This window comes from Mesorhizobium sp. M0626 (assembly GCF_040320665.1).
In the GTDB taxonomy this organism is placed as follows: domain Bacteria; phylum Pseudomonadota; class Alphaproteobacteria; order Rhizobiales; family Rhizobiaceae; genus Mesorhizobium.
In genome coordinates, this window is the sequence record NZ_JAMYQD010000014.1 from 1 (window position 1) to 230686 (window position 230686).

The following is a 230686-nucleotide window of genomic DNA, read 5'->3' on the forward strand; positions in this document are numbered from 1 at the left end:
GGCGCCGCTCGTGGTGGTGTCGAGTGCGGCTTCGTTGACCGTCACGTCGTTGTCGGCCGGTGCAACAAGCCCGGCATCGGCCAGGTTGATGGTCAACGTCGTCGTCGACAGGTCGCCGTCACCGTCCTTGAGCGTGTAGACGAACACGTCCGTGGTGTCGGCGGCGATGTTGTTGGCCGTCGACTGGTAGGTGTAGGAGCCGTCGGCGTTGAGATGCAAAGTGCCGTGCAGGCCGGCAATGTCGGTGCCGACACCGCCCGATACGGCCGTCGTGGTGTTGCCGCCGGCGGCGCGCACGCCATCGATGGTGGCGCCGTCGGCGCCGGCCACGTCGTTGCCCAGCACGCCGGTCGCGGCGACCGTCAGCAGGGCGCCTTCATTGACATTGCCGCTGTCGGCGGTGGCCGTCGGCACGTCGTCGACGATATCGATCACGATCGCCGCCGGGGCTGACGAGGAGGTGCCGTCCGACACGGTGAGCGAGAAGGTCTCGGTCTCGGTGACGGCGGGAACGTCCGTGGTCGGGCTGGTCAGCGTGTACTGGTAGGTCGCTACGCCGGTTACCGCGTTGTAGCCGGTGATCAGCAGCGTGCCGTGGTCGCCCGGGAAGGTCGAACCGTTGAGGCTGCCGATGGCAACCGTGGTGCCGCCGATGGTGACGCTCTGGACGTCGTCGAGGCCGTCGGGGTCCGACACGGTGAAGGTGCCGGTCGCCACCGTGCTGCCGTTGCCGGCCGCTGAACCCGCCGGAAGGCCCGCTTCATAGACCAGGTCGTGGGCGCCGGCCGGATTACCCTGGTTGACGACGATCTGCGGCGCGTCGTTGGTGCCGTTGATGGTGATGGTCAGGGACGCCAGAGCGGTATCGCCGTCGCCATCCGCCACAGCATAGTCGAAGCTCTCGGCCACGGTCTGGCCGACATCCAGCGCCTGTACCGCGGCATACCCGGCCGGGTTCTGGGCTTGGGTGTAGAGCACATATGTGTAGCTGCCGTCGGCGCCCACCGTAAGCTGGCCGTAGGTTCCAGCAACGTGGTTGGCAACGGCGCCGTCCCAGGTGATCGAGCCCAGGCCGTCGGTGCCGAGGTGATCCGCCTGGCCGTCGGTTGCGTTTGCGTCGGCGCCACCCACGCCCGTGATCACATTGCCGTCCGCCGTGAGCGGCCCATCTTCGGTGACCGAGTCCTGATCGTTGACCGCAACCGGGCCATCATCCTGGAATTCGATGCTCAACGCGACATGGGATACGGCGGTGCTCGTGTCGCCGTCGAAATCGGTGATGGTGGCCTTGACGTGCAGGTCGGCGGCGACGGTCGCTATGTCGTCAAAGGCTGCGGTGCTTGAACCGTCGACATTGTGAGCGATCGGCTGATATTGCCCGATCCAGACCGCTCCGGTCGGATCGACATAAACCTTGAAGACGTCGACGCCGTTGGCAGAGCCGACGAGAACGCCGTCCGCATTTGTCGAGAGCATGATTGCCAGGCCGTCGAGTGTCTTCAGGCCCGAATCGATGTTTGCCAGCGGGTTGCCGTTCGCATCCGTCACCGCAAAGGAGAACGTCGCGTCGTCGTCCGCGCCAACCGACGCATTGAACAGGCCGAGTGCACTGGCTGAAGATTTTGCGTAACCTAGTGCGTCTGGTTCGATGACCAGGGCAGGCGGGGGCAGCGCGGTGTCGTTGGCCGGATTGGGATCCGCGGCATTGTTGACGCCGGCGGATTCGTCGTGGCTGACCCTGAAGACCTCCGTCTGCGTGGTGACGGTGGTGATCTTGGCTTCGATGCCGAAGATCTTGAACGGGTTGCCACCGGTCAAGGTCGCATCGGTCCCGCCAGCGTTGGAATCGAAGGTAAAATCGTTGTAGTTGCCCACCTTGAGCTGGTCGAACGGTGTGCTGCCCACAACTTCGACCGTCGCACCATCCGGCACGCCGGCGAAGGCATAGCCCACCTGCACGCCGCCTTCGAAAACAGCCGTACCGGCCGTCAGCACACCGTTGATGTTCACGGTGAACGGCTCGAACGTGCCACCGTCCTTGGCGCCGATGAAAAGAATGGCATTGTGAATCTGGTGAGCCTGGGAGACGTCGATCGTGAAGCTGACCGACGACACGTCATAGGAACCACCGTCGGTGTTGGTGGGGATATTGAGGTTGTTGACGAAGTCCATCGTCACGATTTCGGGGCCAGCAAGCGGATGGGTTTCGTATCCGTCGATGATCTGGCCGTCGCCGACGCCGATCTTGGTGCCGGTGGTGTTGACGGAATTGTCGCCTTCGTTGATGTCGATGCCGCTGAGCTTGATGTCGTGATTGCCGGCGCCATCCATGCCGCGAATATCGGTGTTGCCGGCCTGAAGCGTGTAGACGATCGTTTCGGTCGTGGTTGTGGTCGTCGTGCCGGCATCCCGCGCGACGATCTGCGGAACGTCGTCGAGCACCTGGACCTTGAATGTACCAGCCGCCAGTCCGATGGTGTCGCCGTCACCGTCCATGGCAACGACAAAGGCCGAAAGATCGATACCGCCATTGGCAAGCGTGTTTTCGGTGTTGTCGCCCGGGAGCGTATCCAGAGTCGGATGGTCGATCTGATCGATCAAGGTGAAGACATAGGAGCCGTCCGCACCGACGGTCAGGGTGAAAACAGGACGATCCGTGCCCGCCTGATAGCCGGCGCCGGCGCCTACATCGACATAGCCGGTCAGGGTCGTGCCGTCGGAAACGATGAGGACATTGCCGCCTTTCGAATCAAATCCCGAATCCGATGGGGTGGTTTGGGTGACAAGGCCGAAGGCCGAGCTCGCATTCGGGCCGTCAGAGCCGAAGTCGACGATTGCATTCAATGCGCCGGCAGCACCGATGGCAACCGCGGAGTTTGTTCCGGTCACTTCGCCAGGCTGAAGATTGTCGGCATTTCCGGTGGACTGGCTGTTGTGCAGACCGTCTTCGTCGACATTCGCGGTGACCTGGGCGATGCCAGTAACCTTCGGCCCGTCATCGTCGAAGGAGAATGCGGAGCCTTGGCCGTTGATCAGGTCGACGGTCGCCTTCTCTGTGATGGTGTCGCCGTCGCCATCCTGGCGCGTTACCTCATATTGCAGCTGAACCTGGCCGCCATTGGTCAGCGACAGATTGAGTTCGGAATCGAACTTGTTGCCGTCGGCGCCATGGTTGAGCGCTTCGTAGAGCGTGGTCTGCAGCTGCTCGGCGCCAGGCGCCCCGGTGATCGCGATGGTCAGAACCTGATCGCCATGCGTGTCGCGGCCGACGATCACTCCTCCTTCGAGGAAGAGCGTGACGGCGCCGCCGTCGGTGGCGGTGAGATTCGTGGCAAGGCCACCGGCCGGAATGCCGGTAAAGCTCAGATTCCCGGTAACGGTACCAGGACCGTCCGAACCATAGCTGCCGCCGACAGTGAACAGATTGGTCAGTCCGCCTGCTACCGCGGTGTTGACCTGCGCCAGGCCCGGACCGGCATCATCCGTGTTGGCGTTGCCGCCGGCATCTTCGGTCTCGCCGATAGCGCCATTGTAGCGATCCGCGCCAACCGTCTCGTCAAGCTCGACGGAAAGCAGGCCAGCCGCTCCATCGTGGGCGCCGACCGTTAGGCTTGGCCCATCGTCGTCGAAGGAGAATGCGGAGCCTTGGCCGTTGATCAGGTCGACGGTCGCCTTCTCGGTAATGGTGTCGCCGTCGCCGTCCTGGCGCGTTACCTCATATTGCAGCTGAACCTGGCCGCCATTGGTCAGCGACAGATTGAGTTCGGAATCGAACTTGTTGCCGTCGGCGCCATGGTTGAGCGCTTCGTAGAGCGTGGTCTGCAACTGCTCTGCGCCGGGCGCGCCGGTGATCGCAATGGTCAGGACCTGATCACCCTGCGTGTCGCGGCCGACAATCACTCCTCCTTCGAGGAAGAGCGTAATGGCCCCGCCGTCCGTGGCAATGAGATTCGTGGCAAGGCCACCGGCCGGAATGCCGGTGAATGCCAACTGCCCGGTCGTGCTGCCCGGTCCGTCTGCACCGTAGACGCCGCCAACGGCGAATAGCGAAGAAAGGCCACCCGCCAGGCCGGTCGTCACCTGGGCCAGGCCAACGCTGTCATCCGTGTTGGCGTTACCGCCGGCATCTTCAGTCTCGCCGCTATTGTAGCGGTCGCCGCCGACCGTCTCGTCGAGTTCGACCGAAAGCAACTGTGCCGCTTGCGCGGTTGCCTGGACCGAAAGCGTTGGGCCGTCGTCCAGCACACCAATATTGAGGGTCGCGGTGGCCGGATCATTGTCTGTGTCTGTAACCACGACGGCAAAGCTGTCGGAAACCCCCTCGGTCGTTCCGGTCGATGGGTTGTCGTGATGATCAAGAGTGTTGTCGGCAAGGGTATAAATCCAGCTATAGCCGTTCGTAGGATTGCCGGTGACCACGAGCGTGCCGTATTGCCCGGCAACGCTGCCGCCGTTGGTCACGTCCACACCGTCAATGACAAGCGTCCCGATGCCATCACCCGAGACGATGTTGAAGGTCCCTGAAACCTGCTCGGCGGTGCTGGCCGGGTCCGTCCCGTCGGAAAGCGCGGCCTCGTTGACGACAAATCCGGAGCCAATGTCGATTGTCGGCGTCGTATCTTCTTCCCTGACCCCGATCGTCAGCTCACGCGGCTCCAGCCGTCCAAATTGCAGGTCCGTCGGCGGCAACAATGCGGAAAGATCGAAGCCGTCGCCGATACCACCTGGGGGAATGGTGAAGTCGCCGCCGGCACTGCCTGGGGCGCCGCCCGGGCCGGCCGAGATCGAACCATCGGCACCGAAGGCGACATCGACGTGGCTCGCTTCAAGAGCGGCCAGCAAGGCCACGCGCGGAACTTCGACATCACCGATGATGAAGGTCGGCACGTTGAGCGCGCCATCCTTGATGAGGATGACTGAACCGTCGGCCTGTTCCAGCAACAGATTGTGGCCGTCGACCTTGATGTTGTCGATGGAGACGTCCGCCGGAAGCTTCACGATGTTGCTGGCGTCGGCCACGTATTCATGCGGCGCGGCTGCCGCCGGCGCTTTCGCCTCCGCGGGTGCTGCCGGCTGAACGGGTGCGCCACTGCCGACATCGACCGGCACCGGCTCGGCAGGCGCCGCCTGAGCGGCCTGCGCTACCTGGATGCCTGCCTGCGATGGCGAGCCGCCATGTTCATGTGAAGAGTGCTCGTCCCAAGAATTCGAGACGGTATCCAAATCGTTACTGGTCGTCATCGCCAAACCCCTCCGGCATTTCCCGGATAGAGACAGTGACGACTTCTGCTTTGCAACTGTCCCGCAATCAATTTCATATATCCCGGTATGCAAGTCTCGGCATTTTTTACGTGTGGTAAACCCGGAAGATATAATCTGATATACATTGACCGCGCCGCGCTTCGTTTATATCCGCCGGCTGAGCTGGATTGGTAAACAGAAGTATAAGTTTGAATAAAGTTTTACACAATATAGGTATTCCCGATTGAAGGAAACTTATCCACCTTCCTTTCCAGTAATTTGAGACAAGATTGGTACCGTCCACAGTCAAGAGGTGGGCGTTATGAAAAAAGAAAAATCTGCCCTGGGAATAACCGGGCTCAGGCTCATCCTGCTGGCAATGGCGATCACAAGCCTGCCGCAGCCATCATCCGCGAAAGCAATTGCCGTGAATGCCGGCGCTGCCGCTGGAGTTCTGGCGGCGGTCGAAACCCCTTCCAGTCTCGGCGGCGTTTCGCTGGCTCGGCCGCAGCCATGGCAGCCGGTTTCAGCCTACCGGATCGGCATGATTTTCAGCAGCTCTGTTGCCGTTGATGAAAAGCGTGGTTCTTCGATCGCGCCGCCCGCCGCCGGGATCGACCTGATCCAGACGGCGGCGATCATTCCCGGCGTGTTCGGTTCTGTTGCCCTGTCGATGCGCAATTTCCCGGTTTCGGCGCGCTGGGCGCCGGTCTACAAGGCAATTGTCGACTGTACCGCGAGCAGCGCGTGCGAACGCAAGAACAGCGCCTTTGCCGAGATAGTCAAGGCAGCCGGGAACAAGCGCTTCATCGACAAGTTGTCCTTCGTCAACTCAAGTATAAATCGCGCCATCGCCTACAAGAAGGACAGCGTGGTTTACGGCAAGCTCGACTACTGGGCCAAGCCCCGGGAAATCCTTGAGCGGCGGGCAGGGGACTGCGAGGATTTCGCCATCCTCAAGATGGCCGCGCTGCTGCATGCAGGCATCCCGGCGCAGAGCATGTCGCTGGTCGTCTTGCAGGATCGCAAGCGCGGTTTCTTTCATGCCGTGCTGTCGGTCAGCACCGGCAGCGGCGTCTTCATTCTCGACAGTTTGAGCAATGTAGTTTCCCGCGACACAGACCTGCCGACCTACGTGCCGCTGTATTCGTTCAGCACCGATCGCGCGTGGATCCATGGCGCGAAGACCGGTTCTGCTCAAATAGCCGATATCAAGGGCGGCCTTTCGACGGTCGCGCCTGGTGAAGGTGTGCAGCCGTAAGCTCCCATCAGAGAGTCTTGAGCGCTCTATCTCTTGTTTGACGCAATTTTCCACGGAAACCGCTCACACTTTTCCCGGAATTGCTCTAGCCGCCGAAGACGAACGCCATCAGCAGTTCCGGCTCGACCACCGGCGCCCGCACCGCGCTCAGTTGACCGCGGTAGCGGCGGTCGCCGGCGCCTATGACGAAACCGGTCGCGACCGGCGTCTCGCCATTGGCGTCGAGCCTAGCGAATATGTCGGCGACATTGAGGTCCAGCGCCAGCTTGAGATCCTGGCGCGCGTCCTCGTTCGGCGCCACCGGCAATTGCCGCCGCACCAGTTGCTGGAACGGCGCATTGAAGGTCAGGATCTTCTTCGACGATGCCAGGGCAAAGGCCGGCGAGGGACAGGCGACGAGAATGGCGCTGATGGTCTTGATCGACGCGAGCCTCTGCAAGGTGAGGTTTTGGTCGGCCAATCCACGCATGCAGGCTACGCGAATTGCCGATGTCAGGTTTCCGGCGTTGGCGTGGCTCTCTGCAATTTCCTCGATCAGTGTGCCGATCGTGCATTTGCGGCTTTCCGCCATCTGCTTCAGCGATGTCCAGAACGCCCGTTCCAGACGAATGCCGCGGCGCATGCCGCCACGCGCCACAACCCGGAACTCGAGACCGAAATCCTCACTCGCCAGCGGTGGCAGCAGCCGGTCGCGATCGACCGGGCGGGCGATCGCACTATCGCTCACTCATTGCCTCCTCCCGCGCCTTGTTGATTGGTTTCAGAAGGTAGGTGAGAATCGTTTTGCGTCCGGTCTTGATGTCGACCGAACAGATCATGCCGGGGATGATCGAATAGGTCTTGCCGTCGCGTGTCAGGGTCGATTTGTCGGTGGCGACACGCACCTGATAGTACGGTTCGCCGGTCTTCTGGTCGACAAGGCTGTCGGCAGTGATGTTCGACACCTTGCCTTCGATGCCGCCGAAGATCGAGAAGTCATAGGCGGTCACCTTGATCAGGGCATCCTGGCCCGGCCGGATGAAGGCGACGTCCCGCGGTGAGACCCGGGCTTCGACCAGCAGGGTCTCGGACGTCGGCACGATACCCGCGACGACCGCGCCGGGCTGGACGAAGGCGCCGACCGTGTTGATGTCAAGCGTGTTGACGATACCATCGACAGGCGAACGGATATCGGTACGCGCCACCTTGTCGGTGGCACCGCGTATCGTCTCGTCCACCACCGAGAGATCGGCCAGCGCCTGCGTCAGATCGCTGAGCGCTTCCTGTTGCAGCTGGAGGCCAAGTTCGTCGACCTGAAGCTTGGCTTCCGTGATGGCAGACCTGGCTTTCTTGATGGTCTCTCCGGCAAGCGTCAGCTGACCATTGAGTTCGGTCTGCTCGCGCTCGACGCGGAGCTGCTCGGTTCGCGCCATCAGGCCCTTCTTGACCATCGCTTCGACCAGCTTCGCCTCCTGGTCGCTGACGGCCAGGTTCTTGGTGAGGCGATCGGCATTGGCGTTGGCTTCGTCGAGTTCCTTCTCACGCTGATCGAGGCGCGACTTGAGAACCGACAGTTTGACTTCGAAGTTGTCGCGCCGCGCGATTAGCAGCTTCTGCTCGTTGTCGCAGATTTCCGGCGCCACCTTCTGGATCTCGGGCGGGCAGGGAAACGCGCCCTCTAGACTTCCGGTCTGTTCGAATTTGAGCCGTGCAATGCGCGTCTGCAATGCCCGCGCCTTGGCCTGCTGCTCGCCAAGGCTGGAAGTGTTGAAGGTGTTGTCGAGACGAATGATGAGGTCATTCTTCTTGACGACCTGACCGATCGTCACGGCGATTTCCTGAACCACGCCCGGCTCGCTGGCCTGGATGATCTGGGTCTTCGACGCCGGTATGATCTTGCCGTCGCCGCGTGCGATTTCATCGACCTCGGCGAAGGATGCCCAGGCTACCGAACTCGCAAAAAGCGCTCCGATAATGAATATCGAAGCCGACGCAAAAAGCGGCGGACGGTCTTCCCTGGCTAGCATTTCCAACGCCCCAATGTGTTGAATTAACCCAGTAATTCTGTTCGATCAGGCGCTTGTTTTCTGCAGCGCCTGTATCACCTGGTCTTTCGGTCCATCGGCAACGATCTTGCCCTGCTCGATGACAATGAGGCGGTCGGCCAGCTCGAGCATGCTGAAGCGGTGCGTCGAAACGATCAGCGTCGTGTTGCGATCGAAAGCCACTTTGAGCTGCTTGATCAGCTGGCGCTCGGAAGCCAGATCCATCGAGCCGGACGGCTCGTCCAGGAACACGATTTTCGGTTTGGTCAGCAACAGGCGGGCAATTGCCATTGTCTGCCTCTGACCGCCGGAGAGATTGGTGCCGCGCTCGCCGACATTCATGTCGTAACCTCGCGGATGGCGGGAGACGAAGTCGTCGACGCCGGCAGCCTTGGCCGCGTCGACGATCTGCTCATCGGTCGCCTCCGGGCACGCCATCAGGAGATTTTCCTTGATGGTGCCGGAAAATAGATCGTTGGCTTGCGCGACGATCCCGACCGCGGCGCGAACCTCAGATGGGTGGTATTGGCGGATGTCGATCCCGTCCAGCAGCAGCTCGCCGGAGGTCGGCAGGAAAAGCCTGCCGATCAGCCTCCCCATGGTCGTCTTTCCCGAGCCTATGCGGCCGATGATGCCGATCCGCTCACCGGGCTTCACCGAGAAATTCAGGCCGGTCAGCACTTCGTTTTCGGAACCCGGGTAGACAAAGCCGACATTCCTGAATGCCATTGCACCGTTGCGAATGGGGCGGTTGACGAAACCAACCGTGTCCGGCCGATCCTCAGGCTGCGCCATGATCGAATTCACCATTCGCAGGGACAGCATCGCCTGGCGAAGTCTGGACAAGGTGATCGCAATCTGCCCAAGCGGGGCCACCGCCCGGCCTGCCAGCATGACGGTGCCGATGATGGCGCCGGTCGAGACATGCCCTTCCGAAAAGGCATAGGCGCCGGCCACGATCAAAGCGACGGTGACCATCTGCTGGATGGCTTGGGTTATGTTGCCGGCGACAGCCGAAAGCTGTTTGATCTTCTCGGACGTGTTGGATGCGTTCTTGGAATGCTCCGCCCATTTTCGCAGAAGGTACGCCTCTGCGCGTAGCGATTTGATCGTTTCCAGCGTGGAGATGGATTCCACCAGCAGGGCCTGGCGCTGCGAAGCCTCGTTCATGGAAGCGGCAACGCGTTTGCCGATGCGCCGTTGCGTGATCAGCCCGACGATCACCGAGGCGACAAAAGCAATGGCCGGTATGACGACCAGCCAACCGCCTATCGCATAGATGACAAGAAGAAAGACGAAGACGAATGCTGTGTCGATGAAGACGCTGATGGTGTTCGACGTGAAAAACTCGCGCACGAACTCGTACTGGGTCACCCGATTTGCATATTCGCCGGTTGAGCCGGGCCTTGCCGACAAGGACGAGTTCAGCACCTTCTCGAATAGCATATAGGAGATGCGAAGATCGGCCTTGCGCCCGGCATAGTCGATCAGTGACGCTCTGGCGGTCTTCAAGAGCAGGTCGAACAGAATGACCGCGCCGATCCCGATCGACAGCACCCAGAGCGTCGATATCGCCTTGTTCGGCAAGATCCTGTCGTAGACGTTCATGGTGAAGATCGGTGAGGCAAGAGCCAGCAGATTGATGAATACCGCCGACAGGATGACCTTCGAATAGGTGCGCCAGAACGGCCCCATCGTGCCGGTCAGCCAATGTCGCCGCTCGATCTTGGCCGCCGAACCGACGCTCATCGCCTCTACTGCGTTGGCATAGGTTATCGAGAACGAAACGCCGCCACTAATATAACTTCCGGAAAACTCGGATTTGCTGATTGTCGTGCGGCCGTCTTCCTGGGGAGCGGTCGAAAATCCACCGTCCTCGGTCTGGGCAAGCAGCGCTACAGGCAACTGGCTGACGCGAAACAGAATGGCGGGAAGGTCGATGCGTCCGCGAAGAAAGTCGCGATGGCTGAATTCCGTGATTTCAAGACCGATGCGTTCGGCAAGATGCCGGATGGCGTCGATATCGATGCGGGTGTCTGACAGCGGCACGCCGGCAAACAGCACGGTCTCGGAACTCGGCCTGCCGAGGTACCCGGCAACAGCGGAGAAGCAGGCCTTGAACGCCTCTTTTGGGGAGAGGATTTTGGGTTGTGGGTTCACGATCGGCCCGCAGGACTATCGTTCGTCCTTGACCTTCCTACTTCTTTCTTACCGGTGCGAGGATGTCGAAAGGCAGATCGTTCGTCTGCTCCGACGGCGTGCGCGCATAGGTTTCGGTGTCGGCCGTTTCAGGCGCATTGAACTCGGCCTTGGCATAGGCGGTGGCCTGTTTTGCCGGCTGAAGATTCATGGTCTTCAGCAACTGCCCGGTTGCCGCCAGCAGCCGGTACTGCGCGAAAAGCGACGCGTAGGATGCGGTGTCGGCAAGCGTAGCTGTGTTGAACCGCGTGTTCTGCGCGTCGAGCACGTCGAGCAGCGAGCGCTGTCCGACCTTGAACTGCTCGCGATAGGACGCCACCAGCCTTTCGTTGGCGGCAGCCTGAAGCTTCAATGTCTTTGCCAGATCGGCCTGCCGGAAGCGGCGATCCCATGACGTACGGACGGCTTCCTCGATCTCGCGCAGAACCTGGTGCAGCACAAGGCGCTGCTCGCTGGTGCGGCGGACCTGCTCTTGCTCGTTGGCTTTGTCGATGCCGCCGCGATAGAGGTTCCAGCGCAGCACCAGCCGCGCCTGCAGGTCGCTAGCGTCGCCATCGTCGCCGTCGATGTCATAGCCGCCGCGGGCGCGGCCTTCGGCGATGACGGAGGGCCCGAATTTCGCCCGCGCCGCATCCACCAGGGAGGCGGCGGCGTCGATATCGCTGTTGGCCATGTGGACGCGCGGATTGTTCTGTCGCGCCAGCCCTAGCGCGTCGTCGAGCGACCTTGGCAGCGCGCTCGAGACATCGCCTGGCCTTGACGCGTTGGTCAGCGGCTTACCGACCGTCTTGAAGAACCGTATCTTGGAAGCCTCCAGTTCTTCGGTCGCCTCCTGCATACGTGCCTTGGCAGCGAACAGCCGCTCCTCGGCCTGCTGGCGATCAGCCTCGTTCAACGCGCCGCCTGCAATACCTTGCCGGATGTCGCCGAGGATTGCCTGGTGAAAGCCCAGATTCTTCTTCGCTTCCGAAACGATCGAAGCCTGCAGCATGTATTCGAGATAGTCCTGGACGACAGACAGTCCAATGAATTCAGACCGTTCCAGCACCCGGAACGATGCGCCGTCGACCCGCGACGCCTGACGGTTCAGTTCCGCCCGCCTTGCGCCGCTGTCATAAAGCGTCTGCGTGACAACGACATCGGCTTCCGACGGATAGAGCGCGTCATCCTCTATGGACAGCGAACGCCGGGAGGAATTGTCGAGACGACGAACCCCCGCCGACGCCTCGACATCGACGCTGGGAAGATAAAGTCCCTTCGCTTGGCGTAGCTCGAATTCGATTGCTTCGCGGTTTTCGATCGCTTGGCCAATTTCGGGGTTGGACTCCACCGCAACCGCCATCGCCTCCTGGAGAGTGAGCGCGTGAGCATTCCCACAACTCAATATGGCGACCGTCGTCAGCAGGCCGAGGCGCTTGCCTATCGCCGACATAGATGTCGTATTCATTTCACCCCACCCCAACGTTCCCCTGCGCCATTATTGCCAGGCGTTACAACTCAACCGTGATTGTTCACAAATTTGCAAAATATGGGAGCACTTATTGATTTAGTGACCGCTAAAACGCTAAATTCAAGCAAAATTCTATAGAATGTCGCAAAAATGGCACATAAAATACCCACTGCGGTTTTTGAGTAACAGCCGTCCGAGTTTGAACAGGCAAGCGAAACCGCTCCGGGAAGGAGGACCGCAAGGCAACCTTACGACCTATTTGCTCCTGATAGCTTGACTATTTCTGGGTGTATTTTTTCAGCGAGGTGACCGACAACATCTTGGTTGGCGGCTACAATCGGCAGGATAATCTTAGCCCGCTTGCCAGAGCCTGGAACCGACACCCCGGTCTTTCTTCGACCTGAAGCGTGGGCATAAATCCCTGAGCCGGCGAATAAAGGCCGACAACTGCTTCACTGGCCAGCGTGCCAGCATAGGGCTCATATGACGGCCGATCAACGACTCGGTCAACCGAAGAGGTGACGGTACTTTTTGAGGCGGTTCTGTAGGCCATCGAATGCCGCAAGGTCCAAAAATCGCTCCATTGAACCCGATAGCTGGTGAAACCTCAAAATAGTTCTTGCGGCGATTTTCCGTTAAAATCAAAAGCGCAATTTTTTTGACGGTTAGTGTCCGCCTTTTCGCAGCTCAGAAAAAAATCTGACTGGAATTGAGTCATACGCTGTTTAAACAAATGCGGAACGAAGTGGTCGGTTGCGCCACCACTTTGCGGGACGACATACGAGAGTTGCAGGACGAGCGCGGTCAAACATCGAGGGCCGCCGGCTCGTTAGATACCACTACTCGTTCCTCCGCGCCATTCCAACAGGCTGAACTTCGAGGCAAGTGAGCCGGTCCTGGTCCGGCGCCTCGACTCGTAAATCCATTCCACCGATCACAACTGCCTGCAAGCTGCCGCTTGTTTGTTACTTCCCAAGTCTCATCGGCCATATCGAGGCGCTAGACCGTCAGCTGGTCGCGCGCTGTTGCCACAGCTGCCGATCTGCAACCGCCCCCATTTCCGCGGTTCTGGACCCTATCTCCCAACGTTTGCAAAACGAGGTCAGCTATGGTCGGCAGTTTGGGGTCGCGGGAGCATACGGAATGACACGGGAACCTTTCAGATTTTGGCCCACCAAAATTCAGCAAAATCAACAATTTCCGTTCGCCCTCCGGGCCCACCAATAACTCACGGCTTACGCCGAACTCTTTGTTTTGTGATCGCATCCGCGAAAAAGCGCTCTGCCGTCAAAGCCTTTCCCCACCTCTCGATGAGTTCCGCAAGCTGCTGCTGGCTATCGGCGGATCGTTGATGCGCAACTGTGACGGCGGTCGTTACCGTGGCTCGAGTGTCAGCAGATGTGGTAAGGTTGATTGTCGGCGAGTAGCAGAGGGGTCCAGCAACAATGACTTTGAGACGAACCAGAGCTTACGGCGGATCCGGCTTGGTTCTGGCGGTTTGCACTGTATTGGCTTGGCAAAACGCCACCGCCGCTCAAGATTGCTACGCAGCCGCGACGCCTGGCGTCAATTGGCAGGCGTGTGACAAAAAGCTTCTCATCCTAGAAGGACAGGACCTGAGCGGGGCAAACCTGTTCGGTGTTGATTTCACTTCGACCGACCTCAGGAACAGCAATCTCCTTGCGGCAAATTTTGAGAAGGCAACGCTTGTGCGCGCTTCCCTGGCCGGCTCGACCGCCAAAGGCGCCCGGTTCGACAAAATCGAGGCGTACAGGACCGACTTCAGCCAGATGGACGCGCAGGGCGCCGTGTTTACGGGCGCGGAAGTGCAGCGCTCGAATTTCCAGGACGCCAATCTGGTCGATGTTGACTTCACAAAGGCGGAATTGGGGCGTGCGCAGTTCCATGACGCCGATATCAGCGGCAGCCACTTTTCGTTTGCCAATCTCGCGCGGGCGGACTTCCGAGGAGCGAAGTTCACCGCACCGATAGACTTTGAGGGCGCTTTTTTCTTTCTGACCCGTATCGAGGGCCTCGATCTATCCAATTCGGCGGGTCTGTCCCAGTGGCAGCTCAACATGGCTTGCGGGGACGCCCGGACCGAGTTGCCTTCTGGCATGACGAGGCCAGAAAATTGGCCCTGTCAATTCCAGCAGGAATAGCTCGCCCGTCCGCTTCCCGCCCAAAGGCTGCCGGGCGGCAAAGCGCCTCGATTCAGTCCTCGGCCGCGGGTCAAAGCACGACACTGCGGGACATTTCCGGCAATCTCATTTACCGGCGAACGACAACGACCAAATGGAGGACGGATGCCCAAGGTCAAAGGTGATACCGCTCTGGACAAGGAGCGCGCCAAAACAGAGAAGCTCCTCAAAAAGGTTGGATACACCGCCTTGAAGGAGGCCGGTGTGGTATCCAGGCGACCCGACCTCCCAAATCTAAAGGTTGAAAAGCGAGGGAAATAGCGCGGACACTCGCATGCTGACCTGACGAGGGCACGCCCAAAATGTAGACGTCTGCTTTGCCTTCTCAAGCTAGGAGCGTGCAGGCGGCGCTTGCGAGAACCACAAGGCGGACTGCTGGGCCGGAAGAACTGTCGTATTTCCGCCCCGGTGCGATCCGATACTTCACAACTTTTTCACTTTCAATTGGGGGGCCATATCATATGAACGAAGAGACCGGCGTTCAGAAGTTGGTGCGCACGCTGCGTGCTCGAGCACCTGATGACGCAGCTGAATTGCTCGCTAGAGAGTCTCCCGAGTTCATCCGCGACACACTAAAGCTGTTGCCTGACGGGCACGCCCGTAAGGTGGCCGAGCATTTGCCACAGCATATGCGGCCCATCAGCTCTCATGATGGTGACATGGGTTTCGCGATCCCCGAGTCGCTCATCGAGGTGATGGATCCGATCCCCGCCAGCGTTCCTGTCGGGACGACGGTTGCTGCCGCGGTGGAAGCTGTCAGAGGCGCCCAAGTGCCGACCGAGCTCACTTATCTCTACGTCACGGACGGGGGTAATAAACTGGTTGGCCTGGCGGTCCTGCGCGATCTGATGCTGAGCGAACCGGACGCGATTGTCGATCACATCATGCTGCCCAGGCCGTTCGCTCTTGATGTCGGTCTCTCTTTGAGTAACGCATGCAAGGCGGCGGTACGGCGTCACTACCCTGTCTATCCGGTGGTGGATGCGGAGAACCGGCTGCTCGGGCAGGTTCGCGGCTGGCGCTTGTTCGAGCAGCAAATCATCGAGATTTCCGCCCAGTCTGGCCAGATGGTAGGCGTCCAGAAGGAGGAGCGCTCTTTTACGCCGCTGTTTTCAGCCTTCTTGAAGCGTCATCCGTGGCTGCAGTTGAATCTCCTGACGGCCTTCATGGCCGCATTTGTGGTCAGTTCGTTCACGGGCACGATCGAGAAGATCGTCGCCCTGGCGGCGTTCCTCCCGGTCTTGGCCGGGCAGAGCGGAAACACCGGCTGCCAGGCATTGGCTATGACGCTGCGTGGCCTTGCCCTGGGGGATGTGGACAAACGACCGAAGCTGCACTTGGTGATGAGAGAGGGCGCGCTCGCGATCGCCAACGGCGCGCTCGTCGGCGTTGTTGCGGCTGCGGCGATGTGGTTCTATGCCTCGAGGCAACCGGCGTCGGCGGCGCAGGCGCCGATGCTGGCACTTGTAATCCTGCTTGCCATGTCCGGATCGTGCCTCATGTCCGGCATCTCCGGCGTGCTGATCCCGTTGGGCCTGCGCCGGGTAGGCGCCGATCCGGCGGTCGCCTCGGCGATCTTCCTCACCACCGTGACCGATATTGTAGGCATGGGCCTGATGCTGGGGCTGGCAACCATGCTCGTGCTCTAGCAAGCTGCGTGCGGTGACGCGTCCCTGGGAGTTGGGGCATGAGCTGACCTCGCGTTCAAAGAAATTGCAAGACCCGGGCCGAATCGCACACGCGTCGTGAGTCTCCGGCCCCTTGCGAAACGCGACGGAAGGCCTTTGGAGAAGCCGTGGTCACCTTGAAGCCTGGTGACCAGATACGCAGAATCGCCCACCCAATATTAATCTTGTCGGCTGTGCGATCCACTACTGATGAGATTTGAGTTTGTTAAGCCTTGGGCCAAATACTTCAATCGCGTGCAGCAATGTTGAGAAGAGTCTTTGAAAATCAGCGCAGCCGGAATAGGAATAAACCCGATATCTTGTTGCGCAGCTGCAACAGCTGCTGAGGACTCGCATAAGTCCGGCGACCGTTCAGTCGCCTTTTTCTTGCAGTCGTGCTAAATCCCTCGCACTAGTCGGGTTTGGGGGTGGGTTCTCGGCATGCAATCTTCGTTTCGAACGATCTTCGGCGTCGCCGCAGCGCTGCTTTGTGCCGGCGTGTTGCCGGCCGGCGCACAAGGTCTTTTTGGGGCCTATGACGATGCGTTTGCGGCCCGCATCGCCAGTCCGGCCGACAATGGAACGCTCGCCCAATTCGTCACGGTTGCGGTCAATGCTGGGCAATACGATCAGGCGATCTCCTCGATCGAGCAGTATCTGATCCAATACCCGCGCGATGCGCGCGCCCGGCTTGCGGCCAGCCGGTTGTATTATCATGTAGGGTCCTATGAATTGGCCCGGCGGCAGGTGCAGTACGGCATCGAAGTCGGAGGTCTGACCGCAAGTGAGCAACAGGAAGCTGTTCGCCTGCTCGCCCGCATCGAGCGCGCGTTGCGTGGCGTCACCTGGGAACTCGCCCTGACCGGCGGCGTATTCAGCGCATTCACCGATTTTGAGCCAGGCGGGGCGCAGGACGACGACAGCTTCGTCTCGCCTTACGGGCAGGCGGAAGGTTTTGTGCGGTGGGACCTCGGCACGCCAAGTGCCGACGCGCTCGTTCTTTCGGGGTCGTTGACCGCGACAGAGCGTCTCTTCACGGAAGACCTGTCGGTTCCGGGTGGCGAGAAGACTTTTATTCACGGCAACGCAGCGATTACCTGGGACAAGGGACTTCCCAACAGCGGGATCGATTCGCTGCGCCTGCTGCTTTCCGCGTTCACCGTTACGGATCGTTTCGACAGCGATATTTACGAAACCGGTATCGGCCTCAGTGGACGTTTCGTCGTTCGCCCGACGGTCGAGACGACGCTCTTCGCCGGTGGCGGCTACATCGATCTAAGCGCCTCGCAAGGCGTTTTCGCGGATAGCAGGGTCTTCTATGAGGCAGGCGGCAGCTACCGCTTCCGCAATGGCCAGGCGCTCGGCTTGCGCTTTGTCGGCTCGAATGACTTCGCTTCCGGATCGGGCGAAATCAGCCGCAGCTATACGGGCGAGGTCCGCTATGGCGGCCTGTTGATGAACGTACCGGATTTTTTCGCATGGTCGCACCAGATCGCCTTATCGGCCGGCCACAGCGACACTCCCGATCTGTCCGTCGGCATCGGCACAAATATCAAGAGCGACTTCTGGCGCATTGCCTCGGAAAGCGATTTTCAGCTGACGGAAGCGCAGAAGATCAGCGTCGATCTCGCCTACCGCAAAACCAACTTCGCCCTCGCCAACCGCGACCGAAAATCGTTCGAAATGCTCATGAGCTATACGTTGACGCTCAATTGAAAGAGGCCGCGATGAGGTATCATCAGATCGTCGTTTTTATCGCCTGCCTCGCCTTCGCGGCACCATCCGCTGCTGAGACGGTCGGGTCGATGACGGCCTATCAGACCATCATCGTCCGCAATAACGGCGGGACGATGAACGTTGGCGCCGGCGTCGAACTCGGCGACCAGTTGCGCAGCAATCCCACCGGTCTCGGAATGCTGGTGTTCCGGGATGAATCGAGCGCCAAGATTGGTCCAAACACCAGCCTGACGATCGATGAGTTCGTCTACAATCCGGGCTCCGGGTCGGGAAAGATCGACATCGGGATGAACAGCGGCCTGGCCCGTTTTTATGGCGGCCAGGTTTCGAAAGGGGGCGTCATGCAGGTTGCGACGCCGCACATGGTGCTCGGAGCGAGAGGCGGCATCATCGAAGTGCTGGTGGCAGCCGGCCAGACCGTCGGCATATTGCGCGCCGGCCGTATGACCTGCACGATCAATGGCAAACGGCTGGTCATCACGAACCCGGGCTACGCCTGCACGTCGGACGATGGCAAGCTTCTGGCCGGCTACGGCGGCATCGACGCCTTCCCGATCTTGGACAGTATCGACCGGATAGCGGGAACCGGCCTGCCGGGCGCACCGGGTCCTGGGTTGGACGTAAGCGCAATTTGTGCGTCCGCTCTAGGCTCCTCGCTCAAAGTCTGCGGGTCCAGGGACGGCGCACTGCCAGGAGTGGTCATGGAATTCCCTGACAGCCCAACGCCACCTGCGGGCAGCGGGGGGCGGCGGGGCGAGTGTGAGGGTGAGGGTTGCTGCTACTACTACAACTGCGATTAGGCCTGGCTGCACGAGATGAGCCACTCGGTCGGTAGGCGCTGGGCTGATTGGCGGCAAGCCGGCAGGCGCAAAATATCCGGCCTTGTGGTCGTGCTCCTGCTGCTCGCTTGCCATTTGGCTTTTGACGGGCCGTTGTCGCGCCTGCGTGAGCGGACGTACGACTTCTATCAGTTTCTCGCCCCACGTCAGGCGACGAGCAATCCTGTCGTGATCGTCTCGATAGACGACGCCAGCCTCAAGGCACATGGGCGATGGCCCTGGAACCGTGGCCTCTTGGCCGATCTGGTCGATGGCATCACGCAATCCGGTGCGGCGGTGGTCGGGCTTGCGCTGGTACTCCCCGAGGCTGACACCTCGCCTGAGGGCATCGCCGGAGACAAGCGCCTGGCAGCGGCGCTGTCCAAAAGTCGAACGGCGCTTGCCGTCAGCCTGGGCAATGAAGCGACGGTATCAGAAGCAGAACCCAAAGCCGGCTGGTCGATCGTCGGGCAAGTGCCCGATACACTTCCCGGCTTCACCGGTCTTACCGGCTCGCTTGCCGAATTCTCGAACGCCGCCGCAGGCCTCGGCGTGATTCGCACCTTGCCCGATCCCGACGGCGTACTGCGCCATGTGCCGCTGCTCTGGCTTCGCAATACCCCTCAACGCGCGCAGCTGTGGCCGTCTTTCGCACTCGAGCTCCTGCGCCTTTACGCTGGACAGGACGGTTACACAGCCCGGATGAATGCAGCCGGGTTCGACGCACTCAGGATGGCAGGCGCCATAGTGCCGCTCGAGCCGGAGGGGAGCATCCGCCTCTGGGAAACCGCCACGGACACGCCTCGCCTGTCTGCCAGCACTATCCTTTCGGGCCATGGCGATCCGCGGCTGCGGGACGCCATCGCCATTGTCGACCTGTCGGCTGTGGGCCTGACGCAGTACCTGCCCACGCCGACGAGTCCAGCGCGACCAGGAGCGGAGATCCACGCCGATGCGATCGGCCAGATGCTTGCCGGGCGCTTCCTGGCAGAGCCAGCGCACGCGCGTATGCTCGAGCGGCTCTGGTTTCTCCTCAGTGCCGTCGTTTTCATCGGGCTTTCTGGAGTGCTCGCCGGGCGTGTCGTGCTTGGCGCCATCTCCCTGGCGCTGCTGGCCGTCACGCCGTTCGTGTTCGGCGCTCTCGAGTACAGCCTGCAGGGTGCACTCTATGACCCGCTGCAGCCGGCGCTTGCAACCATCATGGTTGCGGGCTTCGAAGGCTATGTCCTCTACAGGCGCAGCGAGCAGCGCCGGTCCACCCTGACGCGACAGTTCTCCCAATATCTGTCGCCCTCCGTGGTGCAGCGCCTCGCAAGCTCGGACACCGAGGCAATCCTGTCCGGCGAGAAGCGCGAGATCACAATTTTGATCAGCGACATACGTGGCTTCACGACCATGAGCGAACAGCTCGACACCCAAGAGATCGCCAAGGTGGTCAACCATTTCCTCGGCATTGCGACCGATGAGATCCTCAAGCGCGACGGCACCATCGACAAGTTCATGGGCGATGCGGTGCTGGCCTTCTGGAACGCACCGCTAGATCAACCCGATCATCGTGAGCGTGCGCTCGACGCGGGCCTGGCCCTTATCGAGCGGGTGAGGCGCGAAGACGCCGCCTTCACCGCGGATGGCCATCGCTCCATCGAAATCGGCGTCGCCATCGAGACCGGCATCTGCTCGGTAGGCAATTTCGGCTCCGAACGGCGCTTCGATTACACCGCGATCGGCTCCCCCGTGAACCGCGCGGCACGGCTCGAATCGACGACCAAGAAGCTGGGCATCCCCCTGGTGCTTGGACCCGGCTTTGCGGCAGGAGCATCGATGCCGGTCGTCCAGGCGGGCGCCTTTGAGCTCCAGGGTTTCAAGGGCGAGGTCCCGGTTTTCACCGTTCCGGAGATGCAAGCTGCTCAACAAGGTATGAGCCGCGAACTAGAGAGCCAACGTGGTGAGCAATCTGGCGCCCCCGCCATGGTGGTTGGTTCGCCGCCATCCGTGCAAATGGCGCCGCTTGATGTTGCACCCCGAACCCGAAGCACGCGCTGATCGGCCAACGGGTCGCAGGATGCGATTGTCACGGGCACCGACGGACATCTTGTTTCGGCGACATCGAGGGATGCGACGGCTTGCGTCACTCGTCCTTGAAAGTCACCTTCATATGTTTGTGCACCATTGAGGCGAGGTCCTCGGCATCCCAGTTCGTTAGCCTGATGCAGCCGTGAGAGAAGGTCTTCCCGATCTTGCCGGGTTCGGGCGTGCCGTGAATGCCGTAGCTTTCGATGGAGAGGTCGATCCAGATTGATCCCACGGGATTGTTAGGGCCGGCAGCAATGGTGAAGGGCCGCTTGGTTTTGACTCCCTTGAATGCAAAATCGGGATCGTAGTGATAGGTCGGGTTGTGCACCACCCTTTGGATCTCTGCCTGCCCACTTGGTGCCGGCTTCTCGTCGCTCCCGATCGAGGCAGGGTAGACGGCAAGCGCTTTATTGGAGGGGTCGAGCACGCGCACCTGATGAGCGCCTTTGTCGACTTCGACGCCGGCAATGGTGGCGGGAGGTTCACCCCGGCCAACATCTGGTACCAGCAGCGTGGTTCCAGCTTTCCTGAATCCGGTGCCTGGGTTTAGCCTCCTGAGCAATGGTTCGCTCACATGGAAGCGCTCCGCCAGCTTCTCGATCGAGTCGTGATAGCCAAGCCTTCTCAGGCGAGCCATCCTCTCCATGCGCCCCGGAATGCGTTTGGTGAAGGGGCCGCGTACATCTTTAAGGGTCAGTTCATAGGTGATCAGAGCTGGGCTGGTGGAGGTTGCCATCAGCTTGTCCCAAGTCGCCTGGGTGAGCTTGCCATCTGGCGCCAGTCCGTTCGACGCCTGGAAGGCCTTGACCGCCTTGGCGAAGTTCTCTCCAAGGCGGCCGTCGATGAGCCCCGGTGAGAAGCGCGCACGATCCAAAAAAATTTGCGCCTTCAGCACGGCAGGATCGAGCCCTTTCGGATCGCCGGCGGAGAATTGCGCCTGATTTACCGCGGCTAGGTCCAGCTTGGCCGCCTCCGTCCCGCCGCATGCGAAGGCGAGTGCAATGGCGAGGAGGAGAAGGAGCCTGATCATCGATTTCACTCCTTACGTTAAATCGCACCTGATCTGCTTCTATGACGCGCTGTGGCAGATCTGGTTCCATTCGCCGGTAGGGGATCATAGGCAACCAGCCTTACGCTGCCGACCGGTCCGAGACGTTTGATGCCCATGCCTTGCCCCTCACGAGAGGCGTTGCTGGCCGCGCAGATCGGCAGTGTAAAAATGGTCTGGCCATGTTGACGTGAGCTTCTACCTTCAAACTGCCCACTACCTGGACCGGCAGTCAAATGGTCTCAGGGCAGCAAGTGAGGAGATGCGCTGGGAACCGGCTTATCGGGCGGGTATTCTATTGATCTTCGGTATCGATAGATCCATGTTCCGTCGTCACTGTGATCGCGTTGTTGCCCGCGATTGCTCTAGCGTATTCGAAGCGCTCCAACTTCTGTTCTGCCGATAGGCCTTTGAACATCGCGGTGGCCGAGTTCGTGATTTTGAAGTCGCCGCAACTCGGACAGCGAAACTCCCGGATGTCACCAACTGTCTCCGAATCAACGAGCGCCTGCTCATCTGTAATCGGGCAAATTGCGGCCATCCAAGCCATCGTGGTCCTCCGTCCTAAGGCCGTCCCCGATTACCCAAAAGGCATCGTCGAGTGCAAAATCCATTTCTGCCGACGCTCACCCCACCTGGAGTACTCCACCGAGTAGATTGCGCTCTCCACTCTCCAACCCAGAATGTGGATTAAAGCCAGTTCCTCGGCGAGCGATTTGCTGGTGAGCGGTAGGCGCTCTCGCTCTGGAGCCTCTCCCAAACGATCGGAGATGTTCATGTAGCGTCGGGCAGGACCGAAGGGCCGGAACGTGGCGTTTTCATCTCTTCGGCAATCACCAGTAGCGCCTCCAGAGCGACGGCGATCCCCGACATCACCGTACTTATGTCTACGCTGCCGCCGAGCGTCGAAAGTTCGGCCGCTCGCGTTTGCATGCTTTGGCTCAGCTCTTGTAACTTCAGGCGCAGCTCGTCATCCATGGTATGTTCTCCAAGCTTGACGCTGGAGGAACGCGCCTGCTTACAACCCGTTCCGCCGGTGGCCGCAGAGAACCAGAGACACCGCAGATGCTACAACTTGCGCTGTGGCGGCGCTTAGGATGGGCGGTGGATTGAGCCTCAGCGAATGACCGTCGGCAAATAGCGGATGCTTCAGTCTCGAAAAGGTGCTGGACGGCTCGATATGCACCGCCCCTTGGCCCTGGGTGCTGGTCCCATGCACAGTAAGGCCGTGCAAGTGCGCGCGGCCTCTGGGCTCAACATTCCAGTCGTCATGGTCCAAAGTTGTCCCAAGGTGGGTTCTCACCAAAGTGGGCGGCGAGAAGCGTCACGAAGCTTTGAACTTTGGCGGAAAGATGCCTTCTTGACGGGTACATAGCGTAGATCGACCGGCTTACCGGCTTGAACTGGGGCATCACTGTCTCCAGTTGGCCCGAACGAATGGCTTCTCCAACAAGGAAAGTGGGGCAAAGTACTATGCCTGCTCCACCCAGCGCCGCATCGCGCAGGAGCTGCCCGTTCGTTGCCGTCATCCGTGCAGTGATTTTTACCGCCACTTCCCCCTTTGGTCCGTCGAACCGCCATTTTCCGCGGCTGGCGCGCAACGCGTAGTCCAGACAATCATGGTCGTGGAGATCCGACGGCTTTGTGGGACGCCCGCGTCTGTCCAGATAATATCGCGAAGCGCAGACCACCTCGCGTGAAGGCGCGATTCGGCGAGCAACCAGATTGGAAACCGTGAGTGGAGCGATGCGTACCGCGACATCCAGGCCCTCTTCCACGATGTCAACCACACGGTCGTCCAACACCAACTCAACCGACACCTCCGGGTAGACCGCGAGATATTCTGCAACGACTCTCCCAAGGTGCATCGCGCCGAAGGAGATCGGCGCGCTGACACGCAGTGAGCCGGTGGGACGTGTCTTGCTCTCGGCCGCGCTCGTACGAACTTCCTCGACATCCTCGATTATGCGCAGACTGCGCTCGTAGACGGAGGCGCCGAGCTCTGTCAGGCTGATGCGCCGGGTCGTCCGGTTGAGAAGGCGTGCGCCAAGCCACTCTTCCAGCATTTGGACATGCTTGCTCACGGCCGCTGGCGATAGTCGCATCCGCTTGGCCGCTCCAGCGAAGCTGCCTTCACCGACGACGTTGGCAAACACGGTCATGCTGGTCAGCCGGTCCAACTGCAATCACCTCTTTCATTCACGTTTCGTGAATTCACCATCCATATCTCCCTCGATTATCAATCCGCAGTGGACAGATTATCTGAAACCAGGCCGGGATCAATTGCCCGATCCGTCTCTCTAACGTTTGCCCGAAACGTTGGCGTCGAGTGCCTTCTCGCGGGCTGGAGGTGATCATGTCTCTGACCAAAGCAGCCCTTCGGGAGAAACAGGGAGCCACTTTTCGCATGTGGCTCTCCGTGCTCACTGTATCGCTGGGTATTTTTTCGATGATCACTGCGGAGCAACTCCCTGTGGGGCTGATTCCGGCAATTTCTTCCGAGTTGAATGTCTCTATTGGGAGTGGCGGTCTCACGGTGACGATACCCGGCGTAATTGCGGCGTTCGCTTCTATCGGTTTGCCGTTGGCAGTGGGGAGGCTCGACCGGCGTATTCTGATGGCGGGCCTGCTCGCGGTAATGGCTGCGGCGAGCGTGATTTCAGCGCTCGCAACGAACTTTCCCGTTCTGCTCGCGTCCAGGCTGCTCGTCGGGATCACCATCGGTGGCTTTTGGGCGATAGCCGGGAGCATCGCAGTACGCCTTGTTCCTGGACCGTCCGTGCCGCGCGCCATGACTATTGTCTTCGGCGGTGTAAGTGCCGCTGCGGTGCTGGGCGTGCCGGCCGGCACGATCATCGGTGATCTAGTCGGCTGGCGCGGCGCGTTCTGGTCTCTCGTCGGTCTGAGCTTTGCCACACTGCTCGCCGCCCTGCTTGTGCTTCCGAAGCTGGAGGCGGCGCAGCCTGTGGAGGTGAAAGCCCTGCGTGCGCAATTGCGCAATCCCGCCCTTCTGGCGGGCGTGGTTGCGACCGCACTGCTGGTGGCTGCCCACTACGGTGCCTACACCTTCGTGAGCCCGGTGTTGCTGGAGGTCTCGGGCGTCACTGCAGGGAGCATAGGCTGGCTACTGTTGGGGTATGGCATTCTCGGAATGATTGGCAACGCCGTCGCAGGCGTCTGGGCCGCAAAATCCGTCGGTCGCACATTGGCCTGCGTCGTCATTGGGCTCGGGGCCACGCTGGCTCTTTTCCCGTTGCTCGGGGTCACGCCGCTCACAGGAACCATCCTGCTGCTAGTGTGGGGCTTCGCGTATGGCGCGGCGCCCATTACGCTGCAGACGTGGGTGCTGAGTGCAGCATCAGAAAGCGCGGAGACCGCGACGGCCATCTACTGCTTCACTTTCAATCTTGCCATCTCCGTGGGTACCCTAGCGACCAGTCAGATCGTCGACACGATGGGCGTGAACAGGGTCCTCTGGGTCGACTCCGCCATCATCCTGCTGGTGCTGCTGCCGGTGTGCCGCGCACCCATGCTTAACCGGAACATCGGAAACTCGTAGACAGCAAGCCATCCTGTGCCGCCCATCTGGCAATGATGTGATAGGTTGAAGTAGATCTTCGTTTCCTCTGTCTTGAAAGTCACGCGCGTCACATCAAACGCGGGTTCCGCCGCACCGTGCGGGTGCCGATGCTTTGCGCCCCCGGAGGACAACTGGCTACTTGAAAAAGGACTTGATCCCCTCGTCGATATGTGTGCTGATATGAGATCGATCTCATGCCGCGCTCTCAATTGCTATTTCTCTACGGGAGCGCGCTCTGGGAAGCATATGTCTGAATGACCATGAAGAGGGAGGTTCAAGTGAGGAAATTGATCGCGTGGCTGGCCTTGGCCACTACCACGCTCGCGTTCGCGTCTGCGGCGTCGGCGGGTGAAACCATCGACCGGGTTACCTCGAAGAAGGCAATGGTGGTCGCCACAAACAGCGGTTGGCCGCCGCAGAGTTTCCTCGACGACAGTAATCAGTTGGTCGGCTTCGATATCGACGTCTCGAAGGAGATCGCAAGGCGCCTCGGTGTGGAGGTCAGTTTCGACACGCCGGACTGGGCGACGATGACGGGCGGCCATTGGCAGGGACGCTACGATCTGGGTGTCGGCTCGGTGACGCCGACCAAAGCGCGGGCCAAGGTGATCGATTTCGAAGGCATCTATTATTATAGCCCCTACGTTTACGTGGTTCACAAGGACAGCCCGGCCAAATCGGTCGCCGACCTGAACGGTAAGATCATCGGCGTCGAGACCGCCACCACGTCGGAGGATTTCATCCGCAGACAACTCGAGATCGATGCTCCCGGCCTGCCGCCCATCGAATACAAGCTGGAGCCAGGTGAGATCAGGACTTTCGCCGACTCAATGCTGCCGTTCGACGATTTGAGGCTTGGCGACGGCGTGCGCCTCAACGCGGTCATCGCACCAGAACAGACGGCTCAGAACGCGATAAAGAACGGCTACCCGTTGCGTGTCCTGGAAGGCGGCTATGCCTTCCGTGAGCCGCTGGTGGTGATCGCGGAAAAAGGTGATGCCGAGTGGAATGCCAAGATCGGCGGCATTCTCGACGAGATGAAGAAGGACGGTACCCTCGCGAAACTGACCACCAAGTGGTACGGCAAGGATTACAGCGCCGACTGAGGAGCGTCGTGGATAAATCTTGAGCGGGATGCATTCAATTGAACATCCCGCTCCATCTGTTTTGTTTCAGCCGCATTTCCACGACACCGGGCGGCTCCGCCTGCCTGCAAAATGCTCTAGTGCCGCCACCTCATCATATTGATCATGACATGTCCTGACACCTATTACCGACGCACGCTTGCCGACAACACCATCAGACCGCCGCTGAGCGGCGTTTCCGAGTGCGAGACAGTCGTTGTCGGCGGCGGACTGGCCGGCCTGACGACGGCGTTGCAGCTGGCTCGCGCCGGCCAGCAGGTCGTCGTGCTTGAGGCGCAGCGGATAGGATTCGGCGCTTCCGGTCGCAATGGCGGCTTCGTCAATCCCGGTTTCGCCACCGGCACCGACAACATCGCCGCGATGGCCGGCGTCGACGCGGCACAAAAACTGCACCGCCTGTCCATCGAAGGCGTCGACTTCGTGCGGCAGACGATCCGCGATCTCGACATCAAGGCGGCAGAGCCGCGCTCCGGTATATTGAGCGTGCTTCGCCACGATGGTGGCGCCGCGCTCAAGGCATATGCCGAGCAACTGGCGCGGGATTTCGACTATCGGCTCGACTATCTCGATCGCGACCAGGTGCGAGCGGTGCTGCATTCGGATCGCTACCACCAAGGCCTGCGCGATCCCAGCGCCTTCCACATGCATCCGCTTAACTATCTGCGCGCCGTTGCTGGCGAGATCGAGCGGCTGGGCGGCAGGATATACGAGAGAACGGCTGCCGTTGAAGCCAACCTTGACGGCGCCGAAAAGATCTTGCGTACCGACAGCGGCGAAGTGCGCGCCCGCCAGGCCGTAGTTGCCACCGGCGGATATACGGGGCCACTGGTCGGTCGGCTGCAGCGGGCATTCCTGCCGATCGCCACTTACGTTATGGTGAGCGAGGAGGCGCCTGACCTCATCGCCAAGTCGATTACGACGACCGACGCCGTCGGCGATAACCGTCGCGCAGGTGATTATTACCGTGTTGTCGAAGACGGCAGGCGGCTGCTCTGGGGAGGGCGCATCACCACCCGGGCAGCCTCATCGGGCGTGTTGGCGAGGCAATTGCGCCGTGAGATGGTCACCACTTATCCGCAGCTCGAACACCTCAAGACCGAACTCGCCTGGTCCGGGCTCATGTCTTATGCCCGGCACATGATGCCCCAAATAGGCCCGTTGCAGCCGGGCGTCTGGTACCTCACGGCTTTTGGTGGCCATGGCATCAACACCACGGCGATCGCCGGCAAGTTGATCGCCGAAGCCATACTGGGACAATCGGACCGCTACCGGCTGTTCACACCCTTCGGCCTTGCCTGGGCGGGCGGCCCGGCTGGACTTGCGGTTGCGCAACTCACCTACTGGAAGCTGCAGGCGCAGGATTGGTGGCGCGAGCGGGCCCGCTGACCGCAGGGAGATCGAAGACGTGATCGGCCGACTATTGCTCAACCACCCGGACGCGGCGCGCCGCGTTGGCGTGTTCTTCGTGCTCGCCGCCATCGCCGCCGGCCTGTATGGGCTCGGCATCAAAGCCAGTTGGCTCGGCAAGCTCGTTCCGTGGTCGGTCGAGTGGCTCGCCGCCAACCCGGACGTCGGGCGGGCGGTCTCGGCGGTGCTGATCGCATTGATCTTGGTGGCGAACTGGAACGCGCTGCGGTATCTCAGCCGCAAACAGCAGATTGTGGCAGTTTGGATAGAGCTGTTCGTGTTGCTAATGTTGTTTTTCTATTCCTTCGACCTGTCCTTCGCGTTCATCGCCAAGAAGATCGGCTTCCTCGTCTCGAAGGGTGTGGTGACGACCCTCTACATTTCGGCCATTTCGATCGCCATCGCCACCCTCATCGCCTTCGTTGGCGCCATCGCCAAACTTTCCCGCAACGGCGTGGTCTATGGCTTGGCGACCTTCTATACCTCTCTGTTTCGTGGCTTGCCGTTGTTGATGCAGATCTACATCATCTATCTCGGCCTGCCGCAGATTGGCTACGTGATCGGCGCCGTGCCGGCCGGCATCATGGCGCTGTCGCTCTGCTACGGCGCGTACATGACCGAGATCTTCCGCGCCGGCATCGAAAGCATCTCGCGCGGCCAGACCGAGGGTGCTACGGCACTCGGCCTTAGCGCTAACCAGACGATGTTCCTGGTGATCCTGCCGCAGGCGATGCGGGTCATCGTGCCGCCAACCGGCAACCAGTTCATTGCGATGCTGAAGGATTCTTCGCTGGTCTCGGTGGTCGGGGTCTGGGAGATCATGTATCTCGCACGCACGCAGGGCCAGACCGAGTTCCGCCACATCGAGATGCTCATCACCGCCTCGATGATCTATTGGCTGCTCTCGATGGGGCTCGAGTTCCTGCAGTCGCGGATCGAGGACCGGTTCGGGCGCTCACTCAAGCGCTGATCGTCATCCGTGATTTTCGCCAACGCGAGTTGCACAGCACCGCAACAGCCAGCTTCGGAGAGCAGCTGCAGATTGTACGCCACAGCACGCCGTTCGGCGACGCCGTCAAGGGTGAATCAACCCGGTATTTCATCGGCTTAGCCTGATCGGAGGGCAGAATAGAGCAAGTGCTGGACGAGCATGTTCGTTGGCCGACTGCCCGGCAACTTCGACCGATTGCTGGATTTCACCCGCGCCAACAAATCGATAAAATCAACGACTTTAACATGTCCTCCGGGCCAACCATTATCGCTATGTATCGATGGTAGCCGAGTTCGCCACGTGGTTCGCCAATAGGTTTGTCAGGCAGTGGTTTGCGCGTTACCAGCCGCACGACTCGGTCCATGCCCTGCACAGCCAAACGCACCGGCGAGGTTCCCGGGAATGAAGCTCGGCATGGTGTTTCGTTCCTTTGAAGTGGGCGTGTTTGGGGGAAGACCGTAGTCGGCGTGTTCGCGCCCGGTGGAATTTTCGAAGAGTTGTTTCCAACGGCGGGAACGAACCAAACTTCCATGCATTTAGCTCTGGCTTCGTTCATTCACTCTTTCTTCTGGGAGCTGGACCATTGTCATCCGGAGGCTATCTCTTGGCCGACCAACAAACCAATGACGTTTCCATCGTTGATCTGATACCTGCCCTGCGGGCTTTCGCGCGCACCTTCTGCCGCGTTCCAGACGATGCCGACGATCTGGTGCAGGAAACGTTGACCAAAGGGCTCGCCAACATCGACAAGTTCGAACCTGGTACACGCATGAAGTCGTGGCTCTTCACCATCATGCGCAACACCTACTACACGCGGATCAAGATCGCTGCACGGGAAGCGCCAGGCCTTCTCGACTGCGCGTCTTCGAGACCGATTTCGGAAGCTACCCAGGAATGGACCGTTCAGAGCAAGGAAGTTCACGGCGCCATCCAAAAGCTGCCCGAACATCAGCGCGAGGTGCTGATGCTGATCGGCGTTTTAGGAGTGGGCTACGAGGAAACCGCCGAAATCTGCGGCTGCGCGGTAGGGACGGTCAAGAGCCGGCTGAATCGTGCCCGCGCCAACATCCTTGAGCTACTCGGGGAGAGCTCTCTGCAGACATTGATAGAGAGACGAAATCAGCTGTCGGATGGTCAGCTCGATATAGAGGTCGACAACCGCAGATAGTCAGCTCTTCACGTCTCGCCGACGCTTCTCGACGAGAGCGTTTTGCAATTTGATCGCCAGCTTGGACAGGCGGTCTGGTATCTTTTCCTGCTCTATGGCGGCCAGCAGGGAAGCAATCTCCCGATCCACTGCCATCTCGACAAGCAGATCCGTGGTATCGTCGCTCGAATGAGACATCACGTTCTCTTGATAGCATCCCTAGATCCAAGTCTGATGATGAGCGCTCGGCACTACAAGGCGTTGTCGACCGCCGAGAGGCTCACCGGCGGCCCTTGCACAGTTTTTCCTCCGTGCCGCGGCAAGACGCGGCGCGGTGGCGTCAGTCCTTCAGCAACCGGTTTGCGGCGTGATCCTGAAATTGATCGGACTTGATTCGATTACCGTCCAGCCCGCGCTCTCGGCCATGTTGCTTCCTGTCGCGGTTGGACAAAACCGCGTTTTCCTCGATCTTGTCCTTGTCCAAGGTGGTCATTGCGCCGGCGCCGGCACCTTTGCCTTGGCTGCCTTGTCCGAAATGCTTTTTGCTGCCGGATGCCACGATCTCCTCCTTCGAATCCAGGACACCGATCGGTGCCGACGCCCGAACCGGCATCGCGCTGTAATGTTCCGTCTCACCCAGCAAGCAGGAAGGCGTCGCCATCCCATGACCCAAACGGCTTCTCGCCGTCGATGACGACCCGCAATTGGTGAGCTTGCGCAAGACGGCCGATGTCGGCCCGGTCCAAAGAAAGCGATCCGCGATAAGAATAGTTCAGCAATGCGAGCCGGCCCGGCCGTTTGAGAACGCGCGCAATTTCATCGAAAAGCCGCTCAGCCATGCCGGCCAGGACCAGGTAGGGAAAGCTGTCGACCGCCAACACGCAATCGAAACTGTCGTCGTCGAAGTCGGCCAGATCGAGACCGGAGGTTTGGCGCAGTTCGACATTGCCGAGCGCTGCGCATTGCTCGGAGGCGATAGAGATCATCCGCGATGATATGTCGATGCCGACCATCCGCTTGAAGGAATTGGACAGCGCGCGCTCGAAACGTCCGATGCCGCAACCGATGTCGAGAATGTCTCGTTCAATTCCGGTGAATTCTCGCGCCTCGAGCCATTCAACGATTTCGTCGGTCATGGCTGTCAGCCGCTCGTCATCGCCAAGGGATCCTAACTGGACACTTGCGGCTGTCGAAATTGCTGCCGCGGCATCAAAACTCGAGGCCAGCCGCGTGACGACGGCAATATCCGTCTCGCCGTTACCGCGTTCATGCCGAACGGCGCCGCCTGTCGCTCGCAAAGTGGCAAGGACGCCCGGTCTGTGGCGCAGCAGTCCAGCGACCTTTCGCAGTCTTTCAGCATCGCCGGTATCCGCCGGACGGACTTTCAGCACGACCTTCGCCAATTCCGCCGCTTCAATTGTGGGTGGCAGGTGAAGCGCCAGCCTGACGAGAACAGCTTCGGCGCAGGCACCATCGGCCATACAATCTTCGACCGCCCGTCTGACCGATGTCCGGCGCTGCGCGTGCACACTCATGACATCAACTCCGCGTCCAGATCCTCCGCATCGTCCACCTGTCGACGGCGCCCCAGCCGTATTTGTAGGCCTCCTGGCCGCGCAGGAAGTCGAACTCGCGCGCATCTTCGCGGATCGACTCCGCGATCGCGTGGCCGATCAGGATCGCACCTGGGCTCTCCTCGGCATAAGCAGGATCGAGGCCGCCGAGATAGGCATAGGCGCGGCCGCGGTGGTGAAATCCGTAATAGGCGGCGACAGTCGTGCCATCGATCGCGAGCAACCAGCATCGGACCAGGCCGTGAGCATCGAGCAAGGGAAGTGAAAGCCCATGGAAGTGCTGCACGGCGGGGTCGGCCAATACACCACCTCCATGTCCAACCCAGCGTGCATGGTGCAGGCGGATCAATTGGTTCAGGAAGTTCTGATCGCCCCGGGCTGACGCCAACGCGAGCCGGCCGCGTCTGGACGCCGCTTGGCGCGCCCGGCGCAACTGGCGCCTGCGCCGAGCGGGAACGCAGCCGGCCAACGTGTCGTCGCCGGCAACAGCAAGCACGGGACAGGCTGCATGAATTACCGGCCTCTCGACCGTTAAACCGGGATGCGCGATCGTAAGACCGGCACTGTTTTGCGGCAGATCAGACAATATCCATTGTGACCACCCGACCGAGCAGATCGTTTCGGCAATGGTGGCGACAACCGCCGCCTCGATATCCTGGACAGCCAGGATGTCCAGATAATCACTGAGCGAAATGCCGACCGGAAGCAGCTTCGAACCGGCCGTTCCATGCTCGAGATAGAGTGGCGCCAGCCCGACCAGATCGCCGCCACGCCAGACCGCGACTGTCGCCAGTTCACCGGGTGCGAATGCGCGCCACCATGGCGCCAGCCAGGCGGGGGATTGGAACGGCGTCGCAGAGGAACTCTGCTCCCACAGTTTCCACCAGTGCGGCGTCAAGGCATCGAATTTTACGGGGTCATCGATGATTTCGCTGCGCAACACTGCTTTTCTCACGGTGCCGCAGCGAAGCGCTGGCAATCTGTGCCAAGTTGTGCCAGCGCCTGATAGGCAGCCATATACGACGAGATCATCCGTTCCAGCGAAAACCGCCGTCGCGCCTCCACCCGGCACGCCTCGGCGTCCAGGCTGGGCGCCGCAAGAATGGCTTGGGCCATCTCGTCGACTGTGTTGACGAGAAAGCCCGTCCTGCCGTGCTCGATGACGTCCGCAAGCGCACCATTCGGGAATGCGACCACCGGGGTACCGCAGGCGAGGGCCTCCATGGCAACAAGCGAGCTTGTCTCGGCGGCGAGGCTTGGAATGACCAGACAGCGGGCTGCGTTGAGAAAGCGCCTCTTGGCGTTAAAACCGAGCGGGCCCAGGAAGCGGCGGCGAGCATCAAGACGGGATTGGACCTCGTCGCGAAAGTAGCGCGTATGTGTTTCGTAGGGATAGACCTTGCCGCCGATGACCAGGGGCACGCCCGCCTGTTTGGCCGCGTCCAGGGCCAGGTGAATGCCCTTTTCCGGGCAGACCCGGCTGAGAACCAGGGCAAAGTCTCGCTTCGGCTGCACCAGGTTCAATGATTCGATGTCAACGCCGTTGGGAATCGGCGCCACCAGTCTGGCCCCTGGTGGCGCCGTTTGCTGCTGGGTGGACGAGACCGCATGGAGCCACAGGTCGTCGCGCGTCGGTCGCAGAGCCTCGGCCGGATACCAGTCCAAGGGCAGGTGGAGGCTCACAAGGGTCGGGCCATCGTCGGGCAGATAGGCATCGAAATCGATGCCGTGCAGATGGACCACATCGACCGGCCATCGGGCGCGGGCAGCGGCGATCGCTTTGCGATGAGCCTGCTGCGCGCGGCTCTTCGCCGCCTCGTCGAGCACGCCGTCTTCAGCCGGTATTTCCACAAGGGTACCGCTCGCGCTGGAGCCGCGGCAGCCAATGACGATAGAGCGGTGGCCGCCGCGAACCAGCGCCCGATCGAGCATCGACAGAACCTGTTCGGCACCGCCGACAGCATCGGGTCCGACGGGTGCGAGAGGGTAGGCGACATTGAGGACAGTGAGCGCCGCGGCTGGTTGGGCCTCGGTCCCGTACGCCGCACCACCTGTCCATGGTGCCGCTAATTCGTCCAATGTGTCGGGCGTCTGATGCATCGGCAGCATGACATTTCACGCGGCCGAGGCCCGCCGCGTCGGGAGCGAAGCGGACGTCATGCCGGGCGCATAGCGGCGGATCATGGTTGCGCAGAATTCCGCGAACTCCTCCGGCACCAGAGGTGGGCTGGTGTGGTGGGGCATCATTCCGCGATGCTCCGGTGTAAAGCAAAAGGTGACCGTCACGTCGAAATCGGCGAGTGCCTCCATCTGCCGGTCGAACCAGTCCAGCGCGTTCGGCCGGAAGCTGTCTGCCCAGGAAAGCCCCGTGCGCATATTGGTGACGCCCAGCCGCTTCATCCAGGCGACGGCATCGTCTAGCCGGGGGTCCTCGAAATGAAACCACTGCACCAGCCCCATTGCGGGCGAGTAGCGCAGGAACTCCTCCAGCGCTGGTTTTGGCGTGCCGTCCTGGCGCAGCAGCCCCATGTGGAAATGTCGATAGTAAGAAGAGCCCTCCGCCTCGCGATGCCGCGTCGTTGCTTCCCATTCGCGCGGAAGATCGTAGAGGCTGTACCACTGGATGCGTGGTGCGTTGCCAATCAGCAACTCGGCGGTGCGCTTGAGCCCCCAGACCTGGATTTCTTCCGCGCCGAAGGTCGATACGCCGACTTCGCTGACCCAGATGGGAAGGTTGGTGACGGTCGCGATCTCGCCGATCTTCTGTGGCCATTCGTGGATCTGCCACAGGTTCCAGTCGAGCGGAAAGCCGTGCACGGCGACGGCATCGACATGGTCCAGCACGCCGAATTCCTTCATGCGGGTGATAAAGCCCGGATCTATCGGCGAGATGCCACCGAGTACTTTCGTCAAAGACGGGTTCTCCGACGCGATTGCGTCAGCCGACAAGATCGCCATCCTGGCAAAGCGGCTCCAATCGGGATCGAGCTCTGGGTCCCAATGCGATTTGTTGTTGGGCTCGTTCCAGATCATGGCGGCTTCAATCATGGAGCTGTCCTTTCGAGGGGTAGATGGCGCCGCCGCCGGCCGGGTCCCCGGCTGCGCGGCAGAAATAGACCTCCTGCTCGGGGTGCAGAACGATCTCGAAACCGGCGCTGCGCAGCATCGCTTCGGTGCAGGCGCGGTTTGGAATCCACCAGTTGGTGGGATCGTCGGCATAGCGGTGCTCGATAAAATGCAGCTTGGGAAACTGCGGCTGGTCGAACAGGTCATGCGTCCAGAAATGATAGTTTTCTTCCAACTCGGGCAGATCCGCGCTGCCGCGCTGCATGGACTGGAAGATCATCAGGTCACGGGCGACATGTTCGCGGATCAGGTCGAGCGCGAGCAAGGGGTGGCGCAAATGGTAAAGCACCCCCATGAACAGCACGACATCGAACGTCTCGCGCAGCGAGCCGACGTCGTAGACCGAAAGCTTCTGGAATTCGATCTCGCAATCGGCAACCTCGGCGGCAAAGCGAGCCTGCGCCAGGTAGGCGTCATCGAAATCGATGCCGAGGACACGGTCAGCACCTCGCCGTTTCATCTCGATGGAGTAAAATCCTGCATTGCAGCCGATATCGAGTACGGCCTTGCCCCTCAGATCAGCGGGAATGGCATTGGCAAATTTGCGCCATTTGATCAGCGGGTAGTTGCCCAGAAAATGGTTGGGAGCGGTTTGGACGCCGGCAAGTTCCATGTTGTGGAACCATGGGCCGAGCGCATCGATGCGGCGGCGGATTTCGGCATGGGAATGCAGCATGGCTCAGGCTCCTTCGCCAGGAACGACGGGTACATGCGACTGCGCGCCGGGCATGATCATGGTGGGCCGGCGCTGCGCGGATGAGGCGTCGTTTTCAAGCAACCGCAGAGCTGTTCGATAGCCGTTGAAAGTGCCGACATCGACATAGTCCGACCCAGCCCTGACACCAAAAGCTGTACCGCCGGCCGCAATATAGGCGTTGACCAAAGTGCCGATATATTCGTCACTGCGCTCGCGCTCACGCCAGAGTGCCGCAAGCTGATGCAGGATATGGCCCGGCATCTTGAACGCACCCCAGACCCAGTTCGTGGCGGCATCCTGTCGTTTGACCTGGATTTCGATCACGCGCTCGTGGACGTCGGTGACGACGGCGTCGAAGAATTCCGGCTGATCCACCGGGAAAAGCAGAAATGAGAGCTGATCGTCGGGCAAATGGCGGAAACCGTCCTCGGGAAACCAGATCGTATCGGGAAGGCCGACCAGGACGACCTCGTCGGGCGCGACGAGGGGCGCCGCCCGGAAGATCGCATCGCACAGACCGACGGGGTTCGGCTGCACCACGAAGAGAGCCGCCGCGTCACCGTAGCCGGCGGCGTAGTATTCAAGGATGTCGGATTTGCCCGATCCGATGATGAAGCAAATCTTGTCGACGCCGGCCTGCACCATGCGCCGTACCAGATACTCGCTCACGGCGCATGGACGCTCGGTCTGTCCATCGATCCGGCTACCGACCGGCAGCAGCTCTTTCGAGAAGCCGAGCGGCTGAATGCGGCTGCCGCGCCCGGCAGCGGGTACGATGCCCAACATCAGACCGCTTCCCTCATCGGTTCGCCGGGAGATCTTTGAAAGGCCTCGTTCAGGATGCGATCCAGTTCCGCCGCGCGCCGTGCCGAAGTGTGTTCGCCCAAGACCCGGTCGCGGGCACGCCTTCGAATGCCGTCGAGCTCGCACTCCGGCAATTGCAATGCGGCGACCACATCATCGGTGTCATGCGCCAACAATATTTCGCGGCCGGGTTCGAAAAATTCGGCTAGGCCCGGCCATGCATCGGTGACGATGGCAGCCCCACACGCGGCCGCTTCGAAGAGCCGTCCCGACGGGCACCAGCCCTTTTGCGCCATCGCCTCCCGGGTGACGTTCAGTGTCAGGCGAGATGATGAGAAGAAAGCCGGATGGTCGGCTGGCGGAAGATGCCTGACAAAGAAGATGTTGTCGCTCCATGGGAATTCCTGCGGATATTGCGCGCCGCCAATGATGAAGCGGTGGTCAGGCAGGCGCGCGGCCGGGCGGACCAGCAGCTTTTCGACGCCGGCCTGGCGATCCGCCGCGTAAGTTCCGAGATAGGACAGATCACCGGCGAATTCGGCCCGCTTCTCTGCCGGCCGGTGTTGGTCGGGATCGACATGCCCATAGAGAGGTACCACGTGACGCGCGCCTAAAACCGACTTAAGCGCCTCGATCGCCGAGCCGCCGGTGTAACTCAAAACGAGGTCGAAATCGGCAAGACCCTCAGGTCCGAAATAGGGCGGACGCTCGCCTTGCTCGATGCGGGCAAGCGTGACCGGAGTGTCGAGATCGTAGAAGACACGCAATCCGCGACCTGTCTGCTGCGCCAACCGCGAGGCCTCCACGGCGTCGGCACAGTAGGAAGTGACGACGACGACATCCGCTTGCTTCATTGCCCGCTCCGCAACGCGACGGATGTCTTCCCAGTCCGGATAAATGACGACGTTGCCGCCATCGAGCCGATCGAGATCACGCGTCCCGGCATAGTAGGGGGTATCGCGTTCGAAGAAGGTGATGGACCATCCCAGCCGACCCAGGGCGCGGATCAGTCCCCGCCAGAGCGTGGCATGGCCGTTGCCCCATGATGATGTAACGGTGAGACCGAAAATGACCATCTGCATCCGGAAAGTCCTCGTCAGGCAGCTTCGTTCATTCGCAGGAGCTTGGAGCCCCAGTCACCCGACACGATCGTCGTGATCGAGGCTGGATCGATGTCGAAGCGGAAGCAGTCGCCGACCGGCAAGCCAAGCACCTTGCAGACGGCGGCTTTGATCACGTCGGCGTGGCTGACCAGGGCGACACACTGATTCGGATGCCGCTCGCGCACTGCGTTCATCAGTGCGACGATCCGCTCCTGGACATCCAGCATGGTCTCGCCGCTCGGTGTCCTGGCCTCCTGCCGCTGGTCGTTCCACGCCCGCCAACCGGCATCGCCATTCAACTCGTCGAAGGTCTTTCCCGACCAATCGCCGAAATCGATCTCGTCGAGTTCGGCGCAGATCGCGATTTCACCGACGCCGCAGGCAAGCGCGATCGGCACGGCCGTCTCTTGCGTACGCTCACGCGGGCTGCACAAGATGGCTTCAATCGGCTCCCGGGCCATGCGGCCACCAAGATGCGCGGCCTGCGCCTTCCCAGCCTCGCCAAGGCAAACGCCATCCATCCGTCCTGCAAGATAGGAGCCGACATTGTCGTGCGCTGCATGACGGATCAAAAAGAACGTTGTCGTCATTCCGCGGCATCCAGCAAAGGCTCGTCCTTGCCGGCGATGAAGGCGAGCGTGCGCTGCCGCGCTTCGGCGTCGGTGAACTGTTCGGGAGGCGACTTCATGAAATAGCTGCAGGGACCGGTCAGTGCTCCCGCTATGCCGCGATCGAGCGCAAGCTTGGCGCAGCGTATCGCATCGATCACCACGCCGGCTGAATTTGGAGAATCCCAGACTTCCAGCTTGAGCTCGGCGTTGAGCGGCACGCCGCCGAAGGTCGTCCCTTCCACTCGGATATAGGCCCATTTGCGATCAGTCAGCCACGGTACGTGGTCGCTGGGTCCGACATGAATATTGCCCGGCTCCAGGGGAACATCGAACTGGCTGGCCACGGACTGGGTCTTGGAAATTTTCTTTGATTCCAGCCGCTCGCGTTCCAGCATGTTGAGGAAGTCGGTGTTGCCGCCGAAATTCAGCTGATAAGTGCGATCGATGCGCACGCCGCGCTCGCGGAAGAGATTGGCCAGCAGGCGGTGAACGATGGTCGCCCCGACCTGGCTCTTGATATCATCGCCGACCAGCGGCAGCCCTCGCTGCTCGAAGCGCCGGCGCCATTCCGGACGTGAGGCGATGAAAACGGGTATGCAGTTGACGAAGGCGCAGCCGGCCTCAAGCGCGCATTCGGCGTAGAAGCGCGTCGCCTCCTCGGAGCCCACCGGCAGGTAAGAGACCAGCACGTCGGCGCCGCTGTTGCGCAGGATTTCGCTGACGTCGGCAACCGGCTCCGGCGCCTCCTCGATTTCGTCGCGCAAGTATTTTCCGATGCCGTCAAGTGTCGGTCCGCGCTCGACGCGAACGCCGTTTGCCGCCGCATCGGCAAAGCGGAACGTGTTGTTCGGGGCGGCGTAGATTGCTTCAGCGACGTCGAGGCCAACCTTGCTCCTGGCGACGTCGAATGCGCAGACAATCTCGATGTCGTCGACATGGTAACCGCCGAGGTCGGCATGCATCAGCCCTGGGATTGGTTCGTTGCTTTTTGCGTGACGATAATAGGAGAGGCCCTGCACCAGGGAGGATGCGCAATTGCCGACCCCGACGATACCGACACGAACCTTTTTCGATCCCACGAAACTGCCGCCCTATGCTGTTCAAAGGTAAGTTCCTGCAGCCGAACCACCAGCGTGCCGGAATGTTCCTTGGCCTGCCGAAAAATTGCGCAAGACAGCATGGATCGAAGCAGCGCTCGCTGCGTTGCCGCAAGGCGAAGCATTGGAAAACCGATCGATGATTGTTTACGGCGACCAGAAGCGGAGGCAGAGCGCAGAACGGCTTCGCGATGCTGCGAGCGAAATTGCTCAAAGTCTGGACCGCATGGCTCATGGCGTCCGACGCCATGCCGCGTTGGTCGGCCTATTCATCAGCGTATCGGAACTGGTTCGCGCGCTTGGCGATGTCGATTTCGAGAACAGGGGCATCGACATCTTTTCGCCGCGGCAACAGCAAGGCGCCAGATTGCTGGTTGGTCTTGCGGCAGAGGTGGCGAAGTCGTGGCGAAGCGGTTTCGCCGTGGGCGGTGGCATCGAGCCGGGACTTCTCCAACTGCTGGACGGGTTGGATTGCGAGGCTGAGGTTCTGACCGGTTCTGCCGAGGGTTACGCGCATTACGCGCTTTATCCCGAAAGCTATTTGGGAGCGGCGCAGGAGTCAGGTCTCGATGCGAACACATGCGTGATCGGCATCCGCAGCATCGGCCTGGGGCTTGCCGCCATAGTGGCTGCCGCGATTGGCGCGCCGGCGCCGTTCAGCGTTCGTCCGGTCGGCCATCCTTTCCGCAGGCACATCAATGCCGATCCGCGCTCGATCGCTTCCTGGAAGAACAATCCATCGGCACGCTTCGCCGTTGTAGACGAAGGTCCCGGTCTGTCCGGCAGTTCGATGCACGCCGTCGTCGCGTGGCTGCGGGAACTGGGTATTGGTATGGACCGCATTCACCTGTTTCCCAGCCATCCTGGCGACCCGGGCATCGAAGCGTCACGGGAGGCCAGGGAGACATGGTCGCGCTGTCCGAAACATGTGGCGACGGCGCTCGAATGCACCTTCCCCGAAAGCTCGAACATTCCCACGCTTAGCGAATGGGTGGCCGAGGCGGTCGGCAGCCCCGAATTACGCCTGACCGAACTGTCTGGTGGCGAATGGAGGAGCGTCCACTACGTCGACGAAAAGCATTGGCCGCCGAGCCCGCGCGGCATCGAGCGGCGTAAATTCCTGGCGTCCGCGGGGTGTGGTCGCTGGCTCGTCAAATTCGCCGGCCTCGGCGAAACCGGACGGCGTAAGAGACGAGCCGCGGAAATGTTGGGGAAAGCCGGGTTCGGATCGCAAGTGGTCGGGCTTTGCCACGGCTTTCTGGTCGAACGGTGGATTGACGGCACCACGATGGACCAGGCGCCGCTGCCAAGAGGAAGGCTGGTCGCGGAGTTGGCGCGCTATCTAACCTGGCGGGCGCTCAATCTCCGAACCTGCGAACCGGGTGCATCATTGCTCGCACTCACGGAAATGGCTGTTTTCAATACATCTGAAGCTCTGGGCGAGAACCGAGCGGCGACGTTGCGCGGCTGGCTCTCGAAAAAAACCCCTGCGCATGTTCTGCAGCCGGTGGAAATCGACGGAAAGCTTCACGCGTGGGAGTTTCTCGTTTGTGCCGACGGCTCGGTGGTCAAGACAGATGCCGTCGACCATTGCCGGGCACACGATTTGATTGGCTGCCAGCCGATAGAGTGGGACATTGCCGGCGCCCGTGTCGAATATGGACTGTCCGACAGCGATGTGACGACATTGGTCGAGGGGATGGGGCTCGATATTGACAATGGCCACATCGATTTTTTCGAACCCTGCTATTTGGCGTTCCAAATCGGGCTCTGGAGCACGGCAGCGCAATCCGAAAATGGCCAGGAAAAAGCAAGGCTGGCCGCGACCGGAGACCGATACAGGGCGGGGCTGATACGATTCCTGGACGAATCTCAGGTGTAGCGTTTCGATCAATCCAGCCTTCGTAGCATGTCTGCTTCCTGCTCGAGAATAGCGGCCACTTCCTCGCGCTGCAGATGCGTCATCATCAGGCTGACGCAGCACTCGAGATAGGTGATCGAGGAGCGCCGCAGATAGGCAGCCGCCTCGCGTTCGGCAATCTTGTCGACATCCTTCGCGGGTCGCTTGGGTTGCATGAGGATGATCCTCCGTATCGGGTCCCTCCCGCCAAACTACAAGGTTGGATGGATGTTCCGAACGATCTCCGGGCAGGTCCGTCCGCGGCCCGCGTCATGCAGGAAGGTTCTGCAGCCCGCCTGCGGGTCTCCTTTTGGCAAGGCCTGTCATCTGATCGCCGATGCCGGTGCCTTCGAGCGCCGCGAAATAATCGATCGTCAGCTTGAGCCCTTCGTTGAGCGGCACTCTCGGCGACCAGCCGAGCAGCGTTTTCGCACGCGAAATATCAGGCTGCCTGCGCCGAGGATCGTCTTGCGGCAGGGGCAGAAATTTCAGATCCGACTTGGTGCCGGTCATCGCCTTCACCAATGCCGCCAGTCGCACGATGGTGAATTCTCCGGGATTGCCCAGATTGACCGGCTTGCCCGGATTGGGGTCGATGTTCATCAGGCGCATCAATCCATCAATCAAGTCGGAGACATAGCAGAAGGATCGCGTCTGCTGGCCGTCGCCGAATATCGTCAGCGGACGCTTCTCGAGCGCCTGCATGATCAAATTCGAGACGATGCGACCGTCGGCCGGATCCATTCTCGGACCGTAGGTGTTGAAGATGCGCGCGACGCGGACGTCGGCCTTGCCGGCCCTTAGATAGTCGAAGCAAAGCGTTTCGGCGGTGCGCTTGCCCTCGTCGTAGCAGGCGCGTGGGCCGGTGCAGTTCACATGGCCGACATAATCCTCCCTTTGCGGGTGTTGTTCCGGATCGCCATACACTTCGCTCGTCGAGGCCTGCAGCAGTCGCGCGTCATTGCGGACAGCGAGTTCGAGCAGGTTGAGGGTTCCGATCACGCAGGTACGCGTGGTGTGTATCGGGTCGGCCTGATAACGCGGCGGTGAGGCGGCGCAGGCCAGGTTGAAGATGTGATCCACGGGCTCGCCGAGATCCAATGGCCGGCAGATGTCCTGCTCGATCAACCGGAAACCCGGCCGGTCCATGATCGAGATGATGTTTTCCATGCGCCCGGTCAGAAAATTGTCGACGCAGATCACGCGCCAGCCGTTGCGGAGCAATACTTCGCAAAGATGCGAACCGAGGAAACCCGCGCCGCCGGCAACAAGCACCGTCTTTGCCCTGTGCGCCTTTCTTGTCTGTCGCATCGCTGTTTTCTCCTGTCTGCCGTTCATGCTGCACTTCCAATGTCGAGATCGAGGGCCGTCGCCGTTGGTTGGGTCAGCGCCGCCACGAATTCGCGAGCCCTGGCCCCACCGGTGTGGGAAGCGAGGACGAGTTTGCGAGCCCGGCCGGCCATGGCCAGGCGTGCGCGCTCGGACTCGCCAACGAGGATATCGATGACTTCGTCCGTCTCCGCGGCGGTGTGGATCGCCGATGCGGGAAAGAAGCTGTCGAGCCCTGGCCAGTGGTCGCTGACGATGGGCGTGCCGCAAGCCGCCGCTTCGAACAGGCGCACGCTGGGCGACCATCCTGCGGTGATCATGGAACTGCGTGTGACATTCAGCGTGTAGCGCTGACGGCTATAGAACGCGGCGTGATCGGCTGGCGGCAAATGTTCGATGCGTTCGACATTGTCCGGCCAGATGATGTCGGATGGATATTGGGAGCCGGCCACGACGAAACGGAGGTTCGGCATATGCCGTGCGGGCTCGAGCAGCAGAGCGTTCAGCGTTGTCTGCCGGTCCATGCTGTAGGTGCCGAGATAGCCGAGATCCCAGCGGATCGGATCTCCTGTCGGGTGATGCCGTTCTGGATCGACCGAACAATAGAGAGGTTCGGCATGACGCGCGCCGAAGTCTTGCGCCAGATGGTTGAGCGTTGGTCCGCCAGTGAAGGAGAAATAGACATCGAAATACGGAATTTGCCGCGAACTCAGATAATCGCAATCGTCGGCTGAAAGCTTGGCCAGGGTCACCGGGGTGTCGATGTCGTAAAAGCAGAGCTGCCCCTTGCAAAGCGAGGCGACGATGTCGATGACCTGGCGTCCTTCTGGAACAAAGGATCCGATGACGATGATGTCGGCCTGCTCCAGGCACTGTGCGTAGTCGCGTTGCAGCTCCGCAGTGGTTTCGTAGTAGCGCAAGGCGCAGAACTCCGGATCGCGCAGATCGCGGTGATTGGCGTACCAGGGCACGTTGCGCTCCAGAAAAGTCACCCGGTGACCGAGTCCGTGCAAGCCTTTCAAAAGACCCCGGAAAGTCGTGGCGTGGCCGTTTCCCCAGGATGAGGACAGCGACAGGCCGAGAAAGACGATGTCCAGTTTCTTGGTCATTCCGCTGCCTCCACGGCCCCGTGCTCGAAATGACGTTTGAAGACGGCATCCGCCACATCCGCCCGAAGCGCGTAGGTATGGTCCGCCAGCACGCGGTGAAGTGCGGCTTGGCCGATTGCCTTGGCCCGCCCGGGGGTCAGCGAGCGCATTATTTCGGCGACATCGCCGCCGTCACGCGCGACCAGGATCTCCTCGCCTGGTTTCAGGAACAGTTCCACGCCCAGCCATGCATCCGTGATGAGACAGGCGCCCGCGCCGGCCGCCTCGAACACTCGCGTGGCCGGTGAAAAACCGTTGGCGGCCATGCTGTCGCGGCTGATGTTCAACACGGCTTTTGGGGTGACATTGAAGGCGTTGTGATCGCGGGTGCCGACATGGCCGAGCCAGCCTACATTGGTGGGGAGCGGCTTGTCGCCCCAACCCGAGCCTCCGAGCAGGAAACGCTGTTTCGGCAGCTGGCTGGCGGGATCGAGGAAAAACGATTCGACACGCGCTTCACGGTCCGGCAGCCGGTTTCCGAGGAACGCCAGGTCGCAGGCAAAACGCGCTTTGCTGGCGACCGGATGGTGCGTTTCGGGATCGAGCGCATTGTAGATGGGCACGCACTCCTTGGCGCCCATGGCACGATAGGCCCAGACAACGGGATCGCCGCCACCATAGGTCAGCACGAGGTCGATCTCCTGCAGTGCACGATGGAGCGGGTGGTCCGGCTCGTCGCGCAACTGGGCAAGCGTGGCTGGCGCATCCACGTCCCAGAATACGACAAGCGCGTCGCTGCGGGCGTGGTCGAGAACGGCGCGAAGCAGCGCCTCGTCTTCGAAACCGACGCCACTCGCCTTGACGACGATGTCGGCGCCGGCGGCACGTGCCGCGACCTGCATCAGCGCATGCTGGGTCGCCTCATAAACGACGACAGTGCACCAGTCGGGAGCTTCGATGTCGCGGTTCTTCTGCCGGTCGTAGACATCGGGTTCGTAGAACGTGATCTCGTAACCCAATTGCGAAAGTGCCTTGAGCAAACCGCGATAGTACGTCGCGGCACCGTTCCAGTAGGACGACAAAAGGCTCGATCCATAGAATGCGATCTTCATGCGACGGCTTCCTTTGCGGCTGTCGGGACGGCGGTGTGTCGGTTCGCGCATTGCGTGAGCACGCCGAGCAACTCGTCGACGCGGTGGCGGCAGGTGTGCCGCGAGCGGATGGTCTCGAGACCCGAGGTCACCAGGGAGGCCGCAAAGTCCTCGTCGGACAACACCGTCCGAAGCTGTTGCCGCATTTGCGAGCCATTCTCGGCAAACAGGAAGTCGACACCGGGCCTGAAAAGCTGCTCGACATCGGACCATGGCGCTGAAATCAGCGGAATGCCGCAGGCGAGTGCCTCGAACATGCGGATCGTCGGGATTCCGGGCAACCTCTCGCGATAGGGGCGCCGTGGAACGTGAACGGTGACACGATGCGCGGCGAAGGCCTTCGGCACGTCGGCATTGGCGATCCACCCCTCATAGCGCAGTCCTGCGGTGGCCAGATCCGCAAGTGCGGTCTTGGGGTAGCGTACGCCGTGAACAGCGGCATCAAGGCCGAGATCGTGCACCGGCTCGATCAGAAACTCCTTGAGTTCGGCGGTCCGCTCATCATCGCCCCAGTTGCCGATCCAGACCAGATCGGAGGTGGGGTGGATCTCCGGGTGCGGCTTGAACAGGCGATCGTCCGCCGCTTCATGCCAAGTGAAGACGCGCTTGCCCCAGCCGGCGCGCAGATAGCTCTCGCGCAAGGTTTCGCCAAAGGCGAGAACGCCGTCATAGTGCTCCAGCCGGAGCGCCGAGAGTGCCTCGGTCGCAGACACGGCCCGGTGGTGGGTGTCGTGAAAAAGAAGGATGAAGTTGCCGCCGGCGGCCCGGGCACGGCCAATACGTGCGACAAGCTCCGGATCCGTCCACTCATGAACGATCACAACGTCGGCCTCGGCAATCCAGGCTTCGTGATCAAATCCGGCGTCGTAGGTCACCGGCATCAGTTCGGGAAAATCCTTGCGGAAGCGTTCGATGGCGAACGACCCCTTCTCAGCCAGCAGATTCGACCGGCTCCAGCCATTCGCCGGCTCCAGCGCAATAGTCTGATGCCGGCGCTGGACCAGCTCTCGCATGACGCCGCGCAGGAAATGGGCATTGCCATGGTTCCAGTCGGAAACGACCGAGTGGGTGTAAAACACAAAGCGCATGATCAGCGCTCCGCCATCGCTAAGGCCGCTTTGTCGTAGACGCCGCGCATAGCCGCTGTCTGCTTTGTCAGCCTAAACCTGCGGCTGCGTCGGATGGCTGCCTGGCCAAGCTCTCGCCGGAGCTCGGCATCGCTGGAGAGACGGTTGAGGCAGGCAGCGAGATCGTGCGGATCGCGCGCGTCAAAGAATATCGCGGCCCCGTCCCATAGTTCGCGATAGGTGGCGATATCGGAAAGCACCAGGGGCGTAGCCGACATGGCGGCTTCCAGCGCGGCCAGGCCGAATGGCTCGTAGAGCGATGGCGATACGAAAATACCCGCGCGAGCCATCAACGAACGCACCTCATCGGACGGCACTGCTCCCAGAGGAACAGCATGGCTGAAGCTGACATGCTCGCCGTTTGGGCCGTTCGTCGAACCGGCGGCAAACAGAGGCCATCGCGTCAGGGACGCCGCCTGATCGACCACCGCCGCATTTTTGCCCTCGTCCCACCAGCGGGCAGCGGCGAAGACGAGCGGTTGATGCTTTTCGGCCTTCGGCAGAGGACGGGCACCATTTGTGACCACACTCAAGCGCGCGATCGGGCCGTAGCAGGTCTCTAGCATGTCGGCATGGCTGCGGCTCGGCGCGATGACCGCGTCGGCCCGATCCATGCCGCGTCTGTTGCGCTCCTTCTGCCAGGCCCATGCCCCATCCGCCGCCTGTCCTCTGACCGCATGGAACCAGGTCGTCACGCAGGAATGGGAGACCACCACGACCGGGCATGGCGCGTCGAATCCCGCCGCCTGCGAAGGCGCGTTGAAATGGACAAGGTCGATGGCGTGGTCGCGCATGGGCGCATGCAACTCCCGCGGCAGCGCGTCGAGATCACCGCCGTTGCGGGTCATCCAATCCGGCGGCGTGTTCAGCCAGATCAGCTTCGCGAAAGCCTCCGCCTCGTCGGCCTGCTGCCTGGACGGTGGCGGACCGAGGCCGGCAAGCACCACGCTATCGCCGCCGTTGACAAGTTCCCTGGCCAGGTCGAGCGCATAGCGCCACACGCCGCCCACGGCGTCGACCGTCATCAGGATGCGCCGCGAGCGCGGCGTCAGTGTCCGCAACATGTCGCCTCCAGTTCCGCCAGCGGACGCGGGCGCCTTTCCTGGATGTCGCTGAACTTCTGGAATGATGCGAGATAGTGATCATGGGCGCGCTCCCAGGCGAGGTCGTCGGGTTCGCCCCAAAGCTCGCGATAGCTTGGCGAACTCGGATATGGATAAAGCGGTACGGGTTCATTGGCCCACACGCCGTTGTCGATCAGGTGCGTTCGCCAGTAGTCCACAAGGGCAGGGTCATCCTCGACGACGCCGATCAGATTGGCCTGTACGAACGGAACGTGACGCCTGGCATTGACGAGCAGCGCGGCAAGTTCCTCGGTACCCAGCCGGCAGCGTTTCGCCAGCATCGCACGACCTTCCACGGTCAGGCTTTCGAGGCCGGCCTCGATGGAGACACAGCCAGCCGCACCGAGCAGTTCCAGCAGCTCGGGCTTCCAAAGGTCGATGCGGGTCTGCACACCGAACTTCACGTCGCGATGGATCAACGCTTCCAGCAGCGCTTTTTGCGGCAGGAAGATTTCATCGATGAAATAAATGTAGCCGACCCCCTGGGCAATCAGCCCATCGATTTCCGCTATGACAGCCTCGTGGTTTCGGCGGCGATAGGCATCGCGGAAATCGATCTTGGCGCAGAAGCTGCAATTGTAGGGGCAGCCGCGCGATGCTTCGACCTCCGCGCCGAACCCAACCTGCTTGTCATCGAACCTGTGATGGTGATGCGAATGGGCTGCGATCCAGTCTGATGGCCATTGGAGTGGCGGATGATCGACAAACGAGCTGGCGTGGACGCCGCCGTTCAAAACCACCTTGGCGTCGCGCAGGTAAGCGGTCGAGGGGACCGCGCTCCAGTCGTCGCGCCGGGCAAGTTCCGCGACGATTTCCTCGCATTCGCCGCGCACAACAATGTCGACGCCAAGCTTGCGCAAGGTTGGCGCGGGCGTAGCCGAGCCATGCGGCCCGACCGCGACTGTGCGTCCACCGCGCCCGGCGAGACGGTTGAGGAAATCGGCCGGCACGCGCAACTCGGGTGGTGCGCAGCGCCAGAACAGATAAGTCGGGGCGGTACTGACGACCGTCATTGCAGGCGCGAAATCAGCCACACGCTCGGAGAGGTCCGAGTTGTCGAGCTTCTGCAATTGCCCATCCAGCATCAACACCTCATGGCCGGCTGTTTCGAGGAGGGATTTCGAATAGCCGAGTTCCAGCGGGAGATGTGGTTGGCGGCAGCCGAAATAGATGCTGTCGTCATAGGTCCAGAACGGGTTTACCAGGGCGATTTTCATGCGACGTACCTCACGACTTCGGGGCGAGGCTGGAGCCGGTGTTGTTGCAGCCAGTCTGCGAGATCGCGAATGCCTTCGCGCCATGAAACACGAGCTTTCCAGCCAAGCATCGCTTTGATCTTGCGGGTGTCGGCGACGAAGAAGGGCTGATCGCCGGTGCGTTCGTCATCATGGCGGATCGAAAGCTCATGGCCGGTCAAGCTACGGATCTCGCTCAACAGCATGCGCAGGCTGATCGCATTATCGGGGCCGCCGCCAAGATTGAATGCCTGGCCTTTGGTCGTCTCGATACGATCGAGCGTGGCCCTGTAGGCGGCGACCGCATCGGAGACATGCAGTATATCGCGCACTTGTCTGCCGTCGCCGTAAATGGTGATTGGACGTCCCGTCAGCGCACTCAGCAGGAAGTGCGCGACCCAGCCTTGATCCTCGGTTCCGAACTGGCGCGGCCCGTAGATGCAGCTCATCCGCAGCACCGCCGTGGGCATGCCGTAGGATTTGGCATAGTCGAGCACATATTGGTCCGCCGCGCCTTTGGAGCAGCCATAGGGCGTGCAGAAATCCAGGCCGTGGGTCTCGTCGATGCCATTCGCTTGGATGATGCCGTCGCAAGGCAGGTAACGATCGCCGTCCTCGCGCACCGCGACGTCGGGCAGGCTGCCATAGACCTTGTTGGTGCTGGCGAAGACCACCGGAACAAACTCACTGCTCAGCCGCGCCGCCTCGAGGACATTGAACGTTCCTCGAAGGTTGATGTCGAAATCCTCGTCCGGTTGGACCAGGCTCGTTGTGACGGCGGTTTGCGCGGCCAGGTGGAAGATCGCCTTGGAACTCTTCAGAACGGGCGCAAGCGCGTTGGCGTCGCGCACGTCAATCGTTTCGACCATGAGGCGGCTTCCGTGTTTCTGCGCCAGCCATTCAAGGTTCTGTTCGACGCCGGGGCGGCTGAGATTGTCGATCACCAGCACCGGCTCGCCATCCGACAACAGGCTGTCGGCCAGGTTCGATCCTATGAAGCCGCTGCCGCCGACAATGGCGACGGGCGCGTCGCGTCGATTGCGCGTATTCATGACACCAGCCCACGTTCTTCAAGCTCGCGTTTCATGTCGGCGCCGCGGTCGATGGCGGACGAGTTGCGCACCCAGGAAACGAAATCGGCGAGCGAATTCTCCAGTTGTTGCCTCGGCTCGAAACCGAGCAGCTCACGGGCCTTGGAAATATCGGCGAAGCAGTTGCGGATATCCCCGGAGCGCGCCTTGCCGAGCAACTCTGGCGAGCGGTCCGGCGTTCCCATGGCCTCGGCAAGTACCCGCGCGACGTCGCTGATAGCATAGGCTCGGCCGCTGCCGATGTTGATGACGTGACCCCTTGCCTGGCGTTGCTGCAGCGCAAGACGAAAGGCGCGGGCGACGTCATCCACATGGACGAAATCGCGTTTCTGTTCGCCATCCTCGAAGATCATTGGACGTTGGCCGTTGGCGAGACGCGAAGCAAAATTGGCCAACACGCCGGTATAGGGGTTCGATAACGCCTGGCCGGCGCCGAAGACGTTGAACAGGCGCAGCGCGACCGCATCGATGCCATAGGCTTCGCCGAAGATCAGCACGGCGCGTTCCTGGGCGTATTTCGTCAGTGCATAGATAGAGGCGAGATCGACCGGCTTTTCCTCGTCCGTCGGCAGGGGGGAGAGGGGTTCGCCTTCCGGCGACAGCGGATTCCACTGTCCGTTTTTGATGTCGCTCGCCTTGCGCCGGGCATTGTCGATGCGCCGGCCGTCCGATGTAGCATAGAGGCCCTCGCCATAGACACTCATCGATGAGGCGACGACAATGCGCTCGACCGGGTGTTTGATCAGCGCCTCAAGCAGCGTCGCGGTGCCGAGATCGTTGGTGCCGACATAGCGCGCGATCTCGTACATCGACTGTCCGACGCCGACTTCCGCGGCTAGATGAATGACCGCGTCAACGCCTTCCAGCGCCTTGGCGACCGCCTCCCGGTCCCGAATGTCGCCCTTGATCAGCTCGGCCCCGGCGGGAAGGGCGACTGTTTCGCCTGCGTGCACCTGCTCCAGCAGCACATCCAAAATGCGAACCGAATAATCCTGCTCGATGAGTTCCTGGGCGACATGCCGGCCGATGAAGCCGCAGCCCCCTGTAACCAATATCCGTTTCACGACCACTCCTCAGACAGGTAATCTTGGCGACCCGAACTTTTCGGCAAAAGGTTTGTTCCCTTGGCTTCAACAAAGTTCCTTTGGCCGGCTTCGTTCGGAAGCAGCCACATCGCGCTCGCCGCGCCGTGCCGGAACATTGCCGCCCTTGTGCTGTTAGGACGCCGGCAGCCCCGACGATGCCCGATGTTGGCAACGCCGATGATCAAAGGAGATTTCAATGTCCCAGTCGCAAACGACCACCAATCACGACGAAATCCGCAAATGGGCGGAGGAGCGGGATGGACGGCCGGCAGTGGTTCGCACCAAAGGCGCGGGCGGCATCCTGCGGATCGACTTCGGCAAACCCGAGGAAGCATTCGAGCCGGTCGAATGGGATGAGTTCTTCCGCATATTCGACGAGAACGATCTGGCCTTTCTTTACCAGTCCAAGACTGGTGACGGACAAACCAGCCGTTTCAACAAGTTCGTCGAGCGCAACCAGAAGGGCGAATGACGCACTTCGAGCCGGCCGATTTGCCTGACCTGGTTCTCGGGCAAATTTTTCTGGATGCGGTGGAACAATAGGGGCTCCGATCCTTCCGTCGCTGAACCACAGCCGCAGCAAGGATCGAAGGCCTTGGCCCTGAGCGCAGGAGGCGGCGGGGCTGGATAGGCGTCAAAAGCCGGAAACCCGCTACTCGTCCTGCCGTGAAACCAAAACGCCGCTCATCAGTCGTCCTGCTGCCTGCGGTGGCGGTGTTTTTCGATTTCCTCGGGCTCTTCATCGTCGATCCGCGTGATGTTCGAGGCATTGTGGTCTGATCGCAGGATCTCATCCAGTTTGGCGTGAATGGCCTGAGTGTCGCGGTGCTCGGCACGCTGGATGAACAGCGTCATGGCCCACGTAAACAAGGTAGCCGCTCCATGCCAGTCCAGGGTCTGTCGCTCGAAGATCATCCAAAGGATTGCGTAGACCAACAGGATCAGGAATGCCGCGGGGCGGGAGGTTAATGTGCCGATTGAGGTAAGCACGCCGGTGACGGGATGATTGGCCATGCGAAAGAACTCGCGGCAGTGACCGTGGTTCCCGACCGCAGTGCATCGCGCCGGCACGAGCCAGCTAGGCGCGACGGATGAATTCACGGCGCAGTGCTTGCCGATCGCAGCTACAACGATGACCACTCGATTGCCGGGCGCGCAATCATCAGCCAGAAAATGGCGAGCACGGCGCCGAAAGCTGGGAAGCCGAAGACAAACCAGCGTCTGAACAGCTGATGGTAGCGCTCGGGAGGAGGTTGGTTGGAGAGTGCGGCCTGTGTGGCTAGATTTCGCATCTCGATCTGCATCCACACGACAGGCAGCCAGAACAGGCCCGTTAAGATGTAGAGCAGGATCGAGAGAACGATCCATCCTTCGGACAGCGAATACCCCGCAACCCTAGCGAGGCCCAGTCCGGTCAGAGGTTGTGCGACAACGGCCGTAGCCGTGAACAGGAAATCAGCCAGCACGACAATTCGGGCGATGGCTGCGATCGTCGCGGCATTCCCGGTCCGGTGTGCCAAAAGCATGAAAAAAGCAATGCCGGCACCAGTTCCGAGCAGCACAGCAGCGCCGATCACGTGCAGGTATTTAAGCACGAAGTACATCATCAGCGTTCCTCCAGAATGGCCAGCGCTGCAAAATGCAGAACGAGGATCGGGAGGATTTTGATCAGCGGCCCGAGTGGCTCAAGCCAAAGATCCGGCCGCAGAATGCTCCCAGCGGTCGCATAGAAAAGCGATACCGCGATTGCGCCGAAAAGACCAAGCCGGCTGGTTGGGCGCCAGGCGACAAGCGCCCCGACGGCGATGTCAGCCAGCGCGCCGGCGACTACCGCCGGTTCGGCCAAGGGGCCGGCAGCAGTGCCAATCAGCAAGTCAACTCCGCTGCGCCAGCCGGCGGTGAGGGAAATCATGCCGGTCATGATCCAGAAGAGCGGCAAGACGACAAAGAGCGCCGGCTTGACGAAGTAAAGACCGGCGAACCATCGCTCCTGCACGGTCGCAGGATTTAGACGCAGTGCAGATGTAAGACCTGATGGTTGAATGCCGGTCGCCGTCATCCACGGCTGGGGATCGCCGACAGCGCCACGGGCAATCTCTTTTGCTGCATTGCTGCGCATGGGCGGGCGCCAGCCCAGCTGAGCCGCGGCATCCCCGAACCTGTACAAGATAGCTGCGGCCCAATTCGGCAAGATGAACTCCCGAGCACTGCTCCATCCGAACCAGCGGCGATAGCGACCCACGACCTCGCTCATCGAAAGTGCCTCGGGCCCAGCCAGGTCCAGCGTGAGGTGCGATGGGCTGCCGGGTTTGAGGAAGAACAGGACGGTGGAGATGACGTCATCGAGTTGGACGACTTGGAGATGGCCCGTGCCGGGCATCAACGGCAAGAGCGGCAAAGCCGCGAGGCCGCGAAACAGTGCACTTGCGCCGAAGGCCGGCCTTCCCAGCACTACGGAGGGGCGCAGGATGACCCAGTCAAGGCTACGTGCCATCAGTGCTTCATCGCCAGCAAGCTTGCTGGCGGAAAAGGCGGACGGCTGCTGGCGATCGACCCCGATGGCAGAAAAGTGAATCACCTTGTTCACACCTGCTTGCTCACACGCGGTGAAGAGAGCCGAGGCGCCGGTAGAATGGACATGCCGGGTGTTTTCCCGGGCACTATCCTGCAGGACGCCGGCACAGTTTACGACGGCGTCCACACCGGCGAGATAGGGGATCCAGTCCTGAGGTCGCAAGGCCCGCGCGATATCCAGGGAAACGGTTTGGATCTCCGGGTGGACGCCAGTGTCTGGGTGGTGAAGCACGCGAACCACTTCATGACTCTCGCCGGCCAGGCGCGCGCAAAGCGCGGCTCCAATCAGACCTGACGCGCCGGTGACGAGAATTTTCATTCCTTCCTCCAGCCGTTCGCCAGCGCGTGCCCGTCCATCAACCCAGCGGCTGCGCCTGGGACAACTCTAGCAAAGCCGAAGCCGGTAGTCTCACGCCGGGTGGAACAGGTTCCGGGCATCAACGCAGCCAAAGGTGAGCCGGTAAAGTGCGTTCGCATCTGCAGGTCAACTTCGCCGGAAGTTCGTCGCCGGCTCGGCGCAATCGCGGAGGTCGTTATGAATGTGAGTTGCAGCCTTGGCGGCGTCTCCGAACGCAACAGCAATTTGATTGAGCCCCTCGGCCACGTCGCCAATGGCATAGAGTCCTGGCGTTGAAGTCTCAAGGTGTCGGTTGACCAGGACATAGCCTTCTGCGTCACAGTTAGCCCCCAGAGCAACCGCTAGTCCGGAGCGTACGTCGCTGCCCATCGAAGGGTACACCACATCGATGTTGCGCATCGGGGCGCCCTCGGCCATGACGACATCGAACCCGGTTCGTCGAGGGATCAGGTCATCGACAGCGTCCCAGATTTCAACTCCGCCTGCCAAGGCGGCGCCGCGGGCAGCTTCGGAAACATCATCCTGGTTATTGGCGAGCAAGGCGACCTGACTGCCATATCCCTTCAGGAACAGAGCCTCCCTGACGGCGAGATGCTCCGGACCAACAACGCCGATGCGGCTACCCCGGGCCTCATATGCATCGCAAACCGGGCACAGTCTGACAATGCCGGTTGCGATCGCCTCCTCCAGTCTTTCAATGGGAGGTGCCTTGTCCACAATGCCCGTTGCCAGAATCACGCGCCTTGCTTGGACAATCCCGCAGGTGGTCGTCAGAACAAAAAACCCCTCGCGTTTTTCGGCGTGGCCTACGCAACCATGGACAAGGCTCGCGCCGTATAGCTGTGCCTGGGCTCGTAGGCGGCCGAGCAGTTCTTCCCCGCTGATGCCGTCGGGGAAGCCGGGACAGTTACGGGATTTTGGGATGAGCTTGGCACGCGCATGCCCCGCGTCGAGCGAGATCACCGAACGCAGAAACCTGGCTAAATACATGGCTGCAGCGAGCCCCGCGGGGCCGCCGCCGACGATGGCAACGTCAAAAACTTGTGCGCCCGAAAAGCTTGGTTCGCCCGAAAAGCTTGGCATCGGGCCTAACTTCAACTCAACGAGCTTGTTCCACAGGGTCGAAATGGACGCAATCAGGATGCACACTGCACAATAAGAGTGAACTCCAATCGAGTCGTGAAGAGAAAGGCCACTGCCTCATCAAGCCTGCAAAAACCTCGTGGCTCCCAACGCTGTGAGTACAGCACCACTGGGAAAGTGAACGCATCATGGAACTTCGGCTCATCGTCGCGCTTAGTTTGGCGAAAGGGTGGTCTGAGATGAGCGCGACCAGAGAGTTTTTTCAAAACTGGCTACAGGAGAATGTCGGCACACTTCCTGGTCGAGAGGAAGTCAGCGTCGCGGTGCTCGCTCAGCAATTCGAGCAAGATGCCGAGGTGGCTGGTTATGGGCGTGAAGTAAGGGAGGACGAACTCGGAAACATCGAAGATGCTATCGTGCAAGCGATCGAGAACGCCGGGTCCGGGGTGCAGAGCCCGAGCTCCGAAAAGAGCGATCCGGCACCTGTAATGGACGCGTTGGAGGTCGATGATGCCAAGAGCGGACCGTAGCCCCTGACACCTTCTTCTGTTCGCCTGAACAAGCCCCCCGGGCTGCTATACGAGCTGAAAAACGGACCTTAGGTGCTTTCCCGTTAGTCCCATGCACCATTGAGGAACATTCCTGCCGCCACGGCGTTAGGAAAGTTCCTTCACACCCGGTGCGCCCGTGCTGACTGCTACCCTTCCAGGCGAATGGCTGACCCGGCATGATCAGGGTCACATCTCGCGGCGGGCCGCTCTTGCGGGTATTTGTTGCTGGCTATTGGGTGCTTCCGCAGAAGCCGCGCCACAGCCATCGCCGCTCGTGCGATTTGGCGTGCTGGGATTTGGCACCGCCGCCTGGGAAGTTGACGTCATGCGGCGACATGCGTTGGACACTGTGCACGGCGTATCAATCGAGGCTCAGCGGCTTGCCGGTACCGAAGCCGGTAAGACCGCATTGCTGGCGGGCAGCGTCGACGTCATCGTTTCGGACTGGGTGTGGGTCATGCGCCAGCGCAGCGAAGGCGCTGATCTGGTCTTCTATCCCTATTCTCGTGCCGTCGGCGCGCTGGAACTGCCGCAAGGCTCGCCCATTCGAACTCTTGCGGACCTTAAGGGCAAAAGGCTGGGGATCGCAGGTGGTCCGCTGGACAAAAGCTGGATCCTATTGCGCGCGCTCGGCCTCCGTCAGGTGAAGCGCGATCTTGCTGAAGAGGTGGAGCCAGTGTTCGGCGCGCCGCCTTTGTTGGAGCAGGAATTTCTGGCGGGGCGACTGGATGCACTGCTGACGTTCTGGAATTTCGCCGCCCGTCTCGAGTCAGAGGGGGCAAGGCCTCTGCTCAGTGTCGCGCAAATCCTGCAGGGGCTTGGCGTATCCGTGGACTTGCCGATGCTCGGCTACGTCTTCCATGAAAGCTGGGCGCGGGCCAACCCGGTAGCCCTCGCGCGATTCACGAGCGCGACCGCGGCAGCGAAGTCGCTGCTCGAGTCTTCGGACGACGAATGGCGGGTGCTCGCGCCCCAATTGGGCACGGACGATCCTCACCTACAGGCGGCGTTACGCGCCGCCTATCGAGCCGGAATCCCTCGTCGGTTCGGCAAAGACGAACGTGATGGCGCGGCCCGGTTGTTTGCAATCCTGGCCGAATTGGGCGGCGAGGATCTGGTCGGCAAGGCGACGAGCCTCGATCCTGGTGTCTTCCGGGCCATACCGGCTTGAGCTCGCGCCAATGACCGATGTCCCAGCGTTCCCCATCATAATGCAGCGTTCGCAATCCACTGCGGCATTGCTGACCATGGTGCTCGTCTGGCAGATTGCATCATCGATCGCCGCCGATCGCCTGTTTCCTGGTCCGGTCCAGGTTGTTTCGGTTCTCCTGCACGAAGTGGTTCGGGGCGAGCTGCCATACCATTTGGGCATCTCGCTTGCGCGCGTCGTGGCAAGCCTCGGGTCGGCAATCGTCATCGGCGCGGCCCTTGGCTACGCGGCAGGCCGCTCGCACAGAGCCGACATATGGATGAGGCCTTGGATCGTGTTACTCCTCAACATGCCGGCGCTGATCACGGTCATTCTAATTTATATCTGGCTTGGTCTTGCCGAGACCGCGCTTGTCCTTGCGGTCGCGCTCAACAAGATCCCCAATGTCGTGGTGACTATTCGTGAAGGCGCCAGCCGGCTGGACAAGGACTTTGCCGAAATGGCTGAGCTCTATCGCTTCGGGCGTGCTGCAAAGCTGCGGCATGTCGTGCTGCCGCAATTGGCGCCGTTCTTTCTCGTCACCCTGCGCAGCGGGCTGGCATTGACGTGGAAGATCGTGTTGCTCGCCGAACTGCTCGGCCGCTCCAACGGCGTCGGGTTCCAGCTACAGGTCTATTTTCAGAACTTCGACGTCACCCACATCCTTGCCTATGCGATCAGCTTCGGCGTTGTGATGCTTGCCATAGAGTATGGACTGCTTGTGCCGTTGGAACGTCGTCTGTTCGCCTGGCGACGCTGATGCTGAGGATCAGGATCGAGGACAAGACTTTCCCCGGTGACGACGGCCAGCGCCGGACGATCTTTCGCGCGCTGTCGCTTGATATAGCCGACGGACAGGTCTGCGTCCTGACCGGCCCTTCCGGTGTCGGCAAGTCGACGCTGCTGTCGATCGTTTCGGGCGTCGACCGCGAATTTCGCGGCAGCGTGAGCGGACGACCGCTTCCGATAGGCATGCTGTTCCAGACACCGAGGCTGCTGCCCTGGCTCACCGCCTTGCGCAATGTAGAGCTGGCCATCCCGGATCGCGCGCCCGATGCGGCCCGGTGGCTTGCCGCTGTCGGTCTGAAAGGCAATGAGAAGAGCTATCCGCAGCGACTCTCGGGCGGTATGGCGCGGCGCGTAGCGCTTGCCCGGGCGCTCGCCATGGAGCCTGCGCTCCTGCTCCTCGACGAGCCATTCGCTTCACTCGACGAGGCGACCGCGCAAGCCATGCGCTGCCTGCTGCAGGATTGTTTCGCCAGTCGGCGGACTACCACGCTGCTGGTTACGCATGATCTCGCATATGCCTCGTCGCTGGGTGATCGGGTTATTGTTCTGGAGGGATCGCCGGCGCGCATCGTGCGCGATGTCGCAATCTCTCGTGGCGATGAAGCGGGATCGTCGCGCTTTGGGCTGGGGGCGACACAATGAGACTGTTGCTGGGCCTTCTCTTTCTTTTGCTGATCACCGGCCCTGGCGTCACCGAGCAACAGACGATGGTGATCGGGTATATCGGCCAGGAGCGCAAACCGGCTCTGCCCCTTGGACCCCTTGATGAAACCGTCACCGATGACGGCCTGCAAGGCGCACGGCTCGGCATTGCCGACGACGAAAGCACCGGCCGGTTTCTTGGGCAGAAATTTCGGCTGGAGGAAAGGATATTGAAACCAACCGAAACGCCGGACGACGCGGTAAGACAATTCGCCGATGCCGGCATCGCCTTTGTCATCGCCGATCTCGACGCCCGTCAGCTTCTACAGGCCAGTGCCGCGCCCGGTGCCGAGCAGATGACGTTGTTCAACAGCCGGGCGCCGGACGACGAGCTTCGCCAGCAGGACTGCCGTCGGAACGTGCTGCACACGATCCCGAGCCGCGCCATGCTCGCCGACGGGCTGGCGCAATATCTCGCCTGGAAGCGCTGGCAGCGTTGGTTCCTGCTTGTGGGGCCGCATTCGCAGGATCAGGCGATGGCTGCGGCCTTTCGACGGGCGGCGGCTCGCTTCGGAGCCGAGATCACGATCGACCAGCCGTGGACATTCAGGCCCGCCAACGGACGTGCCGATACAGGGCATGTCACGCTGCAGACCGAAATACCGGCGGTCACGCAGGTCAGCGACTATGATGTGCTCGTGGTCGCCGACGAGGCGGATGAATTCGGCGCCTATCTGGAGGGCCGCACTGCGCTGCCGAGAATCGTCGCCGGCACGCAAGGGCTTGTCGCCATAGGCTGGAGCGCTGTCAGCGAGGAATGGGGCGCCACGCAACTGCAGGACCGTTTCCACAGGCAGGCAGGGCGCTGGATGTTGCCCAGCGACTACGCGGCCTGGCTCGCTGTGCGCAGTATCGGCGAAGCGGCGACGCGCCTGCACAGTCTCGATCCCGCGGCAATCGGCAGATATATACGCGGCGACGCGTTTCTTCTCGCTGGCTTCAAGGGGCAGGGGCTTAGTTTCCGTCCTTGGGACGGACAGATGCGCCAGCCCATTTTGATCGCCGGGCCTCGCCTCTTGATTTCCAGCTCACCGCAACCGGGTTTCCTGCATCAGCGCACGCCGCTCGACACGCTGGGCATCGACCTGGAGGAGAGCACATGCAAGTTCTGATGACGCTGTTGTTGGCGGCGTTCGCTCTTGCTGCTCCCGCCGCCGCCGAGACCATCTACGTTTCCAATGAGCAGGATAATACCGTCGCGGTCGTCGACGGCGTGACAATGACTTTGCTGGCGACGATCGATGTCGGCCGCCGTCCGCGCGGGCTGGCGCTGTCGATCGACAACAAGATGCTTTTCGTCGCGGAAGGCGACGACAACCGCATCGACGTGGTCGACGTCGCGAAGCGGCGGGTCGTCGGGGAACTGCCTTCGGGAGCCGATCCGGAATTCTTCGCAGTCCATCCCGATGGCAAGCGGCTGTTCGTCGCCAACGAGAATGACAATCTGGTGTCGGTGGTGGACATCGCCGCGGCCAAGGTCATCGGCACCGTGGATGTCGGCGTCGAACCGGAAGGAATGGCGGCCAGCGCCGACGGCCGCTATGTCGCCTGCACTTCGGAGACCACCAGCATGGTGCATCTGATCGACGCAGGCACGCTTGAACTCGTCGACAATCTGCTGGTCGATACCCGGCCGCGCGCGGCTTTATTCTCGCCGGACGGTAAGCAATTCTGGGTGTCCTCGGAGATCCGGGGCACCGTCACCGTCTTCGACACGGCAACGCGCGCGCAGACCGGCAAAGTCGAGTTCGAGGTGCCGGGTATACGACGCGAGGGTGTGCAGGCGGTCGGCATGGCGACGTCCCGCGATGGCACGACCGTCTATGTGGCGCTCGGCCCCGCCAACAGGATTGCGGAAGTCGATGTGAAAACGTTGACGGTCCGTCGGCTCTACCTTGTTGGTCAACGACCCTGGCACGTGGCGCTCTCCGGCGACCAGAAGCGCCTGGTCAGCGCAAACGGGAATTCCGGCGACATCTCCTTCATCGATCTGGAAAACCAAGAGGTGGTGAAATCGCTGCCGGTGGGGCGGGGGCCGTGGGGCGTCGTGATCGGGCCATGAACGCCTTGTCGGTCGAGAATCTGGGCCATAGTTTCGGAAACCGGCGGGTTCTCGACGGCGTCTCTTTCTCTGTGACCCAAGGCAGGATGTGCATCTTGCTAGGCCGCAACGGCGCCGGCAAAACGACGCTGTTCTCGCTGATCACCGGTCTTTATCACGCCCGCTCCGGCTCGGTGCATGTCTTCGACCAGGCGATGGATGTCAACCCGTCCGCCGCGTTGGCGCAGATGGGCGTCGTCTTCCAGTTGCCGACCCTCGATCTCGATCTGACAGCCGGCGAGAACCTGCGTTACCACGCGGCCTTGCATGGGCTTAGCCAGGCCTTGAGCAAGGAGCGCTCCATCCACGAACTCGGCCGGCTGGACGTGCTGGACAGGATCGACGATCCTGCCCGAGCGCTTTCCGGGGGGCAGCGTCGCCGTGTCGAGATAGCACGCGCTCTGATGCATAGCCCACGCCTTTTGCTGCTGGATGAGCCGACCACCGGGCTCGACGTGCCGGGCCGCCGCGCGCTCGAGCGGCACGTGCGGGAGCTTTGCCGCGAGCGCGGCATTGCCGTCCTGTGGGCAACACATTTTCTGGAAGAACTAACGGCGGATGACGATGTGGTGGTGCTGCATCGAGGCACAATGCGGTGGGCCGGCCGCGCCGATCGTCTGGCTGCCGATCTCGGTGTAGCGAGCACGGGCGAGGCCTTCGCGTCGCTGACGGAGTCCGAATGAAAACGTCTCACGCGGTGCGCGCGCTCAACGGCATCCTGCGCAGGGAGATGCTGCGCACGTTGCGGCAACGCGGTCGGCTGCTCTCGGCGATGGTGCGGCCGCTGGTCTGGCTGGCAATCTTTGCCGCTGGCTTCCGCTCCGTTCTCGGTCTGTCGATCACGCCACCCTACCAGACCTATGTTCTCTATGACGTGTATGTGGTGCCCGGGCTAGCGGCCATGATGCTGCTCTTCCATGCCATGGCGAGTTCGCTGGCCATGGTCTACGATCGCGAGATGGGCAGCATGCGCTTGTTGCTGACCGCACCATTGCCGCGCTGGTACCTGCTTGCGGCGCGCCTGCTGGCCAGCGTGATCGTTGGCGTGCCGCTGGTCTACTTGTTTCTGTTGATCGCGCGTTTCTGGGATGTGCGGCCGCCCGTTCTCGGCTACGTCGCGGTATTTCCGGCGCTCGTGCTGGCGGGCCTCATGCTTGGCGCGTTCGGACTGCTTGTCTCCTCGGTTTCGACACAGATGGAGAACTTTGCCGGTGTCATGAATTTCGTCATCTTTCCGGTGTTCTTTGCCTCGACGGCGCTCTATCCGCTGTGGCGGCTTGCCGAGGCGGGACCGGTGCTGGCAACAATCGCCGCCTGGAACCCGTTCAGCTCGGCGGTCGAGCTGATACGCTTCGCGCTCTATCTGCGGTTCGATCCTGTCGCGGCGATTGTGGTCCTTGGCTGCCTCATCGCCTTCTTCCTCGCGGCGGTCATCGGCTATGACCCCGGCCGGGGCTTGTGGTCCCGGCGCGGCGGCGAGGGCTGATTTACCTCAAAGCATAGAGATAAGCGGCGATGTCCCGCGCCTGTTGCTCGGTGATCCTCGTCGACGGCATGGCCGTGTGCGGATTGACTTCCCTCGCCGAGCGTATCCAGCGGATCATGTTCTCCGGATTGTTTGCCAGCAGGCCACCGATAAAGACCCTGTCGGCAAGGCCACCGTCCAGGCGGGGTCCGACCTGGCCTTGCGCACCCGGCACGCCGGGTATCGTATGGCAGCCGGAGCAGCCATTCGCCGTCATGATCGGAATGGCGCGAGCGCCTACGCCCCCGGTCGCCGCATCCGAATCGTGCCGGACACGGTCGCGCCGGTCGGACCACAAGGTCGCCGCTGCTACAGCCGCGGTCAGCAGCAGGATTGCGGCAAGGGCGCCCCCGATCAGCCTACCCAGGTCGGAGCGCATGTGTTGCCTCCCTGGTTGCGCTGCTGCTTATCCACAGGCCGGCGAGCAGCAGGGCGGCGCCGCCATAGATCAAGCCTGCCGGAACCCACATTACCAATCCGGCGAGCTGCTGGTCCTCGATCGCGGTCATTCCCCACAATGCCGCGCCGGCGCCATTCTCCGGATACCAGAGTTTGGGCGAGATCAGGAGCAGGACACCGAGCAGGCCGGTATGGAGCGAGGTGAAGAAAAGATGCATGACGGAGTTGCCATAGGTCTGCTGTCGACCGGGGCGCGGTAGGAGCGCCCACCAGAACAGCAAGGCTGTGCCGAGGAAGCTCGCATGCTGGGCATAATGAAGAAAGCCCTGCTGGAGCGCTGACTGGAACAACGCCGGAATGTGCCAGATCCAGATGGCGACGCCGTGAATGATCGTCGCGTTGAGGGGACGGATCACCAGGGCCCAAACGGATTGCAGCGTCTTTGCGCGCGTGAGCTTGCCCGTCCCGCGGCGAAGTGCGGCCGGCAAGGACCAGAGCAGGACTGCGCCTGGGCAAGCGGCGACAAGGAGGGGCGCCGCCACCGCCATCAGCAGTTCATGCTCGATCATATGGGCGGCAAACACCCGCTCGCCGAGCGCATGGATGGGGCTGACCAGTGCTGCCGTCAGCACGCCCCAACCGGCGGCGAAAAACAACGCCTGCCGCATCCGCTCGGGACGGCCTCGGCTGCTGCGGCGCCACAACCGAGTCGCTCCGATGGTATAAAGGAAGGCAATCGCGGCCAGCGGAAACGTGATGGGAAATGCGAGCGTCCATCCGGCCTCGGGCGCGCCGGCGCCGTAGCAGATCGAGGTCGAGAAGAACGCGTCGAAGCTCATCGCAGGCACTCGTCGAGAATGAGAGCCGCGCTGCCTTGCACGATGATGACGAGGGCAAACAGCAATGCCGCAAGCATGCCGAGATCGGCGACGAACTGCTCGGTGCTGCGCGTGCGCTCAGGCTTGAAGGCGGCGCCGCCCTGCCGCTTCGCCCGCCATGACAAGGCACCGCCGAGCAGCGAAAGCACGGCGAGCACCAGTGCCACGGGAAGCACCACCGGCACCTGGCGGTTGCACTGCCATGGTACGAGTGCGTAGTTCAGCTGCGTCGAGATTGCCCAAGCCATCGGCCCCGACAGAAGACCAGCCCAGGACGTTCCCATTTTCAACGCACGCATCAGCCTAGCCTCGGCATCCAGTAGATGAGCAGATAGATCGGGATCCAGGTCAGCACCACGAAATCCCAATAGAAGACATTGTCGCCGACATCGCCGAAGCGCCGGCCGCTATAGCCATGGCGTGTGAACATCAGCACCGTCAAAACGATGGTGTCGCCGACATCGGTGATCAGGTGTGTGGTGTGCAGCCCGAGCAGCACCCAGAGCATCGAGCCATAGGCGTTCGTGTCCCAGTAGATGTTCAGCGCCGGGAATTCGAACCAGCGCACGACAAGCGGGGCCAGACCGAGCAGCGACATCACCACCAGCCCGATCCGCACCGGCACGATCGCGCATTGCTTGGCGTAGCCGTGGAGGATGTGGTTCGGCACCACGCTGATGATAAACAGGATGGTGACGATCGTCCCGGGCCAATGGTTGGGTTCCGGGGCGCTTAGACGCCAATTGGGCCACAAGGTCGCGAGATAGAGATAAGCGCCGGCGGCCAACGCAAAGCCCATGCCTTCCAGCGCCATGAAGCCGAGCGTTCCCCACCAGGTCGGGCTGCGCGGACCATGTCCAAAGGTTGGGAGGTCCGAAAGATCCAAGCTGGGACGCTCACTCATCCCTCATCCTCCGGGTCGTCCTTGGGCCAGAACCAGCCGATCAAGGTGATGGCGATCGGCGCGGCGCCCCAGACGATCGCCCAGGGCGTGAAGATCGAATAGACAAACGTACCGCCGACAGCGATTGCCGCCAGCAGCGGCCAGATCGACGGTGTCGCCGATTTCTCGCGAATGTCGGGGTGGGCTTCCGCCACGGTTGAGATCAACAGCTCACGGACATCGACGCGGAGTCCGGTCGCCACAGGCGGCGCCTCCCGTTCGGCCCAGAGCGGCTCGACGTGTGTGACAATCGGTATCCGCGCGAAATTATAGCTTGGCGGCGGCGAAGACGTCGCCCATTCGAGCGTACCGGCATCCCAGGGATTGTTTCCGGCCAGTGCGCCCTTCAACGCGCCGTGTACAAGATTGAACGTGAACAGTACGAAGCTGAGGAAAAAGAGCACCGCGCCGGCGCTGATGAACAGGTTGATGTTGCCCCAGCCAAGCTCGGCCGGATAGGTGTAGACCCTTCGTGGCATGCCCCAGAGCCCGACGAGATGCATTGGGAAAAAAGCCGCGTTGAAGCCGATGAAAGCCAGCCAGAAATGCCAGCGCCCGAGACGCTCGCTCATCATGCGGCCGCTGATCTTGGGGAACCAGAAATAGGCGGCGCCCAGCAGCGGGAAGACCGAACCGCCGATCAGCACGTAATGGAAATGGGCGACGACGAAATAGGTGTCGTGCACCTGGAGGTCCAGCGGCACCGAAGCGAGCATGACGCCGGTGAGGCCGCCGATGACGAAGATGAAAAAGAAGCCGAACACGAACAGCAGCGGCGTGCGGATCACCGGCCTGCCGTCCCACAAGGTTGCCAGCCAGCAGAAGATCTGAACGCCATTGGGGATGGCGATCAGCATGCTCGACGCGGTGAAGAAGCTGGCGCCGAGCTTGGGTAGCCCCGTCGCGAACATGTGATGGACCCAGAGGCCGAACGAAAGGAAACCGACGGCAATCAGCGACAAGACCAGCCCGAGATGCCCGAACACGGGACGCCGGGCGAAGACCGGGATGATCGCGGAGACCATGCCCGTCGCCGGCAGGAAGATGATGTAGACCTCGGGATGGCCAAAGAACCAGAACAGATGCTGGAAGAGCAGTGCGTCGCCGCCCTCGGCGGGGTTGAAGATATGTGTGCCGACCAGCCGGTCGAGGATCAGGAAGGTCGAGGTGATCATCACCGCGGGCATGGCGAAGACGACGACGAAGGAGGTAACCAGCATTGCCCAGACGTAGAGCGGAATCCTGTCCAGCGACATGCCGGGGGCTCGCTGCTTGAACACGGTGACGATGGTGGCCACCGCGACGGCCAGTGAGGAAACTTCTGTATAAGTGATCATCTGGGCCCAGACGTCGGCCCGCTTGCCCGGCGCGAATTCGGGGCCTGACAGCGGCACATAAGCAAACCAGCCGACGTCGGGCGCCATGTTGAGCGCGAAAGACACCCAGGCGAATATGCCGCCCGAAACATAGATCCAGTAGCTGAACGCGTTCAGGCGGGGAAAGGCGATGTTGCGGCTGCCGACCATCAGCGGGACGAGATAGATGCCTGTCGCCTGCACGATGGGCACGGCGAAGAGGAACATCATGGTCACACCATGCATCGTGAACAGCTGGTTGTAGAGGTCCGGGCCGATCAGACCGCGCTGCGGCCCTGAGAGCTGGATGCGCATGGCGACAGCGTTGAGCCCGCCCAGGCACAGAAACACGAAGGCGGTGATCAGATAGCGCCGTGCGACGACCTTGTGGTCGACGCTCGACAGCGCGCCGATGATGCCGGGGGGCGTGCGCCATGTCCGCGTCAGCCAGCGATCCAGGCTGGCATCGTCCATGCCGGTGTCGCGCGGTCCGTCATGCTCGGGTGCGACGTCGCCCGCGGTAGAGGTTTCACGCACCGGCGGCAGGTCGCGTTCGCTTGTGAGGTCCGCGCTGCTCATTTAAGCGCCTCGAGGTAGGCGACCATGGCGTTGAGTTCGTCGCCGCTGAGCTCCACCACCGGCATGTGGGATCCGGGCTTGATGCCCTGTGGGTCGGCTATCCAAGCGGCGAGATTGCCGCGGCTCATTGTCAATGTCCCGGCGGCAAGCGTCTGCCGGCTGGCTATATGGGTGAGGTCAGGGGCGACCGTTCCTCCGGCAGGCGTGCCGCCTATTCTGTGACACATCACGCAAGGGCGTTTCAGAAACAGATCCTGGCCGGCCTTGGCCTCGTCCCCCGTCGGAGTAGCGGCCGGCTGCAACTGGTCGTTCCACCAGGCGTCGAACTTCGCACGCGGCTCGGCGATGATGAAGGTACCCATGTTTGCGTGCTGCGCCCCGCAGAACTCGGCGCATTGACCTCGGTAAACACCAGGCTTGTCGGCCTTGAGGTCGAGCACGTTCATGTGGCCGGGAATGAGGTCGAGCTTGCCCGAAAGGCTCGGAATCCAGAAGGAATGGATGACGTCGGTCGAGGTCAGAAGAAGCCGCACCGGCTCCCCGGCTGGGATATGGATCTCGTTCGCCGTGGTCAGGATGCGGCTTGGCGTGGCATCCTCATAGCGCACCTCCCACCACCATTGATGGCCGGTGACCCGAATGGTCAGTGCGGCATCCGAGCCGATCGCGGCGAGCGTCCTGTTGGCGAAGAAGCTCAGCAAGGTCAGTCCGATCAGGACAATGGCGGTCAACCCGACGGCGGTCATCACCGCGCGCAGCTTCCGGTCGTCGGCGCCGGCCTCGATCGCGAGCGGCTCCGCCTGCGCGCGCGACCGCATCATCAAGGGCACGACGAGGGCGATCATCACCAGCACCCACACCACGGCGCAGAGCGCGGTGAAGAACCAGATCAGCCACGCCAGTTCGCTCGCCGCGGGACCTTTCGGGTCGAGGGCGGATTGCCAGCCCGCGCATCCCTGGAGCAACAGAGCCCCGGCGGTGGCGAACGCCATCGAGACGAGACGTTTCACGGCGACTTCCCCAGCGTGGCCGCGTCGGGCATGCGGTTTTCCGAAGGATGCGCCATCATGTCGTCATTGCGTTGCGGCGCGGCGGAAGACGGCGCGTTGCCGCTCAGCGAGCGCACGAAAGCCGCAAGCTCCCAGATCTGGTCGTCGGGAATTTTGTCGCGGAAGCTCGGCATGCCGTTTGGCCGACCGTCGCGGATCGTGGCATGGATGCTTTCGATCGAGCTGCCATAGAGCCACTTCTGGTCCATCAGGGCCGGCCCCATGCCGCCGCCGCCATTGGCGTGGCATCCCGAACAGTTGAACCAGCCGAAAAGCCGTTTCCCTTCGCTCATATGGAAGGCGTTGGCCTCGAAGCTCGCCGCCTTGTTATCGCTGGCGGGGGGGCGCTGTCCGCCGGGCTCCAGCGTGGTCACAGGCGTCGGCTGCTCGCCCGATCCGAGCGCCGATTGCGGGCGCGTGTCACGTTCCTCGCGCTGGCAGGCAGCGAGCGCCAGGACTGGAAACAGGAGCATGGCCACAACGGCTCTCATCGCACCGGGCTCCCCGAGGGATCGAGGCGGGGCACGCCATACTGTGACAGCAAGGCATCTATCTCGCCCTTGTGCCTGGACAGGGCGCCATTGACATCGCCGCGCAGCGCATCGTCTTCGCGGCGGACGCCCATCGAGATGTCATAGATCATCGGCAGTTGCGGTCCATCGATGCGGGGCGCAACCGGCGTGATGCGGAGCGGCACCTTCTGCCTTGCGGCGAAGTAGCCGGCGAGGGGGCCCCAGACCACGGCAAGGTCGATCTCGCCACTCGCCACCGCTTCGACGATGCGCGCCGGCGGGTTGGGGGCGGAATAATCGCCATAGACCGGATAGCCGACGAGGTGCCCGACGATACCGCGGCGGCCAAGCGCCTGGACCGGAGGCGAATTGGCGCCATCGTCGCCGATGAGCTGAACACCGATCCGCATGTCGCGCAGCCGCGGATCATTGAACGATGCTACGTCGGGGCCGTCCCTGCGGGTGACGAAGACATAGGACGATCGGTAGTAGGGCGTGGTGGTGCGCAGCATTTCGAGGTTGCTCGGCGTGCCCGGCACGAGATCGCACAGGCCCGCCTTCAGCGTGTTGCGGATGAAGCCGCGACGCTGCGCCCACCAGGTATAGGTCAGCTTGGCGCCGAGATCGGACGCAACGATTTCGGCGATCCTGTTCTCGAAGCCCTGACCTGCCGCGTTGGAGAACGGCATGTTGTTCGGATCGGCGCAGACCCTCAACTCACGTGCGTCGGCTGTGGCCGTCAAGAACACGAAAGTGATGGCGGCCATGCCGATCGCCAGCCGTTGACACGCCTTTCGCGCCGGACCTACGGTCAAGTACAATCCATCAAGGCAGCCGGAACACATAAAGCGTGCCTCCCGAGGTTGTCGCGTTCTTCAGATCCTTCATGGCATTGACGAAACCGAGCGCGGCGGTGGCGTCACGCGGGTCAAGATCGCCCGATACAATTGCGCCGGCCCAGCCGCCGACGCCTGAGAGGATGGCGACATATTGGTGCCCGTCGGGACCGCGATAGGTGATAGGCTGGCCGATGATCCCGGACGAGGTCTTGAACTGCCAAAGCAGGTCTCCGGTCTTGGCGCTGACCGCCTTGAACCAGCCTTCCATCGTGCCATAGAAGACAACGTCGCCGGCGGTCACCACCGCGCCGCTCCACACCGGGAAATTCTCCTTGAGGCTCCAGGCGGGTTTCTCCGCGGCGATGTCCCAGGCGGTGAAGGCGCCGCGATTACCGCCGGGCCCTGGTATCATGCGGACGTTCATGCCCACATAGGGCGTGCCGGCGATGTAGTTCACCTCGACGCCTTCTTCATCCATGCACAGATTGTTGTGCGGGATGTAGAGCAGGCCGGTCTTCGGCGAGAACGCGGAAGGCTGCCAGTCCTTGAGGCCAGACGCCGTCGGACAGATATCGCGAACGACCTTGCCGGTGCCGGTCTTCTTGTCCGGATTTACGATCAGCCGACCGGTTTTCAGGTCCACACCTTTGCTGGAGTTTACGGGACCAAAGGGTTTTGCCGACAGCACCTCGCCGGTGGTCCGGTCGAGGATGTAGAGATAGCCGTTGCGCTCCGGCCGGATCAGCACCTTGCGCGGCTTGCCCTGCCAGGTCATGTCGAGCAGGATCTGCTCGTTGATGCCGTCATAATCGTGGAGGTCATGCGGGCTCCATTGATAAAACCATTTCGCCGCGCCGGTGTCGGGATCGCGCGCGAAAATGCCAGACGTCCACTTGTTGTCGCCCGGCCGCAAATCCGGATTCCATGGTCCGGGATTGCCGGTGCCGTGGAAGATCAGGTTCAGATCGGGATCATAGGAAATCCAGCCCCACATGTTGCCGCCGCCGATCTTCCAGGCTTCCGGCGGCCATGTCGTGACGCCAAGATCCTTGCCTTTGTCCATGTCGTAGTGCGGCTTGAAGTCCGGTCCGATCAGCACGTCCTTGTCCGGCCCGGTGCTATAGGCGATCCAGACGACATGACCGTCGCCGGCGTCGAGCGCCTTTACCCAGCCGCGAACGCCCATCTCGCCGCCGGAATTGCCGACCAGCACTTTGCCCTTCACCACAAGCGGCGCCATGGTGATGGTCTCGCCGATGTTGATGTTGCCGACATGAGTGTTCCAGATCGGCTTGCCCGTGTTCGCATCAAGGGCAATCGTGTGGCCGTCCAGCGTATTGAAAAAAATGCGCCCGTCGGCGAATGCCACCCCTCGGTTGACGACGTCGCAGCAGGCCACCCCCTGTGCTGCCGGCTCCGGATTGGGTTCGTACTTCCACTTCATCGGGGCGCCGGGCTTGGAGAGATCGAGCGCATAGACCAAGTTGGGAAAGGGCGTCACGATATACATGGTGTTGCCGACGACCAGCGGCGCTGCTTCCTGGCCCTTGTTCACGCCTGTCGAGAACGTGAACGCGACCTGCAGGTTCTTGACGTTGCCTTCATTGATCTCGGAGAGTTCGCTGAAGCGCGTCGACGCGTAGTTCTTGGCCGGCATCGTCCATTGGCCGTCATCGGGTGGCGAAGCTGCGGCTGGCGGTACGATCGCTGGTGTTTTAGGAGGCTCGGACGCAGCGCCCAGAAGCAGCAGGCAGGCGAGCAGCGTCACCAGAAGGATAGCGCCAAAGGAATTCCCGGCTGCCAATTTGCGGGTACGTCGTTCTACTTCAACGCGCGTTAATGCCAACTGCGGCATAGCTTTCATTTATTGATCGAGCCTCCCACGCCGGCGCCGAGTTCGGCGGCGATGTCGGCCTCCGTTCCGGCACAAAGCGGATGGCCCCAGCCCGAAGCGCTTTTGCCGCCGGGGTCCAGATCGTAGACAATGGCATCCTTGCGATTTGGATTGACGCCTGCCGGGACCTTGTCGAAGCCGAGCGCCGCGCGGATACGCCAGGCGACATTGTGATCGGCGCATGAGGAATCGCCTGAAACGCCGAGGCCGCCGACAATGCTCTTGCCGTCGTAGAGGGCAAGCCCGCCGCCAAACACCACGACGCCTCCGATCGGCTTGCCGACGAGCGGGTCGCCGGCGCTTCCGAACGTTTTGGGATCGCCCGTATAGGCCGCGGCCTGGTTGACGGGATTGGTCTCCTGCAGGCCAAATAGCGGCCCGCCCGGCTGCACCCCCGCATAGAGATTGGCCGTAGAGAGGGCCATCTGAGCCAGGCTGAGACCGTTGGCCGTGTTGGCTTTCTCCGCTGCTATGAGCCGACTTCCCGGCCATTGCGAGTCGGGGGTGGGGCCGCTGAACGCAATCGCGCAGACAGTGCCGTCACGGGCAACGATGGCTGCCCATTCGTTGGTTTCAAAGCCGCCATTGGCTGGTCCGCCGCTTGCCTTCACGTTGGCTTTGAGGGCTGCAAGCAGCTTATCGTGATCGGCCGGACAGGGCTCCTGCGCCATGGCATCGTGCCCGTGGAACAGGCCACCCATCAGCAACAGCAGGCCAAAAAGAGGTACGAAAAGCTGCGAGCGATACATTGTCCTGGCATTCGTTTACATAACAAGGACCACCCCGGCAGACCGCAGAATGCGAGGATACGTCCAGTGCGTCAGTGCCTAACTCGCGTAATGCTTCTATGTTCCTGCTTTGCATAAAATTCATGCAGTTGGATTTGGGTGCAGGTGTTCAATCAAAGCATGGGACCTGGACACCCGTGGCCACATGCCAAGCAATGAGGCAACGCGGCTGATCCGGGAAAATGCGATCGGGACAGCGCAGACGCACCCGCCCTGACAAACCCTGTTGCCTTGTCACGGCGTTCGACGATGGATGATCTCTTCAATAAGTTTCGCGTCGGCTTCGTATTCCGCGGCCCGCGCAGCCATTTGACTGGCCAGGCTGTGTCTTTCCCGCGCGGCTTCGCGTTTTGCCGTACGTTTCGCCAACTCAGCCCGCTGCTGGTGCGCTCTTAAAAGGCTCCAAAGAGCCTGCTCCGCATCGTCAGCCTGGGCCTGCATCAAAACGTCTGCTCCGAACGCATGTCCGGTGTGGCAGCGGTAACGGGTAATCGGCCCGTCTTCTATCTCCCATAGGGGGCCATGACATTCGGGGCAGACAAATGTCGAGGGGGTGCCAAGCTGGCCTTCGGTCAATTCCATTGTGCTGTGCTCCTGAGCTGCAATCGCTGCCTCAAGGCGGATGCCGGACGGGATTTCTGGTGTCGGTCCTGCGATTTCGGAAGCAAGCCTGTGCAACAGGCCAGCCATTTCGGACAGAGGGACGCAATGGTCGATTTCCACATTCTGCAAGGCGCTCAGCGGCATATCGGGTACTGCGGCGTCGCCGGGGTCCTGGACTACGCTGACGCCTCCGCACATCTTGATTGCGTGCAGGCCGGCGGTGCCGTCGGAGAGGCTGCCTGTGAGCACGACGCCGATCACGCTGCCGCCAAAGCTGCAGGCCGCCGATCGAAACAGGGGGTCGATGGCGGGGCGCGCCAGGTTCTCGCGCGGCCCGCGCCGCAGCAGCATATGATCGTCATGTAACAGAAGGTGAGCTCCGGGCGGTGCAACGAAGATGTGCCCGTTTTTAACCTTCATGCCGTTGGAGGCATTTGCAACGGGCATGTTGGCAGCGCGACCGAGAATGTCGCCGAGGTAACTCGTGGGACCAACGTGCTGTACGACGAGGAGAGCCGCCGGGATGTCCGGCGAAAGATCGCGGACAAGTCTCTTCAGCGCGTCGACGCCGCCGGCCGATGCTCCGATTGTCACGATGCACCGGTTCTCGCAACCGTCGGGACGGACCTTGTCCGGCTGGCCCGCACGCTCCGAATCTGATCGTGGTGCGGCGGTGGCCATGGTTGCTTCACCCACATTCAGCACAGATGTCGATGCGAGCGCTCCGGCCAGTCCGTTGCTGGTCGGCGCCCTGCCTTCGTCGGTGTTAGCTTCCGGCCGCATCGCGGAACATAGATGCCCGCAATGATGTCGGCTCTGTACTAACGCCTACGTGCGCGTTTGACAGCAGCCTCTGCCACGGCCGGGGCCTCCTGAATGCTTGCCGCGCCGCCGAAATCGGCGTTCTTGGTACGGCCAGCTCCCGGGCCTGCTCCTAGATCAGCGCCTGTTGTCGGATCGGAAGCCGGATCGGAAAGCGTACGGTCGGCCATCCTGGCCACCACCTTCAGGTCTTTGGCCCCCAGCTTGACAGTTGCCAGGCCGTCTCCGCCGTCGACGGGCATCACCTCTTCAAGGTCATCGATCCGATCCCACTCTTCGCCGGAATTCCATGGGCCAGCGACATCGCCGTCGCCTTGAGAGGTGTTGACATACATGCTGGCGTACTTCTCTACGCCTGGGAGCTTGCCGGAAGGGAAATTGTTTTCGATCGCGTAGAGTGCTTTCTCAAACGACTTCTGGTGCGCGATCTCGCGGGTCATCAGGAAGCCGAGCGCGTCCTTGATTCCCGGGTCGTCGGTGATGTTGATGAGGCGTTCGTAAACGATCTTGGCGCGGGCTTCGGCGGCGATATTCGACCGCAAATCCACCGTAGGTTCACCGCGCGAGTCGACATAGGCCGCGGTCCAGGGAACGCCGGCTGAGTCGCACAGCGCGGGAGCGCCGCCGAACAGAATTGATTCCTTGGCTGTTGTGCCGCTGGCGCCGATCATCAGGTAAAGGTCGGCTTCCTTCATTTGGCCCTCGGCCAGCTGTGCCTTGAGCCCCTTGTTGAGCATGGTGACGATTGATCCCACCACTTCGAGATGGCTGAGTTCTTCGGTCGCAATATCGAGCAACATGTCGCGACGGCCAAGATCGTCCTCGCCAAGCCCTTGCGTGAAATAGCGCATGGCCGCTGCAAGCTCGCCATCGGCGCCGCCGAACTGTTCCATGATCATGCAGGCCAGGCGAGGATTCGGCTCCGAGACGCGAACGGTGTATTGCAGGCGCTTGTTGTGCATGAACATGGACATCTCTCCGGTTAGATCATCCGAACATCCCGGCAAGTTGATTGTTCCATCCGGCCATCGGCCAGCGAGCATTTTTACGGCAGCTTCAGTGTTGAGCATCGCAGGGAGCCAGAGGCGGCATTTATTTGTCGCCGGGATTTTCCGACTGGCGACCGGCGGCAACGAGATTTCGATCGTGCTGCGCCATCACGGCAATGAGCAAGGCGGCGGATGGGCAAGAGGTCGACAAAATCTGGAGGGATACTGGCTCGGAAAAGTGAAGCCGGGCCATGTCAATATGATGTCGGTGTCCGGCCCTTTTCGCTGCACACCCACGCGGCAAACGGCGTGTTCGGTCACGGGGCGAGCGTCGCGGGCTGTTGCCCGTTCACTTTCGATCCAGCACCTTCCGGACTTTCTCTGCCAATTCGTCGATCGTGTAGGGCTTGGTCAAAAGTTCGGTTCCGAAATCGAGCGTGCCGTTGTGGACAATCGCATTTCGTGTGTAGCCGGTGGTGTAGAGCACTTTTAGCGACGGGTGCATTGTCTTGACCTGATCCACCAGCTCCCGGCCCGACATCTCCGGCATCACCACGTCGGTGAACAGAAGCGACGGCACTTGCCCGCTTTCGACGGCCACCAGCGCTTCGCGTGGACCTTGCATTTCCAGCACGGAGTAGCCCAGTTCCCGCAGCGCTTCCGCGGCCATCAGCCGGACGCGATCTTCATCCTCGACAACCATGATGATCTCGTCTGCACAGCCGGGGTGCTCGCCTGCCACGACGTCGATTTGGCTGTCGAGCACGCCATGGTGCGAGCGCGGCAAATATATTTTCAAGGTGGTTCCGATGCCCTGCTCGGAATAGATCTTCACACTGCCGCCGGACTGGCGAACAAACCCATAGACTTGGCTGAGTCCCAGCCCGGTGCCTTTGCCGACCCCCTTGGTGGTGAAGAACGGATCGAAGGCTCTTGCGACAACATCAGCAGTCATGCCCGTTCCTGTATCGGTGACCGCTATCATCACATACTGGCCGGAGGGGATCGCGTTCTCCCTGGCATAGCGATCGTCGACGTGGGCGTTTGATGTCTCGATCGTCAGCTTGCCGCCAGCAGGCATGGCATCCCTTGCGTTGACGCAAAGGTTGAGCAGCGCGCTTTCCAATTGCCCTGCGTCGGCCTCGACATGCCATAGGCCCGCAGCGAGCACGGTCTCGATCTGGATGGTCTCGCCAAGCGTCCGGTTCAGCAATTCGCTCATACCGGAGACGAGGCGATTTGGATTCAGCCGCTTCGGCGCCAGTGGTTGCTGGCGGGAAAAGGCGAGCAGTCGCCTGGTAAGTTCTGCGGCACGTTGTGCTCCATCGATCGCGCCGGTTACGAATTGGTGGACGTTGGTATCGCCGTTTCTGAGCTTGCGCTGCACAAGGTTCAGGCCGCCGATGATGACGGCCAGCATATTGTTGAAGTCGTGCGCGATGCCACCGGTGAGCTGTCCGACAGCTTCCATCTTCTGGGCTTGGCGCAGGTGCTCTTCTGCTCTGGCGCGTTCCGCAACTTCATCTTTGACACGTTGTTCGAGCGTGCCGTTGAGTGTCTGCAGCGCCTTGAACAGCCGGGAGTTGTCGATGGCCGTCGCGGCATGGCCGGCAAGCCCCAGCAAGGCCGCTTCTTGCTGTTCGGCGAACACGCCGGTCTCTGAATGACCAAGGAAGAGGCCGCCCAGGACCTCGCCCGAACGCGAGACGACCGGCACGGCGAGATAGGAACGCACCGGCAGATGGCCCTCCGGCATTCCCTTGCGGGGCCAGTTCTTTCCGTAACGGGGATCCGTGAGGATATCATCGGAACGCACCACGCTTGTTCCGCGGAAAGTGGGCTCGAACACCGCGGTGTTGCGCGGCATCGGAAAGTTTTCGAAAGCAGAACGAGGTGCCCCCGACAGGGCGTAGAGCACATAGCTGTCGCCCTTGTCGTCGATCACATTGTAGAAGAAAGCTCCGAATTGTGCGCCCGACAGCACCACGCCGGCATCGGTTACCGTCTGGACAATTCGCTCCACGTCAAGCTCGGCCGCCACGGCTGCCGCAGTGGCGTTCATCAACTGAAGCTGATGCTCCACCCGCTTTCGCGCGGTGACGTCGACCACGGTGCCGATGAAGCGGATCGCACGGCCGGACTGGAAAAGCGCTTCCCCCGTTGCGGCAATCCAGCGCTCCTTGCCATCCCGAAGGCCGATCGTCCGGTATTCGATGTCGTAGCGGGAGGGGGTGCCCGGCGCGAGCGACTGGCGTACGGCCTCGTCGGCCCGTGCGCGATCTTCCGGGTGGAGGCCCGCCAGGAAGGCGCTTTCATATGTCACCTCCGCGTCCGGCGGCAAACCAAAAAGGGCTTTGCACCGGTCGTCCCAACGCAGCACTCCGCTGATGGGATCGTAATCCCAGGTGCCAATAGCGGCCGCGTCGGTGGCAAGCCTCAGCCTCTCCTCGCTGGCCCGTGCCGCCTGTTCCGAGCGAACGCGCTCGATGTGAGCCCAGGACCGCTCCGTCACCTCGGTCAGCAAGGACAGTTCGCGTTGCGACCAGACGCGGCGCTGCTTGTCGTGGATGGCCATCAGGGCAGTCAGTCGGCCTTGTTTGACCAAAGGCATACAGATGGTTGCCGTTATCCCGATATCCTGAAAGGTCTTCGCTTCCTCGGGAGCAATTTCCTCAAGGTTGTTGTTGATGATAAGCGGCTTGTTGGCGCTGAGGTTGGTGACAGCTAGGCGACCGAAATCGGCAAGACTGTAATATCCCCTGATGCTGGGCGAGCCAGGTGCGCTCCAATCGCCGCGGATGGTGAAATGGTCTTGGTCCTGCTCCATGTCGGCATAGGCGCAAATCGAGACGCCAAGATGTTCGCCGAGGAGCCGAGTGGTGATCTGCATGACAGCATCGGCGTCGGCCGCGAGGGCTATCTCCCTGCCGAGGCGGTCGAGAAAAGCAAGGCGTTCGGCGTTCTCACGCAGGGCCAGTTCGGCGCGAAGGCGTTCTATCGCCGTACGCGTCCGGTCCGCGACTGCCGAAATGAGGGCTACTTCCTCCGTCGCCCAGCGTCTGGGCGCGGAGTGGTTCAGGTATAACAGCGCCACCAGCCCGCCATGCTCGGTAACGGGCATGTTGATGACGGATTGGGCGCTGATGGCTTTGAGTGCCTCCGCATGGCTGCTGGTTCGCGGATCTGTCTCGGCGTTTTCAAAGACAACGGTTTCGCCTCGCTTCAAATCCTCGATATACGAGCCGTAGTTCCTGAAATTCAGCGTCCCAGCCAGGCTTTTGATGCCTGGCGCGTTCCAGTCCCTGTCAATGGTGATCGTTTCTTTCTCTAGATCGATCGTGCCGTATCCGGCTCGGCTGATGCCAAAATGGTTCCCCAGCAGTTCCGCGGCTGCGTAGGCCAGTTCTGCGGGATCCGTAATCTCGCGAATACGGTCGCCCAGCGCTGCCAAAAGCTCGAAGCGCTGCAGTTCAGATCGCGGATTGCTTGAAGTGGCCCCCATTTCGCCCCCGTTTTGCCCGGACTTAAATGCAGTCTGCGGCCAAGAGTTCCCCGCAGGACGGCAGTTTCTTTGGCGGGCCGGTCAGCCGAACACGCCGCACCGCGGTCATAGGTTAATGACAGCTTGGCGCGCTGTGGCGGATAAGGGGAAACCAGCGGGCACTTGACGAGCTCCCGCTGGCTGGGTGCCCGAACCGCACTTCACTCGTTTGGAGACGTTTGATGCTTGACCGACCCATTCTTACGAATACGGACGCTCTCTATCCAGACGACCTGAAAACGCTTCGGTCGGTTTTCGACGCGCTGTGTCAGGAATTTGAGATTTCGTCGGACACTACCGCGGCAGAATCCATCGCGCGAGAGCTGGTCAGACTTTTCCAGACCGGGATGACGGAAGCGGCCATGCTGATGATTGCCGTGCGCGCACGTTGGCAGGGTGATTGGAAAACGGGACGCAGCAGCGCTGCCCAGGCTTAACGGTCCCAACTCCATGGAGAAGGCCTACTTTAGCCGCTTGAGCCGGTTGTACAGCGTTGTCTTGTCTGGCGGAACAAGCTTTCGCCCCGAGAGTTGGGGTCGGCAGATGGTTTCCAACAGGCACGGGCATGGCGTTCGACAGAGATGGACCGAAACTCGCGACCGGGTTGCTCGCGGCCTCGTTGGCGGCGCTGGCGGCATACAACGCCATCCGCGCCAAACGTGCGATTGCCGGCCGGGCGTGCGGACGTGTGATGGAGATCGATGGTGTGCGGCTGCATTTTATCGAAGCCGGAACCGGCATGCCGCTCCTTCTCTTGCATGGCAACGGATCCATGGCGGAGGATTTCAAGTCGAGCGGCATCTTCGATGAGGCGGCAAAGACCTACCGGGTGATTGCATTTGATCGTCCCGGTTTTGGGCGAAGCTCACGGCCGCGCGGCCGGCGTTGGTCCGCTCGCGACCAAGCCGACCTTATACATGCCGCCGCCTGCGGGCTGGGTATAGAGAAATACCTCGTGCTTGGACATTCCTGGGGAGCTTGGATCGCCCTCGAATTGGCGCGCAGGCATTCTCAATCGGTCGTCGGCATCGTGCTGGTCTCGGGCTATTACTATCCGCCACCGCGGCTGGATCTTGCACTGGCCGCACTCCCTGCACTGCCTGTGATCGGCACCGCGTTTCGTCACACCTTGCTGCCCCCGCTTGTAAGGCTTGCTTGGCATCGGGCAATGGAGAAGATCTTTAAACCCGCCGTCGTCGCCGGCGACTTCGCCGCACTGGCCAAAGATGTCGCCAGCCGCCCTTCCCAACTGCGGGCGGTTTCTCTGGAGACAGCATCGATGCTGGCCGCGTCCCTCTTGGGAAAAGCCAACTATAGGGACATTGCCGTGCCCACCGGCATCATGGCGGGATCCGGGGACCGGTTGTTCGACGCGCAACGCGATGCACGACGCTTGCACGCGGAAGTCGGTGGGTCTCTCCTTGAGGTGGTTCCGGGCGCCGGCCATATGGTTCATCAGAGCGCCCCGCAGGCAGTGGTCGGCATGGTGCACACTATTGCAGGACGGCACGCCTTGTTCCAAGCGGGCCGTCGGCAGCGACCCAAGTCGTGTGCCGACGAGTTCAAGGCAGATCCGGCCTCGCGGGAGCCACCGGCGATAAGCGACGCCGCTTGCACGGAATGATCTCCAAACGGGGCTTTCAAATGAGCGACCAACGTCCAGCCGACATGCAGTCGGTGCTCCACCAGAACATACAGGCCCTGGTCGAGCACAGGCGGCAGCAAGAGGAGCACCAAGGCGTTCAAGCGTGGGTCGCCGGCGCTGTTTCGCGCTTCGCGGGAAGCATGACTTTCGTCTATCTGCACCTTGCAATTCTTGTCGTCTGGGTCCTCGCGAACCTTGGCGCGATACCAGCCGTCCCAGCCTGGGACCCGACTTTCGTGATCCTGGCCATGGTCGCCTCGGTTGAGTCAATCTTCCTGTCTACTTTCGTGCTGATCAATCAGAACAGAATGGCCGCCCACAGCGAGCGCCGAGCCGAACTGGATTTGCAGATCAGCCTTCTAAACGAACATGAAACCACGCGGCTGATCGAGATGGTGGCTGCCTTGACGGCGCGTCTGAATATCTCGACCCCGGCCGACAAAGAGCTGCCGGAACTCGCCGAGAATGTGGATCCCCAAAAGGTGATGACGCAGATCCAGCAAGCTTCTGGAGATCAGGAGAACGCTTGATCAAAGCGACCTCGTCGGCAACGGTTAAGCGTCGGCTACAACCTGTAATTCAGCCTCATTGTCCAAGGCTGTCGAAGCAGCTAAGCCGGTGTCGGCCTTTTCCAGGGTGGCTCCCCGACGTCACAAGTCCGCCGCGCAATCGAGGCAGCGTAGAGCTTCGATAACCAACAGGCTGCTGCGCGTCAGATGGAACCAAGTTGACGCCGAACTCGTATTAGCGGTGGCGGCTTGGGGAGATTCCGGATGAGCGAAGGTGCTGTTCTGATCGTCGAAGATGAGACAATGATCCTGCTCGACCTCGAGTCAGCTTTGGAGGAGGCCGGCTTCCAGGTCGTCGGCACTCGGAGTGCCGCCGAGGCGCTGGCGGCTTTCGACCCCGATCCGACCAAGTTCAAGGCCGTGCTCACGGACATCCGTCTGGGAGCAGGACAGTCGGGGTGGGAGGTCGCTCGGCACTTGCGAAGGTCCAACTCGACCATCCCGGTTGTCTATATCAGTGGCGACAGCGCGGTACACTGGGGAGCGGAAGGCGTGCCCAACAGCATAATGATCACCAAGCCCTTTTTTCTGCCGCAGATCATAACTGCCGTTTCTCAACTTTTAAACGCGCAGCAAGGTGCAGAAACTCACCTTTAGGAATCGGACCGCGGCTCCGCGAACACCACCGAACATTCTTCTTCGGCCAATCGGCGCCGTCCGGCGTAAAGCGTTCGCGTCTGCTTGGGTCAAATGTCGGCGGCCTCAACCAGATGTCGACCTCAGCTCCTTTCCCCTCGCCACCGGCTCGCATCCACTCGGGAGCCCTCCCGAAAGCAGGGGCGCTCATTGGTTGAGCTTTCGGTCGAGTTCGTCAAGCAATGACCGATGCTCGCTGGGCATGTCCGCGTCTGTCGGCAGATCCAGCAACTGGCGAAGCTGGCGACGATTGGCGTCCGATGAAATCCACTCCCGTATGAGGCGGGCTATGGCCTTTTGTTGTGCCTTGCCGATTTCTTCCATGTTAGATTCCGGGCTTGTCCGTTGGACGAACTCGGCGGCTCTTTGATGGTTCCCTGTCCTGTACACAAATCGAGGCACAATCTATGGGTTAATGCATGTCGCTCAAAAGTGGCCCTGGTTTTGAGACACGGCATGCCAGTGGATGTTTGCAGTCCCAGTCCGCTCGCCTAACGCTGCGCGTAGAGTGCAAATTTATACGTTCGATTTTACCCGAAGCGAGAGGCTCAGCCGCAAAATCTTGGCGCCATTTTCATCGCGCACTTCGATAAACAATTGCTGCCCGTCGACGCTCTTCAGTGACTCTCTCGTGAGGTCGACAAGGCCCTCGAATCCCGCGCGGCGGACCTCCTCGAGGCCAGCGCATTCGACACCTATTTCGTCCTCGAAGATGAGATCGCCATCGCCGCTGTCGAAGAAAAATCGTGCCATCGGAGAGCTTCCGTCACTGCTAATCTGCGGGGTTCCTTTGGTGCAGGTAGGTCGTGTCGAAATCTCCTGCGTGAGTGAGGCCAGCCCAGTCCAGTGCGTGAACTTTTGATCCCGAGGTGGCAATGAGGCCTCTGCGTCGTAGTTCCTGGAGCATCCGGTTGACGTGGACCGTGGACAAACCCAGCGCATCGCCAAGGGCCGCCTGTGTAATGGGGATATCCGCCACGTGATCCTCAATGCGCCCCATGGAGCGCAAGCGAAAAATCAGTTCGCACAGGATGTGAGCCATGCGGGTGTATGCCTCGCGTCTTCCCACATTGATGACCCACTCCCTATAAATCGCGGCATCTATCAACGTCGACCGCCAAAAAGCGGTGGCGATGCGAGGGTGCTGGTCGCAAACGGCACGCAGGGTGTCATGCCGCATGAAACCTATTCGCGCCGGCGTAAGGGTCGAGAAGTTACAATCCATGACCGACAGATGCAGCCCATGCAGATCAGGAATGTCGCCGGCGACGAAGAATGATGTGATTTGTCGCTTTCCTTCGCCCGTATGTTTGGTGGAACCGACCAAGCCATCAAGAACGACAAACGAGTAAACAGGACGGTCGCCCTCACGCACCAGATCGTGGTTGGCCAAATATTCCTTCTCCTGGATCGGAATGCCTTTCAGAACGCCGATGTCGGCCTCTCGAAGATCCGAGATGGTCTGAAGCTTGCGAATGAGTACATCCGAGGATGAGGTGGGGAACAAATTGACTACCTGGCTGATGTTGGTGATCGAACTATTATCCGCGCCAAAAGTTCCGACTGGCATGGGGACATATGCGCGGCGGCAGAAGGTGCTGTCGCGCGGCATGGTCCCATGCCTAGAGCGTTTTTGCAGCGTCGAGCATGGTTGAGGAACCCGGAATGATCGAAGCCACCAGCTTTTTAGGACAGCCATAGGTGGGCCAGGCAGGAATGCATTAACCTATGACATAGGCTCGGTTAGAAATTGTCCCGCTGGGCAGCCAGCCCCAGGAGTTCGCCGATCACGGCGCAGCTTTGACGCTGTCGCTCCGCCCTTTCAAGGGCTGCACCCGCAGCCCGTCCTGGAACTCTTTGATGCGCCGCCAGGAACGGGGTGGCTCCGCTGACGTTGTCTCAATGGCAAGGTGAGATTTCAGTGAACAGGCATATTTCGCGGACGGATGTCGAGCAAATCGATCACACGGATGACAGCGGGTTTGCGATAGGGCACGGCGGACCGCCATCCTCAGCAATCGCGGTAGCGCTGGCCCGTGGCCTGGAGACCAGTCGGGACAAACACATCATCCATATAGCTCCCTCGGAACGCAGTGCCGAGGAGATCGCCGGCGCCTTGCGTCAGTTCCTGCCTGACGCGGATATCATCTTGCTGCCGTCTTGGGATTGTCTGCCCTACGACAGGGTATGGCCCACACGCGCCAATATGGGGCGAAGGCTTCGTGCGTTGCGTGAGATCGCAACGAAGCCGGATCGCCCGCGCATCGCTGTAATGTCGCTCGAAGCCATTCTGCAGCGGGTGCCGCCTGCTCCGGTCATCGCTGGCGGTTTCACAATTCTGGAGGTGGGACAAAAGCTCGACCGTGACGATTTTAGAACCTGGTCCGAAGCCATTGGCTATGTCGTCGACGAGAGGGTCGACGAACCGGGTGAGATAGCCTTTCGGGGCGATCTCATCGATATTTTCCCTGCTGGCGCGGATGGCCCCGTTCGCGTCATCGTTGATCCCGATGCCTGCATCCGGCAGCTCAAGACCTACGACCCGCTCAGTCAGCTCAGCGATCAGGTTCGAGACTCGATTACGGTCGGACCGGCATCCGAGCTGATCTTTAAAGCTGGTGAGCATCCTGAGTTGACAGCGATGCGCACGACGTCGATGGAGGAGCGCCTGGTCGCATCGTATGGCGCTATGCCATCCGTCTTCGATGCGGCATCCAGCGCTTCGATCTCCTTCCTTGAAGGGACCGACGGGCAGCCGCTCGGCAGAATTCTGGATCTGGTCGAGGATGCACGTCGTGCCAGGCAGGAGGCAGCCGGAACGAAAAAACCTTTGCCGGGACGATTTTACCTATCCCGTGAAGAGTGGGACGCTGCTCTGCTTAACCGCTGCTGCGTGAGACTAGCCGTTTCTGCCGTGGGAGTTCCCAAATTCTTCCGCCAGGCCCGACCCGGGCATGATTTCGCGGAATTCATCAGAGGGCAGACGAGTGCCGGAGTCAGAGTAGTGTTCACCGGCGATGCCTCTGAACTGCAGCGAGCAGATCGCCTGCTCGATAGGAGACTAGGCCGGCGGGCAGAGGAAGCGGCCGACTTGCCGCAAATCCTTTCGGCCGCGAGGGGCTCTGTTCTCAAGGCTGAATTCGTCCTCGACGAAGGGTTTGTCGACGCGCAATCCAATATCGCCGTGGTGGCCGCATCCGACCTGTTTGGGCCCGCGTTAAAGGCGAGCGGGAGCGCGACCACGGGCATACTCGAACCCGAGTTGCGCATTGGCGATGTCGTCGTCCATGAAGACCATGGCCTGGGCGTGCTCGCCGCGGTCGAACAGGTCGAGTTGGCTGGCCAGCAACAGGATGTCGTCAGACTGGAATATCATGGCGGGGCTTCCTTGCTGGTTCCGGTCGACGACTTTGGACGAATATGGCGCTACGGCTCGGAACCGGAGGCAGTGTCGCTTGATCGCCTCAAAGGCGAGGGCTGGCCGAAGCGACGCGAAGCTGCGTTGCGCGAGATCGACAGGCTGGCCAAACGCCTCTTGAGTCTTGCCAAAATCAGGTCCAGCCAGCCTGCCGAGATCATAAAGCCCTCCCGCACGGACTTGGCCCGTTTTGCGGCGAGATTTCCCTATACGGAGACGCCCGACCAAGCGGCCGCCATCCGCGCTGTGCTCGATGATCTTTCGTCGGGAAGAACAATGAACCGGCTCGTCTGCGGCGATGTCGGCTTCGGCAAGACAGAGGTCGCCCTGCGTGCTTGCGCCGCCGCGGCTTTCTGCGGGAAACAGGTTGCTATCATAGCGCCGACAACGGTGTTGGCACGACAGCACTATGAGACGTTCAGCCGCCGCTTCGCAGGAACCGGCCTGCAGGTCGCCCACCTTTCTAGGATGGTCGGGGCAGCGGAGGCGAGAGCGGCAAAAGAGGGTCTGCGGAGCGGCCAGGTTGCGGTCGTTGTGGGTACTCAGGCCCTGGCGTCCAGGAGCGTCACCTTCGCCAATCTTGGACTGCTGGTGATCGACGAGGAGCACCGGTTCGGGGTCAAGTTGAAGCGGGCCCTGCGGACCATGACGCCTCGCCTCCATACGCTGAGCATGAGCGCCACACCGATACCCCGGACGCTGCAATCGGCGTTGTCGGGCATCCAGGACGTCAGCGTTCTAAACTCTCCGCCCGCCAAACGACGTCCCGTTCGCACGATCTTGGCAGCTTTCGATCCAGCATCGGTGCGCGCGGCCCTCCTGCGTGAATTTCACCGGGGTGGACAGAGCTTCTTCGTGGTCCCGCGGATCGAGGATATTGCCCCGGCCTGTGACCAGCTGAACAGACTGGTGCCGGAACTCGGGGTCAAGACGGCGCATGGTGAAATGAAGGGGAGACAGCTGGACGAAGTCATGGTCGGATTCGCCGACGGTGATGGCGACATTTTGTTGAGCACCGACATCATCGAGAGCGGCCTCGATGTGCCGCGGGCCAACACCATCATCGTTTGGCGCCCCGACCGGTTCGGTCTGGCGCAGTTGCACCAGTTGCGGGGCCGGGTCGGAAGGGGGGCGGTGCAGGCCGTTGCGTTTCTTCTGACCCAGCCTGGCGTTGAACTGGCCGACGGCACCAGGGCGCGGCTTTCGACGATGCTTGCGCTCGATCGGCTCGGCTCCGGCCTGGCAATCAGTCAAAGAGACCTCGACCTGCGTGGCGCCGGAGATCTTTTCGGCGAAGACCAGGCCGGGCATATGAAGCTGATCGGAGTGGGCTTGTACGAGCACTTGCTGGAGCGGGCGGTCTCGGCGGCTGGCGGAGGGGCCAACTTCAGCAAGCAACTTGCCGAGATCAATGGCTCGGGAAAGGGGGCTTTTCCCGAGAGCTATGTCGACGAGCCTACGGTGCGCGTTGGCCTCTATGCGCGGCTCTCCCGCATCCGTTCGGAGCCGGACCTCGATACATTCAGCGAAGAGCTCGAGGACCGCTTTGGAGACATGCCTGGCGAAGTAGCCCTTTTGCTGGAATTTACCAGGTTGCGAATAGCAGCGTCGGAATTGGGCGTCGGCAAAGTCGATGTCGGTCCCGAGGCCATCGCGATCACCCCTCGGAACAAGCCGTCGGCGTCCCAATGGCGGAACAGCAAGGCGTTGGGCCTGGACTACCGGAACGGCCGCCTGATTTTCAGGCCTATCCAGCCCAGCGTCTCAGGCATCGATGCGGTTCGCTTAGCGCTTGATGCCCTACGCGCAGCCCAGCCAAAGCACGAGATCTGACGAGCCTTTTGTCTCCTGGGGCCATCCGTGCGAATGGCGCTGCGGGCGGCCGTGCGTTCGCGGGGAGCGTTCAAGGCATGGTTCCGGCTTGATGGGGTGTCATGGCAGCCATGTTTTCATTCAGATGGGCCATGATCCAGATAGAGCCCAGAACCACCAGCGCGACGATCAGCACGCCGAAGGCCAGGGCCAGGATGTTGTTGGTGTTATCCGGCCCGGTGGTCAGGTGCAGAAAGAAGACAAGATGAACGCCCATCTGCGCAACAGCGAGCACCACCAGGGCCGAGATGACCGCGGGCTGGTAAATCAGATCGGTTCGCGCCGCCAGGAATGACGCGATCGTGAGCAGAATGGCCAGGCCGAAGCCGAGCACATAGCCCGAGAGGCCCCCAGCGGTTTCGTGCTCGCTTATGTGTTCCTCGCCCGGCGCTGAATCGCGGCGGTCCTGCAACTCGCCGGTCTTGCTCTCGATCTCGGTCATGACGATGCTCCCAGCAGATAGACCAGGGTGAAGATGGCAACCCAGATGATGTCGAGGGCGTGCCAGAAGAGCCCGAAGCAGTGGAGCCGCCGCAAAATGTCGGGCCGAAAGCCCTTGACCCACAGCTGCGCCATCATCGTTCCCAGCCAGAGCAGGCCGAGACCGACATGGGCACCGTGGCAGCCAACGAGCGCAAAGAAGGCAGAAAGAAATGCGCTGCGCGAGGGGCCTGCCTGCTCGCCGATCATTGCCGCGAACTCCTGTAGTTCCAGGAACAGGAACGCTGCCCCGAGCAACCCCGTGACGAGAAGCCAGAACTGCGTGGCAGCCATTGATCTGCGACGGGTGGCGAGTGTTGCCACGCCGCCGGTGAAGCTCGAAGTGAGCAGAAGGCCCGTCTGGACCGCAACCCGTGTCGGTTCGAACAGATCCTTGCCTGTCGGTCCGCCGGCGGTTGCCTTGGCCAGCACGGCGTAGGCGGCGAAAAATGCCGAGAACATGATGATGTCGGACAGGAGAAAGATCCAGAAGCCGTAGGTCACCGTGACGAACTTTGAGGCCGGGCCGCCTTCTCCGTGGCCCGTCGCAGAGCGCACCGCATGCCGACCGGTGTGATTAAGCCGATACGGGTCCCGTGCCTGGGTGCCGGCGCTGATGTCGCCGGAGAATGCGTGATCGCTCATGCCGGGCGCTCCCACCCGCGCAACCGGGCAAACTGGGCTGCCTTGTGGTCATGGTCGATGCGGGCGACCTCGTCGACAGGGATCTCGTAGTCTCCATGATCGCGCCAGGCGAATACGACGAAGGTTGCGTAGGCGCCGATGAAGCCGACGATCGCCAGCCACCATATATGCCAGATCAGCGCGAAGCCGATCAGTGTGCTGAAGAAGGCGGTGACGAAGCCAGTCGGGCTGTTGCGAGGCATCTCGATCGGCTCATATGCCTTTTCCTCGTCCGAGCTCTGTTCGATCCCTCGTTGCTTGATGCTCCAGTAGGGCTCTTCGTCTTCCACGTGAGGCAGCCGTGCATAATTGAAGACAGGAGGAGGGGAAGATGTCGACCACTCCAGCGAACGCCCGTCCCACGGGTCGCCGGTTTCGTCGCGAAACTTGTCGCGATGCCGGATCGAAACGAAAAGCTGTGTGATCTGCAGCGCCGCGCCGGCGATCATCACCACCACTCCGAAAGCGGCCACCACCAGCCACGGTGCCCAAAGGTCCATATCGATATGTTGCAGGCGCCGCGTCATGCCGAGCAGACCGACGATATAGAGCGGTACGAAGACCAGCATGTAGCCGGCCAAGGTGACCCAAAATGCCGCTTTTCCCCAGCCTTCGTGCAAACGGAAACCGAACGCCTTGGGGAACCAGTAGGTGAAGCCGGCGAATGCTCCAAACAACACGCCCGAGATGATGACGTTATGGAAATGCGCGACGAGGAAAAGGGAATTGTGTAGCACGAAGTCGGCCGGCGGGACGGCAAGCAGGACGCCAGTCATGCCGCCGACGGTGAAGGTGGTCACGAAAGCCAGTGCCCAAAGCATCGGCGTGTCGAAACGAACGCGCCCGCCATACATGGTGAAGAGCCAGTTGTAGATTTTCACACCGGTTCCCACGGCAATGACCGACGTGGCGATGCCGAAGGCGGCATTAACGTCCGCTCCGGCACCCATGGTGAAGAAGTGATGCAGCCAGACCATGAACGAGACGATGCAGATGAACATCGTAGCCGCGACCATCGAACGGTATCCGAACAGCGGCTTCGATGAAAAAGTCGAGAAAATCTCGGAAAAGATTCCGAAGGCGGGAAGCACCAGGATGTATACTTCGGGATGGCCCCACGCCCAGATCAGGTTGACGAACATCATCTGATTTCCACCAGCTTCGTTGGTGAAGAAGTGGAAGCCGAGATACCGGTCCAGCGTCAGCATTGCGAGCGTGGCGGTAAGGATCGGGAAGGCTGCGACAATGAGCAGGTTGGACGCGAGCGAGGTCCAGCAGAACATCGGCATTCGCAGATAGCCCATTCCCGGCGCTCGCATCTTGAGGATGGTCGTCACCAGGTTGACACCGGTGAGCAGCGTGCCGACGCCGGAGATCTGGATCGCCCACAGATAATAATCGACACCGACGCCCGGCGAGTAGGCGGTTTCCGACAAAGGGGCATAGGGCAGCCAGCCGGTGCGCGCGAACTCGCCGACCACAAGCGAGATGTTGACCAGCAGGGCTCCGGAAGCCGTCAGCCAGAAGCTGACGGAATTGAGCGTCGGAAAAGCGACATCGCGTACGCCAAGCTGCAGCGGCACGACGAAATTCATCAGGCCGATCATGAACGGCATCGCGGCGAAGAAGATCATGATCGTGCCGTGCGCGGAAAAGATCTGGTCGTAATGCTCCGGCGGGAGGTAGCCCGGCCCGTGAATCGCCAGCACCTGTTGTGTGCGCATCATGATAGCATCGATAAAACCACGAAGAAGCATGAGCATCGCCAGCACAATGTACATCACGCCGATGCGCTTGTGGTCGACCGAGCTTATCCACTCGCTCCACAGATATGGCCAGTAGCCCTTCACCGTTATCCAGCCAAGCACGGCGGCTGCTGCCAGAAAGACGCCAAGGGCTGCGCCGAGGGGGATGGGTTGATCGAAAGGAACGGCCGACCAGTCGAGCTTGCCCAGCATCGTCATTCTGCGCCTTGTGGATGATGGGTCATCGTTGCCGCCGCCGCGGGTAATGCCCTTGGGCTCACCTGTGGCTCGCCGCTGGCTGCGCTCTCAGCAGGCCCCGGACCCGGTGCGAGCGTCTGCTGAACGACCGCTTCGAACAGCCCAGGCTGGACATGACCGAAGGAAGCCGGCGCCACATTTGTGCTTTGCCGGGCGAGTTCGCGATAGGCGTTGGCATTCAGCACGCCGCCCCCGCCACGCAGCGATGACGCCCAGCGGGTGAAGGCATCGGCTGAAACCGCGCTCACACTGAAATTCATATCCGAGAAGCCGTCGCCGCTGAAGTGCGCCGACTGGCCGAAAAAGCTGCCCTCGCGGTCGGCCTGCAGATGCAATTCGGTCTGCATGCCGTTCATGACGTAGACCATGCTGCCAAGCTGGGGCACGAAGAACGTGTTCATCACGCTGGCCGAGGTCAACTTGAAACGCACTGGAACACCGGCGGGGATAACCAGTTGATTGACAGCGCCCACGCCCTGCTCGGGATAGAGGAACAGCCATTTCCAGTCGAGCGCCACCACCTGAATGTCGAGCGGCGGCTGGCTAGAAGGGATCGGTTTGCGTGGATCGAGCTGATACGATCCGTAGTAGATCAGCCCGCCAATGAACAGGATGGTGAGCGTCGGGATCGACCAGACGATCAACTCCACGCGTCCCGAATAGGTGAACTCCGGGTTATAGCGGGCGTTGCTGTTCGAGGCGCGGAACTTCCAGGCGAATGCCAGAAGTGCAACAAGCGTGGGAACAACGATCACCAGCATCACCGCCAGCGAGTTCAAAAGGATCGTGCGATTGCCGACGCCAATTGGTCCTTGGGGATCGAGCACTCCCCCCGCGCAACCGGGCAAGAATGCGCCTCCGAGGATCCAGAGCAGTTGGCGTGTCAACTTAGGGCTGGATGGCAACAACACCGGTTCTGCAATCTCTCTTTGCGGGAACGCGCGTTAGAAGCATGCGTTCATCGGGTTTCCATCTGAGCCTCCCCATGGCGCGGAACCTCGCGGCACTTCGCAGGGTGTCGCCCCCTGAGCGAGTGCCCCAACTGTCGCCGGCCGGGTTTGTTCCGCTGGACCGAGTTACTCTGTCCGATGGTCCCGCGTTGGCCAATCCGACCATAATTTCAGAACGATGGCGGCTCGATTGGCCTAGCTATCGGCGACGCTGGCTCGCGCACGAATTTCAATTTCGGCGGGACGGCGAATACCCTGAACCGCTCAGCCAGGTTGTCGAGAGCCTGACGCATGCCCACTCCCGCAGCAGCCGCGCCGTGCCCACTGATGACCATCTGGGGGCCCAAGGCAGCCAGATGCTTCACGGACCTTTCCGCTGCATCCCAGTCTGGCGTGAAATAGCGCGGCGGACCGTGCATCTCGAGATCCTGAATGGCGACTTCATAGACCGACTCCTGACCGGTGGTGATGAAAGCGTCTCCTACGATGAGCGAGCGGTCTTGCTCGCGCCAGAGCGAGATATGCCCAGGGGCATGTCCGGGTGTGTGCAGCCATTGCCATCCGGGCATTCCGGGGATCGATCCATCGGCGGGCAAGGGTTGCAAACGGCTGCCAAGATCGATTGGCCCGCGTGGAAAAAGCGGTGAAAGCAGCGCCATCAGTCCACCCCCAACCCAGGGATCCGGTGGCGGATAGGATGTGGTGCCGTCCAAATAGGGGTGCTCGAGTGGATGGGCGAAGACAGGCACGTCCCAGCCATTTGCGAGTTCTAGAACCGTTCCCACATGGTCGAAATGGCCATGGGTCAGGATGATTGCAGCCGGCCGTGCGTTGACGCCGAACCGCTTTTCCGCGGCCGCTAGAATGCTGCTGCGAGACGTCGGCAACCCGGTATCGATCAGCACCCAGTTCCGATCTCCGCTGCCCGGTGCGCCGAAGAACACGACATTGACGATTGCTAGCCGCAAGTAACCCAGGTCCGGTGCGATGCTCCAAGCGCCGTCGCCACGATCCTCGCGCCTGGCGTGGTCGATCTCGGAAAGTCGAATCTGAACGGTCATGTGATCCCATGCCTCTGTTGTTGCCGAGCAGCCGCTCGAGTGGATGACGGCGGCTGTACATCGCCCCGAACTTGGGACGGGCCTCCTTGTTCCTCATTTGCACGCGGCGCCCGGACAGTTCACCACCGGAACAAAGGCTCTACCAATGGGTTCGGCACTACCCGGCCACGCAAGGACGAGCTGGACTGAGCAACGAACATGGGGCGCGCCCGACTGAATTCGGTATTTCGCCAACGCGGTTCCCGGTCCGGACAAGGCGGCCGAGTTCGAAGCCGATTGCCCAAAGGAGACTTCGAAAAATGAGCGAAGTGGGACGCCAGACGGAGGCCTCGGTTCCGGAAGCTTCGCGCTTCGCCAGTTTTTTCATGGCAGGCTTTGAATGCTCCTCGCACCGGCGCAAGGACGGCGTTCGCCTCGATCTTATTCGTGCGACCTCGCATAATTTGCATGCCCTGGGCGACTACCGCGGCTGCGCCGAACTCGGCCTTCGCACCATCCGCGACGGCCTGCGTTGGCATTTGATCGAAACCGCTCCCGGAGCCTATGACTGGTCAAGTTGGGCGCCAATGGTCGAGGCAGCCCGATCGGCAGGTGTTCAGGTAATCTGGGACATCTTCCACTACGGATCTCCGGACCATGTCGATCAGGGGTCGCTGCATTTCATCGACGCCTATGCCTCGTTCGCGGCAGAAGCCGTCAAGGTACACCGTTCGATCACCGGAACATCGCCTCTGTTGTGTCCCATCAACGAAATCTCCTTTTTCGCATGGGCTGTCGAGGTCGGCTATTTCCCGCGCGTGGGGCCGAACAAACGTGGATGGTTCAAGCGGCACCTCGTGAAGGCCGCCATCGCGGGTGTTCGTGCAATGCGGGAGATCGACCCCGCCTGCAGATTTGTCTGGGCCGAGCCGCTTATCCATATCGCCCCTCGCGACCGAACCCGCAGCGAACGGCGCCGGGCCGAAAACGCCCGACAGGGGCAGTTCGAAGCTTACGACATGTTGCTGGGCCGCGTCGAACCTGAGTTGGGCGGGAGCGAAGATGTTGTCGATGTCGTGGGCTTGAATTTTTACCCGCACAATCAATGGTACGTAAACGGGCCGACGATTCCGATGGGACACCACGAGTACCGCGCCCTGTCGGAAATGTTGCTAGAAGTTGCTCATCGATACGGCAAGCCGATGTTCATTGCGGAGACCGGCTCCGAGGGATCCGGCGGGCCGGCTTGGCTCCATTATGTCTGCGACGAGGTGCGTTCCGCAATCAGTCTCGGAGCGCCGATCGAGGGTATTTGCCTGTACCCGATAACGGCCTACCCGGGCTGGGACAATTCGCGACATGCCGAGGTCGGTTTGTTTTCCGTCATCCAGGCTGACGGCAGGCGACACCTGCGCAAACCCACAGCAGATGAACTGGCCCGTCAGCAAGCTCTTCTCGTGGCGGACACGACGCCTTGAAGAGGCCTCAAACGAGGGAGGGGCGGGCGAGCGTCTGTTTCGAAACGCCGCCCGCGCCGGTGCGGTGCATCAGCTTTTTGCAGTCGCCCCGGCCTCGCGCAGCCTGGCATACCGCATGGTAACGTCGCTCAGATTTTCCTTGAGCCAGTTGGCCATGGCTTCCTCTTCGTTCAGGTTCTGCTTGAGGGCCCTTTCAGCATCCTGGAAGCCCCCAGCGTCGGCCAGTACCAGCAGCGAATTGTAGGCAGCAATCTCGTAGTTCTCGAATGCGAAATTCGCCAGGCTGTTCTTGATGATCTCGTCGCCGGCCATCGAATGTCCAATGGCGGCCACGCTGCCAACCATCGACAAGGCGGTGTCCTTGAGGGTGGAGTGCTCCTCGCCAAGGCCCTCCAGGACGGACTCGAGTCTCGTGATCTGGCCTTCGGTTTCCTGAATGTGCCGGCGCAAGCGATCGGCCACCTCCGGATAGTTCTCTATACGCTCGACCTGAGGCTTCATGATCGACAGCGCTTGATTTTCCATGGCGTGCGCGTTGCGCAAGCCGACGATAAATATCTCACGGCTTTCCGAGTTGAAGTTTGTATCCATCGAGTTTCTCCTTCTGATACCCGCCCGATCTTCCGTCTTGAAAGAAACTATCTTCTCGGCTCGGCCAACAACGGCTCGTCCGTGCGCGCCCAGGCCGGGAGGCTTTTTTGGATGCGCGAGAAAGTGGCCAGAGCCTGTCCGACTACCTGGTCCATGTTGTAATAGCGGTAAGTTGCAAGCCGACCGACAAACCAGACGTCTGGGCAGCTTGCCGCGAGCGCTTCATAGCGCTTGTAGAGCACTTCGTTTTCGGGCCGGGGCACGGGATAGTACGGGTCCCCGATGTCCGTGGGGTATTCGTAGGTCAGGCTGGTCCGCGAACTCTGCTGGCCGGTCAGATGTTTGTACTCGGTAATGCGCGTGTAATCTTCCGTCTGGGGATAATTGACCACGGCAACCGGCTGAAATTGCTCGCAATCCAGTGTAACGTGCTCGAAACGAAGCGAACGATACGGAAGGTGCCCGAGCTGCCAGCCGAAATATTCATCGATCGGGCCGGTATAAACCATGCGCCTGAACGGTATCTTCTCACGAATTTCACGGAAGTCGGTCTGCAGCATGATCTTGATGTTCGGATGATCGAGCATGCGTTCGAACATCCGCGTGTACCCGCCGGCCGGCATTTTCTGGAAGCTGTCGCTGAAATAGCGGTCGTCACGGTTGGTCCTGGTCGGCACTCGTGCCGTCACGGATTTGCTCAGCTGACTGGGATCGACGCCCCATTGCTTTCTTGTGTAGCCGCGGAAGAATTTTTCATAGAGCTCGCGCCCCACGGTGCTGACGACGACGTCCTCAGCCGTTCGGACATCCTCCACCGTTTCGCGTCGCGACGCGAAGAAATCCTCCAGCTGTGCCGAGGTCAGGTCTAGCCCGTAAAGCCGGTTGATGGTGTCGAGATTGATTGGGATGGGAACCAGTTGCCCGTCCACGGCCGCCAACACCCTGTGCTCGTACGGCCGCCATTGCGTGAACTGCGAAAGGTGGTCCACGATCGTTTGGCTGTTGGTGTGGAAGATGTGCGGGCCGTAGCGATGGATGAGGATGCCGGCTTCATTGTAGCAGTCATAGGCGTTGCCTCCCACATGGCTGCGGCGATCGATCAGCAAAACGCTTTCCTGACGCTGCGACGCTATCCGTTCGGCAAGCACACTGCCGGCGAAACCCGCGCCGACGATCAGCCAATCGAACATGGCTATGCACTCCTGCGAAGGGGCACGACCTTCTTGCGTTGGTAGGCGCGCTCAATGTGAGCTGCCATGGCATTCCATGTCCGTTCCCAGGACATGTCCGCAAGATAGGCATCGACTTGCTGCAGGAGCATCTGACGCGGTCGCGAAAGGACGGAGCGCAGCTTGATTTCCAGATCGTCACAGTCGGCGATTTCCACCAGCCCGGCAGCACCGTAACTGCGCACCACGTCGACGATTGCCGTCGAGATCACCGGCAGACCCGCCGCGAGAAATTCCGGCGTCTTGGTCGGGCTGATGAAACGCGTCGCCTCGTTGAGGGCAAACGGCATCCATCCGGCGTCCCAATGGCGCAGATAGTCGGGCAGATCGCAGTAGGCTTTCGGGCCAAGCCAATGAAGGTTTTCGGCTTGCGGCAGGCTTGCAGGGTCGATCTTGACAACCGGACCGAGCATGACGAAATGCACGTCCGGCATTGTCTTTGCCGCTAGCGCCACGAGATCGACGTCCAGCCGCTCGTCGATGACGCCGAAATATCCAACCCTCGGGGAAGGAATGCCCGCCTGGTCGGCTGGGTCCCTTCCTGGCCGTCTTGCGGTGTGAAAGTGCCTCACATCGATGCTGCTCGGAAATGGAACGATGGCGGGATGGAGGTGACGCTTGGTCTCGAACAAGCTTAGACCACCGGTGAAAACCAGATCCGCGCGACGCAGAAGCTCCTTTTCCATCTGGCCCAGCTCGGGGGGCGCATTCCTGAACGCAGAGAGTTCGTCCATGCAGTCATAGACGCATATGTCTGGGTCGAGGAATTCCGTAAAGCGAAGAGCCATTGGGGTGTAGTACCAGGCGATCAGCCGGCTATGCGGCATAGAAGCGATGGTCTGCTGCACAAATCTCCGCTGGACGGCATCTGCTTTCGCGGCCGACGTGCCAAGCGGCAGCACTGGTGTGACAATCAGAATGTTTTCCGATCCCACGCTCGTCCGCATCAGCGGCTGCGGCAATTCTTCGAAAACGGGTTCTTCAAAGTAGACCACTCTCTGCTGAGCGGATGCGAGAGTGAGGAGATGCTGCGGACGCTGGTGAACAAAATTCCATCGTAAGTGGGAGAAGCAAACCAGTATATTTTCGCGACGAACATATTGACTGCCGGTTACCCCGCCAAAGGCCGCTTCCATTGACATACTCCCTCTGTGACACTATTTATGTTACGATTAACATTTGTTAATCGCGAATGGAGAGAACTACTTAGTTCCAGCTCCTAACTTTCGATCAGGTGAGTTGTTCCAACTGAAATGAAGAAGGCCCGGTCGCCCGCTTGGTCCACGCACGAAGCGGGATCTGGGTGCGGAGGCGAGGGCGGCTGTCGGAACCCGGCCGCCACTGAAAGCGTGGTTGAACGACGAATGCTGGTGGACAGCGGCATTGCCGTATTTGCGTTGAACTCGTTGGCTATAGAATGTGCCTAACATCAATGATTCGCCTGTATCTCTGCGCGTCTCCGACTGCCGAGGCGAATTCCGGGGCTGACATGAACATCAACTTTGAAACCAACGTTTTTCCACTGTTTCATCCGCAAAGCGTGGATGATCTCAAGGACCCGTGTCCTGTCTTCGATGGCCGTGTCTGGCACGTCTTCGGGTCAAGCGGCACGGTCACCACCGAGACGTGGAGAATCTTGCATGCCACGGCGCCCGATCTTTATGGGCCGTGGGCCGAGCATGAGCCGATCGAACTTCCAATCAACGGTACTGGTGTTGCGGCTCCCGGTGTGACCCACGAGTGCGGCGTCTTCCACATGTTCATCCAGACAGAATTCATGAAGTCGGGTGGCCGTTGCGAGCATGCGGTTTCCAACGACGGGTTCCATTGGGTAGTCCTCAGTCCGGCCATTCTGGCCATCCCGGACACGGAAGAGGACGGCATTTACGATCCGCATCCAGCAGTCATTGGCGGTGGGCGCTACCTGGTTTATTCGGCTATGCCAAAATTCACCAGGGTGCCTCAGCCCGACATCTATCTGGCACGTAGCCAGTCCGACTCGTGGTTCGGTCCGTGGAAGCGGATCGGCAAAATCCTCGACCACAACGATGTTCCCCACCATAACACCAGAGATGATCCCGACTACGAATGGGGCATTGAGGGCGCGCAACTGATCGAGCTGCCGGACGGCCGGGTGCTTCTCAACGCCACTTGCTTTCTTCCGAATGGCCTTCGGGGAAACCGGCAACGGGTGTTTTTTGCCATCGCCGACGAGGTCAGCGGCCCTTACGTTTCGATCGGCCCGGTGTTGGAGCCAGGTCAACCGGGCGAGAACGGCCACTCGACAGTGATGATCGATGGCAGTCAGCTTTCACTGTTCTACCAGAGCCGGGTTGCCACAACCGATCACCGATGGCGCTATGGTTTGGCCAGATGCGACGTCGCTCTCTTTTCAAAGGTCGCGTGATTCCAGGCTGCCATTAGCGCCTTGAGGCGGATGCGCGTCATGCGGCCATGGAACTCCGGAGGGTTGAAGGTGATCCGCGTCGGTGACGGTAGCAAAGTGTCATCGCGAAATGATGTCAGCCCGTTCGTCAATTGTCTCCGCGCATCGATGACACCGCCAGATGCCCGACTAATGGGCTCATAGCTATTTCTTCGGTCCCTTGACAGGGAATGTCGCGTCGCCGTCTTTTTTGCCGGAGATCACCCGCGGATCGGCGCTGGCGACGCCATCGTTTCCGCCGCCCTTGTGGTCCTTTTCCGACTGACCCTTAGCGTCCTGCTCGGGTGTCCGTCTTGATGTTCGAAGCGTCTTGTCCGCCATCATGGCCTCGCGTTTGCCATCCAAACTTCCGGCAATTTCGAAAGTTCCACCGCTTTAGCAAGCCGAAGGACCCAGTGAGTTGGAACGTCGTGGCGGGACGTGAGTTGTAAGCGAGGATATTCACCCGCAGGAGGACGCTTATGGCTAACCGCCGAGAGCAGCAGACGGACCTCACGCCCGCCGAGGCAACAGACCGCATCTGGGAACTCGCCGAGGACATCGACGTCTGCATGTTTGTGACCTGGGACGGCGAGTACAATCGAGCCCGTCCGCTATCTGCGCGTGTGGTCCGTGAAGAAAACGCCATATACTTCCTCGTCAATGACGACAGCGCCAAGAGCGAGCAACTGTCGACCTATCCAAAGGTCACATTGGCCTGGAGTGACAACAGCCACTACAAATACGTCACGATGTCAGGCCCGGCCACAGTGACAAATGACAGGGAAAAGATCGCCGAGCTCTGGGAGAAAACTGACTCAGCCTGGTGGGATAATGCCGATGATCCCGAGATTCGTCTGATAACGGTCAAACCCGACGAAGGCGAATTGTGGGACAGCCCGGGGCTAATGATGGCTACCGCAACGATGGTGTTTGCGGCCGTTACCGGCGCCAAGCCGAATGTGGGCGACAACGCAAAGGTCGAGCTCTGAGCGAGCGGCTAAACTAACCTCTGCTTTAGAGGCAGCGTCGATGAGCATTTTGGAAACCAGCAAGAAAGTGATCGAGAACGTCACCGGTTTCGCAAGACCGCGCAAGCAAGCTGTCGCCGGATTTGTGAGGCAGCGAAAGTCGAATGAGTTCTGGTTCAAGGATGATGGACTTGTACCCAATCATCCAGCATGGGCGCTCGTCGTTTATCGAGGCGCCGTCGAATTGCCCGAAGGACTTGATCCAGCAGCCGTCATGGAGGTGCTTTTCGATGCAAACGGATGGGGCGATAGCTGGCGAAACGGCATCCATGATTACGTTCACTATCATTCGCAAATACACGAGGTTCTGGGCATTGCCCGCGGAAATGCTGAAGTCCGGTTTGGGGGCAAGAAAGGACGAACGCTGTCGCTGAAGGCTGGCGACGTCGCGGTCCTCCCGGCAGGCACCGGGCACCAATGTCTCTCGGCATCCGATGACTTTTTGGTTGTCGGCGCGTATCCTCCATTTGGGACTTATGACGAATGTAGGAGCAAGGATCAGCATAGCGATGCGCTCGCAACCATCCCCAAGGTGGGGCGTCCGCGCAAGGATCCTGCATATGGTAGCCAAGGTCCGCTTCTGAAAAGTTGGAAGCGTTAATTTAGTCGTCGGGGTCGAAAGCCTTGGCAACCGCCTCTTTCTCAGCCTGCGGCAGGACTGTCATTGTGAGAATGAACGCTGACAGCAGGAGACAAACGCCATTCGTGATTATGATCGGCCACTCTGCCTTCATGATGCCGAAGGCCAGCCACAAGGCGAACCCCAACACAGTGATGGCATACGTCGGTGCGGAGATGCCGCTTGTCTCTCGTGTCCTGATGATTTTCCAGGCTTGCGGCGTGAAACTGCTCATCGAGCAGACGGTCGCGAGATAGCCGATGAGCGTGACTGTCTGCATGGAAGCGGCCTGCCCTACGTCGCAGATACGCGCTTGAGATCAGATACGCGGACCACGCCGTGCTGGCTGACAAAGGTCAGGGTGGAGGCCGTGCTCTGGCTCTGCGAAACACCGGATATGCGATGGTCGCCTGTGTCATAAATCTCCGTCTTTCCATGATCGTCGATGACCAGGCGGCTTCGCTCAGGAAACGCTGCGTAGCGCATATTGTTTTGAGAACCAGCGGCAGACGGGCTCCCAAGCTCCTCAGGCCACCATGAGCCGGCGTGGGCCATACCTGCAGAACGATAGCTCACATTCGTGTCGTCGCGTTGTGGCTTGGCGGGATGTTCGCGCAGGTAGGCCGAGAGCTCCGCCGCGATAGTGTTGAGCTTCGCCTTGAGGCTGTCATCGAACATGTCGCCGACCATCGTCATGCCGGAGGACCATCGTGACATTCCTCCGAAGTCGACGTGGCTGAACTGGGCCATGGTTCCACCACCACGCCGCAACGCCTCAAGGACAGCCATGACAGCGCCATCAGTGACGCCATGCTGGCGTGCAAGGCGCGCAATCAGTTCAGCTTCCTTTTGAGTGTTTGTCATCATTGCGTCCTTTGAATCGCTTGGCGCCGGCAGTCCTCATTGTTGACGATAGACATGCGCGGCGAAATGTAATCACGAAGGAGCGCCACTAGGTCTTCAGGCTCCTTGCCGAGGAAGCTCAATCAAGTTCTATCCAGGCTGGCGCATGATCGCTCGGCTTGTCCCATGCACGCGTTTCGGCATCTACTCCGGCATTCTTCAGGCGATCCAATAGGGATGAACTCAGCAAGAGATGGTCCATCCGGAGCCCGGAACTCCGATCGTACCCGCCGCGGTAGGAGAAGTTCCAATAGGTGTAAATTCCTTTTTCTGGATGAATGCGACGAACCGCATCGAACCAGCCCTGAGCAAGCATTTCGGCGTACGCGCTCCGGCTCTCGGGGAAGTAAACGGCATCGCCAACCCAGCGCCCCGGCACCGCCGCGTCGATCGGGCCTGGAACGACGTTATAGTCGCCGCACAGGATGGTCGGTGAGCTATCGCCGAGCAGCACCTGGCCATAGGTGATCAAACGTCGGAACCAGCGAAGTTTGTAGTCGAACTTCGGCCCCGGCGCTGGATTGCCATTGGGCAAATACAGGCAGCCGACAACAAGCCCATTCACATCTGCCTCGATGTAGCGGCTGTGCGAATCGTCGGGATCGCCCGGCAGACCTCGACGACGTTCCAGCGGCTCAATCCCGCGAGCGAGGATTGCCACGCCATTGTAGGACTTCTGTCCGTGCCAGATTGCGCCATAGCCGGCGTTTCTAATCGCATCGACGGGAAATTTTTCGTCAGAGGTCTTCAGTTCTTGAAGGCAGACGATGTCATAGCCGGTTTCGCCAAGCCACTTGAGAAGCACTGGCAGTCGGCCGTTGACGCCATTGACGTTGAAGGTTGCGATGCGGGTCATCTCGACGATTTAACGTCTTTGCGCCGCTTCGATGCGACATAGGGTCGGTAGCCAAATCTTGCCTTTTGTCATCGTCCATCTGCATTTTTGCTCGAAGCATTGGTGCTTTGACCGGAAGCAGCGGATGTCTTTGCATCTTTGGAATGCGCGGCAATCGCCGGACCCGCGCCGGTAGCTTTACGCATATCGCCGCTCCCCTTGCCGTCAGTCGATTTCTTGCTCAACAGTCCTGAGAAATATTTTCCAAAGAAGCCCATCCGACTCTCCATCTTGGCGCTCATTCGGCGACTTTGCGGGCCCTGAACTCATCTCTGCGCTGTTCTCGCAGCTGCCGAGGATCGCTGCGTGAACCGCCAAGGGCGCGGCGCCTGACCAGCGCGGCCGAACACTCAAGCAGGAAACTTTCCAGTCCTTTGTAGATATGCGTGATCATGTCCTTCATCTCCGGGACCGCCTCGGCACATTGGTCGCCGAGGCGGTTCGGTAGGCGATCAATCAAGCCGCTTTCCGTTCTGCCGCTCGTTCGTTGACGCCGGCTTCACCGAGGGCAGTCAACGCCTCGTCGGTGGCCTTCTCCTCCTCAAGTGTCGCATTGAGGAGCGCAACCACGTCATCCTTGCCGAGGGTCGTAGCCCAGGCGATCAGGGTTCCATACCTGGCGATCTCGTAGTGCTCCACGGCTTGCGCGGCACCGACGAGCCCTGCATCGAGCGAAGTCGAACCCTTGTACTCCTGAAGGATTTCAGATCCTTCCTCCAGGATGCCGTCGATCGCCGGGCAGGTTTTGCCGCGCGCGGCAGCGCCGAGAATCTCGAAGACCTCCTCCAGACGTTCGACCTGCCCCTCGGTTTCAGCGAGGTGCTTCTCGAATGCTGCCGAAACTTGCTCTTCGGATGCGCCTTTGGCCATCTTCGGCAAGGCTTTCAGAATTTTCTTCTCGGCATAGTAGATGTCTTTGAGGCCATCGAGGAAAAGGTCCTCCAGGTCCTTGTTGTTGCCATTGGCTTTCTTGGCAGTGGGCATTGTGCCGTCTCCTCTGTTGAAAATTGCCCGTCGCGAGCATTTTCTTAACTCGGAAACCCGAACCCGGTTCCGGCATAATGGAGATATCTAAATTTAAAGGGTCGTGCGCTTCAGTGAGAACAACGACCACGTCATTCTCGTCGAAGAGCCGCGGCGGGGCGCACGCCATCGGGCTCTCGCTGACAGTTCACGGTGTGAGGGGCTGGGACTACAGGAGAAGCAAGTTCCGCGGCGGCAGCAGAGCAGTCGGGGCAACGCCTCTCAAGCCTCCTTACCGCTCTGCAGCCGCTTGATTGCTGGGCCCCGCTTGCATCCAGGAATTGGGTGATTGGACGGCTGCGTATGCAACCAGAATACCTCAGAATGGTTCTAGCTATGATTTGAGCGGGATGGCGCGAGCGCCGTCCAAAGGTGGCAATTTTCATGGACGTATCACTTTCGCGAACCGCAGACGACAACATCAAAACCGGCAAGAGCGGCTTGCTGCTTGTCTCGGACAATTATGACGCTTTCGCTCTGCGCGTGCTGGCCGCAAGGAGCGCTGAGCGCAGCCTCGACCTGATGTACTACCTTTGGCATGATGATCACACCGGCCGCTTGCTGCTTCGCGAGGTTTTTCGAGCTGCTGAGCGCGGTGTTCGGGTGCGCATGCTCCTTGACGACGTCAATCCGCGTAAAAATGATGCGGCATATCTGGCGCTGAACAACCATCCAAACATCGAATTGAAGTTGTTCAATCCGAGCGGTATCAGGCGCGGCCGGATCATGCGTGGTGTGGAAGTGCTGTTGCGGCTCTTTGCATTGACACGACGGATGCACAACAAGGCTTGGATCGTTGACGACAAATTTGCCATTGTCGGCGGTCGGAATGTTGGCGATGCCTATTTCGATGCGGCAGAAACCAATTTCCGGGACCTCGATCTGCTGCTCCTGGGGCCTGCGGTACGGCAAACCGCGGCGATATTCGATGCCTTCTGGGCTTGCAATGAAGCCAAGCCAATCAAAACCTTGGGATCAGTGGCTGAGCATGAGCATGCCAAATGGCTTGAAGGAAGCGATACCGGCCCCGATCCCAAATTCTTGAACGGCATCGGCAACCGGGGCTCGATCACGGAGTTTATTGCGGCCAGCAACGACGTTCATTGGGTGGATGGCGTGCGGGTCATTTCCGATCCGCCGGAGAAGGTTCGTGGTTGGAGACGTCGCAGCTGGCTTATGAAAGAGCTGCGTCCGATCATCCAATCCACGCGCGGGTGTCTGGAAATTGTGTCGCCCTATTTCATCCCCGGCAAAAGGGGCACAGCGATCTTGCTGGACCTTGTCGGCGCCGGTGTTGACGTTTCGGTTCTGACCAATTCCCTGGCCGCCACGGACGTCGCCGCAGTCCATGGCGCTTACGCAAATTATCGCAAGCGGCTGCTGAGGAATGGCGTCAATATTTTCGAGCTTCAGCCGTTCAACCGGCGCTCGGCAATCTCGGTGTTTGGCTCGAAGGGCGCCAGTCTGCATACGAAAGCTTTCACCGTCGACGACAATATCGGCTTCGTCGGTTCCTTCAATTTCGATCCACGGTCAGTGTCCTTGAACTCGGAAATGGGCGTGCTGTTTGAGGATCCGAAATTGGTCGCCGAGTTGCGGCATCGATTCCAATCGGAAATATCTCCGGAAACAAGCTATCGGCTCGAACTGAAACACAATGTCCTGCATTGGCATGGATGCGGCGAAGGCAAGATTCAGGACTATACGCATGAACCAGAAGCCGGATTTTTTCGCCGTATCCTGGCGGTCTTCGTCCGTCACCTCCCGATCGAATCTCAGCTCTAGCATCCGACGATGGCCGAGGACCTCGCGATCTCAGCAAATTGCCCTGCCGGGGATCGCGTGAGCGAAACGTGAAACCCTGATCTACCACGGGTCAGCCAGACCGCATCACACCCGGTTCTTCGACAACCGCGTCGCCAGTCCCATGCTGTCCGGCGTCCGGATCACTCGGCAACACGTCGGAAAAATTGACTGTGGCGACCAGATATCCGGCTTCATCGTAGACCTTGATAGTCGATCCCGATTGCTTGGTTCCTGACCCAGGTTCCGCCGCCACCGCTACGCGCGCCATCTCTATTGCTCTTGGACTGGCCATCTCCGCACTCGCTAGCTCTTCCTGGAAAGCAGTAGTCTGGCCGGATACTGTCGTCTCAAAGCGAAATTTTGGCATGGGCAACCTCCTGTTCCTATGCAATTCCGGTGTCCGGGTTGCGTTCCAAAGAAACAGAATTGGTGGGAAGCAGCTAAGATCGCCGCGATGGCCAGACCCGTGTCGCCACGAAGGTCAGCAAACCCGTGATCACAATCCAGGCTTGCACCTCGCGTTGGATAGTTGGCCCAGGGTTCGATGTCTGTCGCGACGGGCTCTCTGCCTCCACTATCGGTTGAAGGTCGGACCGACTGCCGAGACGGACGGAATAGGCCCGCGTGAACTCGGCGCCGAGCAGGAAGATCTCAGACGAATAGTAAACCCAAAGCAGCACGACCAGCAGTGCACCCGCCGCGCCATAGGAGGATGCGATCGCGCTGGTTCCGATATACCAGCCAATCAGCGACTTGCCGATGGTGAAGAGCAAAGCGGTCACTGCCGCGCCAATTGCGACATCGCGCCAAGCGAGCGACCGGTCCGGCAGGATCTTGAAGATCGCGGCAAACAGAGCGGAAATCAGCACGAAGGATACAATGCCGTTTATCGACGCGAGAATGATCGTGCCGAACGGCAGATGGGCGTTGATGACAGCGCCAAGCGCGGAAATGGCGGCACTCGCCGCCAACGACACAAGCAGTAGAAATCCCAACGCTGCAACCAGACCCAGGCTGGCCGCCCGCGCCCGCACCAATCGCGACACAGACATGGGTGGTGGGTCAATCTTCCAGATTGTGTTGAGCGAAAGCTGCATTTCGCCAAACACCCCGGAGGCTGTCACGAAGAGGGTGACGATGCCCACCAAGGTGGCAACAGTGCCGGCGGTTCTGTGAGAAGCGCTTTCGATGGTGCTGCGCAGAAGGTCGCCGGTTTGCGATCCCATCACGCCTGCGATTTCGGCCGACAGAGCGAGTTGAGCTGCTTCATGCCCAAAGACAAGTCCAGCAATCGCAACAACGATCAACAAGATCGGGGCCAGGGACGTAACGGCATAGAACGCCATCGCCGCACCGTGGCTGAGGGCATTGTCGTTGATGAATCCGAGGATGCTCTCCTTGCCAAGAACCCAGGCCTCGCGTGCCACCCGCATGGGGAATTCCTTTTGCCTCACGAGCAACCTAGTGCTGTCGGCAACGAAAGCGAGACCTGCCGCCAGTGCGCGAGGCGCGATTGCAGAGACACGCCCGCTTGTCTCTGCACGAACGGCCAGAAATGTTCCATGCGGCGCCGGAACTCGCCGGGCTCGTAATGGTTATCGGTCATCCGATTGGAGTGATCAAAAATGCCTGATAATGAAAACCGTCGCGAGACCGGCGCAACGAAGTACCCGGCTAGAACAGGTCCTGATCCTTCGGATGCGTTCTCTCAGGATGCGGCCGGCAACAAGAAACCCAAGAGTGGGGTCGGTCTGACGCGGCCAGTCAATGAGGTGGATGACAAGACGCACCAATCCGATGGCCAGAACGCCCCGGCGAGGCCGGGCAGCGGAAACACGGTTAAGCCATGAACGTTGCCAATCTTCAGCTTGAAGGGTTGATGATGGCGGTCGCGTCAATCAACAACCTGCTCGTTCACAAAGGTCTGCTGTCAATTGACGAGATCGATACCGCCCTGCGAAAGGCAGAGGCGTCCATGACAGGTGACGAGCGGACCTACGAAGACATGTCACCGGCCAACCGTGACGCGATCTGCTTCCCGATCAGGCTTCTGCAGATCGCAAACAACGCGCAAGGCGAACTGGACATCCCACCATTTTCAGAGCTTGCAAAAATGGTTGGGCAAACCAAGGAACCTTAACGTCAGCGGTGACGACATGACGTGTAATCTCCGTGAAGGCCTACATTTGACGGCGATGCCACTCTGAAGCGGAAAAGCAGCATCGGCGCCGTCTCGGCCATGAACCGAACCAAATCTCACCCACTGCGTTGAGTCCGGCGTTGCGTCATTAGTCGGGGCACTTCCATGAAAACGGGCGAGCTTTCAACCTACCGGGCCAAAAGGGACTTCGCGAAGACGAAAGAGCCCAGCGGCGAAAGCTCGATTGCGGGTTCGAATCGACTTCGGTTTGTCATCCAAAAACACGCGGCCACGCGGCTGCACTATGATCTTCGCCTCGAGCTTGGCGGGGTCTTCAAATCATGGGCTGTGACCAAAGGTCCATCACTGGATCCTCACGACAAACGACTTGCCGTGGAGGTTGAGGACCACCCGCTGGAGTACGGCGACTTCGAAGGCACAATTCCCAAAGGACAATATGGTGGCGGCACGGTGCAGTTGTGGGATCGCGGATATTGGGAACCGGAAGGCGCCATGTCTCCCGAAAAGGCGTTGGAAAAAGGCGACCTGAAATTCACGCTGCAGGGCAAGCGCCTGCATGGAAGCTTCGTCCTCGTGCGCATGAAGCATGACCGCAATGGCGGGAAGCGGACCAACTGGCTGCTGATCAAACACCGCGACAAATACGCGACAGAGGGCAATGGCGATGCGGTGCTGGCTCAGGATCGATCCGTCGCCTCGGGTCGGAGCATGGAGAGGATTGCAGCGGGGAAGGGGGCAGGTCCGAAGCCGTTCATGATGAAAGGTTCATCGTTGGCCGATGCGGATGCCGTTTGGGACAGCAAGCGCGGCCATGCCGACAAGCGCGCCGCCAGGTCGGCAAAGCCTGCTCCGCGGCCGAAGCGAGCCGCTGGTGCCTCAGCGGCGAAGATGCCCGACTTCATCCCACCACAGCTTTGCGCGACGCTCTCCCGGCCGCCGGCCGGGACGAACTGGGTTCACGAAATCAAGTTTGACGGTTATCGCGTCCAGTTGCGCGTGGAAGACAAGGACATCGCGCTTAGGACCCGCAAGGGTCTTGACTGGACGGAGAAATTTGGCGCCATCGCAAAGGAGGCCGCCAGTCTTCCCAACGTCATCATCGACGGCGAGATCGTAGCGCTTGGCGAGAACGGCGCGCCCGATTTTGCCGCACTGCAGGCAGCGCTGTCGGAGCGCCGGACGAAGGACCTGATCTACTTTGCCTTTGACCTGCTCTTCGCAAATGGCGTCGATCTGCGAAAGATGCCTCTCTCACAACGGAAGGAACGTCTGAGCGAGATGCTCGGCGAAGTCGATCGCGGCGCGCAAAATCTCATCCGCTATGTCGAGCACTTCAGCAATGGCGGCGACGCGGTGCTGCGTTCTGCCTGTCGCCTTTCGCTTGAGGGGATTGTCTCCAAGAGGGCCGATGCAACCTATGTTTCGGGGAGGACCGACACCTGGGCCAAATCGAAATGCCGCGCCGGGCATGAGGTGGTCATCGGCGGCTGGTCGACGACCAACGGCAAATTCCGGTCATTGCTCGTCGGCGTCAATCGCGGTGAACATTTCGCCTATATCGGCCGTGTGGGGACCGGATTCAGCGAGGCAAAGGTCAAGCAGCTGATGCCCAGGCTGCAGGAGATGAAAGCCGCGACGTCGCCGTTTACCGGCGATGGCGCACCGAAAAGGAATTCAACCGTCTTCTGGACGAAGCCGGAATTGGTCGCGGAAATCGAGTTCGCCGGCTGGACCGGGGGTGGCAATATCCGGCAGGCCGCCTTCAAAGGCCTGCGTGAAGACAAGCCCGCAAAAGACGTCGAGGCCGAGCGTCCAGCTGATCCTCAAGAGACGCCGATTGCCGACCCTGCCAAGGTGACTGGCAAGACAGGAAAAAGCCCGGTTGTCATGGGCGTCATCATTTCCAAGCCGGACAAGCCGCTTTGGCCGAATGCCGGCGACGGTCAGCCCGTCGACAAGCTCGATCTTGCAGAATATTTCGAGACCGTTGGCCCCTGGATGATCAGACATATCAAAGGTCGTCCCTGTTCACTCGTGCGCGCGCCGGATGGCTACGCCGGCGAGCAGTTTTTCCAGCGCCACGCAATGCCAGGCACATCCAATCTGCTGGAACTGGTAAAAGTCTTCGGCGATCACAAACCGTATCTGCACATCGACCGCGTCGAGGGTCTGGCCGCGATCGCCCAGATAGGCGGCCTTGAGCTTCACCCCTGGAATTGCCAGCCGGGTCATCCCGAAATACCTGGCCGACTTGTCTTCGACCTTGACCCCGGTCCGGAAGTCCCTTTTGCGAAGGTGGTCGCGGCAGCCAAGGAAATGCGCGATCGTCTCGAAGATCTGGGCTTGGTGAGCTTCTGCAAAACCACGGGGGGCAAAGGCTTGCATGTCGTGACGCCATTGGCGGCCGAACGCAGCAAGACGACATGGGCCGAGGCCAAGGCCTTCGCAAAGGCCGTCTGCATCCAGATGGCGGCAGATAGCCCGGATCTCTACCTCGTCAACATGGCCAAGAAGCTGCGGACATCCCGGATTTTTCTCGACTATCTCAGGAATGATCGCATGGCGACAGCCGTCGCCCCTCTCTCCCCTCGCGCCAGGGAAGGCGCGACTGTATCCATGCCGCTGACCTGGAGTCAGGTGAAGGCGGATCTCGATCCGAAAAAATACACCGTTCGCACGGTTCCGGGCCACCTGAAAAAGACCGTCGCCTGGGCCGACTACGACGATGGCGAACGGTCGATCAGCATCGCCATCAAACGGATCGGTTCAGCAAAGCTCGCCGCATGACGACGTCGGTTCGCGCTGGCTTGCAGGTACGAGGCCCAAAGTCCAACCTCCTGCCTCACCGGTCTCTGGGATTGCCCAGGGCGGGGTCGCGCGCCCGGGTGTAGCCCTCGACGCGAGGCAAACCGTCATCCATCCTGATAAACGGCAGTCGCATTTCCCAATAGGCTTGAGCTTGGGGATGGAACTTCTCGGGCGCGTCCATGAATCCGATCGAGATGTAGAACTCGTTTGGCAAGCCTTCATCGGTGTACCCAATCGAGGTGCCACATTCCGAACAGAAGGAGCGCACGACGCCCCTGGTTTTCGAGAATGTTTTTGGTTTTGGGCCGAGCCAATCGACCTGATCTGGACGATAGCCAATCCAGATCGTCAGTGGGCTGCCGATCGCTCGTCGGCAGTCATCGTCGTGGTCGAAACAAATCCAAAAGGGATCGCCACTGAATTCAGCTGTGATGGCTCCGCAAAAGCAACGCCCTCGATCAATCCGGGCCGGTTTTCTGATCGTCGTTCGGGGTTTGTCGTCCATGGTAATCTTCCGGCCAGCGTGGTGGCGTAACGCCGCGGACGGCAAGCAGTTCCTTTGGACGTCAGAGAGCCGCAGACGCGCAACCGGCGGGCTGCTCGTCAATATCATTTGAGGCAGGTCAGGCCTTAATTTGTTGGGAACATTTTTTCAGGTCCGCACTTTGTTCGCCGTCTGACCAAAGGAGGCGACCTTGAAAACACGACGCATCGACAGGGAAAAGATCGAGAGGGCGGATCGAGAAGCCAAGTTGCTGTTGCAAGCGGAGCGGCATGCCAGGGAAGCCAAGACGGCGCGGCTTAGAGAACAGCGACAGTTATTGGAGGCATCGATAGCGCAGACCCCGCCCGCGCCCGCAGCGGTAAAGCCGCCGCCCCGTCAACGAAAGCCGACGCGCAAGGTAATCGAGGTGGACTGACGGTTTGGTCAGTTGACGCTTTTGCCAAGGTGGGGAGTTGATATGACAGGGCAGGAGATCCGGCAGCATGAATACCAAAGCGGTAAGTCCGGCCGTCGCCAAAGCCACGGCTGCTCGGCATGCTGGATCAAGGCCTCATCACCGGTGCGTCCGACGACGATCCTGCGAGAGCCGCTGAAAAAGGCGCCCGAGCGGGCCGAGAACCAGCGAATCCGGCTGGACACTTACGTCGGGAACAATCGCACGCGCGGACCGTTCCCCAAGCGAATCTTCACGCTCAGGATTTGCTCTTGTTGCAGCGACCGGACGAAATTCTCAACGAGGCCTCGCAAACGGTTGGTGATCCCCTTGAGCGCGACGCCGTAGGTGGGGAGGCTGAGCTAACGGGCGATCGCGCCATCCCGCGTCGTCTGGTTGTCGTCTCGAACAGGCTGGGGAACATTCGCGATCTGCAAGCCGGCGGACTTGCTGTAGGCATCGGGGATGCGTTGGCCGAGCGTGGAGGCCTATGGCTAGGAGCAAGCGCCGAGTATCAGGACTACGCCGCGAGCGACGAACCGCTGATCCGCTTGGAACGCGTGGGAAAGATCGAGACAGCTGCGCTTACCCTGCCGTATGAGGAGTATTCGCTCTATTACAATGGCTATGCCAACAGCACGCTGTGGCCGCTTTTTCATTACCGACTGGACCTCGTGAACCACCGGGCAGAGTTTCTACAGGCTTACCGGCAGATCAATGCGCGGTTCGCGAAGGCGCTCGCAGGACTGCTGTCGGGCGACGACGACCTGGTGTGGGTTCACGACTACCACCTTATCCCCTTGGCCGCCCAGTTGCGGCGGCTGGGAGTCCGGAATCGGATCGGGTTTTTTCTTCACATACCGTTCCCGCCGCCTGACCTGTTTGTAGCCACGCCCGATCATAAAGAACTCATCGATGACCTGCTTCAATATGACGTCGTGGGGTTCCAGACCGAAACGGACGTGGGGAATTTCCGGCGCTCAGTGCAGGCGGCCAACTCCATTACTTTTGATATCAATGGTTCGGCTGAGATGAACGGCCGCACGGTGTTGTCGAGATGTTTTCCGATCGGCATCGACGTCGATTCAATCGCACGCATGGCCAATGAGGCGGCGGAGGATGTGCAGATCGATTCCATGCGCCGCCAGATTCTGGGCCTCAAGCAAATCATCGGCGTCGATCGGCTGGACTACTCCAAGGGTCTCCCCGGCCGCATGCAGGCTTTCGCTCGTCTTTTGGAAAGGCATCCGGAACACGAGCGAGCGGCAACCTATTTGCAGATTGCGTCGCCGACGCGCGAGGAGGTCAGCGCCTATGCCGACATCCGGGCCCAGCTTGAGGCAACCGCCGGCGCGATCAACGGAAGATACGCGGATTTGGCTTGGACCCCGATCCGCTACATCCACCGTGCCGTATCACGCTCTCGGCTTGCTGGCCTGTTGCGCGCTAGCCAGGTCGGATTGGTCACGCCCCTGCGTGACGGAATGAACCTCGTCGCCAAGGAATACATAGCCGCGCAGGACGAAGCCGATCCCGGAGTGCTGGTATTGTCGCGTTTTGCAGGTGCGGCCGAAGAACTTGCCGAATCCTTGATCGTGAACCCGTATGCGGTCGACGAGGTTGCCGACGCGATCGCAAAAGCGCTCGCGATGCCGCTTGGGCAAAGAATTGCAAGGCATAGTGCACTGCTCAAGCGCATCACGCGCAATGACGCAGCAGAATGGCGGCGGTCATTTCTCGCCACGCTCGCGGGCGAGAACTAGCGCCTGGCATCGATGCCTGAATCAGTCCGTGTGTCACGGGTTCCCACGCGGCCATAGCCCGGCCATAACCCGGCTTGCCTAGCAGTTCGAAAGGCCTTGAAGCTGATCATGTACCTTGTCAGCCCGCATCAGAAACTTTTCGCTCGTTGCCGGAAGCGCGATAGCCCGCCTCAATCGGTGGCTATCGAAGGTTCCACGGAACACACCGCCGGTCCGGTCGTTTGGGCTCTGATAGGAGATCTGCGATGACAAGGAACCCCACGCGAAAGGACAGTGATCTCTCTGAAAAAGAGGCAATCAAGTTGGCCGAAGTCACCGACGTGTCACCCGGGCAGGCCAAAGAGCTTGCAGCCGAGCACGGCAAAGACGGCGCCAAGAAGGAAGCAAGAAATTACAAGGCGGAGGGCTGACTATGGCGGCCAGTGGATCCGCAAACGACAGAGACGCACGAGCCACCCTCTACGCACAAGGAGCAATGGAAGCCGAGCGTAAAGCGCGGGAAGAGAAAACGGCGCGATTGCGCAAAGCCCGTTTGGCGCATGAGGCGGTCAATTCGCCTGCACCCGAGCAGAAACCGGCAGTGCCGGAAACGCCAAAGCGGGTCGCCAAACCAGGCAGCCGAAAAGCTGGAGAAGATTAGCTTCAGCTTTCTTCAGCTGTGCCGGTGGCCGGCGCCGGGGAAGAGCAGACCGTGCGGTCGATCTGCACGATAAATTTGTACTTCATCGAATGACACAAAGGAGTCCAGTGATGACGGAGCATGTGTCCCGGAAGGAAGAACAGCGTGGCACCCGAAATGTACTCGGGTGGGGCGTCGTCATTGCGGCTGTGATCTTCGTCGCACTGCTAGCCTTCTTTGTGTTCATACCCCTTTCAGGCGGATCGTGGCAGACATCGCCAGTAAAGCGCACCCCGGAACAGAACCAAGGCGGCAATGCCCCCGCCGAGACATCACCCGCGCCCGGCGTTAAAAAGAACCCGCAAGAAAATACCGAGATGCCAGGGCAGCAGTGATCGACCTTGGGCTGCGACCCAAGTTGGCCTGATCTTCCTGGTCGTCTCATCGGCGTCATGATGGGATCAGGGCCTTCTGGGCGCAGGAACCGCTGAGCTATTGAGACTGGGGTTTCGCCCACATCGAGCGCAGAAAGATTACCGCAGCAGCATCGGTCTGGCGAACGAGGCGATGACGCCATCGTGGAACTCGAGGCAAATCAAGATGCCTAGCTGCAGGCCGTTCAGTTGGGATTTTTCAGCTGCTTTGACAACAGCAGTTGCTGCTGCAGCTCAAGGGCGAGCTTCAACAGCCGTTCAGGTGTTTCCTCTTCCGCGATTTCGTCGAGCAGCGCTGCGAGTGCGTCGCCCTCAACAGGATCGCGGAATGAGTCAGGTTTGGTTTGCGGAGGTTTGGCCACGAGGATTTCTAGCAGGAATGCGGCCGTATTTGCAAGACGAAGCGAAACGCTCTTGGGGGAGGGTACCGTGGCGGGGGGCGGTCGACAGGGCGGCCTGCGGCAAACCATCGGACAATCTTAATTCATAATGCCAGACCTGTCGTTGCTGAGCACCTCCTCCATGAGTGTGTTGAGCCATTCGCTCAAGGGAAGGTCATGTCGCGACAACCGCTCCTCCAGCGCCGCCTTCAATGTCCGTTCGACGAGGCGATCGGCCGCCTGTGGGTCGCCCAGCAGCAGCCGCGCGGACAGCCTCAGTTTTGGAAGAGCGCGGAAAACGTTGTCTTCACCAAGCGCTGTTGACTGCGCGGCGAGGATCCCGGCAACCGTCCTGAACCCGGCCGGCTTGGAGAGGTTTTGGGTGTATCGGAACCGCTCCGGCAGGGTGATCTGATCGTTTCCGGAGAAGAATACGAACGGGATGCCTCTGTCCGTCAGCTCGTCGGCGAGGGGAAAAACAGTCTCACCGTTGAGGTCGATGTCCAGCACCGCCCCATCCGCTGAATCGATATATCGTCGAGCCCGGCTGACTGACGACACCGGCCCCAAAACGGTCGCCCCACAATCGCTGAAATAAGAGGCAAGTTCGCTTGCCAGCAAGAATTCGTCCTCGACGAGCAGAATTCGCATGCCTAATAACATAGCAGCCCTCCGGGCTTTAAACGGCGGTCGCGTCCATCGGTTCCGTGGCTATCGGCGGTGCGGGATGGGAATTTGAGTAGGAACGGTTTACACATTGGATCGAAATCAGCGCTGCCGCGTTGCATTTCACTGAAGCAGGACAATTGATGCAAAAGCTGCCGAGGTTCCCCATAGTCGGTATTGGCGCCTCTGCGGGCGGCATTGCCGCCATGGAGGGATTTTTTCGCGGGATGCCGTCTTCGAGCGGGATGGCGTTCGTGATCGTCACGCATCTCAGCCCGGAACGGGAAAGTCTGCTGCACGAAGTGATTGCGCTTTACACCGGAATTCCGGTTCGTGTCGCTGAAGATGGAATGGATATCCATCCTGACACCGTCTACGTGATGCCGCACAATGCGATCCTCACCATCGAAAATTCCAGCCTAAAGCTGCGCCAACCGAATTCCGTGTCCAGGGAGCGCAAGCCCATCGATATCTTTTTCAGCGCGCTGGCCGAGGATCAGGGCGAATACGCCGTCGGCGTCGTCCTGTCGGGCGGCGATTCCGACGGTACGTTGGGCATCAAGGCAATCAAGGAGCATGGCGGCCTGACGCTGGCGCAACTCTCCGACGAGTCGGGTCCGAGCAATCCCGACATGCCGCGCAGCGCGATCAGTTCCGGTCTGATCGATATCGCCATCCCGGCCGATGAGATGGGTGCGAAACTCATGGAATTTGCCCATAGCTTTGAACTGCTCGACGAGCTTGAAGCTGACGATGGCAAGGCCAGTGCTTTGAAACTCCGCAAGGGCCAGGAGGAAATCTACGCGATCCTGCGCAGCCATTCGGGACATGATTTCTCGGGCTACAAGGCCAAGACGTTCTTGCGTCGCGTCAGGCGACGCATGCAAATAACGCAGAACACCGCGATCGATGCCTATATAGAGTTGCTTCGTTCAAATGCGGAGGAAGTGCGGTCGCTGTTTCGCGATCTGCTGATCAACGTGACAAATTTCTTCCGCGATACGGACGCTTTCAAGACCCTGGAAGAGACCGTCATCCCCAAACTTTTCGAAGGCAAGGACGCCAACGATACGATCCGCGTCTGGGTGCCCGGCTGCGCAACCGGCGAGGAAGTCTTCTCGATCGGAATGCTGATGCGCGAGCATATGGATACACTTTCGGCTGTGCCGCGCATCCAGATTTTCGCCACGGACATCGATGACGCGGCGTTGGGCATCGCACGTTCGGCGCGCTATCCGGAGTCATTGCTTGCGGGCGTTTCGCCTGAACGTCGCGAACGCTTCTTCAGCAATGACGGCACAAGTTTCATCTTGAGCAAGAGCGTACGTGATCTCTGCATCTTCTCGGCGCACAGCGTCATCCGTGATCCACCCTTCTCGCGCATGGACATGGTGTCGTGCCGGAACCTGCTGATCTATTTCGGCCCCGATGTGCAAAAGCAGGTTATTCCGACCTTCCACTATTCGCTGAAGCCCGGCGGCTATCTGTTCCTTGGCACCTCCGAGAGCATAAGCCAGCATGCCGATCTGTTTGCACCGGTCGACAAGAAACAACGGATATTCAAGGCACGAGAACATACGGCGCCGCCGCGGCTGCCGATCTTGTTGAATGCTGCGCCTGCAAGCAACTTTTCCAGCGCCAATGACACTCATGCCCGCCGCGGGTTGTCTTATTCCCTAAGGCAAACCGTTGAAGCCCATGTTCTCGAACGCTACGCTCCGGCCCATGTCGTCATCAATGGTGATGGAGATGTCGTCTATTACTCGGTCAGAACCGGCAAATATCTCGAGCCGCCGCAAGGGGTGCCGAGCAGACAATTGCTCACAATGGCACGCAGCGGCCTGCGTCTGGAACTGCGCGGCGCTTTGCGGGAAGCGGCCGAAGGCCGGCGCACGGTTGTGCGCGAAGCGATAGCCATTGAAGAAGATGAAGATCGTGTCCAATTCGTCACATTGACGATCGAGCCCTTGGTTGATCGCGGCAGCGGCGAGCCGCTGTTTCTCGTCCTGTTCGAACCGGTGGGCCAGCCGCAGCCGCGGCTGGAGGCTCTAAAGGTTCGACAGCCATCCGGGATTGCTGATTTCGAGCGCGAGCTCCGCGATACGCGCGAGCGCCTGCAATCGACGATCGAAGAATATGAGACCGCATTGGAGGAGTTGAAATCTTCCAATGAGGAACTCGTCTCGGTCAACGAAGAAGCCCAGTCATCCAATGAGGAGCTTGAGGCTTCCAAGGAAGAAATGCAGTCCCTCAATGAGGAATTGAACACCATCAATGCCGAACTGGTTTCCAAGATCGAGGATCTCGATCGGGCCAACAGCGATCTGAAGAACCTGTTCGAGAGCACACAGATCGCGACTGTTTTTCTCGATACCAAGCTGGTTATCCGCAGCTTCACGCCGGCGGCGTCTTCGTTCTTCAATTTGCTGCCGACCGACATCGGAAGACCGCTTACCGATCTTGCCAGCCGGCTCGATTATCCGCACCTGCGCGACCATATCGCGCAGGTTTTCAAAGCCGGCGAGATGATCGAGCACCAGCTGCCGCGCGATAGCGACGGCGTCCACTATCTCGTGCGGCTGATCCCCTACCGCGACAGCGTGCGGAAAATCCAGGGTGTGGTGGTGACCTTTGTCGATGTGACGACCATGGCTGAAGCCGAAGCCCACCAGCGGGTATTGATCTCGGAACTCAATCATCGGGTCAAGAACATGCTGGCTGTTACGGTCAGCATTGCCAGTCAGACCCTGAAAAATGCTCCCTCTTCGGAGGCTTTCGCCGAAGCGCTCATCGGTCGCCTGCGCGCCATGGCGCGGGCCTACGGAGTGCTCTCGCGCGAAAGCTGGAAAGAGGTCTCGGTAGAGGAAATCGTGCGGCAGGAAGTCGAGCCGTTCGGGCTGGAACGCATCAACACCACAGGCGAGGACATTCGGCTCAAGCCTCAGCAGGGTCTGTCGCTTGGCATGGTGGTCCATGAACTTGCCACGAATGCTGGAAAATATGGCGCCTTGTCCGTGCCAAACGGCGTGGTGTCCGTGACTTGGTCGGCGTCGGATCACGGTTTTCAGCTCGAATGGTTAGAAAGCGGCGGTCCCGCTGTCAGTCCGCCTGAGAAGACGGGATTTGGTCTTTCGCTGGTGAAAGGCGAAATTGAGTATCGGCTTGGCGGAAATTTTGAAACATCTTTCGGTTCCGATGGTTTGAGCTTGCGGATTGAGTTTCCGTTTGATCATCGGGAGAGCGAAACGTGACTGCATCTCGTATCCTTGTCGTCGAAGATGAATGGCTGGTCGCGGAGGAGCACCGCGCAATCCTGGAAGAGGCCGGCTTCGCCATCGCCGGGCCAGTGCCGTCCGTTGCTCGCGCGAAAAAGCTGATCGAGAGTGAAGTCATATCTGCCGCGGTCCTGGACATTGGTCTCGGCGGCGAGACCAGCGCTGCCCTTGTCCCTCTTCTAGCGCAACGCGGAATTCCGTTTGTTTTCGTCAGTGGGTACACGGCATCCGACATCCCGCAGGATTTGCGTCATCACAAGATGCTGTCAAAACCCGTGTGGGCTGCCGCGCTGGTCGAGGCCGTGCGAAATATGCTCGGTGTTCAACCGACAGCTTTGGCAAGACACCAGGACAGCGGAACGGTGCCAACCCAACGAGAAGCCCGATAACTGCACAAAGACACTGGTTTTTCACCAGATATGAGACGACATTCGGGTCCAGGCCCGAGCCGGCGTCGCCGGCAAGTGCCTGCGATCCGGCCGGCACGATTGGCATGCTCGCGGTCTGGCGTACTCCAGCGCTGGGCGAAAGTTCGCCACCGCGCGACGATTGGTCAGCCGTGTGAGCCTATCAAACAACGGGCAGTTCGCCCTCGGTTTTCCTCGCGTCGAATAGGACGCCAAGGCCGTAAGTGACGGCGCCAGCGGCAATCATCTCTGCCAACGCTGCGCTCGACACCGGGCAATGCGGCATGACAGCCTTGATCGCGAGTTCGGCATTCGCGATCGACACGAAATCGTGCCGTCGCTTACGGGTCTCCAGATATTGTTCGATCAACATCTGCAGTCGCCTTCTTTCTATTTCATCGCCGGCCATTGGTTCCTCCTGTAGACGGTCTGAAAGCCCACCACGCCTAAGGAGCGGTGGCCTTGGCGCCCCTTTTTGAGGACCGTGGACTCTAGTGAGGCGGGCAGCGTTGCTGACCAGGATGTCGAGACCGCCGAGGGGCGTTGCTGCTTCATCGACCAGCTTTCTGCAAAAGGCCTCATTGCGGATATCGCCGGCAAGCCTTTTGACCTGCCGCTTTTATTAGGTCCACCAGTTCGTCGGCGTCTTCCTGTTCTTCGGGGAGGTAGCCGAAAGCAACGTCCGCACGCTCGCGCGCGAATGCAATCGCCGCCGCACGACCGGTTCCGGAATCGCCGCCGGTTATCAGCGCTTTGCGACCGGCAAGCCTGCCTGATCCCTTGTAGGTCGTTTCGCCGTGATCCGGGCGCGGCACCATCTTGCTGGCCAAACCCGGCCACTTCTGTTCCTGTGGCTTGAACGGCGGCTGGGGATATTGCGTCACCGGATTCTGTTTGAGCATCGGGCTCGCAGGGCCTGCTTTAGCAGGCACTGTTCCCGTATCGGCTGACGCCGTGGAAGCATAAGCGGCGAGAATTCCTCCCGCCATGCTTCCAGCGACAGGTCTACGCGCTGCGTCTGGTACATTGTCATGCTGGTCGTGGTTCATCATGGGCTCGCTTTGACGGCAGGTGACCGTTACGGAAGTGGCACCTAACCGGCCGTCGACGCGAATGTTCCCTTGTGATTGCAGTGAGTGTCGGTCGCCTTGCCCGTCTTAGCTGTGAGGCCGCATCACCACTTTGACAGAACCTCCTGATTGTAGCGGAACGTCTTGTACAGACCGGCCCTGCTTCCAGATCGGCCGGTGGGTAATCAGAAAGGAGGGATCGATTTCGCCGTTCTGGACCATCGCCAATAAAGGTTCCAGGTAGCGTTGCGTATGCGTCTGGCCCATCCGGAAAGCCGGTCCCTTATTCATCGCCGCCAAACGGGATGTGATCGACCAGACCAACATAGAGGCCGGCAACCGAGATGGTGCCGCCCCTGCGGCAGCGATAGATTGCCTCGCGCAGCACATGCGGCCTTGGGAATGCCAGCCCTTTTGATGACGCGAATATTGGCTCAGTCGCTGGACGCCGACCCCGGCTCGGCCATCCTACGGTGCTGTTCGGCCAAGGTGCCTGCCGGCGTGACATGCGCGGCGGCGACCTGCAGCTTGTTTTTCCAACCGCTGACGACCTGTTCATCACCGGCCATCATCGCCTCGTAACCCGTCTTGGCGACATCGGCCGGATTGTCCTTTTCATCGGAGCCGACCTTGGTATCCATCATTTCAGCGCGCTCGAAGAATCGCGTCTGCGTGGGGCCAGGCATCAGCACGGTGACCGTCACGCCGCTATCTTTCAGCTCATGGCGGAGCGCGATCGAGAAGGAATCGATGAATGCCTTCGTGCCGTTGTAGACGGCCTGGAATGTTCCGGGCATGAAGCCGGCGATCGACCCGGTGAACAGGATGCGTCCGCGACCTCGCCGGGCCATCTTGGCGCCGAGTTCATGCGCCAGATAGACCGTTCCGGTGACATTGGTGTCGATGATCCGGCGGACTTTTCGCCAGTCCTGGTCGACGAAGCCGTTGCCGAGCCCGCGTCCCGCATTGAGAAACAACAGGTCGATATCGCGATCGCCGATCTGGGAGATCAACCGATCGGCGCCCTCGACGGTCGCCAGATCGGCCTCAATGGCTTCGACCGTTACATTGTGGGTCTCAAGTGCCTCTGCCGCCTGCCGGATAGCCGGCTCGTCGGCGGCGATGATCAGGTCGTAACCGTCTTTAGCGCACAGCTTTGCGAGTTCCCTTCCGATGCCACTCGAGGCGCCGGTCACCACAGCGAGTTTGGCGTCCGTCATCATATCCTCCATCTTCGTGCCATCGGAACCACGAGCGGGCACAATTGTTCCGCGGCGTTTGGGCTGGATTGATCGTGCGCTGTCATGACGGTCAGGCGACGGTCGTCGTCGCGGTCGTCGCGCGCATTCATAGAGAGCCGTTGCGACAAAAACCGTTCTACGCCATGAGAACTCGCGATGGCCTACCTTCAAAAAAAGGCCCCCCGAACGCATGGATTGAGTACTCAGAACGGATCAGTTGAAGTTGGAACAAGTGGCCCAGTTGGAAGTTCGAACCGTGCAGCGTTGTTGCCCTCCCATGTTGATGCTGCGCGATCGGGTCATCCCCTCAGCCCGATCTGCCCGCGCTTCTCCGCGCCAAAGAGAAGCGCGGGCCCCCGCACTTTCACGGCTGTCCGGGATGGAGCGTTTTGTTACGTGGGACTAGCCGACCTCACAGGCTCGTCGTCGGTTTCGTTTGACGAGCTCTCCGAGCGCTCTAGATCATTGATGCCGGACGCAGTTGGTTCGGGCCGGGGAGGAAATCCGCGTGGCGCATCCAACGCGCGCTGTACCCCATAACGACCGTCATTTTCCGGTTGGCTGCCTGTGCTTGCTTCTGATTCTAGCCGGGTTGGCCGGATGCTCGTCTTCCAATCAGGTGGCGCAGCAATCACGAACAGCGGCCTCCGCGGCACAGACCGTATCGATGGTGCTGGATGCCTGGGTGGAGGGAGCGGCACCGTCCGCCTATGCCACGGCCGCACTGCACTCGGTCGGAAAAACGCTGGCCGATGTCGAGGCGCAAATTCGATCGGCCAAGACCGCTGAACCAGCCGGGCGAGCAGGACTGACGGCAGCAGTCAACAGTTTGTCGGTGGCGGTGGCGCATGCCGAGGCGGGATTGCGGGTGAACAATCGCACTGAGGTGGAAAGCGCACAACAGGATCTTCGGGCGGCCATGCGCTCGCTCGCCGCCGCTTACACCAGCGCTTTCGGACCAAAGCCGTGAAGAAGCTTCTGGAAATATCGCTTGGCGTCGTCACCAGTGTCGGAGGTTTCCTCGAAGTCGGGTCGATGGCTACGGCGGCGCAGGCGGGTGCCGCCTTCGGATTCCAGCTAATCTGGGCCATAGTTCTCGGCACCATATGCATCATCTTTTTGGTTGAAATGGCCGGTCGGTTCGCCGCGATGAGCCATCACACGATCTCAGAGGGCATTCGTGAAAGATTTGGGTTCAACGTCTTCCTATGGCCGTTGCTCGTCGTCCTTCTCGTCAATTTCATGGTGCTGTCCGCTGAGATCGGCGGTGTGGCCATCGCACTCGAACTTGCCACCGGCATAGGCTTCCAGTGGTGGGCACTGCCGGTGGCGTTGCTGGCATGGCTGCTGCTATGGAAAGGCACGTTTGGCTTTATCGAGAAAGGCGTTTCGGTCCTCGGCCTCGTGACGCTGTGCTTCGTGGTTGGTGCGGTGTTGTTAAAGCCCGACTGGACAGCGGTCGCTGGCAGCGCCGTGCCGTCGCTGCCGGCTCACGATGCCATCAATTACTGGTTCATGGCGGCCAGCATTCTCGGCGCGTCGATATCGCCTTATCTTTTCATGTTCTATTCCTCGGGAGCTATCGAGGACAAATGGGATGAAAGCCACCTGGGAGCCAATCGTGCCATCGCTGGGCTGGGCATGACCTTCGGTGGGACCATTTCGATCGGCGTGTTGATCGTCGCTGCTCTCGTTCTCGCGACGCGCGGCATCGACCAGGTGGACGACTATCACCAACTGCCGTTGATGCTGATCCCTATATTCGGCTTCTGGGGGTTCGTTCTATTCGTTGCCTCGCTCGCCATTGCCTGTTTCGGCGCCGCACTCGAAGTCGGGTTGCAACAGGCATATCTGGTGGCACAGGGCTTTGGCTGGACCTGGGGCGAGGATCGCAAGCCGCGCGATGATCCGGGCTTCAGTGCCGTCTATACGGCATCATTGTTTTTGGCCGCCATTCCGATCATGCTTGGCCTCGACCCACTGAGGCTGACCATCTTTTCCATGGCGGTAACGGCGGCGAGCCTTCCGCTGACGGTAGTTCCATTTCTCTTCCTGCTGAATGACGAACGCTATGTCGGCGAACATCGCAACGGCATCATTTCGAATGCCGCCGTTGTCTTCATTATCGCGCTTGCCTTCGTGCTCGCCGTGGTGACGATTCCGCTGCAGATATTCGGAGGCACATGATGGAATTGATGCGTGATCTCCTGGACAAGCAGGTGTTCGACCGCCGGCGGGTCAAGATCGGCAAGGTCGACGGAGTGGTGGCCGAGTTGCGGCGGGGCAAACCACCAAGGATTGTCGCGATAGAACTCGGCTCCATCACTTTGGCGCGCCGCCTTGGCGCGCGGCCCGGGGAATGGATGGCGCAACTGGCGACGAGGGTGGGTGGCAAACGCCACGCCGTGCCACACAGGATTGCGTGGAAAAAGGTGCAGGACAACGGGCTCGACATCGAATGTGACATCGAGGTGGGCGAGACGTCGATTTTCGCCTGGCAGGACTGGTTGCGCGATCATGTCATCGGGCGCATCCCAGGAGCGTGATGATGAGGACAGTCAACCTCGAACATCTTGCCGGGCGACGCGTGCTCTCGCAGCGCGGAAAGAGCATCGGTCACATCGAAGAGATTCTCGCCGAACAGCGTGGCGACGAGCTCGTCGTTACTGAATTCCACGTTGGCATCTACGCCGCGTTCGAGCGTCTGTCGGCCTCGACCATCGGCATCGCGATGCTCGACCTGCTTCGGCTGCGCCGCCGCGACGGCCTGTACCGCATTCCCTGGGATAAACTCGATATCTCCGATCCGGCGCGACCGCGGCTGCTATGCCCGATGACCGAGCTTCCTGGATGGAAAGGGCAAAAGGACCTTCGGGAGTAGATGGCTACGGCTGGGAGGGCTAAGGCGCCGGCGTTTTGCCGGCGAACAGCCGTTCGTGCAGATGGCGCCTCCGCAAAGATTACTGCAGGTTCTTGCGAAGGAAGATGCGGGCGTGTCCTGGAATAACGAATTCGACCTTGCCGAATTCCTCAAACCCATGATGCCGGTAAAATTGAGGCGCCTGGAAACTGCTCGTCTCGACGACGGCTCTCTTGCATCCACGCCTAACGGCTTCCTCCTCGATCGCCATAAGAAGCTGTGATCCATAGGATCGGCCACGCAATTTATCAGGCAAGAAGAACATGTCGAGAAACAGGAGCCCCAGTTCCGTTCTGCCCCAAATTCCACCCCAGATCTTTCCCGAGGGGTCGGTAAGCTCCGCGCCGATCACTGCCCGGTCATCGATTCCGGTTTGTTCGATGTTGTGTCGATAGAGCGCAGCGGCCGCCTGCGTTCGTGCATCCCCGTTGTGAGCCAGAGCGATTGTAAATCCTTCGGATCGAGCCGGCATGCGTTCTGCTCCTGCGTCGGAATGGTCTTGAGATTCAACCGTCAGATTAACATCAAGGCGGCCGGTTCGCTCGCAGCTCTGATCGCCGCTTCTGTTGTAACCCGTCTTGCCCACATTCCGCATCGCGATCCGCGTCGGATGCATGCAGCCGCGCCCAACATATCGCTTTGGTGTTGAACAAAGCCCATCCTGCCCTTGTCAGGTCTCATCACAATTCGTGCGCCGTCAAGAGTGTCCACCTCGACGAAGGCTGCTGCGGATCACAATCCATTACGCCGGGAACAATGAGAAAAACCTGTCGTTGGGAAAGCGATCGCAATTCGGCGATTCAAACACGGAGACTCCAATGTTGAAGAAAATTCTAGCCGCGTCGGTGCTAACTATTGCCTTGGCCGGTTCCGCCTTGGCGCAGACAAATGGAACGGGTGCTGGCGGCACGGCTGGCACGGGTAATGGAACTGGTACTGGAACTGTTGGCAGCGGCGGCGCCGCTGGCAATGGCACTGGCAGCGGGAATGCGGCCGTGCCAACCGATCCGAATTCCACAAACTCGACTACAAAATCGAACGGCATGACCGACCGTTGCAAGGACGCCGCAGGCAATGACATCGATAACAACACTGCAAGTGGCACAACGACCTCGACCGTGCAAAATTGCAACAAGTAGCCGATGGACCTAGCGGCTTCGGCCGCCCGAAGGCCCGCCATCAAGACAATGGCGGGCCTCCGAGTACGTGCCTCGCATGGCTGGATACGTAGGAGCACATGTGTCCAAAGAGACCCGGCGGGCCAAACTCGATCGCTTAGCAGCCTCGATTCCGAAGCACGAATTCGAATTCCTAATGAAGATTGCAAAGCTAAGCCGTCATGACCTACTTGGCCTGATCGCTAAACACGATGGCGGCAGGGACAAGGTCTATAGGGACCTTGCGGCCCACTTGGCAGCAACTGAGGCCGCCCCGGAGCCCGTACATGAGGCGGCAGCTGACGACGGCCAAACAGCTGGAGCATCTCCAGCCACGAACTCGCCCGCCGGCAAGTAGCGGCGAAGATCATTTCGGTGCCAGCCCTGACGCTCCACGGAAGCGACGACCGTGTCGTCCTTCCAAAATCTTCGAATGGGTTGGACGTGCATTTTACCGCGCCTTACTGACGAGTACTGCTGGATACGGCAGGCGGTAGGCGCTTTAAGGCCGGCTGCCATTCAGCTTCATCGGACATGCCGGAACCTGAAGCGCCGCCGCGCATTTCGTCTCCAGGCATGACCGATCTTGCGGTAATCGCCAGGGAGAAATTCAGATGCAAACTTCAGGCGCAACTTCACAGCAAAACCTTGGCCGATTGGCCATAGAACCGTTTTCCGGCACGGTGACGGTGCGGTTTTCCGACGCCATCGTCGCAGCTACGGAGCGGGCGAAGGTCCTGCGTGAAGACGGGCACGAGCCCGTTTTCTATATCCCGTTCGAGGACATCTATTTCGATCTTTTCGAAAAGACCGACACCACCACCCGGTGCCCGCTCAAAGGCACCGCAAGCTACTGGCGTGTCCACGCCGTCGGCAGTTCTTCCGATGATTTCATGTGGGCCTACGAAACGCCCGATGCGGCTGCTCTGGCTATTGCAGGTCACGGCGCTTTCGATCCGGAAAAGGCCCGTATCGATGTCGATCCTGCCGAGGACAAGCGACACACGCCACATATCGTCGAATAGGTTTCATCAGGCAGAGACAACAGGCGCGATGAGCATTTTCTACCAGGCGGCAAAGATTGCGGAGGAGGTTCACGCGTCTCAGCGTGATAAGACCGGGCGGCCCTACATCGAGCATTGCCGCCGTATCGTCGACGCCGTCGAGACAATCGATCAGAAGACTGTTGCCTACCTTCATGACGTTCTGGAGAAAGGCGAAGGCTGGACCCGCGCCAAGCTCGAAGAAGCAGGCTTCGGACCGACAATTGCCGCGGCGGTCGATGCCATGTCGCGCAGGCCGGATGAGGAGTATTTCGCCTTTGTCCGGCGGGCTGCGTCGAACCCAGTGGCGCTCCCCGTAAAACGCGCCGATCTGGAGGACAACATCTGGCAGTCGAGGCAGGTCGGAGCGTCGGCGGCCAAATATGAAGAGGGCCTTCGCATGCTTGACCAAGAGTTCTCCCGACAATAGTGCGCGCCCGACGCTGGCATTGCATCTGCCGAGGCAGCCATCGCCTGCGAGAGCTTGCGGCGCACAGCACGTTTCGGCTCTCCTGGCCGTCAGTTTTTCCGCGCCGGCGTGCGCCTGAGGGTCCTCGCTGGACCATGGAACGTGTGATCGGGTCAAAGCTCCTCCGGAGATGGACCGCAGCGTCTCCAAAAGGAGTAACGGCCGGCTCGGAATCAGGAACTCCTCCAGCACCGGTGCGTTGACCAGCAAGCCGGGACGAGTTCCCGGCCTCCGCGGGTGGCGGGCAAGCCGCCGCCGAACCCGAACTTCTGCACAATGAAAGGTAAGGCCATGGGCTTCTTTTCGAAGGACATCAAGACACTCGACGATCTCTTCGTGCACACGCTGCGCGACATCTATTACGCCGAAAAGCAGATCGAGAAAGCGCTGCCGAAGATGATCGGCAAGGCAACCGATCCGCAATTGAAGGCCGGATTCGAAAAACACCTCGAGCAGACCAAAGGCCATATCGAGCGCGTCGAACAGGTGTTCGAATTGCATGGCGTCAAGGCCAAGGAGGTCAACTGCCCGGCGATAGACGGCATTCTGGAGGAAGCCGACGATGTGAGCGGCGACGTCGACGACAAGGAGGTTCTAGACGCGGCGCTGATAGCGTCGGCGCAGGCGGTCGAACACTATGAGATGACCAGATATGGCACGCTCATCGCCTGGGCCAAGCAGCTTGGCCGCAGTGACTGCGCCAACGTATTGGCCAAGAACCTGAAAGAAGAGCAGGCGACCGATCGCAAGCTCACCGAAATGGCGGAAAGCAAGATCAACATGCAGGCTGCCGAGTAGACCGTCCCAGGTCATGATGAGATTGGTTGAAATCTCATCATGACCTAACCCTGTTGGAGCATGATTTTTTCCAAAGCCGGCACCAGTGCTGCGTTGAGTCGATCTCCATCGTTGTCCACGGAACTTTCATGACGGGCGAATCTGCCATCTCTCGCGATCTGCCGACGAGTGTAAAATCGTCTTTCGGCGTGGCGTTGAGCACGGCGCCGATGGAAGCAAAGGCTGCCGACACGTTGCCGGCCGATGCTGGCCGATGGCAATACGAACCCAAATGGGACGGGTTCCGCTGCCTGGCCTTTAAATCCGGCGCGGCCGTGGAGTTGCGTGCAAAATCCGGCAAGCCGTTAGGGCGGTATTTCCCGGAAGTCGTCGCGATGTTGCATGAACTGAAAACAAAAGAGTTCGTGGTCGATGGTGAGATCGTCATCGAAATTGCAGGCTCTCTTTCTTTCGACGCCTTGCAGATGCGGCTGCATCCGGCGGAAAGCAGGATCCGGAAACTGTCGGTCGCGACGCCGGCAAAGCTGATCCTCTTTGACATGTTGGCGACCTCCGAGGGCGCCTTGATGCAGCAGCCGCTCTCGGTTCGGCGCGCTGCACTCGAACTGTTCGTAAAGTCGGCCGCGCGAAAGGATCTCGAACTGTCTCGGGCGACGCGTGATTTGGCGGCGGCAGGCAGATGGCTTGGCCAATCCGGACAAGGTTCGACCGACGGGGTCGTTGCCAAGCTTCTCGATGACGAATATCGACCCGGCGAGCGCGCCATGGTCAAAGTCAAGCGCCTGCGCACGGCCGATTGTGTCGTCGGAGGGTTCCGCTACCTGGCGAATTCGCGTGAAGTCGGCTCCCTGTTGCTTGGCCTGTACAATGACCAGGGGCAACTCGACCATGTCGGGTTCACTTCGACGATCGCCCGGGAGGACAGGGCCAAGCTTACGCGACAACTTGAAGCTTTGCGATCGGCTCCTGGCTTCACGGGAAAAGCGCCGGGCGGTCCCAGTCGGTGGAGCACGGAAAGAAGCGGACAATGGGAGCCATTGCGGCCCGAACTGGTGGCGGAGGTGCGGTTCGATCATGTCACCGGCGATGGTTTCCGTCATGGCACCAAATTTCTGCGATGGCGTCCTGACAAAAGCCCGAAGCAATGCACGTTCGAACAGATACTTGGAAAATGAGGCTTGGCGAGGCGTCGACAGGTCCACACCATCGAGACCAAATCCGTCAAGCATTCGGCGCAGCCAAATCCAGTCGCATTTCACTGGCGATCTTGAACCCGGCGGCGAGATAAACGCCTTTGCAGGAGGATGCCGGACCAAACTCGTTGTTCAGTCTGTCACCACGCCTCGCTTTGGCGGATCACGGTTCTCGTCCGGATTAGGAACTGGCACTTCGTCGGGAAGAAGATCCGGCTCAGGCTCGCGTATGTCCGGCGTCCACGTCGGCGCATCCACTGGCGGCTCTTCGGTTGGCTCTGGTTTGGGGGGCACATCTATTCTCCGGGTTTCGCTTGGGCGTGGGGTTCGGCCCGCCACAGGTCGCGCGTCGCCGCGTCTGGAGGCGAAAGGGTCTTTTCACACCCCATGTATTTTTACCGATGGCCAGCGGTCCTGGGGCTTGTCGGCGCCCGATCAGAGTCCTGCGTTCCGGCTCCTTTGAGCGCAATGTTGGCATCCGCTGCCTCTGGCTCTTTGAGGACTGCCCTGTCGACGTTCTTGATCTCGGCCATAAGGCATCGTCCTTGGTGGCCAACGGGCAACCGCGAGAATTGTTCCGAGCTATTAAGGGCGGCTGGAGCTGCTGTGCGGACCTTCTGGCTGGGCAGTTATCAACTATGCTGTCTTGCGTTTCGGTGAGGCTCTCTTTGTGGATCTCGCCAGCCCTTCCTGTTTGAGGCTCTTCTTCAGCACCTCAGCGAGGTTGATGACATTCTCCTGTGGCCTTGGTGCGGGCTTCGGCAGCTTCTTGCCTTTGCGCTTTGCATCGATCATGGCGATCAGCGCGTCTTCATAGGTGTCTTCAAATTTCGAGGGATCGAAGGTCGTCACTTTTTTGTCAATAAGCATGCCGGCGATTTCGAGCAGATCGGGGTCGTATTTCTGCTTGGCCAATCCATCGAACACAGTGCTTTCCGAAACCATTTCGTTGTGGTTGCGAAGCTCGGTCATCACCATCCCCTTGCCATAGGGCTGAATCAGCACTTCGCGGCCGCGCTGGTAGAGCACCACGCAGGATCGAGCGGCCACGCCCTTGTTCTTCATGGCATCGCGGATCACTCCGTATGCTTCGATTGCGGCGCCGTCGGCCGGGATCAGATAGTAGGGCTTCTCGAGATAGCGCGTATCGATATCGTCAATCGATACGAATTCGCCGACTTCGAGCGTGTGCTTCGACGTCAGCTTCAACGCCTTTATGTCGTCAGGTTCGATCTGGAGAAATTCGTCCTTTTCGATCTCGAAACCCTTCACCTGATCCGCTGCATCCACCAGCTTTCCGGTCTCCTCGTCGGCGTAGACGCTCCTGACCGGCAGACCGTCCTTGCGGTTCAAAATCTTGAAATGGATCTTGGATGCTTCGCTGGTTGCGCCGACAATCTTCACGCCGCAAGTAACCGAACCAACCTTCAAGTAGCCCTTCCAAGCAGCACGTGGCGCGGCCATTTTGCGCTTATCCCGTTTCCAGCTAGGGCAACGCGTTTCCGTTCGAATTGTTCCTGCGGCGGGGGCTCGGTGCACCGTGAATGTCCGGTGGGGAAGTCCTGTCAGTCTCGACAGCCGGGCCGGCGCCTGCATCCGCAGGAACCGAAAGCGCACCATGAACATTGTCAGACACAGGCAGGAGAGTGTCATGCAAGTCGTTCGGACCGAAGTGGTGAATGCCAGGGCGCCAGACGGGCAGTCGGTTCGCCGGGTGATATTTTGCGGCGAGGGCGGCGACTGCGTTACGGTGGACATGGCAAACGTCGGGACACAAGCTGAAGATGACGTGCTTGCCCGCGCAAAGGCAATCCTGGTCCAGACAGCGACCTTTGATCTCGCAGCCAATGAATATGACGCGAGCAGCAACGGCAATTTCGGCCAGGTCGAGATAACCTCTGCAAGCGACGGCGCCGGCGACGTATATGTCTTTGAGTATCGCGATGGCGAAACCAGCCGACGCATACCGCCGTCGAGGATGGCGAGCCTTGAGGCGGCCCGGTCCGAAGCTATCCGCTGCGCAATCGATCTTCTCGCCGACCTGCAGCCTGGCACGGACGCTCTGTCCGGCTGGCTTGTGAGGGTATCCAACGAAAACGGTGAATTGCTTTACACTGTTGATGTGGCTGAGGCCGATGCAGCGCGGCAGGCAGGCCAGTAACCCAAACCCGACGGAATCCACCAGTGGCCGCCCAAGGATTGATTCACGGACCAATAGGCGACGATGGCCTGCATCTGTGCGTCGACATGCAGCGCCTGTTTGCGCCGGGTGGACCTTGGCCCGTGCCGTGGGCTGAAAAGGTGGTCCCGGCGATCGAAGAACTGGTCGCCAGACATGCCAGCCGTACCCTGTTCACGCGCTTCATTCCTGCCGCCCGCCCGGGCGAGGCGCCGGGAATGTGGGCAAACTACTATCGTCGGTGGGCGGAGGTAACCCTTTCCAACATCGATCCGCGCCTGATCGAGCTGATGCCTCAACTTGCACGATTTGTACCGCCGGCGACGGTGGTCGACAAACATGTCTATTCGCCCTGGACCGAGGGGCGGCTCGACGCGCTGCTGAGTGGCTCCGGCGTGCGTGCGCTCGTGATCACCGGTGGCGAAACCGACGTTTGCGTTCTCGCGACCGTGCTTGGCGCCATCGATCGTGGCTTTCGCGTCATTCTCGTCACCGATGCCATCTGCAGCTCTGCCGACCAGACCCATGACGCACTGATGGAAGTCTACCATTCCCGCTTCAGTGAGCAGATTGAGGCGGCCAGCATGGCGGAGGTGTTGGAGTGTTGGCCACAACTCACTCGCTGATCTGGGGGGCTTCAAGTGAAAGGGCCGACAATCGTCATTCTGGTCGGGCGGACTGTTTCAGTTGGCGGACGGCACTACAGTGAACCGGAAAACGTATATGAACGGCACGATTGCCTGATCTGCTCGCTCGCGTGAATCAGTGTCTGGAAGCGTACAAAGCCTTGCAGAGCTATCGACAGCGCGGCCAACCGTCATAGAATGGACAGGATACAGCGCCGAAGACTCGATGCCGGCATCTAGCAATCTTTGCGAGACATCCGGCGCCTCTGCCGTCGGCCTTCCGCTGGGAGGGTGATTTGCTGAAAAGCGAAGTCATTGACCTTGAAACCTAGTCGCTGGCAATCGCGCTGACGACATTGTGTCGACGGCGTTTGCGGTCGATGGAATCCGCGCAAGTTTCCTGAGTGTCGCTGCGACGACGAGGAATTGTCGGGCTTATGGTCCATGCCATGTCCGGCAAGAAAATTGCCGTGAGCTTCGACCACCGGGTGGCTGCCTCGCCTTCCGAGTTGCGCAACGCAATTCATGCCTCTCTGGCAATGGCAAACGGCTATGACGTGTCGTGGTCGGCTGAAGCACGATAAATCCACAACCGCATCATGAAAATCCGGCGTTCAAACCAAGGCGCAACCGTCGGCCTGGAATTCACGGCACGATGGAACAAAATTGAAGATGCCGCGTTTGGGGTCTTGCGGCGCGATCCACCATTGGCCGCGGGGGCAACTTTATCCGTATAAATCCATAGGGCTGGGAGTGGCGCTGTGACCGTGCAGGCATCCAAGAAGCAATTGGACCGTCGAAGCATCCTGAATTCTCTGAAAGCCTTCCGGCGCGGCGATTTCTCCGTCCGCATCGACAATGTTTATGAAGGCCTCGATTCTGAGATAGCTGAGACTTTCAATGAGATCGCTGACCTCAACGACCAAGTGACGCGCGAGTTCGAGCGCTTGAGCCGGGTCGTCGGCAAGGAGGGGCGGATAGGCGAGCGCGGCCGGGTTCGCAATGCCACCGGCAGTTGGGAATCCAGTGTCCGTTCAGTCAATGATCTCATCGAAGACATGGTTCAGCCAACGGCTGAGGTTGCGCGCGTTATCGGCGCCGTCGCCAAGGGCGACCTTTCGCAGACCATGATGGTCGAAATTGATGGCCGACCGCTGCGCGGCGAATTCCTGCGCATCGGCAAGATCGTCAACACCATGGTCGGCCAGTTGGCCTCCTTCGCCTCTGAGGTGACGCGCGTGGCGCGCGAGGTCGGTACGGAAGGCAAGCTCGGCGGCCAAGCCCGGGTCAAGGGCGTCGCCGGCACGTGGAAAGATCTGACCGACAACGTCAACGCGATGGCCACGAACCTGACCGGGCAAGTGCGCAACATCGCGGAGGTTACGACGGCGGTCGCGTCGGGCGACCTGTCGAAGAAGATCACAGTCGATGTCAAGGGCGAAATCCTAGAACTGAAGAACACCATCAACACGATGGTGGACCAGCTTAATTCCTTCGCTTCGGAAGTGACGCGCGTGGCGCGCGAGGTCGGCACTGAAGGCAAGCTTGGCGGCCAGGCGCGCGTTGAGGGTGTTGGTGGTACGTGGAAGGATCTGACCGACAATGTGAATTCCATGGCCGAGAACCTGACTGGCCAGGTGCGCAACATCGCCGAAGTGACGACCGCGGTGGCTTTGGGCGACCTGTCGAAGAAGATTACGGTGGACGTGAAGGGCGAGATTCTCGAGCTGAAATCCACGATAAACACGATGGTGGACCAGCTGAATTCATTCGCGGGCGAGGTCACGCGCGTGGCACGCGAGGTTGGCACCGAAGGCAAGCTTGGCGGCCAGGCGCAGGTGCGCGGCGTCGCCGGCACCTGGAAGGACCTCACCGACAACGTCAACTCGATGGCCGAGAACCTGACCGGTCAGGTGCGCAATATCGCCGAGGTGACCACGGCGGTCGCGTCGGGCGATCTGTCCAAGAAGATCACGGTCGCCGTGCAAGGCGAAATCCTGGAACTCAAGGACACCATCAACACGATGGTCGACCAACTGAACTCCTTTGCCTCGGAAGTGACGCGCGTGGCACGCGAGGTCGGCACCGAAGGCAAGCTGGGCGGCCAGGCAGAGGTGAGGGGCGTCGGCGGCACATGGAAGGATTTGACCGACAACGTCAATCTCATGGCCGCCAACCTGACTGGCCAGGTTCGAAACATCGCAGAAGTCACCACCGCCGTGGCGCGCGGCGACCTGTCGAAGAAGATCACCGTCGACGTCAAAGGCGAGATCCTGGAGCTCAAGGACACCGTCAACACGATGGTCGACCAACTGAACTCCTTCGCCTCTGAGGTCACGCGTGTGGCCCGCGAAGTGGGATCGGAAGGCAAGCTTGGTGGCCAGGCGCATGTCGAAGGCGTCGGTGGCACCTGGAAGGATCTGACCGACAACGTCAACGCCATGGCCGGCAATTTGACGGTGCAGTTGCGTGACGTGTCGAAGGTGGCAACGGCCATAGCGACCGGCGACTTGACCCAGAAGATCACCGTCGACGCGCTGGGCGAGATCTTGCAGATCAAGGACGTCATCAACACGATGGTCGACCAGCTCAATTCCTTCGCTTCGGAAGTGACACGTGTGGCGCGCGAGGTCGGCTCCGATGGCAAGCTCGGCGGCCAGGCCCAGGTGCGCGGCATCGGCGGCACGTGGAAGGATCTGACCGAAAACGTCAACGCCATGGCGGCCAACCTGACCGGCCAGGTGCGCAACATCGCCGAGGTAACCACCGCCGTGGCGCTCGGGGACCTTTCGAAGAAGATCACCGTCGATGTCCGCGGCGAGATCCTGGAGCTGAAGGACACCATCAACACAATGGTGGACCAGCTTAATTCCTTCGCTTCGGAAGTCACGCGCGTGGCACGCGAGGTCGGCACGGAAGGCAAGTTGGGAGGCCAGGCGCAGGTGCGCGGCGTTGCCGGCACGTGGAAGGATCTCACAGACAATGTGAACTCGATGGCCGAGAATCTGACCGGCCAGGTGCGCAACATCGCCGAAGTCACGACCGCCGTGGCGCGCGGCGACCTGTCGAAGAAGATCACCGTCGATGTGAAGGGCGAAATCCTGGAGCTCAAGTCGACCATCAACACCATGGTGGACCAGTTGAACTCCTTCGCCGGCGAGGTCACCCGAGTCGCGCGTGAGGTTGGCACCGAGGGCAAGCTTGGTGGCCAGGCGCGCGTCGAAGGTGTTGCCGGTACCTGGAAGGACCTGACCGACAACGTCAACCTGATGGCGACGAACTTGACCAATCAGGTGCGCGGCATCGCCGATGTCGTGACGGCGGTCGCGCAAGGCAATCTCAGGCGCAAACTGACGGTCGACGCGAAGGGAGAGATCGCCCTGCTGGCCGACACCATCAACGGCATGATCGAGACGCTTGCCACCTTTGCCGACCAGGTGACCAACGTCGCCCGTGAGGTGGGCATCGAGGGTAAGCTCGGTGGTCAGGCGCGTGTGCCAGGTGCCGCCGGCCTCTGGCGCGACCTGACCGACAATGTCAATCAACTCGCTGCCAATCTGACCACCCAGGTGCGTGCCATCGCCGAGGTTTCGACGGCGGTGACCAAGGGCGATCTTACCCGTTCGATCAGCGTCGAAGCCTCCGGCGAGGTCGCCGCGCTGAAAGACAACATCAACGAAATGATCCGCAATCTGAAGGATCAGACGCTGAAGAATGCCGAGCAGGACTGGTTGAAGACCAATCTCGCCCGGTTTTCGCGCATGCTGCAAGGCGAGCGCGACCTTGCCACCGTCTCGCGGCTCATCATGTCCGAACTCGCTCCTCTGGTGAACGCCCAGTATGGGGTGTTCTACGTCACCAATCGCGACGAGGAGGAATCCTATCTTGAGCTGGCGGCTTCCTATGGCGCCGAGAGCAAGGCTGCCATCAAGCAGCGGCTTGATCTGCGAGAGGGCCTGGTTGGGCAAAGTGCCGCCGACAAGCGCGCCATCATGCTGGACAATGTGCCGCCAGAATTCCTTCGGGTCACATCTGGTCTTGGCAGCGCCTCGCCAGCCAATGTCATCATCCTGCCTGCCCTGTTCGAGGATGAAGTCAAAGCCGTCATCGAGCTCGCCTCGTTCGGCGAGTTTCGTGACACACACCAGTCGTTCCTCAACCAGCTCATGGAATCCGTCGGCATCGTTCTCAACACCATCGCTGCGACGATGCGCACGGAGGGCCTGCTCAAGCAGTCGCAACTGCTGACGTCGGAATTGCAAGCGCGTCAAACCGAGCTGACAAAAAAGCAGGAAGAGCTGCATGCGACGAACGAGGAGCTGCAGGAAAAGGCGCAGCTGCTCGAGAACGAAAAGAAGCAGGTCGAAAACAAGAATCTCGAAATCGAGATGGCGCGACGCGCGCTGGAGGAAAAAGCCGAGCAACTGGCGCTCACGTCGAAATACAAATCCGAATTCCTGGCCAATATGAGCCACGAACTGCGCACGCCGCTCAATTCGCTGCTCATTTTGTCAAACCTGCTGGCGACCAACCAGCACGGCAACCTCAACGAAAAACAGGTAGAGTTCGCCCGCACCATCAATTCGGCAGGAACCGATCTTCTCAGCCTCATCAACGATATCCTCGATCTGTCGAAGATCGAGTCGGGCACTGTTTCCATCGACATCAACGATATGCCGGTGACGCATCTTCGCCAGCATATGGAACGAACTTTTCGTCAGCTGGCAGCCGACAAGGGACTTGGCTTCACCATCAAGGTCGATCCGGCGCTTCCCGACACGGTCCGCACAGATGAGAAACGCTTGCAGCAGATTGTCCTCAACCTGCTTTCCAACGCATTCAAATTCACCTCGGAAGGCGAGGTCAGCCTGAACTTCCGGGTTGAAAAGGCCGGCCGCCGCAATGGCGCGACGCAGCCGGTGAAGGCTCTCGCGATCGCCGTCACCGACACCGGCATTGGCATTCCAGAAGACAAACAGAAGCTGATTTTCGAGGCCTTCCAGCAGGCCGACGGCACCACCAGCCGCAAGTATGGCGGCACCGGCCTTGGGCTCTCGATCAGCCGCGAGATCGCTCGCTTGCTTGGCGGCGAATTGCGGGTCGAAAGCACGCCGGGCAAGGGGTCGACATTTACCCTCATCATCCCGTTCGACGGCCCCCGCGTGACGACAGTACAGTCGACCTTGGCTCCGGCGGCGGAGGCGGTTGCTGCGACAGCTCTGCTCAGCAGTCCGCCCTCGGCAGAGCTGATCGACGACCGCGATTCAATCCTACCCACCGATCGGATCGTGTTGATCGTCGAAGACGATCCGACCTTTGGCGGGTTGCTGCTTGGCCTCGCCCGGTCGGCCGGGCTGAAAGGCGTTCTGTCGACTGCAGGTTCCGGCACGCTGGCATTGGCCCGCAAGCTCGTTCCCGACGCAATCACACTTGATCTCGGACTTTCGGATATCGATGGCTGGGTGCTTTTCGATCTGCTGCGGCATGACCAGAAGACGAGGGGAATTCCTATCCATGTCATCTCGGGTGCCGAAGACATCGACAGTCTCGCACGCAAGGGGGCGTCCAGCATTTCCACCAAGCCCGTTTCCTCGGACGAGCTGATGAAGGTGTTTCAGGATATCCACTCGAAGAAGCTCCGCGTTCAGCGCCGCGTTCTGGTCGTGGACCCTGACCCGGAGCGGCGTCTGGCTCTGGTCGAGGCAATCCGCGACGGCGTAACGTCGGTCACCGCGATCGGTCGTGTTGCGGCAAATGCAGAAGACGTTGGCCTCGCCTCCTATGATGCCGTCGTGCTCGGCTTTGGACGCTCCGCCAAGGACAACGCAAAGGCGCTGGACGAGATCACCGGCCAATTCGGCGAAGCCTTGCCGCAGCTGCTGTTCTTTATGCCTCACCCGGACGCGCTTGAACAGGTACTGGCATTGAACCCGGCCTTGGCGGAAGCACCGCGGGCGGAGAACTTCGCTCAATTGGCGCTGCATATTTCGGCAACGCTGCCGGGAGAAGGTCGCCAAGAGGCCTGGGCAGGAACTGAACACAACGGCAAGTCCGATCTCGCCGGGGCGAAGGTTCTCATCGTCGACGACGACATTCGCAATATCTATTCGCTCACCAGTGTTCTGGAGACCTATGACATACAGGTTCTGCATGCCGAGCGGGGCCGTGATGGCATCGCGCTTCTTGAACAGGCGCCCGATGTCGACGTGGCATTGATCGATATCATGATGCCGGAGATGGACGGCTACGAGACGATGCGGCGGATTCGCGGCACACCGGCGATTGCTCATATCCCGCTGATTTCCGTCACCGCAAAGGCGATGAAGGGGGATCGGCAAAAATGTCTGGATGCCGGGGCTTCCGACTATATCGCCAAACCCGTCGACCTGGATCTCCTGCTGGCGCTGCTTCGTGTCTGGATCGGGCGTGCCCGATCCCGTGTAGAGAGCCCGGAAAAAATTCTCCTGGCAGCGAACTGACGGCCGTTCGATGCAAAAGCTGGCAAGAAACAGGGTAAGGAAACTTGAGGTCGCAGCTCTTGCCGAAGGGCCGGCAAGAGCCCGTATCCTGGCGGTGGACGACGATGAGCGCAATCTGCTGGCGATCAGCGAAGTGCTCGCGACTATCGGGGAGGTCATCTGCGCCCAATCGGGCGAAGAGGCTCTGCGCTTTCTGCTGAAAGAGGAGTTCGCCGTCATTCTCCTGGATGTCCTCATGCCAGGGTTGGACGGGTATGAAACGGCCGCACTTATCCGCCAGCGCGAGCAATCCAAGCGCACCCCAATCATCTTCTTGACCGCCATCAACAAGGAGGATGCGCATATGCTGCGCGGCTATGATGCCGGCGCGGTCGACTATGTGTTCAAGCCATTCGATCCGATCATGCTGCGTTCGAAAGTCGCGGTTTTCGTCGAACTCCACGAGAAGACGCTCGAGATCCAGCGCAAGGCGGAGGTCGAGCAGGGACTATTGGCGCAGGCGTTGCAGGCGCACAAGGACAAGCTTCAGGCCGAACGCGCGCTGCGCAGCGCCGAGCAACGGCAGGACGCCATCCTGAATTCGTTGCCGGTCTGCTTTCATGCTCGGGCAGCCGAGCCGCCCTTTGCGGCGCGCTTTGTTACGGAGGGCGTCGAGCGCTTGACCGGCTTTGCGCCTGAATACCTGACATCGGATCCAGAGTTCGGTCTCAGCCGCGTTCATCCGGACGACCTGCCGCGATTGAGGGAAGCGCTGCTGGCGGCAAAAACCACCGGCTCCTATACGTGCGAGTTCCGCTGGCAATGCGCCAATGGCGAGTATCGCATTTTTCTCGACCAGGGGGTGATGTCGGACGGCTCAGATGGCCGTGAACCGGAAATCATCGGCACATTGCTTGACATCACCGAGCGGCGCGGTCTTGAGGATCAGCTGCTTCAATCCCAGCGCATCGACGCTATCGGCAAGCTAACCGGCGGCCTGGCGCATGATTTCAACAACCTGCTCGCCGCAATTCTCAGTGGGTTAGGGCTGCTTGAACGCCGAGCCACGTTGGATGATCAGGCGCAACAGGTACTCGACCTGACGCGGCGTTCTGCAAAACAAGGCGCTGACCTTGTGGCGCGAATGCTGGCATTCTCGCGGCGCCAGACCCTGAAGCCGGAAGCGGTGCGCCTTGCTGCGCTGAACGACACGATGAACGGATTGGTGGCGCCCGTACTGGGGGGGTTGATCCGTTTCGACTGGCAGATCGATGACACGATCTGGCCGGTGCATGTCGATGCAGGCCAACTTGAATTGGCCCTGATGAATCTGGTTTTCAACGCGCGTGACGCCATGCCCTCTGGCGGGACAATAACCGTGCATGCGCAGAATCGATCGATCGTGACGCAAACAGAGGATATTCCGCCGGGCGACTATGTCCTGATCGCCGTCAAGGACACCGGATCCGGCATACCACCCGATCTTGTCGCCAAGGTCGTCGAACCGTTCTTCACCACCAAGCCGGTCGGTAAGGGAACGGGCCTCGGTCTCAGCACGGTCTACGGCTTCATGAAGCAGTCAGGTGGGACACTTCGCATAGAAACCGTCGTCAACCGCGGAACTACCATGCAACTCTGGCTGCCACGTTCGACCGAACAGCCGGTGGATCCTGCGGTGGAACCCGACATTGAACGAGCGTTCGCCGATGCCGGAATGGAGCACCCATCAATCCTCCTGATCGACGACAGCCATGTTTTGCGGCAATTGACCGCCGAGTCCCTTCGCCAGCGCGGTTTCGAGGTGACCTGCGCGGGAGGAGGGGCGGAGGCGCTGGCCATGATGGAGCGCACTCCCGACAAGTTCGACGTCATTATCACCGACTTCGCCATGCCACTCGTATCCGGCGTCGACGTAATCCGCTTCGCGCGCAATTTGCGCTCGGACTGGCCAGCGGTCATGATCACGGGCTATGCCGATGCCCGGGAGATTGCCGATCGGCCAGCCGACGTGCCCTTGCTCGGCAAGCCCTTCCGCGACGAGGATCTGTTCGAAGCGATTTTCTTCGCGATAGAGAATGCGGCCCCCCAAAGGATCAAAACCGGCTAGCGCTTAGGGATTGTCGACGGTCTGGCGACGTCGGCAGGCCGGGCAGATCGAGACCGCACTTTCGGGGCACGGCGACAAGGGCCGCATTCCTGATCGGCAATCTGGGTCGTTCGCGGCGCTACCAGCGCTCCTCGGTGTCGCGGTCCGGTAGGTCTATTCCGCAGCACACCCAACCAAGGCGCTGCGCTGAACCGTAGTTGTACCGAGGCACCAGGTGAGCCGGATCATCGAAGGTACCGACGTGCAGCGCGATCTCGGTTGGCGACGCGTCGTAGCAAAGGCTGAGCGGCGACCCGCATTCTGGGCAGAAGCCTCTTTGCGCGATCGGCGAAGACCTTCGATATGTTGGCGTTCCGGAATTCCAGCTCAGGCTTTGGCAGGGCATCCAGGCAAGAACTGCAAACGCGCTGCCGGTCGCTCGTCTGCACATATCGCAGTGGCAGTAGTGAACCCTCGGTTCGATCCCGGCGCTGAATCGGATCCTGCCACAGAGACATCCGCCCTTGATGGCCAAGGAGCCGGGTAGGCGCTTGCCAACCTCACGCATCAAGATCGATCAAGGCGGCGCCGAACGCTCCGATCGCAGTCAAAGAGGCACTGCCGATGTTCTTGTCGGCGATGCTCTTGTCGGTTGCGAAGGCGGTCAGCGAGCTTGAGTTTCATGGCGTTCCGAACCTGTTGCGGGGCAGTTAATGGGCATGGTGCTCGGCATTCCGCTTGCGTGTTGCCGCTGCCTTCTTTGCCGATTCCGATCGGCTTGCGGCTGACCGTGAAGCCGATGCCTTGCCGCCGCTTTTCCCACCCTTGTGGGCCGCGGGGTGTCCGGTGTGTTTACCACGACCCGAGCCGCCTTCTTTCTTGCCGCCGCCATCGTCCTTGTTGACGGTCGCCCATGCCCGGCGCTCGGATTCCTTCTCGGAAACACCGCGCTTCTCATAGCCTGCGGCAATGTGGTCGGCTTTGCGTTCCTGTTTGTCACTGTATTTCGATTTGTCGCCTCGTGGCATGGTCGTTCTCCTGGCTCAATGATGTTTGAACGGGATGCCGGCGGGAGAGTTCCAAGCGGAAATTCAGAAAACTGAAAACGCGGGCGAGGATTTCGACCAACGCGGAGCGCTATTGCTCCGGAGCCGTGGCGGGTGCCGTGCAGCGGCGGCCCACGGCACCGATCACGCGTTTCTTGAAGCGACCGAGCACGGCAAGCGTCTCCCTGGAGACGACGTCGTCGCGTGCCGTCTACTCGGTAGCCCAATGCAATGAAATACGTTCCGCGACCTCAGTAGCCACCGACCACCGGCAGGATCTCTCCCGTGATGTAACTCGAGCAATGCGACGAGGCGAGGAACACGTAAGCCGGGGCAAGTTCTTCCGGTTGCGCTGGCCGTTTCATCGGCGTATCCGCGCCGAATTTCGAGACGTCGTCGGCTTCCTTGTCCGAAGGGTTGAGCGGCGTCCACACCGGACCTGGCGCGACCGCGTTTACCCGGATGCCCTTGCCGATCAGATTGCCCGAAAGCGCTCGCGTGAAGGCATGAATGCCGCCCTTGGTCATCGAATAGTCAACCAGTTGCTTGGAACCGTCGATGCCGGTCACCGAACCGGTATTGATGATCGCGGAGCCCGGCTCCATGTGCGGCACGCTCTCCTGCGCCATATGAAAATAGCCGTAAAGATTGGTCTTCAGCGTCGTGTCGAAATGTTCCTCGGTCAGGTCGTTGAAGTCACTGGAATGGATTTGGAAAGCGGCGTTGTTGACCAGCACGTCGATCCTGCCGAATTTTTCGACCGTCAGCGCCACGGCGTTGCGGCAATGCTCGCGTTCACTGACATCGGCTTTTATCAGTATGCAACGCCGGCCTTCCTTTTCGACGGCGTTTTTGGTCGCTTCGGCGTCCCTGTCTTCACTCAAGTATACGATCGCAATGTCGGCGCCCTCGCGGGCGAACAAGACTGCCACCGAACGGCCGATGCCGGAATCACCACCCGTGATAAGCGCTACCTTGTCATCGAGTTTTTTCGATCCGAGGTAGTAAGGCGCATCGTAGAGCGGAGCGGGCTCGATCGCCCATTCATGCCCCGGTTTGGGTTGATGCTGCTCGGGAAAAGGTGGCTCGGGATATTTGCGAGCGCCGGCTTGCATCGCTTGTTGCATTTTGCCATTGCTCTTCGTCTCGTCTTTGGCGTCGATACCACGCTGGATATGGCGTTGCTTGGCGGCTTCGGCTGAAGTCTGCGACTTAGTCTGCATGGCTTTCTCCTGTGCTCGGAGAACGAACAACGCATGCCGGGCAAAAAAGTTTGCGCAAATATCTCGATCCCGAAAGGGCTCGCCATTGCGAACAGCCTGCGAGGGGCGTGGAGCATTGGTCGTCAATGAGATCGGAATTGCCATGCCGGCGGCGTTCAGACAAACACCACATTCATTACCCGCTCAAAGCACGCTTTTTTCAGAACCATAGGGTTTGGCAATGCGGACCATGCCTTTCGTCCGAAGGCGCTGGTATAAATAGAAAATCGTCATCAAGCCGATTGCTGTTCCAGCACCAAGACACAGCGCGAGCAATAGTTCTGCACCGACACGAAACGCAAGCAGAGTAACGCCCGCCGCAGCGACGATGGCATTTATGAATGCGATCATAGTCGCTGCGGTGGTCAGGTACGCCAGGAGAGGCCCAGTACGAAGAGAAGGTTCGGCGTCATTTTCGGGCCAGCGACCGAATTCCTTGGAAAACTGGAAGGCAGCCTCGTCGCCCAAAGTTCGATAGTAGGCTCTGATCCGGGCAATGCCGATATGGGCCTGCATGTTCTCAGCGGCGATGTCGACCAACCTCAAGACGGTAAAGGCACCCAGTAAAAAGACCGATGGCAGCACAACCGCGACAAACGGCAGGAAGAACTCGGAGGACTGCGTAACAAAGCCCGTTGCCACCAGAGCGCTCGACAGAGACATAATGTAGATGGTCGTTCGCGACGCCATTTCACTTATGGACGTGCTGATCGCTGTCTGCTGCACGAAATGCTCTGTCGTCAGGGCCGCGAGAAACGAAGCATCGGGTGTCGGCGTGTCAGCCATGGAGTATGCTCCTGTCGGGTCGACCTGAGTTTTTCTTCGATATAGTGCTTGCGAGGCTGGCCGCCACTGGATGCTCCCGACGCCTGACCCATGCCGGTTTTATTGTGCCATATCCAGCGAGCCCGCATCAGCGATCAGAAAGGGCCGATCATGTGGTCAGCAGATGCTGGCCATATCGCAGGCGAAATGTCTGCCGTGGTCAATCCGTATGGCCTCCTGTTGGGGATCCGGGTCGAAGCGCATTCGCGGCGGTTGCAGTTGGGGGCGGTTCCGCGGCGGCGCTGATGCGAGTTCGCGCATTCGTGGCAGCGGCCTCGAAACGAATTCGGTCCCTAGGCCGGCAACGCAAATTCACCGGCAAGTTCAATGGTGCGGGCTTGCGGGCCGACTTTTCGGTGGCGAAGCCCATGACCACGGTCCACCAGACTCATAAATCAGCAGCCCGGATCCTGCCTACTGCGGTATCTCCAGGCCCTGCCGCAATCCTGTCGCGACGACTGAGACCCTGAATTTTCCGGCGAGTGCCCGGTCGAATATGGCGCCGACGATGATGTCGGCGTCGGCGTCGACCTCCTCGCGGATGCGGGTGGCGGCCTCATCGACTTCGAACAGCGTCATGTCCATGCCGCCCGAGATCGAGACCAGGACGCCCTTGGCGCCGATCATCGAGGCTTCGTCGAGAAGTGGGTTTGCTATCGCCGCTTCGGCGGCCTTCCTGGCGCGGTCCTCGCCCGTGGCTTCCCCGGTACCCATCATTGCGCGGCCCATGTCGCGCATCACCGACTTCACGTCGGCGAAGTCGAGATTGATCAGCCCCTCCTTGACGATGAGATCGGTTATGCAGCCGACGCCGGAATAAAGGACGCGATCAGCCATGGCGAAGGCGTCCGCGAAAGTCGTCTTTGCGTCGGCGATCCTGAAGAGGTTCTGGTTCGGAATAACGATCACGGTATCGGCGCATTCGCGAAGCTGCTCGATGCCCTCTTCGGCGGCTTGCATGCGGCGCTTCCCTTCGAAGGTGAACGGCTTGGTGACGACCGCCACCGTCAGGATGCCGGCTGCCCGTGCAGCGTTCGCTATGACGGGCGCGGCACCGGTTCCAGTTCCGCCTCCCATGCCGGCGGTCACGAAGCACATATGGGTTCCCGCTAGGTGGTCCCTGATCTCGTCGATCGATTCCTCGGCTGCCGCGCGGCCGACCGCCGGCAGCGACCCGGCGCCCAGGCCTTCCGTGACATGGGCACCCAGCTGGATCAGCCGCGATGCTTTCGACATGGTCAGTGCCTGGGCATCGGTGTTGGCGACGATGAACTCCGCACCCTGCAGATTTTCGGCAATCATGTTGTTGACCGCGTTGCCGCCGCCACCGCCGACACCAATAACGGTTATCTTCGGCCGCATTTCCGAGATGACGGGCCTTGCCGCGGTGCTCATCGTCTTGTCTCCTTGGAATTGATCGACAAAAAAGTTCCCGGAACGCGCCGCTTGAACACGCCAGGTGCAAGAATCACGTTCTATCGCCTTGGCACAGGGAATCAGAGGGTGAACTTTGCGGCAAGACAAGATGTGGGACTTGTACCATATGCGCCTGAATGAGCCGACCTTTTGAACGGGTCTCCAGTTCAATCTTCCGGAATCGGCTCGGATTCTGGCCAGCGAAAATCCACAATCTCCGGGATCCAACCCCTCCAAGCTTCACGCGCCCGCCTCACGCGCCAGAACCTTGAGAATCTGGCGGCCGATCGACGCCTGACGCTTAGCGGATCGGCATCTTGCCGCGAAACAGCGGCTGATGGGCCCGCATCAGAGCGGCAATCCGGTCGGCAATCTTTCGTACCGGCGGGGAGTGGCGTTCCTCATGGTGGGTGACGATCCACTGGTCGGTTTCGAGTTCTGGGATAGGATGAGCGACGCGAACCAGCCGCGGATCGCTGTCACCGACGAAGCACGGAAAGATCGAAAGGCCGGCGCCTGCGGCCACCAATTCGCGCACTGAATGGGTGTTGTTGCCGCGCACGGCGATGCGATCGCCGTGATGGGCTTGCAGCCAGCGCGCCGAGGCAATGTTTGCCCCTTCGCCGGTGACGCCGACGAACAACCCGGCGGCGATGCCGTTGATCAGGTGGCGTCCGGAATAGATGGCATACGCGACCTTGCCGCTCTGACGGCCGGCCAGCCACTGTTCGGTCGGGCGCTCGCTGCGGATGCCGATATCGGCGGCGCGGCGACCGATGTCGACCCGGTCGGTGGTGGTGACGAGTTCCACCCTGATGCCGTCATCGACGGTCCAGATTTCGCCGATATGGGTGGAAACGAAGGCCGAGGTCCATGGCCCGGCCGAGACGCGGACAATGCGGTCGGGCAGGTTTCCCTCGCGCCAGCGGGTTAGCGACTGCATTGCTGCTTCGACGTCTTCGGCGCGCCGCAGCAGTTCTTCACCGACCGGGGTTAGCCGGTAGCCGGTCTGCTGACGTACGAACAGCGCTTCGCCGATCTGCTTTTCGAGCGCGGTGACGCGTCGTCCGAGTGTGGCTGCGCTGAGGCGCGTGGTTGCCGTCGCCGCGCTCAGGCCACCCAGCCGCGCAACGTCGAGAAACAACCTCAGATCGTCCCAGCCAATATCCATTTTGCAGAAATGAAAAACTCCTTGCGACCGTGGCTGTAGCGCGAAGCGGCCATCACGCGCAAGTATGCAGCCGTTGGAGGCGCTGGAAATTCCTGCCCTGGTGGGACAATGACAGGCACCTCGGTTGGCCAGGCAGTCAGCGCAATCCGTTCGATCGTGCATACGCTTTGCGCGATTGCTTTGCGTTTTCGACCAATCCAAGAACGTGGGTATCCCGCTCGCCAAGGAGACGATCATGTTGCATGAACTTCGACACCGTTTCGCCCGCTGGCTTGCCTATCGCCAGACGCTTGCGAGCTTGAGGCGGCTTCCAGACAGCATATTGGCGGATGCGGGCCTTTCTCGCGAAGAGCTCCGCGAGCGTGCCCGCGACGCCAGCCTGCGACGCTGAGATTGGAGGCGGGCATGCAGAGAATGGAGCCGGCGGCGAGAAGCAATCAGGCGTCGTCTCCTCACTGTTGAGCTGCGGCTGAATGCGCCAATACGGTTGCCACGCTTGATGCCGCCGCAGTTTCGCTCCACATCGTGAGGGATGAAGACCGAGAAATCCGAGCGGCGTCGGACTTTGCTGTGGGCCTTGCCCGCATCGCTGGTCCTGCATGCGCTCATCACCGCATTCCTGGTCTATGGCCTGCCCGTTCCTGCCCAGCAGCCGCAGGAGGAGGAACCGGTCAATGTCGCACTCGTCCCGCCGCCCGAACCGCCGAAGCCGAAACCCGAAGCCAAAAGTCAGCCTGAAAAGAAGGTCGAAAAGCCGGTGCCGGACAACCTGCCGTCAGAGAAAGTCCTGAAGCCTGCATTCCAGTTCGGTGACAAAGACACCGGCCCCAGGAAATCGCTGGATGGGAGAAGCGCTCAGGACCAAGCGTCGTCCACGACCAAGGATAGCGAGCCCAAGCCGGCTGCCACGCCAACTGATGCGGAGAGCAGATCTGAACCGACGCCCGACGCTGCAAAGCCGGCGGAGCCAGCCAGCATCGACGAGAAGCCGGAAGCTGACAAACAGGAGGCGGGAGCCCCTGACGCCGACAGGCACGAATCGGCCGCTGCAATACCTTCGGCTGATGATGGCGGTGAGATCGAGCTTCCTGCGTCGGCTCAGGCGCCTGAGGCCAGACCCGACACTGCACCGAAACCCAGCCCGGCGAAGGCCGCGAAGCCGCCGCGCGCAAAGGCCGTAGAGCCAAGCCCCACGGCCAACTCACTAGCGTATGCGGGGCTTCCGGGTGTTCGCAAGCTTTTTTCAAAAGGCGCTACCGGCGATCCCTTCGCAACGAACTCGATGGCCGACGTGCCACGGGGGCAACGCGTAGCCGACCTTTGCTCCAATCTTCTGGGTCAGCAACTGAACGACGCCGCTTATCGCCCCGTATTGCTCCCAAGCATTCCACTAGAGGTCGGCAATCTTCTGGACGCCCCGGATACCGCTTTTCGTACCGCGACGACTTGGTATCATGTGCGCTTTCGCTGTGGGATCGACACCAATGCGACGCATGTGACGTCCTTCACCTTCCGTATCGGAGCCGCCGCTTCACCCGAGGAAAGCGTTTTTCTGGATCGGGAGGCCCGTCGGCAGGGTTTTCGAGTGGGACCAGGCATGTAGCCGAAGGCAAGGGTCTCAAAACCCACGTATTGCGGGGCAACAATCACCTCTTGGACAGCTGCATGCCGAATGCCGTTGCTGCCGGGCCTCAGCCCTTCACTGGATTGGCTTTGCGCCACTCCTCATATTCGCCGCGGGCGTCGTCATGCAGCGGATAGTAGCGCTGCAGCGGCGCTCCCTGCATCAGCTTCTCTCGCGAGAACTCTTCCCAATCGTGATGCTTCCGGGATTCTTCGATCACCTTTGCGGCCATTGCGACGGGAAGCACTACCACCCCATCGTCGTCTGCGATGATAATGTCGCCCGGGATCACCGTGACACCGCCGCAGGCGATCGGAACGTTGACGGCGTTCGGATAGATGCTGGTTTGCACATGGTAGTTGGGCGTCCAGCCGCGCAGCCATAGGGGCAGATCGAGCTTCTCGACATTGGGCCGGTCGCGCATGCAGCCGTCGATGACGATGCCCGCGCCGCCTCTGCCCTTGAAATAGGTCGACATCATATCGCCGAAGACGCCCGAGCTCATGTCACCGCGCGCGTCGACGACGACCACATCGCCTTCCTGCGCGTGATAGAGCACGTGCCGGTGCAGTTGCGTTTCCGGGTCGGCGTATTCTCCCTCGCTGAAGAGGTCCGGCCGCTGCGGCAGGAACTGCAGCGTCAGCGCCGGCCCGACGATCGACTTCCCATGGTTCTGCGCCACCGGACCGACCATGTGAGGATTGCGGAAACCCATATGGCCAAGCGTGCCGGCGACCGTCGCGGCGCCGATTTCCCTCAGGGCGTCAATGAGGTCTTTGGGCGGTCGCGTGATGTCAGGGATATGCGTCATCGTGGACTCCGGTTGAGATGGAACTACCAGTTCGTAACAGACCCGTCCCGGCGCCTGAGGTGAGGCGCTTCCCAGAAACGAAAAGCCTCCGCCTGGACCGCCGCTTCGTTGACCTCGACGCCGAGGCCCGGCAGGTCGCTGACCGGATAGTCGGGACCGTCGAGCCGTGGCTGCACGGGGAAGAAGTCGGAATTGTCGAAGCCCAGCTTCGTCTCGGGTTCCCTGGTCTCGAGCCACGCGAAGTTGGGTACCGCGGCGGCGAGATGTAGGGTCGCGGCCGTGCACACCGGACCAAGCGGATTGTGCGGCATCAGGTCGACATAGTGCGCCTCGCTCCAGCCGGCGACTTTCATCGCCTCGGTGAGCCCGCCGACATTGCAGACATCGAGACGGTTGAACTGATGGATGCCGCGCTCGATGTAGGGCAGGAACTGCCACTTGCTGGCAAATTCCTCGCCGATGGCAAAGGGAATGTCGGTCATCCTGCGCAGGGATTCGTAGGCTTCAGGTGTCTCGTCGCGGATCGGCTCCTCGAGAAAATCAAGCACGCCGCGGCCGAGCTTGTTGCAGAAGCTCGCCGCCTCTGCCACCGACAGCCGATGATGATAGTCGATGCCGAGAACGACGTCGTCGCCAAGCGCCTCGCGCGCCTTGTTCAGCATGCTCGCGGTAGCGCCGATCGACTCGCGGGGTTCGAAGATGTCCCTGCTGCTTTGCCCTGCGGGGAAGAAGCGGATCGCCTGCCACCCCCGTGCGCGCAGCTCCCGGGCTCGTTCGATGGCGAGGTCGCCCTCGGCCTCGTCTCCGGTCGAGGCGAAGGTGGGGATGCGGTCGCGCTGCTTGCCGCCCAGCAGTTCGTAGACCGGCACCCCCAGCGCCTTGCCCTTGATGTCGTGAAGGGCGATGTCGATGGCGGAGATAGCCGCCTGCAGAACGCGCCCGCCTTCGAAGTACTGGCTGCGATAGGCCTCCTGCCAGATTCGCCCGATCTGCATCGGGTCACGGCCGATGAGAAACTCGCGAAAATGCTCGACCGCGCCGGCAACGGCCTTTTCGCGCCCGCTCAAGCCGCTCTCGCCCCAGCCGAAGACGCCCTGGTCGGTCTCGATCTTGACGAGCATCTGATTACGCGTTCCAACCCATACAGGATAGGGTTTGATCGCGGTGATCTTAAGCTTTTCAGTCATCCCCAACGTTCCCAATGAACCCCCGTCTTGTCTCAGCCGGCCTTGAGGGCCAGTTCAGTTTCGCCATCGAACAGATGCAGCCGCTCCTGGTCGAACTCGAGCCAGATCTGCTCGTCAGGTGCGACGGCGATGTTGGGGGACACGCTGATGTTGACGATGGCGCCTGACAGCAACGCCTGCACGAAGGTGACGTCTCCGGTCGGCTCCACTGTATAGGCCCTGGCCGGGACGCTGCCTGGCACCGCGCTCTTGTGGAGCCTGATGGTCGAGTGACGTGCGCCGAGCACGACTTTCCTCGACGTTGCCCCCGCAACCTTCCGGGCGTTGAGCGGCGAGAGCTCAAGGCTCCAGCCCTCCGCGCCGGTCAACGCAGTGTTGCCGTTTGCTGTCGATGCCTCCAGTGGAACAAGGCTCATCGCCGGGCTGCCGATGAAGCTGGCGACGAACATGTTCACCGGATGGGCAAAGACCTGCGCCGGAGAATCGTATTGCAACAGGTAGCCGCCGTTCATCACCGCCATCTTGTCGGCCATGGTCACGGCTTCGAGCTGGTCGTGCGTGACATAGATGATGGTCGCCTTGAGATCCTGGTGGAAGCGCTTGATCTCCGAGCGCATCTGGACGCGCAGTTTGGCGTCGAGGTTGGAGAGCGGCTCGTCCATGAGGAAAACGGCAGGGTCGCGGACGAGGGCGCGCCCCAAGGCGACACGTTGCTGCTGCCCGCCTGAAAGTTCGCGCGGCTTGCGCTCGAGCAGGTGCGTCATGTCGAGCACGCGCGCCGCTTCCTTGACCTTCCTGTCGATCTCGTCCCTGGGCAGCTTGCGCATCTGCAGCGGGAACGCCAGGTTCTTGTAGACCGATTTCTGCGGGTAGAGCGCGTAGTTCTGGAACACCATCGCGATGTCCCGGTCCTTGGGGTCGAGGTCGTTGACCACGCGGTCGCCGATGACGATGTCGCCCGATGTGACCGGGATCAATCCCGCGACAAGATTGAGCGTGGTTGTCTTGCCGCAGCCCGAAGGGCCGACGAGCGCAACGAACTCGCCGTCATTGACCGTCAGCGAAACGTCGTTGACAGCTTTGAAGCCGCCATAGGTCTTGACGAGATCTCTCAGGTCCACGTGGGCCATCGGCAACTCCCTACGGCATGATGCCGAAAAGTGTGAAGCGGTTTTCGGACGACATCATGCTCTATCTCTTTGATTTAGAGGCGGATTCAGATTTGAGGTCGAACAGACCTGAAATCATCCGGCTCTAGTGTTTGACCGCGCCTTCTGTAAGGGCGCGTACGAAGTATCGTTGCAGGAGGAGGAACAGCACCACGACGGGCACGCTCATCATGAAGCTGGCCGCCATCAGGCCCGGAAAGTCCGTCGTATTCTCCGAGAAGAAACGCTGTATGCCGACCGGCAGGGTCAACTGCTCGTTCTTGGAAAGGAAGGTGTAGGCATAGATGTACTCGTTCCAGGCGCCAATGAAGGAATAGATCGCGGTGGCGATGATTCCGGGCGTCGAGAGCGGCATCACGATCAGGATGAAGGCCTGGAACCGGGTCGCCCCATCGATCCGCGCCGCCTGCTCGAGCTGCACCGGAATGTTGTCGTAAAAGCCCTTGAGCAGCCAGATCGCCAGCGGCAGGCCGAAGGTGAGATAGGTGAGAATGAGCGAGCCATGCGTGTTCACCAGCCCGATCGCGCGCATCAGGATGAAGAGCGGCACGAGAAAGATCACCGCCGGGAACATGTTGCGCAAAAGCACGGTGAAGAACAGGAAGTTTCGACCGGGGAAACGAAAGCGCGAAAACGCGTAGGCCGCAGGAACGGCCACGATCACCGAAAGGATTGTGGTGACCGTGGACACGTAGAGGCTGTTCCAGAAAAAACGCAGGAAGTCCTGGCCGACGCTGTTTTGCGGATCGAGCAGCTTTTGGTAGCTGGCCAGGGTAGGCTCTTCCGGCCACCATTGCGGCGGGAACTGCATCGCCGCGAAGCCGGACTTGATCGAGGTGATCAGCATCCAGATCATCGGCAACGCGGTGTAAAGCAGCATGAACACGAGGAAGATGCGCCCGGCCCAACGCCATCCGTCGATGCGCATGCGGCGCCGGGCCGGACGTCGAGGGACTGTCTCGACGATCGTGCTCATGCGCTCCCCTCTTTGCGCTCGTTGCCGGCCAGCGCACGGACGTAGAAGTAGCCCAGCACCATCAGCATGAGGAACAGGAGTACCGAATAGGCCGATGCGACGCCCCATCGCTGCCGGCCGAAGGCGAGCTCATAAATGTGGGTGATCCAGATGTGCGAAGCGTTCGACGGCCCGCCACCGGTCATGATCCACGGGATGATGAAGGAATTGAAATTGGCCACTGCGAGCAGCAGGATCGTCACCGTCGAGACGTTGCGCAGATGCGGGAAGGTGACGTGCCAGAAACGCTGCCATTCATTGGCCCCGTCGACTTCCGCGGCGCGCAACAACTGGTCGGGGACCGTCTGCAAACCGGCCATCATCATGATCATGGCAAACGGAAACTCGCGCCAGATATTGACGACGATCAAGGAGGGCAGCACCGTGCTGACGTTGTCGATGAAGTTCGGCGGCCGGTCAGCCAATCCGAGGCCGACCAGCACCGCGCCGATGATGCCGAAGTCCGAATGGTAGATCCACTTCCAGATATAGGAGGCGGCAACCGCGCTGATGACCCAGGGAATGATCAGGATAGCGCGCAGGACACCCCGGCCGATAAACTCGCGGTGGAGGGCCAGCGCGGCGGCAAATCCCAAGGCAAAGGCAACGAAGGTAGATGCGATCGTCCAGATCAGGGTGTTCAAGGTGACTTTCCAGAACACCTGACTGGTGAGGATGGCCGTGTAGTTGTCCAATCCGATGAAGGTCTTGTCGCGGAGCTGCAGGCCAGGCGGCGTCTTAAAGAACGACAGCTCGACCGTGTAGTAGATCGGATAGGCGATGACGATGAGCATCACGGCGATCGCTGGAAGCACGTAAGCGTAGTCGGCGCGATGCTCCCAGATATTCCGCAGCACGCCGGAGCTACCTGGTTGCAATCTTCGGCGAGCCTCGGCCTTGCCGGTCACGATCGTCACGATGGCGTGCCCTTGTTGTTCGGAGCAAACCGGCTGCACGCACTATCGGCACAGCCGGTCGGATCGCAGGTCAGGCCCGGACTAGAGTCCGTCCATCAGGTTCTTCACCTTCTCGGCCGCGTCGTCCGCTGCCTGGTCGACGGTCATCGCTCCGGTCAGGGCGTTCTGCAGCATGTCCGGGACGATGATATTCATGATCTCGGGCGATTGCGGCAGCGCCGGGAACGGAATGCCGTATGGCAACATCGAGGTGGTGACATCGAGGAACTTGATGTTGTCCAGACGTTCCTTCATCCATTTGGTCTTGAAGCCGTTGAGGTTGCCCGGGTTCGAGCCGGCATACGCCATCTTCAACGACCATTCAGGGCTTGTCCACATGCAGATGATGGCCTTTGCGGCCGGCTCGTCCACCTTGCCGCCCTCGACATATTCGGGCTTCAGGATGTGAATGTTCGAGCCACCAAACACGACGGCCCGCTTGCCGTCGGGGCCGGTCGGAATCAGGCCATAGCGCATGTTGTCGATGACAGTCTGCGCCTTGTCCTTGTCGGCGCCCGTTGCCTTCTTCTGCAGGTCGAGCATGACGTTATAGTCGGACGGGTGCGAGACCATCATGCCGAGTTGGCCGGCGACGAACAGGGGCTGGTTATCGGCCTGCTGGTTGGTGAGCGCCGAAACCGGAACCGACTTGTCGCGAACATACATGTCGTAGGAGGCTTGCAACGCCGCCTTGCTTTGCGGGCTATTGAGTTCGACCTCCTTATAGGTCGGGTTCGCGGAGGCTTCGTCGAAGACACCGCCGCCATAGGCCCATAGTTGCGGCATGAAGCGGTACGGCGTGTTGCCGGCGTTCTTTCGCGCCACGAGGCCGTAGCCGGCAATGCCGAGCTTGTCATGGATCTGCTTGGAATATTTGACGACGTCGTCCCAGGTCGCCGGAGCCTTGTCCGGATCGAGGCCCGCACGCTTGAAGATGTCGGCGTTCCAGATGAACGCCATCGTCTCATTGTTGGTGGGAATGCCGTAGGTCACGCCATCCCAGGTTACCGCCTTCATGGCGCCGGGCCAGAAATCCTCCGTGGGATAGCCCACATCTTCCGGCTTGAGCGGCTGCAGATAACCCTTCGAGGCGAACTCGGTTCCACCCAGGATTTGCAGGCGGACCGCCATCGGCGCGGCATTGCCCAGCAGCGCCGTGCGGAACTTGTCGAGAAGGTCGTTGTAGGTGAGGGCCTGATCCTCGAGCTGGATGTTCGGATAGGTCTTGCGGAAGGTCTCGAAGAAATCCTTGTAGTACTGACGCAGCAGGTCGGGGTCGCCCTCGAACACGCCCTGATACCAGAACGTCAGTCGCCCCTTGTAGTCGAGCGGAGTGACCTTGCCGCAATCGGCGGCCGTGTCGAAATCCTGTGTGCCGGCGATGGAGCGCACATATTCCGGCGACCACTTGCTCAAATCGACCGGCGGCGAACCCAGCGCCGATCCCGACATGAGCGACGCCATCAAAGCAGTGGCGACTGTGCCGCGCAGGACGGCACCGCCGAGTGTAATCCTCGTCATAGTATCCTCCCAGATTCTCCCATGCCGCCGTGCGCCAAGGGCTCGTCCGACCGTGCGGGATGTGTCCTTCTGCTCAATGTATCCCTTCGATCATCTGGTACGTTTTCAGATCGTGGATTGCCTGTCAACGCACCCGATCGTACATTGTTTGCAAAACGCGTGTATGATATCGAGCATGTGATGTACTAATCGGGGGAGCCGGCTTTGGCCGAAACAAGCGATTTCAAAGCAGAGCCACCCGTGGGGATTGATCCCATCGGGGCGTCCAGCGAGGGCGCCTCGCTTTATGAGCTGATCCGGGAAGACATCATCGAGGGACGGCTCGCCGCCAACGAACGGCTTGTGGTCACCGATCTCGCCCGGCGTCACGGCACCTCGACCAACCCCGTACGCGAGGCGCTGCAGCTGTTGCGAGGGGAGGGCTTCGTCACCTTTGTCGCCAACCGTGGCGCGCGCGTCCGGCCCATAGACCAGGATTTTGTCCGGGATATCTACGAGATCGGAGTCCTGATCGAGCCGGCCCTGACGCGATGGTTCGTGAACATGGCGACCGGCGAGGACATCGCCGAACTCGAACGCATCCAGGCTCTGATCGAAGAGAACAACTTCACCGACACATTGCGGCACAGTGAACTGGATACCGCCTTCCACACCGTAATGTACCAGCGCCACTACAACCGCCATGCCGCCGAGCTTTGGTGGAAGCATCGCGAAGTGCTGCGAGCCGTGAGCCGGCGTTTCAATTTCACGCTCGCGCGGCGGGCCGCCATCATGCGTGAACACCGCGAGCTCATCGCGCATATCAAAGCCGGAAATGCCGACGAGGCGGCCGAGCTCATTGCCCGCCATGTCGAGGGTTCCGGCCGGCACGTTCTCGAACAGATGCGTGCGCGCAACGCCGCTCGGGCCGGATAGAATTTCCAGCCCAGAAAATCATTGGTCCGGCCATCAGACAGAGGTAGTTGAGAGATGAAAATCACGAGCGTTCGGCCGTGGCTGATCAAGTCCGATGCTTCCTATTGGGGAGAGTTCCTGTTCGTCGAGGTGACGACCGACGAAGGGGTGAGTGGCTGGGGGGAAATCACCACCACCACAAGGCTCGCCAACCGCGCGCTGTGCACGATCCTGCGGCAGATCGGTGTTGCCGTCACAGGTGAGGATCCGGCGCGCATCGAGCATCTCTGGCACAAGATTTTCCGCAGCTTCACCTATATGGGCAGCCGCGGCGCCGCGGTCGAATGCGTGAGCGCTATCGACATAGCGCTCTGGGACATTCGCGGCAAAGTTCTAGGCAAGCCGATCTACGAGCTGCTGGGCGGACCGGTGCGCGATGAAATCGCGCTCTATACCCATCCCAACCAGGCCAAGTTTACCAGCAAGGAGGCTGTGGTCCGCGAAATTCGAGACATCGTCGAATCCGGACACACCGGGCTGAAGTTCGATCCTTTCCCCCACCAGGGCCGCATCGCCGATGGCTTGGCGCGCGAACAGCGGGACGGCTACCTCGATGGCAGCATGACCCGCAAGGACGAGCGCGAGGCTGCCGAACTAACGGCTTTGATCCGTGAAACGGCGGGGCCCGATGTCGACATTCTCATCGACGCGCATGGCCGCTTCGACGTCCCCACCGCCATTCGCCTCTGCCGAAGCCTCGAGGAAGCCGGCCAGATCGACTGGTTCGAGGAGCCATGCCCGCCAGAAAGCCTCAATGCTCTCAAGCAAGTGCGTGAGAAGGTCAGTGCCGCCATCTCGTGGGGCGAGCGCGGCCACACCAAATGGGATTTCGTGCCGGTGCTCGAGAACAGGCTTGCGGACTACATCATGCCGGACGTTACCTGGACCGGCGGCATTACCGAACTGAAGAAGATTTCCGCCCTGTGCGAAGCCTACTACATCCCGGTCTCGCCCCATGACGCCGCGGGACCGATCAATGTGGTTGCGGGAGCGCAGGTGATGATGACGGTTCCCAACTTCTACAAGCTCGAAACGTCGGAGTGGAACCTGGACAAATATAATCACCTCATCGACGAGCCACTCGATGTCTCGAACGGCAGCCTCAAGCTGGCGTCGAAGCCGGGTCTCGGTGTCGAGATGAACCGAGACTACCTGCAGGCCCACGAGATAGAGCTTGGCTAGCAACGCTTATGCAGGCCGGGGGTGCGGGGCGCCACCAATCAGAACGAGGATAAGCCATGGCAAAGACGGGTAGCGCCGGCGAGGCGCTCAATCGGGTAAATACGAACTCCAGGCCGAGCGACCTGCGCATCACCGACCTGCGCGTTGCCGAGATCGTCGGCGCGCCGTTCACCTCCGCGCTGGTCAAGATCTACACCAACCAGGGCATTGTCGGCCTGGGCGAAGTGCGCGACGGCGCCAGCGCGACCTATGCGCTGATGCTCAAGAGCCGGTTGCTGGGCGAGAACCCTTGCGACGTCGACCGGCTGTTCCGGCGCATCAAGCAGTTTGGCGGCCATGGGCGGCAAGGCGGCGGTGTCTCGGCAATCGAGATCGCGCTGTGGGATCTCGCTGGCAAGGCGTACGGCGTGCCGATCTACCAGATGCTGGGGGGACGGTTCCGCGACAAGGTGCGGGTCTATTGCGACACCGACGCGGACAAACCCAGCGGCACCGAGACCGGCAAGCGGCTGAAGGCGCGGATGGACCTTGGCTTCACCTTCCTCAAGATGGACCTCGGCCTGGCGCAGATTTCTCACATCCCCGGCGCGGTGGTCGCGCCCGCCGGCGTGCTCGATGGTTTCCGCACCCATGCCGGCCGCGGCCGGGTACGCACGCTGGACGAGCGCCGGGCGCGCAACGCCGCCTATGATGCGCAGAACGTGCCGCATCCCTTCACCGGCCTCCACTTCACCGAAAAGGGCATCGACCTGCTCGACCAATATATCCACGAGGTCCGCGAGGTGATCGGCTACGAGGTTCCGCTTGCCATCGACCATGTCGGCCACATCTCGCTGCAGGACGGCATCCGTCTGGCCCGGCGGATCGAGAAATACGCACCGGCCTGGCTCGAGGACGTGATCCCCTGGCAGTACACCGAGCAGTATCGGCAGTTGCAGCAGGCGACCTCGGTGCCGATCTGCACGGGTGAGGACATCTACCTCAAGGAAGGCTTCGAGCCGCTGCTCAACGCCGGCATCTCGGTCATCCATCCGGATCTGCTGACCACCGGCGGCATTCTCGAGACCAAGAAGATCGGCGACGCGGCGCAGGAGCATGGCGTCGCCATGGCCATTCACATGGCGGAAAGCCCGATCGCGGCAATGGCCGCCGCGCATGTCGCGGTGGCGACGGAAAACTTCATGGCGCTCGAATATCACAGCGTCGAAGTCGACTGGTGGGACGATATCGTCACCGGCCTGCCCAAGCCGCTGGTCAAGGACGGCTTCATCACCGTGCCCGACAAGCCTGGTCTGGGCATCGACGACATCGTCGACGAAGTGATCAGCCAGCACCTGCAGCCCGGCGTCACCGGCATCTGGCAACCGACCGATCACTGGGACGACGAATATTCCTGGGACCGCACCTGGAGCTGACTCTACACTTCTCTCCTCGGAGGGAGAGGTGAACAGAAGGATGGACCATGATCTACGAACTTCGCATTTACGACTGCGTGCCGGGCCAACTCCCGGCGCTGCTCAAGCGTTTCAACGACCATACCTTGGCGCTGTGGGACAAGCACGGCATCCGCCAGGCCGGGTTCTTCACCACGGTGGTCGGCGAAAGCAGCAATCGACTGACCTATTTCATCGCCTGGGAATCCCTTGCCGAGCGCGAAGTGAAATGGAAGGCCTTCACCACCGATCGGGCATGGCTCGAGGCCCGCGACGAGTCTGAGCGCGATGGCCCGATCCTGGCCAATATTTCCAGCCAGTTTCTCGCGCCAACCGCCTTCTCGTCGGTGAAATAGAGGACATCATGAAGATCACCGATCTCAGGTGCGCCGTCATCGGCAGGCACCCCATCGTGCGCATCGTCACCGACGAAGGCCTCCATGGCCTCGGGGAGGTCGAGTACACCAAGCCTTATCTGAAACCCTGGGTGCTGCATTTCCGCGACGCGCTGATCGGCGAGGATCCGACGGATGTGGAACGTTGCATGCTGAAGATCCGTCAGCGCGGTTCGTTCAAGCCCTATGGCGCCGCCGTCAGCGCCATCGAGCACGCTCTGTGGGACATCGCCGGCAAGGCCGCCGGCGTCCCGGTCTACAAGCTGCTTGGCGGCAAGGTGCGCGACAAGGTTCGGGTCTATAACGGTTCCATCCGCAAGAAGCGCACCGGCGACAGGCCGGAGGATTACGCGGCCGACGTCAAATGGATGATGGAGCGGCCGGAAGCTTTCTTCATGGTCAAGCAAGGCATCAGCTTTCATTCCAACATGAAGACCAGCGTCCCCGACTTCCACTACGGCGTGCGTCAGCCGCCGACCTATCACGGCGCGATGGACCAGGGGCAGATCAGCGAGCGCGGCATGGCGCATATGATCGACTGCGTCATCGCCATGAAGGAGGTGCTTGGCGACAAGGTCTCGCTGGCGCTGGATTGCGGCCCCGGCTGGTTCCTGCCCGACGCCATCCGCTTCGCGCGGGCCGTGGAAAAGTACAATCTGATGTGGCTGGAGGATATGCTGACCGGAGACTATGTGCCATGGGTCAATCCACAGGCCTACCGTGAACTCACGACATCGACGTCCACGCCCATCCACACCGGAGAGCAGATCTATCTGCGTCATAATTTCAAGGAACTGATCGAGACGCAGGCGGTTCGCGTCATCGGTCCGGATCCCGCCGACATCGGCGGCATCGCCGAGCTCAAATGGGTGGCCGAGCACGCCTACATGCACTCGATCATGATGGCGCCGCACGGCACGGCGAACGGTCTGCTGGGCCTCGGTGCGCTGATCAATGTCTGCGCCACGCTGCCGGCCAACTACATCGCCTTCGAATATCCCAGCGCCTCCGACCCCTGGTGGGAGGACATCGTCGTCGGCCTGCCCAAGGGGCAGATCGTGAAGGACTCCATGATCGACCTGCTCGAAGCGCCGGGACTGGGTGTCGACATCGATGCCGAAGCAGCGAAGAAGTACCTTGCGGAAGAGGACGCCGGTTTCTTCGACCAATAAAAGATCCGACGCGGCGACCTGTAGAGTTGCCGCGATGCGGTCTCCAGCGGTGCCCAAGGGCAGGGCGCCTGCCCAAAATGGGTGGCATAAAGCTTCAAACTAGCAAGCAAGCCGGTCTGCCTGCTGTCAGACGGGCGGCGACGTCGTTTTATCCTGGCGGCGCCGCTGCTGCCGGGCATCGACAGCCTTTACCTGGATGTCGGAAGGCTTCTGGTCGCTTTGCGCAGGCACACTTGCGACGAATGCGGGTGACCGCCCTGGCTCGGCAACGTCGAGACACTGAGGGGAGCGCCCTTGTGCGATCGCTCCGCTGGCAGGGGCGCCTGGCGCTCTATGCGGAACAACTCATGCGTGCAAAATAAAGCTGTGGATATCTGGGTTGTGACGGGTTGCCGTCGTATAAACCAAGTCAAGCCGGAGTAGCGTCAAGCAACTGACTCGGGGGATTCAATGAAGCGGTTGCTTTTGGGCGCGGCTGTGCTTGCCGCTGGCGTCTTCGGCGCGGATATATATTTCGTTTCTTATATTAGAGATGGCGCAGGGATCGGGGCGTTTGCGCAGAACGCACAAAGCGCCTCGCCCGAGGCGCCAGCCAGTGGCGGCCTTGGCAATGGCGGCGCCGCACTAGGCGGCGGCTCTTCGACGAAGCAACCGGCCGCAGGCGCGACGGGTGACGGGGCGACCGGCAGTCCCGATGCGGCGGCCAAGGTCGGCGCCGAGCCGGCGGACGCCAAGGCTGATGATGCGAGCGACGCCAAGGCTGCCGATGCCAAAACGACCGACGCGAAGGGCAAGGCCACAGAGAAGACGACCGATACGGAAGCAGCGCCGGAGGAACCTGCCGCGGCAGCGGCGGCAGTGGAAGCAGCCACGGCAACCGAGAGCGGCGATCCCGAAGCGGTCGGCACGCCGAAGGTGGATCTACCCAAGGCTGGGGGCAACGGCAATCTGGGTTACGCTGTAGGCATCGACGTCCCCGATTATCACGGCATCGAGCCGCAGATCGCGCTGAACTACAATTCCTCACGCAAGACCAAGACCGGTGGCCTCTACCAGGGCTGGCTCGGCTATGCCTGGGGCCTCGACGGCTTCGATGTCATCGAACGGGCCACGCCGGGCTATGGCATGCCGGCATACGACGCCAATGACATTTATCTGCTCGACGGCCAGGCGATGGTGGCCTGTGCGGCTGGCATGGTGTCGCCTTCCTGCGCGACCGGCGGTACGCATGCGACCGAGAATGAAAGCTATCGCCGCATTGCGCTGAACGGCACCACTAACGAATGGAGGGTTACCGACCGCGACGGCACGGTCTCGACTTTCCGCTCGGTGGCGGCGGTAGCCAATCTGACGCCGACCGCCGGTACGCCGGCCTATGACCTCGCGATGAGCTATCGCTGGCTGCTGACCTCGGTCGCTGACACCAACGGCAATAGCGTAACCTATACCTACACCTGTCCGGCGAGCCCGGTCTGTTATCCCGATGCTGTCAGCTACAATGGTACGGTGGTCAAGTTCTACTACGAGACACGGCCCGATATGATCCTGATGGGCAATGGCCGCGATATCTCCGAGACCAGCCAGCGCATCAAGACGATCGGCATTACGGTCTCAGGTGCGGTGCGCGGCGCCTACAAGCTGACCTATGACCAGGCGCCGTTCTCCAACGCCTCGCGGCTGACCGTCGTCACGCGCTATGGCACCGATGCGACTGGTACTGTCGACGGCGCCATCACCGGCGGCACGGCAAAGATCCTCGGCCAGATGACCTATCAGAACACCGATGGGGTCTACACGACATTCAATAGTGCGCCCTCCAAATTTCAAGGAGCTCCAAAGGAGACCGGTGATCTCAATTTTGACGGCCGCGACGAAATGTTTGGAGACCAAGCGGGGACAACAACAACGCACTCCGGAGGAAGTGGTGGCGACACAGTAACGAGCCATTTCAGAAAAAAACATATATACAAATTTAGTTCAAATGGAGAGTTTGTTGAAGAAATTGTAAAAGACGTCAACGCAGACGAAGATTATTTTTCACAATCCGGAAGATTTATTGCAGGAAAAAACACGGCTGATTTTGCAGATTCGGTGATCCATACTTTCACTGACGGCCACACCGGCCGCTCTACTTATACCCCTCAAAATTCACTTCTTAAGACGGACACTTCGCTTGGGTTGACAAAAGCGCCTTGTTCGCCAACGGCACCAGCCGGTTACCAAGCCATTTGTGACGGGCTGCCAACTGGTGGGGCTACAAAATCCTTGTGGCCCGTTGTTGCTGACGCTGATGGCGATGGCATCGACGCCGTCAACGCCGTCGGTGGCAGCGCGCCTAGAACCATAATAGGCGTCGGCGATTTTCTAGGCAACGGACGGCAGCAGCCGCTCTACTGGGGCGCTGGCGGAACGGCAAGGAAGGGAACGCTTTCGAGCGGCGTTTGGCAGAAGAGCGGAGCGTCCTTCAGCATCAGTTGCCCGGCGCAGGAATCGCAAACCTCCGGCACATGCGTATTTGCCGATATCAATGGCGATGGGGCAACGGATGTTTTCCGCTTCGGCGGCAACGGCGTCGCGGTTTGGCTATCGACGGGCCTCGGCTTCAAGAATTACTCTATTTCCTCGATGTCGGGAACATCTGCCATCCTGCGCGACTTCGACAATGACGGGCGCACGGATGTCATCACGACAAGCGGCAGGCAGCTATCGCCACCCCAGCCGTTTTGGACCGGCCCGATCAAGATTTACTCGTTGCGGCCCTCCTCGACGGCGATGACGCCGGTGGAGTTCACAATGCCCGCGACAGCGAATGTTGGAACCGTCATCGGCGACTTCAACGGCGATGGCCTGCCTGACTTCACCAACTACACCAGCATGTTCATCTCGAATGCCGGCACCGGCAACCCGAATCTGCTAAAGCAGATTACCACGGAACTCGGCGGCACGGTTGCGGTGGAGTATTCGCCGTCCTCGACCTGGGTGAACAACTACCTGCCGCAGGTCGTGCATGCGGTGACGAAGCTGTCGGTGAGCGACGGGCGTGGCCAGACGGCCGTGAGCGCTTACGCCTATGCCGGCGGCAAATACGATCCGGCTGCGCGCAAGTTTCTGGGCTTTGCCTCGATCGTCGAGACAAAGCCGCTCGCCAATGGCGAGACGGCGCCGTCGAAGATCGAGACCACTTACCGCCAGGATCTGGCAAGCTACGGCCTGCCGTCACTGACGGTGTGGCGGGATGGCGCGGGCACCGTGCACAAGCAGGTGGCCGAGACCTATGTCGTCAACACCGCGGCAAAACCCTACACCGTGCAGAACGCGGCGACCGATACGACGCTGACCGAAAACATCAGCCGCAGCTTGCGGGTCCAGCGCTGGTTCGATGCCTACAACAATGTCTTCTTGCAGGACGACTACGGCCGCACCGATGTCAGCGGCGACGAGACCCGGACGGCGCGCTGGTTTGCACCCAACACATCTGCCTACATTGTCTCGCTGCCCCGCATCCAGACGATACAAGCGGGTCTTGACGAGACATTCCCATTCATCAGCTACAAGGCGTTTTTCTATGACAATCAGCATGGCGACAACAGCGCGCCACCGACCAAGGGCAACCTGACCTGGTCGATCGACTATGCCGATGTCTACTCGACACCGCAGAAATATTCCTACCAGGTCTTTGTCTATGACACTTATGGCAACAAGATCTCTGCCACCAATGTGCTCGGCCACAAGACCGAGTGGGACTATGACGCGGTCTATCACCTCTATCCGGTAACAGAGCGGGCGCCGCGCTATTTTGCGACGGGTGGACAGACGGCGGACACGCGCTTTGTCTCGACGGCCACCTACAACCCCACCTGCGGATTGCTGGCAACTAAGACTGACCTCAACGGCCTGGTCAAAACCTTCACCTACGATCCGTTCTGCCGGCTCTACCAGGTCTCACAGAGCGTCACCGGCGCCTATGCCAAGACGCGCTTCGAGAATGAGGGCAATCCGGCAACCCAGGCGCTGGTGAAGTACACGCCGCTGCCCAACGGCGCGAGTGGGGGCGCCGGCGAGGATTTTACCCGCTCGTATTACGATGGGCTTGGCCGGGTCTATCGCGTCGAAACCCCGGGAGAAACGGCAGCCGGTGCCAGGCGCATTGCCGAGACCGATTACGATCTTCGTGGCAATGTGCTGCGCAACGCCTTCCCTAGGTTTGTCGGCGAGGCGGCGCAGTGGACCACCAATTCCTATGACTGGGCCGATCGGCCGGTGAAGACCGTCAATCCGGATGCCAGCCAGCGCACCTATCTCAACGAGTTGGCGACGGGTGCTGGCATCAACCCGCGGCTGAACGCGGTGGTAACGACCGACGAACTCGGTCATCAGACCAAAACCGGGTGGACGACGCATGGAGATATCGCGGCCGTCGTCCGCGATTTCACGGGCCTCATCCTGGTGGAAAGCCGCAGCTATGACGTGCTCGGCCGATTAATCGGCGTGACCGATCCCGGCGGTTCAAACTGGACCTACACCTCCGACATGGTCGGCAACCGGCTGTCGGCGTCCGATCCCGATCTCGGCACATGGTCCTACACCTACGATGCCTCCAACCGGCTGGTCAGCCAGACCGATACCAGGGGCACGGTCACCACGCTCAGCTATGACCAGATGGACCGGCTGACGCTGAAGACGGCAACGGCTCCCGGCGGCAGCGCGGTGACGCAGGCGCAGAACACCTATGATCAGGCAGCCGCTGGCTATTACAATATCGGCCAGCTGACAACCTCGACCAATCCGGCTGCCACGCAAGCCTACAAATATGACGGCTTCGGCAAGGTGGCGCGTCAGGATGCCATCATCGGCACGCTGACGCATACCACGACGAGTGTGCGTGATGCCTCCGGGCAAACGCTGGCGACGCAATATCTGCCGGTGCAGCTCGACTTCGGCACGGTGGCCGCACCGCTGCAATACAGCCCCAGCAACAGGCTCGTTTCCGCCCCCGGCTTCATCACCTCGACGCTCTACGAAGCCGATGGCCAGACGAGGGAGATCACCTACGCCAACGGCGTGAAGACGACCTTCATTTATTCGCCGACCCGGCGCTGGGTGACGCGTGTCACGACATCGAAGGGCGCCACCATCCTGCTCGACGATCAGTATGCGAGGGACAATCTCGGCCGCATCACCGGCACTACAGGGCAGACGGCTGCCGACAGCTGGACCTATGGCTATGACAATGCCGACCGATTGATCTCATCCGACAATCTCGGCGACAACACGCTGGACGAAACCTTCGTCTATGCCGCCAACGACAATATGGTCTCGCGAACCCGTGTCGCCGGCACGTACATCTATCCCGCGGCGAGCGCAGCGCGTCCGCATGCGCCGATATCCGTCGGCGCCAATGCCATGGCCTATGACGCCAATGGCAATCTGATCTCCGACGGCAGCCGCACACTCATCTGGGACGAGGCCAACCGGCTGAAGACCGTCACGCTTGCCGCCAACACCGTCAACCTGAGCTATGGCCCGGACGGCGCGCGGGTGAAGAAGGCTTCAGTCTTCGCCACGACACTCTATCCCGACGCTTCCGTCGAGATCAATCCGGCAACGCCGGGCGCGGAAATCTACACCAGATATCCGCATCCCGACATCAAGGTGACCGGCACGACAAAGGCCTTCCTGCACCGGGATCACCTGGCCTCGGTGCGCATGGTCACCGATGCCTCAGGCAATATCGCGGAAGCCACCAACTACGCCACCTATGGCGAGCGTCTCAACACCGGCTTCCAGACGCAGAAGAGCTACATCGGCGAACGCTTCGATCCCGAGACCGGTCTGGTCTATCTCAATGCTCGGTACATGGATCCGGTACTGGGACGGTTCATCTCGGCAGATGAATGGGATCCAACATTGTCGGGTGTCGGGACCAATCGGTATGCCTATGCGCACAACGATCCGGTCAACAGGAGCGATCAGAACGGACACCAGGACGCAGGCGAGACCAAGGTTGACTCAGGCACGGGCAAAACTCTGGGAATAAACGACAAAACGAGCGACAGGTCGAAAGAGCTGAGTAATGAACTTACATTGGGCGCCAAAGACAGGATGCAAATTGCTCAAGACCTTGGGCCTCAATTCAAAAAAGGCGAGAAGCTTAGCTTTTCAAGCTTCTACGGGAGCATGGCCGCTGGAGCATACGACGCGGTCTCTGGTTTGGTTTCATTTGCTACCGGTGGCAAAGTTGACATGGGCAGTTATGCACCACAAAACACCTCACAAGCCCTTGGCATGCAGCATGGTGCGGTTACCTTGGGGGCAGTCGGTTTTGGAGCGACAGGCTTAACGTCCGTTCCGGCGGTTGCCGCTCCGAGAGTTCCAACCATTGGCGGCATCTTGAAAGGCTACCATCCTGATACGATGATCCACCTAACGCCGGAAGCTCCGGTGGCCTTTGCTGCCGGAGTTGATCCGGGCACTTACTTTGCGCGACTTGGTGATGTCTCTGATATGACCCTCTCAACATACCAAGCAAATGTGGTGGGAACCCTTGCGCCTGCCAGCTTGGGTAACCCTGTTGCCGGGTTCGTTGCAGCCCGCCCAGGAGTTGGAACCTTTATATCGCGCGGAAGTTTTACGAACAATGCGGCGGTGACAGAATATACTAACACTACAAATTTTTCTCCTTCTTCCTATGTTCCGTTGAACTAGTTCGAAGTAGGTGATCGAGGAGAAACCAAAACTGGACCTTGGCAATGCCTTATCGAATCAAGAGAATTCTACTAAAAACCGGCGAGATACTAACTGAGCGCACTCTCCTTGGGGGCGGCATTTTGGTGGATGAGGAGGCTCCGGTGGTCGGCGATATAGTGGAAACCACGGTTCGTGGTCAGCCAATGAAAGTTGAAATAATCTGGGGCCATTGGGCCGATCGGCGCTCAAGTAACCCGGATATGATCGTTCCTTTGCGTGCGAAGGAAGTTTAAGGATTACGAATTACTACGAATGACGGTTCGGTTCGAATTACGGTGACGGTCTACTTTCGCCTTTTGCTGGCTTTCCCGAACCTGTGTTCTTATCAGCCACATGTCCGCCTTGCCCGCATAGTCGTGCCAAGCCTGCCGCGCCACGCCACGCAACTCGGAAACGGCCGCGCCAAGGTGTTTTTTGCCCCGAAAGACTATACGCTCTACAAGAACCTTCTGGTGGAGCACTGCCACGTCGCCGACGTCGGTATCTGGGCATGGTCCCTGATGCCTAACCATGTGCATCTGATCCTGACGCTGGCCGACCCTGATGGCCTGCGGCGTTCACACCAAGCCAACAAAAGCTGTGGCTAATCCGCCCTCCGCGGTCTCGCTGATATCCCCTTCACACCAGCCCCTGTAATCTCATGCTGAAAAACCTCGGCCGAGAATCAGCTGGGGCGGGGTGGGCCGTGGCTGGACTTGGCGCGCAATGTCTGGATTTCCGGGACTGGTGGCTCGAGGAGCTGCGAGGGGCCTGGGCGCGGCTTTCGCCGAAGCCGAAGCAGGTTTCCACCGGCGACTGGATCGTCAGCCTGGCCGATGATGGCATTCGCGTACGCGAGGCAGGCGCGCCGGAGTTTCAGTCGATCCCGTTGGCCCTCACTGCCTCTTCCGACGAGATCCTGGCGCTACTGCAGGGTGGGCGGCGCGTCAGGCGGCCGCGCTTCGATATTGTCGTCCAGCCCGGCCTGTACCTGACAAGGCAGCTGGCACCGCGGCTTCTGCCGGTTCGACAGGCGTGCGACATGGCGGAGCTCGACCTGCTGGCCGCGACACCGCTCGACCCGGCGCAGGTGCATGTCGTGTTTGCCAGGGATGCCGGGGCCAGGCCTGCCGGGCAGGACAGCACCTACCATGTCGTCAAGGGCAAGACTCTTGTCCCGGTGCTGGACGCGGTGCGCCGCGCCGGCGGTTCGGTGCGCGGCCTGTCGCTGGCGCAGCCCGAAGACACGTTGCGCGCCGATCCGCTCAGCCTGGCCGCCATCTGGCCGCCGACGGCGCGCGACCGGCGGAAGCGCAGCGCCTGGATCGCGGCGTGTTCGGCGCTGGCCGCAGCCCTGCTCATCACCTTCGTCCATGCGCACTGGCTGATATGGCAGGCCGATGGCGAACTCGACACGCAGATTGCCGATGCGCAGGTGCTGGCAAAAACGGCCCGCGCCTCGCTGCAGAAGCGCCAGGCCGGCATCGAGCGGGTCGAGAAAATCCGCCAGGAAAAGAAGACCACGGCGTCGCTGGTGCGGGTCTGGGCCGAACTCACGCATCTGCTTCCCGACACGGCCTGGCTCACCGATCTCTCGGCCAAAGGCGACGACCTTGTTATCACCGGCTTTTCCACTTCCGCCGCCGAACTGATCCAGCCGATCGATGCCTCGCCGCTGTTTTCGGCGCCTGAATTCGCTTCGCCCGTGGTCAAGGTGCCCGGACAGGACGGCGAACATTTCACCATTTCGGCCAAGATCGGAGCGCTCTGATGCTCTCCGCCATCCTCAACACCAGCCCGCCGCTCCGCCGCCTGATCGCGCTGGCGCTGGCAGTGGTGGCGGCGTGTCTCTGCGCCTGGCTGGTGTTCGCGGCGTTCGACAGCGTCGCTTCGGCGCGGGCCGGGATCGAGGAAAAGCGCGCGCTGCTCGGCCAGCTGCAAAATGTGGCAGCGCTGGCCAAGCGCCTCGACAGCGACGCCAGCCCGGAGGCTACGGCAAGTCCCGAATTCCTCACCGGCGAGAGCGAAGCGGTCATTCGCGGCGGCCTGCAGAAGCGGCTGAACGCGATCGCCGCCGCCAATGGGGTGAGCGTGCTGTCGGCCGGCAATGCCCCGGTGCTGAGCGAAGGCGGCGTCGATTTCATCGGGCTGCGGGTCAATCTGGCGGGGCCGTTGGAAGGCATCCACAACGCCGTGCTCGCCTTAGAGACCTCGCTGCCGGTGCTGTTCATCCGCGAGGCGACGTTGCGCACCACCGATGTCAGCCCTGCCGCGGGGCGGGCCGGCGACCCCGAGCTGTCTGCCGAGATCCTGTTTTACGGCCCGCTGCAGACGCAAAGTCCGCCAGGCGGGGTCAAGCCATGAAATTCGCGGGCCTGGCGGTTGCAGCTGGTATCGCGGTTCTCGTGCTGGTCAATGTCGCGCTCTACAACACGCCGGTCGACATCACGCCGATCGCCTCCGGCAAGGGGCATGATGGCGGCCCGGCTTCGGCGACGGGCGCGCTGCAGTTTCCCGAGGCCGGCGATTTCAGCGAGACGTTCCAGCGGCCGCTGTTCACGCCGATGCGGCGGAAAATCGTGCCGCCGCCGCCAGCACCGCTGCCGGTGGAGGTGGCAGTGGCGCCCGTCGAACAGGCGCCTCCGCCGGTGGACGTCGCGCCAGTGGCCGCGCCATCGCTGCTGGGCATCAGCATTCAGGGCGGGGCGGGAAAAGCCCTGCTGCGCGTCGCCGGCAAAGATGAAGCGCTCTGGTATGCCAGTGGCGAGACCGTCGATGGCTGGACGGTCTCAGTGATCGACAAGGACCAGGCCGTGCTGGAGCGGAACGGCAAGGTGGCGCGCATCCCGCTGCATCCGCCATGGCAGAACCCGCCGCCGGCGCCCCCGCCAGCGCCAGCCCTGCCACCGCCGCCACCTGAGCCGGAACTATGAGCGCGCGCATGTTTGCTGAGAGTAAAGGCAGGGCAATCGCATTTGGTGGTGCCAGTCCCCCACTCCGTCCGCTGCGCGGCCACCTTGCCGGGGCGAGCCACGGGTCTCGCCCGTCCTTCGGACCCCCCATGTCCATGGGGGAGAGGAAACCCAAGCGTTTCAAGGCCGCGACCTCGGCGATTGGCATTTCCTCTTCCCCCACGAATGTGGGGGAGAGGTGGCTCGGCGAAGCCGAGACGGAGTGGGGGAACGCCATATGCGATTGCCCTGCTTCCCCTTGCGGGAAGGGGCCAAGGGTAGGGGTATTCTTAAAACGCAAAGCTCTCCCAGCCATAGACGCAGATAGCACCAGCGCCGGCTTTTCGCTGGTCGCGGTGCTGGTGTTCATGCTGATCGTTTCGGCCATCGTCGTTCCCTTCGCGGTCACCGCCAGGACGCGGCTGATGATTGCCAACAACGAGCTGGAGCAGGAGCGCCTGTCGCTGCTTGCCGAGGGTCTCGGCAATGTGGTGGCGAGCGAATTGACCGGCGACCAGGTCACTGAAAAGCTGCCGCTGGATTCCACGCCAGCCGCGTGCCGGTCGGGAAAATACAGCTTTGGCCTGCGCGTCCAGGATCATGGCGGGCTGATCGATCTCAATGCCGCCGACGACCGCCTGCTCGGGCTGGGCTTCGCCGCGCTCGGCTTCGAGCAGCAGATGGCGGACGAACTGGCAAGGGCCGCGATCCGGTTTCGCGACAGCGCCAAATTGTTCGCCGGCCTGCCCCAGGCCAGAAGCCCGGTCGGGCCGCCCGAGGACAAGCAGGCGCCGTTCGAATCCGTATCCGAGCTGCAGGAATTTTCTGCACTTGCGCAAATCCCGCTGCGCAACCTGCAGGGGATTTTCACCGTCAACTCCAAGCGCGGCACGGTCAGCTCCGATCGGGCGCCGCGCCGGCTGCGCGCTGTTCTCGTCGGCGGCCCCGACGCATCGGTCGTTGCGGGCGCGAGCGATGTATCGGCCTACACGGTTGACATCGTTGTCAGGCAGGACGGCTCCGGCATCACAGGCGAGGCCGGCTTCATCATCGAGAAATCTCACAGCTCGTCGCCATTCTCACGCGTCTCGCGCAGCCCGGCCGGCTCCCCCGCCGCACTGCCACCGTCCACGGCCACTGCCGGCTGTGAGATGCTGTTCGGCCCTGAGGCCGCGCAATTGCTGGCGAGGTGGACCGCATGAACGCTTCCGTCCAGGCCAAGGGGATCGAGGCGTTCCTCACCTTTCTCGAAGGCGAGAAGGTACTGACCGCGCATGCCGCGCAGCGCGCATTGGGGGCGTCGCGAACATCCGGCCATCCGTTCGATACGGTGATGACTGAACTCGGACTGATCGGCGAGCAGGAGCTTGCCAACAGCCTCAGCAGTTACCTTGAAGCGCCGACGCCGGTGGATGTCCCCGAACAGATCAGCGCCGAAATGTTGGCCGGCGTGCCGCTCGCCTATCTCCGCGAGAACGCCATCCTGCCCTTGCAGATGGACGCCGAGCGGCTGGTTGTCGCCGTCGCCGATCCGTTCTCGTCGGCAACCATCGATGCGCTTGCCTTCCACTATGAGCGGACGCTGGCGCTGCGCATTCTGCCGAGGCGCGTGATCGCCGAATGCATCGACCGCATCGAGCAATCGGCGCTGGCGTCCGTCTCCAATGGCGGTGCTACCGGCGGGATCATGGATTTCGGTCCTGACGATCTCGAACGGCTGAAGGATTTCGCCCGCGAGGCGCCAATCGTGCGCTTCGTCGCCGAGACCATCCACAAGGCGGTCGATGCCAGGGCCACCGACATTCACATCGAGCCGCTCGAGGATCATGTCCGCATCCGCTTCCGCCATGACGGCATGCTGTCCACCGTCGACACCGCCCCGATTGCGATGCTGTCGGGCATCTCAACGCGGATCAAAATCCTGTCGCGGCTCAACATTGCCGAGCGCCGCCTGCCGCAGGACGGGCGCATGCGCATTGCCGTGCGCGGCAGGGATATCGACCTGCGCGTCTCGATCATCCCGTCCATCCATGGCGAAGCCATCGTGCTGCGCATTCTCGACCGCGCCGGGGTCGAGCTGAAGCTGGAGAAGCTCGGCTTCGACAGCGCCGCGCAAGCCAAGATCCGCTCCATGTCGCAATCGGCCAACGGCATCGTGCTGGTCACCGGGCCGACCGGCAGCGGCAAGACGACGACGCTCTATTCGATCCTGGCCGAACGGTCGCGGCCCGACGTCAAGATCTTCACCGTCGAGGATCCGGTGGAATACCGCATGGCCGGGATCACCCAGCTGCAGGTCAATCCGGCGATCGACCTCGACTTTGCCGCGGCCCTGCGGTCGATCCTGCGCCAGGACCCCGACATCATCCTGCTCGGCGAAATCCGCGACCGCGAGACGGCGCAGGTCGCGGTGCAGGCAGCACTGACCGGGCATCTGGTGTTCTCGACGCTGCACACCAACAGCGCGGCGGGCGCGTTGACACGGCTGCGCGACATGGGCATCGATGGTTACCTGCTGGGCGCGACGATCCGCGGCGTCATCGCGCAGCGGCTGCTGCGCCATGTCTGTCCGGCCTGCCACGGCGTTGAGCCGCCCGGTTCGCCCTGCCGCACCTGCAATGGCTCGGGCTATAGCGGCCGCACGGTGACCTACGAAATGCTGCAGGTTTCGCCGCGCATTGCCGAACTGATCGACCAGGGCGCCGGCGAAATGGAGATCGGCCGCATAGCCGCGCAAGACGATCTGGTGCCGATGTCGATCCATGCCACAGCGCTTGCCCGCTCCGGGGTTACCACGATGGACGAGGTCCGCCGCGTCATCGATCTCGCGGGGGATGGCTGATGCCGGCCTTTGCCTATCGCGCCTATCTCGTCGACGGCAGCACGGAGAGCGGCGTCCTCGATGCCTCGACCAAGCAGGAGGCCGCCCGCAAGCTGGCGCAGCAAGGGCGCCGTTCCTATCACCTCGCCCCGGTAAGCAGCGACAGACCGCAGTTGCGCCTGCCGGGGCGAAGCGCGCTGACCTTTACCCGGAAGGTCGATCTCAGCCGGCTGTTTTCCGAGCTGTCGGTGCTGCTCAACGCCGGCTTCACCGTCGACCGCGCCCTCGGCGGGGTCATCGCCGGCGAGGCGAACCGCCAACGGCGCCAGCAGCTGCAATCGGTGCTCGATCTCACCACGGGCGGGCGGCCGATCGCCGAGGCCTTTGCCGCCCTGCCGGGCATCACCTCCGATGTCGCGGCACTTCTCGCCAGCGGTGAGCGCAGCGGCAAGATGGCCTATATCTGCCAGCGGCTGGCCGACACGTTCGAGGCCACCGCCAAGCGCCGCGCGGCAATCGGCGAGGCACTGGCCTATCCGGCCTTTCTGCTTTTGGTGATGAGCGGGGCGCTGGTCATTCTGGCGACCGTGCTGGTGCCGGCGCTGGAGCCGATCTTCGAGGGCTCATCCGCGCCCAAGCCGTTCACCATGAAGATGCTGTCGGTCTTCGGCACGGTGTTCCGCGACTACCCCTTCGTCTTCCCGCTGGCGGCAGTGCTCGGCCTTTTGTCCTATCTCGTGCTGTCTCGCTCTGCCGGCGCCAGAAAACAGTTCTCGCACGCGGTGTTGAAGATACCGCTGATCGGCGCGCTGGTCAGGGATGCCGTCATCGCGCGCTACCTTGAAACGCTGGCCTTGCTGCTCGGCAATGGCGTGGCGATGACCGAGGCGCTTGGGCTCGCCGCCAATGTGTCGAGGCAAAGCTCGCTCGCGGCAAGCTTTGCCTCGATCGAGGACAATGTCGCCAACGGCGCGCGCCTGCATGGCGCGGTCGTCAAGGCGGGGATTTTCGATCATGCGACGATGTCGCTGGTCTCGCTCGGCGAGGAGGCGAACGCGCTGCCGGTGGTGCTGGATCGCGCCGCGAAAATGCTGCAGCTGACGCTGACGCGGCGCATCGACACGGTGCTGAAGCTGCTGACGCCGGCGCTGACGATTTCGCTTGGCTTCCTCGTCGGCAGCCTGGTCATTTCGGTGATGACCACGATCCTCTCGATCAACGATCTGGCGCTGCAATGACCGCCGCCGCCGCGAAAGCCGACCAGCAGGCGGAAGCCGGATTCACCCTGGTCGAAATGCTGGTGGTGCTGGCGATCATGGCGCTCGTGGCTGCCATCGCCGCACCGGGGCTGGTCAGCCACTACCGCAGCAAGAGCCTGGAGACGCTGGCCGGCGAGATCACCATGCGGCTGCGGCTGTCGCGCACATCGGCCATCGCCACCGCGCGGCCGAGAGAGGTCCTCGTCGATCTCGGCGCCCGCACCATTCGCTTTGGCGAGCGCGATGTTTTCGCATTGCCGGATGACGTCAAACTGACGGTCGTTACCGGCCGGGAGACAGTCGTCGCCGGACGGCAAACGGTGCTGACCTTCCTGCCCGACGGCAGCGCGTCGGGCATGGATATTTCGCTGCAGCAAAAGGCGCGGACCGCGCGCATTGCGGTCAACTGGCTGACCGGGCTTCCGACATGGCGGGCATTGCCGTGACAGAGCCTTCGTCAGAAGACGGGTTTTCGATCCTGGAAATGATCGTCGCCATGACGATCCTGGCGCTGGTGCTCGGCATCGCCAGCCAGTCGATCGTGCTGGCCAGCCGCAGCATCGCCATCGCCAAGGCGCAGATCGAAGCGGCGAGGGCCGCGCGCATCATGCTGTCGGAGTACGAGGCCGGAACGGACAGCAGGCGATCCGGCTGGCAGTTGCAGACGCGCCCGATCGTGGTGTCGAAGACGAAGATGGTTGCCGTCGTCATTGGCAGGAGTAACGGCGCCGGCCAGCCGTTCCTGACCTTCGTGCCCGCGAAGGACCTGCGATGATCCGGCGGCTGGTCCAAGCCCATGCGCGTCGTGGGGGCCGGCCATCCGGGCAGCGTGTTCTCAAGCAAATATTCGGGACCGACCGGCGCCCCAAATCATCGGCATCGGTCGAAGGCTTCGCGCTCATCGACGTGCTGGTCGGAGTGGCGATGATCGGCGTGATCTCCGCGCTGATGATCGTCTTTCTCGGACAGGCGCGGACCATGATGCGGATCCAGAAGACGACCGAGATGCAGATGGAGGTCGACGCCGCATCGCGGTTTCTCGAAACGGCGATCGGCAGCGCCGAGACGCTGCCGCTGTCGCAGTCGACGCCCGACATGGTGCTTTATCTCAGCGGCACCGGCGCGCGCATCGAGTTCAACGCCGTTCAGGCCATCGGCTTCAAATCCTCCGCCTTGCGCGAGATTGCCGTTTCGCTCGGAAGTGAGCTGACCATCGTGCAGAAAATCCGACGTGGCAGCGATGCCGCCAAATCGACCGGAGGCCAACCGGTGCGGCTGATCGCCGACGTCAGCGCGGTCAGGTTCGAATATCTCGACGCTGCGGCCAAAGTCCCGTCATGGTCGGCGAGCTGGTCCGCTCCACGGCGTCTGCCTGCTGCCGTGCGGTTCACCATCTCGGTGGTGAGGGACGGCGCGACCTACTCGTCGACGGGCTTTGCCCGCCTCGATCTGGCAACTGCCGTGCCGCCGCCGGTGAGCTGAAGAGCCTGACCCATAACGCGTCCCGCCTCGTTTCAGCCGACGGCCATCAGTTTGTGATGTCCTGGTCCTCGCCGGTGCCGTCGGGCTTGCCGTCCTTGCCAAGCGTGCGGATGACGACGCCGCTCGCATCGGCCTTCACCTCGTAGGAATAGGGCTTGCCCCAGGGATCCTTCAGGCCGCCCTTGAGATAGGGGCCGTTCCAGCGCGCTTCGCTGGCCGGCTGTGTGACCAGGGCGGCGAGCCCTTCTTCGTCGGTCGGGTATTTCGCGTTGTCGACATAATAGAGTTCGAGCGCGCTTTCGATGTTGCGGATCTGCGCCTTGGCGGCGTTGGTGCGCGCCGAGCCGAGATAGCGCAGCACCTGGGGTGCGGCGAGCGTCGCGATCAAGGCAATGATGGCGAGAACGACCAGCAGCTCGACCAGCGTGAAGCCGCTTTCACCGGTGTCGCGGTTGCGGCAGGACTTTTCGGAAGCTTGGTTAAAGCGCAGCGTGATCATCAGAGCAGTCCCATGTTCAAACCGGCGAATTGTTCCAGCACCCAGCTGGAGCCGAGGCCGATGGCGATAAACGGACCGAAGGCGACGCGCGCGCGCGCGGCCGCCGGCCCGGTCGCAACCACTTGTCCTCCGACGAAAAGTAGCGCCGTGGCGCTGGCGATGAACAGCAGCACCGGCAGGAGCAGAGGGTCGATCCAGCAGGCGGCGGCGGCCAGCATCTTGACGTCGCCGAGGCCGAGCCCGATCCGGCCGGTCATCAGGAAATGGCCGCGCCGCAGCAGCCAGGCGGCGGCGAATGTGGCAGCTGCAAACAGGAGATGCAGCGGCAGGCCGTCCGCTCCGGCTGCCGCCAGCAGATAGCCAAGGCCGATCGCCGCCAGCGTCAGGTTGAGCGCGTCCGGGATGATCTGGCGGCGGAAATCGGCAATCGAAATCGCAGCAAGAATTGCCGCCAGGGCGAACGTGGCAGTCAGCAGGAGAAACGGGTGCGCGGCCGTTATCAATAAGCGAGCCTCTTCAAATCCTGCTGCAGCTTGGTGCCGCCGCGGCGTTTCTGGATCGGCGTCTGCAGGCTGATCTTGCCGCGGAATTCGTCGGTCACCTCGCGCGCTTCGTTGATGTCGCGCACGACGTGCGGCCGGATGAAGATGATCAGCTCGGTCCGCACAATCTTGTCGTTTTTCTGTTTGAACGCATTGCCGATTATGGGGATGTCGCCGAGAATTGGCACCTGCGTGCGGCCGACACTGTTGTTCTGCTGGATGAGGCCGCCCAGCGCCAGGCTCTCGCCGTCATTGACCAGCACGCGGGTCTGGATCTTGCGCTGCTGTATGGTCGGTGAATCGATGCCGGAGCTCTTCGTCTCGGCAACGTTGCTGACCTCCTGCTGAATGTCGAGCATCACCCGGCCCGCATTGTTGATGCGCGGCGTCACCGTCAGGATGACGCCGGTGTCCTTCATCTGCACCGAGTTGATGATCGGCGCCGTGCCGCTGCCGGTATCCTGCGATTGCTGGGTCAGGATCGGCACCTGGTCGCCGACCTGCAAGATCGCCTTCTGGTTGTTCAGCGCCATGATGGTCGGCGCCGAAATGACGTTGACATCGGTGATCGAGGACAGCGCATTCAGCGTCACCTGTATGTTGTCGGTGGCGTAGCTCCAGTTGAAACCCGGCAGAGTTGCAGCTGCAGCCGCCTTGGCCACGTCGGTCACCGATACCTTCGTGCCGCCATTTTCGAAGAACCAGCGCAGGCCGTATTTCAGCTCGTCGTTGAGCGTGACTTCGGCAATGACCGCTTCCAGCATGACCTGCGTCGGCAAGATGTCGACCTTGGTCAGGATCTGCTCGATGCGCTCATAGTCGCGCGCCGTGGTCTGGATCAGCAGCGCGTTGTTTTCGATGTCGGCGACGACGGTGGCGCGGGCGGGCGGCTGTCCGTCCTGCTGCGGCAACGACGGCGACGGCCCGGTCAACGGCACCGGGGTAATGCCGTCCGACTGCATGGCGATCGGCGTCTGGTCGGGCGACACGTTCGAGCCGTCCGTGCCGCCCTCGGTCTTGACCGAGGTGCCGAGAACGGAGCTCAGCACCGCGGCCAGTTCCTTGGCCGGGCGGTTCTGGATCTGGTAGACGAAAAGCTGGTCCTCGTTGGACTCCGCCAGCCGGTCGAGCTTGTTGATCCAGCTTGCGGCGCGCGCGAGATAGGCAGGGCGCGAGGTGATCACGAGCACCGAATTCAGCCTGTCGTTGGGGATGAACTGGATGAGCTTGGCGCCCGGCCCGTCCTTGGTGCCGAAGATGGAATCGAGTTCCGCGGCGACGGCTTCCGGCTTGGAGGTCTTCAGCGGATGCAGCGCCACCGACATGCCTCGCATCCAGTCGACGTCGAACACCGACACCGCCTCCCTGATGGCATTGAGGTCGCTGTCATTGCCGGCGACGGTGATCAGGTTGCGGGTGGAATCGACCCGCAGCACCGAACCCTGGCGGGTGATCGGCTCGAGAATGGTCTTCATCTCGTCGGCGGCGATATATTGCAGCTGCAGCACCTGCACCTTGACGCCGGGGCCTGACGGCGACACCGAGGGCACGCTGACCGGCGGCGTGTTGGACATGATCTCGGACAGCGGCACGATCTGGTAGGTGCCGGCGCGCTTGGTGATACCCGCGCCATTCACCGCAAGTGCTGATTCCAGTATGTCGACCAGCGCATCCTTCGACACCGGCTGCGAGGTCTGCAGCGTCACCGTGCCCTGCACACGCGGATCGACGATGTAGTTGAGGTGCAGCGCGTCGCCCAGCACTGCCTTGGCCGCCTCGGCGATCGGCGCGCTGACCAGATTGAGCTCGAACTGGCCCGAGCCGTCAGTCGTTACCTGGGTGACGGGGGCGCTGGACGAGACGAACTGGCCGGACCCCTGATACTGCGCGCCGTTGAAGCGCTGCCCGGCGGTTGCGGCCGAGGTGACGGTGGATGGTCCGGTGTATCCTGCCCGCAAGGGCGAGTTCTTGGCATGCAGGCTGTCGATGGTCTCGGTGAAAAACTCCTTGCCCGGCGTGGAATTGCAACCGGCAAGTGCAAGCATCAGGCACAAGATGACGCGATTGCTTGACCCGATTGCCATACGCCCGATTCCCCAAGGGCCTTAGACTAGGACGTCCTGAGGTTGAGCGCTTGGATTGATGGCGGGATTTGGAGTCTATCCACAGGGTTGGTGGTGGGGGGTGGGGGTTGTCGGGTGTATTGACTCGAGCAAGCAAAGTTTGCGCGGATTTGATCCGCCTTGGGAGTCCCAGACAGAGCACTGCAATCTACCACTTTCTATATAAACGGCGCTCTTCGGTAACAATAGTGCAATAGATCTGCCGAAAACAGACGGGCCTGTCTATTGCATCCTCTGTCCATTTGCTTCTAAAATTTCAAATCGAATTGAGGAGGTGACTGTTCCGCAGTTGTAGTCAATCTCTTGCCCGACTTCAGCATTTGCAGCGCCTCCGTGCCAACCCACCACTCTCGGACCTTCGTAAAGCCTTCCTGCTTCAACGCGGAGTTAAACCATTTCATCAGTTTCTGTGCGGTAGGTGTTTGATGAAGTGTCGACATGCTGCCTGGCAGTAAAGTTCCTGTCTTCCAGATACCTGCTAAAATTAAAGTGGTTGCGTCCTCATTGTCACTATTAAATAAATTCCAAAACTTCTCTCCCTTCTTCGAGACGGAAGCTCGCATATGATTCATGGTGTCCCTATGTGACACCAGGTAGCCCTGCGACATACTGCCTGTCTCATGGGTTGCAATTCCAGGATTCGGGATTTCGGAAGATTCCAGATAGATTGGCCTATTAGGGGTTGAGGCTGTTCCCATCTCGACGAACTTTAGTGGCGTGTTCGATTCGAATCGACGGAGAACCGGCGCGATATCGGAGGGAGTGGCGAAGAAGAGAATTTGCTTCATAGCTAGCGTTTCGGCACGATCAGGAGCTTGTCATTTGGGAAAGCAGCTCTAATGCGAGCTGCCGCCGCCGCTTCACTTGGTGTTGGTGTTACACCATCAGGAAGGGTCGTAACCGTCTGAACTCGCACGGTTCGACCATTCGGTGCCGTAGCGGTGATGTCAACATAAGTTCCTCCGCTTGAGCCAGGTCCAGAGCCTGGAATGTATTCCTCGGAGCCAATGCCGCCGCCTGGCCTCGCTGGGAAGCTATAACTACGCGTACCCATTTCTTGAGATATCGCATAATTCTGCTGTCGGGTAGTCGTGCTGCCCCATCGTCCTCCTGATTCCGTTAGATACCTTCGCGTAAATGGCGAAAGCGCCTCACTGTCTGCGGATGCAGAACTGCCTATCTTTAGGCCTTTAATTGGTATTTTTGATGTCACTAGCCCGGTAAAGAGCTCATAAGTCTGAAACATCATCGATTTTTCGGCGGCGCTGCTTGCATAGTAGTACTCAGGGCGTTTCATTTTTGCCGCTTGTTCAGGGGGAGACCAGCCTCTTCCTTGCGATAAGAAGAGAAAGAGATTGGCAAGGGCTTTAGCTGGCCCTGTAATTATAGCCGACGAGCTCCCTGGGGGGAGTTGGACAGGTAAGTGACTTTCTGCAACACCTGCATGCCCATTCTGGTCGCTCTTGTTGACCGGATCATTCTGCGCATAGGCATACCGATTGGTGCCTACACCTTCCTTTGTCGGATCCCAGTCATCCGGTGAGATGAACCTGCCCAGCACTGGATCCATATACCGCGCGTTGAGATACATCAGCCCGGTCTCGGGATCGAAGCGCTCGCCGATGTAGCTCTTCTGCGTCTGGAAGCCTGTGTTCAGCTGCTCGCCATAGGTGGCGTAGTTCGTGGCCTCGACGATGGCGCCCGACATGTCGGTGACGTTGCGCACCGAGGCCAGGTGCTCGCGGTGCAGGAAGTATTTGGTCGTGCCGACCACCTTGATGTCTGGGTGAGGATAGCGGGTGTAGATCTCCGCTCCGGGCGTTGCCGGATTGATCTCGACGGAGGCGTCGGGATAGAGCGTGGTGGCAAAGGACGAAGCCTTCTTCACCCGCGCGCCATCAGGGCCATAGGTTAGGTTGACGGTGTTGGAGGCTCGCGTGACCGTCTTCAGCCGGTTTGCTTCATCCCAGGTCAGCGTGCGGCTGCCGTCGGAGGTGAGATTGCCATTGGCGTCATAGGCCATGGCATTGGCGCCGACCGTGATCGGTGCATGCGGACGAGCGGAGCTCGCCGCGGGATAGACATAGGTGCCAGCCACGCGGGTGCGCGAGACCATGTTATCGTTGGCGGCATAGACGAAGGTCTCGTCAAGCGTGTTGTCGCCGAGATTGTCGGATGAGGTCAGGCGGTCGGCATTGTCATAGCCATAAGTCCAGCTGCCCGGGCCCGCAGGGTCGATACCGACGATGTTGGTGATGCGGCCAAGATTGTCGCGCATGTACTGGCGATCCATTAGAACGGTGGCGTCCTTGGCGGTGGTTATCCTTGTCAGCCAGCGCCTAGTCGGCGAATAGCTGAAGGAGGTCTTCACGCCATTGGCATAGGTGATCTCCTTGGTTTGCCCATCGGCCTCATAGAGCGTCGAGGTGATGAAGCCAGGTGCCGAGACCAGCCTGTTGCCGGCGCTGTATTGCAGCGGCGCGGCAGACGTGCCGAAGTCGAGCTGCACCGGCAGATATTGCGTCGCCAGTGTTTGCCCGGAGGCATCGCGAACGCTGGTCGTCACATGCGTCAGCGTGCCGATGGTGACATCCTGACGCGCGACCTTGCCGAAGCCGTCGTACTTGTAGCTCTGCGTGGCTGCTGGATTGGTCGCGGTGGTCAGCTGGCCGATGTTGTAGTAGCCGGCGGCTGCCTGGTCGTAGGTGTTCTGCGTCTGCCTCTGCGTCACCGCACTGCCGCCGGGCGCTGTTGCCGTCTTCAGCGTCAGCCGGTCCATCTGGTCATAGCTGAGCGCCGTGACCGTACCCCTGGCATCGGTCTGGCTGACCAGCCGGTTGGCGGCATCGTAGGTGTAGGACCATGTGCCGAGATCGGGATCCGACGCCGTCAGCCGGTTGCCGGCTAGGTCGTAGGTGTAGGTCCAGCTTGAGCCGCCTGGATCCTTGACACCGATCAGTCGGCTGAGCACATCGTAGATGCGCGTCTCGAAGAGATTCAGGCCGCCATAGTCGCGCAGGATGAGCACGACATCGCCACGGGTGGAGGACCATGTTACGGTCTGTCTCGCCACGGTGTTGCTCACCTGCTCGGTCTTGAACACAGCGGCTAGGGGCGGGTTGGCAAATCCTGTCGTGCTGTCGACAAGGACATAGAAATAGGTGGTCAGACTGGCATCGGCATTGACAGTCGATATCAGGCGGTCGGTCCAGTCATAGGAATTGGTGGTCCATTGTGCGGCCTCGCCGACAAAACGCGGAAAAGCTGTGCGCAACACATTGCCGCGAAGATCGTAGTCGGTCTCGGCGACGCGCCTGGCGCCGGCCGCCGTCTCTCCGGGGGTTTCGACACGATAGACCCGGCCCAGCCCGTCATAGTACGAGCGGGTAAGATCCTCACCGGCGCCATTAGGGAGTGGCGTGTACTTGACTAAAGCCTGTGTTGCCGGATTGCCTTCATTCTCGAAGCGGGTCTTGGCATAGGCGCCGGTGACGCTCTGCGAGAGTTGGTCGAGCCGACAGAACGCATCGTAGGTGAAGGTCTTCGCCAGCCCGTTGGGATCGGTCTTTGTGGCCAGTAGACCGCAGACTGAATTGTAGGTAGCGGTCGAGACAAAGCGCGTGTCGGCCGTCTGTCCGCCGGTGGCGAAATAACGAGGCGCCCGCTCGGTTACGGGATAGAGGTGATAGGTCGCGTCATAATCCCATTCGGTCCTGTGGCCGAGCGCATTGGTGGCGGAGATCTTGTTGCCAAAACTGTCATAGGCAAAGATCTGATAGGAAAATCTCTGCGGGGTCGAATTGATATCGGCAAAGTCGACGGACCAGGTCAGATTGCCCTTGGTCGGCGGCGTCGCGTTGTCGGCATGCTGATTGTCGTAAAACAGCGCCTTGTAGCCGATGAGCGGGAATGTCTCGTCAAAACCCGCCTGCACCGTCTCAAGGCGCGGCAACGATACGATATAGGCGTTGGTATTGGGCGCGAACCATCGCCCCGTTCGGGTCTCGTCGCCGCTGACATCGATGCGCCCATAATCGTCCTGGACGAAGATGTTGTTGTAGGCATCGAAGTAGCGTTGCACCTTGAGGCTGAGCGCAACGTTCTCGATCAGTATCGTGTCGGTCTGCGTGTTTTGCACCGTGTAAGGTTTTGCCGTTGTATTGACGGCATAGGTCTCGGCCACCTGCTTATGCACTGTGCCAGCGCCATCCCTCCACACCGTCAGCGACGGCATGCCATAGCTCGCCAAGTCCTGCCTGTAAGTGGTCTCGATCTTCGATGGCGCCGTCTCGCCATTGGCAAGCGGTCTGGTCTCGACGGTCGAGGCAAAGCCCAGAAACTTGTGCGCCACCGGATCATATTTGCCACCAGCATAGGCGTAGCCACTCATCGCCGTCTGGCCGCGGCCATCGCTGATCGATAGCTTTGTCACTGCATGCGTCACCTGTGGTAGGTAGGTGTTCGCCCATCCGCTCGATGGTGCATATTCAACGGCAACTGTGCCGCCGAGTTCGGTGATGATTTGCCGAAGCAGGTTCGGATTGCCGGCGCCCGCGTTGGACAGAAGAATATTTCGGCTCGCTTTGATCCAATCAGTCAGCCCGTCGCCATTTACGTCGCCAACACCGCCGAGACCACGCTTTGCCAGGTCTTTGGTGTTGACACTTCCCAAATCCAGGGAACCCACCAACCCGAGCGTACTTGTACCCAGCGCGTAAAGCTTGACGCTAGGAAGGCCGACTGCAAATTCGCCACGCCCATCTCCGTCGATATCCGCGAACTCCAGACGATAGGTGCCGGTGTAGGCCAGCTGCGTGCTTAGGACCTGTTTCAGTTGTTGTCCCGTCGAGAGATAGACTGTTGTAGTTGCGATCGAACTTGCCAAGGTCGTTCTGACCAGATCCGTCGCGCCGTCGCCGTTCAGATCGGTGAAGTAGCATCCTGGCTCACCTGCATTTACGCGCTTCGGGCAATCGAGCGCCGAAAAGAGGGAGGTGAATTGCCACGCATTGTTGTGTCGATAGCCGGCGACGATGTTCTGCGAGTTTGCGGAATAGATGGGCTGCTGCTGGCCATTTCCCGCAAGATCGGCGACCCCTATCAGCCGCTTGCCGGACATCTCATAAACTTCGTCGAGACCGTCACCGTTCGTATCTACGACAGTAGGTTCTTCCGGGTCACCCGAAAATTTTGCGCACGCAGCTTGCGATGCAGTGCAGTCCCTTGGTGTTTGAATTAGTGAAGTGGGAATTTCGGAATAGCGTCCGTATGGGTAATAGTGAGTAACATCAACCCATTCTAATTCATATCTCTGTCGACTATAGCATCGATCGGGTTGCGGGTAACAATGTGTAACAGGTGGATTGCCGCTTGAAGTACAAATCGGCGGCACTGGGTCGCATAACGTGTAGGTTACCCAGTGACCTCGTTGTTCTGGTACAGTTTCTGAGCGTCCGCCAACAGCAAAAGTTCTATCAGGCGTTGACCAGAATCTTCCAACATACCAATTTATGTATTTTGATGATGAACCTGAGGCGATTGTGGTGTCTGTTACGGAAATGATCTTCTGGTTTTCACTGCTTGGCCCAGATCTTGTATACAGCTCGTCTTTTCCGTCATTGTTCTGATCTGACGCGATGCCGAGGAGGTCTGAGGTATTTGCAGAATCGCGTTCAACGTAAGAGAGCGATGCATCCTGATACACCATCTGGCCGAGCGACTTCGAGGTGCTACCGGAGATCGTGCCGTCGGCAGCGATGGTCGCGTCGGTACCGAAGCGGGTGACGGCGGTTAGCCGCGAATTGTTGGAGAGCGGCGCCTGGTCGTAGGTCAGGCTGTAAGCGCCGCGCAGCACGTTGCTGGTCCAGACACTGATCGATTTGACGCGTAGGGTCGTCTCGGAGATGTCGCGCCCATTGCCCATCAGGATCGTATCGGGCCGCGTCTCGTAATGAAACCCGATCATCGTTCCATTGTAGGTGATCGTAATGGGATAACAGACGGGGCTGACGCAAGCATAGCTGTAGGCAACGCTGTTGCCGTTGATGTCGGTAACCGAGGTCAAGAGCCAACGATAGTTTTGGGCCAGGTCATAAGCCGGCGTGCCGGCGGTCGGCGTGAGGTTCGCGACCGCCGCCACCGATCGGAAGGTAGAGACAGTGCCGTCGCGATCGGTCACTTTCCATTCATTGGTGGTGCTGTTCAGCGCAATGCGGCGATAGCTCTCATTCTCGGTCGCATGCGTGCCGCCAGTCGAGCAGGATGGCGACACCATGCCGGCCGTGCAGGCCACCATTGCCTCGCCGTCAAGCAGAAAAATGTCATTCGCGTCGTATGCCGGCATGCCATAGCCCGGCGTCGCCCGCTCGATGACGTCGAAACCGTCGAGACCCCAGCCATAACCCAGCCAGCCCTGATAGAGGCCGCCGATCTTGGTTTTGCGCGAGGAATCATAGGTCAGCGCGATCCTCGGCTCAATGCCGTGGAAGTCCGATACATCAATGCCGATGGCATAAGCCAGATTGCCGTTGCCGCCTGCTTTGGGTAGATCCGCCTTCGGTGTGCTGACCGCCTGGGGGTCGTCGCTGCTGTCGCCGTCGGCAGCCGCTGCCGCCATCGCCGCTGCGGGCTCCTCGGGTGCAGCCTCGGTGTCGCTCGTTTTTGCGGCCTTGCCGCCTGTTTTCGTGTCCGCGGCCTTGGCATTGTTTGCCTTGGAGTCTACCGGCTTGGCGCCAACCTCGGCCGCCGCGTCCGGACTGCTGCCTGATGTTCCGGCTGCCGTGCCGTCTGTCGCGCCGGCCGCCGGCGCCGGCTGTGCGGGCGGCGAACCGCTGCCACCAAATGCTGCCCCACCATTGCCGAGACGCCTGGCAGGCACTGCTGCCTCAGGCGAAGCGCCTTGCGCATTCTGCGCAAAGGCTTCTATTCCTGCATTGTTGCTAATATATGAGATGGCAGAGATAAAAGGTATATCCGCGCCAAAGACACCCGCGACAAGAAAAGTCACACCCAAAAGCAGCCGCTTCATGAGTCCCCCCGCGTCAAGTTGCTTGAAGTTACTCCTGCTTGACTTCAAAGATACGACACGATCCGGTCACAAACCAAATATCCACAGGTTTATTTGCGATTTAGTAGAGCATTGCAGAAGAGGCAAGCCAGGAGGGGCGAAGCTCTGACTCTGGCCTCCAGACGCCCTTCCGCAGCATCTGCGCAATGGCTGTGTGGAGAGCCACAATCTGACGACGCTGGCGCTCGATCACACTGCCTTCATCGACAGCATCGTCGACCCGATTGCACGCGACCCCGCGGAACTGGTCGCGACGACCATCATCCACGGCTGCACGTCCGCTAAGGCTCTTCCCGTTAGCCGGACGGAATGCCTCCAGGCATGGCGTTTTCGCCTATTTGACACCTCTCGGCTGTGGGCACATAAATCGCGCCCCAAGCTACGGAGACACCGATGACTGTCGAGCAGACGCTGCCGGACACAGCGCCCGTGGAGGCCCAAGTCAGGCCCGACCTTACGACCTTGATCGTCTATTTCGGCGCGCTGATCGCCATGTTCATGGCAACCATCGACATGCAGATCGTCGTCACCGCCTTGCCCACCATTGCCGGCGAACTCGGCAATCTGCATTTGTTCGGCTGGGTCGGTGCCGCCTACCTGCTCTCGACCGCCGCGGTCTCGCCATTCTACGGCAAGCTTGGCGACATGTATGGCCGCAAGAATGTCGTGCTGACGGCGATCGGCCTGTTCCTGCTGGGCTCGCTGGTCTGCGGCATGGCATGGTCGATGGAGAGCTTGATCGCCGCGCGCGTGCTGCAGGGTATCGGCGGGGGTGGGTTGATGGTTTCGGCCTTCGCCATGATCGGCGAACTGTTTTCGCCGCGCGACCGCGCCAAGTATCAGGGCTACAGTTCGGCGGTGTTCGCGCTGTCGTCGGTGCTCGGCCCGCTGGCCGGCGGCTACATCACCAGCCTGTTCGGCTGGCGTTGGGTGTTCCTGGTCAATTTGCCGATAGGGATCATCGTGCTGGCGGTGCTGGCCTTCGCCATGCGCAGCCGGTTCAACGAAAAGCGGCACCGCATCGACTATCTCGGCGGCGTGCTGCTCGCCACCGGCACGACGGCGATCGTCTATTGGGGCTATCATGTGCTCGACCCCAGCGGGCCGGACCTGCTCACCTTCGTATTGCCACTCCTCGCGCTGGTCGCCATCACCTTGTTCATCATGGTGGAGCGCCGGGCCGAAGAGCCGATCGTGCCGTTGCGGCTGTTCGGCAATTCGACGGTCAGCATCGTCTCGGGCGTGTCGCTGGTCGCCGGAACGGTGACGCTGGGCATGTTCTTCTATTTCGCCCTCTACATGCAGACGCTGACGGGTCTCAGCCCGGCCGAAGTCGGCTTCCTGTTCCTGCCGGCGTCGCTGACATCGATGGTCATCTCGATCGTCGCCGGGCGGGTAATTGCCGCAACCGGACGCTACAAATGGATGCCGGTGGTCGCCATGGGTATTGGCGGGTTTCTGATGCTGGGCTTTGTCCTCACCAACCAGCACACGCCGATCTGGGTGCTGGCAACGATGATGGCTGTGTTCGGCATCAGCATGGGCCTGCAGTTCCAGGTGCTGATCGTGGCGATCCAGGCGGCGGCACCGCTGCAGGATATCGGCGCGGTGACCTCGCTGATCACCCAGGCGCGGACGCTCGGTGCATCGCTGGGTCTGGCGCTGAACGGCGCGGTGATGATCTGGGCGCTGAACCGGCAGACGTCAGAGCTTCCCACTGAGGCCGCCGTATTGCTGCCGCAGGGCCTGAATGGATTGACCCCGCACCTCGCATCGAGCCTGCCGGACGCGATCCGTGAGGTGGTGCTCGACCACTACTCCAGTGGCTTCAACGTGATGTTCATCTGGGTGGCGGCGCTCTATTTCGTCGCCATGGGGCTGACGCTGCTGCTCGAGGACAAAGAGATCCCGAAGCGGGCCTGAGCCAAAGCTTGTGTCATGCGCTGGGTTTAGGCATTTGGCGATGATCTGAAATCACCGAGGAGGACAGCCATGATCATCGACACTCATCTGCACCTGATCGACCTGTCGGCGCTGCGCTATCCCTGGCTCAGCCGCGAGCCGGCGCTCAACCGCGATTTCCCGCACGCAGAATATGCGATCCAGGCCCGCCGCGCCGGTATCGAGGCCGCGCTGCATATGGAGGTCGACGTCGATGAAGCCGACATCCAGGCCGAGACCAGCCATGTGAAGGCGCAGTCGCTGGAGAAGGGCAGTCTGTTGCGCGGGGCGATCGCCTCCTGCCGCCCGGAGGAGGCCGGCTTCGCCGCCTATCTCGGGCGCCAGCAAGCCGACCGTTTCGTCAAGGGGTTCCGCCGCGTGCTGCATGTCATGCCGGACGAGCTTTCGGACAGCGCGCTGTTTCGCGAAAACATCAAGCGGCTTGCCGGCACCGGCCTGACCTTCGACCTCGTCGTCCTGCCGCATCAGATTCCAAGGGCGGTTGCGCTCGCCGATCTGGCGCCGGATGTGCAGTTCGTGCTCGACCATTGCGGCGTGCCCGACATCAAGGCCAGTGCGGAACATCCGTGGCGCGAGCATATGACCGAGATCGCGCGGCGTCCCAATGTCATCGGCAAGATCTCCGGTGTCGTCGCCTATGCCGATGCCGGCTCATGGACCGTCGAGACCTTGCGCCCCTATGTCGAGCACACGATCGGCATTTTCGGCTGGGACCGCGTCGTGTGGGGCAGCGACTGGCCGGTGTGCACGCTTGGCGGTGGCCTTGCGACCTGGGTGGCGGCGACGCATGCGTTGATTGCGGGAGCCAGCCCTGAGGAGAGGACGAAATTGCTGTCGGGCAATGCCAAGCGGATGTGGAAGCTGTAGCGCGGCGCGGTCGGACACCGATTGCCTGCAAGCGCGCAGAACGCCATCATAGCGCTACTTCACGCCAATACCTGCCGTCAGGCCGCCATCGATCCTGTAGTCCGCGCCGGTGCAGAAACCGGCCTTCGACGAGCACAGGAAGGCGATGAGTTCCGCCACTTCCTCCGGTTCGCCGATACGGCCGAGCGGATGCGCCGCGCCGAAGCGCTTGTAGGCCTCTTCGACATCGGCATCGCTGCCGCCGTCACCGCGCGCAGCCTTCTCCAGGATCGGCGTGCGGATCGAGCCCGGGCTGACCGAATTGACGCGGATGCCTGATGCCGCGTAGTCGAGCGCCAGCGAGCGCGTCAGCGTGTGGATGGCCCCTTTGGTCGTGGCATAGGCGGCAACGTTCTGCTGGCAGGCAAAGCCCTGCACCGAGGCGACATTGACGATGGCGCCGCCGCCGCGCTTGATCATTTCGGGGATGCCGAAATGCGCGGTCAGGTAGATCGAGCCGACATTGACCGTCATCGTTCGGTTCCAGGTTTCCCAGTCGGTCGTCGTCGCGGTGCCATAGGGATGGACGGCGGCTGAGTTGACGATCACATCCAGGCCGCCGAACCTTGCGACGCCAGCCGCCACCGCGTCGCGCACCTGGTCGGAGACGGACACATCGGTGTCGATGACCAGCACCGCGGCACCAGCACTTTCTAGTTGCGCTTTCATCGCCGCATTGGCGGTGCGGTCGATGCCGCAGGCGATGATTGCGGCGCCACCGGCCGCAAGGCGCTTGGCGGTTGCCAGGCCAATGCCGGTCGTTCCCGTCACCAGGGCGACCTTGCCGTCGAAATCCGTCATTTCTAAAAACTCCTCCATTTTCTATCGACTCCCATCGCGGTCCAACAATAAGTTGCCAACCTCTCGCAGAAGGAAAGCCGAAAATGGAACAATGCTGGCGCTGGTATGGACCCGACGACCCGGTGACGCTCGATCATGTCAAGCAGGCGGGCGCCACCGGCGTGGTCTCGGCGCTCCACCATATCTATGACGGCCGGGCGTGGCCTGAGGCCGAAGTGCTGGAGCGCAAGCGCATTATCCAGGAAGCAGGACTGACCTGGTCGGTCGTCGAGAGCATTCCGGTCCACAATTCCTTCAAGATCGGCGCGCCGGAACGCGAGCGCTATGCCGGCTATTACCGCGATTCGATCCGCGCGCTGGCCAAGGCCGGCATCGCCACGATCTGCTACAATTTCATGCCGGTGGTGGACTGGACCCGCACCGATCTAGCCTACCGTCTGCCGACGACAGGCTACGCCCTGCGTTTTGATGCCGTTGATTTCGCCGCCTACGATCTGTTCGTGCTGAAGCGCAAGAACGGAGCTGACAGCTACACGCCGGCGCGTATTGCGCAGGCGGAAGCGCGGCTGAAGGAATTGCCGCCCGAGAAGATCGACCAGATCGAGCGCAATCTGATCGCCGGCCTGCCGGCTACAGAGCGCAAGTATGACCGCGACAGTTTTCGCGAGGCGCTTGCGGACTATGACGGGATCGGGCCGAAGGAGTTGCGCGACAACCTCGCGTGGTTCCTGCGCGAGATCATTCCGGTGGCGGAAGAGGAGGGGGTGCGCATGTGTATCCACCCCGACGATCCGCCGTTTTCGCTCTACGGCCTGCCGCGCGTCGTTTCGACCGCCGAGGATGCGCGTTTCATTCTCAATGCCGTCGACAGCCAGGCCAATGGGCTGACGTTCTGCACCGGGTCCTACGGCACGCGCGCCGACAACGACATCGTCGCCATGGTCAAGGAATTCGCCGACCGCATCCACTTCGCCCATCTGCGCAACATCACCATCGAGGATGACGGCTCGTTCTACGAGGCCGAGCATCTCGAGGGCGGCACCGACATGGCGCATGTCATCCTGGCGCTGATGCAGGAGGAGGCGCGCCGCCGCAAGGAGGGCCGCGCCGACTGGCAAATCCCGATGCGGCCGGACCATGGCCACCTGCTCGCCGACGATATCGGCAAGACAAGGATCAATCCCGGCTACTCGCTGATCGGCCGCCTGAAGGGCCTGGCCGAATTGCGCGGCATCATGCGGGCCGTGGAAACGTTTGGGCTGGCTTGAAGGGGCAACGAACTGCGTTCAATGCCGACGCCGGCTCAGCGTGCGTCGCTGTAGATCCATGCGGCCGGCGCGGACGCAAGACACCTCCGATTGCCAGCTTGACAGAAAGCTGACAATGTATCATATCCGGAAAAGCTGACTATGTATCATATTATCTAGCGCTAGGAGAAAGACCGGCAAAGCCGGCGTCCCAGGGAGGCAATTTTGGGAGAGGCTATCAGCCAGTGGAGCAATTGGTCGGGCTATGTCACGGCCACGCCGCAGGCTTTTGCCGAACCGCAGAGTCTCGATGAGCTGAGTGGTGCCATTCGCAACGCGCCGGGACCAGTTCGATTCGCTGGCACGGGCCATTCCTTCACGCCTCTGGTTAAGAATGACGGGACGATCCTGTCGCTTGATCGCTTCGAGGGCCTGAGGTCGCACGATCCCGAAAGGCTGACAGCACGGGTCGGCGCCGGCACCAAGATCGGCGCGCTGGCAAAGCTGTTGCACGGCGTCGGCCAGGCGCTGCCGAACATGGGCGACATCGACAAGCAGGCGTTCGGCGGGGCGCTGGGCACCGCCACCCACGGCTCGGGCATCACGCTCGGCGCTTACCATACCCAGCTCGAGGCGATGCAGATCGTCGACGGGCGTGGCGCCGTGAAAGAGTTCGACCGTGCCAAGAGCCCCGACATGATCGAAGCCATGGGCGCTTCGCTCGGCGCTTTCGGCGCCGTCACCGAAGTGACGATCCGCAACGTGGCGAGTTACCGGATGCGGCACCGCCGCTGGACGGCGCCGATTGCCGATGTGCTTGCGCAATTCGAAAGCACCATGACGGCGCATCGTTCGGCCGAGTTCTACTATGTGCCGTTTTCCGGCCAGGCGCTGCTGATTGCCAGCGACATCACCGAGGCGCCGGCGACGGTGCGTCCGCCGACGGAAGACGACGATGCGGTGACGACGCTGAGAAAACTGCGCGACTATCTCAGCTGGCTCCCTTGGCTGCGCCGCCGTCTCATCGGCTCGGCCTTCGCCAAGGTGCCGGCCGAGGATTATGTCGAGGAGTGGCTGAAGGTCTTCACCTCCGAGCGCAACGTCAAGTTCAACGAGATGGAATACCACCTGCCGTTCGAGGAAGGGGCGCCCGCACTCAGCGAAATCATTGCGCTGCTCGAGACGCGGTTTCCAGAGGTCTATTTTCCGATGGAGGTGCGCGTCGTCGCGCCCGACAATGTCTGGCTCAGCCCCTTCTACAAGCGCCCAACCTGTTCCATCGCCATCCATCACGGCGTCGAGCGCGATCCGATGGCGTTCTTCAACGCCGCCGAGCCGATCTTCAGGAAGCGCGGCGGCCGCCCGCATTGGGGCAAGATGCACAGCCTGACATCAAGGGAATTGAGCGCGCTCTATCCGCGCTGGAACGATGCGATGGCGGTCCGCCGCGAGATGGACCCGGACAACCGCTTCGTGTCGCCCTATATTGCCAGGCTGCTCGGCGTCGCGGCATGAGCTTGACCGACACCTATTTCGCGGAAATGTCGGGCGCGCTCAGGGCAGCCGGGATCTTTCAGCCTTGCCTGGTGCTCGATCTCGACCGGCTCGATCACAACATCGCTGCGATCAAGGCGAAGTTCGCCACGGGCCTCGATCTGCGCCTCGTCGACAAGTCGCTGCCATGCCTGCCGCTGATCGACCATATCCGCGCTGCGTTTGCGACCGACAGGCTGATGACCTTTCATCTGCCGATCAGCGCCGAGATGCTGAAAGTGTTTCCCCAAGTCGATCTCCTGTTGGGCAAGCCGATGCCGGTTGCCGGCGCCAGGCACGCGCTGACGAAGGGCGTTCTCGCCGGGCTCGGCGAAGCTACGTCGCGCATCGTCTGGCTGATCGATACCGAGGAGCGGCTGGCCGCCTATGGCTCGCTTGCCGCCGAGCTCGACCGCGAGCTGCGCGTCTGCTTCGAGGTCGATGTCGGCCTTCATCGCGGCGGTATCAGCGATCCCGACTCACTGGCCCGGGCAGTTTCCGCGTTGGCGAATTACCCGCGGCTGAAATGCGAAGGCGTCATGGCCTACGAGGCGCATATCGGCCATATCCCCAAACTGCTGGGAGGACCGGCCAAGGCGCGCGTCAAGGCGATCAGCCTGTTTCGCCAGTATGTCGCTTGCCTTGCCGCCGACCAGCGCAAGATCCTCAATCTTGGCGGCAGCAGCACCGCATTGCTCTATGACAGCTGGGTCGGCGCCAATGAATTGTCCATCGGATCGGCTTTTATGCTGCCGACCGATTTCGATGTGCCGAGCCTCAGCCAATTGCGGCCTGCCGCATTCATCGCGACGCCGATCCTGAAGGTGGTCGATGTCCAGGTGCCGGGCCTCGACCAGCGCTCCTGGCTGCTGCAGAAGCTCGGGCTGTTGCCGCGGCGCGGCTGTTTTCTCTATGGCGGAAAATGGATGGCGAAGCCCGTCCATCCCGTGGGGATGAAGACCGACAAGACGTTCGGCTTTTCGACCAATCAGCAATTCATGGCGCTGCCCGACAACGTCAATGTCGGGCCTGACGACTACGCCTTCCTGCGTCCGACCCAGAGCGAATTCGTGCTACAGCAGTTCGGTTCGATCCAGGTCTATTCCGGCGGGAAATTCGTCGAGCAATGGGCCGCACTGCCGTTTTCGTAGAGCAATTCCAGGAAAAGTGTGAAGCGGTTCCGTCCGGAGTTGCGTCAAACAAAGAGACCGAAGTGGAGGAGGATAGGATGGTCGCCAAGGCAGTCAAAACTCAGCCCGTGCAGCCTGAATGGGCAGCCGAACTCGACCTCGCCCTCACCGATCTCGACGCCAGGAAGGACGACTGGGCGCAGACCTCGAATGGCGAGCGGATCGCCTTGCTGCGGCAGGTCAAGGATCACATCCGCGAGGTCGCCGAGGCGTGGGTCAAAACCGCGACGCGCAAGAAGGGCATCCCGACCGGCTCGCCGCTGGAAGGCGAAGAATGGCTGGCTGGCCCGGCGGCGCTGATGGATGGCTGCAACCAGTTCATCCACACGCTCAGCCTGATGGAGGGCAAGAAGTTTCTCGACAGACTGCCGGTCCGCACCTTGCCTAGCGGACAGGTGGCGGTAACGGTGGTTCCGAATTCGCTCTGGGACAAGGTGTTGTTCACCGGGCTGAAGGCCGAGATCTGGATGCAGCCCGGCGTGACCAAGGCGAACCTCGCCGCAAACACCGCATCGGCCTATGACGCGCCGCGCACCAGCCGCAAGGGCAAGATCGGCCTCGTGCTCGGCGCCGGCAACGTCGCCTCGATCGCGCCGCTCGACTGCCTGCACAAGCTGCTCGTCGAACATCAGGTCGTCCTGCTCAAGATGAACCCGGTCAATGATTACCTCGTTGATTTCCTGCGGCCGGCGCTGCGGCCGCTGATCGAATTCGGTGCGCTGCGCATCGTGCGCGGCAGCGCCGATGTCGGCGCGTATCTGTGCAACCACGATCTCGTCGACGACATCCACATCACCGGTGCCGCCGCCTCGCATGACGCGATCGTCTGGGGGCCTGGCGAGGAGGGCCGCAAGAACAAGGCGGCGGGCACGCCGCGCAACAGCCGGCGTATCACCTCGGAGCTTGGCGGCGTGGCACCCACCATCGTGGTGCCCGGTCCGTGGTCGGATGCCGATATCACCTACCACGCCGAACTGATCGCTACCCAAAAGCTCAACAATTCCGGTTTCAACTGCATCGCCTGCCAAATGCTCGTGTTGCCCGAAGGCTGGGGCAAATCCGATGCGCTTTTGGCAGCACTCGAAAAGGTGATGCAGAAAGCCCCGTCGCGCCCGGCCTATTATCCCGGCGCGACCGAGCGCCTCGCCGCCTTCGAGGCGCACGCCGACACGGCACAAAAATTCGAGCGGCCTGGCGGGCCCGCCTGCGTTGTGGTGCCGTTCCGGCCGGGCACGGACGCCTATCTCGAAAATGCCGAGGTGTTCGCGCCGGCGCTCAGCGTCATGCGGCTGCCGGCGGGCAATGCGGAATCCTATCTGCGCGCCGCTGCCGCCTACGCCAATGAAAAGCTGCACGGCACGCTTGCCGCCAACATCCTCATCCATCCCAGGACGATCGCCGAGATCGGCCGGCAGCGCTTCGAGGAAATCATTGCCGAACTGCGCTATGGCGGCATCGGCATCAATTCCTGGAGCGGCGTTCTGTTCGCGCTGCTGCGCCCGACCTGGGGTGCTTTCCCTGGCCACACGCTCGACGATGTGCAGAGCGGCATCGGCGTCGTCCACAACACCTATTTGTTCGACAGACCGGAGCGCAGCGTGCTCGAAGCGCCGTTCCGCATCATGCCGAAGCCGGCCTGGTTCCTGACCCACAAAAGGGCACACATGGTCGGCCGCCTGATCACCGAGTTCAACTACCGGCCGAGCTTCCTGAAGCTGCCGCGCATCATCTGGAACGCGCTGCGCGGCTAGCAACGAGCATCCGATGTCAAAAACAACAAGCCGGGACAGGAGTTACGACAATGGCTGACACGGATGCAATCATCGTCGGCGGCGGGCTGGCCGGCCTGGCCGCAGCCGCGGAACTCGGCGATGCCGGAAAGCGCGTGATCATCGTCGAGCAAGAGGGTGGCGGTTTTCTCGGCGGCCAGGCATTCTGGTCGCTCGGCGGCCTGTTTTTGGTCAACACGCCCGAGCAGCGCCGCCTGCGCATCAAGGACAGCCGCGACCTCGCCTGGCAGGATTGGCTGGGTTCTGCCCAGTTCGACCGGCCCGAGGACCATTGGCCAAGGAAAGTGGCGGAAGCCTATGTCGATTTCGCCGCCGGCGAGATGCGGCCGTGGCTCTACGCCATGGGCATGCGCTGGTGGCCGGTGGTCGGCTGGGCCGAGCGCGGCGGCGCGCTGGCCAATGGCCACGGCAATTCAGTGCCGCGCTTCCACCTGACATGGGGCACTGGGCCGGGCGTGGTCGCGCCGTTCGAAAGGCGCGTGCGCGAGCACGTCGCCAAAGGGCTGATCACTTTGAAATTCCGTCATCAGGTCAGCCGGCTGATCAAGACCAACGGCGCGGTCACCGGCGTCGCGGGCGAAATCCTGGAGGCATCCGATGTCGAGCGCGGCAAGCAGTCGAGCCGCACGGCCGTCGGCGATTTCGACCTTTCGGCCGGTGTCGTGATCGTCACCTCGGGCGGCATCGGCGGCAATCATGAGTTGGTTCGCAAGGTTTGGCCGGTCGGGCGGCTGGGGCCAGCGCCGAAGCGTATGGTTGCCGGCGTGCCGCACCATGTCGACGGCCGCATGGTGGCGATCACCCAGGACGCCGGCGGGGCCGTCATCAACGCCGACCGCATGTGGCACTATGTCGAGGGGATCAAGAACTGGAATCCGATCTGGCCGAACCACGGCATCCGCATCCTGTCGGCGCCGTCGCCGCTATGGTTCGATGCTCTGGGACAACGCATGGAGGCGCCGTTCTTCCCGAGCTTCGATTCGCTCGGCACCTTGAAGCGTATCCTGTCGACGGGACACGATTATTCCTGGTTCGTGCTGAGCAAGACGATCGCTTCGAAGGAGTTCGTGCTGTCGGGTTCGGAGCAAAACCTAGACTTTACGGCCAAGGATTGGCGGGCCGTGCTGAAGAACCGGCGCGGCGGCAAGGCGCCACCATCGGTGGCAGCGTTCCTGGAAAAGGGCGAGGACTTCGTCGTCCGCGACAACCTGGCCGACTTGGTCGCCGGCATGAACGCGCTGTCAGGCGACAATCTGCTCGACTACGACCGGCTCAAGGCGCAGATCGTGGCGCGCGATCGCGAGGTCGACCATGCCTATACCAAGGATGCGCAGGTCACAGCCGTCCGCGGCGCCCGCAACTACATTGGCGACAAGATCTTCCGGGTGACCAAGCCACACAAGATACTCGATCCCAGGCACGGGCCGCTGATCGCGGTGCGCCTCAACATCCTGACGCGCAAAACGCTTGGCGGCCTGCACACCAATCTCAATTCGCAGGTTCTCGACGGCAATGGCGAACCCATTGCCGGGCTCTATGCGGCAGGCGAGGTGGCCGGCGGCGGTGGCGGCGGCTATCACGGCTACAATGCGCTGGAAGGGACATTTCTCGGCAGCTGCATCTTCTCCGGCAGGAACGCAGGCCGGCACGCCGCGGGCAGGTGACGCGGCTGGCGGGCCAAGAAAAGGTCGATGAGAACAGGACATCCGCCATGTTCCATGGATAGCGACTGCTTTCGATCGTTTGCGGCAACCCAGGCGGTCAGCGAGTTGCGGCTTGCCGGCGCCGACGGTTCCCATGCGCTGGTGCTCGGCGCTGCGGCCCATCAGAGGCCTGCGTTACGCTGGCGCCACCGCGAAATCGAACCCGAGGTCCTGAAGGCCTGGCCGCAAGGTCGGCCGAGCTACCACTCGGCGAAGGAGCCGTCCTTGTGACGCCAGACCGGGTTGCGCCAGCGGTGGCCTTCCTTGGCGCGTTCCTTGACGTAGTCCTCGTCGATTTCGACGCCGAGGCCGGGACCATCGGGGATTGCGACATAGCCATCCTCGTAGCGGAAGACGTCCTTGTTGGCGGCATAGTCGAGCAAATCGTTTGCGGCGTTGTAGTGGATGCCGAGGCTCTGTTCCTGGATGAAGCAGTTGTAGCTGACGGCATCGAGCTGCAGGCAGGCGGCGAGCGCGATCGGGCCGAGCGGGCAGTGGGGCGCCACCGCAATGTCATAGGCCTCGGCCATCGCCGCGATCTTGCGGCATTCGGTGATGCCGCCGGCATGCGACAGGTCTGGTTGGATGATGTCGACGGCGCCTTGTTCGAACACCGATTTGAAATCCCAGCGGCTGTAGAGCCTCTCGCCGAGTGCGATCGGCGTCGAGCCGAGGGCGGCGATCTCCTTCAGCGCCTCGCGATTTTCGCTCAGCACCGGCTCCTCGATGAACATCAGCCGGTAGGGTTCCAACTCCTTGACCAGCATGCGCGCCATCGGCCGGTGGACGCGGCCGTGGAAATCGACGGCGATGCCAATGTTGGACCCAACGGCCTCGCGCACCATGGCGACTCGTTCGACAGCCGCATCTATTCTGTCATGGCTGTCGACGATCTGCAGTTCCTCGGTGCCATTCATCTTCAGCGCCTGAAAACCGCGCGCCACCACTTCCCTGGCGCCATCAGCCACTTCCGCCGGCCGGTCGCCGCCGATCCAGGAATAGACCTTGATGCTGTCGCGCAGCTTGCCGCCGAGCAGTTCGTGCACAGGCACGCCGAGCGCCTTGCCCTTGATGTCCCACAGCGCCTGGTCGATGCCGGCAATGGCGCTCATCAGGATCGGCCCGCCGCGGTAGAAGCCGCCGCGATGCATCACCGTCCAATGGTCCTCGATCAGGCGCGGGTCCTTGCCGATCAGATAATCGCCAAGTTCCTTGACCGCTGCCTCGACCGTCAGCGCACGGCCTTCGACCACAGGCTCGCCCCAGCCGGTAACGCCGGCATCAGTCTCGATCTTCAGGAACAGCCAGCGCGGCGGGACGATGTAGGTGGTGAGCGAGATGATTTTCATGCTGGTCTCAGTTGTTCTTGAGTTTCTTGGCGCTGACCAGGTCGCGCGCCGCAAGGTCGAGGATCCGGCCTGCCGCCGCACGCGCCGCCGCGGCATCGCGCATGCGCAGCGCCTCGACCACCTCACGGTGCGCCGCCACCGCTTCCATGCGCCGGGCGAGCGAAATGGTCGCAGTTGCTTCGAGCGAGAATTTCAGCCCGGTGTCGATAAGATTGCCGATCTGGCGGAAGATCGGGTTGTGGCTCGCGGCATAGACGATCTGGTGGAAAGTGATGTCCGAGCGCGAGAAGGCGGCGAGATCCTCGCCGGCATTGGCCATGCCGCGCCAGGCGGCTTCGAGATCGGCGATCTCCTGCAGCGTCGCACGAGTCGCCGCCAGTTCAGCTACCAGCGGCTCGATGGCGCGGCGCGTCTCGAGGATGGCGTCGAACAATTTGTCGTCCAGTGCATGCGGCGCGTGCCAGGCCAGCACCTGCGGGTCGATGATGTTCCAGTTGTCCTGTTCACATACAACCGTGCCGATGCGGGGCCGCGACAGCACCAGCCCCTTGGCGGCCAGCACCTTCAAGGCCTCGCGGATGACGGTGCGGCTGACGCCATATTCGACGCCGAGTTCGTTTTCGGTCGGCAGGGACGAGCCGGCGGGATAGCGTCCGGAAAAGATGTCTGAGGCAAGCGCCTTGGTCACATCGGGCATGACGCGCGGGCGGCGGGTGTCGCCTGATGCCTTCTTCGAAGTGTCGGTCACCTCAGCCCTCCTCCAAGGCGGCGAAACCACTGATCTCGCGTCCCCGGCCTTACCGGATGCGGATGATTTGCGCCAGCGATCCCTGGTCAGAGCATGTAGCTCAATTATCATACCAGATCAATTGACGAGTATGATAAAAAGAATTAGAGACTCTGCATCCGGGCTGAGCGCCCGGCCATCGCTGGGAGGTAATCATGCGACTTCTGAAGACCGCGCTCGTCGCGGGCGCCCTTGCCGTGCTGTCCGTCACGACCATCGCTGCATATGCTCAGGACACCAAGATAGGTTTTATCGTCAAACAGCCCGAGGAGCCGTGGTTCCAGGACGAATGGAAGTTCGCCGACCAGGCCGCCAAGGAGAAGGGTTTTACCCTGGTCAAGATCGGCGCCGAGGACGGTGAGAAGCTGATGTCGGCGATCGACAATCTCGGCGCGCAGGGCGCGCAAGGCTTCATCGTCTGCACGCCTGATGTGAAGCTCGGCCCCGGCATCGTCGCCAAGGCCGCCGCCAACAATCTCAAGCTGATGACGGTTGATGACCGTCTGGTCGGCGCAGACGGGAAGGCGCTGGAAGACGTGCCGCATATGGGCATTTCGGCGACCAAGATCGGCGAGGCCGTCGGCCAGGCGATCGTCGACGAAATGAAGGCGCGCGGCTGGAAGGCCGACGAGGTTGGCGCCATCCGCGTCTCCTATGATCAGTTGCCGACCGCCGTCGACCGGGTCGAAGGCGCCATTTCGGTGCTCAAGGCCAACGGCTTCAAGGCCGAAAACATCTTTGACGCGCCGCAGGCCAAGACCGATACCGAGGCTGCGCTCAATGCGGCGACGGTGGTACTCAACGCCCATGCCGACATCAAGAAGTGGGTCTCCTTCGGCCTCAACGACGAAGCCGTTCTCGGCGCCGTGCGCGCTTCCGAAAGCGTCGGCATCCCGGCCGAAAACGTGATCGGCGTCGGCATTGGCGGCGCGGATTCGGCGATCAACGAGTTCAAGAAGCCGACCGCCACCGGCTTCGTCGGCACGGTGATCATCTCGCCGAAGCGTCACGGCTACGAGACTGCGCTCAACATGTATGACTGGGTCGCCAACAACAAGGAACCCGAGAAGCTCATCCTGACCGCCGGTGCGCTGGCCAAGCGCGACGACTACCAGACGGTCCGCAAGGGTCTCGGCATCGAATAATCCTCCCTGTACAAACAGGCGGCGGCTCACAGTCGCCGCCTGTTTGGCATGGCAAAAGGATAGGCGCCCCATGTCCTTTCTCGACTTCTCGGAAATCACCAAGACCTATCCGGGCGTCAAGGCGCTGTCCGGCGTCTCGTTCAGCGTCGACAAGGGCGCCGTGCATGGCTTGATGGGCGAGAACGGCGCCGGCAAATCCACGCTGATCAAGATCCTGTCGGGCGACCAGCATGCCGATGACGGCGAGATCCTCATCGACGGCAAGATGCAAGCCTATGCAACGACGCGAGATGCCTTCGACAATGGCGTCATCGTCATCCACCAGGAGCTACAGCTGGTTCCTGAGCTCACTGTTGCCGAAAACCTCAGCCTTGGCCGCTTCCCCACCAACGCCGGCATCATCGCCCGCGCCAGAATGCTGGAAGACGTCGGCGCCAAGCTGAAATCGGCGGGCATCGACATCGATATCAGCCGCAAGGTCAAGACGCTGTCCATCGGCGAACGGCAGATGGTCGAGATCGCCAAGGCGATCATGCTCGACGCGCGCGTCATCGCTCTGGATGAGCCGACCTCGTCATTGTCGTCGCGCGAAAGCGAAATTCTGTTTGCCCTGATCGACCGCCTGCGCGGCGAGGGCAAGGTCATCATCTATGTCTCGCACCGGCTGGACGAAGTGTTCCGCCTCTGCGACAGCCTGACCGTGCTGCGCGACGGCAAGCTCGCGGCGCACCATGCGTCACTGAAAGACGTCACGCGCGATCAGGTCGTCGCCGAAATGGTTGGCCGCGAAATCTCCGACATCTGGGGGTTTCGCCCACGCCCGGCTGGCGATGTCCGGCTGAAGGTCGACGCTGTTTGCGGAGTAAAACTGACGACGCCCGCCAGCTTCGAGGCGAGGGCGGGCGAGATCGTCGGCTTCTTCGGTCTGATCGGCGCGGGCCGCTCCGAACTGATGCGGCTGGTGTTCGGCGCCGACCCGCGCTCAGGCGGCACCATTACCGTTGATGGCAAGGTCGTTCATGCCACCGATCCGCATGACGCGATCCGCGCCGGCATCGTTTTGTGCTCGGAAGACCGCAAGCATGACGGCATCATCCAGGGCCGCTCGATCGAGGAGAACATCAACATCTCGTCGCGGCGTCATCACACGCGCTTCGGAATCCTGAACCGCGCCAGCGAGATCGCCACCGCCGAGACCTTCATCAAGAAGCTCAAGGTGCGCACGCCGTCGCGCAAGCAGGACATCATCAACCTCTCCGGCGGCAACCAGCAGAAGGTCATTCTCGGCCGCTGGCTGTCGGAGCAGGGCGTGCGCGTGCTTATCGTCGACGAGCCGACACGCGGTATCGACGTCGGCGCCAAAGCGGAAATCTACGAACTGCTCTACCAGCTTGCCGAAGACGGCATGGCGATCGTCGTCGTCTCGTCCGAATTGCCGGAAGTGATGGGCATTTGCGACCGCATCCTGGTGATGTGCGGCGGGCGGGTCAGCGCCGAACTCGCGCGCGACCAGTTCGCCGAAAAAGCGATCCTGGCCGCCGCTCTTCCCGATCAGAAAACCCCCGACGCGATCGCATCCTGAGGATCTTTGCCATGACCGATCAGTTGAAGAAGATCCTGCTCGGCGAACAGGGCCTCGTCGTGATCTTCATCGTCGCCTTCGCGCTGGTGTCGCTGCTGGTGCCGAATTTTCTGACTGACCGCAACATGCTCGGCCTGCTGCAGTCGGTGGTCACCGTCGGCATTGTCGCCTGCACCATGATGTTCTGCCTTGCCGCGCGCGACTTCGACCTCTCGGTCGGCTCCATCGTCGCCTTTGCCGGCATGGTCGCGGTAATGGCGTCGAACTATACCGGTTCGATCCTGCTCGGGCTTCTCGCGGCAATCGCCTGCGGCGCCTTCGTCGGCTTCATCAATGGCGTCGTCATCGCCAAATTCCGCATCAACGCACTGATCACGACGCTTGCCACCATGCAGATCGTGCGCGGCCTTGCGCTGATCGCATCGGACGGCCGCGCCGTCGGCATCAACAGCCCGGATTTCTACCAACTGGCGCTGTCGAAGCTGTTCGGCATTCCGACGCCGGTCTGGGTCCTGGCCGTGCTGTTCTGCATCTTCGGTTTTGTCCTCAATCGTACCGTCTTCGGCAAGAACACGCTGGCCATCGGCGGCAACCCGGAGGCCTCGCGCCTGGCCGGCGTCAATGTCGACTGGACGCGCATCTGGATCTTTGCTCTGCAAGGCGTGGTCTGCGGCATCGCCGGCATCCTTTTGGCCTCGCGCATCACGTCGGGCCAGCCCAATGCGGCGGTCGGGCTTGAACTCTCGGTCATCTCGGCCTGCGTGCTCGGCGGCGTCTCGCTTGCCGGCGGCCGCGCCACCATGTCGGGCGTCATCGTCGGCGTGCTGATCATGGGCATTGCCGAAAACGCCATGAACCTGCTCAACATCCCAGCCTTCTACCAGTACATTGTGCGCGGCGTGATCCTGCTGCTTGCCGTTTTGCTCGACAATCTGCGTTCGTCGGCACTGGGCCGGCGCTGACCATCTTGCAGTGGAGTGACAGCCATGGCTGAGCGCCTGTCCGGCAAACGCATCTTCCTCACCGGCGCCGCGCAAGGCATCGGGCTTGCCATCGCCGGGGCCTGCCTGGCCGAAGGGGCAAAACTGTTCCTGGTCGATCGCGACGGCGCGCTGCTGGACAAAACGGTCGCCGGCCTTGCCGCACCGCAGGGCCATGTCGGACATACCGCAGCCGACATCAGCGACGGGGCCGCGATTGCCGCTGCCGTCAGCCGGGCGACCGACGCGATCGGGCCGATCAACGCGCTGATCAACAATGCGGGGATGAATGTGTTCTCGACGCCGCTCGAGGCGACCGAGGAGGAGTGGAACCGCAATTTCGACGTCAACGTCAAGGGCGCCTGGAATTGCAGCAAGGCGGTGCTGCCAGGAATGATCGCAAATGGTGGTGGCGCGATCCTCAACATCGCCTCGACGCACAGCTTCACCATCATCCCTCATACCTTCCCTTATCCCGTGGCCAAGCACGCGCTGCTTGGGCTGACCAAATCGCTGGCGCTGGAATATGCCGGGCAGGGCGTGCGCGTGAACGCGCTGGCGCCCGGTTATGTCGAGACGCAGAAGGCAGCCGACTATTGGAACAGTTTTGCCGATCCGGTTGCGGCGCGCGCCAGGACGCTGGCGCTGCATCCCGGCGGCCGCATCGCCTCGGCGCGCGAGATCGCGCTGGCCGCTGTGTTCATGATTTCTGAGGAGTGCCCGTTCATGAACGCGGCGACCCTCGTCGTCGATGGCGGGCTCAGCCAGCTACAGCATCCCGCCTGAACGCTAGAGAGGCTCTATTTCTACCGCATCGACCGCCGGCCTAATGGAGCAAGCAGTCGCGATCAGAAACGCTCGCGATAGGCGCGCGGATTGGTGCCCAGCACGCGCAGAAAGCCGCGCCGCATGGTTTCTTCCGAGCCGAAACCGCAGCGGCGGGCCGTCTGGTTGACGGGCTGGCCCCGCTCCAGCATCCGCCGCGCCGCCTCGATCCGGATCTCCTCGATCGCGCGGGCAGGTGTCCGGCCGGTGGCCTCGCGATAGCGCCGCGAGAAGCTGCGCGGGCTCATATTGGCGTGGTCGGCCAACTGCGTGAGCGACAGGTCACCGGCCAGATTTTCGAGGATCCAGCCATGCAGCCGGTCGAAGCGCCCGTCGCCTTGCTGCAGCTTGAGGGTCTGGCTGAATTGCGCCTGGCCACCGGGACGTTTCAGGAAGACCACCAACTCGCGCGCCACGCCGAGCGCCGTGTGCCTGCCAAGGTCGGCCTCGACGAGGGAGAGGGCGAGATCGATCCCCGCCGTTACGCCGGCGGATGTCCAGACATTGCCGTCGCGGATGAAGATCGGATCGGGTTCGAGCCGGACCGCGGGAAAGCGCCGGGCGAACTCCGCGCAGCGTCCCCAATGGGTCACCGCGCGGCGGCCGTCGAGCAGGCCAGCCGTCGCCAGCAGCATGGCGCCGCTGCAGACGGAAGCGGTTCGGGTGGCATCGCGCGAGCGACCGGCGATCCACTGGACCAGCACGGGATCGTCGCAGGCCGCGTTGACGCCCCATCCTCCGGGGACAAGCAGCGTGTCGATCTTACCTCCGTGGGTTGGCAGCACTGCTGCCTCCAGCACGAGACCGGCCGATGTCCGGATGCGCGGTGAGGCGGCGACGACCACGACCTCGTAAGGAGCCGGTTCGCCGGCCTGCCTTTTGAAATCATTGGCGCTGGCAAAGACCTGCAGCGGTCCGCTGACGTCGAGGAGCTGGATGTCGGGATAGGCAAGTACTTCGATACGGCGCATTGGTTTGGCCCGAAGCGAGGGATGAATGGCAATCGTGCCAAACCATGATGCCGTAGATTGCCGGAAGTCAACCCACGGAGATTTCCATGCCCCTTCGTTTCGGCATCCTCGTATTCCCCGACGTCCAACAACTCGACCTCACCGGCCCATACGAAGTCCTGGCATCGGCCAAGGATGCCGAGGTGGAACTGATCTGGAAGGATCGCAACCCGGTGACGTCATCGACGCGCCTCTCGCTGACGCCAACCGCGACCTTTGACGATTGCCGGCCCCTCGACGTGCTGTGCATTCCTGGCGGGGGCGGGGTCAACGCGCTGCTGGAGGACCAGACAGTCCTCGATTTCGTGTGGGAGCGCGCGGGGCAGGTGCGCTACATCACCTCCGTTTGCAGCGGTGCCCTGGTGCTTGGGGCGGCCGGACTGCTGAGGGGCAAGCGCGCGACCACGCACTGGTATGCGCATGATTTCCTTGAGGAGTTCGGAGCGATCCCGGTCGACGAGCGTATCGTCGAAGACGGCAAGCTCATCACCGCCGGCGGCGTCACTTCGGGGATCGACTTCGGCCTGGCGCTGGTTGCGAGGCTGCTTGGACAGGAGGAGGCCGAGATCGTGCAGCTCTCGCTCGAATACGCCCCGGCTCCTCCCTTTCGGTCCGGCACGCCCGCCGAGGCGTCGCCTGCGGTGCTGGCGCAGGCAAAAAAGCGCCTCTCTGGTTCGAGGCGGGTTCGCGAGGCAATCTTCGCTCGCTGGCGCGAGGCTCGCGCCGCCGCTGCGCCGGCGCGCATCCACGGCTGAAGCAGCAAGGCCGAAGGTGCATCCCCTGGCCCTTCGGCCTTGCTGCGTTTCCACTGTTGACAGGTCCCTTCGTCTGTGCAGAAATTGGTTGGACCATTGAACCACTTCGGTAATAGCCCCGGTGACCCAATTCAGCCTTCCGCCGATCCAGACGACGGCCCGCGACGACGCGGTGCTGAAGGCGTTGGCCGGCTTCGTCATGCGCGAGAAGCTGGAACCCGGTGAGAGGCTGCCGACCGAACGCATCCTCGCTGAGCGTCTGAAGGTCAGCCGCAATACGGTGCGCGAGGCGCTGACGCGCTGGGAAGGGCTTGGCCTGGTCGAGCGCCGGCAGGGCTCGGGCACCTATCTCAAGGCCGCCGTCTCGCTCGACATGCTGCACATGCCGCTGACGCTTGCCGGCGGCAATGATTTCACCGGCCTGATGCGCACGCTGGAAATCCGCCGCGCGCTGGAAGCGGAAGCCGCCGCCCTTTGCGCCATTCGTGCCGACAGGGACGACCTCGCCGAGATCGAGCGCAAGCTCGACATCATGGAGGAAGAGTTTCTCAGCCGCGCCGGCATGTCGTCGGAAGAGGACTGGGAATTCCATCAGGCGATCTACCGCGCCTGCGGCAATCCGCTGTTCGAGCAGATTATCGCCGCCATGCACGAACTGTTCCACCGCTTCTGGGAACATCCGCTCGGCGTGCGCGATTTCGGCCACGCAAGCTTTCCCTACCACCGCACCATGTTCGACTGCATCGCCGCGCACGATCCGGAAGGCGCCCGGGCCGAAGCGCTGAAACTGATCGCCACGGTCGAGGACGATTTGAAGCGCGGCGCCGCCAACCTCAAACTTTCGGTCCGCACATGAACGAGCACAGCTTCGACCCAGGCATTTCCGGCAGCGACTATCTCGCCGAGGCGGCGACGCTTCTGGCGCATGACGACCCGTTCCCCGGCAATGCGGTGGTGCCGCCGATCTACCAGACCTCGCTGTTCACCTTCGCCAGCTATGCCGACATGGCCGATACCTTTGCCGGGCGCAGGAAGCAGCCGATCTATTCGCGCGGCGACAACCCGACAGTGATGGAATTCGAGTCACGCGTCGCGGCGCTTGAAGGTGCTGAAGCCGCACGTGGTTTTTCGAGCGGCATGGCTGCGATCAGCGCGACGTTGCTGGCTTTCGTCGGCGCAGGCGAACGCATCCTTGCGGTACGCAACTGCTATGGCGACGCCTACCGACTGTTCGAGCGGTTGTTCCCGCGCCTGCATATCAAGGTCGACTATGTCGACGGCTCCGATCCGGATGCGGTGGCCGCGGCACTTCCCGGTGCGAAACTGCTCTATCTGGAAAGCCCGACCTCGATGATGTTCGAGCTGCAGGATCTCGAGCATCTGACGCGGCTGGCGAAAGAGCAGGGCATCGTCACCACCATCGACAATTCCTGGGCCACGCCGGTGTTCCAGAAGCCGATCCTGCACGGCGTCGATCTGGTGCTGCATTCCGCCTCGAAATATCTCGGCGGTCACAGCGACACCGTCGCCGGCGTGGTGGCTGGCTCGGCCGCTCACATCAAGCATATCAACGACCAGACCTATTCGCAGCTCGGCGCAAAGCTGTCGCCCTTCGAGGGCTGGCTGCTGTTGCGCGGCCTGCGCACGCTGCCGCTGAGACTGCCGCATCACATGAAGAGCGGGCTCATCATCGCCGAGCGCTTGAAGGCGCATGACAAGGTCGAGCGGGTCAATCATCCCGCCTATTCCAACCATCCCGGCAAGAAGACGCTTGCCGGCTATGCCGGGCTGTTCTCCTTCGAGGTGACGGAGGATGTCGACATTCCCGCTTTCGTCGATGCGCTGAAATTTTTCCGCATCGGCGTCAGCTGGGGCGGTCATGAAAGCCTCGTCGTGCCGGCAAAGGCCTCGCTCGAGCAGACACCGGGTCTCAATTCGATGGCGCGCTTCGGCGTCAGCCCCCGAACCATCCGCTTCAATGTCGGATTGGAAAGCGTCGAAGACCTCTGGGCCGACATCGGCCAGGCCTTCGACAAAGCAAAAAAATGACTGGGTTCAAAATGGGAGTTCTGAACATGAAACGACTGAGCATCATGCTTGCCACCGCTGCCGGCCTGGCGATGTCCGCCAGTGGCGCATTGGCCGACACCACCCTCAAGCTGGTCGAGGTCATCACCAGCCCGCAGCGCACCGAATTCCTGAAGAAGCAGATCGCCGAGTTCGAGGCCGCCAATGCCGGCGTCAAGGTCGAGGTGGTCTCGTTGCCTTGGGGTCAGGCCTTCGAGAAATTCCTCACCATGGTGCAGGCCGGCGATACGCCCGACATCGTCGAGATGCCGGAGCGCTGGATGGGCCTGTACGCCACCAACGGCCAGCTCGAGGATCTCGGCCCTTACATGGCCAAATGGGACGACGCCAAGACGCTGGGCGACCGCGCCAAGCAATTCGGCTCGACCGTCAACAACACCCAGTTCATGATCCCGTACGGCTACTATGTGAATGCGCTGTTCTGGAACAAGAAGCTGTTCAAGGAGGCCGGTCTCGACGGCCCGCCGGCGACGCTCGACGACTTCATCGCCGACTCCAAGAAGATCTCCGCCATTCCGGGCAAGTACGGCTACTGCCTGCGCGGTGGCCCGGGCGCCTTCAACGGCATGCACATGTTCATGAACATCGCCGCCGGCAAGGGCGGCTACTTCAACGAGGACGGCACCTCGACCATCAACGAGGAGGGCTCGGTCAAGGGCCTGCAGATGCTGGCCGACATGTACAAGGACGGGCTGGCGCCCAAGGATGCGGTGAGCTGGGGCTTTAACGAGACCGTCACCGGCTTCTATTCCGGCACCTGCGCCATGCTCAACCAGGATCCGGATGCGCTGATCGGCATTGCCGACAAGATGAGTGCCGACGATTTTGCCGTGGCGCCGCTGCCTGTGGGGCCAAGCGGCAAATCCTATCCGACGCTGGGCTATGCCGGCTGGGCGATGTTCGCCAATTCGCAGCACAAGGACGATGCCTGGAAGCTGATGGCGACGCTGTTGTCGCCCAAGGACAATCTCGAATGGGCCAAGGAAGTCGGCGTCGTGCCGATCCACAATGGCGCCGACCAGGATGCCCACTTCAAGACCGAGCAGTTCAAAGGCTGGTTCACCGAACTCAGCGACACTTCCAAATATGAAATGGTGACGCCGCCGACACATCTGGAGAACCTCGGCAATTTCGTCGACCAGGTGGCGATCAAGAATTTCCAGGAAGTGCTGCTCGGCCAGAAGTCGGCCAAGGACGTTGCCGATCAATGGGCCGCGTTCCTGACCAAGGAACAGCAGGACTGGCTTGCCAAGAACAAGAAGTAGTTCTTCCACCTTCTCCCCGTTTACGGTGAGAAGGTGGCCCGAATGCATGTCGCCCAAAAGTGCGTAGCGGTTTTGGGGCAACGACATGCACAGACAGGCCCGGATGAGGGGCAGCGCGAGCACCCCAAGGCTGGCGCCGCCCCTCATCTGCCTGCCGGCATCTTCTCCCCGTGAACGGGGAGAAGGGTGCTGTTGCCGCTGTCGGCACCCACCCATGATTGTTGAGCGCTAATGACTTATGCCGTGTCCGAAATACGATCCGCCGGCCGGCCGCGAAAGAAGCGGCTGACGCATGCAGCAATCGAGCCCTGGCTTTATCTTTCGCCGGCGATCGTTCTGCTGGTCGTGGTGCTGCTGGTGCCGCTGATCATCGGCATCAGCTATTCGTTCCGGAAGTTCTCCGCCTTCAAATCCGAATATGTCGGTCTAGGCCAGTATCAGGCGATGCTGACCGACCAGGTGCTGGGGCAGGCGCTGGTCAACACGCTGTGGTGGACCGTCGCCAGCCTGTTCTTCCAGTTCTTCCTCGGCCTGGGTCTGGCGTTGCTGCTCGACAAACCGTTTGTCGGGCGCAAGTTCGTGCAGGCGGTGGTGTTCCTGCCCTGGGCGGTGCCATCTTTCCTGTCGGGCCTGACCTGGGCGTGGCTGTTCAATCCGATCATCGGACCACTGCCGCATTGGCTCTTCACGCTCGGGCTGAAGGCCGAGCCGACCAATGTGCTGTCCGATCCGGCGACCGCCATGTGGGGGCCGATCATCGCCAACATCTGGTTCGGCATTCCGTTCTTCGCCATCACGCTGCTGGCGGCGCTGAAGTCGATCCCGTCGGAACTGCATGAGGCGGCCGCAATCGACGGCGCTTCGCCTTGGCAGCGCTTCACCAAGGTGACGCTGCCGTTCCTGGCGCCGACCATCGTCATCACCGTCATGCTGCGTACGATCTGGATCGCGACCTTCGCCGATCTGATCTTCGTCATGACCGAGGGCGGGCCGGCCGGCTCGACCAGCACGGTGCCGGTCTACATCTATGTCAGCGCCTTCAAGTCGCTGGACAAGGGCTATGCCTCCGCGGTGGCGGTGCTGCTACTGGTACTGCTCATCGCCTATGCGATCGCGCTGATCGCCATCCGCCGCTTGCTGGTGAGGCACGTCTGATGATTGCCGGACGCTCCACCTCCTCGCGCATCTTCAGCGGCATCGGCCTCTACGCGGCGATTGCCGCCTATATGATCTTTGCGCTGTTTCCGATCTTCTGGACGCTGAAGATTTCGGTAACGCCGGAGCGGCTGCTCTATTCCGAGGGCATCACGCTGTGGCCGTCGCAGACCACCTTCCGCAACTTCATCACTGTCCTGGAAGCCTCTGACTTCCCCCGCTATTTCCTCAACAGCGTTATCGTCTCGGTGTCGACGGCGGCCCTGGTGACAGTCATCGCCACGCTCGCCGGCTACGCCATGTCGCGCTTCACCTTTCGCGGCAAGGCAACGCTGGCGATCATGCTTTTGCTGACGCAAACCTTCCCGCTGGTGATGGTCATTCCGCCGATCTACCGCGTCATGGGCGAGCTTGGCCTGACCAACAGTCTGGTTGGTCTGATCATCATCTACACCGCCTTCAACACCGCCTTCGCCACCTTTCTAATGCAGTCCTTCTTCGACGGCATTCCGAAGGATCTGGAGGAAGCGGCGATGATCGACGGCTGCACGCGGGCGCAGGCGATGCGCAAGGTGATCGTGCCGCTGACCTTGCCCGGCATGGGCGCCACGCTCGGCTTCGTCTTCACCGCCGCCTGGAGCGAATTGCTGTTCGCGCTGATGCTGATCTCCAGCGACGACCAGAAGACCTTTGCCGTCGGCCTGCTCACCTATATCGGCAAGTTCGCCGTGGACTGGGGGCAGATGATGGCGGCGTCGATCCTGGCGCTGATCCCGGTCTGCATCTTCTTCGCCTTCCTGCAACGCTATCTCGTCACCGGCCTCACCGCCGGCGCGGTCAAAGGATAATCGATGGCTTCCGTCACGCTGCAAAACGTCGAGAAGGATTACGGTTCGCTGCGCATCCTGCACGGCGTCGACCTCGAGATCGCCGATGGCGAGTTCGTCGTGCTGGTCGGCCCGTCCGGCTGCGGCAAGTCGACCCTTTTGCGCATGATTGCCGGGCTGGAGGAGGTGTCGGGCGGCGAGATCCACATCGGCGATCGGCTGGTCAACGATGTCGCGCCGAAGGACCGCGATATTGCCATGGTGTTCCAGTCCTACGCGCTCTATCCGCACATGGATGTGTCGTCGAATATGGGCTTCAGCCTGCTGTTGAAGAAGGCGGAGAAGACGAGGATCGACGGCAGGGTAGGGGCGGCGGCAAAGCGGCTCGGCCTCGACAGTTTCCTCGGACGTCTGCCCAGGCAACTGTCCGGCGGCCAACGCCAGCGCGTCGCCATGGGCCGGGCCATCGTGCGTGATCCCAAAGTGTTCCTGTTCGACGAACCGCTCAGCAATCTCGACGCCAAATTGCGCGTGCATATGCGCGCCGAGATCAAGGCGCTGCACCAGCAGCTCAAGACCACATCAGTCTATGTCACCCACGACCAGATCGAAGCCATGACTATGGCCGACCGCATCGTCGTCATGCATGACGGTTACCTCCAGCAGGTCGGCCATCCGCTCGAACTCTACGATCGGCCGATCAACACCTTCGTCGCCGGCTTCATCGGCTCGCCCGGCATGAACTTTTTTCCGGCGACAGTGGCCAAGGGCGGCAAGGTGGACGCGGTGCTGGCCGACGGCCAGAAGCTGAGATTGCCTGATGGCTTGCCATTGAAGGATGGCGATGTGCTCACCGTCGGGCTACGGCCGGAGCACATCCAGCTTGCCGACGATGGTCCGCTCAGGGCAGAGGTCGAGGTGGTCGAGCCGCTCGGCCTGTCGACGCAGTTCTATGTCCGGCTCGCCAACCAGCTGGTTTGTGTCTTCGTCATGGGACGCAGCACTATCCGGCCTGGCGATAAGGTGCGGCTGTCTGCCGATCCGGCGGCGCTGCATCTGTTCGATCCCGCAAGCGGCAACCGCATCGGGTAATCCTATCGAAGGCTGCCCAGGCTGGCATACATGCCGGTGGTGCGGAACTGCGTCGGGTTGATGCCGTAGAGCCGGCGGAAGACTTTCGAGAAATAGTTGGCGTCCTCGAAGCCGCACAGGATGGCGACCTCCTTGACCGGCAGGAAATCGGCTTTGGTTAGCAGCTTCGCCGCCCGCTGCAGCCGCTGCTGCAGCACGAACTCGGCCGGCGGAACGCCTTCGCTCTCGGCGAAGCAGCGCGAGAAATGGGCGCGGCTGAGGCCGCTGATCTGGACGAGCTCGGCCACGGGCAAGGGCTTGTCGAGATTGGCGTTGATATGATCGATGACCGGCTGCATGACGCTCTGTTTCTCAGTGAAGGCGTGCGAGCCGAAGACATCGTCGTAAAGCGCCATCGCCGCCTCATAGGCGATTGCCGAAGCAGCGCCAGGCGAAGCGCCGCCCTTGATCAGGCGCAGGCTGCAATCGGCGAGATGATCGATCGTCTCCGGCTGCAGCCGAAACACCGGGCCGGAGACGCTGAGTATGGATTTGTGGACGCGCAGCGCCTCCTCGCCATTCATCGAGATCCAGAAATATTCCCAGCGGTCGCCCTTCTCCAGCCAGTAGCGATGGTTGTGTGGCACCAGCACCAGCAGCGTGTCGTTGGCCTGCAGGCGGTAGTTGCGGTTCTCGTAGCGCAGCTGGCCGGTGCCGCTGATCGTGTGCTGCAGCACGGTGAACGGCGTCTGGCCGCGCTTGCGCCCATCCCAGTCGTAAGTCACGCCCTCGCGTACTTCATAGCCGGTGCTGGTCGGCATGGCATGCAGGCGCTGGCGGCCGCGCGGCAGCGAAATGGTGCGCATCAACTGTCCGTTGGCGATCAGATCATGCAGCACAAAATTACCCTCGAAAGCATAATCGTTCTCTGGCCGCGCCCTGGAATAACGGCATAATCCAAATCCTGAGAACGCGAAAGACCCGCGGTCGAGGAGCGGGCGGGGAGGAGAACGAGCCGGAATTCCGGCTCGAATGGCATGCGCGCCAAGGCGGGCCGCCATTCCCTTTCCTGTTGCTCCTTACCCGGCATTCGAATGGATCGAGGTGAAGGTGATGAGTTTCAAAATCGCTATTATCGGCGCGGGCAGCGTCGGCTTCACCAAGAAGCTGTTCACCGACATTTTGTGCGTCCCGGAATTCAGCGACATCGAATTCGCGCTGACCGATCTCAGCGAACACAATCTGCAAATGATCAAGGCGATCCTCGACCGCATCGTCGAGGCCAACAAGCTGCCGACCAGGGTGACGGCGACGACCGACCGCCGCAAGGCGCTCGAAGGCGCGCGCTACGTCATCAGCTGCGTGCGGGTGGGCGGGCTCGAAGCCTATGCCGACGATATCCGCATTCCCTTGAAATACGGCATCGACCAGTGCGTCGGTGACACGATTTGCGCCGGGGGCATCCTCTACGGCCAGCGCAACATCCCGGTCATCCTCGACTTCTGCAAGGACATATTGGAGGTCGCCGAGCCAGGCGCCAAATTCCTCAACTATGCCAACCCGATGGCGATGAACACCTGGGCGGCGATCGAATATGGCAAGGTCGATACGGTCGGCCTCTGCCACGGTGTCCAGCACGGCGCCGAACAGATCGCCGAAGTGCTCGGCGCCAAGTCGCACAGCGAACTCGATTATGTCTGCTCCGGTATCAACCACCAGACCTGGTTCATCGATTTGCGGCTCAACGGCCGCAAGATCGGCAAGGACGAACTGGTGGCTGCCTTCGAGGCGCATCCGGTCTATTCGCAGCAGGAAAAGCTGCGCATCGACGTGCTGAAGCGCTTCGGCGTCTACTCCACCGAAAGCAACGGTCATCTCTCCGAATATCTGCCCTGGTATCGCAAGCGGCCGGACGAAATCACCCGCTGGATCGACATGTCCGACTGGATCCATGGCGAGACCGGCGGCTATCTTCGCTACTCCACGGAAACCCGCAACTGGTTCGAGACGGAATATCCGCAATTCCTCGAAGCGGCGTCGAAGCCGCTCGACGTATCGAAGCGCTCGAACGAGCATGCCAGCCATATTCTCGAAGCGCTGGAGACGAACCGCGTCTATCGCGGCCACTTCAACGTCAAGAACACCGGCATCATCACCAATCTGCCGCAGGACGCGATCATCGAATCACCCGGTTTCGTCGATCGCTTCGGCATCAACATGGCGTCAGGCATCACGCTGCCGGAAGCCTGCGCGGCCACCTGCATGGCTTCGATCAACGTTCAGCGCATGTCGGTGCATGCGGCTGTTACGGGCGACATTGACCTGCTCAAGCTCGCGGTGCTGCACGATCCGCTGGTGGGTGCGGTGTCGACGCCGGAAGAGGTCTGGCAGATGGTCGACGAGATGGTCGTCGCCCAGGCGCGTTGGCTGCCGCAATACGCCGATGCCGTGCCGGCCGCCAAGGAGCGGCTTTCGAAATCGATGGTGAAAACCCGCGACTGGGCGGGTGCGGCGCGGCGCAAAGTGCGCTCGATCGAGGAACTGCGCGCCGAAAAAACGGCTCTGAAACAGGCCGGCTGAGAATGCTGGCAGGCGGACAGCGGGAGGCCGGTTCGCCAATCAGCCGTCATGAATAGATGCGGGCAGCAGCAGACGTCGAAACATCTGGGAGGAACACAATGAGGAACTTTCGTGGAATTGGCATTCTCGCCGGGCGAAGAATTGGCATTCTCGCCGGGCTGGCGCTGAGCGTCTCGGCATCGGCGCTTGGCAGTGCATACGCGTCCGAGCCGACCACGCCGCCGGCGCCGGCGGCGTTTCCCGCCGAGGGCAAGATCAAATACGTCGCCCGCGATTCCATCCTGGAGTTCAAGGCGCTGCCCGAATATCACGAGCCCGAGTGGGTCACCGAGAAATACGTCAAGACTGGCAAGCTGCCGCCGGTCAAGGATCGCCTGCCGAAGGAGCCGCTGGTGTTCAAGACCGGCAACATGCCGGACGGCATCGGCGTTTATGGCGACACCATGCGCCACGTCATTGGCGGCCGGCCGGAAGGCTGGAATTATGGCGCCGGCCAGACCCAAGGATGGGGCGGCATCGACATCGGCCTTTCGGAATGCCTGACGCGCACCGCGCCTTTGTTCCAGGTCGAGGCCAAGGACACCGAGCCGCTGCCCAACCTCGCCAGGAGCTGGGACTGGTCGAAGGATGGCCACACGCTGACCATGCACCTGGTCGAAGGCGCCAAATGGTCTGACGGCGTTGCCTTCAATGCCGACGATGTCATGTTCTACTGGGACGATGAGGTCGTCGACCCCAATGTCTCGCCGTTGAACGGCGCCACAGCGGAAACCTTCGGTGTCGGCACGACGCTGAAGAAGGTCGACGATTACACCGTCGAGTGGACCTTCAAGGACGCTTTCCCCAAACAGTATCTCTACGCCATGGCCTATGGCACCTTCTGCCCCGGCCCAGCGCATATCCTCAAGCCGCAGCATCCGAAGTACTCGAAGAATACCTACGAGCAGTTCAAGAACGCGTTCCCGCCGGAATATATGAACATTCCGGTGATGGGCGCCTGGGTGCCGGTGGAGTATAGGCCTGACGACATCATCGTCTTGCGCCGCAATCCCTACTACTGGAAGGTCGACGAGAAGGGCAACCAGCTGCCCTATCTCAACGAACTGCACTACAAGCTGTCGACCTGGGCCGACCGCGACGTGCAGGCGGTGGCAGGGGCCGCCGACTTCTCCAACCTCGAGCAGCCGGAGAATTTCGTCGCTTCGCTGAAGCGAGCGGCGGACAAGGACGCGCCGGCCCGGCTCGCCTTTGGCCCGCGCCTGATCGGCTACAATCTGCGCATGAATTTTTCCGCCAATGGCTGGGGCAATCCCGACGAACGCGGCCAGGCGATCCGCGAGCTCAACCGCAATGAGGACTTCCGCAAGGGCATCACCATGGCGCTCGACCGCAAGGCGCTCGGCGACTCGCTGGTCAAGGGGCCGTTCACCGCCATCTACCCCGGTGGCTTTTCCTCGGGCACCAGCTTCTATGACCGCAACTCGACCGTCTACTATCCCTTCGACATCGAGGGCGCCAAGGCGGAACTGGCCAAGGCTGGTCTCAAGGATACGGATGGCGACGGCTTCGTGAACTTCCCGGCCGGGACCGCCGGCGGCAAGAATGTCGAGATCGTGATGCTGGTCAACAATGACTACGGCACCGACAAGAGCCTCGCCGAAGGCGTCGTCGGCCAGATGGAAAAGCTTGGCATCAGGGTCGTGCTCAACGGCCTCAACGGCACCCAGCGTGATGCCTCGCAATATTCCGGCCGCTTCGACTGGCTGATCAGGCGCAACGAGCAGGAGCTGACTTCCGTCGTGCAGAATACCGTGCAACTCGCGCCCGTCGGACCCAAGACCAGCTGGGATCACCGCGCGCCCGAAAGCGGCGTGGTCGACCTGATGCCGTTCGAAAAGGAGCTTGTCGACATCGTCAACAAGTTCGTCTCCTCGTCAGACAATGACGAGCGCGCCAGCCTGATGAAGACGTTCCAGAAGATCTCGACGGAGCATGTCTACAATATCGGACTGACCGAATATCCCGGCGCCCTGATCATCAACAAGCGCTTCTCCAACATCCCGCAGGGAACGCCGATCTTCATGTTCAACTGGGCCGAGGATTCGATCGTGCGCGAACGCGTCTTCGTCGCCGCCGACAAGCAGCAGAAATACGAACTCTTTCCCGACCAGCTTCCCGGCAAGCCCGGCGACAAGGGGCCGACGAACTGAGTTTCCTCCCCTGGCTGACGCCCGGCCGCGCTACGCGCGCGGCCGGGACGGAGTAAGGTCAGCGGCAACAGATTAGATCCAAGGAGGAGAAACGGTCCGATGCTGCGATTCCTGGCCATGCGCATAGCATCGGCGGTGCCGGTCATGGTCATCCTGAGCCTGGTCACCTTTGCCATCATCCAGGCGCCGCCGGGCGACTATGCCGACTATATCCGTTCGCAGCTCATCAACCAGGGCGGGGCGTCTTTTGCCGAAGCCGACGCGCAGGCGCAGGCCTATCGGGTCGAGCACGGCCTCGATAAACCGCTGCCCGTCCAGTACCTGAACTGGGTCGCCGGCATCATCACCCGCGGCGATTTCGGCTACAGCCTCTATTACAACAAGCCGGTCGCCGCCGTGGTCGGCGAGCGGCTGCCGCGCACGCTGCTGCTGGCATTGGTCTGCCATCTGCTGGCGTCGGTGCTCGGCATCACCTTCGGCATCTGGGCGGCGACCAGGCAATACACCTGGATTGACTCGGCGCTGTCGGCAATCTCCTTCCTCGGCATGACGGTGCCGCGCTTCCTGATGGCGCTGATCATCGTCTATCTCCTGGTCTTCCAGTTCAACGTGTCGGAGATCGGCAGCTTCTTCTCGCCGCAATATGGCGGCGCGCCGTGGTCGTGGGCGAAATTCGCCGACCTCGTCAAGCATGTCTGGCCGGTGGTGGCGATCGCCACCTTCGGCGGGCTCGCCTACAATATGCGCGTCATGCGCGGCAATCTGCTCGATACGCTGAACGCGCAATATGTCGAGACGGCCAAGGCCAAGGGCCTGACCGGCAGCGCCGTCGTCATGCGCCATGCCGTGCCCAACGCGCTGCACCCGCTCATCATGTATCAGGGCGTGGTGCTGCCCTACATGCTGACCGGCGAGATCGAGACGGCGATCATCTTTGCGCTGCCGACGGTCGGGCCGGCCATTGTCGGCTCGATGGCGGTCGGCGACGTCTATGTCACGGCGACCTTCATGATGGTGCTGTCGGCAACGCTGATCGTCGGCAACATCATCGCCGACATGCTGCTCGCGCTGCTCGATCCGCGCGTGCGCCAGTTCAGGGAGAGCTAGATGCTGGCGCGCGACCCATCCCCGCCGCCGCCACCGGCTGAAGCAACCGCGATTGCGACCCCGCGCGGCAATGAGAGCTATATGGCGCTGGTCTGGCGCCGGCTGAGGCGCTCCTGGACCGGCATGGCCGGGCTGATCCTGGTGGTGCTTCTGGTGCTGATGGCGCTGTTCGCCGATTTCTTCGCGCCGATGGACCCCAAGGTGACCGATGTCGCTTTCGCCCCGCCGCAAGTGATGAGTTTTCACGACAGAGACGGGAATTTCGTGCTCCAGCCGCGGGTCTATGCGCTGGCGGATTCTGCTGACCTCGACCCGGTCACCTTCCAGCCGGTCGTCGGGCCGGATTACGAGCATCCGCGCCTGCTCGGCTTCTTCGTCAAGGGCGCCGACTACCGGCTGCTTGGACTGATCCCCGCCAACCGGCATTTCTTCGCTTCGGCCGACGGCCAGCCGGTGCATTTTCTCGGCACCGACAAATTCGGCCGGGATGTGTTGTCGCGCGCCATCCAGGGCTCGCGCGTCTCGCTGATGATAGCGCTGACGGTGGTGTTCATCATCACCGTCATCGGCACCACGGTCGGCATGGTCTCGGGCTATTTCGGCGGCCGCTTCGACGTCTGGATGCAGCGCTTTGTCGAGCTGGTGCTCGCCTTCCCGCAATTGCCGCTCTATCTTGCGCTGACGACGCTGATCCCGGTGACCGCGCCGACCAACGTCTTCCTCGCCTTCGTCATCATCGTCATGTCGGCGCTGGGCTGGGCGCAGATGTCGCGCGAGGTGCGCGGCAAGACGCTGGCGCTGGCGCGGATCGACTATGTGCGCGCCGCCATGGCGGTCGGCGCCACCGACATGCGCATCATCATGCAGCACATTTTCCCCAATGTGATGAGCCACGTCATCGTCGCCGTGACGATCGCCATCCCGACGGTGGTGCTGCTCGAAGCCTTTCTCGGCTTCCTCGGCTTCGCGGTGAAGCCGCCGCTGATCTCGTGGGGGCTGATGCTGCAGGACACGGCTACCTATTCGGTCATCGGCACCTATCCGTGGATCCTGTCGCCGGTCGGCTTCGTGCTGATCACCGTCTTTGCCTTCAACGCGCTGGGCGACGGCCTGCGCGATGCCGTCGATCCTTATTGAGGTGGCCGGGATGACTGTAGCGCTCGCAGCCACCTTCGCACCAGCCGTCCGGTTCGACCATGCCGGCCGCCACGACCAACCCATCATCGATGCCCGCAACATCGAGGTCGCCTTCAAGGTCGAGCACGGCGTCGTCGACGCGGTGAAGGATGTCTCGTTCCAGCTCTATCGCGGGGAGACGATCGCCATCGTCGGCGAGTCCGGTTCCGGCAAGTCGGTGACGGCGCGCGCTGTCATGGGGCTCTTGTCGAAGCGGGCCACCGTGTCGCCGAACTCGACCATCGACTATTGCGAGCAGGACATACTGAAATTCCCCGAGAGCGCCCGGCGCAAGCTGCGCGGCAATCGCATCTCGATGATCTTCCAGGAGCCGATGAGCTCGCTCAACCCGATCTATACGGTCGGCAGTCAGATCGTCGAGGCGATCAGAGTGCATCGAAAGGTCAGCCGCAAGCAAGCCTGGGCGCGGGCGCTCGAGCTTTTGCGGCATGTCCAGATCCCCGAGCCGGAAGCGCGCATCAAACAGTATCCGCACCAGATGTCGGGCGGGCAGCGCCAGCGCGTGATGATCGCCATGGCGCTCGCCAACGACCCTGATGTGCTGATCGCCGACGAGCCAACGACAGCGCTCGACGTCACGGTGCAAGCACAGATCCTCAATTTGATCCGCAATCTGCAAAAAGAACTCAGGATGGCGGTCATCCTGATCACCCACGACCTCACCGTGGTGCGAAAATTCTCCGACTATGTCTATGTCATGCAGCATGGCGAGATGTGCGAGCACAACGTCACCGAGCGGCTGTTCGCCGACCCGCAGCATGCCTATACCAAGCGGCTGCTCGCTTCAGAGCCGCACGGCAAGCCGCAGCCGCTGCCGGAAAACAGCGGCACCATCCTCGAGGCCCGCGATATGCGCGTCTGCTTCATGCTACGCCATGGCAGCTTCCTGAAGCCGGACTGGCGCGAGCTGGTCGCCGTCGACGATCTCGGCCTGAAGCTTTGCCGCCACGAGACACTGGGGCTGGTCGGCGAATCCGGCTCCGGCAAGACCACGTTCGGTCTCGCCTTGCTCAGGCTCACCGAGGCCAAGCGCGGCGAGGTCAGCTTCGACGGCCAGCCGATCCACGGCCTGTCGCGCGCCGGGATGCGGCCGCTGCGCTCGCGCATGCAGGTCGTTTTTCAGGATCCGTTCTCGTCGCTCAATCCGCGCATGACGATCGGCCAGATCATCGAGGAAGGGCTGGTCGTCAACAGGATCGGCGCGACACGGCGCGAGCGGGTCGATCGGGTGCGCGACGCCCTGGTCAGCGCCGGCATGCCCGGCGATATCCTGTCACGGTTCCCGCACGAATTTTCCGGCGGCCAGCGGCAGCGCATCGCCATTGCCCGGGCCATCGCACTGGAGCCCGAATTCATCCTGCTCGACGAACCGACATCGGCGCTCGACCTCTCGGTGCAGGCGCAGATCATCGACTTGTTGCGCAAGCTGCAGGACGAACGCGGCCTTAGCTATCTCTTCATTTCGCACGACCTCAAGGTCGTGCGCGCGCTCTGCCACCGTGTCATCGTCATGCAGAACGGCAAGATCGTCGAACAGGGACCCGTCGACGAGGTCCTCACCCATCCCAAGACCGCCTACACCGAACGGCTCGTCAGGGCCGCCTTCGACGTGGCGTAGCAAAGTGCCGGAGGCTTAATAGTGGCAAGACATCCCAGGATCACCTTCATTGGCGCGGGTTCGACCGTGTTCATGAAGAACATTGTCGGCGACGTGCTGCAGCGGCCATCGCTGTCAGGCGCGACGATCGCGCTGATGGACATCAATCCGCAGCGGCTGGAAGAGAGCGCCATCGTCGTCAACAAGCTGATCGCGACGCTGGGCGTGAAGGCGAAGGCCGAGACCTATTCCGATCAACGCAAGGCGCTCGCCGGTGCCGACTTCGTCGTCGTCGCCTTCCAGATCGGCGGCTTTGAGCCCTGCACCGTCACCGATTTCGAGGTGCCGAAGAAATACGGCCTGCGCCAGACCATTGCCGACACGCTCGGCGTCGGCGGCATCATGCGCGGCCTCCGGACCGTGCCGCATCTGTGGAAGATCTGCGAGGACATGCTGGCCGTCTGCCCCGACGCGATCATGCTGCAATACGTCAACCCGATGGCGATCAACACCTGGGCGATCTCAGAGAAATTTCCTGACATTAAACAGGTAGGCCTCTGCCACTCGGTGCAAGGCACGGCGATGGAACTGGCGCACGATCTCGACATTCCCTACGACGAGATACGCTACCGCTCGGCCGGCATCAACCACATGGCCTTCTACCTGAAGTTCGAGCACCGGCAGCCGGATGGGTCCTACCGCAACCTCTATCCGGACCTGATCCGCGCCTATCGCGAGGGCAGGGCGCCGAAGCCGGGCTGGAACCCGCGCTGCCCCAACAAGGTGCGTTACGAGATGCTGACGCGGCTCGGCTATTTCGTCACCGAAAGCTCCGAGCATTTCGCCGAATACACGCCCTATTTCATCAAGGAAGGCCGCCCCGACCTGATCGAGAAATTCGGCATTCCGCTCGACGAATATCCCAAGCGCTGCATCGAACAGATCGAGCGCTGGAAGGGCCAGGCCGAGGCCTATCGCTCGGCCGACCGCATCGAGGTCGAGCAATCGAAGGAATACGCGTCCTCGATCATGAACTCGGTGTGGACCGGGGAGCCTTCGGTGATCTACGGCAATGTCCGCAACAATGGCTGCATCACCTCGCTGCCGGACAATTGCGCCGCCGAGGTGCCGTGTCTGGTGGACGCCTCCGGCATCCAGCCGACCTATATTGGCGAGCTGCCGCCGCAACTCACCGCGTTGATACGCACCAACATCAATGTGCAGGAACTGACGGTGCAGGCGTTGATGACCGAAAACCGCGAGCACATCTACCACGCGGCGATGATGGATCCGCATACGGCCGCCGAACTCGATCTCGACCAGATCTGGGCGCTGGTCGATGAGTTGCTGGCGACACATGGCGACTGGCTGCCGACCTGGGCGCGTGTGAGCGCCAAGGTCCGGGCCGCCTGAGCGCTGCTGCGGCGGTATCTACTCCACCGTCAGGCCTCCGGTGGCGCCGGCAACCGGTGGCGCAGTTCCTCGACCAGCACGCGCTCGTTCTCCGAATAGTCGATCGGAACGACGACGAGATGGACGCCACCGCCGGCAAAAGCCTGTTCAAGCGTCGATTGTATTTCTGAGACGGCGCCGACCCTGGTTCCCTTGGCGCCATAGGCCTCGGCATATCTGACGAAATCGGGATTGCCGAAGGTCATGCCGAAATCGGGGAACTGGTCGACCGCCTGCTTCCAGCGGATCATGCCGAAAGCATTGTCCTCGATGATCAGCACGACCAATTTGAGCTTCAGCCTGACGGCGGTTTCCAGTTCCTGGCTGTTCATCATGAAGCCGCCATCGCCGCAGATCGCCATGACGCGGCGGCCGGGATAGAGCATCGCGGCCGTCATCGCCGAGGGCAGGCCGGCGCCCATCGTGGCCAGGGCGTTGTCGAGCAGCAGCGTGTTGGCGACGCGCGTGCGGTAGTTGCGCGCGAACCAGATCTTGTACATGCCGTTGTCGAGCGCCAGGATGCCATCGGCCGGCATCACCGCGCGCACGTCATGCACCAGACGCTGCGGCGTGAAACGGTCTTCGGTGGCGCGGGCGGCAATGCGGCTCAAAATCCCTTCGCGCAGCGGCAGTAGCGCCTGCGCGTTGGGGATCTTGCCCTCGAGGCGGTCGGCAAGCAGCCTGAGCGAAGCGCCGATGTCGCCGACCACTTCGGTCTGCGGGAAATAGACCTGCTCGACATTGGCCGGCTGGTAACCGACATGGATCACCTTCGGTCCCTTGTCGCCCATAATGAAGGGCGGCTTCTCGATCGTGTCGTGGCCGATAGTGATGATGAGGTCGGCCTGTTCGATGGCCTCATGCACATAGTCGCGCTCGGAGAGCGCGGCGGTGCCCATGTAGAGTTCGGTGCCGCCGGGCACCGTGCCCTTGCCCATCTGCGTGGTGAAATAGGGAATGCCGGTCCTGATCACGAACTGGGCGAGGTCGGACGTCGAGCGCGGCCGCGATGCGGCGGCGCCCAGCATCGCCAGAGGACGCTGCGCCTTGATGATCATCTCGGCGGCGCGGTCGAGCGCAAGCGGGCTGGCCAGCGGAAGCTCGACCGGATGCGGCGGGATCAGCGCGACATCGTCGCACTCCTCGGCCGCGATGTCTTCGGGCAGTTCCAGATGCACCGGTCCCGGACGCTCCTCTTCGGCAATCCGAAACGCTTCGCGCACCACGGCGGGAATGGTCTTCGCCGAGATGATCTGGCGTGACAGCTTGGTCAGCGGCTTCATCGCGGCGACGATGTCGACGATCTGGAAGCGGGCCTGGCGCGACGACCGGATGCCCTTCTGCCCGGTGATCATGATCATCGGCATGGCGCCGAGCAGCGCATAGGCGGCACCCGTCGTCAGGTTCAGGGCGCCGGGTCCCAGCGTGGTGATGCACACACCTGGCTTGCCGGTGAGCCTGCCATGGGTGGCGGCCATGAACGCCGCCGCCTGCTCATGACGGGTGAGGATGAGCTGGATCGAGGATTTGCGGATGGATTCGACGACGTCCAGGTTTTCTTCGCCGGGAATGCCGAAGATGCGATCGACGCCCTCATTCTCGAGGGCGGCAACAAGCAGGTCAGAACCTTTGGGCACGAAGCATCTCCTGGGCAAAGCGGCGGCGAACCGCGTCGGGATATGATCAGACATAGTGCTGGCAAAGCCCTAGCGCGAGGCGCGGCCGCCGCCAATATCGCTCTGCCTTACAGATCCTTCCGTTTCCTGAATTGGCCGGGCGAGACGCCGGCGTGGCGGCTGAAGGCGGTGGAGAAGGCGGCTTCCGAGCTGTAGCCGACCGCCTCGGCGACTTGGCCCAGGCTCTTGCCCTCGTGCAGCAGCCGGCTGGCCTGCCGCATGCGGCAGCCGAAGAGATAGGCCATGGGCGCTTCGCCGACGAGATCGCGAAAGCGGGCGGCAAAGGTTGCCCTGGAGAGCCCGACCGCGCGTGCCAGGGTCTCGATCGTCCAGTCGTGGTCATAGGCTTCATGCAGGGTCGCGAGCGCTCTGGCGATCGCGGGGTCCTGCAATCCCCTCAGCCAACCTGGATTGTCCATGCTTTCCAGACCGGAGCGCAAGGCGCGCGTGACGATGGCCCCAGACAGGCGAGCCATGACTACGTCGCTGCCGGGACCTTCGTCGGTCGCTTCCACCAGCAAGGCCTCGACATAGCCACGCAGCCATTTGGGCAGACGGCCATTCGATCCCCGGATGTGAACGATGCGCGGCAGGCCGGCAAGTGCCGGATGGTCGGCGTCGCGAAAGGCGAAGGCGCCGCACAGGATGACGGTCTTTTCGCCTTCGCCGCCGCTGCGAATACGCCCGGCTGCGGTTTGGGTCGCCAGTTCGGCGGCGGGGACGTTCGCGCTTTTGAGCGCGCCGGGCGACCGCAGCACATGCGGATCGGCGCGCGGTGCAATGATCAGGTCGCCGGCATCGAGAGGCTCGACATCTTCCTCACCGAACACCGCCTCGCATCGCCCCTTGATGACGACGTGAATGCCGCGAAGCCCAGCCTGGCTGAACGAGATCGCCCAGGGCGCGGCCAGTTCGAGGCGCCGGTACCCGGCGGCTGCGAAGTGCAATTCGCGCATGAGGGTAGCCAGGAGGTCCACGCTTCGCTCCAGAAACAGACGATCGATATATCAATCCAGACGCTGTCGAATAGCGCGCCGGCCTTACTGGACCTAGCTATGCCCGACAGGCCGCTTGTCGGCGATAACGAAACTCAGGAGTTATTCATGCCGCCAATCGAGCTTTTTGTCGCGCAGCTTTGTCCCTATGCGCACCGTGTCAGGCTCGCCCTTGCCGAGAAAGGCCTGCAGGCGACGGAAATCGAAATCGATCTGCGCAACAAGCCGGCGTGGTTCCTGAAACTCACGCCGACGGGAAAGGTGCCGCTGCTGCGCCATCAGGGGCAATATGTCAGGGAGTCGTCGATCATCTGCGAATATCTCGATGATGCATTCCCCGAACGGCCGATTTTCCCCAGGGATGCTCAGGCCCGCGCTGAGGCGCGCATCTGGATCAGCTTCGCCGACACGCAGCTTTACGCCCGGACGGCAACCATGATGCACAGTTCCGACGCTATGGTTCATAAGCGGATCAAGGCCCAGCTTGCCGACGATCTGCGCTTTGTGGAACAGCATGCCTTCGCCCTGCGAGGGGCGGACGAACGGTTTTTGCTGGGCTCGGAATTCAGCGCCGCCGACATCGCCTTCTATCCCTGGTTCGAACAGCTGTGCGTGCTTGAGAAATATCTGGGCTTCGTCATGCCGACCGAATGCGAGCGCCTGCTGCGGTGGCAGGAAACGGTTGCCGCCAGGGAGGCGGTGCGGACCTGCGCCAGGTCGCCCGGCTTCTACCTGGAATCCTATGGCCCGCTTCTCGCGGCCTGAGACGAGCGGGCAACGGAAAAAAATTCCTCACTATGCTGCTGCAAGGTCAGTCATTTGCTTCTTGCGGCAGGCGCAAGCCTGTAAATATGCGGCATCAAGCAGGTCCGCGAGAGGTGAGAGAAACATGCCCAATCCAACCGTCGTCGGGTTTTCCGGCAATTTCACCCGGCCGTCCAAGACGCGCGGCTTCGTCGACCAGGTCGTCAGGGACATTGCGCGCCAGCATGGATTGTCGGCGAGTACCTACGACATCGAAGACCTCGGCCCCTCACTTGGCGCTGCCAAATGGGCGCGCGATCTCGACGGTCAGGCGCGGGCAATCTTCGACAGCGTCGTCAATGCCGATGTGCTGGTGGTGGGGTCGCCGACCTACAAGGGCAGCTACACCGGCCTGTTCAAGCACTTCTTCGATCTGTTCGATCCCGCTTCCTTGCGCGGCAAGCCGGTGGTGCTGCTTGCCACCGGCGGCAACGATCGCCACGCGTTGATCGTCGAGCACCAGTTGCGGCCGTTGTTCGGCTTCTTCGAGGCGCTGACGCTGCCGACAGGGGTCTATGCCACGGACAAGGACTTTTCCGACGGCGTGCTGCGGGCCGAACCCATCCTGAAGCGCGTCGATCAGGTTGTCGGCGAGGTCGGGCTGGTGCTGGCCAATCGCTCGGCAGCCGGCGTTGCTGCCGGATAGAGCGAGGCGGGCAGACCGCCTCCGGCTTTGCTCGGGAGTGAATAAAAAGGCCCGCCACCGACGCGAATCGTGACGAGCCTCCTTGGAGTAGGCCAGGCCTCCCACAGCCCGATTGCTTTCAAAATCAATACCCCGCCGGCTACGCCTGGCGGGGTATCGATAGTAGGATCTGGATCGAATGGGAGCGATCCGGCTGAAAAACGCCAATGCCGGAAGGTTCCCGGTCATCCTGAGCGGCGATGACAAAGGGGTTTTGGCCAACTGCGAAATCCATCTCAGGCGGATTTCTCGCGACAACTAGTTCCTGTCCGCCGGCTTCGAACGCATCCTTGACACCGTCTCGCGCTCGGCGCGCTTGGAGCGCAGAGGCGGCAGGCCGCGGTCGATCAGGTCCATGTCCTCCAGCACCATGTCGCCCATGCGCTTGAAGGCGATGTCAAGCGCACCGGCGCGGTGGGCGGAGCGCAGGAAGCCGGGGATCGTGCGGACCGGATGGTCCTGCGCCAGCGGTTCTTCAGGGAAGACATCGCTGGCGGCGACGATGTGGCCGCTTTCCACCGCCGCCATCAAGGCCGGAAAATCGACGACGCCGGCGCGGCTGAGCAGGATGAAGGCGGCGCCCTTGCGCATGCTGGCAAAAGCATCGGTGCCGAGAAAACCCTGGTTCTCCGAGGTCACCGAAGCGACGACGAAGACGAAGTCACTGGTCGACAGCACCTCGTCGAGCGAGGCCGGTTCGACGCCATTGTCGATCAGGATCGATGGCGGCAGCCAGGGATCGAAGACCTTGGTGCGGGTACGAAAGCCCGACAGCAGCCGGTTCAGCGCACGGCCCAGATCGCCGAAGCCGATGATGCCGACATCGGCGCCGGACAGAAGCCGCGCCGTCAAATTGCCATCGCCGCCCCACAGCTCCTCGCCTTTGCGGAAAGCGAGGTCGGCATCGACAATATTTCGGGCAAGGTTGAGCGCCATGGCGAGGCCAAGCTCGGCCACCGGCTCGGCGAAGACGAGGCCGGTGGTGACGACATGGATGCCGCGCGCAAACAGCGTCTCATAGGGCATGTTGTTGATGAGGTTGGTCTCGACATTGAAGACGCAACGCAGCGCCTGCATCTGGTCCAAGGTCTCGGGCGAGATCGGCGGCTGGCCGATAATATAGCGGGCTTCGGCAAGCACGTCGGCGGGCAAGTTCGCCACGCCCTCGGCCGTCGTCTCGACGACGCGGTAATGCGCCTTGAGGCGCGCCAGCTGCGGTGGGGTGAAGATCAGGTCGAGCGTGCGTGGTTCCGGCGCGCTGATGACCAGCGGCGAGGCCTTGTTTGGCATGACGATTCCTCCCCGGCGCGATCCGCATCGCGTATTTTGCTTTGCACTTGTGGTAGTCCCAAAACCGCTTGCCGCCGTCTGGCGGCATGTGCTTGAGGGGTAAAATACCCACGATTAAACGATTTACAACTCCGGGAGGGGCCGCCGATCGCGGGGCTCGAGCCTTGCCGGGTTTTGATGCGGGAATCCGTTGGCTCGCCAGGCAACGGGCCTGAGGGCTCCTTTCCTTCTCCCCCTGTGAGAGAAGGTGCAGTCAAAACGGATAGTGCTGCCCCGGATCCTCGATCGTCAGCCAGCGCAGGTCGGTGAATTCGGCGATCGAGGCCTTGCCGCCGAAGCGGCCGTAGCCTGAACCCTTGACGCCGCCGAACGGCATTTGCGCCTCGTCGCCGACGGTCGGGCCGTTGATGTGGCAGATACCGGCTTCGATGCGCGCGGCGACCGTCATGGCACGGCGGATGTCGCGGCTGAACACGGCTGAAGACAGGCCGTATTCGGTATCGTTGGCGACACATACCGCTTCGTCCTCGCCCTTGACGCGGATCACCGGCTTGACCGGGCCGAAGGATTCTTCCGAATAGACGCGCATCGCCGGCGTCACGTGGTCGAGCAATGTCGCCTCGACCACGGTTCCGGTGCGCTTGCCGCCGGCCACAAGCCTGGCGCCCTTGGCGACGGCGTCGGCAACCAGTTCTTCCATCTTGTCGGCGGCTTGGTCGCTGATCAGCGAACCGAGCACGACATGGCCGCGCGGGTCACCGGCAGGCAGCTGCGCCGCGCGGGCGGCGAGCTTGGCGACGAACTCGTCGGCGACCTTTTCATCGACGACCAGGCGCTCGGTCGACATGCAGATCTGGCCCTGATGCATGTAGGCGCCGAAGGTCGCCGCATTGACCGCGGCGTCAATGTCGGCATCGTCGAGCACGACCAGCGGCGCCTTGCCGCCGAGTTCGAGCAGCGCCGGCTTCAAGTGACGGCCCGCGAGTTCGGCAATGATCCTGCCGACCTTGGTCGAGCCGGTGAAGTTGACACGCCTTACGGCCGGGTGCGCGACCAGTGCCTCGACGATTGTCGCTGCGTCCTTGGGATCATTGGTGACGACATTGATGACCCCCTTGGGCAGGCCGGCCTCGACCAGCACCTGGCCGATCAGCCGGTGTGTGCCTGGGCACATTTCCGAAGCTTTCAGCACAACCGTGTTGCCGCAGGCGATCGGCATGGCGATGGCACGGGTTCCGAGGATGACCGGTGCATTCCACGGCGCGATGCCGAGGCAGACGCCGGCCGGCTGGCGGATCGCCATGGCCAGCGTGCCGGGCTTGTCGGAGGGAATGACCTCGCCCGAAATCTGCGTCGTCATGGCGGCTGCCTCGCGCAGCATTTTGGCGGCGAGCATGACGTTGAAGCCGGCCCAGGGGCCGGTCGCGCCGGTTTCTTCCATCATCAACTTGGTGAATTCGCCGACCTTGGAGTCCATGACATCGGCCGCCTTGGACAGCAAAGCGCGGCGCTCGCCCGGACCGGTCTTCGACCACGTCTTGAAAGCGGCAGCAGCGGCTTCGACCGCGGCATTGGCGTCGGCGATGCTGGCTGCGGCAGCGCGGGTCGCCAGCTTGCCGGTGAACGGGTCCATGCGCTCGTAAGAGGCTGAGCCGGAGGCATCCCTTTTGTCGCCGTCGATCAGAAGTCCGATGTCCATTGTTCTCTCCCTCGCTCGCCGTGGAGCGTCTTTTCTATCTATTATCGACCACGATCTGATCCGAACACCGGCTCCCACTTTTCGGGATCATGGTCTAGAAGCCGAGCACCTCGGCATTGATCGATGCTTCAAGCCCACCGTCAACCGGCACATTGACGCCGTTGACCCAGCGTGCGCCGTCCGAGCACAGGAACAGCACGACAGGCGCGATGTCGCCCGAGGTTCCGGCGCGCCCGACCCTGGCGATGTCGCTGTCCACGCGGGCGTCACCCAGCACATTGCGGAACTGTTTGAGGATCGGCGTCTCGACCGGGCCGGGGCTCACTGCATTGACGCGGATGCCGCGGCTCCTGAACAGGTCCTGATGTGCGGCGCGCTGCGTCCACAACAGCAGCAGCTCCTTGGAAACGGGATAGCCTTCCTCGTTCTTCACCTGATGGTCGGCGATCATCTTCGCCACATCGGGAAAGCCTTCGATGCCGACCATCGATGCCGCGCGGTTGAGATTGGCGCGCCAGCCATAGCCGGCGATCGAGGCGACGTTGACTACGGTGCCGCCTTCACGAAGTCTTGGTGCCAGGCCTTCCGAGAGCGCGCGCAGGCCGTAGAAGTTGACGGCCAGTGTCGACACCGCACCGGTGTTGCCGGGGAGGCCGGCGACATTGCAGAGCGCATCGATGCGCTGCGGCAGGCGCCCGAGGAGATCGTCGACGCCGGCCTTGGACGAGATGTCAGCCTTGACGAAACTGCCGGCCGATGCTGCCGGTTCACGCATATCGACGCCGATCACGTCAGCGCCCAGTTGGCCGGCAAGTTCGGCCGTGCGAGCGCCGATACCAGAGGCGACACCGGTGATGAGGATGGTCTTGCCGAACAGCATGGTCACGCCTTTTCACTATGCGTTGCGGCCTGTTGCGGCGAAGGCGTCGCGTCACTATCGCCGGCGTTTGCCGGCAGCCTGACCCGGTAGCCGACCGGTAGCAGGCGCAGGCCAAAGCGCTCCTCCAGCGTTCCCCACACGCCGCGCGGCAGGAACAGCGAGAACAGCACCGCCGTGGCGCCGAGGCCGATCAGATACCAGACGCCGGTGCCGCCGAACCAGGTCTCGATGAGGAAGAACAGCAGCGCACCCAGAATGGCGCCCTCGAAGGTGCCGATGCCGCCGACCAGCACCATGAAGATCATGTAGGCGGTCCACTGGACGTTGAAGTAGGTTTTCGGCTGGAAGGTGATCGACGTGGCCAACCACAGCGCGCCGGCCATGCCGATGCCGAAGGCGGCGAGCACGAAGAGCAGCCGCTTGGTTCCGGTGACGCGCACGCCGACCGATGCCGCGGCCTCCTCATTGTCCCTGATGGCGCGGATGGCCGCACCCGTGCTGCCACGCAGCAGGCTAAACAGGATGGCAAGGAGCGCCGTCATCGCGGCCAACGCCAGCCAGTAGATCGTCGCCCGCCTGGAACCGGCGTCATAGATGTTGAGCGAGATCAGCGACGTCCCGGTCTCGCCTTGCACCAGCCGGTCGAGATTGACCAGCAGATGGGTGAGCGCCGCGATCACCCACATGCCGATGGCGAACTCGCCGTTCTTCAGCTTCAGCATGAACAGCGACATTGGCCAGGAGATCGCGCCGACGATGATCGCGGAGACGAACAGCGAGGCGAACGGGTTGAGGCCGGCATCGGCCAGACGGATGGCGAAATAGGCGCCGAGGCCGAAGAACACTTGCTGTCCAACCGAAACCAGCCCGCCGAAGCCGGCCAGCGCGTTCCACATCGCTGCCAGGATCACATAGATGAACAAGGCGGTAAGGCGGTCGACGGCGCCGGCCGACAGGAAGTGCGGCGCGATGCCAAGCAGCGCGATGATGACGACGACCGCAATCGCCGAGATGCGCGAGGCGGAGGTGCCGCGCTCGATGACGGGGTCGTTTAAAACCGCGCTCATGATGCTTTCCTCGCGGGCAGGCGCAGCAGGCCGCGCAGGCCGAGGCCGGAGGTGGAGAGCCGGATGAACAGCACGATCAGGAAGGCGACATGGCCGCCGATCAGAAAACCTTGCGGATGGATCTGCGCGCCGAGCGTCTGGGCGAGCGCCAGAACGATGCCGCCGACCAGCGTGCCCCATAGCGAACCGGCGCCGCCGATCACCGCCGCCTCGAAAGCGAACAGCAATTGAGGTGCGCCGGTATAGGGATCGAAGGTGGCGCGCATGGCGAGGAAGGCGCCGGCCAGCCCAACGGTGACCATGGCGATGGCGGCGGCGAGGGCATTGGCGCGGCGCGCATCGACGCCGACGAGACCGGCCGTGTCGGGATCTTCCGACGTGGCGCGGATCGAGCGGCCAAGCCTGGTGCGGGTGAGGAACAGCTGCAGTCCGCCAAGCAATATGACGGCGGCGGCGAACATGATCACGGCAAGCTTGCCGACATAGATGCTGCCCGGCCATTCCCAGGAATCGTAGGAGAGGCTGCCGATATAGGGCGCCAGCGAACGTGTGTCGGCGCCGAACTGCTCGAACAGCGCATTGTCGATGACGATGGCGAGGCCGAACGTGGTCAGGATCGGCAGGAGCGCGCCGCCGCGGGCGCTGCGCTCGAGCAGGAAGCGCTGCAGCGCCCAGCCGATGGCCGCCATCAGCGGCAGCACGATGAGCAGGCCGACGAAGGGCGAGATATGGAATTGCGAGGCGAGCCGCCACAGCGCATAGGCGGAAAACACGGCCAGGCTTCCATGTGCGAGGTTGATGATGCGCATCACCGAAAACATGAAGGAGAGGCCGCAGGCGATCAGCGCGTAGTAGCCGCCGAGCAGGATGCCCTGGACGATCTGGTTGCTCATGCCGGCACACTCCCGGCGCTTTTTCTGTGCAGACCGAAATAGGCTTTCGTCACTTCATCGCGGGACATGCCCTTGCTCGGGCCTTCCAGCGCGACGCGTCCTTCGAGCATGCAGATGACCTTGTCCGAGACCGAGAGCGCGCGATTGAGGTCCTGTTCGACCAGGATGATCGTCGTGCCGGAGCTGATCAGGCCTTGCAGCGAAGCGTATACGCGATCGACCACCAGCGGCGACAGGCCGAGCGAGACCTCGTCGAGCAGCAGCAGTTCGGGATTGCTCATCAAAGCGCGGCCGATGGCGGTGGCCTGCTGCTCGCCACCGGAGAGATGCCCGGTCTTGGCATGGCGGCGCGGCTTCAGATTGGGGAACGTGTCGAGCACTCGTTCCACGCTCCAGTCGCCGGGACGGCCGGCGGTCTTGCCAAGCAGGAGGTTCTCCTCGACCGTCATCTGCACGAACAGTTTTCGCCCTTCCGGCACCAGCGCGACGCCCATGCCGACGCGCTTGTGCGAGGGAACGCCGGTGATATCGGCACGATTCAGCAGCACGCGGCCGGCCGTCGGCTGGTGCGCGCCGGCGATCGCCCGCAGCAGGGTCGTCTTGCCGGCGCCGTTGGCGCCGACCAGCGCCAGCGTTTCGCCGCGCTCGATCGTAAAGCTCACACCGCGCACCGCCTGCAACAGGCCATGGCGGACGACCAGATTCTCGATTGCGAGCAGGCTCATTTCGGGCCTCCGCCGAGATAGGCGCGCACGACTTCCGGGTCGGCCATCACCGCTTGCGGCTCGCCATCGGCGATGATCTTGCCGGCGTCCATACAGATCAGCCGCTCTGCCACCTGCAGCAGGATGTGGACGATGTGCTCGATCCAGACGATGCCGATCTTGCGGCGGCGCAATTCCTTGATGGTATCGACAAGTTCGCTCGCCTCGCCATCGGTCAGGCCGCCGCCGATCTCGTCGAGCAGAAGCAGCGTCGGCCTTGCCGCGAGCGCGCGGGCAAGTTCCAGCCGCTTGCGGTCGAGCAGGCCGAGCGTTTCGGCGCGCCGGTTGGCCACGCCCAGCATGCCGCACAGTTTCAGCGACGCCAACGCCTCTTCATAGGCCTCGTCGCGGGCGAGACCGGCGCCATGCGATGCCGCAACAAAAACGTTCTCGAACGTGGTCATGCCGCCGAACGGTTTCGGCACCTGGTGCGTGCGCACCAGGCCGAGCCGGCAGCGCTGCGTTGCCGGCAGCGCCGTCACATCGCCGCCCTTGAAGGCGACCGTGCCGGCGCTCGGCGGGAAGGCGCCTGACAAGATGCTGAGCAGCGTCGTCTTGCCGGCGCCGTTCGGGCCGACGATGCCGACGGCCTCAGCGGCATTCATGGCGAAGTCGACATCGTCGAGCACCACCAGCGCGCCGAAGCGTTTCTGGATGCCGGCAGCGCGGAGGATCGCGGCGTTTGCTGAACCGTTCACGATGCGATCCCCGTAGCCGTCCGTCAGCCGTTATACGGCTGGAGCTTGGCCTCGACCGGAACCTTCGGGTCGGTGGCGTTCTCGGTCACGACGTAGTCGAGCGGGAATTTGCCGCCTTCCTTGGCCGCCACCCATTGGGTGCCGATGATCGGGCCGGGAGAGACATTGGCGACCGGGCCGCTGGTGAAGTCGACCTTGCCGATCATGGTCTCGGTGTTGAGCGTGCTCAGCGCCTTGGCGACGGCCGCCTTGTCCTTGGCGTCGGTGCTTGCCTTCAGCGCCTCGAAGCCGGCGTCGAGCAGCGACATCGAGGCGCCGAGCTGCTGCGTCCACTGCTTGCCGCTGGCGGCCTCATAACCGTCGGCCAGTTCGATTCCCGAAACGCCGGTCAGCGGCGACTTGTAGGGGAAGGCCTTGTGCCAGTAAGCGGCGCTCGAAATCTTGTTGCCGAGATCGCCCAGCGCCTCGATGTCGGACGGGAACAGCCCGGTCTTGGCGACCTGGCAGATCTTGATCTGCTTGATCAGGCCTTGCTGCGCGGCCTGGCGCCAGAAGGCGGCGAAGTCCGGCGGGATCGGGAAGGAGTTGAAGATCTCGACGCCTTCCTGCTTGAACAGCGCGATCTGCGAGGAATAGTCGGTGGTGCCGGTCTCGTAGGCACCGGGATCGACGATGGTGAAACCCTGCTTTGCCAGCAACGGCGCCAGATGGGTGCGGATGGCATTGCCGTCGGCGTCGTTGGGATACATGACGCCGACCTTCTTGTTGGTCTCGATCAGGTTCCATTGCGAGATGTAGGTCCGGAAGAACTCGTCGACGCCGAAGCCGAAATGATAGGTCCATTTGAACGGCGAGGGTTCCCCGGGCTTGGCGCCGCGGCCGAAATACCAGGCCTCCCACGGCATGACGGTGGAGAGGCAAGGCACGCCGGCGGCTTCGCAGGCGTCGGCGACCGGGTTGATCACCTCCGGCGTCGACACCGCCAGCATCAGGTCGACGGCCTGGTTGTTGATGAGGTCCTTGGCGAGCTGGCCGGCGCGGGACGGGTCGGATTGCGTGTCCTGGTCGATGATCTCGACACTGTATTTCTTGCCGCCGATGTCGATGCCGTTGGCGAGCGCCTTGCGGGCGAGGTCGAGCACATAGCCGTCGGTCTGGCCGAAGCCGGCGAGCGGCCCGGTGCGCGGGCTGACAAAGCCGACCTTCAGCGTGTCGGCGGCCTGCGCGAAGGCCTGGCCGCGGCTGAGCGCAAGTGCCGCGCCGCCGGCGAGCGATGTGGCGATGAACTGGCGCCGCGAGACGCCGGATTTGCTTGAGGTCATGCTGGTATTCCTCCCTTTCCTGACGGCACCTGGAGGTCACCGCCGGCCTGCTCAAAATCGATGCCGCCCGTTCTTAAGATCGGAGATCGCCCCGGCAGGCCTTGAGGCGGCAGCGGAACGCCGCCAATGCCGATAAGGCACGATTTCGATCCTCCCATCGTCACAGTGCCCTAGGTGTTTGGTTTGGTAAAATGATATTTTGCGGTGTTTCGTTAACCAACAGGTTATGGAAATACGGCTGAAGGCCCGCTCTGCGCCAGATTGGCGAAAGGTGCTCAGGCGTTCTGGCTGGCCGCCTCGCGAATGGTCTGCAGCAGGATGGTGAAGGCCGGCGAAGGCGCAGTGTCGGTCCGCATCGTCAGGCCGACGGGCCCTTTGGTTTCCTCGGTGTTGACGGGCAAGGCGACGAAGGCGCCGCTGGAGAGTTCGTTGGCGACGACGCCTGTCGATATGATCCAGACCGCATTGCTTTGGCGCAGGAAGGCACGGCCGAAGGAATCCGAGACGGTCTCGATCTCGGTCGCAGGCGCCGTCATGCCGTTGGTGATGAACAGGCGGTCGACGAACGGGCGGATGACCGACTCCCGCGTCGGCATCAGCACCGGGAATTCATCGAGCCGGGCGAAGATGTCCTGGCCCGGCTGCAGCAGCGGATGGCCGGCCCTCACCACGAACAGCACCGGTTCGGAATAGAGATGCTCGAAGAAGAAGCCGGTCATGTTTTCCGGCGCCGCAAGCCGGCCGACGACGAGATCGAGCGCACCGACGCGCAACTGTTCCAGCAGGACCGCGTTCTCGCCGGTGACGATCTTGATCGCAGCACCGGTATTTTCACTCAGGAACAGGCTTATGGCGCGTGGCATCACCTTGGCCGACACTGTCGGGAGCGCGCCGATGCGGATCGGATGCCGGTTGATGGCGCCGTCCTGGCGGACGGAATCGACGCCGCGCTTCAGTGCCGTGATCGCCGTGCCGGCATGGCCGAGAAAGATTTCGCCAAGCCGCGTCA

At 61.3% G+C, this 230686-nt stretch carries 203 protein-coding genes and 1 pseudogene (1 of these 204 cut by a window edge); 97 read left to right on the forward strand and 107 right to left on the reverse strand.

Annotated features, from left to right (window positions below; genetic code table 11):
- A partial coding sequence (locus NKI37_RS18670) for a beta strand repeat-containing protein (protein ID WP_352794532.1) occupies window positions 1-5241 on the reverse strand: 5241 nt, incomplete at its 3' end.
- 322 nt (window positions 5242-5563) lie between these two features.
- Here NKI37_RS18670 and NKI37_RS18675 point away from each other — a divergent pair.
- Window positions 5564-6502 (forward strand): transglutaminase-like cysteine peptidase, encoded by a 939-nt coding sequence (locus NKI37_RS18675; RefSeq protein WP_023748597.1) that lies wholly within the window; start codon window positions 5564-5566, stop codon window positions 6500-6502.
- Between the two features lie 85 nt (window positions 6503-6587).
- Here NKI37_RS18675 and NKI37_RS18680 read toward each other — a convergent pair whose 3' ends face one another.
- From NKI37_RS18680 to NKI37_RS18695, 4 genes are read right to left on the reverse strand one after another with little or no spacing between them, the layout of a single operon-like run.
- Entirely contained in the window at window positions 6588-7229 is a 642-nt protein-coding gene (locus NKI37_RS18680) for a ribbon-helix-helix domain-containing protein (protein WP_023829118.1), read from the reverse strand.
- On the reverse strand, window positions 7219-8508 hold the full coding sequence (locus NKI37_RS18685) for an HlyD family type I secretion periplasmic adaptor subunit (RefSeq protein WP_023738302.1): 1290 nt from the start codon (window positions 8506-8508) through the stop codon (window positions 7219-7221). Before NKI37_RS18685 ends, NKI37_RS18680 begins: the two co-directional genes overlap by 11 nt.
- Window positions 8509-8553: 45 nt before the next feature.
- Window positions 8554-10686, reverse strand: a complete 2133-nt coding sequence (locus NKI37_RS18690; RefSeq protein WP_352787477.1) for a type I secretion system permease/ATPase — start codon at window positions 10684-10686, stop codon at window positions 8554-8556.
- Window positions 10687-10723: 37 nt separating this feature from the next.
- Window positions 10724-12172, reverse strand: coding sequence for a TolC family protein (locus NKI37_RS18695; protein WP_023687776.1), 1449 nt, complete (start codon window positions 12170-12172; stop codon window positions 10724-10726).
- A gap of 1448 nt (window positions 12173-13620) precedes the next feature.
- On the opposite strand from NKI37_RS18695, the gene NKI37_RS18700 reads away from it, so the two are divergent.
- From NKI37_RS18700 to NKI37_RS18720, 5 genes are all read left to right on the forward strand, one after another.
- Complete coding sequence (locus NKI37_RS18700; RefSeq protein ID WP_352787473.1) at window positions 13621-14337, forward strand: pentapeptide repeat-containing protein; 717 nt, start codon at window positions 13621-13623, stop codon at window positions 14335-14337.
- Window positions 14338-14837: 500 nt separating this feature from the next.
- On the forward strand, window positions 14838-16025 hold the full coding sequence (locus tag NKI37_RS18705) for a magnesium transporter (protein ID WP_352787470.1): 1188 nt from the start codon (window positions 14838-14840) through the stop codon (window positions 16023-16025).
- A gap of 516 nt (window positions 16026-16541) precedes the next feature.
- Window positions 16542-17759, forward strand: coding sequence for a tetratricopeptide repeat protein (locus NKI37_RS18710; protein ID WP_352787467.1), 1218 nt, complete (start codon window positions 16542-16544; stop codon window positions 17757-17759).
- Window positions 17756-18580 carry a FecR family protein gene (locus NKI37_RS18715; protein WP_031251132.1) on the forward strand — a complete coding sequence of 275 codons (825 nt, stop codon included), beginning with the start codon at window positions 17756-17758 and terminating at the stop codon, window positions 18578-18580. Before NKI37_RS18710 ends, NKI37_RS18715 begins: the two co-directional genes overlap by 4 nt.
- Window positions 18581-18595: 15 nt before the next feature.
- Window positions 18596-20641: a CHASE2 domain-containing protein gene (locus NKI37_RS18720; RefSeq protein WP_081731580.1), complete on the forward strand. Its 2046-nt coding sequence runs from the start codon at window positions 18596-18598 to the stop codon at window positions 20639-20641.
- 85 nt (window positions 20642-20726) lie between these two features.
- Here the strand turns inward: NKI37_RS18720 and NKI37_RS18725 are convergent, their stop codons facing one another.
- The 4 genes from NKI37_RS18725 to NKI37_RS18740 form a co-directional block, all read right to left on the reverse strand.
- Window positions 20727-21701 carry a L,D-transpeptidase family protein gene (locus NKI37_RS18725; RefSeq protein WP_352787461.1) on the reverse strand — a complete coding sequence of 325 codons (975 nt, stop codon included), beginning with the start codon at window positions 21699-21701 and terminating at the stop codon, window positions 20727-20729.
- Between the two features lie 313 nt (window positions 21702-22014).
- Window positions 22015-22269 carry a hypothetical protein gene (locus NKI37_RS18730; RefSeq protein ID WP_352787458.1) on the reverse strand — a complete coding sequence of 85 codons (255 nt, stop codon included), beginning with the start codon at window positions 22267-22269 and terminating at the stop codon, window positions 22015-22017.
- Window positions 22270-22493: 224 nt separating this feature from the next.
- Window positions 22494-22697, reverse strand: a complete 204-nt coding sequence (locus NKI37_RS18735; protein ID WP_352787455.1) for a hypothetical protein — start codon at window positions 22695-22697, stop codon at window positions 22494-22496.
- Between the two features lie 290 nt (window positions 22698-22987).
- A complete protein-coding gene (locus NKI37_RS18740) occupies window positions 22988-23899 on the reverse strand; it encodes a LysR family transcriptional regulator (RefSeq protein ID WP_352787453.1) in 912 nt (303 codons plus the stop codon).
- A 176-nt stretch (window positions 23900-24075) separates the two neighbouring features.
- Between NKI37_RS18740 and NKI37_RS18745 the strand changes: the two genes are divergently transcribed.
- The 5 genes from NKI37_RS18745 to NKI37_RS18765 all read left to right on the forward strand — a co-directional run bounded on the left by NKI37_RS18745 (window position 24076) and on the right by NKI37_RS18765 (window position 30010).
- Entirely contained in the window at window positions 24076-25278 is a 1203-nt protein-coding gene (locus tag NKI37_RS18745; RefSeq protein ID WP_352787451.1) for an MFS transporter, read from the forward strand.
- A gap of 299 nt (window positions 25279-25577) precedes the next feature.
- Complete coding sequence (locus NKI37_RS18750; protein ID WP_023736090.1) at window positions 25578-26405, forward strand: transporter substrate-binding domain-containing protein; 828 nt, start codon at window positions 25578-25580, stop codon at window positions 26403-26405.
- Window positions 26406-26549: 144 nt separating this feature from the next.
- Window positions 26550-27830 carry an NAD(P)/FAD-dependent oxidoreductase gene (locus tag NKI37_RS18755; RefSeq protein WP_023667966.1) on the forward strand — a complete coding sequence of 427 codons (1281 nt, stop codon included), beginning with the start codon at window positions 26550-26552 and terminating at the stop codon, window positions 27828-27830.
- Between the two features lie 19 nt (window positions 27831-27849).
- Window positions 27850-28821 carry an amino acid ABC transporter permease gene (locus NKI37_RS18760; protein ID WP_023712239.1) on the forward strand — a complete coding sequence of 324 codons (972 nt, stop codon included), beginning with the start codon at window positions 27850-27852 and terminating at the stop codon, window positions 28819-28821.
- A gap of 625 nt (window positions 28822-29446) precedes the next feature.
- Window positions 29447-30010, forward strand: a complete 564-nt coding sequence (locus NKI37_RS18765; protein WP_023681087.1) for a sigma-70 family RNA polymerase sigma factor — start codon at window positions 29447-29449, stop codon at window positions 30008-30010.
- On the opposite strand, the gene NKI37_RS18770 is transcribed toward NKI37_RS18765, so the two are convergent.
- The 11 genes from NKI37_RS18770 to NKI37_RS18820 all read right to left on the reverse strand — a co-directional run bounded on the left by NKI37_RS18770 (window position 30011) and on the right by NKI37_RS18820 (window position 38983).
- A complete protein-coding gene (locus NKI37_RS18770) occupies window positions 30011-30187 on the reverse strand; it encodes a hypothetical protein (protein ID WP_352444652.1) in 177 nt (58 codons plus the stop codon).
- 142 nt (window positions 30188-30329) lie between these two features.
- Window positions 30330-30650 carry a hypothetical protein gene (locus NKI37_RS18775; RefSeq protein ID WP_502896299.1) on the reverse strand — a complete coding sequence of 107 codons (321 nt, stop codon included), beginning with the start codon at window positions 30648-30650 and terminating at the stop codon, window positions 30330-30332.
- Window positions 30622-31524 carry a class I SAM-dependent methyltransferase gene (locus NKI37_RS18780; RefSeq protein ID WP_352787448.1) on the reverse strand — a complete coding sequence of 301 codons (903 nt, stop codon included), beginning with the start codon at window positions 31522-31524 and terminating at the stop codon, window positions 30622-30624. The genes NKI37_RS18775 and NKI37_RS18780 overlap by 29 nt, the downstream gene beginning before the upstream one ends.
- A 4-nt stretch (window positions 31525-31528) precedes the next feature.
- Window positions 31529-32506, reverse strand: coding sequence for a GNAT family N-acetyltransferase (locus tag NKI37_RS18785; RefSeq protein ID WP_352787446.1), 978 nt, complete (start codon window positions 32504-32506; stop codon window positions 31529-31531).
- 8 nt (window positions 32507-32514) lie between these two features.
- Window positions 32515-33672 carry a glycosyltransferase family 4 protein gene (locus tag NKI37_RS18790; RefSeq protein ID WP_352787444.1) on the reverse strand — a complete coding sequence of 386 codons (1158 nt, stop codon included), beginning with the start codon at window positions 33670-33672 and terminating at the stop codon, window positions 32515-32517.
- A 6-nt stretch (window positions 33673-33678) separates the two neighbouring features.
- Entirely contained in the window at window positions 33679-34611 is a 933-nt protein-coding gene (locus NKI37_RS18795; RefSeq protein WP_352787441.1) for a glycoside hydrolase 5 family protein, read from the reverse strand.
- A complete protein-coding gene (locus tag NKI37_RS18800; RefSeq protein WP_023667975.1) occupies window positions 34604-35365 on the reverse strand; it encodes a TIGR04290 family methyltransferase in 762 nt (253 codons plus the stop codon). Before NKI37_RS18800 ends, NKI37_RS18795 begins: the two co-directional genes overlap by 8 nt.
- A gap of 3 nt (window positions 35366-35368) precedes the next feature.
- A complete protein-coding gene (locus NKI37_RS18805; protein ID WP_023667976.1) occupies window positions 35369-36172 on the reverse strand; it encodes a sugar phosphate nucleotidyltransferase in 804 nt (267 codons plus the stop codon).
- Entirely contained in the window at window positions 36172-37272 is a 1101-nt protein-coding gene (locus NKI37_RS18810) for a CgeB family protein (RefSeq protein ID WP_352787439.1), read from the reverse strand. Before NKI37_RS18810 ends, NKI37_RS18805 begins: the two co-directional genes overlap by 1 nt.
- A 14-nt stretch (window positions 37273-37286) precedes the next feature.
- Window positions 37287-37883 (reverse strand): histidine phosphatase family protein, encoded by a 597-nt coding sequence (locus NKI37_RS18815; RefSeq protein WP_023667978.1) that lies wholly within the window; start codon window positions 37881-37883, stop codon window positions 37287-37289.
- Window positions 37880-38983, reverse strand: a complete 1104-nt coding sequence (locus NKI37_RS18820; protein ID WP_023681094.1) for an inositol-3-phosphate synthase — start codon at window positions 38981-38983, stop codon at window positions 37880-37882. The genes NKI37_RS18815 and NKI37_RS18820 overlap by 4 nt, the downstream gene beginning before the upstream one ends.
- Before the next feature lie 85 nt (window positions 38984-39068).
- On the opposite strand from NKI37_RS18820, the gene NKI37_RS18825 reads away from it, so the two are divergent.
- Window positions 39069-40883 carry a hypothetical protein gene (locus tag NKI37_RS18825; RefSeq protein ID WP_352787436.1) on the forward strand — a complete coding sequence of 605 codons (1815 nt, stop codon included), beginning with the start codon at window positions 39069-39071 and terminating at the stop codon, window positions 40881-40883.
- A gap of 8 nt (window positions 40884-40891) precedes the next feature.
- Here the strand turns inward: NKI37_RS18825 and NKI37_RS18830 are convergent, their stop codons facing one another.
- The 9 genes from NKI37_RS18830 to NKI37_RS18870 all read right to left on the reverse strand — a co-directional run bounded on the left by NKI37_RS18830 (window position 40892) and on the right by NKI37_RS18870 (window position 50110).
- On the reverse strand, window positions 40892-41077 hold the full coding sequence (locus NKI37_RS18830; protein WP_023667982.1) for a hypothetical protein: 186 nt from the start codon (window positions 41075-41077) through the stop codon (window positions 40892-40894).
- A gap of 94 nt (window positions 41078-41171) precedes the next feature.
- Complete coding sequence (locus tag NKI37_RS18835) at window positions 41172-42212, reverse strand: UDP-glucuronic acid decarboxylase family protein (RefSeq protein WP_023681096.1); 1041 nt, start codon at window positions 42210-42212, stop codon at window positions 41172-41174.
- 23 nt (window positions 42213-42235) lie between these two features.
- Entirely contained in the window at window positions 42236-43339 is a 1104-nt protein-coding gene (locus NKI37_RS18840; RefSeq protein ID WP_023681097.1) for a CgeB family protein, read from the reverse strand.
- Entirely contained in the window at window positions 43336-44430 is a 1095-nt protein-coding gene (locus tag NKI37_RS18845; protein ID WP_023667985.1) for a CgeB family protein, read from the reverse strand. The genes NKI37_RS18840 and NKI37_RS18845 overlap by 4 nt, the downstream gene beginning before the upstream one ends.
- The gene (locus tag NKI37_RS18850; RefSeq protein WP_023681098.1) at window positions 44427-45557 is read right to left on the reverse strand and encodes a CgeB family protein; all 1131 of its coding nucleotides are present in this window, start codon (window positions 45555-45557) and stop codon (window positions 44427-44429) included. Before NKI37_RS18850 ends, NKI37_RS18845 begins: the two co-directional genes overlap by 4 nt.
- 2 nt (window positions 45558-45559) lie before the next feature.
- Complete coding sequence (locus NKI37_RS18855; RefSeq protein ID WP_023681099.1) at window positions 45560-46660, reverse strand: glycosyltransferase family 4 protein; 1101 nt, start codon at window positions 46658-46660, stop codon at window positions 45560-45562.
- Window positions 46645-47937: a TIGR04295 family B12-binding domain-containing radical SAM protein gene (locus tag NKI37_RS18860; RefSeq protein ID WP_023725527.1), complete on the reverse strand. Its 1293-nt coding sequence runs from the start codon at window positions 47935-47937 to the stop codon at window positions 46645-46647. Before NKI37_RS18860 ends, NKI37_RS18855 begins: the two co-directional genes overlap by 16 nt.
- Complete coding sequence (locus NKI37_RS18865) at window positions 47934-49007, reverse strand: GDP-mannose 4,6-dehydratase (RefSeq protein WP_023696367.1); 1074 nt, start codon at window positions 49005-49007, stop codon at window positions 47934-47936. Before NKI37_RS18865 ends, NKI37_RS18860 begins: the two co-directional genes overlap by 4 nt.
- Window positions 49004-50110 carry an NAD-dependent epimerase/dehydratase family protein gene (locus tag NKI37_RS18870; RefSeq protein ID WP_023681102.1) on the reverse strand — a complete coding sequence of 369 codons (1107 nt, stop codon included), beginning with the start codon at window positions 50108-50110 and terminating at the stop codon, window positions 49004-49006. The genes NKI37_RS18865 and NKI37_RS18870 overlap by 4 nt, the downstream gene beginning before the upstream one ends.
- A 217-nt stretch (window positions 50111-50327) precedes the next feature.
- Between NKI37_RS18870 and NKI37_RS18875 the strand changes: the two genes are divergently transcribed.
- The gene (locus tag NKI37_RS18875; RefSeq protein ID WP_023667991.1) at window positions 50328-50603 is read left to right on the forward strand and encodes a hypothetical protein; all 276 of its coding nucleotides are present in this window, start codon (window positions 50328-50330) and stop codon (window positions 50601-50603) included.
- Window positions 50604-50818: 215 nt separating this feature from the next.
- On the opposite strand, the gene NKI37_RS18880 is transcribed toward NKI37_RS18875, so the two are convergent.
- The 4 genes from NKI37_RS18880 to NKI37_RS18895 form a co-directional block, all read right to left on the reverse strand.
- Complete coding sequence (locus NKI37_RS18880; RefSeq protein WP_023681103.1) at window positions 50819-51145, reverse strand: low affinity iron permease family protein; 327 nt, start codon at window positions 51143-51145, stop codon at window positions 50819-50821.
- Window positions 51146-51255: 110 nt separating this feature from the next.
- Window positions 51256-51738, reverse strand: a complete 483-nt coding sequence (locus tag NKI37_RS18885) for a DUF2269 family protein (protein WP_023687798.1) — start codon at window positions 51736-51738, stop codon at window positions 51256-51258.
- Window positions 51738-53024 carry an SDR family oxidoreductase gene (locus NKI37_RS18890; protein ID WP_352787433.1) on the reverse strand — a complete coding sequence of 429 codons (1287 nt, stop codon included), beginning with the start codon at window positions 53022-53024 and terminating at the stop codon, window positions 51738-51740. The genes NKI37_RS18885 and NKI37_RS18890 overlap by 1 nt, the downstream gene beginning before the upstream one ends.
- Window positions 53025-53189: 165 nt before the next feature.
- Window positions 53190-54146, reverse strand: coding sequence for an NAD(P)/FAD-dependent oxidoreductase (locus NKI37_RS18895; protein WP_352787431.1), 957 nt, complete (start codon window positions 54144-54146; stop codon window positions 53190-53192).
- Between the two features lie 188 nt (window positions 54147-54334).
- Here NKI37_RS18895 and NKI37_RS18900 point away from each other — a divergent pair, with 188 nt between their 5' ends.
- From NKI37_RS18900 to NKI37_RS18935, 8 genes are all read left to right on the forward strand, one after another.
- On the forward strand, window positions 54335-54676 hold the full coding sequence (locus NKI37_RS18900) for a DUF768 domain-containing protein (protein WP_023667997.1): 342 nt from the start codon (window positions 54335-54337) through the stop codon (window positions 54674-54676).
- A 157-nt stretch (window positions 54677-54833) separates the two neighbouring features.
- Window positions 54834-55868 carry an ABC transporter substrate-binding protein gene (locus tag NKI37_RS18905; protein WP_352787429.1) on the forward strand — a complete coding sequence of 345 codons (1035 nt, stop codon included), beginning with the start codon at window positions 54834-54836 and terminating at the stop codon, window positions 55866-55868.
- A 10-nt stretch (window positions 55869-55878) separates the two neighbouring features.
- The gene (locus tag NKI37_RS18910) at window positions 55879-56646 is read left to right on the forward strand and encodes an ABC transporter permease (protein ID WP_352787426.1); all 768 of its coding nucleotides are present in this window, start codon (window positions 55879-55881) and stop codon (window positions 56644-56646) included.
- Window positions 56646-57317 (forward strand): ABC transporter ATP-binding protein, encoded by a 672-nt coding sequence (locus NKI37_RS18915; RefSeq protein WP_031249205.1) that lies wholly within the window; start codon window positions 56646-56648, stop codon window positions 57315-57317. The genes NKI37_RS18910 and NKI37_RS18915 overlap by 1 nt, the downstream gene beginning before the upstream one ends.
- On the forward strand, window positions 57314-58489 hold the full coding sequence (locus NKI37_RS18920; protein WP_023736075.1) for a lanthanide ABC transporter ABC transporter substrate-binding protein PedA1: 1176 nt from the start codon (window positions 57314-57316) through the stop codon (window positions 58487-58489). The genes NKI37_RS18915 and NKI37_RS18920 overlap by 4 nt, the downstream gene beginning before the upstream one ends.
- Window positions 58477-59439 (forward strand): PQQ-dependent catabolism-associated beta-propeller protein, encoded by a 963-nt coding sequence (locus tag NKI37_RS18925; protein WP_023704603.1) that lies wholly within the window; start codon window positions 58477-58479, stop codon window positions 59437-59439. The genes NKI37_RS18920 and NKI37_RS18925 overlap by 13 nt, the downstream gene beginning before the upstream one ends.
- The gene (locus NKI37_RS18930) at window positions 59436-60161 is read left to right on the forward strand and encodes a lanthanide ABC transporter ATP-binding protein PedB/LutE (protein WP_023817814.1); all 726 of its coding nucleotides are present in this window, start codon (window positions 59436-59438) and stop codon (window positions 60159-60161) included. The genes NKI37_RS18925 and NKI37_RS18930 overlap by 4 nt, the downstream gene beginning before the upstream one ends.
- Window positions 60158-60964, forward strand: coding sequence for a lanthanide ABC transporter permease protein PedC (locus NKI37_RS18935; protein WP_023681112.1), 807 nt, complete (start codon window positions 60158-60160; stop codon window positions 60962-60964). Before NKI37_RS18930 ends, NKI37_RS18935 begins: the two co-directional genes overlap by 4 nt.
- Before the next feature lies 1 nt (window position 60965).
- On the opposite strand, the gene NKI37_RS18940 is transcribed toward NKI37_RS18935, so the two are convergent.
- From NKI37_RS18940 to NKI37_RS19000, 13 genes are all read right to left on the reverse strand, one after another.
- Window positions 60966-61382, reverse strand: a complete 417-nt coding sequence (locus tag NKI37_RS18940; protein WP_352787422.1) for a c-type cytochrome — start codon at window positions 61380-61382, stop codon at window positions 60966-60968.
- Window positions 61363-62241, reverse strand: a complete 879-nt coding sequence (locus NKI37_RS18945) for a cytochrome c oxidase assembly protein (protein ID WP_352787420.1) — start codon at window positions 62239-62241, stop codon at window positions 61363-61365. The genes NKI37_RS18940 and NKI37_RS18945 overlap by 20 nt, the downstream gene beginning before the upstream one ends.
- Window positions 62238-62579, reverse strand: a complete 342-nt coding sequence (locus NKI37_RS18950) for a hypothetical protein (protein WP_023817816.1) — start codon at window positions 62577-62579, stop codon at window positions 62238-62240. The genes NKI37_RS18945 and NKI37_RS18950 overlap by 4 nt, the downstream gene beginning before the upstream one ends.
- Entirely contained in the window at window positions 62579-63184 is a 606-nt protein-coding gene (locus NKI37_RS18955; RefSeq protein ID WP_023704607.1) for a cytochrome c oxidase subunit 3, read from the reverse strand. Before NKI37_RS18955 ends, NKI37_RS18950 begins: the two co-directional genes overlap by 1 nt.
- Window positions 63181-65157, reverse strand: a complete 1977-nt coding sequence (gene ctaD / locus NKI37_RS18960) for a cytochrome c oxidase subunit I (protein WP_023830878.1) — start codon at window positions 65155-65157, stop codon at window positions 63181-63183. Before ctaD ends, NKI37_RS18955 begins: the two co-directional genes overlap by 4 nt.
- Window positions 65154-66167: a cytochrome c oxidase subunit II gene (coxB, locus tag NKI37_RS18965; RefSeq protein ID WP_023729516.1), complete on the reverse strand. Its 1014-nt coding sequence runs from the start codon at window positions 66165-66167 to the stop codon at window positions 65154-65156. Before coxB ends, ctaD begins: the two co-directional genes overlap by 4 nt.
- Window positions 66164-66697, reverse strand: coding sequence for a c-type cytochrome (locus NKI37_RS18970; protein ID WP_023668011.1), 534 nt, complete (start codon window positions 66695-66697; stop codon window positions 66164-66166). The genes coxB and NKI37_RS18970 overlap by 4 nt, the downstream gene beginning before the upstream one ends.
- A complete protein-coding gene (locus tag NKI37_RS18975) occupies window positions 66694-67485 on the reverse strand; it encodes a substrate-binding domain-containing protein (protein WP_023696352.1) in 792 nt (263 codons plus the stop codon). The genes NKI37_RS18970 and NKI37_RS18975 overlap by 4 nt, the downstream gene beginning before the upstream one ends.
- 58 nt (window positions 67486-67543) lie before the next feature.
- Entirely contained in the window at window positions 67544-69421 is a 1878-nt protein-coding gene (locus tag NKI37_RS18980) for a methanol/ethanol family PQQ-dependent dehydrogenase (protein ID WP_352758031.1), read from the reverse strand.
- Window positions 69418-70200, reverse strand: a complete 783-nt coding sequence (locus NKI37_RS18985; protein WP_023826387.1) for a heme-binding protein — start codon at window positions 70198-70200, stop codon at window positions 69418-69420. Before NKI37_RS18985 ends, NKI37_RS18980 begins: the two co-directional genes overlap by 4 nt.
- A 273-nt stretch (window positions 70201-70473) precedes the next feature.
- The gene (locus NKI37_RS18990; RefSeq protein ID WP_023815899.1) at window positions 70474-71523 is read right to left on the reverse strand and encodes a chemotaxis protein CheB; all 1050 of its coding nucleotides are present in this window, start codon (window positions 71521-71523) and stop codon (window positions 70474-70476) included.
- 140 nt (window positions 71524-71663) lie between these two features.
- On the reverse strand, window positions 71664-72632 hold the full coding sequence (locus NKI37_RS18995) for a manganese catalase family protein (RefSeq protein ID WP_023691426.1): 969 nt from the start codon (window positions 72630-72632) through the stop codon (window positions 71664-71666).
- Window positions 72633-73002: 370 nt separating this feature from the next.
- Window positions 73003-76155, reverse strand: a complete 3153-nt coding sequence (locus NKI37_RS19000) for a GAF domain-containing protein (RefSeq protein WP_023821879.1) — start codon at window positions 76153-76155, stop codon at window positions 73003-73005.
- A 221-nt stretch (window positions 76156-76376) separates the two neighbouring features.
- Between NKI37_RS19000 and NKI37_RS19005 the strand changes: the two genes are divergently transcribed.
- The 4 genes from NKI37_RS19005 to NKI37_RS19020 all read left to right on the forward strand — a co-directional run bounded on the left by NKI37_RS19005 (window position 76377) and on the right by NKI37_RS19020 (window position 79005).
- Window positions 76377-76631: a hypothetical protein gene (locus NKI37_RS19005; RefSeq protein ID WP_352787413.1), complete on the forward strand. Its 255-nt coding sequence runs from the start codon at window positions 76377-76379 to the stop codon at window positions 76629-76631.
- Between the two features lie 128 nt (window positions 76632-76759).
- Window positions 76760-77818 carry an alpha/beta fold hydrolase gene (locus NKI37_RS19010; RefSeq protein ID WP_352787410.1) on the forward strand — a complete coding sequence of 353 codons (1059 nt, stop codon included), beginning with the start codon at window positions 76760-76762 and terminating at the stop codon, window positions 77816-77818.
- A gap of 20 nt (window positions 77819-77838) precedes the next feature.
- A complete protein-coding gene (locus tag NKI37_RS19015; RefSeq protein ID WP_352787407.1) occupies window positions 77839-78369 on the forward strand; it encodes a DUF1003 domain-containing protein in 531 nt (176 codons plus the stop codon).
- A 243-nt stretch (window positions 78370-78612) separates the two neighbouring features.
- Entirely contained in the window at window positions 78613-79005 is a 393-nt protein-coding gene (locus tag NKI37_RS19020; protein WP_023687818.1) for a response regulator, read from the forward strand.
- Between the two features lie 186 nt (window positions 79006-79191).
- Here NKI37_RS19020 and NKI37_RS19025 read toward each other — a convergent pair whose 3' ends face one another.
- From NKI37_RS19025 to NKI37_RS19035, 3 genes are all read right to left on the reverse strand, one after another.
- Window positions 79192-79368 (reverse strand): hypothetical protein, encoded by a 177-nt coding sequence (locus NKI37_RS19025; RefSeq protein ID WP_352787404.1) that lies wholly within the window; start codon window positions 79366-79368, stop codon window positions 79192-79194.
- A gap of 192 nt (window positions 79369-79560) precedes the next feature.
- A complete protein-coding gene (locus NKI37_RS19030; RefSeq protein WP_023668023.1) occupies window positions 79561-79797 on the reverse strand; it encodes a DUF6894 family protein in 237 nt (78 codons plus the stop codon).
- A 19-nt stretch (window positions 79798-79816) separates the two neighbouring features.
- Window positions 79817-80656, reverse strand: a complete 840-nt coding sequence (locus NKI37_RS19035) for a Crp/Fnr family transcriptional regulator (protein WP_352787401.1) — start codon at window positions 80654-80656, stop codon at window positions 79817-79819.
- A gap of 267 nt (window positions 80657-80923) precedes the next feature.
- On the opposite strand from NKI37_RS19035, the gene NKI37_RS19040 reads away from it, so the two are divergent.
- Entirely contained in the window at window positions 80924-84295 is a 3372-nt protein-coding gene (locus tag NKI37_RS19040) for a DEAD/DEAH box helicase (protein WP_352794534.1), read from the forward strand.
- A gap of 70 nt (window positions 84296-84365) precedes the next feature.
- Here NKI37_RS19040 and cyoD read toward each other — a convergent pair whose 3' ends face one another.
- From cyoD to NKI37_RS19065, 5 genes are all read right to left on the reverse strand, one after another.
- Window positions 84366-84776 carry a cytochrome o ubiquinol oxidase subunit IV gene (cyoD, locus tag NKI37_RS19045; RefSeq protein ID WP_023712206.1) on the reverse strand — a complete coding sequence of 137 codons (411 nt, stop codon included), beginning with the start codon at window positions 84774-84776 and terminating at the stop codon, window positions 84366-84368.
- The gene (locus NKI37_RS19050; RefSeq protein ID WP_023681134.1) at window positions 84773-85459 is read right to left on the reverse strand and encodes a cytochrome (ubi)quinol oxidase subunit III; all 687 of its coding nucleotides are present in this window, start codon (window positions 85457-85459) and stop codon (window positions 84773-84775) included. Before NKI37_RS19050 ends, cyoD begins: the two co-directional genes overlap by 4 nt.
- Window positions 85456-87456: a cytochrome o ubiquinol oxidase subunit I gene (cyoB, locus tag NKI37_RS19055; protein WP_023681135.1), complete on the reverse strand. Its 2001-nt coding sequence runs from the start codon at window positions 87454-87456 to the stop codon at window positions 85456-85458. Before cyoB ends, NKI37_RS19050 begins: the two co-directional genes overlap by 4 nt.
- A 2-nt stretch (window positions 87457-87458) precedes the next feature.
- Window positions 87459-88424 (reverse strand): ubiquinol oxidase subunit II, encoded by a 966-nt coding sequence (gene cyoA, locus NKI37_RS19060; protein ID WP_023729508.1) that lies wholly within the window; start codon window positions 88422-88424, stop codon window positions 87459-87461.
- A gap of 197 nt (window positions 88425-88621) precedes the next feature.
- Window positions 88622-89512 carry an MBL fold metallo-hydrolase gene (locus NKI37_RS19065; RefSeq protein WP_023681137.1) on the reverse strand — a complete coding sequence of 297 codons (891 nt, stop codon included), beginning with the start codon at window positions 89510-89512 and terminating at the stop codon, window positions 88622-88624.
- Window positions 89513-89811: 299 nt separating this feature from the next.
- Here NKI37_RS19065 and NKI37_RS19070 point away from each other — a divergent pair, with 299 nt between their 5' ends.
- Window positions 89812-90969, forward strand: coding sequence for a beta-glucosidase (locus NKI37_RS19070; RefSeq protein WP_352597026.1), 1158 nt, complete (start codon window positions 89812-89814; stop codon window positions 90967-90969).
- A gap of 69 nt (window positions 90970-91038) precedes the next feature.
- Here NKI37_RS19070 and NKI37_RS19075 read toward each other — a convergent pair whose 3' ends face one another.
- Genes NKI37_RS19075 through NKI37_RS19085 form a run of 3 tightly spaced genes read right to left on the reverse strand, consistent with a single transcriptional unit; the run spans window position 91039 to window position 93925 of the window.
- A complete protein-coding gene (locus NKI37_RS19075; protein WP_023687824.1) occupies window positions 91039-91560 on the reverse strand; it encodes a ferritin-like domain-containing protein in 522 nt (173 codons plus the stop codon).
- A 47-nt stretch (window positions 91561-91607) separates the two neighbouring features.
- Entirely contained in the window at window positions 91608-92750 is a 1143-nt protein-coding gene (glf, locus tag NKI37_RS19080; protein WP_023668033.1) for a UDP-galactopyranose mutase, read from the reverse strand.
- A 2-nt stretch (window positions 92751-92752) separates the two neighbouring features.
- Entirely contained in the window at window positions 92753-93925 is a 1173-nt protein-coding gene (locus tag NKI37_RS19085) for a glycosyltransferase family protein (protein WP_352787396.1), read from the reverse strand.
- Window positions 93926-94278: 353 nt separating this feature from the next.
- On the opposite strand from NKI37_RS19085, the gene NKI37_RS19090 reads away from it, so the two are divergent.
- Window positions 94279-95196, forward strand: a complete 918-nt coding sequence (locus NKI37_RS19090; protein ID WP_023700021.1) for a glycoside hydrolase family protein — start codon at window positions 94279-94281, stop codon at window positions 95194-95196.
- A gap of 183 nt (window positions 95197-95379) precedes the next feature.
- Here NKI37_RS19090 and NKI37_RS19095 read toward each other — a convergent pair whose 3' ends face one another.
- Complete coding sequence (locus tag NKI37_RS19095) at window positions 95380-95556, reverse strand: hypothetical protein (RefSeq protein WP_155922451.1); 177 nt, start codon at window positions 95554-95556, stop codon at window positions 95380-95382.
- Between the two features lie 140 nt (window positions 95557-95696).
- Between NKI37_RS19095 and NKI37_RS19100 the strand changes: the two genes are divergently transcribed.
- Together NKI37_RS19100 and NKI37_RS19105 are read left to right on the forward strand one after the other, a co-directional pair.
- Complete coding sequence (locus NKI37_RS19100; RefSeq protein WP_352787394.1) at window positions 95697-96206, forward strand: pyridoxamine 5'-phosphate oxidase family protein; 510 nt, start codon at window positions 95697-95699, stop codon at window positions 96204-96206.
- 40 nt (window positions 96207-96246) lie between these two features.
- Complete coding sequence (locus NKI37_RS19105; RefSeq protein WP_352787392.1) at window positions 96247-96846, forward strand: cupin; 600 nt, start codon at window positions 96247-96249, stop codon at window positions 96844-96846.
- 1 nt (window position 96847) lies between these two features.
- Here NKI37_RS19105 and NKI37_RS19110 read toward each other — a convergent pair whose 3' ends face one another.
- From NKI37_RS19110 to NKI37_RS19135, 6 genes are all read right to left on the reverse strand, one after another.
- Window positions 96848-97144, reverse strand: coding sequence for a SemiSWEET family sugar transporter (locus tag NKI37_RS19110; RefSeq protein ID WP_023712197.1), 297 nt, complete (start codon window positions 97142-97144; stop codon window positions 96848-96850).
- Window positions 97145-97158: 14 nt separating this feature from the next.
- Window positions 97159-97728 carry a hypothetical protein gene (locus NKI37_RS19115; RefSeq protein WP_352787389.1) on the reverse strand — a complete coding sequence of 190 codons (570 nt, stop codon included), beginning with the start codon at window positions 97726-97728 and terminating at the stop codon, window positions 97159-97161.
- 118 nt (window positions 97729-97846) lie between these two features.
- Window positions 97847-98623, reverse strand: a complete 777-nt coding sequence (xth, locus tag NKI37_RS19120) for an exodeoxyribonuclease III (RefSeq protein ID WP_023668041.1) — start codon at window positions 98621-98623, stop codon at window positions 97847-97849.
- Between the two features lie 68 nt (window positions 98624-98691).
- Window positions 98692-98904: a hypothetical protein gene (locus tag NKI37_RS19125; RefSeq protein WP_245259911.1), complete on the reverse strand. Its 213-nt coding sequence runs from the start codon at window positions 98902-98904 to the stop codon at window positions 98692-98694.
- Window positions 98901-99065 carry a hypothetical protein gene (locus NKI37_RS19130; RefSeq protein WP_352787386.1) on the reverse strand — a complete coding sequence of 55 codons (165 nt, stop codon included), beginning with the start codon at window positions 99063-99065 and terminating at the stop codon, window positions 98901-98903. Before NKI37_RS19130 ends, NKI37_RS19125 begins: the two co-directional genes overlap by 4 nt.
- Before the next feature lie 53 nt (window positions 99066-99118).
- Window positions 99119-99646, reverse strand: a complete 528-nt coding sequence (locus tag NKI37_RS19135) for a YciE/YciF ferroxidase family protein (protein WP_023681150.1) — start codon at window positions 99644-99646, stop codon at window positions 99119-99121.
- Window positions 99647-100069: 423 nt separating this feature from the next.
- Here NKI37_RS19135 and NKI37_RS19140 point away from each other — a divergent pair, with 423 nt between their 5' ends.
- Entirely contained in the window at window positions 100070-101470 is a 1401-nt protein-coding gene (locus NKI37_RS19140) for a phospholipase D family protein (RefSeq protein ID WP_023725501.1), read from the forward strand.
- A 91-nt stretch (window positions 101471-101561) separates the two neighbouring features.
- Here NKI37_RS19140 and NKI37_RS19145 read toward each other — a convergent pair whose 3' ends face one another.
- Window positions 101562-101858, reverse strand: coding sequence for a hypothetical protein (locus tag NKI37_RS19145; RefSeq protein ID WP_023752158.1), 297 nt, complete (start codon window positions 101856-101858; stop codon window positions 101562-101564).
- A 73-nt stretch (window positions 101859-101931) separates the two neighbouring features.
- A complete protein-coding gene (locus NKI37_RS19150) occupies window positions 101932-102924 on the reverse strand; it encodes a YihY/virulence factor BrkB family protein (protein WP_023748070.1) in 993 nt (330 codons plus the stop codon).
- A gap of 413 nt (window positions 102925-103337) precedes the next feature.
- Between NKI37_RS19150 and NKI37_RS19155 the strand changes: the two genes are divergently transcribed.
- The gene (locus NKI37_RS19155; protein ID WP_023687836.1) at window positions 103338-103631 is read left to right on the forward strand and encodes a hypothetical protein; all 294 of its coding nucleotides are present in this window, start codon (window positions 103338-103340) and stop codon (window positions 103629-103631) included.
- Between the two features lie 165 nt (window positions 103632-103796).
- The gene (gene ligD, locus NKI37_RS19160; RefSeq protein WP_352787384.1) at window positions 103797-106439 is read left to right on the forward strand and encodes a DNA ligase D; all 2643 of its coding nucleotides are present in this window, start codon (window positions 103797-103799) and stop codon (window positions 106437-106439) included.
- 55 nt (window positions 106440-106494) lie between these two features.
- Here the strand turns inward: ligD and NKI37_RS19165 are convergent, their stop codons facing one another.
- Complete coding sequence (locus NKI37_RS19165) at window positions 106495-106965, reverse strand: GFA family protein (RefSeq protein WP_050590555.1); 471 nt, start codon at window positions 106963-106965, stop codon at window positions 106495-106497.
- A gap of 190 nt (window positions 106966-107155) precedes the next feature.
- On the opposite strand from NKI37_RS19165, the gene NKI37_RS19170 reads away from it, so the two are divergent.
- From NKI37_RS19170 to NKI37_RS19180, 3 genes are all read left to right on the forward strand, one after another.
- Window positions 107156-107380 carry a hypothetical protein gene (locus NKI37_RS19170; protein ID WP_023712192.1) on the forward strand — a complete coding sequence of 75 codons (225 nt, stop codon included), beginning with the start codon at window positions 107156-107158 and terminating at the stop codon, window positions 107378-107380.
- 290 nt (window positions 107381-107670) lie between these two features.
- Window positions 107671-109161, forward strand: a complete 1491-nt coding sequence (locus NKI37_RS19175; protein ID WP_023712191.1) for an alpha,alpha-trehalose-phosphate synthase (UDP-forming) — start codon at window positions 107671-107673, stop codon at window positions 109159-109161.
- A 750-nt stretch (window positions 109162-109911) separates the two neighbouring features.
- Entirely contained in the window at window positions 109912-110175 is a 264-nt protein-coding gene (locus NKI37_RS19180; RefSeq protein WP_023681159.1) for a hypothetical protein, read from the forward strand.
- Between the two features lie 224 nt (window positions 110176-110399).
- On the opposite strand, the gene NKI37_RS19185 is transcribed toward NKI37_RS19180, so the two are convergent.
- Both NKI37_RS19185 and NKI37_RS19190 read right to left on the reverse strand, forming a co-directional pair.
- On the reverse strand, window positions 110400-110576 hold the full coding sequence (locus NKI37_RS19185) for a hypothetical protein (RefSeq protein WP_023681160.1): 177 nt from the start codon (window positions 110574-110576) through the stop codon (window positions 110400-110402).
- A 117-nt stretch (window positions 110577-110693) separates the two neighbouring features.
- A complete protein-coding gene (locus NKI37_RS19190; RefSeq protein WP_352787380.1) occupies window positions 110694-111245 on the reverse strand; it encodes a response regulator in 552 nt (183 codons plus the stop codon).
- Window positions 111246-111403: 158 nt separating this feature from the next.
- Between NKI37_RS19190 and NKI37_RS19195 the strand changes: the two genes are divergently transcribed.
- Both NKI37_RS19195 and NKI37_RS19200 read left to right on the forward strand, forming a co-directional pair.
- Window positions 111404-114511 carry a CheR family methyltransferase gene (locus NKI37_RS19195; protein ID WP_352787377.1) on the forward strand — a complete coding sequence of 1036 codons (3108 nt, stop codon included), beginning with the start codon at window positions 111404-111406 and terminating at the stop codon, window positions 114509-114511.
- Window positions 114508-114924, forward strand: coding sequence for a response regulator (locus NKI37_RS19200; RefSeq protein WP_023700039.1), 417 nt, complete (start codon window positions 114508-114510; stop codon window positions 114922-114924). Before NKI37_RS19195 ends, NKI37_RS19200 begins: the two co-directional genes overlap by 4 nt.
- 181 nt (window positions 114925-115105) lie before the next feature.
- Here NKI37_RS19200 and NKI37_RS19205 read toward each other — a convergent pair whose 3' ends face one another.
- From NKI37_RS19205 to NKI37_RS19215, 3 genes and pseudogenes are all read right to left on the reverse strand, one after another.
- Window positions 115106-115351, reverse strand: a complete 246-nt coding sequence (locus tag NKI37_RS19205; RefSeq protein WP_023712187.1) for a hypothetical protein — start codon at window positions 115349-115351, stop codon at window positions 115106-115108.
- 90 nt (window positions 115352-115441) lie between these two features.
- Window positions 115442-115844: pseudogene (locus tag NKI37_RS19210) on the reverse strand (SDR family NAD(P)-dependent oxidoreductase); the annotation flags it as partial.
- A 602-nt stretch (window positions 115845-116446) separates the two neighbouring features.
- The gene (locus NKI37_RS19215; protein ID WP_023696321.1) at window positions 116447-117244 is read right to left on the reverse strand and encodes an SDR family NAD(P)-dependent oxidoreductase; all 798 of its coding nucleotides are present in this window, start codon (window positions 117242-117244) and stop codon (window positions 116447-116449) included.
- A 517-nt stretch (window positions 117245-117761) separates the two neighbouring features.
- On the opposite strand from NKI37_RS19215, the gene NKI37_RS19220 reads away from it, so the two are divergent.
- Genes NKI37_RS19220 through NKI37_RS19235 form a run of 4 tightly spaced genes read left to right on the forward strand, consistent with a single transcriptional unit; the run spans window position 117762 to window position 120134 of the window.
- Window positions 117762-118223 (forward strand): hypothetical protein, encoded by a 462-nt coding sequence (locus NKI37_RS19220; RefSeq protein ID WP_352787374.1) that lies wholly within the window; start codon window positions 117762-117764, stop codon window positions 118221-118223.
- The gene (locus NKI37_RS19225; protein ID WP_023681168.1) at window positions 118220-119440 is read left to right on the forward strand and encodes an NRAMP family divalent metal transporter; all 1221 of its coding nucleotides are present in this window, start codon (window positions 118220-118222) and stop codon (window positions 119438-119440) included. The genes NKI37_RS19220 and NKI37_RS19225 overlap by 4 nt, the downstream gene beginning before the upstream one ends.
- Window positions 119437-119799, forward strand: a complete 363-nt coding sequence (locus tag NKI37_RS19230) for a hypothetical protein (RefSeq protein WP_245260609.1) — start codon at window positions 119437-119439, stop codon at window positions 119797-119799. The genes NKI37_RS19225 and NKI37_RS19230 overlap by 4 nt, the downstream gene beginning before the upstream one ends.
- Before the next feature lie 2 nt (window positions 119800-119801).
- On the forward strand, window positions 119802-120134 hold the full coding sequence (locus NKI37_RS19235) for a hypothetical protein (RefSeq protein ID WP_023736049.1): 333 nt from the start codon (window positions 119802-119804) through the stop codon (window positions 120132-120134).
- 79 nt (window positions 120135-120213) lie between these two features.
- Here the strand turns inward: NKI37_RS19235 and NKI37_RS19240 are convergent, their stop codons facing one another.
- Entirely contained in the window at window positions 120214-120789 is a 576-nt protein-coding gene (locus NKI37_RS19240) for a GNAT family N-acetyltransferase (RefSeq protein WP_352787370.1), read from the reverse strand.
- A 202-nt stretch (window positions 120790-120991) separates the two neighbouring features.
- On the opposite strand from NKI37_RS19240, the gene NKI37_RS19245 reads away from it, so the two are divergent.
- From NKI37_RS19245 to NKI37_RS19265, 5 genes are all read left to right on the forward strand, one after another.
- Window positions 120992-121312, forward strand: coding sequence for a hypothetical protein (locus tag NKI37_RS19245; RefSeq protein WP_031193045.1), 321 nt, complete (start codon window positions 120992-120994; stop codon window positions 121310-121312).
- Between the two features lie 632 nt (window positions 121313-121944).
- The gene (locus tag NKI37_RS19250) at window positions 121945-122355 is read left to right on the forward strand and encodes a DUF427 domain-containing protein (RefSeq protein ID WP_023704637.1); all 411 of its coding nucleotides are present in this window, start codon (window positions 121945-121947) and stop codon (window positions 122353-122355) included.
- A 28-nt stretch (window positions 122356-122383) separates the two neighbouring features.
- Window positions 122384-122803, forward strand: coding sequence for an HD domain-containing protein (locus NKI37_RS19255; RefSeq protein ID WP_023733187.1), 420 nt, complete (start codon window positions 122384-122386; stop codon window positions 122801-122803).
- Window positions 122804-123133: 330 nt separating this feature from the next.
- The gene (locus NKI37_RS19260) at window positions 123134-123640 is read left to right on the forward strand and encodes a YciE/YciF ferroxidase family protein (RefSeq protein ID WP_023668075.1); all 507 of its coding nucleotides are present in this window, start codon (window positions 123134-123136) and stop codon (window positions 123638-123640) included.
- 128 nt (window positions 123641-123768) lie between these two features.
- Window positions 123769-124815: an ATP-dependent DNA ligase gene (locus tag NKI37_RS19265; RefSeq protein WP_352787366.1), complete on the forward strand. Its 1047-nt coding sequence runs from the start codon at window positions 123769-123771 to the stop codon at window positions 124813-124815.
- Between the two features lie 654 nt (window positions 124816-125469).
- Here NKI37_RS19265 and ku read toward each other — a convergent pair.
- The gene (gene ku, locus NKI37_RS19270) at window positions 125470-126459 is read right to left on the reverse strand and encodes a non-homologous end joining protein Ku (RefSeq protein WP_502896298.1); all 990 of its coding nucleotides are present in this window, start codon (window positions 126457-126459) and stop codon (window positions 125470-125472) included.
- Between ku and NKI37_RS19275 the strand changes: the two genes are divergently transcribed.
- The 5 genes from NKI37_RS19275 to NKI37_RS19295 all read left to right on the forward strand — a co-directional run bounded on the left by NKI37_RS19275 (window position 126452) and on the right by NKI37_RS19295 (window position 136203).
- Complete coding sequence (locus NKI37_RS19275) at window positions 126452-126994, forward strand: DUF6894 family protein (RefSeq protein ID WP_352787364.1); 543 nt, start codon at window positions 126452-126454, stop codon at window positions 126992-126994. The genes ku and NKI37_RS19275 overlap by 8 nt on opposite strands.
- A 23-nt stretch (window positions 126995-127017) precedes the next feature.
- Window positions 127018-127638, forward strand: coding sequence for a cysteine hydrolase family protein (locus tag NKI37_RS19280; RefSeq protein ID WP_023687850.1), 621 nt, complete (start codon window positions 127018-127020; stop codon window positions 127636-127638).
- 449 nt (window positions 127639-128087) lie between these two features.
- Window positions 128088-128222 (forward strand): hypothetical protein, encoded by a 135-nt coding sequence (locus tag NKI37_RS19285; RefSeq protein ID WP_280790991.1) that lies wholly within the window; start codon window positions 128088-128090, stop codon window positions 128220-128222.
- Window positions 128223-128405: 183 nt separating this feature from the next.
- Window positions 128406-134117, forward strand: a complete 5712-nt coding sequence (locus tag NKI37_RS19290; protein ID WP_352787484.1) for a HAMP domain-containing protein — start codon at window positions 128406-128408, stop codon at window positions 134115-134117.
- Window positions 134118-134127: 10 nt separating this feature from the next.
- Window positions 134128-136203, forward strand: coding sequence for a PAS domain-containing hybrid sensor histidine kinase/response regulator (locus NKI37_RS19295; RefSeq protein WP_352787359.1), 2076 nt, complete (start codon window positions 134128-134130; stop codon window positions 136201-136203).
- 118 nt (window positions 136204-136321) lie between these two features.
- Here NKI37_RS19295 and NKI37_RS19300 read toward each other — a convergent pair whose 3' ends face one another.
- The 6 genes from NKI37_RS19300 to NKI37_RS19325 form a co-directional block, all read right to left on the reverse strand.
- A complete protein-coding gene (locus NKI37_RS19300) occupies window positions 136322-136750 on the reverse strand; it encodes a GFA family protein (RefSeq protein WP_081731301.1) in 429 nt (142 codons plus the stop codon).
- A 142-nt stretch (window positions 136751-136892) separates the two neighbouring features.
- Window positions 136893-137210 carry a hypothetical protein gene (locus tag NKI37_RS19305; protein WP_023687854.1) on the reverse strand — a complete coding sequence of 106 codons (318 nt, stop codon included), beginning with the start codon at window positions 137208-137210 and terminating at the stop codon, window positions 136893-136895.
- A 269-nt stretch (window positions 137211-137479) separates the two neighbouring features.
- Window positions 137480-138451, reverse strand: coding sequence for an SDR family oxidoreductase (locus NKI37_RS19310; RefSeq protein WP_023687856.1), 972 nt, complete (start codon window positions 138449-138451; stop codon window positions 137480-137482).
- 183 nt (window positions 138452-138634) lie between these two features.
- Window positions 138635-139276: a hypothetical protein gene (locus tag NKI37_RS19315; protein ID WP_023702102.1), complete on the reverse strand. Its 642-nt coding sequence runs from the start codon at window positions 139274-139276 to the stop codon at window positions 138635-138637.
- Between the two features lie 453 nt (window positions 139277-139729).
- Window positions 139730-140710, reverse strand: coding sequence for a cell division protein FtsZ (gene ftsZ / locus NKI37_RS19320; protein ID WP_023702103.1), 981 nt, complete (start codon window positions 140708-140710; stop codon window positions 139730-139732).
- Window positions 140711-141032: 322 nt separating this feature from the next.
- Window positions 141033-141902 (reverse strand): LysR family transcriptional regulator, encoded by an 870-nt coding sequence (locus NKI37_RS19325; protein ID WP_023668092.1) that lies wholly within the window; start codon window positions 141900-141902, stop codon window positions 141033-141035.
- A gap of 235 nt (window positions 141903-142137) precedes the next feature.
- Here NKI37_RS19325 and NKI37_RS19330 point away from each other — a divergent pair, with 235 nt between their 5' ends.
- Window positions 142138-142293, forward strand: a complete 156-nt coding sequence (locus NKI37_RS19330) for a YjiS-like domain-containing protein (RefSeq protein ID WP_023681184.1) — start codon at window positions 142138-142140, stop codon at window positions 142291-142293.
- A gap of 141 nt (window positions 142294-142434) precedes the next feature.
- Window positions 142435-143505 (forward strand): DUF930 domain-containing protein, encoded by a 1071-nt coding sequence (locus NKI37_RS19335; RefSeq protein WP_050485629.1) that lies wholly within the window; start codon window positions 142435-142437, stop codon window positions 143503-143505.
- Window positions 143506-143593: 88 nt separating this feature from the next.
- Here the strand turns inward: NKI37_RS19335 and NKI37_RS19340 are convergent, their stop codons facing one another.
- The 6 genes from NKI37_RS19340 to NKI37_RS19365 all read right to left on the reverse strand — a co-directional run bounded on the left by NKI37_RS19340 (window position 143594) and on the right by NKI37_RS19365 (window position 150185).
- Window positions 143594-144337: a ribonuclease activity regulator RraA gene (locus NKI37_RS19340; protein WP_027048645.1), complete on the reverse strand. Its 744-nt coding sequence runs from the start codon at window positions 144335-144337 to the stop codon at window positions 143594-143596.
- 23 nt (window positions 144338-144360) lie between these two features.
- Entirely contained in the window at window positions 144361-145524 is a 1164-nt protein-coding gene (locus NKI37_RS19345) for a mandelate racemase/muconate lactonizing enzyme family protein (RefSeq protein ID WP_023754437.1), read from the reverse strand.
- Between the two features lie 32 nt (window positions 145525-145556).
- On the reverse strand, window positions 145557-146654 hold the full coding sequence (locus NKI37_RS19350) for an ABC transporter ATP-binding protein (protein ID WP_023681188.1): 1098 nt from the start codon (window positions 146652-146654) through the stop codon (window positions 145557-145559).
- 124 nt (window positions 146655-146778) lie between these two features.
- Window positions 146779-147669 carry a carbohydrate ABC transporter permease gene (locus tag NKI37_RS19355; RefSeq protein WP_023714612.1) on the reverse strand — a complete coding sequence of 297 codons (891 nt, stop codon included), beginning with the start codon at window positions 147667-147669 and terminating at the stop codon, window positions 146779-146781.
- On the reverse strand, window positions 147666-148625 hold the full coding sequence (locus tag NKI37_RS19360; RefSeq protein WP_031201482.1) for a carbohydrate ABC transporter permease: 960 nt from the start codon (window positions 148623-148625) through the stop codon (window positions 147666-147668). Before NKI37_RS19360 ends, NKI37_RS19355 begins: the two co-directional genes overlap by 4 nt.
- Before the next feature lie 81 nt (window positions 148626-148706).
- Window positions 148707-150185: an ABC transporter substrate-binding protein gene (locus NKI37_RS19365; protein ID WP_023668101.1), complete on the reverse strand. Its 1479-nt coding sequence runs from the start codon at window positions 150183-150185 to the stop codon at window positions 148707-148709.
- A 204-nt stretch (window positions 150186-150389) separates the two neighbouring features.
- Between NKI37_RS19365 and NKI37_RS19370 the strand changes: the two genes are divergently transcribed.
- The 17 genes from NKI37_RS19370 to NKI37_RS19450 all read left to right on the forward strand — a co-directional run bounded on the left by NKI37_RS19370 (window position 150390) and on the right by NKI37_RS19450 (window position 170560).
- Window positions 150390-151100, forward strand: a complete 711-nt coding sequence (locus NKI37_RS19370) for a GntR family transcriptional regulator (RefSeq protein ID WP_023681193.1) — start codon at window positions 150390-150392, stop codon at window positions 151098-151100.
- Window positions 151101-151154: 54 nt separating this feature from the next.
- Window positions 151155-152321, forward strand: coding sequence for a mandelate racemase/muconate lactonizing enzyme family protein (locus tag NKI37_RS19375; RefSeq protein ID WP_023681194.1), 1167 nt, complete (start codon window positions 151155-151157; stop codon window positions 152319-152321).
- A 56-nt stretch (window positions 152322-152377) separates the two neighbouring features.
- Window positions 152378-153736 carry a mandelate racemase/muconate lactonizing enzyme family protein gene (locus tag NKI37_RS19380; protein ID WP_286457382.1) on the forward strand — a complete coding sequence of 453 codons (1359 nt, stop codon included), beginning with the start codon at window positions 152378-152380 and terminating at the stop codon, window positions 153734-153736.
- A gap of 47 nt (window positions 153737-153783) precedes the next feature.
- Entirely contained in the window at window positions 153784-154110 is a 327-nt protein-coding gene (locus tag NKI37_RS19385) for an NIPSNAP family protein (protein WP_023702115.1), read from the forward strand.
- Between the two features lie 8 nt (window positions 154111-154118).
- Window positions 154119-155321: a mandelate racemase/muconate lactonizing enzyme family protein gene (locus NKI37_RS19390; RefSeq protein WP_352710812.1), complete on the forward strand. Its 1203-nt coding sequence runs from the start codon at window positions 154119-154121 to the stop codon at window positions 155319-155321.
- Between the two features lie 858 nt (window positions 155322-156179).
- Complete coding sequence (locus tag NKI37_RS19395) at window positions 156180-162026, forward strand: RHS repeat-associated core domain-containing protein (RefSeq protein WP_352787355.1); 5847 nt, start codon at window positions 156180-156182, stop codon at window positions 162024-162026.
- A gap of 44 nt (window positions 162027-162070) precedes the next feature.
- Window positions 162071-162301: a hypothetical protein gene (locus NKI37_RS19400; RefSeq protein WP_352710816.1), complete on the forward strand. Its 231-nt coding sequence runs from the start codon at window positions 162071-162073 to the stop codon at window positions 162299-162301.
- A gap of 42 nt (window positions 162302-162343) precedes the next feature.
- Window positions 162344-162655, forward strand: coding sequence for a transposase (locus NKI37_RS19405; RefSeq protein WP_352710818.1), 312 nt, complete (start codon window positions 162344-162346; stop codon window positions 162653-162655).
- A gap of 98 nt (window positions 162656-162753) precedes the next feature.
- Window positions 162754-163818 carry a PilN domain-containing protein gene (locus tag NKI37_RS19410; protein ID WP_352710820.1) on the forward strand — a complete coding sequence of 355 codons (1065 nt, stop codon included), beginning with the start codon at window positions 162754-162756 and terminating at the stop codon, window positions 163816-163818.
- Window positions 163818-164411, forward strand: coding sequence for a type II secretion system protein GspM (gene gspM / locus NKI37_RS19415; RefSeq protein ID WP_352710823.1), 594 nt, complete (start codon window positions 163818-163820; stop codon window positions 164409-164411). The genes NKI37_RS19410 and gspM overlap by 1 nt, the downstream gene beginning before the upstream one ends.
- The gene (locus tag NKI37_RS19420; protein WP_352710826.1) at window positions 164408-164980 is read left to right on the forward strand and encodes a hypothetical protein; all 573 of its coding nucleotides are present in this window, start codon (window positions 164408-164410) and stop codon (window positions 164978-164980) included. The genes gspM and NKI37_RS19420 overlap by 4 nt, the downstream gene beginning before the upstream one ends.
- Window positions 164977-166200, forward strand: coding sequence for a hypothetical protein (locus NKI37_RS19425; RefSeq protein WP_352787352.1), 1224 nt, complete (start codon window positions 164977-164979; stop codon window positions 166198-166200). The genes NKI37_RS19420 and NKI37_RS19425 overlap by 4 nt, the downstream gene beginning before the upstream one ends.
- Entirely contained in the window at window positions 166197-167840 is a 1644-nt protein-coding gene (locus NKI37_RS19430; protein ID WP_352787349.1) for a GspE/PulE family protein, read from the forward strand. The genes NKI37_RS19425 and NKI37_RS19430 overlap by 4 nt, the downstream gene beginning before the upstream one ends.
- The gene (locus tag NKI37_RS19435; protein ID WP_352794537.1) at window positions 167840-169057 is read left to right on the forward strand and encodes a type II secretion system F family protein; all 1218 of its coding nucleotides are present in this window, start codon (window positions 167840-167842) and stop codon (window positions 169055-169057) included. The genes NKI37_RS19430 and NKI37_RS19435 overlap by 1 nt, the downstream gene beginning before the upstream one ends.
- Window positions 169054-169524, forward strand: coding sequence for a prepilin-type N-terminal cleavage/methylation domain-containing protein (locus tag NKI37_RS19440; RefSeq protein WP_352787343.1), 471 nt, complete (start codon window positions 169054-169056; stop codon window positions 169522-169524). Before NKI37_RS19435 ends, NKI37_RS19440 begins: the two co-directional genes overlap by 4 nt.
- Window positions 169521-169853, forward strand: coding sequence for a PulJ/GspJ family protein (locus NKI37_RS19445; RefSeq protein ID WP_352787340.1), 333 nt, complete (start codon window positions 169521-169523; stop codon window positions 169851-169853). Before NKI37_RS19440 ends, NKI37_RS19445 begins: the two co-directional genes overlap by 4 nt.
- Window positions 169850-170560 (forward strand): type II secretion system protein GspJ, encoded by a 711-nt coding sequence (locus tag NKI37_RS19450; protein ID WP_352787337.1) that lies wholly within the window; start codon window positions 169850-169852, stop codon window positions 170558-170560. The genes NKI37_RS19445 and NKI37_RS19450 overlap by 4 nt, the downstream gene beginning before the upstream one ends.
- A gap of 46 nt (window positions 170561-170606) precedes the next feature.
- Here the strand turns inward: NKI37_RS19450 and gspG are convergent, their stop codons facing one another.
- The 5 genes from gspG to NKI37_RS19475 all read right to left on the reverse strand — a co-directional run bounded on the left by gspG (window position 170607) and on the right by NKI37_RS19475 (window position 180751).
- On the reverse strand, window positions 170607-171059 hold the full coding sequence (gspG, locus tag NKI37_RS19455; RefSeq protein ID WP_352787335.1) for a type II secretion system major pseudopilin GspG: 453 nt from the start codon (window positions 171057-171059) through the stop codon (window positions 170607-170609).
- A complete protein-coding gene (locus NKI37_RS19460; protein ID WP_352787332.1) occupies window positions 171059-171562 on the reverse strand; it encodes a prepilin peptidase in 504 nt (167 codons plus the stop codon). Before NKI37_RS19460 ends, gspG begins: the two co-directional genes overlap by 1 nt.
- Window positions 171559-173685 carry a type II secretion system secretin GspD gene (gene gspD, locus NKI37_RS19465; protein ID WP_352787330.1) on the reverse strand — a complete coding sequence of 709 codons (2127 nt, stop codon included), beginning with the start codon at window positions 173683-173685 and terminating at the stop codon, window positions 171559-171561. The genes NKI37_RS19460 and gspD overlap by 4 nt, the downstream gene beginning before the upstream one ends.
- 287 nt (window positions 173686-173972) lie before the next feature.
- A complete protein-coding gene (locus NKI37_RS19470) occupies window positions 173973-174512 on the reverse strand; it encodes a hypothetical protein (protein WP_352763160.1) in 540 nt (179 codons plus the stop codon).
- 2 nt (window positions 174513-174514) lie between these two features.
- Window positions 174515-180751, reverse strand: a complete 6237-nt coding sequence (locus NKI37_RS19475) for an RHS repeat-associated core domain-containing protein (protein WP_352787327.1) — start codon at window positions 180749-180751, stop codon at window positions 174515-174517.
- 432 nt (window positions 180752-181183) lie between these two features.
- Between NKI37_RS19475 and NKI37_RS19480 the strand changes: the two genes are divergently transcribed.
- Window positions 181184-182713, forward strand: a complete 1530-nt coding sequence (locus NKI37_RS19480) for an MDR family MFS transporter (protein ID WP_352787324.1) — start codon at window positions 181184-181186, stop codon at window positions 182711-182713.
- A gap of 69 nt (window positions 182714-182782) precedes the next feature.
- A complete protein-coding gene (locus NKI37_RS19485; protein WP_352787322.1) occupies window positions 182783-183619 on the forward strand; it encodes an amidohydrolase family protein in 837 nt (278 codons plus the stop codon).
- A gap of 54 nt (window positions 183620-183673) precedes the next feature.
- Here the strand turns inward: NKI37_RS19485 and NKI37_RS19490 are convergent, their stop codons facing one another.
- Window positions 183674-184459, reverse strand: a complete 786-nt coding sequence (locus NKI37_RS19490; protein ID WP_352787320.1) for an SDR family NAD(P)-dependent oxidoreductase — start codon at window positions 184457-184459, stop codon at window positions 183674-183676.
- Window positions 184460-184542: 83 nt separating this feature from the next.
- On the opposite strand from NKI37_RS19490, the gene uxuA reads away from it, so the two are divergent.
- The 5 genes from uxuA to NKI37_RS19515 all read left to right on the forward strand — a co-directional run bounded on the left by uxuA (window position 184543) and on the right by NKI37_RS19515 (window position 191883).
- Complete coding sequence (gene uxuA / locus NKI37_RS19495) at window positions 184543-185727, forward strand: mannonate dehydratase (protein ID WP_352787318.1); 1185 nt, start codon at window positions 184543-184545, stop codon at window positions 185725-185727.
- 204 nt (window positions 185728-185931) lie between these two features.
- A complete protein-coding gene (locus NKI37_RS19500; protein WP_023815861.1) occupies window positions 185932-187221 on the forward strand; it encodes a D-arabinono-1,4-lactone oxidase in 1290 nt (429 codons plus the stop codon).
- On the forward strand, window positions 187218-188390 hold the full coding sequence (locus NKI37_RS19505; RefSeq protein ID WP_023702123.1) for an alanine racemase: 1173 nt from the start codon (window positions 187218-187220) through the stop codon (window positions 188388-188390). The genes NKI37_RS19500 and NKI37_RS19505 overlap by 4 nt, the downstream gene beginning before the upstream one ends.
- Before the next feature lie 77 nt (window positions 188391-188467).
- Window positions 188468-190180 (forward strand): aldehyde dehydrogenase family protein, encoded by a 1713-nt coding sequence (locus tag NKI37_RS19510; RefSeq protein WP_352787315.1) that lies wholly within the window; start codon window positions 188468-188470, stop codon window positions 190178-190180.
- Between the two features lie 50 nt (window positions 190181-190230).
- On the forward strand, window positions 190231-191883 hold the full coding sequence (locus tag NKI37_RS19515; RefSeq protein ID WP_023826422.1) for an FAD-binding dehydrogenase: 1653 nt from the start codon (window positions 190231-190233) through the stop codon (window positions 191881-191883).
- Window positions 191884-192122: 239 nt separating this feature from the next.
- On the opposite strand, the gene dgoD is transcribed toward NKI37_RS19515, so the two are convergent.
- Entirely contained in the window at window positions 192123-193271 is a 1149-nt protein-coding gene (dgoD, locus tag NKI37_RS19520; RefSeq protein ID WP_023714596.1) for a galactonate dehydratase, read from the reverse strand.
- 7 nt (window positions 193272-193278) lie between these two features.
- Entirely contained in the window at window positions 193279-194019 is a 741-nt protein-coding gene (locus NKI37_RS19525) for a FadR/GntR family transcriptional regulator (protein ID WP_023687899.1), read from the reverse strand.
- Window positions 194020-194213: 194 nt separating this feature from the next.
- Between NKI37_RS19525 and NKI37_RS19530 the strand changes: the two genes are divergently transcribed.
- The 4 genes from NKI37_RS19530 to NKI37_RS19545 all read left to right on the forward strand — a co-directional run bounded on the left by NKI37_RS19530 (window position 194214) and on the right by NKI37_RS19545 (window position 198551).
- Window positions 194214-195203, forward strand: a complete 990-nt coding sequence (locus tag NKI37_RS19530) for an arabinose ABC transporter substrate-binding protein (RefSeq protein ID WP_023668118.1) — start codon at window positions 194214-194216, stop codon at window positions 195201-195203.
- 70 nt (window positions 195204-195273) lie between these two features.
- Window positions 195274-196785, forward strand: a complete 1512-nt coding sequence (gene araG / locus NKI37_RS19535) for an L-arabinose ABC transporter ATP-binding protein AraG (protein ID WP_023833960.1) — start codon at window positions 195274-195276, stop codon at window positions 196783-196785.
- 11 nt (window positions 196786-196796) lie between these two features.
- The gene (araH, locus tag NKI37_RS19540; RefSeq protein ID WP_023668120.1) at window positions 196797-197747 is read left to right on the forward strand and encodes an L-arabinose ABC transporter permease AraH; all 951 of its coding nucleotides are present in this window, start codon (window positions 196797-196799) and stop codon (window positions 197745-197747) included.
- A gap of 24 nt (window positions 197748-197771) precedes the next feature.
- Complete coding sequence (locus NKI37_RS19545; protein WP_352787310.1) at window positions 197772-198551, forward strand: SDR family oxidoreductase; 780 nt, start codon at window positions 197772-197774, stop codon at window positions 198549-198551.
- A 62-nt stretch (window positions 198552-198613) separates the two neighbouring features.
- Here the strand turns inward: NKI37_RS19545 and NKI37_RS19550 are convergent, their stop codons facing one another.
- Window positions 198614-199561 (reverse strand): GlxA family transcriptional regulator, encoded by a 948-nt coding sequence (locus NKI37_RS19550; protein WP_023685300.1) that lies wholly within the window; start codon window positions 199559-199561, stop codon window positions 198614-198616.
- Window positions 199562-199647: 86 nt separating this feature from the next.
- On the opposite strand from NKI37_RS19550, the gene NKI37_RS19555 reads away from it, so the two are divergent.
- The 7 genes from NKI37_RS19555 (at window position 199648) to NKI37_RS19585 (ending at window position 206782) form a co-directional block, all read left to right on the forward strand.
- Entirely contained in the window at window positions 199648-200355 is a 708-nt protein-coding gene (locus tag NKI37_RS19555) for a DJ-1/PfpI family protein (RefSeq protein ID WP_023691357.1), read from the forward strand.
- Between the two features lie 121 nt (window positions 200356-200476).
- The gene (locus NKI37_RS19560; RefSeq protein ID WP_023691356.1) at window positions 200477-201211 is read left to right on the forward strand and encodes a FadR/GntR family transcriptional regulator; all 735 of its coding nucleotides are present in this window, start codon (window positions 200477-200479) and stop codon (window positions 201209-201211) included.
- A complete protein-coding gene (locus tag NKI37_RS19565) occupies window positions 201208-202404 on the forward strand; it encodes a PLP-dependent transferase (protein ID WP_023712132.1) in 1197 nt (398 codons plus the stop codon). The genes NKI37_RS19560 and NKI37_RS19565 overlap by 4 nt, the downstream gene beginning before the upstream one ends.
- A gap of 26 nt (window positions 202405-202430) precedes the next feature.
- On the forward strand, window positions 202431-203708 hold the full coding sequence (locus NKI37_RS19570) for an ABC transporter substrate-binding protein (protein ID WP_023685297.1): 1278 nt from the start codon (window positions 202431-202433) through the stop codon (window positions 203706-203708).
- Between the two features lie 231 nt (window positions 203709-203939).
- Window positions 203940-204863, forward strand: a complete 924-nt coding sequence (locus NKI37_RS19575; RefSeq protein ID WP_023685296.1) for a carbohydrate ABC transporter permease — start codon at window positions 203940-203942, stop codon at window positions 204861-204863.
- Window positions 204863-205711 carry a carbohydrate ABC transporter permease gene (locus tag NKI37_RS19580; RefSeq protein WP_023668128.1) on the forward strand — a complete coding sequence of 283 codons (849 nt, stop codon included), beginning with the start codon at window positions 204863-204865 and terminating at the stop codon, window positions 205709-205711. The genes NKI37_RS19575 and NKI37_RS19580 overlap by 1 nt, the downstream gene beginning before the upstream one ends.
- 3 nt (window positions 205712-205714) lie before the next feature.
- Entirely contained in the window at window positions 205715-206782 is a 1068-nt protein-coding gene (locus NKI37_RS19585) for an ABC transporter ATP-binding protein (RefSeq protein ID WP_352787307.1), read from the forward strand.
- Window positions 206783-206784: 2 nt separating this feature from the next.
- On the opposite strand, the gene NKI37_RS19590 is transcribed toward NKI37_RS19585, so the two are convergent.
- A complete protein-coding gene (locus tag NKI37_RS19590; RefSeq protein WP_081725414.1) occupies window positions 206785-207627 on the reverse strand; it encodes an AraC family ligand binding domain-containing protein in 843 nt (280 codons plus the stop codon).
- A 247-nt stretch (window positions 207628-207874) separates the two neighbouring features.
- On the opposite strand from NKI37_RS19590, the gene NKI37_RS19595 reads away from it, so the two are divergent.
- The 6 genes from NKI37_RS19595 (at window position 207875) to NKI37_RS19620 (ending at window position 216865) form a co-directional block, all read left to right on the forward strand.
- The gene (locus tag NKI37_RS19595; RefSeq protein WP_023687911.1) at window positions 207875-209341 is read left to right on the forward strand and encodes an alpha-glucosidase/alpha-galactosidase; all 1467 of its coding nucleotides are present in this window, start codon (window positions 207875-207877) and stop codon (window positions 209339-209341) included.
- Window positions 209342-209439: 98 nt separating this feature from the next.
- Window positions 209440-211551 (forward strand): ABC transporter substrate-binding protein, encoded by a 2112-nt coding sequence (locus NKI37_RS19600; RefSeq protein WP_023691352.1) that lies wholly within the window; start codon window positions 209440-209442, stop codon window positions 211549-211551.
- A gap of 99 nt (window positions 211552-211650) precedes the next feature.
- Complete coding sequence (locus tag NKI37_RS19605) at window positions 211651-212658, forward strand: ABC transporter permease (protein WP_023696253.1); 1008 nt, start codon at window positions 211651-211653, stop codon at window positions 212656-212658.
- On the forward strand, window positions 212659-213795 hold the full coding sequence (locus NKI37_RS19610; protein ID WP_023687914.1) for an ABC transporter permease: 1137 nt from the start codon (window positions 212659-212661) through the stop codon (window positions 213793-213795). It abuts the gene before it with no gap.
- 10 nt (window positions 213796-213805) lie between these two features.
- Window positions 213806-215473 (forward strand): ABC transporter ATP-binding protein, encoded by a 1668-nt coding sequence (locus NKI37_RS19615; protein ID WP_352787302.1) that lies wholly within the window; start codon window positions 213806-213808, stop codon window positions 215471-215473.
- A 21-nt stretch (window positions 215474-215494) separates the two neighbouring features.
- Window positions 215495-216865 carry an alpha-glucosidase/alpha-galactosidase gene (locus NKI37_RS19620; RefSeq protein ID WP_352787299.1) on the forward strand — a complete coding sequence of 457 codons (1371 nt, stop codon included), beginning with the start codon at window positions 215495-215497 and terminating at the stop codon, window positions 216863-216865.
- Between the two features lie 29 nt (window positions 216866-216894).
- Here NKI37_RS19620 and NKI37_RS19625 read toward each other — a convergent pair whose 3' ends face one another.
- Both NKI37_RS19625 and NKI37_RS19630 read right to left on the reverse strand, forming a co-directional pair.
- Window positions 216895-218541, reverse strand: coding sequence for an acetolactate synthase large subunit (locus NKI37_RS19625; protein WP_023714588.1), 1647 nt, complete (start codon window positions 218539-218541; stop codon window positions 216895-216897).
- Window positions 218542-218648: 107 nt separating this feature from the next.
- Window positions 218649-219536: an AraC family transcriptional regulator gene (locus NKI37_RS19630; protein ID WP_023739495.1), complete on the reverse strand. Its 888-nt coding sequence runs from the start codon at window positions 219534-219536 to the stop codon at window positions 218649-218651.
- 147 nt (window positions 219537-219683) lie between these two features.
- On the opposite strand from NKI37_RS19630, the gene NKI37_RS19635 reads away from it, so the two are divergent.
- Both NKI37_RS19635 and msuE read left to right on the forward strand, forming a co-directional pair.
- Window positions 219684-220340 carry a glutathione S-transferase family protein gene (locus tag NKI37_RS19635; RefSeq protein WP_023752109.1) on the forward strand — a complete coding sequence of 219 codons (657 nt, stop codon included), beginning with the start codon at window positions 219684-219686 and terminating at the stop codon, window positions 220338-220340.
- A 124-nt stretch (window positions 220341-220464) separates the two neighbouring features.
- Window positions 220465-221025, forward strand: a complete 561-nt coding sequence (gene msuE, locus NKI37_RS19640; protein ID WP_023687920.1) for an FMN reductase — start codon at window positions 220465-220467, stop codon at window positions 221023-221025.
- 297 nt (window positions 221026-221322) lie between these two features.
- Here msuE and NKI37_RS19645 read toward each other — a convergent pair whose 3' ends face one another.
- The 9 genes from NKI37_RS19645 to pcaQ all read right to left on the reverse strand — a co-directional run.
- Complete coding sequence (locus NKI37_RS19645) at window positions 221323-222354, reverse strand: hydroxyacid dehydrogenase (RefSeq protein WP_352787296.1); 1032 nt, start codon at window positions 222352-222354, stop codon at window positions 221323-221325.
- 253 nt (window positions 222355-222607) lie between these two features.
- Window positions 222608-224053 carry an aldehyde dehydrogenase gene (locus tag NKI37_RS19650; protein ID WP_352710864.1) on the reverse strand — a complete coding sequence of 482 codons (1446 nt, stop codon included), beginning with the start codon at window positions 224051-224053 and terminating at the stop codon, window positions 222608-222610.
- 94 nt (window positions 224054-224147) lie between these two features.
- On the reverse strand, window positions 224148-224933 hold the full coding sequence (locus NKI37_RS19655) for a coniferyl-alcohol dehydrogenase (protein WP_027050689.1): 786 nt from the start codon (window positions 224931-224933) through the stop codon (window positions 224148-224150).
- Window positions 224934-224935: 2 nt separating this feature from the next.
- Complete coding sequence (locus tag NKI37_RS19660; protein WP_352710866.1) at window positions 224936-226000, reverse strand: branched-chain amino acid ABC transporter permease; 1065 nt, start codon at window positions 225998-226000, stop codon at window positions 224936-224938.
- Window positions 225997-226893, reverse strand: coding sequence for a branched-chain amino acid ABC transporter permease (locus NKI37_RS19665; protein ID WP_352710869.1), 897 nt, complete (start codon window positions 226891-226893; stop codon window positions 225997-225999). Before NKI37_RS19665 ends, NKI37_RS19660 begins: the two co-directional genes overlap by 4 nt.
- Window positions 226890-227618: an ABC transporter ATP-binding protein gene (locus tag NKI37_RS19670; protein WP_352597104.1), complete on the reverse strand. Its 729-nt coding sequence runs from the start codon at window positions 227616-227618 to the stop codon at window positions 226890-226892. The genes NKI37_RS19665 and NKI37_RS19670 overlap by 4 nt, the downstream gene beginning before the upstream one ends.
- Window positions 227615-228289, reverse strand: coding sequence for an ABC transporter ATP-binding protein (locus NKI37_RS19675; protein WP_352597148.1), 675 nt, complete (start codon window positions 228287-228289; stop codon window positions 227615-227617). The genes NKI37_RS19670 and NKI37_RS19675 overlap by 4 nt, the downstream gene beginning before the upstream one ends.
- A gap of 89 nt (window positions 228290-228378) precedes the next feature.
- Window positions 228379-229677, reverse strand: a complete 1299-nt coding sequence (locus tag NKI37_RS19680) for an ABC transporter substrate-binding protein (RefSeq protein WP_352597106.1) — start codon at window positions 229675-229677, stop codon at window positions 228379-228381.
- A gap of 275 nt (window positions 229678-229952) precedes the next feature.
- Window positions 229953-230686, reverse strand: partial view of a pca operon transcription factor PcaQ gene (gene pcaQ / locus NKI37_RS19685; protein ID WP_023685275.1) — the 3' portion only. Its footprint extends 184 nt past the window's final position; only the last 734 of its 918 coding nucleotides appear in the window; its start codon lies off the right edge, out of view; its stop codon occupies window positions 229953-229955.

Bases quoted from the DNA above. Each gene is read 5' to 3' on its own strand.
- NKI37_RS18675 (WP_023748597.1), top strand. From the start codon at position 5,564: ATGAAAAAAGAAAAATCTGCCCTGGGAATAACCGGGCTCAGGCTCATC.
- NKI37_RS18685 (WP_023738302.1), bottom strand. From the start codon at position 8,508: ATGCTAGCCAGGGAAGACCGTCCGCCGCTTTTTGCGTCGGCTTCGATA.
- NKI37_RS18695 (WP_023687776.1), bottom strand. From the start codon at position 12,172: ATGAATACGACATCTATGTCGGCGATAGGCAAGCGCCTCGGCCTGCTG.
- NKI37_RS18700 (WP_352787473.1), top strand. From the start codon at position 13,621: ATGACTTTGAGACGAACCAGAGCTTACGGCGGATCCGGCTTGGTTCTG.
- NKI37_RS18705 (WP_352787470.1), top strand. From the start codon at position 14,838: ATGAACGAAGAGACCGGCGTTCAGAAGTTGGTGCGCACGCTGCGTGCT.
- NKI37_RS18720 (WP_081731580.1), top strand. From the start codon at position 18,596: ATGAGCCACTCGGTCGGTAGGCGCTGGGCTGATTGGCGGCAAGCCGGC.
- NKI37_RS18725 (WP_352787461.1), bottom strand. From the start codon at position 21,701: ATGATCAGGCTCCTTCTCCTCCTCGCCATTGCACTCGCCTTCGCATGC.
- NKI37_RS18730 (WP_352787458.1), bottom strand. From the start codon at position 22,269: ATGGCTTGGATGGCCGCAATTTGCCCGATTACAGATGAGCAGGCGCTC.
- NKI37_RS18735 (WP_352787455.1), bottom strand. From the start codon at position 22,697: ATGGATGACGAGCTGCGCCTGAAGTTACAAGAGCTGAGCCAAAGCATG.
- NKI37_RS18745 (WP_352787451.1), top strand. From the start codon at position 24,076: ATGTCTCTGACCAAAGCAGCCCTTCGGGAGAAACAGGGAGCCACTTTT.
- NKI37_RS18755 (WP_023667966.1), top strand. From the start codon at position 26,550: ATGACATGTCCTGACACCTATTACCGACGCACGCTTGCCGACAACACC.
- NKI37_RS18770 (WP_352444652.1), bottom strand. From the start codon at position 30,187: ATGTCTCATTCGAGCGACGATACCACGGATCTGCTTGTCGAGATGGCA.
- NKI37_RS18775 (WP_502896299.1), bottom strand. From the start codon at position 30,650: ATGGCGACGCCTTCCTGCTTGCTGGGTGAGACGGAACATTACAGCGCG.
- NKI37_RS18780 (WP_352787448.1), bottom strand. From the start codon at position 31,524: ATGAGTGTGCACGCGCAGCGCCGGACATCGGTCAGACGGGCGGTCGAA.
- NKI37_RS18790 (WP_352787444.1), bottom strand. From the start codon at position 33,672: ATGCTGCCGATGCATCAGACGCCCGACACATTGGACGAATTAGCGGCA.
- NKI37_RS18795 (WP_352787441.1), bottom strand. From the start codon at position 34,611: ATGATTGAAGCCGCCATGATCTGGAACGAGCCCAACAACAAATCGCAT.
- NKI37_RS18800 (WP_023667975.1), bottom strand. From the start codon at position 35,365: ATGCTGCATTCCCATGCCGAAATCCGCCGCCGCATCGATGCGCTCGGC.
- NKI37_RS18805 (WP_023667976.1), bottom strand. From the start codon at position 36,172: ATGTTGGGCATCGTACCCGCTGCCGGGCGCGGCAGCCGCATTCAGCCG.
- NKI37_RS18810 (WP_352787439.1), bottom strand. From the start codon at position 37,272: ATGCAGATGGTCATTTTCGGTCTCACCGTTACATCATCATGGGGCAAC.
- NKI37_RS18815 (WP_023667978.1), bottom strand. From the start codon at position 37,883: ATGACGACAACGTTCTTTTTGATCCGTCATGCAGCGCACGACAATGTC.
- NKI37_RS18830 (WP_023667982.1), bottom strand. From the start codon at position 41,077: ATGCAACCCAAGCGACCCGCGAAGGATGTCGACAAGATTGCCGAACGC.
- NKI37_RS18835 (WP_023681096.1), bottom strand. From the start codon at position 42,212: ATGCGACAGACAAGAAAGGCGCACAGGGCAAAGACGGTGCTTGTTGCC.
- NKI37_RS18840 (WP_023681097.1), bottom strand. From the start codon at position 43,339: ATGACCAAGAAACTGGACATCGTCTTTCTCGGCCTGTCGCTGTCCTCA.
- NKI37_RS18845 (WP_023667985.1), bottom strand. From the start codon at position 44,430: ATGAAGATCGCATTCTATGGATCGAGCCTTTTGTCGTCCTACTGGAAC.
- NKI37_RS18850 (WP_023681098.1), bottom strand. From the start codon at position 45,557: ATGCGCTTTGTGTTTTACACCCACTCGGTCGTTTCCGACTGGAACCAT.
- NKI37_RS18855 (WP_023681099.1), bottom strand. From the start codon at position 46,660: ATGTTGCGGACACTGACGCCGCGCTCGCGGCGCATCCTGATGACGGTC.
- NKI37_RS18860 (WP_023725527.1), bottom strand. From the start codon at position 47,937: ATGAAAATCGCCCTGGTAAACCCGTTCTGGACCTATGACGACAGCATC.
- NKI37_RS18865 (WP_023696367.1), bottom strand. From the start codon at position 49,007: ATGAATACGCGCAATCGACGCGACGCGCCCGTCGCCATTGTCGGCGGC.
- NKI37_RS18875 (WP_023667991.1), top strand. From the start codon at position 50,328: ATGTCCCAGTCGCAAACGACCACCAATCACGACGAAATCCGCAAATGG.
- NKI37_RS18880 (WP_023681103.1), bottom strand. From the start codon at position 51,145: ATGGCCAATCATCCCGTCACCGGCGTGCTTACCTCAATCGGCACATTA.
- NKI37_RS18885 (WP_023687798.1), bottom strand. From the start codon at position 51,738: ATGATGTACTTCGTGCTTAAATACCTGCACGTGATCGGCGCTGCTGTG.
- NKI37_RS18890 (WP_352787433.1), bottom strand. From the start codon at position 53,024: ATGAAAATTCTCGTCACCGGCGCGTCAGGTCTGATTGGAGCCGCGCTT.
- NKI37_RS18895 (WP_352787431.1), bottom strand. From the start codon at position 54,146: ATGCCAAGCTTTTCGGGCGAACCAAGCTTTTCGGGCGCACAAGTTTTT.
- NKI37_RS18900 (WP_023667997.1), top strand. From the start codon at position 54,335: ATGGAACTTCGGCTCATCGTCGCGCTTAGTTTGGCGAAAGGGTGGTCT.
- NKI37_RS18910 (WP_352787426.1), top strand. From the start codon at position 55,879: ATGACCGATGTCCCAGCGTTCCCCATCATAATGCAGCGTTCGCAATCC.
- NKI37_RS18915 (WP_031249205.1), top strand. From the start codon at position 56,646: ATGCTGAGGATCAGGATCGAGGACAAGACTTTCCCCGGTGACGACGGC.
- NKI37_RS18920 (WP_023736075.1), top strand. From the start codon at position 57,314: ATGAGACTGTTGCTGGGCCTTCTCTTTCTTTTGCTGATCACCGGCCCT.
- NKI37_RS18925 (WP_023704603.1), top strand. From the start codon at position 58,477: ATGCAAGTTCTGATGACGCTGTTGTTGGCGGCGTTCGCTCTTGCTGCT.
- NKI37_RS18930 (WP_023817814.1), top strand. From the start codon at position 59,436: ATGAACGCCTTGTCGGTCGAGAATCTGGGCCATAGTTTCGGAAACCGG.
- NKI37_RS18935 (WP_023681112.1), top strand. From the start codon at position 60,158: ATGAAAACGTCTCACGCGGTGCGCGCGCTCAACGGCATCCTGCGCAGG.
- NKI37_RS18940 (WP_352787422.1), bottom strand. From the start codon at position 61,382: ATGCGCTCCGACCTGGGTAGGCTGATCGGGGGCGCCCTTGCCGCAATC.
- NKI37_RS18945 (WP_352787420.1), bottom strand. From the start codon at position 62,241: ATGAGCTTCGACGCGTTCTTCTCGACCTCGATCTGCTACGGCGCCGGC.
- NKI37_RS18950 (WP_023817816.1), bottom strand. From the start codon at position 62,579: ATGCGTGCGTTGAAAATGGGAACGTCCTGGGCTGGTCTTCTGTCGGGG.
- NKI37_RS18955 (WP_023704607.1), bottom strand. From the start codon at position 63,184: ATGAGTGAGCGTCCCAGCTTGGATCTTTCGGACCTCCCAACCTTTGGA.
- ctaD (WP_023830878.1), bottom strand. From the start codon at position 65,157: ATGAGCAGCGCGGACCTCACAAGCGAACGCGACCTGCCGCCGGTGCGT.
- NKI37_RS18970 (WP_023668011.1), bottom strand. From the start codon at position 66,697: ATGAGAGCCGTTGTGGCCATGCTCCTGTTTCCAGTCCTGGCGCTCGCT.
- NKI37_RS18975 (WP_023696352.1), bottom strand. From the start codon at position 67,485: ATGGCCGCCATCACTTTCGTGTTCTTGACGGCCACAGCCGACGCACGT.
- NKI37_RS18980 (WP_352758031.1), bottom strand. From the start codon at position 69,421: ATGAAAGCTATGCCGCAGTTGGCATTAACGCGCGTTGAAGTAGAACGA.
- NKI37_RS18985 (WP_023826387.1), bottom strand. From the start codon at position 70,200: ATGTATCGCTCGCAGCTTTTCGTACCTCTTTTTGGCCTGCTGTTGCTG.
- NKI37_RS18990 (WP_023815899.1), bottom strand. From the start codon at position 71,523: ATGGCCACCGCCGCACCACGATCAGATTCGGAGCGTGCGGGCCAGCCG.
- NKI37_RS18995 (WP_023691426.1), bottom strand. From the start codon at position 72,632: ATGTTCATGCACAACAAGCGCCTGCAATACACCGTTCGCGTCTCGGAG.
- NKI37_RS19000 (WP_023821879.1), bottom strand. From the start codon at position 76,155: ATGGGGGCCACTTCAAGCAATCCGCGATCTGAACTGCAGCGCTTCGAG.
- NKI37_RS19005 (WP_352787413.1), top strand. From the start codon at position 76,377: ATGCTTGACCGACCCATTCTTACGAATACGGACGCTCTCTATCCAGAC.
- NKI37_RS19010 (WP_352787410.1), top strand. From the start codon at position 76,760: ATGGCGTTCGACAGAGATGGACCGAAACTCGCGACCGGGTTGCTCGCG.
- NKI37_RS19015 (WP_352787407.1), top strand. From the start codon at position 77,839: ATGAGCGACCAACGTCCAGCCGACATGCAGTCGGTGCTCCACCAGAAC.
- NKI37_RS19020 (WP_023687818.1), top strand. From the start codon at position 78,613: ATGAGCGAAGGTGCTGTTCTGATCGTCGAAGATGAGACAATGATCCTG.
- NKI37_RS19025 (WP_352787404.1), bottom strand. From the start codon at position 79,368: ATGGAAGAAATCGGCAAGGCACAACAAAAGGCCATAGCCCGCCTCATA.
- NKI37_RS19030 (WP_023668023.1), bottom strand. From the start codon at position 79,797: ATGGCACGATTTTTCTTCGACAGCGGCGATGGCGATCTCATCTTCGAG.
- NKI37_RS19035 (WP_352787401.1), bottom strand. From the start codon at position 80,656: ATGCCGCGCGACAGCACCTTCTGCCGCCGCGCATATGTCCCCATGCCA.
- cyoD (WP_023712206.1), bottom strand. From the start codon at position 84,776: ATGACCGAGATCGAGAGCAAGACCGGCGAGTTGCAGGACCGCCGCGAT.
- NKI37_RS19050 (WP_023681134.1), bottom strand. From the start codon at position 85,459: ATGAGCGATCACGCATTCTCCGGCGACATCAGCGCCGGCACCCAGGCA.
- cyoB (WP_023681135.1), bottom strand. From the start codon at position 87,456: ATGCTGGGCAAGCTCGACTGGTCGGCCGTTCCTTTCGATCAACCCATC.
- NKI37_RS19065 (WP_023681137.1), bottom strand. From the start codon at position 89,512: ATGACCGTTCAGATTCGACTTTCCGAGATCGACCACGCCAGGCGCGAG.
- NKI37_RS19070 (WP_352597026.1), top strand. From the start codon at position 89,812: ATGAGCGAAGTGGGACGCCAGACGGAGGCCTCGGTTCCGGAAGCTTCG.
- NKI37_RS19075 (WP_023687824.1), bottom strand. From the start codon at position 91,560: ATGGATACAAACTTCAACTCGGAAAGCCGTGAGATATTTATCGTCGGC.
- glf (WP_023668033.1), bottom strand. From the start codon at position 92,750: ATGTTCGATTGGCTGATCGTCGGCGCGGGTTTCGCCGGCAGTGTGCTT.
- NKI37_RS19085 (WP_352787396.1), bottom strand. From the start codon at position 93,925: ATGGAAGCGGCCTTTGGCGGGGTAACCGGCAGTCAATATGTTCGTCGC.
- NKI37_RS19090 (WP_023700021.1), top strand. From the start codon at position 94,279: ATGAACATCAACTTTGAAACCAACGTTTTTCCACTGTTTCATCCGCAA.
- NKI37_RS19095 (WP_155922451.1), bottom strand. From the start codon at position 95,556: ATGGCGGACAAGACGCTTCGAACATCAAGACGGACACCCGAGCAGGAC.
- NKI37_RS19100 (WP_352787394.1), top strand. From the start codon at position 95,697: ATGGCTAACCGCCGAGAGCAGCAGACGGACCTCACGCCCGCCGAGGCA.
- NKI37_RS19105 (WP_352787392.1), top strand. From the start codon at position 96,247: ATGAGCATTTTGGAAACCAGCAAGAAAGTGATCGAGAACGTCACCGGT.
- NKI37_RS19110 (WP_023712197.1), bottom strand. From the start codon at position 97,144: ATGCAGACAGTCACGCTCATCGGCTATCTCGCGACCGTCTGCTCGATG.
- NKI37_RS19115 (WP_352787389.1), bottom strand. From the start codon at position 97,728: ATGACAAACACTCAAAAGGAAGCTGAACTGATTGCGCGCCTTGCACGC.
- xth (WP_023668041.1), bottom strand. From the start codon at position 98,623: ATGACCCGCATCGCAACCTTCAACGTCAATGGCGTCAACGGCCGACTG.
- NKI37_RS19125 (WP_245259911.1), bottom strand. From the start codon at position 98,904: ATGAGCGCCAAGATGGAGAGTCGGATGGGCTTCTTTGGAAAATATTTC.
- NKI37_RS19130 (WP_352787386.1), bottom strand. From the start codon at position 99,065: ATGAAGGACATGATCACGCATATCTACAAAGGACTGGAAAGTTTCCTG.
- NKI37_RS19135 (WP_023681150.1), bottom strand. From the start codon at position 99,646: ATGCCCACTGCCAAGAAAGCCAATGGCAACAACAAGGACCTGGAGGAC.
- NKI37_RS19140 (WP_023725501.1), top strand. From the start codon at position 100,070: ATGGACGTATCACTTTCGCGAACCGCAGACGACAACATCAAAACCGGC.
- NKI37_RS19145 (WP_023752158.1), bottom strand. From the start codon at position 101,858: ATGCCAAAATTTCGCTTTGAGACGACAGTATCCGGCCAGACTACTGCT.
- NKI37_RS19150 (WP_023748070.1), bottom strand. From the start codon at position 102,924: ATGCGGGTGGCACGCGAGGCCTGGGTTCTTGGCAAGGAGAGCATCCTC.
- NKI37_RS19155 (WP_023687836.1), top strand. From the start codon at position 103,338: ATGAACGTTGCCAATCTTCAGCTTGAAGGGTTGATGATGGCGGTCGCG.
- ligD (WP_352787384.1), top strand. From the start codon at position 103,797: ATGAAAACGGGCGAGCTTTCAACCTACCGGGCCAAAAGGGACTTCGCG.
- NKI37_RS19165 (WP_050590555.1), bottom strand. From the start codon at position 106,965: ATGGACGACAAACCCCGAACGACGATCAGAAAACCGGCCCGGATTGAT.
- NKI37_RS19180 (WP_023681159.1), top strand. From the start codon at position 109,912: ATGACGGAGCATGTGTCCCGGAAGGAAGAACAGCGTGGCACCCGAAAT.
- NKI37_RS19190 (WP_352787380.1), bottom strand. From the start codon at position 111,245: ATGCGAATTCTGCTCGTCGAGGACGAATTCTTGCTGGCAAGCGAACTT.
- NKI37_RS19195 (WP_352787377.1), top strand. From the start codon at position 111,404: ATGCAAAAGCTGCCGAGGTTCCCCATAGTCGGTATTGGCGCCTCTGCG.
- NKI37_RS19205 (WP_023712187.1), bottom strand. From the start codon at position 115,351: ATGGCCGGCGATGAAATAGAAAGAAGGCGACTGCAGATGTTGATCGAA.
- NKI37_RS19215 (WP_023696321.1), bottom strand. From the start codon at position 117,244: ATGGAGGATATGATGACGGACGCCAAACTCGCTGTGGTGACCGGCGCC.
- NKI37_RS19230 (WP_245260609.1), top strand. From the start codon at position 119,437: ATGATGGAATTGATGCGTGATCTCCTGGACAAGCAGGTGTTCGACCGC.
- NKI37_RS19235 (WP_023736049.1), top strand. From the start codon at position 119,802: ATGAGGACAGTCAACCTCGAACATCTTGCCGGGCGACGCGTGCTCTCG.
- NKI37_RS19240 (WP_352787370.1), bottom strand. From the start codon at position 120,789: ATGCATCCGACGCGGATCGCGATGCGGAATGTGGGCAAGACGGGTTAC.
- NKI37_RS19245 (WP_031193045.1), top strand. From the start codon at position 120,992: ATGTTGAAGAAAATTCTAGCCGCGTCGGTGCTAACTATTGCCTTGGCC.
- NKI37_RS19250 (WP_023704637.1), top strand. From the start codon at position 121,945: ATGCAAACTTCAGGCGCAACTTCACAGCAAAACCTTGGCCGATTGGCC.
- NKI37_RS19255 (WP_023733187.1), top strand. From the start codon at position 122,384: ATGAGCATTTTCTACCAGGCGGCAAAGATTGCGGAGGAGGTTCACGCG.
- NKI37_RS19260 (WP_023668075.1), top strand. From the start codon at position 123,134: ATGGGCTTCTTTTCGAAGGACATCAAGACACTCGACGATCTCTTCGTG.
- NKI37_RS19265 (WP_352787366.1), top strand. From the start codon at position 123,769: ATGACGGGCGAATCTGCCATCTCTCGCGATCTGCCGACGAGTGTAAAA.
- NKI37_RS19275 (WP_352787364.1), top strand. From the start codon at position 126,452: ATGAACATTGTCAGACACAGGCAGGAGAGTGTCATGCAAGTCGTTCGG.
- ku (WP_502896298.1), bottom strand. From the start codon at position 126,459: ATGTTCATGGTGCGCTTTCGGTTCCTGCGGATGCAGGCGCCGGCCCGG.
- NKI37_RS19285 (WP_280790991.1), top strand. From the start codon at position 128,088: ATGTCCGGCAAGAAAATTGCCGTGAGCTTCGACCACCGGGTGGCTGCC.
- NKI37_RS19295 (WP_352787359.1), top strand. From the start codon at position 134,128: ATGCAAAAGCTGGCAAGAAACAGGGTAAGGAAACTTGAGGTCGCAGCT.
- NKI37_RS19300 (WP_081731301.1), bottom strand. From the start codon at position 136,750: ATGCGTGAGGTTGGCAAGCGCCTACCCGGCTCCTTGGCCATCAAGGGC.
- NKI37_RS19305 (WP_023687854.1), bottom strand. From the start codon at position 137,210: ATGCCACGAGGCGACAAATCGAAATACAGTGACAAACAGGAACGCAAA.
- NKI37_RS19310 (WP_023687856.1), bottom strand. From the start codon at position 138,451: ATGCAGACTAAGTCGCAGACTTCAGCCGAAGCCGCCAAGCAACGCCAT.
- NKI37_RS19315 (WP_023702102.1), bottom strand. From the start codon at position 139,276: ATGGCTGACACGCCGACACCCGATGCTTCGTTTCTCGCGGCCCTGACG.
- ftsZ (WP_023702103.1), bottom strand. From the start codon at position 140,710: ATGAGCACCGCGGCAAGGCCCGTCATCTCGGAAATGCGGCCGAAGATA.
- NKI37_RS19325 (WP_023668092.1), bottom strand. From the start codon at position 141,902: ATGGATATTGGCTGGGACGATCTGAGGTTGTTTCTCGACGTTGCGCGG.
- NKI37_RS19330 (WP_023681184.1), top strand. From the start codon at position 142,138: ATGTTGCATGAACTTCGACACCGTTTCGCCCGCTGGCTTGCCTATCGC.
- NKI37_RS19335 (WP_050485629.1), top strand. From the start codon at position 142,435: ATGAAGACCGAGAAATCCGAGCGGCGTCGGACTTTGCTGTGGGCCTTG.
- NKI37_RS19340 (WP_027048645.1), bottom strand. From the start codon at position 144,337: ATGACGCATATCCCTGACATCACGCGACCGCCCAAAGACCTCATTGAC.
- NKI37_RS19345 (WP_023754437.1), bottom strand. From the start codon at position 145,524: ATGACTGAAAAGCTTAAGATCACCGCGATCAAACCCTATCCTGTATGG.
- NKI37_RS19350 (WP_023681188.1), bottom strand. From the start codon at position 146,654: ATGGCCCACGTGGACCTGAGAGATCTCGTCAAGACCTATGGCGGCTTC.
- NKI37_RS19355 (WP_023714612.1), bottom strand. From the start codon at position 147,669: ATGAGCACGATCGTCGAGACAGTCCCTCGACGTCCGGCCCGGCGCCGC.
- NKI37_RS19365 (WP_023668101.1), bottom strand. From the start codon at position 150,185: ATGACGAGGATTACACTCGGCGGTGCCGTCCTGCGCGGCACAGTCGCC.
- NKI37_RS19375 (WP_023681194.1), top strand. From the start codon at position 151,155: ATGAAAATCACGAGCGTTCGGCCGTGGCTGATCAAGTCCGATGCTTCC.
- NKI37_RS19380 (WP_286457382.1), top strand. From the start codon at position 152,378: ATGGCAAAGACGGGTAGCGCCGGCGAGGCGCTCAATCGGGTAAATACG.
- NKI37_RS19385 (WP_023702115.1), top strand. From the start codon at position 153,784: ATGATCTACGAACTTCGCATTTACGACTGCGTGCCGGGCCAACTCCCG.
- NKI37_RS19390 (WP_352710812.1), top strand. From the start codon at position 154,119: ATGAAGATCACCGATCTCAGGTGCGCCGTCATCGGCAGGCACCCCATC.
- NKI37_RS19400 (WP_352710816.1), top strand. From the start codon at position 162,071: ATGCCTTATCGAATCAAGAGAATTCTACTAAAAACCGGCGAGATACTA.
- gspM (WP_352710823.1), top strand. From the start codon at position 163,818: ATGCTCTCCGCCATCCTCAACACCAGCCCGCCGCTCCGCCGCCTGATC.
- NKI37_RS19420 (WP_352710826.1), top strand. From the start codon at position 164,408: ATGAAATTCGCGGGCCTGGCGGTTGCAGCTGGTATCGCGGTTCTCGTG.
- NKI37_RS19425 (WP_352787352.1), top strand. From the start codon at position 164,977: ATGAGCGCGCGCATGTTTGCTGAGAGTAAAGGCAGGGCAATCGCATTT.
- NKI37_RS19430 (WP_352787349.1), top strand. From the start codon at position 166,197: ATGAACGCTTCCGTCCAGGCCAAGGGGATCGAGGCGTTCCTCACCTTT.
- NKI37_RS19435 (WP_352794537.1), top strand. From the start codon at position 167,840: ATGCCGGCCTTTGCCTATCGCGCCTATCTCGTCGACGGCAGCACGGAG.
- NKI37_RS19440 (WP_352787343.1), top strand. From the start codon at position 169,054: ATGACCGCCGCCGCCGCGAAAGCCGACCAGCAGGCGGAAGCCGGATTC.
- NKI37_RS19450 (WP_352787337.1), top strand. From the start codon at position 169,850: ATGATCCGGCGGCTGGTCCAAGCCCATGCGCGTCGTGGGGGCCGGCCA.
- gspG (WP_352787335.1), bottom strand. From the start codon at position 171,059: ATGATCACGCTGCGCTTTAACCAAGCTTCCGAAAAGTCCTGCCGCAAC.
- gspD (WP_352787330.1), bottom strand. From the start codon at position 173,685: ATGGCAATCGGGTCAAGCAATCGCGTCATCTTGTGCCTGATGCTTGCA.
- NKI37_RS19470 (WP_352763160.1), bottom strand. From the start codon at position 174,512: ATGAAGCAAATTCTCTTCTTCGCCACTCCCTCCGATATCGCGCCGGTT.
- NKI37_RS19475 (WP_352787327.1), bottom strand. From the start codon at position 180,751: ATGAAGCGGCTGCTTTTGGGTGTGACTTTTCTTGTCGCGGGTGTCTTT.
- NKI37_RS19480 (WP_352787324.1), top strand. From the start codon at position 181,184: ATGACTGTCGAGCAGACGCTGCCGGACACAGCGCCCGTGGAGGCCCAA.
- NKI37_RS19485 (WP_352787322.1), top strand. From the start codon at position 182,783: ATGATCATCGACACTCATCTGCACCTGATCGACCTGTCGGCGCTGCGC.
- NKI37_RS19490 (WP_352787320.1), bottom strand. From the start codon at position 184,459: ATGACGGATTTCGACGGCAAGGTCGCCCTGGTGACGGGAACGACCGGC.
- uxuA (WP_352787318.1), top strand. From the start codon at position 184,543: ATGGAACAATGCTGGCGCTGGTATGGACCCGACGACCCGGTGACGCTC.
- NKI37_RS19505 (WP_023702123.1), top strand. From the start codon at position 187,218: ATGAGCTTGACCGACACCTATTTCGCGGAAATGTCGGGCGCGCTCAGG.
- NKI37_RS19510 (WP_352787315.1), top strand. From the start codon at position 188,468: ATGGTCGCCAAGGCAGTCAAAACTCAGCCCGTGCAGCCTGAATGGGCA.
- NKI37_RS19515 (WP_023826422.1), top strand. From the start codon at position 190,231: ATGGCTGACACGGATGCAATCATCGTCGGCGGCGGGCTGGCCGGCCTG.
- dgoD (WP_023714596.1), bottom strand. From the start codon at position 193,271: ATGAAAATCATCTCGCTCACCACCTACATCGTCCCGCCGCGCTGGCTG.
- NKI37_RS19530 (WP_023668118.1), top strand. From the start codon at position 194,214: ATGCGACTTCTGAAGACCGCGCTCGTCGCGGGCGCCCTTGCCGTGCTG.
- araG (WP_023833960.1), top strand. From the start codon at position 195,274: ATGTCCTTTCTCGACTTCTCGGAAATCACCAAGACCTATCCGGGCGTC.
- araH (WP_023668120.1), top strand. From the start codon at position 196,797: ATGACCGATCAGTTGAAGAAGATCCTGCTCGGCGAACAGGGCCTCGTC.
- NKI37_RS19545 (WP_352787310.1), top strand. From the start codon at position 197,772: ATGGCTGAGCGCCTGTCCGGCAAACGCATCTTCCTCACCGGCGCCGCG.
- NKI37_RS19550 (WP_023685300.1), bottom strand. From the start codon at position 199,561: ATGCGCCGTATCGAAGTACTTGCCTATCCCGACATCCAGCTCCTCGAC.
- NKI37_RS19555 (WP_023691357.1), top strand. From the start codon at position 199,648: ATGCCCCTTCGTTTCGGCATCCTCGTATTCCCCGACGTCCAACAACTC.
- NKI37_RS19565 (WP_023712132.1), top strand. From the start codon at position 201,208: ATGAACGAGCACAGCTTCGACCCAGGCATTTCCGGCAGCGACTATCTC.
- NKI37_RS19570 (WP_023685297.1), top strand. From the start codon at position 202,431: ATGAAACGACTGAGCATCATGCTTGCCACCGCTGCCGGCCTGGCGATG.
- NKI37_RS19575 (WP_023685296.1), top strand. From the start codon at position 203,940: ATGACTTATGCCGTGTCCGAAATACGATCCGCCGGCCGGCCGCGAAAG.
- NKI37_RS19580 (WP_023668128.1), top strand. From the start codon at position 204,863: ATGATTGCCGGACGCTCCACCTCCTCGCGCATCTTCAGCGGCATCGGC.
- NKI37_RS19585 (WP_352787307.1), top strand. From the start codon at position 205,715: ATGGCTTCCGTCACGCTGCAAAACGTCGAGAAGGATTACGGTTCGCTG.
- NKI37_RS19590 (WP_081725414.1), bottom strand. From the start codon at position 207,627: ATGCGCACCATTTCGCTGCCGCGCGGCCGCCAGCGCCTGCATGCCATG.
- NKI37_RS19595 (WP_023687911.1), top strand. From the start codon at position 207,875: ATGAGTTTCAAAATCGCTATTATCGGCGCGGGCAGCGTCGGCTTCACC.
- NKI37_RS19600 (WP_023691352.1), top strand. From the start codon at position 209,440: ATGAGGAACTTTCGTGGAATTGGCATTCTCGCCGGGCGAAGAATTGGC.
- NKI37_RS19605 (WP_023696253.1), top strand. From the start codon at position 211,651: ATGCTGCGATTCCTGGCCATGCGCATAGCATCGGCGGTGCCGGTCATG.
- NKI37_RS19610 (WP_023687914.1), top strand. From the start codon at position 212,659: ATGCTGGCGCGCGACCCATCCCCGCCGCCGCCACCGGCTGAAGCAACC.
- NKI37_RS19615 (WP_352787302.1), top strand. From the start codon at position 213,806: ATGACTGTAGCGCTCGCAGCCACCTTCGCACCAGCCGTCCGGTTCGAC.
- NKI37_RS19630 (WP_023739495.1), bottom strand. From the start codon at position 219,536: ATGCGCGAATTGCACTTCGCAGCCGCCGGGTACCGGCGCCTCGAACTG.
- NKI37_RS19635 (WP_023752109.1), top strand. From the start codon at position 219,684: ATGCCGCCAATCGAGCTTTTTGTCGCGCAGCTTTGTCCCTATGCGCAC.
- msuE (WP_023687920.1), top strand. From the start codon at position 220,465: ATGCCCAATCCAACCGTCGTCGGGTTTTCCGGCAATTTCACCCGGCCG.
- NKI37_RS19645 (WP_352787296.1), bottom strand. From the start codon at position 222,354: ATGCCAAACAAGGCCTCGCCGCTGGTCATCAGCGCGCCGGAACCACGC.
- NKI37_RS19650 (WP_352710864.1), bottom strand. From the start codon at position 224,053: ATGGACATCGGACTTCTGATCGACGGCGACAAAAGGGATGCCTCCGGC.
- NKI37_RS19655 (WP_027050689.1), bottom strand. From the start codon at position 224,933: ATGCTGTTCGGCAAGACCATCCTCATCACCGGTGTCGCCTCTGGTATC.
- NKI37_RS19660 (WP_352710866.1), bottom strand. From the start codon at position 226,000: ATGAGCGCGGTTTTAAACGACCCCGTCATCGAGCGCGGCACCTCCGCC.
- NKI37_RS19665 (WP_352710869.1), bottom strand. From the start codon at position 226,893: ATGAGCAACCAGATCGTCCAGGGCATCCTGCTCGGCGGCTACTACGCG.
- NKI37_RS19670 (WP_352597104.1), bottom strand. From the start codon at position 227,618: ATGAGCCTGCTCGCAATCGAGAATCTGGTCGTCCGCCATGGCCTGTTG.
- NKI37_RS19680 (WP_352597106.1), bottom strand. From the start codon at position 229,677: ATGACCTCAAGCAAATCCGGCGTCTCGCGGCGCCAGTTCATCGCCACA.